Here is a 226,877-nt window from a genome sequence, read left to right as displayed (position 1 = left end):
GATCGCCAACACTGCCGCGCCGCCGATCACCCAGGTACTGTAGACCTTGGTGATGGCCATCACGCCGATGTTCTCACCGTAGGTGGTGTTCGGCGTAGAGCCGAAGAAGCCGGAGAACACCGTCGAGATACCGTTGGCGAACATCGAGCGGTGCAGCCCTGGATCGCGGATCAGATCTTTCTTCACGATGTTGGCGGTCACCACCAGGTGGCCGACGTGCTCGGCGATCACCACCAGCGCCGCCGGCAGAATGGTGAAGATGGCGAACCACTCAAAGCGCGGAGTGTAGAAGGTCGGCAGCGCGAACCAGTGCGCCTCGCGAATCGGAGTCAAATCCACCACGCCCATGAAGAACGACAGCGCATAGCCCACCAGCACACCGATCAGGATCGGGATAATCGCCAGGAAGCCGCGGAACAGCACCGAGCCGAGCACCGTGACCGCCAGCGTCACCAGCGAAATGGTGATGGTGGTCGAATCGGCGCTGGTGCCTTCCGCCGGCAGCAGCCCCGCCATGTTGGCCGCCACGCCCGCCAACTCCAGCCCGATGACGGCGACGATCGCCCCCATCGCCGCCGGCGGGAACATCACGTCCAGCCAGCCGGTGCCGGCCTTTTTCACGATCAGCGCCACCAGGCAGAACAGCACGCCGCACATGATGAAACCGCCCAACGCCACTTCGTAACCGAGCGGCAACAGCAGCAGTACCGGCGAGATAAACGCGAAGCTGGAACCGAGGTAGGCCGGGATCTTGCCTTTACAGATGAACAGATACAGCAGCGTGCCAATGCCGTTGAACAGCAGCACGGTCGCCGGGTTGATCTTGAACAGGATAGGCACCAGCACGGTGGCGCCGAACATGGCGAACAGGTGCTGGAAACTGAGCGGAATGGTCTGGAGCAGCGGCGGGCGCTCGCTGACGCCGATGGCGCGACGGGTCATGTGTGCTTTTCCTCGGTTTATTGGTTTTATAGGTTTTAGTCAAAAAAAAGCCGACTCGTTAAGTCGGCTCAAATGTTTACTTGGTACCAAATATCTTGTCGCCCGCATCGCCCAGGCCAGGCACGATGTAGCCCTTGTCGTTCAGGCACTGATCGATGGAGGCGGTGTACAGCTCAACGTCCGGGTGCGCTTTCTCCAGCGCGGCGATGCCTTCCGGCGCCGCCACCAGAACCAGCACCTTGATGCTGTGGCAGCCGGCTTTCTTCAGCAGATCGATAGTGGCGATCATCGAACCGCCGGTGGCCAGCATCGGGTCGACGACCAGCGCCATGCGCTCTTCGATGTTGGAAACCAGCTTCTGGAAGTACGGCACCGGCTCCAGGGTTTCTTCGTCGCGGTATACGCCCACCACGCTGATGCGCGCGCTCGGCACGTGCTCCAGCACCCCTTCCATCATGCCCAGGCCTGCGCGCAGGATCGGCACTACGGTAATCTTTTTCCCTTTGATCTGATCCACTTCAACTGGCCCGCACCAGCCTTCGATGGTGACTTTTTCCGTCTCCAGATCGGCGGTCGCTTCATAGGTCAGTAAACTACCCACTTCTGAGGCCAGCTCACGGAAGCGTTTGGTGCTGATGTCATTTTCGCGCATCAGGCCAAGCTTGTGTTTTACCAGCGGGTGTTTCACCTCAACGATCTTCATCATTTTTCTCCTATTAAGGTGGTTGCGGCCAAAAAAATCGCGGGATTATACCTCCTTTTTTTCGCCGCGCCACCCACAATAGCCCGATCGGGATCAACAAAAGTTTGAATATCAGTATAGATGACGAAAAAGCGGAGCCGGTTCACAAGCCGCTCGCAAACGTTTGCCTGCGCTGTTAGAATTGCCGCGCCTTATTCCGGAATCAACATCGGAAGCACAGTTTTCAAACCGCAAACCGTCGTGGGGAATCGCGCAGTGACCGACAAAACCTCTCTCAGCTATAAAGACGCAGGTGTCGATATCGATGCTGGCAACGCATTGGTAGACCGCATCAAAGGTGTAGTTAAACAGACCCGTCGCCCGGAAGTGATGGGCGGTCTGGGCGGGTTTGGCGCCCTGTGTGCGTTGCCGCAGAAATACCGCGAGCCGGTGCTGGTTTCCGGTACCGACGGCGTGGGCACCAAGCTGCGTCTGGCGATGGATCTGAAACGCCACGACACCATCGGCATCGATCTGGTGGCGATGTGCGTCAACGATCTGGTGGTTCAGGGCGCCGAGCCGCTGTTCTTCCTCGACTACTACGCGACCGGCAAGCTGGATGTGGACACCGCGGCCAGCGTGATCACCGGCATCGCCGAAGGCTGCAAACAGTCCGGCTGTGCGCTGGTGGGCGGCGAAACCGCTGAAATGCCGGGCATGTACCACGGCGAAGATTACGACGTGGCCGGTTTCTGCGTCGGCGTGGTCGAAAAATCCGAGATCATCGACGGCAGCAAAGTGCAGTCCGGCGACGCGCTGATCGCCTTAGGCGCTTCCGGCCCGCACTCCAACGGCTACTCGCTGGTGCGCAAAATCCTGGAAGTGAGCAACACCGATCCGACCGCCACCCAGCTGGAAGGCAAACCGCTGGCCGACCACCTGCTGGCGCCGACCAAGATTTACGTGAAGTCCGTGCTGGAGCTGATCGAGAAGGCGGACGTACACGCCATCGCTCACCTCACCGGCGGCGGCTTCTGGGAAAACATTCCACGCGTGCTGCCGGAAGGCATGCAGGCGGTGATCGACGAAGCCAGCTGGCAGTGGCCGGCGGTGTTCACCTGGCTGCAGCAGGCCGGCAACGTCAGCCGCCATGAAATGTACCGCACCTTCAACTGCGGCGTAGGCATGGTCATCGCCCTGCCGGAAGCCGAAGTGGAAGCGGCCATCGCGCTGCTGACCGCGGCAGGTGAAAAAGCGTGGAAAATCGGTAAACTGACCGCCTCTTCCGACGAACAACAAGTGGTCATCAACTGATGAAAAAGATCGTGGTGTTGGTCTCCGGCCAGGGGAGCAATCTCCAGGCGCTGATTGACGCCTGCCAGCAGGACCGCATCGCCGCCGAGATCGTGGCGGTGTTCAGCAACAAGGCGCAGGCTTACGGCCTGCAGCGCGCCGAGGCGGCGGACATCGCCGCCCAGGCGCTGGATGCCAAGGCCTACGCCGATCGCACGGCGTTCGACGCCGCGTTGGCGGACGCCATCGACCAGTACCAGCCCGATCTGGTGGTGCTGGCCGGCTACATGCGCATCCTCAGCCCGCAGTTCGTGCAGCGTTATGCCGGCCGCATGCTGAACATCCACCCTTCCCTGCTGCCGAAATACCCCGGGCTGCATACCCACCGTCAGGCCATCGACAACGGCGACAGCGAACACGGCACCTCGGTGCACTTCGTGACCGAGCAGCTCGACGGCGGCCCGGTGATTTTGCAGGCCAAGGTGCCGATTTTCGCTGACGACGAAGAGGATGACGTGGTTGAACGGGTGCAAACCCAGGAACACACGATCTATCCGCTGGTGGTGAGCTGGTTCGTCGACGGCCGCCTGGCGATGCGCGATGGCGCCGCCTGGCTGGACGGCGAACGCCTGCCTGAGCAGGGCCACGCCGCCGACTGATGCGCGCAGCCTGAACCTTGCCTAAACGGCGCCCACGCGGCGCCGTTTTTTTTTCGCCTTCATCCATTCTGTGAAGTTATACTTTGCACAATTTCACGGCACAGAGGAGCCCACATGTCCAGCACTGCCAGCGTCAGGTTACGCCCATTGGAACGGGACGATCTGTCGTTCGTCCACCAGATGGACAACAACGCCAGCGTTATGCGCTATTGGTTTGAAGAACCTTACGAAGCCTTTGTCGAACTTTCCGATCTCTACGACAAACACATCCACGATCAGAGCGAGCGCCGCTTTATCATCGAGCACGAAGGCGCCAAGGTCGGCCTGGTGGAGCTGGTGGAGATCGATCACATCCACCGCCGCGCAGAGTTCCAGATCATCATCGATCCCGCCCACCAGGGCAAAGGCTATGCCAGCACCGCCGCCCGCTTGGCGATGGACTACGGCTTCTCGGTGCTGAACCTGTACAAGCTGTACCTGATCGTCGACAAAGAGAACCCGAAGGCGATCCACATCTACAGCAAGCTGGGCTTCAACGTGGAAGGCGAGTTGATCGACGAGTTCTTCGTCAACGGCGAATACCGCACCGTGCTGCGCATGTGCATCTTCCAGCCGCAATACCTGGCGAAGTTCAAAACGCCCAATGATAAGCCGCTGGTGAAGTGACAATTAGCGAGAAAAAAGAGAAAACCCGCGCAGGCGGGTTTTTTCCTATCATATAAAGGCATTAGCCCGGTTAGTTCACTATTTTAAGCGCTCTAAAACCGGTTCCGGCACTGTTCTCCTCCCCCAGCAACACTCGCTCAAACCCCATCTTCCCTTTTCTGTTCGTCAGCAGGCTTAGCGACGTATTGCCTTCGCTCCAAGGGTAATCGATAGCGACCACACGGGCACCGGAGGCATGCATTTCAATCAAATCGGTATTGCCATTGATAATTTTAGTTCCTTCTTTCGCCACGCTGAAAGCACTAGCATTAATCGAATACCCATTATTTGCCCCCGAAGGCAATCCGATGACCAAGCAGTTCTGACCGGAATTTTTGACTTTACCCACATCAAGAGATGAAACGGATACCAGAGCGCTTTGGCTATCGATCGTGACCGAGTTCGTTCCCGAATTAATGCTGGCCTCGATAACTTTATTGAGTGAAAAGGTGCCTACCGTATTCTCCGTTCCTCCCTCCGAGCGTACGAAGTCAATATAAAGCTGACTGACACTGCCATTGGTGCTTCCTGACGCTTTAACGATCCCTTTGCAAGATTCTGCCGTTGTGCCATACAAGAAGAACCCTGTTGAAGGGCGGTTAGAACAAACGATAGAAATACCGTGCAAACCGGTAAACGCTACGCTGCAGCCAATCAAGGTGATACCGCGGCAATCTACAAATAAAAAACCGTGGCATGGCGCCTGGTTAACATAGCTCTCTGGGCCGCCAAACGCTTTGCAATTGATGAAGACGGCCTCTTGTAATGCCTCAGCATAAAAACAAGGCGCTGTTGCCGTCATATTGGTATGTTTTACGATGACGTTTACTGCCGTTAGCGTCTGGGAGACTTTGTCCGACGGATTATTATCGTTATCTGGCTCGATAACGATGCCGATACCGCTGTCCGCCAAATTATCAATATTGATATTCTCCAGGATAAAACCGTCATAGGGCTTACGTAAAACAATTGCGCTCCCGGTATGACTGGCCATATTGATCGAGATATCTTTGACGCACACGCCAACGGTAGAGTACCCCGCAATATCAGAGTCAAATTTGAAAACGGCCCCCAGCTCCCCCAGGTCAGCCGTGAGGAGTAACTTCGTTGACTGAATCCCCTCCCCAACGATGTGTACCCCTGGCTTTAAAAAAACGATCTGCTTAGTGATGCTGTAGGTACCGGCAGGCACGATGACCTTACCGCCGAGGGATTCCCAGACCGGGTTAGGATTCTCATTAATTTTCTTGGCAAGGCGAAGAAATGCGTTAGTTAAATTATTTCCTTCGCCCGCCTCAACAAAGTCGAGAATATTCATTGTATTGGATGACGCCATATTACTTCTCCTGTTTATACTGTCTCATTGTAGGTTAACTCTTCTGTCACGGAGCTGAGCCAAGGCTTGAATAGACAGATTACCCGCAGATATAAAAATGCAAAGTCATATGTGTTGTATAATCGATGGCAGATAATTCATCATCCGATAAAATAATGCACACCTATAGGACTATCTTTTTTCGAAAAAAGGGAAGTATTCTATGAACGCGCTCACATTACGGAGTAACGTTAACAACAGAGTCACATTAAGATGGTAAGATTAAATAAAAATTCAGACCTATTTTATGTTACCTACGAGCGAGAAATTTCATGCATAAAGTATCAAGCTTATTTATCTTTATTAGCCTTATTATTTTAATTATTGCGTTTTCATTGAATCTCTATGGCCACTACGCCACCAGTAACTCAAACGCTGTACCGCTGTTTTCCCCGCTCTGGTGGACACGCTGGTTCCCGCTCTACGCCTCGGGCGCTGCGTTGCTGTTGATAGGGCTGGTCTTGCGGGTTTCGGGGCGGGGACGTTAAAAAAACAGAAACGGCTCCGAAGAGCCGTTCTCATTAAATCTCACATTTTCACCGAAAAATCTGTAGCCTGACAAAGGTGGTTTTCTCAGTAAAAATCTTGGTCTATAAGCCCTTCTGATTTCAAAATAGATAAGAACCGAACATAGGCTTTCTCATCATATTCAAGCACATCATCCAATAGATTCTCGTCAATGAGAGAATGATGAAAAATCCCATGATCATAATAAACAAACTGCCCCTCCAATCGAGGATCAACAACAGTTACTGCATCCATATTAATTGCCGTCAACCCACCACTATTTCTCGGCAAACCCAAAACTACTGTTTGCGAGTTGAACTGGACCCAGTAAATAGCAAACACATTGATCTCTTTACCATCTTTCATTTGAACTATCATGGCTTTTTACCTTCACTCAATGAGGGGCCAGGTTGAATAGTACTACGTTTGGGTGACGTTATCTTCATATCATACGCCTTACCTGTGTTCGAGTTGAACTGATAGTGAATGCTTATTGTACTTCCATCAGGCAAATAATGTGTTGCATCCATTTTCTGGAATCCTGCATCAACCGGGAAGCGAGAGTCATTATTCAGTCCTTTCAGTGGAGTTCCGTGCTCTGGGTTGTTTCTCACTATATTCCAAAGAACTTTCTCATTTAAATCGCGTGGTGAAGTAACTTGTATCCCTTTCGCCGTAGATATCCCTTCAGCATCTTTGATTAACTTCTGTGTCTGTTGGCTTAGACCAACGAGATTGGGCGATTTAAATGCAGCCTTCTCAGCTGCCTTAATGGTGTTGGTGGTCACCTTGACACCCAGCTTACCTGCGCCGGCGGCCCCAGCAAACAGCCCTAGCCCAGCCATCGTTAGTTTACCAAACTCCAGACCTGCACCAAAAGCGCCATCCACGCCGGCATGTTCGTACTTCGTCTTGAATGTTTCGACCCGCCCCAGGTATTCCTGTTTCACACTCTCGCCGATAATCGAGAAGCGTTCATCATTTTTATCAGGATTAAAAATCTAAAACCCCTAGCAATCCAGAATACAAAACGCCCGACAAAACTTATCAGGCGTTATAGGACTGGAAGTGTCAACCGCTATCAGAGCCAGTCAATTTTAAAGGTTACTCGGCGGGCCACGATAAACCGTTTTTAAATTTTTCGTACCAGAATAACCTTGAATATTGATCATCTCGTTCGAAATGGTAAACCAAGTCACGAGTATGTTCATCCAGGTGAAATTCATATTTATACAATGCTATCGCTAATTTTTCTTGTATATTATAAATCTCATCAAACTTCAATTGGCTTTCCTCATAAGTAAGCCTGGCTATTTCTGCGATTAATTCTTCACAGCGTGAATTATACTTGATAACATATTGCTTTATTAAATTCACACTATCTTGGTAACGTTTTAGCTCTCTCTCCATATCACTCCAAACATCCATAATAATCACCTATTTATTTCTCATTGGTTGAATGTGCCCAACTTGCTTAGTTGATGGATTATATATCATTTCTAATCCAGCCCCCTCATACTTAAAATACCCCGGAGCTCCTCTTGGATCTGCGACTACCTTCGGTTTGCTGTTCATAATTTCACGTGCTTGTAAGAAAGGAGCTGGTCGTCCCTGTCCCCATAGCCTTTCATAGTATTCTTTACTGAATTTAAAGTCATCAGCAGAATAAAATTTACCGTCAAAGACTATCGGCTTGCTACGACCACCTCGAGAAGCTTCAAGGACTACCCCTGCGGTTGATAATAATATTGCGGCCCCTTTCACAGCCTCTTTAGATAGCCCTGAAAATTTACTAGCATTTTCAATCCATTGATTCAATACAAAATCACTACCATCATTTAATTTGTCACTTTCAGTATAAGTAAATAGCTGAGACAGCTCCATTTCAGGATAGAGAGGATAGTTACCATAGCGTTGCTTTTCATGTAAAACCCAGTAATTAGCAAGTAATTGATCTTCATATTTGGTGCTTTTATATTTTTCCATCAAAGCTTCATAGTTAACACGTTCCTCTGAACTAAGAGACTCCTGTGCAGTACAATTAACTTGTCGACATGAGGCTGCCAACAATCGGGCCTCTTTTTCCTTGTCTCCTTTAGCCAACTCTTTAATCGCGTTCAACTCATCCAGATGCAGTTGACGATTAAAACGCTCAACGACTTCAGCAGCATTTGCTCCGCTATTAGCTCCATTAGCCTTGCCTGTCGCCAGCGCTCCGGCAAAGGCGCCCGCTACGCGGCTGATTTGAGCCTGACGCTCTTGCCAGCCTTCACTTCTGACCAAATTATCATTGATGATCACCCCGGCCAGCTCCGCCGCCAGCGCCCCTGCCGCTGCGCCTTTGGCATTGCCCTTGCCGATTTCTGCGGCCACGCCCGCCAGAACGGCATGGCTTACGGCACGGCCCGGTATATTGAGAACCTGACCGTTATCCCCGATCAGATTGGCGCCCTCGGCCTGAACCTGGCTGCCGATGTTCGCCAGCAGCGCATTGGTCAGGTTGTCCTTGAAGCTGCCGCCGTTGATGGCGGTATTCAGGCTGGAGCTGATGACCGATTGCCCGGCCACCCGCTGCGCCACCTTGCTCCAGTCGCCGTTGCTCAGCTGCGGCAGTTTGACGTTGTTTGGATTGAGCGGTTTGCCCGCCGCGTCCTTGCTCCAGCCCATCGCGCTGTCGAAACCGTTGAGCGCGCCACCGATCGCCATCGCCGTGGCGGTCGCCTTGACGTTCTCATTGCTACCCAGCGCCTGCAGGGTTTTCGACAGGTTGCCCTGGTTCTCCACCAACGCCACCGCCGCCTGGGAGGCCAGCGAAGACATCCCGGCGGTGACCGCACCGCTGGTTACCGCCCCGCCGCCCACGGCGCCGGAAACGCTGGAGGCCGCCGTGGCCGCCAGTGAACTGCCTGCGGTCACCGCCGCGGCCGCGATGGCGATCACCGCCGCCACCGCCGGGTTCAGGTGCTGGCTCTTGTAATCCCAGCTGTCGTAAGCGTCTTTGACCTTGCTCCACTGCACGTCGTTGCGCTTGTTCAGATCTTTGACCCAGGTGGTGCCCGGCGTATTGCCCAGGGCGTCGATGGCGCTTTGCAGCGCCTGCCCGTTTTTCACCTTCACATCGGCGCTGACGCCCTTGGCGGCCTCTACGGTCAAGGCGCCACCGGTATGAATGCTCGGCAGCACCCACTTATTGTCTTCGTACCCTTTATTGGCCTGCTTGATAAAGAAGCCTTTCGAATTGCTGACGGTCTGTTCGAAAGAGGTGTTTTTCACCGCGCGGAAGTTAACCTGGCCACGGGAACTGGTCAGGCGCGCGTTTTGCCCGGCGGCGATTTTACTGGCTTCATAGGTGCTGTCGTCGCGGCTCATCAGCGTGATATTGCCGGCGGCGGTAAACTCGGTAACCTTGTTGGTCACGTCATGGCGGGTCTGCTTAACCTCGGTTTTCTTGCCCCACCATTTGCGCTTGGTTTCCTTTTTCTCGTAATGGCTGGACTCTTCCATTGCCTGGGCGTAGAGATAGCCGCCCTTGGCGGCGATATCCATATTGCCGACACGCATGGCCTCTGCCTGGTTGTGGGCATCGACCTGGGCTTTCAGCCTTGTTTCTTCCGCATGTTTAGCTTGGGCTTCCTGTTGGACGCTAACTAATTTCCTATTTGCGTTTACCTTTTCACTATCAACAGAATTCAACGCTTGTTGGGCGGCGTGTATCTCATTCTTTTTTTTGATTATGCGTTGACGCAAATTTTCATATTCATCTATCGTCTTTTTTCGAATTGCCAGCGCAATCTCATAACCATCACCGGATGTTTCCGCAGGATCGACACCATAAGGGAATGGGTCAAATGCCTTCCCTCCCTCATTAAGCAATCTATCCAGATCTGAACGGGTTTTTATTTCAATATTCCCCATATCGAGGTGATAAGTCCCCGTACCCGGTATCATTACAGAACTACTGTGCTTGTATGAAATAGGATGCTGAGCAGGATTATCGAGTAACAAACCTTCAGGCGTATTTCTAACGTTGTTCAGTACATTCTGTTTTTGATTAACATTTTGCTCTGCATTTCTAACCGCCTGCTCCGCCGCCGCTATCCGGCTTCCCCAATCCGTCACCGCCACCGACGGTTTCCAGTTCGCCCCTAATCCTTTAACCACCAGTTTGGTCGCCTGGAACAGAATGCTGCCGCCGGAAATCACCGTCATCAGGCCGCCGGCATTCAGCTCGGTGCCCTGCTGAGTGCGAGTTTCGGTGAACTCGTTGCCGCCCTCGCGGTAAGTGTGATTTTGCACCGCCTCGAAACGCATATCGCCGCCGGAGGTCAGCGTCATGTTGGCGCCGGAGGTCAGCCTGGCGCCGTAAGTCAGCAGTTGGTTATTCGCCGACGCGGTCAGGTTTTTACCCGCGCTGAGGGCTGTGACCACATGGCGGTCGTCTTTGTTGTTGTCGTTGGCGGCATCAATGGCGGAATAGGCCAGGTTCGACAACCATAGATTCTGCCCGGCCAGCAGCGTGATATTGCCGTTAGCGGAGAGCGCGCCGCCCTGGGTGCCGATGTCGCGGGCCGAGTTAATCAGCAAATTGCCGCCGGCGTGTACCCGGCTGCCCAGTTCAGGCGTGCGGGACACAGGGAAAAGCGCATTGAATCGACCGTCAAGTTCACGGTAGTTAAGATCGGCGTTATGGGCGGCTAACAGCGTAACGTCCTTATCCGCATTAATCTTGGCGCCGCGGAGCGCCAGATAGCCACCGCTATTGAGCAGAACCGAACCCGTTGCCCTCATTTGGCCACTGGCCAACAGCTGGTTGAAGTATTCCTGCCGTTTAGCCGGAGAAACCGGCCCCCCCAATAGCGCCCCCTCCAACAACGCGCTGTTTTTTACGATTGCAATGCTGCCGTTAGCCGTCATGGCGATATTGCGACTTTGCGGCGCCAGCAGCGTATTCAGCAACGTAATGGTACTGCCAGCCGTGAGAGACAGATCGCGTGAAGCCTCAAGGCTGCCCAACCAACGCGAACCGTCAGGGCGGAAGTAGTGAGGTTTCTCGCTGGAATGTATCTTTATCTCACCGTTTTTGGCGTTTAGCGTGACGTCCTGCCCTTTCAGCTCACTTTGCCAGGCGTCGATGGCGTTGACCGCCGTCAGAGACAGCTCTTTTCCGGCGGCCAAAATGCCTTGCCCAAGAACAATCCGATCTTCGGCAATCGCGGTGATATTGCCGTCGGCACGAATCGCATCAGTACCGACGATGTTTTTGGCATGCAGCAGAACATTCCGTGCCTTTAGCGACTCTGGCCTGCCGGAGGTGACCACTTCATTCAGCTGATTTTCATGAGGCGTCGGCGTACTGATCTCTATCTTATTTTTAAAATCCGCAGTGAGATTATTGCCGGCGGTAATCGATGATTTTTGCTGCCCCTTTGCTCGCCAGACGACAAGTTCCTGCTGCTTGGTATAAGGCGCTTTTTCCGTGACATACAGCAGATCCCAATCTCCGGGAGGCGCATCTTCGTCACGGGCAAACGCCCCAACGCCAAACGTGTTCGTTCCCAGACGCCAGTACCGATCTTTCTGGCCGAGTTGAATGCTCTTTACGGTAAAATCGTTCCCCGTCAGGATCAGATCTTTGGCCGCGCTGATATTCGACTGATCGTTCCATAACGTTGTCGCGTTGATATAAGCGTTGTTGCCTGAATTTATCACCCCCGGCGCCTGCGATTTCACCAGAAGATACTCGTCTTTCCCCACATTAACCTTGTCGCCTTTCGACAGGTTGATTTCGCCAAACCAACTGCCGATGCCAAAGTCCTTCAGTTCAGGCTCCAGCAGCACAATAGCGTCAACACCTTGCCGTGAGTCGTAATAACTTCCTACCAAGGATTTATTGAACGCTTTAGAGTTAGCGGGAGTATTTTTCCAAACGGCTTGAACCTCTTGCCTGACATTGTTCAAATTCTCCGTGCGTATAACCAAGTCACCGCTGTTGGTCTGAATGCGTGCAGAGCGGTTTTCTATCTGTTTGGCTTTATTCCCCTGAGCGTCTTTCTGAATCCAGAGATTATTGTTGCTATGCAATGCGGTGTTGTCGCCATCACGTAGTGCCACATTGCGTACCGTATCGGCAAACACCCGCATATCGCGATGCGCCGTAACATTGCCGTTGTTATTGAGCGTATCGGCAGCCATTGTCACGTCACGTTCACCGCGCACCTTAACGCCCGATGAGATATGAATTTCCCTGGCGCTGGCGTTCAAGTCTGTCGCTGCCTGTGTATTGCCCAACTCAATCCGCCCGCTAACGCTCAGCGTAATATCCCGCTGTTTGCTGGTGAGGTCTTTCAGGTTCACCCCTACCCCATCCTCATTGGCCACCAGGCGGATTTTGTTGGCGTACATGCCGCCCAGTGCCTTGGTGTCCACCGCCAACACTGGTTTGGCGCCTTCGCCGGCGATCGGCTTGATGGTGCCGTCTTTAAAACTGATGCGGTTAGCGCCCTGGGTCAGCGACAGGTTTTGCGCGTTGATTTTGCCGTTCAGCTCGGTGGCGCGGCTGATGATGTCAACATAGTCGGCGCTGCTGCCGTCCAGCCCTTTACCGCCGATGGTGACGCCGCCTTTTTTCACCTCCAGCGCCTCCAGCGCGCCCTGCTTGTCGAACTGCGGTTTGCCGGTGGTTAACGTCACGCCCGGCGCGTTGATAAAGCCGCAGCCGTTGCAGGTGATGCCATTCGGGTTGGCGATCATCACGTTGGCTTTGTTGCCGAACACCTCGAGCTTGCCCTGCAGCTCGGAACGACTGCCTCCGGTGACTTCGTTGATGATAAGTTCTGCTGGCTTCCCTTTCAGATTCGGGTTGCCCTTTGCATTCTCAATAGTCACGCCCAGTTGGGTCTTGCCACCCTGGATGGCATTATTCAGCACCGCACCGGGCGTACCGACGTTAAAATCCTTGTAGGTATTGTGTGAAATCCCCGCGCCGTTCGGCGTGGCGATATTCACCACCGGTACGTTGCCCGGCTTGATAACCACCTGCGTATTGCCGTTAGCGGCGGTAATGCCGGCGGCGAACGCCGGGTGCAACGGCTGGAAAGCCGTCAGGTAGATCAGCAAATAGCTGGCGCCCCGCGCCAAAGGGGAAGTGGACTTATCCATATTCATTCCTTCGAAAGGATGTTGTTTTGAACGCCGAGGCGCTCCTGCTGTGTGCTGGCGTTATAACGTGACGGTGGCTTGCCAGTAGGCCACCCAACGATCCGGTTGCAGGCTGCCTGGGTGCGTCAGCGATTTACCGACGGTGACCGCCTGATTGAACCAGCGGCCGTTTAACGTCGCGCTCAGCGCCGCGCCGGCGACGCTGCCGCCGTCTATCAGACCGGCGCGCCCCTGCAACCAACCGGCGTCTAACGCGCCGGTGAAAGAAAGCTCTCCCAGCCCCGGCAACGTCTGCCATTGCCAGTTGAGTTCATTGCGCCAGTAGGCGCCGCGATTTCCGGTCAGGTACTGCTCTTTAAAGCCACGCACCGAGTATTGCCCGCCAATGGAAATGCGCTCGCCGGCATACAGGTTGTCTGCGCTGGTTTGCCCATAGGCCGAGGTCAGGTAATAGAGAGAGGGGGCGAGCGGATAAAAGTAGCTGGCGCTGAGGCCAAGCTTGCGGAACTCGCTGCGCGGCGCCCCGTCGCGCTCAGGATCGTCGGCGGTGGCGCCCAGCATGCGCAGCCCGCGGCTTACCGTCGGGTTCAGCGTCATATAGCCGCCGCCCGCAGCCGCACTGTAATTGAGGCCCAGGCTGGCGACGCTGAGCGTCGGGCTGCTGACGCCCAACCGTTCCCCCGCCAGCTTATTTTCCGTGGTACGCCGCGCCAGCCCGATATCGACGGCCAGCTTGCGTTTGCCATCCCGCAGCAACGTGCGGTTGGCGCCCAGACGCTGGGTCTGGTTGTTGCCCTGATAGCGGTAAGCCGCGCCGTTGAACGGCACCCGCTGGAAAAAATCGTTCCAGGCGTACTGGTAACTGAACAGCCAATAGCCGTAGGGTAAGGTGACGCCGCCGTTCAGGCTGCGGCTGCGGTAATGCGGGCTGAAATCGTTATTGCGCGCTGCGGAAAGCGACCATTGATCGGCGAGGCGCAGCGGGTTATCCAGCGTGAAGGCGGCGTTCATCTGCCCGGTGCCGGTGCTTTTCTGGCCGCTGTTGTCGGCGCCGAAAGAGAAAGAGACCGGCGCACGCCGGGCGCCACGCAACAAAACCACGTTGGAAAAGCCGGGTTGTTCGCCGGGTTGAATATCGATAGCCACCTGTTGCGATGGCAGGCGGTTGAGCTGCTCCATGCCCTGCTCAATATCGCGCAGATTCAATACGTCGCCAACCAGGCCGGGAAACGCCATTTTCAGCGCCAGCGTCTGCTCGCCGTTCTGCGTGATGGACTCGATTCGCCCTTCGCTGGCGCTCACGGTCAACACGCCGCGGGAAATATCCTGCTCCTGCAGCCAGGCCTGCGAGGTGACATAGCCGCGTTGCAGATAAGCATTGGTGGTTTCGCGCACCAGACGGTTGATGTGATCCAGCGTCAGGCAGCGCCCCTGATACGGGCGCGCCAGGCTTTCTTTTACCGACCAGGAAAGATGTTCGGCGCCCTGAAAAACGATTTGCCGCACCGGTTGGCAAACCGCCCCTGCGGCGGCCGACACAGGCAGCGGCAAGGCCGGCAACTCAACGTTATTTTGCAGCGCCTCGCGCTGTTGTTGCGCCTGTTCCAGCAACGTTTTCTGCTGTTGGGTAATGCTGTCGCGGTCAGCAGGGCTGGCGATCTCCGCACACCACGCCGGAGCGCAGAACGCCAAGAGTGCAGGCCAAATCCCGGGCTTCCATGCACACATTTAAACACATCCATTTACGTTAGTTTACATAGATTATCGAAGTATATACATTTTACGCCGGCGATCAATGATAATGAGAATTGTTTTTGTTTGATCGGGTTCACAACGTGGTTAAACATCAGGAATATATTTTGTCGAGCTTGCCGCCACATTTCCTGATGGCGGATATTATTAACACATGAATTAAAAACCCAAATAATTACCAATAATAAATTCAAGAGTTAAATAACACGCACAATATCGCTAAAAATAAAAAATAAAGTTTACAAAATTAACCCGCCGTCTTACCGTGATATTTTGTTTAATGCAATTATTCATGAAAGCCATAATTTACAACTAACCAATCAAGAACCTCGAACAATATCAGGATTTCCTAATGCCAGAACGTGATATAGAACTGTTTATTCGTGATTACGTTAATGATATCAAAGCCGGCAGCGCCGCGCTATTTGCCGGTGCCGGGCTGTCCATACCCGCCGGTTTCGTCAGCTGGAAAGAGCTTATCGGTGATATCGCTTATGAATTGGGGCTGGATATAGAAAAAGAAAGCGACCTTATTTCTCTGGCTCAATATCATCTCAATGAAAAAGGCAACCGGCATAAGATAAATCAAAAAATAATTACAGAATTCGCTGAGCAAGCGGAAGAAACTGAAAATCATCGGATCATTGCCAGATTGCCGATAGCGTCACTCTGGACAACCAACTACGACGATCTGATTGAAAAAACCTATGCCCGTTATAATCGCGTCTGCGACGTTAAAACCACGCCGGAAAGTCTGACCAACAATATTCACAAGCGCGATGTTGTCTTATATAAAATGCATGGTGATTATAGAACACCCAACCAGGCGATTATCACCCGCGAACAATACGAAACTTACTCCCGTACACACCTTCCTTTTATCAACATGCTGATGGCGGAGTTGACCGCCAAAACCTTCCTGTTTATCGGTTTCAGCTTTGAAGACCCCAACCTGCAATACGTATTGAGTCGCCTTTACGCGCAGTACGGCGAAGGGAAAAGAAACCACTACTGCATCATGCGGCGCGTTCAGCCTGGCGACAGCGGCAGCGAGGATCAGGCGTCTTATGATTACAACAGCCGAAAACAAAGCCTGATGATCAACGATCTGCGCCGTTACGGCATTCAAACGCTACTGGTGGAGGACTATCGGCAAATCACCGACCTGCTATATGCCATCGAAACGCAATTCAAGAAAAGCACGGTGTTTATCTCCGGCAGCGCCGACAACTACCACCCCTATGCCCGTGAAGAGTCCATCCAGTTCATACACCGCCTGGCGCGCCTGCTTATCCGCAAACAGTACCGCATCGTCAACGGCTTCGGTTGGGGCGTGGGCACGGCGGTGATCAACGGCGCATTGGAAGCCATTTACGCCAGCGGGGGGAAAATCAGCGAAAGCCAGCTGGTGCTGCGCCCTTTCCCCCAATTCGCCAGCGGGGGCATTACGCTGCCGGCACTTTGGCACGAGTACCGCCAGAACATGATTTCGCTCAGCGGCATCGCGGTCTTTTTGTTCGGCAACAAGCGTAACGCCGAAGGCGAATGCGTGCTGGCCGACGGTTTATTGAAAGAGTTCCACATCGCTGCGGAACAAGGCTGCGTCTGCATTCCTATCGGTTGTACCGGCGGCGCATCCGCCGAGATCTACCGAAAAATCAAGGAGGAGATGAAAGACACCCTCTATCACCGCCATCCCGTCGCCATGAACCTGCTGGATCAACTTAACGAGCCGGGCAGCCTGGCGGAGAAGAAAACATGCCTGTTGGCACTTATCGATATCATTACTAAGGATAATCCTCGATGACCAGAAAATGTTTTTACAGTTTCCATTATGAGCCGGACAACTGGCGCGCTTCTCAGATACGCGAAATGGGCTCGCTGGAAGGTAACCGGCCGGCCACGGATAACGATTGGGAGGAAGTGAAAAAAGGGGGTGACGACGCCATCGCCGCTTGGATCAAAGGCCAGTTGGACAATCGGAGCTGCGCCGTGATTCTCGCGGGTAAAGATACCGCCAATCGCAAGTGGATCAACTTCGAAATCTGCGAAGCCTGGAAGAAAGGCATGGGCGTGCTGGTGGTGTATATCCATAACCTGAAAGACAGCGCCGGCGAACAAGCCCGAAAAGGCAACAACCCGTTGGATCATATCAAGCTGGGCGACACAAAACTCTCCGCTATCGCCAAAGCCTATGATCCGCCTTATTTGACCAGCACCAATGTCTATAATCACATCAAGGAAAATCTGGCGGAGTGGGTAGAAGAAGCGATCCGCATTCGCGAAAATTACTGACGGCCGCCCTAAAGACGAAAGGCTGCATTATCCCGCAGCCTTTCGTTCGCTAGGGGGGCGGCACGTCGCTCACCCATACCGCCCGGTAATATAATCTTCGGTGCGGCGCTGGCGCGGCGAGGTGAAGATGGCGTCGGTGTCGTTGTACTCCACCAGCCGCCCCTGATGAATAAAAGCGGTGTAGTCGGAGACGCGCGCCGCCTGCTGCATGTTGTGCGTCACCAGCACCACGCTGTAACGCTGTTTCAGCGCGGAAATCAGCTCCTCGATGGTCAGCGTGGAGATCGGATCCAGCGCCGAGGTCGGCTCGTCGAGCAGCAACACTTCCGGCTCGATGGCGATGGCGCGCGCGATCACCAGGCGCTGCTGCTGGCCGCTGGACAAGCGGAACGCATTTTCACGCAGCCGATCCTTCACCTCATGCCACAGCGCGGCGGCGCGCAGCGAACGCTCCACCGCTTCATCCAGCAAGCGCCGGTCGCGCACGCCCTGCAGCCGCAGGCCGTACACCACGTTTTCATAGATCGATTTCGGGAACGGGTTCGGCCGCTGGAACACCATGCCCACCCGCCGCCGCAGCGCCGCCACGTCGATCTGCGCGCCGGAGATCGCCGCGCCGTTCAGCTGCAGATCGCCCTCGATGCGGCAGTTGTCCACCAGATCGTTCATGCGGTTGAAACAGCGCAGCAGCGTCGATTTGCCGCAGCCCGAAGGGCCGATCAGGGCCGTCACCCGGTGCTTCGGAATGCGCAGCGAAATATCATGCAGCACCTGTTTGTCGCCATAAAACAGGTTCAGTCCGTTGACCGCCAGCGCGGTCTGTTCATCGTCGAGATGCTGGACATCCAGCCGGGGCAAACTGCCTGGCGTCATCAAACCCATTACGCACTCCCCAAAAATAGCGTCATTGTTACTGCGACCATGCTCGGTACCGCTCCCTCAACGAATGGCGGATACCCATCGCCGCCAGATTCAAACTCACCACGATCGTCACCAGCAGGAAGGCGGTGGCGAACACCAGCGGCCGCGCCGCCTCTACGCTCGGGCTCTGGAATGCCATATCGTAGATCTGGAAGCTCAAATGCATAAACTTCCGTTCCAGGTGCAGATACGGGAAAATCTCGTCCACCGGCAGCACCGGCACCGATTTCACTACCCCCACCAGCATCAGCGGCGCGGTCTCCCCGGCGGCGCGCGCCACCGCCAGAATCAGGCCGGTCATCATCGCCGGCGCCGCCATCGGCAGCACGATGCGCCACAGCGTCTCGGCCCGGCTGGCGCCCAGCGCCATCGAGCCCTGCCGCAGCGAGGTGGGAATGCGCGACAGCCCTTCCTCGGTGGCGACGATCACCACCGGCAGCGTCAGCAGCGCCAGCGTCAGCGCCGCCCACAGCACGCCGGGCGTGCCGAAGGTCGGGTTGGGCAAGGATTCAGGATAGAACAGCTGGTCGAGCGTGCCGCCTATCATATAAACGAAAAAGCCGAGGCCGAAGACGCCATAGACGATCGAGGGCACGCCGGCCAGGTTGACCACCGCAATGCGGATCACCCGCGTCAGCAGATTGTTGCCGGCATACTCGTGCAGATATACCGCCGCGATCACGCCAAACGGCATCACCACGATCGACATCAGGATCACCATCAACACCGTGCCGAAAATGGCCGGGAACACCCCGCCTTCGGTGTTCGCCTCGCGCGGGCTGTCGGTGAGGAACTTCTTCACCTGCTCGCCCCAGTGCGCCAGCTTCTCGCTGGTGTTCATGGCGTTCGGGTACCAGGCATCGCGTACCTGGCTGAGCGGAATGGTCAACGTCTGGCCATGCATATCGCGCAGCAGCAGCGCATCACGTTGGCGATCGCGGTTCAGCCCCGCCAGGCGTTCGGACAGCAGCTGGTATTGCCGCTGCAGCTCCAGCCGCTCGGCCTTGATGGCGTCCTGCGCGCGGGCGTCCAGCTTATCGTCGCGCTGCAGGCGCTTTTCCCGCAGCCGCAGCGCGTCAAACTGCTGATTGATGCGCGCCATATCGCGAAATTGAATGTCGTGCGCCTGGCGCGAGAGCGCGGCGATTTGCGGCAGCCGCTGCTGCAACGCCTGCCCCAGATTGCGGCCGGTCAGCGGTTGCCCGTCCTCCAGCAGCCCCGCCAGATAGCCGTAAGCGGTGCCGTGGCTGTCGCGCTCCAGCACCAGCAGGCTGCGCGGCGTGCTTTGGCTGCCGATGTCGCTGGCCAGCAAGGTGCGGAAATCCTGCCCTTCACGCTCGCGGTTACCGACCTTAATCAGATAGCGTTCGACGCTTTGCGCCTCGCCCGGCGGCGTCACGCCCGCCTCCGTCAGCTGGCGGCGCGAAATGCTTTGCTGCTGGTACAGCTCGCCGATCACCGTCACCGGCCCGGCGCCGTTCTGATTCAGCTCGAACTGATAAACCGGGCTCGGCCAGAAATAACGCATCCCCTGCCCGGCCAGCAGCAACAGAATGCCGATCAGCGCCAACAGGCTGACGGCCACCGAACCGGCGGTCAGCCAAATCCACGGCGATCCGCTCTTCACCCAGTTCTTCATGGCGCCTCCTGATTCGGCGTGTAGCGCTTGCGCAGCCGCAGGCGCACCGCCTCCGCCAGCGTGTTGAACACGAAGGTGAAGATAAACAGCACCAGCGCGGTCAGGAACAGCACGCGGTAATGGCTGCTGCCGGAGACCGCCTCCGGCATCTCGATGGCGATATTGGCCGCCAACGCCCGCAGCCCCTGGAACAGGCTGCCGTCGATAATCGGCGTATTGCCGGTGGCCATCAGCACGATCATGGTTTCCCCCACCGCGCGGCCAAAGCCGATCATCAGCGCGGAGAAAATGCCGGCGCTGGCGGAAGGCAGCACCACCTTGACAACCGTCTGCCATTGGGTGGCGCCCAGCGCCAAAGAGCCCTGGCTCAGGGTGGCCGGCACGCTGAACAGCGCGTCCTCCGCCAGCGAGAAGATGATCGGCACCAGCGCGAAGCCCATCGCCACGCCCACCACCAGCGCATTGCGCTGGTCGTAATTATCCCCCAGCCAGAAATGCAGCGGCTCACCGAACAACGCCACCTCCAGCCGCGGCCCGAGGCTGAGCGCCAGCCACACCGTCAACGCCAGCAGCGGCAACAGCAACAGCAGATCGACACCCGGCCGGCAGCGCGGCATAAAGCGATGAGTCAGCGCGCCGCACAGCAGCACCGCCGCCGCCAGCAGCAGCGGCAACGCCAGCACCGCCAACAGATACTGCTCGATGATCGGCGCCAGCCAAATGCCGGCCACCAGCCCGATCACCACCGTCGGCAGCGCGCCCATCACTTCGATAGCCGGTTTGATCACCCGACGCAGCCCCGGCGTCATAAAATAAGCGGTATAGATAGCGCCGGCCAGCGCCAGGGGAATGGCGAACAGCATCGCGTAAGCCGCCGCCTTGAAGGTGCCGAAGATCACCGGCATCAGGCTGAATTTCGGTTGATAACTGTCTTCGCCGGAGGTGGATTGCCAGACGTAGGCCGGCTGCGGGTAGTTCTCATACCACACCTTGCCCCACAGCGAACGCCAGGTGACGTCTGGATACGGATTGTCGAGTGCGTAGCGCTGCCAGCCCTGCACGCTCTCCAGCAGCAGGCCATCGCCGCGCGGCGCGAACGCCATCTGCCGCACCTCGGCGCCCAAGCGGGCATTCAGCAGCGGCTGCGGCTGAATGGCGGAGAACAGCGAAAAACCGCCGTCGGGCCGCAGGGTGGCGAACACCCGGCGGTAAGGCTCGGCCACCGTCAGCTCCCGCCCGTCGGCGCCGTGGTCGAAATGCTGCACCGGCGTCAGGCGCCAGCGCTGCTCTTTTTCTACTTCGAACCACTCGCGCAGATTGCCGTCGGCGCCCTTGATCAGCAGCGCGCTGCCGCCGGGCAGCGCCGTCATCTGATACGGGGCATGTTCGCCAAGGGTACGCGTTTCACGCAGCTGCAGCTGCGCGCCGTCGATTTCATAACGCGCCAGCCGGTTGCCGGTCAGCAGGTAAAGCTGGCGGCCATCCGGCGTCAGCACCAGTTGCTCAGCATCATGTTCCAGCGGCCGCTCGCTGAACTGCGGCGGCCGGTCAGGGCTGAAACGGCCGAACACCAGCCGCCGATCGTCGGTCACCCCAGCCAGCAAATACTGCCCGCGATGTGCATCCGCCAGCGACAGCAGTTTCAGCGGCTTGCGCTGCGGATCCAGCGCCAACGGCTGCTGCCCGAGCGGGAACAGCCACTGCGGCCGGCCGGTCTCCGCCGTCGCGAAATCCGCGCGCGCCACCACCAAGCGGCCGTCGGCCTGCGCCAGCGCAAACAGATCGCGCTCTCCGGCGGCCTGCGCGAGCAGCGCCGGCTTGGCCAACAGCGTCTGCTGCGCCAGCGGCGCCTGGGGCTGGCCGTTCGGGGTCGGCGTCAGGCGATAAAATTGCCCCGCGCCCTGCGCGTCAATGCGGTAACCGACGCGCTGCTGCACGTCCATGCCCAGCGCCAGCGCCGGGGCCGACGCCGCGATCGGCAACGGCTGCGCCTGCCCAAGCGAGGCCGGTTTGAACAACGGCAGCACCGCAAACAGCAGATAAACGAAGATCAGCATCAACGTCATCAGCACCATCAGCCCGCTGGCGGTCACTGCCGCCTGCACGCCGCGGTCGATGCGCCCGCGCATGCGATCTCGGGGATGTTGATTGGCCGTCGTCTGTGTCATGTGTCTCGCTGTCGCTGATGTAATCGGGCTTGCGCCGTAAGATAACCGGGCATCTTATGTCAGTTTTATGACGTTTGCATGACAAAGTTACCCAATCCCCACCAAGTCATTTTCACTACCAACAGGCAATATGGCGCTGATATATTGCTGAAAAATGAACGCAAATACGCTTTATAACGCCAATAATAAGCTTGGAAACCTTAACTTAATGCTGCCCAATCCGGCGGCGCATTGCCCACGTCGCCGAAAATTTATCGGCGCCGAAAAATGCCGCGCGCCAACGCAATGGATATGTTGGACTTTCCTGTCAATCTCTCGCAATAATGATCAAGGACACTAGAGCGGCATCCGGGCGCTGCGTCCCGGATCCTATTCTAAATTTGAACTGGAGTGGCAATGGGTCAGGAAAAGCTCTACATCGAAAAAGAACTAAGCTGGTTATCCTTTAATGAACGCGTGTTGCAGGAAGCCGCAGATAAGAGCAATCCCCTGATTGAACGTATGCGTTTTCTGGGCATTTACTCCAACAACCTCGACGAGTTCTATAAAGTCCGCTTCGCCGATCTCAAACGGCGCATCCTGATCAGCGAAGAGCAAGGCTCCGCCGGCGCCTCGCGCCACCTGCTGAAAAAGATCCAGGCCAAGGTGCTGAAAACCGATCAGGAGTTCGACGGCCTGTACAACGATCTGCTGCTGGAAATGGCGCGCAATCAGATCTTCCTGATCAACGAACGCCAGGTGTCCGAGAACCAGCAAATCTGGCTGCGGCAATATTTCAAACAGCATCTGCGCCAGCACATCACGCCGATCCTGATCAATCACGACACCAATCTGGTGCAGTTCCTGAAAGACGATTACACCTATCTGGCGGTGGAGATCATCCGCGGCGCGCGCATCGACTATGCGCTGCTGGAGATCCCGTCCGACAAGGTGCCGCGCTTCGTCAATCTGCCGCCGGAAGCGCCGCGCCGCCGCAAGCCGATGATCCTGCTGGACAACATTCTGCGTTACTGCCTGGACGATATCTTCAAGGGCTTCTTCGACTACGACGCGCTCAACGCCTACTCGATGAAAATGACCCGCGACGCGGAGTACGATCTGGTGACCGAAATGGAATCCAGCCTGCTGGAACTGATGTCCTCCAGCCTGAAACAGCGCCTGACCGCCGAGCCGGTGCGCTTCGTGTATCAGCGCGACATGCCGAACGAAATGGTGGAACTGCTGCGCGGCAAGCTGGGCATCTCCAACTACGATTCGGTGATCGCCGGCGGCCGCTACCACAACTTCAAAGATTTCATCAGCTTCCCGAACGTCGGCAAGGCCAACCTGGTCAACAAGCCGCTGCCGCGCCTGCGCCACATCTGGTTCGACGGTTTCCGCAACGGCTTCGACGCCATTCGCGAAAAAGACGTGCTGCTCTACTATCCGTACCACACCTTCGAGCACGTGCTGGAGCTGCTGCGCCAGGCGTCGTTCGATCCGAGCGTGTTGGCTATCAAGATCAACATCTACCGGGTGGCGAAAGATTCACGCATCATCGAATCGATGATCCACGCCGCGCACAACGGCAAAAAAGTCACTGTGGTGGTCGAGCTGCAGGCGCGCTTCGACGAAGAAGCCAACATTCATTGGGCGAAGCGCCTGACCGAGGCCGGCGTACACGTGATCTTCTCAGCGCCGGGCCTGAAAATCCACGCTAAGCTGTTCCTGATTTCGCGCCGTGAAGGCGATGAAATTGTGCGCTATGCTCATATCGGTACCGGCAACTTTAACGAAAAAACCGCGCGCATCTACACCGACTATTCGCTGTTGACCGCCGACTCACGCATCACCAACGAGGTGCGCCGGGTATTCAACTTTATCGAGAACCCCTACCGGCCGGTCACCTTCGACAACCTGATGGTGTCGCCGCAGAACTCGCGCCTGAAGCTGTATGAGCTGATCGACAACGAAATCGCCAACGCCCAGGCCGGGGAACAGGCCGGCATTATGTTGAAAATAAATAATCTGGTGGATAAAGGGCTGGTAGATCGGTTATATACCGCGTCCGGCGCCGGCGTGAAGATCCGCCTGCTGGTGCGGGGCATGTGTTCCCTGATTCCCAACCTGCCGGGGATCAGCGACAATATTCAGGTGATCAGCATCGTCGATCGCTTTTTAGAGCACGACCGGGTTTACGTTTTCGACAATAAAGGTGACAAACGGGTGTATCTGTCCTCCGCCGACTGGATGACCCGCAACATAGATTACCGTATCGAAGTGGCGGTATCGCTGCTGGATCCGGCGCTGAAACAGCGCGTTCTGGACATTCTGGAGATCCTGTTCAGCGATACGGTCAAGGCCCGTTATGTGGATAAAGAACTGAGCAACCAGTACGTGCCGCGTGGCAACCGCCGCAAAGTGCGTGCCCAGGTGGCTATTTACGAGTATTTAAAAGCTCTGGAACAACCAGGACAGTAGGCCAGCAACTATGCCGCTAAAAAACACTGCAACGAACAAACCGCAGGAAATCGCCGCCATCGACCTCGGGTCGAACAGTTTCCACATGGTGATCGCCCGCGTCGTCAACGGCGCCTTACAGGTATTGGGCCGTTTAAAACAGCGGGTGCATCTCGCCGACGGATTGGACAGCAACAACGTACTCAGTGAAGAGGCGATAGAACGCGGCCTGGCCTGCCTGGCGCTGTTTGCCGAACGGCTGCAGGGCTTCCCGGCGGATAACGTCACCATCGTCGGCACCCATACCCTGCGTCAGGCGGTGAACGCCGAAGTGTTCCTCAAGCGCGCCGCCAAAGTGATCCCCTATCCGATCGAAATCATCGCCGGCCAGGAAGAAGCGCGCCTGATCTTCATGGGCGTGGAGCACACTCAGCCGGAGAAAGGCCGCAAGCTGGTGATCGACATCGGCGGCGGATCCACCGAGCTGGTGATCGGCGAAGACTTCGAGCCGCTGCTGGCGGAAAGCCGCCGCATGGGCTGCGTCAGCTTCGCCCAGCTGTTCTTCCCGGGCGGCGAGATCAGCAAAAACAACTTCCGCCGCGCGCGGCTGGCGGCGGCGCAAAAATTGGAAACGCTGGCCTGGCAGTACCGCATTCAGGGCTGGCAGTACGCGCTGGGCGCCTCGGGCACCATCAAGGCCGCCCACGAAGTGCTGGTGGCGATGGGGGAAAAAGACGGTCTCATCACCCTGGATCGCCTGGAAATGCTCGCCGAACAGGTGCTGCAGTTCAAAAGCTTCAGTTCGCTGAGCCTGCCGGGGCTGTCGGAGGATCGCCAATCGGTGTTCGTGCCGGGGCTGGCTATCCTGTGCGGCGTGTTCGACGCGCTGGCGATCCGCGATCTGCGCCTGTCCGACGGCGCGCTGCGCGAAGGCGTGCTGTATGAAATGGAAGGTCGCTTCCGCCATCAGGACATCCGCAGCCGCACCGCCAAGAGCCTGGCCGATCACTACAACATCGACCGCGAACAGGCCAAGCGGGTGCTGGAAACCACCGAGCTGCTCTACTCGCAGTGGATGGCGCAAAACACCAAGCTGGCGCATCCGCAACTGGAAGCGCTGCTGAAATGGGCCGCCATGCTGCACGAGGTGGGGCTGAGCATCAACCACAGCGGCATGCACCGCCATTCGGCCTACATTCTGCAAAACTCCAACCTGCCTGGCTTCAACCAGGAACAGCAGCTGCTGCTGGCGGCGCTGGTGCGTTTCCACCGCAAAGCGATCAAGCTCGAAGAGCTGCCGCGCCTCAACCTGTTCAAGAAGAAGCACTACCTGCCGCTGATCCAGCTGCTGCGTCTGAGCACCCTGCTCAACAACCAGCGTCAGTCGACCACCACGCCGGAAACGCTGCGCCTGACCACCGACGACAACCACTGGACGCTGCGCTTCCCGGCCGGCTACCTGGCACAAAACAACCTGGTGCAGCTCGATTTCGAGCGCGAACAGGCCTACTGGAACGACGTCGTCGGCTGGAAGCTGCTGATCGAAGAAGAAGGCTCGCAAAACGAACAGCGCTCCGCCTGATCCCCCGCCCCCTGCCAGACAGGGGGTTTTTCTTTCCGCCCTCGCCCCGTCAACCTAAACGAAGCCCTAATACACCGCCCCGCACGCCGGAAAAAAATGGACAACTTTTGTCATCAGCGCCTAAAATCCGCTTACAAATTCTCGAGCGAATAACACAGGACACCGGCATACCGGGTGATATATGCGCAAGAAAACCACCGGACAGATGACGAAGATAGTGTTGTTTATCAGCTTTATCATTTTAGTCGGCCGACTGCTGTACGCCGCCGTGGTGGCGGTGCCTCATCATCAGGAAAAAAAGCAGGCCGCTGCGCAAAACGCCGCCGAAGTCAGCGCGCCGCAACAGGACGCCTCCTCTGAATAACCGCCGCACCCCGGCCGTTTCATAAAAATGACGCCGGCACCCGCTATGCTCTATCTTTTAATGAGCCTGCGTCAGGAACGCCGAGCGCCCGTAAAGGAACACCATGTCAGCCGCAACCCATAACGTCAAAAAAGTCGCTGAATACCGCCAGCGCATTCTCACTCTGCTGTTGAACAATAAGGAGTTGGTCGACGGCATTCTCGGCCGGCCAGGGGATGAACACGCCCTCAGCCAAAGCGAACTGCTGAACCAGACGGCGGAAATCACCGGTCTGTTGGACGATATGCACGCCGCCGACCTGGCGGACCTGCTGGAGGCGCTGCCGCAGGACGAACGTATGGCGCTGTGGCGGCTGGTGGGCAACAGCAAGCGCGGCCAGACGCTGGTGGAGGTCGCCGAACCGGTCTGGGACAGCCTGATCGAGGAAATGAGCGACAAAGACCTGCTCAAAGCGATCAAAACGCTAGACGTCGACGAACAGGCCTACCTGGCGCAATACCTGCCGCGTAACCTGATGGGCCGGTTGCTGACCTCGCTGGAGCCGGAGCAGCGCGCCCAGGTGCGCGAGATGAGCCAGTACGCCAAAGACAGCGTCGGCTGGATGATGGATTTCGAACTGGTGACGGTGCGGCCGGACGTCACGCTCGGCGCGGTGCATCGCTTCTTGCGCATGCGCAAAACCATTCCCGACGCCACCGATAAACTGTTCGTCACCGATCGCAAAAACACCCTGTTGGGCGAGCTGCCACTGACCGCAGTGCTGCTGAACGATCCGGAGATCCCGGTGCGCGAAGTGATGGACAGCGATCCCGCCACCTTTCAGCCCGAAGACAAGGCCGATGAAGCGGCCGGCGCGTTCGAACGTTACGACCTGATCAGCGCCCCGGTGGTTGACGCCAAGGGCAAACTGATGGGCCGCCTGACCATCGAAGAGATCGTCGACGCCGTCAACGAAGAGAGCGACACCAACCTGCGCCGCATGGGCGGTTTGAGCCCGGAAGAAGACGTGTTCGCCCCGGTCAGCAAGGCGGTCAAGACCCGCTGGGCCTGGCTGGCGATCAACCTCTGCACCGCATTCATCGCCTCGCGGGTGATCGGCCTGTTCGAACACACCATTTCCCAGCTGGTGGCGCTGGCGGCGCTGATGCCGATCGTCGCCGGCATCGGCGGCAACACCGGCAACCAGACCATCACCATGATCGTGCGCGCGCTGGCGCTGCACCAGATTGAAGTCGGCAACATCTCGCGCCTGATGCTCAGAGAGCTGGGCGTCGCCATCATCAACGGCGTGGTGTGGGGCGGCATCATGGGCGTCATCACCTGGCTGCTGTACGGCGACGCGGCGATGGGCGGCGTGATGACGCTGGCGATGCTGCTCAATCTGCTGCTGGCGGCGCTGATGGGCGTAGTGATCCCGATGACCATGCTCAAAATGGGCCGCGATCCGGCGGTCGGCTCCAGCGTGCTCATCACCGCGCTGACCGATACCGGCGGCTTTTTCATCTTCCTCGGCCTCGCCACCCTGTTCTTGCTGTAATACGCGAAAAGCCGGCCGCGCGCCGGCTTTTTCGCCATTCTGTCGCCGGGTTTGCGTTAACGCAGTAAAGTCGGCCATCCCGGTAGGTTTTCCTCTCGCGCTGTACTAACCTTTGCCAATAAATCGTCTTAATTCATCCACGTCATGAATCCAATCACTGACAGAGGCCATCGGTAAGGGTGTCTATGGAGATCAGCGCGCCGAACACGTTCGGCACCCACAAAGGCGTCGTGCTGACGCATTCCCTGTTAGTGGCGCTGGCGACGTTTCTGCTCGCCTTGCTGAGCCTGTCGCTGTCCAGCGAAGCCAGCCACTTCACCCCGCTGTGGTTTCCGACCGCCGCCGCGATCGCGGTGCTGTACCGCCACGCCCCGCGCCACTGGGGCCTGCCGCTGTTGGCCAGCGGCCTCGGCATCGTGCTCGCCAGCTTCTTGCTGTTCGGCGTCAGCGCCACGCCCGTCAAGCTGGCCGCCATCAACCTGCTGGAAGCGGCGGTTTGCGCCCTGCTGTTGCGCCGCATGCTAGACCCGTACGATCCGTTGAACGATCTCGCCAGTTGGCTGCGTTTTGTGGTCTGCGCAGTGATTTTTACCCCGCTGTTCAGCGCGCTGCTGGCCGCCGGCCTGGTGCCCGCGCCAGGCCAGCCTTTTTGGCAGCCGTTCGGTACCTGGTTCATTTCCGAAGCGATAGGGGTGCTGTCGCTGGCGCCGATCGGCCTCTCTTATAACCGTCGCACCCTGACGGCGCTGAACCCGTTTCCATTATTGCTGACGCTGATGGTTACGCTGGCTTTCAGCTTTGTGGCGCTGACCTACCTGCCTTTTCCGTTCACGTTCGTGATTTTGCCGCTGCTGTGGGCAGCCATCGCACTGCCGCGTTTTGAGGCGTTCACCGTTTGCTTCTGCACCCTCTTGCTGATCACCGTGATGATTTCGCTGGGGTTGCTGCATTTCCAGGCTTCCGGCAAGCACCTTGGCGATCTCGGTCTGTACTTGCCGATGCTGCTGATTTTAATCCCGGCGCACGCGATGGCGGTGGTGATGCACGCCTTTCGGGTGGAAAAACAGCACATCGTCGAGAGCGAAAGCCGCTTTCGCAGCGCGCTGGAGTATTCCGCCATCGGCATGGCGCTGGTGTCGCCGCAGGGGAAATGGCTGCAGGTCAATCAGGCGCTGTGCGCGCTGCTCGGCTATACGCCTGAGGCGCTGCATAAGCTGACCTTTCAAGAAATTACGCATCCCGACGATCTCACCGCCGATCTCAGCCAGTTGCACGACCTGCTCGATGGCCATATCAGCAGTTACACCATGGAGAAACGCTACATCCGTAGCGACGGCCAGACCGTCTGGGCGCTGCTGGCGGTCTCGCTGGTGCGCGACGCCGAAGGCCTGCCGCTGTATTTCATCTCGCAGGTGGAGGACATCAGCGATTTGAAGCGCAGCCAGGCGGAAAACAACCGGCTGGTGGAGCGCATTACGCTGGCCAATCAGGTGGGCGGCGTCGGCATCTGGGAATGGGTGATGAGCCAGGAAAACTTCACCTGGGATCAGCGCATGTTCGAACTCTACGATCTCAATCCCGACCAAACGCCGACGCTGGCGCTGTGGCGCACCCTGTTGGTGCCGGAAGATCGCGACCGCACCGATCGCGAGCTGGCCGCGCTGTTGGCCGACCCCAAGCCTTTCGTCATGGAATACCGCATCGTGACCCGCCAGGGCAGCGTGCGCCATATTCGCGGCCAGGGCAACGTGATCCTCGACGATCAGGGCCGGCCGCTGCGCATGATCGGCACCAATATCGACATGACCGAGCTCAAGAGCCTCGCCGAAGCGCTGCACGAGGAGAAAGAGCGTTTGCACATCACCCTCGACGCCATCGGCGAAGGGGTGATCTCCACCGACAGCCACCTGCGCATTACCTTTATGAATCCGGTGGCCGAGCAGATGTGCGGCTGGCCGCTCGATCTGGCGATCGGTATGCCCGTCGCCGGCGTGGTGCGCCTGACCAACGGCAAAGACGGCCCGGAAATCGAAAACCTCACGCAATATCCACGGCAGTGGCCGGCGGATTACGCATTGGTGCTGCACAGCCGCGACGGGCGCTATTTCGACGTGCAGCAGTCTGTCTCACCGCTGAAAACCCTCGACGGTGAAACCATGGGCGCGGTGATGGTGCTGCAGGATGTCACCGCCTCGCGCGAACTGATGAAAAAGCTCAGCTACAGCGCCTCGCACGACGCGCTGACCGGCCTGCCGAACCGCGCCAGCTTCGAGAAGCAGCTGAAAGCGGCAATCGTCGCCGGCGGGGAACCGTCACCGCCGCATTCGCTGGTGTTCCTCGATCTGGATCGGTTCAAGGCGGTGAACGACACCGCCGGCCACGCGGCGGGCGACGCCTTGCTGCGGGACATCGCCCAGCTGATGCGGCACCAGCTGCGCAACAGCGACTGCCTGGCCCGGCTGGGCGGCGACGAATTCGGCCTGATCCTGTTCGACTGCCGGCCGGAGCAGGCCAAATCGCTGATGCAACAGGTGGTCAACCAAATCAGCCAGCATCCGTTCTACTGGGAAGGGAAAATTTATCGCGTCGGCGCCAGCGCCGGCATCACGCGCATCGGCGGCGACGCCAAAAGCAGCGAGCTGCTGGCCCAGGCCGACATCGCCTGCTACACCGCCAAGCACCACGGGCGCGGCCAGGTGTATCTGTATGAAGCGCGGCAAAAACAGCTGCTGGAGCGGCAGCATGAATTGCTGAGCCTGCAGGAAGTGCAGACGATCGTCAGCGAGGGGCAGCTGCGGCTGCTGACCCGCGCGGTCGCACCGCCGGCGACGCCGCTGTCGGCCGCGTTCCACCAGGTGAAACTGCAGGTGATGGCGCCAGACGATCGGCCGCTGCCGCACGAGGCATTCATCGCCGCCGCGCAGCTGTACGGCCTGATGCCGGACATCGACCGCTGGACGGTGGCGCAGCTGCTGGTGCACTGCGCCGACGACATCAAGCGCAAGGGGCTGTCGCTCGCGTTGCCGCTGGCCACCGACAGCCTGCTGAACACCGACTTCCAGCGCGAGCTGACGGAAAGGGTGCGCGCTTCCTCGCTGCCGCCGCAGGCACTGTTGTTCAGCGTCGATGAGGCCGTGGTGCTGGAACACGCCGCGCAGTGCCGGGCGTGTCTTCGCGAACTGCAGCAGCTGGGCTGCCGGCTGATCGTCAATGGCTTCGGACATAACATCAATGCCTTCGATGAGCTGGGCGATCAGAAAATCGACATCATTCGCGTCGATGAACGCTTTATCACCAACGTGCACTGCAACCAGATGGATGAACTGATGGTCTCGATGCTCAACGGCGCGGCGCATCGGATCAAAGCGCAGACGCTCGCCGGGCCGGCCCACCAACCGGTGACGCTGCAGGCGCTGCGCGATATCGGCGTCGATCTGGCGGATGGCGATCAGGTCGCGCAGGAGCAGCCGCTGGCGGTGTTGCTCAGCGACGGCTACTTCGGCATTCGCTAACCCCTCCCCTCACCGGCGCCGTCTCGCGGGCGGCGCCGCACTCCCGTTATTCACATTGTGTTAACCCATGCGAGATTAGTGATATAAATAACACCTGAAGCTTAAACGATTAAATAAGATGAAACTCCCATGCGAACATCAGCGTATCCGTTGATTTTCCTCGACATGTGATGGCTCAGGGATAAGGGACTATGGAAAAGAAATGGTTTTCCGCCAGGGAACTGATGGGCAAGGCGGGGTTGCCTTCAACCCCGCAAGGGGTCAATTTGATGGCCCGGCGCGAAGGCTGGCTCAGCCGCCGCCGCAGCGGCGTGCAGGGCAAAGCGCTGGAATACCATATCGACAGCCTGCCGTACGGCGCGCGCAGCCTGTCGGCCTTGCACGAGACAGACCCTCCGGGCTACGACGTCAAACGCCAGGATCCGATACGGGTCTGGATCGAGTATTACTATCACCTGACGCCGGCCGAGCGGGAAAAGCTGCTGGCGTTCCTGATGCGCGAGGGCATGAGCCGCCTGCTGCAGCTGATCGAGCCCCCCCGCTAGCCCGAATGCTCAATCCTCCCCTTCCGGCGCCCAGCCGTCGTTGTGCCACAGATGCAGCGTGGCGTAAGAGCGCCACGGGCGCCAACGTTCGGCATAGCGTTCGATCTGGCGCGGCGTCATGCCGGGAAAACGCTGTTTGATCAGGTAGTCGCCGGCCAGGAACACGTCCGGCCAAGACCAGGCGCGCATCGCGATATAGCTGGCGGTCCAGTTGCCGATGCCCGGCAGCGCGGTCAGCGCCCTGATGCCCTGGTCGATATCCAGCACGTTGTCGAGCTGCAGCCGCCCTTCGCCCAGCGCGCGGGCGATCTCGATCAGCGCCGCCGCGCGCTTCAGCTGCACCCCGAGCAGGCGCAGTGCTTCGGGCTGCAGCTGCGCCACCCGTTCGGCGCTGGGGAAAACGTGGGTGATGCCCTCGTGCGGCGCCGCCAGCGGCTCTCCCCAGCGTTCGGCCATCCGCCCGGCGAAGGTCGCCGCCATTTTCACGCTGACCAACTGCCCCAGCACCGCCCGCGCCGCCTGCTCGAAGCTGTTCACGCAGCCCGGCAGGCGCAGCCCCGGCGCATCGGCCGCCAGCGAGCCCAGCGCCTCATTGATGCGATCCGGCGCGGCGTCCAGATCAAACAGCAGGCGCACGCGGCGCAGCACCTCCGTCGTCACCAAACTGAGCGCAGGCGCGATCTCGACCCTGACCCGGTTGCGCGCTTCCTCCGGCTGCACGCTGACCCAGCCGCAATGTTCCGTGCCGCCCTGGTTGACGGCGATCGAACGCAGGTAGCGGCGGCCCTCGACCCGCTCCACGCCCTGCACGGCGCGCGCCTGCAGGAAATTCAGCATGCGATCCCAGTCATAGGGCGGCCGATAGCCCAGATGGAACACCAGCCCGCTGGCGGCGGCCCGCTCACCGCGCGCGCCGCCGCTGCGCAGCGCAGACGGGATCAGGCGATAGCGCGCCTTGAACAGCTCGTTGAAACGCCGCAGGCTGCCGAAACCGGCGGCGAACGCCACCTCGCTGAGCGGCAGATCGGTGTCCGCCAGCAGGCGTTTGGCCTGCAGCAACCGGTGCGACTGCGCGTAATCGATCGGCGAAGCGCCAAACTGTTCGGCGAAGATGCGCCGCAGGTGGCGATCGGAAATGCCGAGCCGCGCCGCCAGCGCTTCGCAGCTGTGTTCGGACAGATAGCCCTGCTCGATGAGCTGCACCGCCACCTGCGCATAGCGGTTGCCCAGATCGATCAGCGCCAGGCCGGGCGCCAGCTCCGGCCGGCATTTAAGGCAGGGGCGAAAGCCCGCCAACTCGGCCGCCGCCGCGCTCGGATAGAAGGTGCAGTTTTCCAGCTTCGGCGTGCGGGCGCTGCACACCGGGCGGCAATAGATGCCGGTGGAAGAGACGCCGACGAAAAAGCGGCCGTCGAATTTGCGGTCACGCGCGCGCAGCGCGTCGTACAACGCTTGCTGTTGAGTATTCATGGCAACGCTCGGGTTCGGTTTTTTCTGCATTATGGGGCTCGCCTGGCGCGCTGACGTGCGGAATTCGGACATTAAGTTAAGCATGCTGATGCCGCGCCCGCTAAATTTTTCGACACTCGCGCATTGGCGCATTGCCCGCCGGCTCCGTCTCGGGTAAAGTCGCCCCCCTTCATTGGCATGGGGACAAAAAAGAGATGTTTATTGGATTCGACTACGGGACAGCCAACTGTTCCGTCGCGGTGATGCGCGACCACGGCCCCGAGCTACTGACGCTGGAAAACAACGAACCGTATCTGCCTTCGATGCTGTGCGCGCCGACCCGCGAAGCGGTGAGCGAATGCCTGCACCGCCATTGGCAGGTGCCGACCGGCAGCGAAGAAAACCAGCAGCTGCTGCGCCGCGCCATCAGTTACAACCGCGAAGAGGACATTCCGGTCAACGGCGACAGCGTGTTGTTCGGCCTGCAGGCGCTGGCGCACTACATGGAAGATCCGGAAGAGGTGTACTTCGTGCGCTCGCCGAAATCCTTCCTCGGCGCCAACGGCCTGAAGCCGCAGCAGATCGCGCTGTTCGAAGACCTGGTGTGCGCCATGATGTTCCACATCAAACGCCAGGCGGAAAACGTGCTGCAGACCGGTATCGAGCAGGCGGTGATCGGCCGGCCGATCAACTTCCAGGGCATCGGCGGCGAAGAGGCCAACCGGCAGGCGCAGGGCATTTTGCAGCGCGCCGCCGAACGCGCCGGTTTCAAAGCCATTGAATTCCAGTTCGAGCCGGTGGCGGCGGGGCTGGACTTCGAGGCGACGCTGAGCGAAGAGCAAACCGTGCTGGTGGTGGACATCGGCGGCGGCACCACCGACTGCTCGGTGCTGCTGATGGGGCCGCAGTGGCGCGACCGCGCCGATCGCCAGCAAAGCCTGCTGGGGCACAGCGGCTGCCGGGTCGGCGGTAACGATCTGGACATCATGCTGGCCTTCAAACAGTTGATGCCACTATTCGGCCTCGGCGGCGAAACCGCGAAAGGCATCGCCCTGCCGGCGCTGCCTTACTGGAACGCGGTGGCGACCAACGACGTGCCGGCGCAAAACGACTTCTACAGCGCCGCCAACGGCCGCGTGCTGCGCGATCTGATCCTCGACGCGGCGGAGCCGGAAAAGGTCAAACGCCTGCTGAAAGTGTACCAGCAGCGCCTGAGCTACCGACTGGTGCGCGCGGCCGAAGAGAGTAAGATAGCCCTGTCCGGCCAAACCGCCATCAGCGCGCCGCTCGGCTTCGTGCAGGCCGATCTGGCGGAGAGCATCAGCCAGGCTCAGCTCGCCGACGCCATCTCGCAGCCGTTGATGCGCATCCAGGAACAGGTCAGCGCCGCGCTGGCCAGCAGCCAGACCGCGCCGCAGGTGATCTACCTGACCGGCGGCAGCGCGCGCTCCCCCCTGCTGCGCGCCGCGCTGCAACAGCAGCTGCCTGGCATTCCGATCGTCGGCGGCAACGACTTCGGCTCGGTCACCGCCGGGCTGGCGCGCTGGGCGCAAACGCTGTTCCGTTGACAGCCCGCGGGCGCGGCTCGCCGCGCCCTTGCTCATTGGAGGCTATACATCATGTCAACCATCCTTACCCTCGACAGCGCCAGGCTGCGGCTGCGCCCCTGGCGCGACGAAGATCTGCCGGCCTTCGCTGCGCTTAACGCCGATCCGCAGGTGATGCGCTATTTCCCGGCGACGATGACGGCCGAGGAAAGCCGCGCGCAGGCCGAACGCATCCGCGCCTTCATGCAACAACATGGCTGGGGGCTATGGGCGGTGGAAGTGAAAGACAGCGCGCCCTTTATCGGGTTTGTCGGGCTGGCGCGGCCGAGCGACGATCTGCCCTGTTCCCCCTGCGTGGAGATTGGCTGGCGGCTGGCGGCGGCCCATTGGGGCAACGGCTACGCCGCTGAAGCGGCACGCGCGGCGCTGGCGTGCGCCTTCGACACGCTTCACTTGCCGGAAGTGGTGTCCTTCACCGCCGAAAACAACCAACCGTCGCGCCGGGTGATGACGCGCATCGGCATGCAATTTGACGGCGAAACCTTCCTGCACCCACGCCTGCCGGCGGGCCATCCGCTGCAAAAGCACGTCTTGTACCGGCTGAACCGGCAAACGTGGCGCGAACGCCGCGGCGATTAATACAGCGTATCCTTCAGCCGCTGCGGCAGCGCCTGGTCGTACTCCTCACCGTCGAAGCGCGTTTGGCTCACCGCGGCCAAGATATGGCCGGGGCTGGGCAGCGCCGAACGTTCGAGGCGGCTGCCCTCTTCCCAGAGTCCCGAACGCAAGATCGCCCGGCTGCACTGGAAAAACACCGCCTCCACCCGAATGCGCAGCACCGAACGCGGCAGCTGATTGCGGTGGGCGAAGCGCTGCAGCACCGCCGGCGCCACCACGATCTCCGCCCGCCCGTTAATCCGCAGCGTTTCGCCGATGCCGGGGATCAGCAGCAGCAGCGCCACCCGGTTGTCGTGCAGGATATTGCGCAGGCTGTCGATGCGGTTATTGCCGCGCCGATCCGGCAGCAGCAGGGTTTTCTCGTCTTCGATATGGATAAAACCGGCCGGATCGCCGCGCGGGGAGACATCCATGCCGTCCAGTCCGACCGTCGAGAGGGCGGCAAACGGCGCCGCCTCGATAAACGGACGGTACGCCGGGTGGATATAGCTGACTTCTTTAAACACCGAGGGCGCGGCGGGTTTGCCGTACAGCTGTTCCAGCGTCGCGAGGTCGTTGATGGTATCGCCAGACATTGCGGTTTCCTGAATAAGTCATATTGACCCCTTCAGCATAGAGCAAAATCGCCGGCGGCTCTTACTCAGCGCTGGCGTGGTTCAGCGTCTGAATGTCGTCCGCATCCAGCGTCAGGCGGGTGGCGCTGACCAACTCATCCAACTGCGGCAACGAGGTGGCGCTGACGATCGGCGCGGTGATGCTCGGGCGCGCAATCAGCCAGGCCAGCGAGACCTGCGCCGGGGAGCTGCCGTGCTTGCCCGCCACCTGATCCAGCGCCGCCAGAATGCGGAAACCGCGCGGGTTAAGGTAGCGTTCGACGATGCGATCGCCGCGCTGGCTTTTGCCCTCGTCCGCTTTGCTGCGGTATTTGCCGGTCAGGAAGCCGCTGGCCAGCGCGAAGAAGTTGATCACCCCGAGGCCATGGCGCTGCGCCACGCCTTCCAGCTCGGCCTCATACCCTTCGCGCGCATACAGGTTATATTCCGGCTGCAGGGTTTCGTAGCGCGCCAGCCCGTTGCTTTCGCTCACCCGCAGCGCTTCTTCCAGGCGATCCGCCTGATAGTTGGAGGCGCCAATCGCCCGCACCTTGCCGGCCTTGATCAGCGCATCGAACGCCGCCAGCGTCTCTTCCAGCGGCGTATCGCGGTCATCGTCGTGCGACTGGTAGAGATCGATATAATCGGTTTGCAGGCGGCGCAGCGAGTCCTCCACCGCCTGCTGAATATAGCGCGGCGACAGCCCCTGTTTGCCTTCGCCCATCGGTTTGCCCACCTTGGTGGCGATGATCACCTTGTCGCGCTTGCCGCTCTTCTTGAGCCATTCGCCGATGACGGTTTCCGATTCGCCGCCCCGGTTGCCCGGCGCCCAGCTGGAATAGACATCGGCGGTATCGATAAAGTTGAGCTGATTGTCCACCAACGCATCCAGCAGGCTGAAAGAGGTCGCTTGATCCGCCGTCCAGCCGAACACGTTGCCGCCGAAGGTCAACGCCGGCACCTGAATGCCCGAACGGCCCAGTTGTTTCTTGCTCATCACAAAGGCTCCATGGGTTAAATGATTTGCCTGTTAATTATTAGCGCCAAATGCAGGAAATCGTTAAAACGCATTGGCTATAAGCCGGAATAAATCACTTATAAACATAGCATGCTCAAATCACCCACTTATTAGGACAATGCTGACGGTTCCTCCATATTTCCTTCATTTTTATGCCGTCTTCGCTGGCTAAACTAGTATCCTGTAAGGAGTGTCATTTTTGTGGCAATGAGTGCCCGCGCCCCTGCCTTTTGGAGAGAATTTTCACCACCATGAATGCAAAACCCCAACGTCGTTCCCTGCTGCTGCGCCTGCTGGTTGCGGCGATTGCGATCATCGTCGCCGTTCTGGCCTGGCGCCATTTCAGCGCCGCCCAACCGGCCACCGGGACGACGCCGGGCGCGCACCAGGCCGCCGGTAAAACGGGAGCGGGCCGCGCGGCGGGCGGCAGACGCGGCGCGCCGATGTCGCCGGTGCAGGCGGCGACCGCCACCCGCCAGACGGTGCCGCGCTATCTTTCCGGCTTGGGCACCGCCACCGCCGCCAATACCGTGACCGTCACCAGCCGGGTCGATGGCCAACTGATGGCGATCCACTTTACCGAAGGCCAGCAGGTGAAAGCCGGCGATCTGCTGGCGGAGATCGATCCCCGGCCGTTCCAGGTTCAGTTGACCCAGGCCCAGGGGCAGTTGGCAAAAGATCAGGCCACGCTGGCCAACGCCCGGCGCGATCTGGCGCGCTATCAGCAGCTGGTGAAAACCAATCTGGTTTCCCGCCAGGAGCTGGATACGCAGGCCTCGCTGGTGCAGCAAACCGAAGGCGCGATCAAGGCCGATCAGGGCGCGGTCGACAGCGCCAAGCTGCAGATCACCTACAGCCGCATCACTGCGCCAATCGACGGCCGCGTCGGCCTGAAACTGGTCGACGTCGGCAACTATGTCACCAGCGGCAGCACCACCGGTCTGGTGGTGATCACGCAGACGCACCCGATCGACGTGGTGTTCACGCTGCCCGAAGGCAACATCGCCGATCTGCTCAAGGCGCAAAAAGCCGGGCCGGTGAGCGTCGAAGCCTGGGATCGCACCAACCAGAACAAGCTGACGACCGGTTCGCTGCTGAGCCTGGACAACCAAATTGATACCGCCACCGGCACCATCAAGCTGAAAGCGCGCTTCACCAACGAAGATGACGCGCTGTTCCCCAACCAGTTCGTCAACGCGCGGCTGCAGGTGGATACCCTGCACGATGCGGTGGTTATCCCGACCGCCGCGCTGCAGATGGGCAACGAGGGCAACTTCGTCTGGACGCTCGGCGAAGACAACAGGGTCAGCAAACATCGGGTCACCGCCGGCGTGCAGGACAGCCGGCAGGTGGTGATCAGCGCCGGCCTCAACGCCGGCGATCGGGTGGTGACCGACGGCATCGATCGCCTGACCGAAGGCATGCAGGTGGAAGTGCTCGCGCCGAGCGAAGCGCCGGCGGCGGCCAACGCCAAGCGCGAACCTGACGTTCAGAGGAAGTCCTGATGCAGGTGATGCCTCCCAACGCCGGCGGCGGTCCGTCCCGCCTGTTTATTCTGCGTCCGGTCGCCACCACGCTGCTGATGGTGGCGATATTGCTGGCGGGGATTATCGGCTATCGCGCGCTGCCGGTGTCCGCCCTGCCGGAGGTGGATTACCCCACCATCCAGGTGGTGACGCTGTATCCCGGCGCTAGCCCGGACGTGGTGACCTCCGCCATTACCGCGCCGTTGGAACGCCAGTTCGGCCAGATGTCCGGCCTCAAACAAATGGCGTCGCAAAGCTCCGGCGGCGCCTCGGTGGTCACACTGCAGTTCCAGCTGGCGCTGCCGCTCGACGTCGCGGAGCAGGAAGTGCAGGCGGCGATCAACTCCGCCACCAACCTGCTGCCGACCGATCTGCCCTACCCGCCGATCTACAGCAAGGTTAACCCGGCCGATCCGCCGATCCTGACGCTGGCCGTGACCTCCACCGCCATGCCGATGACGCAGGTGGAAGACATGGTGGAAACCCGCGTGGCGCAAAAAATTTCTCAGGTGACCGGCGTCGGCCTGGTGACGCTGGCCGGCGGCCAACGCCCGGCGGTGCGCGTAAAATTGAACGCCGCGGCGGTCGCCGCCTATGGCCTGAACAGTGAAACCATCCGCGCCGCCATCAGCAACGCCAACGTCAACTCGGCGAAAGGCAGCCTGGACGGCCCGACCCGCTCGGTCACCCTGTCCGCCAACGACCAAATGAAATCTGCCGACGACTATCGCCAGCTGATCGTCGCCTACCAGAACGGCGCGGCGATCCGCCTGCAGGATATCGCCACCATTGAACAAGGGGCGGAAAACACCCGGCTGGCGGCCTGGGCCAACAAGCAACAGGCGATCGTGCTGAACATTCAGCGCCAGCCCGGCGTCAACGTCATCACCACCGCCGACAGCATCCGCGAAATGCTGCCGACGCTGATTAAAAGCCTGCCCAAGTCGGTCGACGTCAAGGTGCTGACCGATCGCACCACCACCATCCGCGCCTCGGTCAGCGACGTGCAGTTCGAGCTGCTGCTGGCGATCGCGCTGGTGGTGATGGTGATCTACGTGTTCCTGCGCAACGTGCCGGCGACCATTATCCCCAGCGTGGCGGTGCCGCTGTCGCTGGTCGGTACCTTCGCCGCCATGTACTTCCTCGGCTTCTCCATCAACAACCTGACGCTGATGGCGCTGACCATCGCCACCGGCTTCGTGGTGGACGACGCCATCGTGGTGATCGAGAACATCTCGCGCTACATCGAGAAAGGGGAAAAACCGCTCGACGCCGCGCTGAAAGGCGCCGGCGAGATCGGCTTCACCATCATCTCGCTGACCTTCTCGCTGGTGGCGGTGCTGATCCCGCTGCTGTTCATGGGCGACATCGTCGGCCGCCTGTTCCGCGAGTTCGCCGTCACGCTGGCGGTAGCGATTTTGATCTCCGCCGTGGTGTCGCTGACGCTGACGCCGATGATGTGCGCGCGCATGCTCAGCCACGAATCGCTGCGCAAGCAGAACCGGTTTTCCGCCGCCTCCGAGCGCTTTTTCGACCGGGTGATCGCGCGATACGGCCAGTGGCTGAAAACGGTGCTTAACCATCCCTGGCTGACGCTCGGCGTGGCCGTCGGCACCCTGGCGCTGACGGTATTGCTGTACCTGCTGATCCCGAAAGGCTTCTTCCCGGTGCAGGACAACGGCATCATTCAGGGCACGCTGGAAGCGCCGCAGAACGTCTCGTTCAGCAATATGGCCGAGCGCCAGCAGCAGGTCGCGGCGCAGATCCTCAAAGATCCGGCGGTGGAGAGCCTGACCTCGTTCGTCGGCGTCGACGGCAGCAACGCCACGCTCAACAGCGGCCGGCTGCAGATCAACCTGAAACCGCTGAGCGAACGCAGCGAGCGCATTCCGGCGATCATCAGCCGCCTGCAGCAGCAAACGGCGCAGTTCCCAGGCGTGAAGCTGTATCTGCAGCCGGTGCAGGATCTGACCATCGATACCCAGGTCAGCCGCACCCAGTACCAGTTCACCCTGCAGGCGATGTCGCTGGACGATCTCAGCCTGTGGGTGCCGCAGCTGATGGATGAGCTGAAGCAAACCCCGCAGCTGGCGGACGTCACCAGCGACTGGCAGGATCAGGGGCTGGTGGCCTACGTCAACGTCGATCGCGATTCGGCCTCCCGCCTCGGGGTCACCATGAGCGACGTGGACAATGCGCTGTACAACGCGTTCGGCCAGCGCCTGATCTCCACCATCTACACCCAGGCCAACCAATACCGCGTGGTGCTGGAGCACGACGTCAGCGCGACGCCAGGGCTGGCGGCGCTCAATGAGATCCGTCTGAGCGGCAACGACGGCGCCGTGGTGCCGCTGAGCGCCATCGCCAAAATCGAAGAGCGCTTCGGCCCGCTGTCGGTCAACCATCTCGACCAGTTCCCGTCGGCCACCGTTTCGTTCAACGTCGCCGACGGCTACTCGCTCGGCGAGGCGGTCGACGCGGTCACCCAGGCGGAAGAAAATCTCAACATGCCGAGGGACATCACCACCCAATTCCAGGGGGCGACCCTGGCCTTCCAGGCGGCGCTCGGCAGCACGCTGTGGCTGATTTTAGCGGCGGTGGTGGCGATGTACATCGTGCTGGGCGTGCTGTATGAAAGCTTCATTCATCCGGTCACCATCCTCTCCACCCTGCCGACCGCCGGGGTCGGCGCGCTGCTCGCGCTGATGATGGCCGGCAGCGAGCTGGACGTGATCGCCATCATCGGCATCATCCTGCTGATCGGCATCGTGAAGAAGAACGCCATCATGATGATCGACTTCGCGCTGGCGGCGGAACGCGAGCAGGGCTTATCGCCGCGCGACGCCATCTATCAGGCCTGCCTGCTGCGTTTTAGGCCGATCCTGATGACCACGCTGGCGGCCTTGCTCGGCGCACTGCCGCTGATGCTGAGCACCGGTGTCGGCGCGGAGCTGCGGCATCCGCTCGGCGTCTGTATGGTCGGCGGTTTGATCATGAGCCAGATCCTGACGCTGTTCACCACGCCGGTGATCTACCTGCTGTTTGACAAACTGGCGCGCAACACGCATCGCCAGCCGGATACGCAGGAGCTACAGTGAAATTCTTCGCCCTGTTCATTCACCGGCCGGTGGCCACCACCCTGCTGACGCTGGCCATCGCCATCAGCGGCGCGATCGGTTTTCGCCTGCTGCCGGTGTCGCCGCTGCCGCAGGTGGACTTTCCGGTGATTTCGATCAGCGCGTCGCTGCCGGGCGCCTCGCCGGAAACCATGGCGTCCTCGGTGGCGACGCCGCTGGAGCGCGCGCTGGGCCGCATCGCCGGGGTTAACGAAATGACCTCGATGAGCTCGCTCGGCAGTACCCGGGTCATTTTGCAGTTCGATCTCGATCGCGACATCAACGGCGCCGCGCGCGACGTGCAGGCGGCGATCAACGCCGCGCAAAGCCTGCTGCCGACCGGCATGCCGAGCCGCCCCAGCTACCGCAAGGTCAACCCTTCCGACGCGCCGATCATGATCCTGACGCTGACCTCGGACACCTACAGCCAGGGGCAGCTTTACGATTTCGCCTCCACCCAGCTGGCGCAGAAGATCAGCCAGACCGAGGGCGTCGGCGACGTTTCCGTGGGCGGTAGTTCACTGCCGGCGGTGCGGGTGGAGCTGAACCCTTCGGCGCTGTTCAATCAGGGCGTGTCGCTGGACACCGTACGGCAGGCCATCGCCAACGCCAACGTGCGCCGCCCGCAGGGCGCCGTGGAAAACCCGCAGCAGCGCTGGCAGATCCAGGCCAACGACGCGCTGAAAACCGCCGAGGCCTACCGTCCGCTGATCGTTCATTACAACAACGGCTCGGCGGTGCGTTTGGCCGACGTGGCCGAGGTCAACGACTCGGTGCAAGACGTGCGCAACGCCGGGATGACCGACGCCAAACCGGCGATCATTCTGGCCATCAGCCGCGCGCCGGACGCCAACATCATCGAAACCGTCGATCGCATTCGCGCCGAACTGCCCGCCCTGCAGGAGAATATCCCGGCCTCGATTAAACTCAGCGTCGCGCAGGATCGTTCGCCGACCATTCGCGCGTCGCTGGCCGAGGTGGAACAGTCGCTGGCGATCGCCATCGGGTTGGTGATCCTGGTGGTGTTCATCTTCCTGCGCTCCGGGCGCGCCACGCTGATCCCGGCGGTCGCCGTGCCGGTGTCGCTGATCGGCTCGTTCGCCGCCATGTATCTGTGCGGGTTCAGCCTCAACAACCTGTCGCTGATGGCGCTGACCATCGCCACCGGCTTTGTGGTGGACGACGCCATCGTGGTGCTGGAAAACATTTCCCGCCACGTCGAGGCCGGCATGAAACCGATCAACGCCGCGCTGCTGGGCGCGCGGGAAGTCGGCTTCACCGTGCTGTCGATGAGCGTTTCGCTGGTGGCGGTGTTTATCCCGCTGCTGTTGATGGAAGGCCTGCCGGGCCGGCTATTCCGCGAGTTCGCCGTCACCCTGTCGGTATCGATCGGGCTGTCGCTCATCGTCTCGCTGACGCTCACGCCGATGATGTGCGCCTACCTGCTGCGCCACCAGCCGCCGCGTTCGCAGCGGCGGGCGCGCGGCTTCGGCAAAATGCTGCTGGCGCTGCAGCAGGGCTACGGACGCTCGCTGAACTGGGTGCTCGGCCACTCGCGCTGGGTGCTGGCGGTGTTCCTCGCCACCCTTGCGCTCAACGTCTGGCTGTATATCAGCATCCCGAAAACCTTCTTCCCGGAACAGGATACCGGGCGCCTGATGGGCTTTATCCAGGCCGACCAAAGCATTTCGTTCCAGGCGATGCGCGGCAAACTGGAAGACTTCATGAAAATCGTGCGCGAAGATCCGGACGTGGAAAACGTCACCGGTTTTACCGGCGGCTCGCGCACCAACAGTGGTTCGATGTTCATCTCACTGAAACCCCTGTCGGTACGCAGCGACGACGCGCAGAAAGTGATCGCCCGCCTGCGCGCTCGCCTGGCCAAAGAACCGGGTGCCAGCCTGTTTCTGATGGCGGTGCAGGATATCCGCGTCGGCGGCCGGCAGGCCAACGCCAGCTACCAATATACGCTGCTGGCGGACGATCTCGCCGCGCTGCGCGAATGGGAGCCGAAGATCCGCACCGCGCTGGCCGCATTGCCCGAGCTGGCGGACGTCAACTCGGATCAGCAGGATAAAGGCTCGGAAATGGATCTGGTCTACGATCGCGAAACCATGGCGCGCCTCGGCATTTCGGTATCCGACGCTAACAACCTGCTGAACAACGCCTTCGGCCAGCGGCAGATTTCGACCATCTATCAACCGCTCAACCAATACAAAGTCGTGATGGAAGTGGCGCCGCCCTACACCCAGGACGTGAGCTCGCTGGACAAAATGTTCATCATCAACAACGAAGGCAAGGCGATACCGCTCTCCTACTTCGCCAGTTGGCGGCCGGCCAACGCGCCGCTGTCGGTCAACCATCAGGGGCTGTCCGCCGCCTCGACCATCTCCTTTAACCTGCCGGACGGCGGCAGCCTGTCGGACGCCACCGCTGCGGTAGAGCGCACCATGACTCAGCTCGGCGTGCCGTCTACGGTACGCGGCGCGTTCGCCGGCACCGCCCAGGTGTTCCAGGACACCCTGAAGTCGCAGCTCATCCTGATCCTGGCGGCGATCGCCACGGTGTATATCGTGCTCGGCGTACTGTATGAGAGCTATATCCATCCGCTGACCATCCTTTCCACGCTGCCTTCCGCCGGCGTGGGGGCGCTGCTGGCGCTCGAGCTGTTCGGCGCGCCGTTCAGCCTGATCGCGCTGATAGGCATCATGCTGCTGATCGGCATCGTGAAGAAAAACGCCATCATGATGGTCGACTTCGCGCTCGAGGCGCAGCGCAACGGCGGCATCAGCGCCCGCGAGGCGATTTTCCAGGCCAGCCTGCTGCGTTTCCGGCCGATCATGATGACCACGCTGGCGGCGTTGTTCGGCGCACTGCCGCTGGTGCTGACCAGCGGCGACGGCGCGGAGCTGCGCCAGCCGCTCGGCATCACCATCGCCGGCGGCCTGGTGATGAGCCAGCTGCTGACGCTGTACACCACCCCGGTGGTCTACCTTTACTTCGACCGGCTGCAGGCGAAGTTCCGCCGCAACAAGCAACTGGCCCCGCTGCCGCATTAATGGCCGACCGATGCTGATGAAACACGCCGCCACGGTACGCTGGCAACTCTGGATAGTGGCATTCGGCTTCTTTATGCAGACGCTGGATACCACTATCGTCAACACCGCCCTGCCCTCGATGGCCGCCAGCCTGGGGGAGAACCCGCTGCGCATGCAGTCGGTGATCGTCTCCTATGTGCTGACGGTGGCGGTGACGCTGCCGGCCAGCGGCTGGCTGGCGGACAAGATCGGCGTACAGCGGGTGTTTTTCAGCGCCATCCTGCTGTTCACCCTCGGCTCCCTCCTCTGCGCCCGTTCGGAAACCTTGAACGAGCTGATCGCCTCGCGCGTGCTTCAGGGCGTCGGGGGCGCGATGATGGTGCCGGTCGGGCGCCTGACGGTGATGAAGATCGTGCCGCGCGAGCAGTATATGGCGGCGATGACCTTCGTGACGCTGCCGGGGCAAATCGGCCCGCTGATGGGGCCGGCGCTGGGTGGCTTCCTGGTGCAATACGCCAGCTGGCATTGGATTTTCCTGATCAACATTCCGGTGGGCATCGTGGGCGCCATCGCCACGCTGTTGCTGATGCCCAACTACCAAATGCAGACCCGCCGCTTCGATCTCAGCGGCTTTATCCTGCTGGCGATCGGCATGGCGTCGCTGACGCTGGCGCTCGACGGCCACAAGGGCATGGGGCTGTCCGGCGGCGCCATCGCCGGCCTGGTGGCGCTGGGCGCGGCGGCGCTGTTGGGGTATGTTTGGCATGCCTACGGCAATAGCCGCGCCCTGTTCTCGCTGCGGCTGCTGCGCACCCCGACTTACAAGATCGGGCTGCTGGCCAGCCTGCTGGGGCGCATCGGCAGCGGCATGCTGCCGTTCATGACGCCGCTGTTTCTGCAGGTCGGCATGGGCTTCACGCCGTTCCACGCCGGGCTGATGATGATCCCGATGATCATCGGCAGCATGGGCATGAAGCGCATCGTGGTGCAGGTGGTCAACCGCTTCGGCTACCGTAACGTGCTGGTGGCCGCCACGCTGCTGCTGGCGCTGGTCAGCTTGAGCTTCCTGCTGGCGGCGATGCTCGGCTGGCTGTGGCTGCTGCCGGTGGTGCTGTTCTTCCAGGGGATGGTCAACTCGCTGCGCTTCTCGGCGATGAACACCCTGACGCTGAAAGATCTGCCTGACAGGCTGGCCAGCAGCGGCAACAGCCTGTTGTCGATGGTCATGCAGCTGTCGATGAGCCTTGGCGTCAGCGTCGCCGGCATCTTGATCGGCAGCTTCGCCCATCATCAGGTGGTGGCCGATAGCCCGGCCATTCACAGCGCATTTATTTACAGCTACTGCTGTATGGCGTTGATTATCGCTCTGCCCGCGCTGGCCTTCGCGCGCGTGCCGGCCGATAGCGCGCCCAACCGCACGCTGACCAAAGAGCCGGGTACCGGCTCAACGAGGTTGCAATGAGGATAGGCATTACCGGGAAACTGTTCCTGGCCATTTTCGCTACCTGCATGCTGGTGTTGATCACCATGCATTGGGGGGTGCGCGTCAGCTTTGAGCGAGGCTTTATCGATTACATCAAGAGCAGCAACGAGCAACGCATCAACATGCTGAGCGAAGCGCTGGAGGAACAGTACAGCCACCATGGCAACTGGATATTCCTGCGCAACAACGATCAGGTGGTCTACCAAATCATGCGCTCGTTCGAGCAGAACAGCGACAGCAGCCACAATCTGCCGCCCAAGGGCTGGCGCACCCAGTTTTGGGTGGTGGACAGCCAGTTCAATCGTTTGGTCGGGCATTCTGGCCCCCTGCCGAAAGAGGGGCCGCGCCACCCGATCCGCTACAACAACCAGATCGTCGGCTGGGTGCTCACCACCCCGGTCGAGCGCCTGACGCGCAATACCGACATCAACTTCGATCGCCAGCAGCGGCGCACCAGTTGGATTATCGTCGCGCTCTCCACCCTGCTGGCGGCGGCGGTGACCTGGCTGCTGTCGCGCGGCATGCTGGCCCCGGTCAAGCGTCTGGTGGCGGGCACCCACCGCCTGGCGGCGGGCGATTTCACCACCCGCGTGGCGGTCAGCAGCCAGGATGAACTGGGCCGGCTGGCGCACGACTTCAACCAGCTGGCCACCTCGTTGGAAAAAAACGAGCAGATGCGCCGCGCCTTTATGGCCGACGTATCGCACGAACTGCGCACGCCGCTGGCGGTGCTGCGCGGCGAACTGGAAGCGCTGCAGGACGGCGTGCGCCAGCCGACGCCGGCGTCGCTCAGCTCGCTGCAGGCCGAGGTATCCACCTTGACCAAACTGGTCGACGATCTGCACCAGCTGTCGCTCTCCGATCTCGGCGCGCTGGCCTATCGCAAATCGTCGGTGGACTGCGTACACCTGCTGCAGATCGCCGTCGCCGCCTTTCGCGAACGCTTCCGCGCCAAAGGGCTGGAGATCGTCACCCATCTGCCGCCCCAGGCGCCGCTGTTCGGCGATCCCGATCGCCTGAACCAGCTGTTCAATAACCTGCTGGAAAACAGCCTGCGTTACACCGACGCCGGCGGCCGGCTGGAGATCGGCGCCGAGCTGCAGCCGGGGCGGCTGCTCCTCTACTGGCAGGACAGCGCGCCGGGCATCAGCGATCAGCAACTGACGCGCATTTTCGAACGTTTCTACCGGGCGGAAGGTTCACGCAACCGCGCCAGCGGCGGTTCCGGGCTGGGGCTGGCGATCTGCCACAACATCGTGGAAGCGCACGACGGGAAAATCCGCGCCGAGCATTCGCCTTTAGGCGGCGTGCGCATTACAGTAGAATTTGCTACCCCGATAAAAAATAAGGCGCCCTGATGGACATTCAGAATCAACCCGTGCAGATCATGATTGTTGAAGATGAGCCCAAGCTGGGCCAGCTGCTGGTGGATTATCTGCAGGCGGCGGGCTACGCCACCCGCTGGCTGACCAACGGCAACGAGGTGGTGCCGACCGTGCACCAGCATCCGCCGGCGCTGATCTTGCTCGACCTGATGCTGCCGGGCGCCGACGGGCTGACGGTGTGCCGCGAGCTGCGCCGCTTCAGCGATGTTCCGATCGTGATGGTGACGGCGAAAATCGAAGAGATCGACCGCCTGCTGGGGCTGGAGATCGGCGCCGACGATTACATCTGCAAACCCTACAGCCCGCGCGAAGTGGTGGCGCGGGTGAAAACCATCCTGCGCCGCAGCTATCGGCCGCAGGAGAGCGCGCGGGAAGATGACCTGCTGCACATCGATGAACCGCGCTTCCAGGCCAGCTATCAGGGGCAGTTGCTGGATCTGACGCCGGCGGAATTCCGCCTGCTGAAAACGCTGGCCAGCCAACCGGGCAACGTATTTTCTCGCGAACAGCTGCTGAACAACCTGTACGACGACTACCGGGTGGTCACCGACCGCACCATCGACAGCCACATCAAAAACCTGCGCCGCAAGCTGGAACTGATCGACGGGGAAAAATCCTTTATCCGCTCGGTATACGGCGTGGGCTACCGCTGGGAAGCCGAGCCCTGCCGGCTGGTGAATGGGGTTTAGGGGGAAATCAGCGCGTCCAGTCTTCAACCGCCAACCCGGGCACCATGGCGAATGCGCGATCGTTGGTCACCAGCGTCGCGCCACGGCTCTGCGCGTGCGCGGCGATCAGTTGATCCAGCGCGCCCATGATTTTGCCCTTTTTCTCCATGTTCGCGCGCATTTCACCGTAGCAGCGGGCGGCCTCGCTATCCCATGCATAGACCGTCACCGCGGCAAGAAAGGCCTCGACCACGCTTTGCAACGCCTTGTTCCGCCGTTTAGCCACACCGTAAAGCAGTTCCGCCTCCGTGACGCTGGAAATACATACGGCAGAAGGCGGGAGCTTTTCCATGACGTTAAGCACCTGCGGATGCTGCCGAAACAAGTGGCTGACGGTGTTGGTATCAAACATGTACATCGCCTACTCTTCCTCTGAGAATGGATCGCGGTCTGCAACCCCTTGCTGACGATCTTCCGCGCCAAGAAACTCTTGTGGCACCGGCGTTTGGGCGATAATGCTCAGCAGCGGTGCCCAGCTGTCCGGCTTTGCCGGATATTTGGATAAAATCACGTTGCCCTCCCGATCGCGACGGATATAGACACGATCCGCATCAAATTCAAATTCCACCGGTAACCTCACCGCCTGATTTCTGCCGTTTTTAAACAGCTTTGCGATTCTTTCCATCTCGACAACCTCCACAGCAGGCATAGGCCAAAGCATATGCCTGTAGCGTGTCGATGCCAAGATGTATCGCTCATTTTTCATCCATATTGACGAAACAGCCAAACCGTAACGCACAATCTCACGGGGTGAAACCCTGTTCCCCTTGTTATGCGGCGCACTGCGCAATCACCGCGCCTTCCCTTAGCTTCCCGTGCGGCGCCAGGCGCACCGAATGAAAACTCCGCGCCGGCGCAAAAAAACTGCGCATTTTTTCGACTAAGCTGCTGTGAGGTTTAGCCGCCGATTTTCAAGCGATTGGCTACACTTACATCACGAATCGGAACCTACAGGAGAAGAACCATGGCAATCGGTCATTATGAGCTGAAAAAAGCAAAGAACGGACAGTACCACTTCAACCTGAAAGCCAGTAACGGCGAGAGCATTCTGGCCAGCGAAATGTACGCCAGCAAAGCCTCGGCGGAGAACGGCATCGCTTCGGTGCAGACCAATTCACCGCACGAAGCGCAGTACGAACTGAAGCACAGCACCAGCAATCAGCCCTATTTTGTGCTGAAGGCAAAGAACCATCAGGTGATCGGCGTCAGCGAAATGTACAGCTCCGAAAGCGCCGCCAAAAACGGTATCCAATCGGTGATGAAAAACGGCCCGACCACCGATATCCGCGATTTGAGCGCCTGATCTTTCCCTTTCTCCCGCGCGGTGGCCCGCCGCCGCGCATTTTCCGTTTGACCAAGATCAATCTCCCCTGAATAAATCCGGTTAACTGCTGATTTCTTGCCGCGCTGCGGCTACAATTCCCCGCTTTTACTGCGCCATCAGGTGGCGTGGTGCTGACCTGAAATCAGACCGAGACACACTATGTTTACACCGGAACTTCTCTCCCCGGCCGGAACGCTGAAAAACATGCGTTACGCCTTCGCGTACGGCGCCGATGCGGTTTACGCCGGCCAGCCGCGCTACAGCCTGCGGGTGCGCAACAACGAGTTCAACCACGAGAATCTGGCGCAGGGCATCAATGAAGCCCATGCGCTGGGCAAAAAATTCTACGTGGTGGTAAACATCGCCCCGCACAACGCCAAGCTGAAAACCTTCCTGCGCGATCTGAAGCCGGTTATCGATATGGGCCCTGATGCGCTGATCATGTCCGATCCCGGCCTTATCATGATGGTGCGCGAAGCCTTCCCGCAGATGGACATCCACCTGTCGGTGCAGGCCAACGCCGTTAACTGGGCGACGGTGAAGTTCTGGCAGCAAATGGGCCTGACCCGCGTGATCCTCTCGCGCGAACTGTCGCTGGAAGAGATCGCCGAGATCCGCGCCGAAGTGCCGGACATGGAGCTGGAGATCTTCGTGCACGGCGCGCTGTGCATGGCCTACTCCGGCCGCTGCCTGCTGTCCGGCTACATCAACAAGCGCGATCCCAACCAGGGCACCTGCACCAACGCCTGCCGCTGGCAGTACAAAGCGGAGGAAGGCAAAGAGGACGACACCGGCAATATCGTGCACCTGCACGAGCCGATCCCGGTGCAAACCGTCGAGCCGACGTTGGGCATCGGCGCGCCAACCGACAAGGTGTTCATGCTGTCTGAAGCGCAAAAGCCAGGCGAATATATGAGCGCCTTCGAAGATGAACACGGCACCTATATCATGAACTCCAAGGATCTGCGCGCCATCCAGCACGTGGAGCGTCTGACGCAGCTCGGCGTGCACTCGCTGAAGATCGAAGGCCGCACCAAATCCTTCTACTACTGCGCCCGCACCGCCCAGGTCTACCGCCGCGCCATCGACGACGCAGCCGCCGGCAAACCCTTCGATCCGACTCTGCTTACCACGCTGGAAGGCCTGGCGCACCGTGGCTACACCGAAGGCTTCCTGCGCCGCCACGTGCACGAAGCGCAGCAGAATTACGACTACGGCTCCTCGCTCTCCGAGCGCCAGCAGTTCGTCGGCGAATTCACCGGCGTGCGCCGCGAAGGCTGGGCGGAAGTCGACGTGAAGAATAAGTTCGCGCTCGGCGACAGCGTCGAGATGATGACGCCGGGCGGCAACGTGGTGTTCACCCTCGAGAGCATGCAAAATAAGAAAGGCGAGCCGATTGAGGTGGCGCCGGGCAACGGCCATATCGTTTATTTGCCGATCCCGCAGGATATCGATCTCAATTATGCGTTGCTGATCCGCAATTTGGCGGAAGAAAATAGCGCCGGGGCATAAAAATGAATCGCCGTCATTCGGCGGCGATTTTTAGCAAATATTAGAATTGGATCACATCAATGTGCGCGCAGCTTGGTTACTATCACGCTGCTTAAAACGAACAACGAAAATATTTGCATAGCAATACTAGGAACCACCTCCTTAGCCGGCCCAATCTCCCTTGGGCTGGCTTTTTCTTTATGGGTGCGCCTATTTTTTTCGCCGCGCCGATTTCCATAACTTATTCCCGTTATCCGTTTTAATAATAATCACGTCGCCTCGATATATAAATAACGCTACAGCGATTAATCCTCTCGTCTTTAAAACCTGGCTTATTTCCGGGTAAAATTCAGATAAATTCGCCTTGTTTCTTATTCACTGAACGCCGGGAAATAACCAGAATTAGCTGAATATTCTGATGGCCTGGTGGCGGCAGCTGGTTTATCTTGAGGCATTCTTGGTTTTCCGCCGGAGGATATCGGCAATGCCTCAACACTCACATGCGCCCGCCCTGCTTATCATCAACGGCAAAGGCGCCGGTAACGAAGAGCTGCGTCAGGCGGTCAAACGCCTGCGCGCAGAGCAAATCACGCTGCACGTGCGCGTGACCTGGGAGCACGGCGACGCCGCGCGCTATGTCGCAGAAGCCACGCAGCTCGGCGTCGGCACCGTCGTCGCCGGCGGCGGTGACGGCACTATCAACGAAGTGGCCGCCGCGCTGGTGCAACTGCCGGCGCACAACCGGCCGGCGCTGGGCATCCTGCCGCTCGGCACCGCCAACGACTTCGCCATGGCCTGCAACATCCCCCCTTCGCCGGAACAGGCGCTGCAGCTGGCGATCAAGGGCCGCTCGGTGCCGATCGATCTGGCGAAGGTCAACGGCGAGCGCTACTTCATCAACATGGCCACCGGCGGCTTCGGCACCCGCATCACCACCGAAACGCCGGAGAAGCTGAAGGCGGCTCTCGGCGGCGTGTCCTACTTCGTGCACGGCTTGCTGCGCATGGATACGCTGCAGGCCGACCGCTGTGAAATCCGCGGGCCGGACTTCCGCTGGGCCGGCGAGGCGCTGGTGATCGGCATCGGCAACGGCAAGCAGGCCGGCGGCGGCCAGGAGCTGTGCCCCAGCGCGCTGATCAACGACGGCCTGCTGCAGCTGCGCCTGCTGATCGCCGATGAGCTGCTGCCGGCGCTGGTCGCCGCCCTGTTCAACGACGAAGAGAGCAACAGCATCCTCAGCGCGGCGCTGCCGTGGCTCGAGATCGACGCGCCGCATGAGATGACCTTCAACCTCGACGGCGAACCGCTCAAGGGTCGCCATTTCCGCATCGAAGTGCTGCCGCAGGCCATCGAATGCCGCCTGCCGCCTAACTGCGCCCTGCTGGGCTGACCTTGTCGGGCGCAGCCGCTGCGCCCGACACCTTGCTGTTCCCAATCGCCCAGCAGAACACCGAGTGGTTCGAGATCGAATAATCAATCGTTTAGCGCGCCGGGGGCGATCGTCCCCGCGTATTTGGCCTCGCAAATGGCATTTCCTCTCAATCGCATCTATTGTTTGTCCTTGCCGGATCCAGTTCGGTAGTATCGCTTTACAGCTTCAATCACCGCTTTTTTACTGCGCCGGTGGTCAAAAACCCTTGCATTGCCGGTGTATGAAGAAGCTTAATCGGGAGTGAATCATGACTGATATTGTGCAGTTGCTAGGAAAGGAAGCGGAAGATCTGCTGCAACACCGCTGTACCACTATCCCCGCCGAGAATCTCTACCTGCCGGGCGACGACTTCGTCGACCGCGTAATGATCGATAACAACCGTCCCAACAGCGTGCTGCGTTCGATGCAAACCCTGTTCAACCACGGCCGCCTGGCCGGCACCGGCTACCTGTCGATCCTGCCGGTCGATCAGGGCATCGAGCACTCCGCCGCCGCCTCGTTCGCCGCCAACCCGCTGTATTTCGATCCGAAGAACATCGTCGAGCTGGCGATTGAAGCCGGCTGTAACTGCGTCGCTTCCACCTACGGCGTGCTGGCGTCGGTATCGCGCCGCTACGCGCATAAAATTCCGTTCCTGGTCAAACTCAACCACAACGAAACGCTGAGCTACCCGACCCAGTACGACCAGACCCTGTACGCCAGCGTCGAGCAGGCGTTCAACATGGGCGCGGTGGCGGTCGGCGCCACCATTTACTTCGGCTCCGAGCAGTCGCGCCGCCAGATCGAAGAGATCTCGATCGCCTTCGAGCGCGCGCATGAGCTGGGCATGGTCACCGTGTTGTGGGCCTATCTGCGCAACCCGGCATTCAACAAGGACGGCGTGGACTACCACTCCAGCGCCGATCTGACCGGCCAGGCCAACCACATCGCCGCCACCATCGGCGCCGACATCGTCAAACAGAAAATGGCGGAAAACAACGGCGGCTACCGCGCGGTGAAATTCGGCTATACCGACGATCGCGTCTACACCAAGCTGACCACCGATCACCCGATCGATCTGGTGCGCTACCAGCTGGCCAACTGCTACATGGGCCGCGCCGGGCTGATCAACTCCGGCGGCGCCGCCGGTGAGAACGACCTGCAGGAATCGGTGCGCACCGCGGTGATCAACAAACGCGCCGGCGGCATGGGCCTGATCCTGGGGCGCAAGGCGTTCAAGAAATCGATGAAAGACGGCGTGGCGCTGATCAACGCCGTGCAAGACGCCTACCTGGACAAGAAGGTCACCATCGCCTGATGTGACGGACCGCCTGTCCCCAAGCCCGGTTCGCCGGGCTTTTTTGTGCATCGAGGGAGGTCTTGACAAGGAAATAATGCAACCGAATGTATTTTATGAGCAAAAATAAGAGCTGGTTTTTATTTAATCTCCCTGGGCTTTTTTTATTCCAAATATGCGAAAGAGAACGACATAAATCATTAAAGATTGAAAGTTAACCTTATCAAACTTCAAATTTCCCACCTTTTCCGAAAACACAAAAACTTAGCGCATTAATAATTATTATAGTCCATTGTTATTTATGGACTTTTGACTAAATTTTACGCTAGTTAATCCACATTTTTATGGTGGTGCCATCATGAAAGTCAATATTGTAATCATCTCCCTGCTCATCCTTTCGCTATCGTCTTGCGCGCTATTTAAATCTCCGGCCTCTAGGCATGAGTTGAAACCTGGAGAAACGTATTGGTTTGACTATGACTCAACAAGAAGCAGCGCCATTTATATTCCCGCAGACTCAAATATCAAGTACTGCGTGGCTCCACCGCCTGATGTCGCGCAGTCCGTTATTGCCGCGCTGAAAGCTGAAATGAGTACGGAACAAATTCAAAAAGTCAGTGGCGATGCAGAGTTCAGCACCGCCGTAATCGATCTGGCTCGGCGCACCACCACGGTAAATTTTATCCGCGATACGTTGTATCGCGTCTGCGAAGCCAGACTACAAGGCCCGCTCACCGCGACGGAAAAAGAAATTTTCCTGGCCGCGATAGCCGCCGCCAAAGATATGGCAATCGCTGAAAAAGACAAACAAAAGCAAGAACTGGCCCAAACGGCCGAAAGAAACGGTGCTTCCGTACAGACAATACAAAAGATTCTCGAGCAGTAACAGAAACACGCTAACAACGGCGATTTCCGTATACCCCCTCCCCAAAGCCCGGTTCACCGGGCTTTTTTGTGCCCGCGCTCTCCCCCTCATGCCACAGACCTTCTCTTTCTTTCATTTTAAACTTTCAAAATAAAATATTTATCTTTCAAATTGTGATCTATTTAAAACAAATGGCCCAACAAAGTGACTACTGTAAGGTCCATGGCGACAGAGCCGCCGTTCGCTCCAGGCCATATCAGTCCATTACAGGAGAACATAATGATTGAGCTAATCACCCACGGCGCCGAGTGGTTTATCGGCCTGTTTCAGAAAGGCGGTGAAGTGTTTGTCGGCATGGTGACCGGCATTTTACCTTTGTTGATCAGCCTGTTGGTTATCATGAACGCGCTGATCAAATTTGTTGGCCAGGAACGTATCGAACGATTGGCGCAGCGCTGCGCGGGCAACCCCGTGTCGCGTTATCTGCTGCTGCCGCTGATCGGCACCTTTGTCTTCTGCAACCCGATGACCCTCAGCCTGGGGCGCTTCATGCCGGAGAAATACAAGCCGAGCTACTACGCGGCGGCCTCCTACAGCTGCCACTCGATGAACGGCCTGTTCCCGCACATCAATCCGGGCGAACTGTTCGTTTACCTCGGCATCGCCAGCGGCCTGACCACCCTCGGCCTGCCGCTCGGCCCGCTGGCGGTGAGCTATTTCCTGGTGGGGCTGTTCACCAACTTCTTCCGCGGCTGGGTCACCGATCTCACCACCAGCCTGTTCGAACGCAAGATGGGCATCCGTCTGGATCGCCAGGTGCAACTTTAATTCGTGGAGTGCAGCATGAGTGCTTATATCCGTATTGAAAAAGGCGCCAGCGGCTGGGGCGGCCCCCTGGAGCTGCCGATCGAGCCCGGCAAGAAAGTGGTGTACATCACCGCCGGCACCCGACCTTCGATCGTCGATCGCCTCAGCGAATTGACCGGCTGGCCGGCCGTCGACGGCTTCAAAGAAGGTGAACCGCCGGCGGAAGAGATCGGGGTGGCGGTGATCGACTGCGGCGGCACCCTGCGCTGCGGTCTGTATCCGAAACGCCGCATTCCGACGGTCAACATCCACGCCACCGGCCAGTCCGGCCCGCTGGCGCAGTTTATCCTCGAAGACATCTATGTCTCCGGCGTGCGCGACCACAACATCAGCCGAATCGAAGCGGCAGATAGCCAGCCCGCCGCCACCGTTGCAGCGCCGCCCAAGGCGCGCGACTACGACACCAGCAAGAAGATCACCGAGCAAAGCGACGGGCTGCTGGCGAAGGTCGGCATGGGCATGGGATCGGTGGTGGCGGTGTTCTTCCAAGCCGGGCGCGACACCATCGACACCGTGCTGAAGACCATCCTGCCGTTTATGGCGTTCGTCTCGGCCTTGATCGGCATCATCATGGCCTCCGGCCTCGGGGACTTTATCGCTCACGGCCTGACGCCGCTCGCCAACAGCCCGATCGGCCTGGTGACGCTGGCGCTGATCTGCTCATTCCCGCTGCTGTCGCCGTTCCTCGGTCCCGGCGCGGTCATCGCCCAGGTGATCGGCGTGCTGGTCGGGGTGCAGATCGGCCTCGGTCATATTCCGCCGCAGCTGGCGCTGCCCGCGCTGTTCGCCATCAACGCGCAGGCCGCCTGCGACTTCATTCCGGTCGGCCTGTCGCTGGCGGAAGCCAAGCAGGACACCGTGCGGGTCGGCGTGCCTTCGGTGCTGGTCGGCCGCTTCCTGACCGGCGCGCCGACGGTGTTGATCGCCTGGGCCGCCTCGGCCTTCATTTATCAATAAGCTGATTTCCTGGGGGACGTTTATGCACACCATTTTTCACACCACCATCACGCAGATCGGCGGCTGCGCCCGCGACGCGTTGCTGGACAACATGCTGATCACCTTCCGTGAAGGCGCGCCGGCGGATATCGAAGAGTTCTGCTTCATCCACCGCCACGGCGCGACCGCCGGCGAGCTGCAGGTCGGCGGCGTGATGGAACTGGCGCAGCGGCGCTACGCCATCACCGCCGTCGGCAGCGTCGCCACGCAGAATCTGCGCGAGCTGGGCCACATCACCGTGCGCTTCGACGGCGAAGCCGAAGCCGAATTCCCCGGCTCGATCCACGTATCCGGCCCGACGCCGACCGATATCCCGTTGGGCAGCACGCTGTCATTTATCGCATAAGGAGTAGACCATGTCTGAAGTAGCTGTAGTGATTGGCGGCGGCCAAACGTTAGGCGCCTTTTTGTCCCACGGGCTGGCGCAGGCCGGTTATCGGGTGGCGGTAGCCGATCTGAACGCCGATAATGCCAATCAGGTGGCACAGCAGATCAACGAAGCGTTTGGCGCGGGCAGCGCCTGCGGTTTTCAGGCCGACGCCACCGACGAGCAGAGCGTGATCGCGCTGGCGGCGGCGGTTGACCGGGCATTCGGCCAGGCCAACCTGCTGGTGTACAGCGCCGGCATCGCCAAGGCGGCACCGATCACCGATTTTCCGCTGGGCGACTTCGATCGCTCGCTGCAGGTGAACCTGGTGGGCTATTTCCTCTGCGCCCGCGAGTTCTCGCGCCTGATGATCCGCGACGGCATCGCCGGGCGCATCATTCAGATCAACTCCAAGTCCGGCAAGGTCGGCAGCAAGCACAACTCCGGCTACAGCGCCGCCAAGTTCGGCGGCGTGGGGCTGACGCAGTCGCTGGCGCTCGATCTGGCGGAGTACGGCATTACCGTGCATTCGCTGATGCTCGGCAACCTGCTGAAGTCGCCGATGTTCCAGTCGCTGCTGCCGCAGTACGCACAAAAACTGGGCATCGCGCCGGACCAGGTGGAGCAGTACTACATCGACAAGGTGCCGCTGAAGCGCGGCTGCGACTACCAGGACGTGCTGAACACCCTGCTGTTCTACGCCAGCGACAAGGCCTCTTACTGCACCGGCCAATCGATCAACATCACCGGCGGCCAGGTGATGTTCTGACGCCATCGACGCCCCCTTCGGCGAAAGGGGGCCTAAGGAGAACCCCATGACTCAAGCTCTGATCGCCTTCGCGCTGCTGGCCTGGCTGCTGCAAATCGCCTTTGGCTGGTGGCAACTGCAGCGCTTCAACCGCGCCTTCGACGGCCTGTGCCGGCTGGGCGCCGTCGGCGTCGGCCGTTCCGGCGGCCGTTTCCGCCCGCGAGTGGTGCTGGCGCTGGCCTTCGACGCCGAGCGACGGGTGTGCGGCAGCCTGTTGCTGCGCGGCCTGACCGTTTTCGCCCGGCCCCGCCCGCTGCCTCGATTGCACGGTTTGCATCAGCGGGATTTGCGCCCGGATGTGATCTTCCCCGAGGATCGCGCATGCCAGTCTGCACTAACGTTAGCGATTGAACCCAAATCGTGATATTTTCACATTAAAAGACATTACCTTTCATAGTGAATTATTCAGCGAGGGGAAATGCCCAACTCTTGTGAACGGGAATCGCGATGAAACCAAAGCAGCGGCAGGCCGCTATCCTTGAATATCTGCAGCGGCACGGCAAAACGGCAGTGGATGCCCTGGCCGAGCATTTCTCCACCACCGGCACCACCATCCGCAAGGATCTCACCCTGCTGGAAGAAGAAGGCGAGGTGATCCGCACCTACGGCGGCGTGGTGCTCAGCCGCGACGACGGCGATCAGCCGATCGACCGCAAAACCCATATCAACACCGAGAAAAAACGCCACATCGCCAGCGCCGCCGTGGCGCTGATCGCCGACGGCGACTCGCTGATCTTCGACGCCGGCAGCACGGTGCTGCAGATGGTGCCGCACCTGGCGCAGTTCAATAACATCACGGTGATGACCAACAGCCTGACCATCGTCAACGCGCTGGTGGAGCTGGACAACGATCAGACCATCCTGATGCCCGGCGGCACCTACCGCAAAAAATCGGCCTCGTTCCACGGCAGCCTGGCCGAATCGGCGTTTCAGCAGTTCAGCTTCGACAAGCTGTTTATCGGCGCGGACGGCGTCGATCTCAACGCCGGCGTCACCACCTTCAACGAAGTGCACAACGTCAGCAAAGCGATGTGCGAAGCCGCCGGCCGCATTATTCTGTTGGTAGACTCCTCGAAATTCGGCCGCAAGAGCCCGAACGTGGTGTGCGAACTCAGCGCCGTCGACACGCTGATCACCGACCGAGACATCAACCCCGATTACCTCGCCGCCCTGCAGGCGAAAGGCATCAATATCCTTCTGGTAGGAGACCCCGATGAGTAACGCCAACGCCCTGCTCACCTTCGCCCGCGAAACGCTGGAGATCGAGCTGACCGAAGCGCAACGCCTGCTGGCGCGCCTGGACGACAACTTCGTCTGCGCCTGCGAACTGCTGCTGAACTGCCGCGGCAAAGCGGTGATTTCCGGCATCGGCAAATCCGGCCATATCGGCAAGAAAATCGCCGCGTCGCTGGCCAGCACCGGCACGCCGTCGTTCTTCGTGCACCCGGCGGAGGCGCTGCACGGCGATCTCGGCATGATCGGCGCCGACGACGTGGTGGTGTTCATCTCCTACTCCGGCCGCGCCAAAGAGCTGGATCTGATCCTGCCGCTGCTGGCGGAGAACGGCATTCCGGTAATCGCCGTCACCGGCGGCAAAGAGTCGCCGCTGGCGCAGGCCGCCGCCTGCGTGCTGGATATCGGCGTCGAGCGCGAAGCCTGCCCGATGGGGCTGGCACCGACCTCCAGCGCGGTCAACACGCTGATGATGGGCGATGCTCTGGCGATGGCGCTGATGCGCCAGCGCGGTTTCAACGCGGAAGACTTCGCCCGCTCGCACCCGGGCGGCAGCCTGGGGGCGCGCCTGCTGAACCGCGTGCATCACCTGATGCGCACCGGCGATCGCCTGCCGCGCGTGAGCGAAAGCGCCAACGTGATGGAAGCGATGCTGGAACTGAGCCGCACCGGGCTCGGGTTAGTGGCGGTCTGCGACGCGCAGCAGCGGGTGGTGGGCGTGTTTACCGACGGCGACCTGCGCCGCTGGCTGGTGAAGGGCAACAGCCTGCAGGATCCGCTCAGCCCGGCAATCACCCGCCCGGGCTATCGGCTGCCGGAGCAGTGGCGCGCCGGCGAGGCGCTGGAAGCGCTGCACGAACAGCACATCAGCGCGGCCCCGGTGGTCGATATGGACGGCGTGCTGGTGGGGGCGCTCAACCTGCACGATCTGCATCAGGCCGGCATCGGCTGATCAACGCCGGGGGCGCCGTCACCGGCGCCCCCAGTCAGATCATTTCCAGTCGGGATTGTTCTCGAACTGCTGCTTCAGCAGCGCCTTCATGTCGTCATCCGGCTTGCCGAGCCACTGATACTTGGCATACTTCTTCGGATGATCGACGGCTTCCGGCCGGTCTTCCACCGCCACTCGCACGCCCCAGGCCTGGGATTTGTCCGCGCTGAACGCCACGATCAAAAAGTTGTTGCCGCAGTCGTGCGGTTTGCACAGATTGCCGACCAGATACTCTTTGCCCTTCCAGCTCAGGTTCTGCGCCGGCGTCGAGGTGCCGACGCCCTTGCGCGCCCAGCCCGGCATCCGCGCCTGGCCTTTCACCATGTTTTGCCAGCTGGCCTGATACCCCGGCTGCTGAATCAAATCCGACGTGGTGACGATCTGCTGAGCAAAGCTGCCCGCGCTGAAGCTGAGCAGTGCGCCGAAGAGGGCGCAACGCAGCGCCTGGTGTCCCGTCATAGTCCTTCTCCCTAGGTTAAATCAGGTTTCGCCCGTCAAACCGGGCCTGAACTAGTCAGACCACGGTTGCGGCAAAAAGTTGACTCACCACCAGGCGTGGAAATGATGCACCGGCCCGATGCCGTGCCCCACTTCCAGCGTGTCCGCCTGTTGCAGCGCTTGTTGCAGGTAGTCCTTGGCGGCGGCTACCGTAGCCGCCCAGTCGGCATGGCGCGGGCGCAGCGCCGCCAGCGCGGCCGAGAGCGTGCAACCGGTGCCGTGGGTGTGGCGGGTGGCGACGCGCGGCGCGGTAAAGCGCTGCTCGCCTTCGGCAGTAAACAGCCAGTCCGGGCTCTCGCTTTCGCTCAGGTGGCCGCCCTTCATCAGCACCGCCCGGCAGCCCATCGCCAGCAGCGCCCGCCCCTGCTCGCGCATCTGCGCTTCATCTTCCGCCGGCGCGCACGCCAGCAGCGCCGCCGCTTCCGGCAGGTTCGGCGTAATGATCGACACCAGCGGCAACAGCTCGCGCCGAATAGACGCCACCGCCTCCGGCGCCAGCAACGGATCGCCGCTTTTCGCCAGCATCACGGTGTCCAGCACCACGAATTCCGGCCGGTAATGGCGCAGCCGTTCGGCCACCGCCTGCACGATGTCGGCATTGGCCAGCATGCCGATCTTGACGCTGTCGATGCGCACGTCGCTGAACACCGAGTCCAGCTGCGCGGCGACGAACGCCGGATCGATGTAATACACCGACTGCACGCCGCGGGTATTCTGCGCCACCAGCGCGGTGATCACCGAGGTGCCGTAGGCGCCGAGCGCCGAGAAAGCCTTCAAATCGGCCTGAATGCCGGCGCCGCCGCTGGGATCGGTGCCGGCGATGGTCAGGGCGTTAATGCGTTTCATCACAGATCCTCCCCGCGCAGCTGATACAGGGCGTCGAGGAACGCCGGCGTAAAGCTGCCCGGCCCGGTGGCCTGTCTGGCCGCGAGGCCGCCGCAGTGGGACATCACCCGGCAGGCGGTCGCCACGTTGTCCAGGCGATCGCCCGGCAGGGCGCAAAACGCTGCCACGACCGCCGACAGCGCGCAGCCGGTGCCCACCACCCGCGTCATCAGCGGGGAACCGCCTTCGATCGCCCAATCGCGTTGGCCGTCGGTGACGTAATCCACCGCGCCGGTGACCGCCACCACCGCGCCGCTGCGCTGCGCCAGCTCACGCGCGGCGGGCAATGCCGCCAGCGAATCGTCGCCGCTGTCCACGCCGCGGCCGCTGGCCAGCAACCCGCTGAGCGCCATGATTTCCGAGGCGTTGCCGCGTATCGCCGCCGGTTTCTCGTCCAGCAGCTGTTTAGCAAAGGCGGTGCGGTAGGAGAGCGCGCCGACCGCCACCGGATCCAGCGTCCAGGGCTTGCCGGCCTGATTGGCGGCGGCCACCGCCGCCCGCATAGATTCGGCGCGCAGCGCATTGAGGGTACCGACGTTGATCAGCAGGCCGTCGGCCAGCGCGCTGAACTGCGCCGCCTCTTGCGGCTCCACCACCATCGCCGGGGAGGCACCGAGCGCCAATAGCACGTTGGCGGTCAGCGATTGCACCACTTCGTTGGTCAGGCAGTGGATCAGCGGAGGCCGCTGTTGGAATTGGGTCAGACAGGCCGCGGCGCGCGCGCCGGGTAGTGCATCAGGTCGAGCGATCATATTCCTCCCAACCGGCGTTCAAGAAGGCGGCGCCGGCTGGGCGGCCGTGACTTCCCTACGCTGGCATTATCCAGATCAGGTAATACGGGTATTTCTCAGCCTTCACGTAGAAGGGCACCCCGAGTCATGAAAATCAATAGGTTGTGATCAACGTTGCGTTAATCCCTGCAGGGGATCATGCCAGCGGCGGCGTGGACAAACAAGCGAATAAATTGGCCCGGCAGGCATACGCCGCGCAATGCGCTATAGTGAGCACAAACCACCGGGAGATGCCATGCAGATAAGACCCTACCAAGAGACCGATCGCCCTTTCCTGCGCACGCTGTACCTGGCGTCGCGCAAGGCGGCGTTCGGCTGGCGCGATACCTCAAACTATCAGTTGGAAGATTTCGACGGCGCGACGCTGGGCGAAGCGATTTGGGTGGCGGAAGACGGCGGCGTGCTGCTGGGATTCGTCTCCGTCTACCGCGAAGACAACTTCATTCATAACCTGTATGTCGCTCCCCATCAGCCGCCGCGCGGCGTCGGCAGTGCGCTGCTGCAGGCGGCGGAAGCTACCTTCACCGCCACCGGCTCGCTGAAATGCCTGGTGAAGAATGAAAAGGCGCTGGCGTTCTACCGCAAACACGGCTGGCGCATCATCTCTACCGGCAACGACGGCGAAGAAGATTATTACCTGCTGCATTCGCCGGCCCGCTAACGCCGCCTTTCCCGTCACAGAACTCATTAATGATAATGGATTTCATTATCACTTAAGCATACCCTTCCTTGTCTCTCTCAATGAACTTTGCAAGGAAGGTTATGCAACATCAAACGGATACACGCTTCCCCGATGCCGCGGCGGCGGACTACGATCGCCGTATTCTGACCCTGGTGCCCGGCTATCAGTTTGCTCAGGCGCTGCTGACGGCGACGCTCGCGCAGACGCTGCCGAATGACGCCACGCTGTTGCTGGCCGGCTGCGGCACCGGCAGCGAACTGTCGGCGCTGGCCGCCGCCAACGCCAGCTGGCGTTTCAGCGCAGTGGAACCCTCCGCCGGCATGCTGGCGGCCGCTCGCGCCAAAGCCGAAGCCGCGGGTTATGCACAGCGGGTGAGTTTCCAACCCACCTTGCTGCAACAAGCGACGCAAACCCGCCACGACGCGGCGGTGTGTTCATTGGTGCTGCACTTTATCGCCGACGATGGCGCCAAACTGGACTTCCTGCAGCAGCTGGCGCAGCGCCTCTCCCCCGCCGCACCGCTGCTGCTGTTCGACTATCAACCGGAGGGCCTGCCCGTCAGCCACTACCAACATTGGCTGCAAAGCGCCGGGCACTCGGCGGCGCAGGCGCAGGAGGTGATCGAACGCACCCGCCGCAACTGGCACCCGATGGCGGCGGCACGCAGCCGTCTTCTTTTGGCGGAAAGCGGCTTCACCGCGCCTCAGCAGTTGTGCGGTGCGCTGGGCTTCCAGCTTTCACTGCTCCACCGCCGCCGTTGAGCCCGGCATGCCGCGCAGCGTCAGCCGCCAAAACAGCAGCGCGCTCAGGCTGACGCCCGCCCCCAGCCAGCAGACGCCGCTCCAGCCCGCCCAGGCATACATATGGGTGCCGGCAAAGGCGCCCAACCCGCTACCGACGGCGTAAAACAGCATGTAGCAGCCCACCAGCCTGCTGTGCGACTGCGGGTGCGCGCGGAAGATCATGCTCTGGTTCAGCACGTGGATCGCCTGGCCCGCCAGATCCAGCAGCACGATGCCCGCCACCAGCCAAACCAGGCCGCTGCCGAGCAAACCGAGCGGCAGCCAGGCCAGCGTCAACAGCAGCAGACACACGCCGCTGGCCGCCTGCCCCAGCCCGCGATCCGCCAGATGCCCGGCGCGCACCGCCGCCAGCGCGCCCACCGCGCCGACCAGGCCGAACGCCCCCACCGCGGCATGGGTGAAGTTGAACGGCGCCTGGCTCAGCGGCAACACCAGCGAACTCCAAAAGAGGCTGAAAGCGCCGAACATCAGCAGCGCCAACATGCCGCGAATTTGCAGCGTGCGGTCATGTAGCAGCAGGGTCAGCATTGAACGCAGCAGCGCGGGATAGCTCAGCGTACTGGGAGCGGTGCGCGGCGCAGGCAGCAGGCGCGACAGGATCGGCAGCAATACCAGCGTCACCCCGGCAGAGAAGAAGTACACCGTGCGCCAGCCGCCGACATCCGCCAGCGCGCCGGACAGGGTGCGCGCCAGCAGCAATCCCAGCACCACTCCGCCCTGCGCCGCACCAACCACCCGCCCGCGCTCCTGCGGCGCCGCCAGTGCTGCGGCGAAAGCGATCAGCCCCTGCGTCATGGCGGTGCCCAATAAGCCTACCAGCAACATCCCTACCAGCAGCCAGGGCGCGCTGTGCGCCCAGCCCACCAATAGCAGCGCGCCGATCAGCCCCAGCTGTTGCCCCGCCAGCAACCAATGCCGGTTCAGCCGATCCCCGAGCGGCACCACCAACAGCAGCGCCAGCGCGCAGCCCAGTTGGGTCACGGTGATCACCATACCGACCGCCGCCAGGCTGATGGAAAAATCATGGGCGATAGCGTCCAGCAGCGGCTGCGCATAGTAAACGTTGGCCACGCTAAAGGCGCTGGCGGCGGCCAACAGCAGCACCAGAGGGGCCGGCAGGCGCCCCAGCGCCGCACAGGGGGGATCCAGCAGTTTGTCGCTCATCGCACACCTCAATCTGGTTTCATTATTAAACCCAATGAACTTTAGGCGCAGAGGTTTTATAATGCAACCAGAATGTGCAGCTGGAGATAAACGCCGTGAAACGTAAAAGCCTGGAAGACGCGCCGTGCCCGGTGGCGCGCACGCTGGATGTGATTGGCGACTGGTGGTCGCTGCTGATCGTGCGCGACGCCTTCGACGGCGTCACCCGCTTCAGCGAATTTCAAAAAGGGCTGGGGATGGCGAAGAACATCCTTGCCACCCGCCTGCGCGCGCTGGTGACGCACGGCGTGCTGGAAATCGTGCCCGCCGCAGACGGCAGCGCCTATCAGGAATATGTGCTGACCGAGAAAGGCCGCGCGCTGTTTCCGGTGATCGTCGGCCTGCGCCAGTGGGGCGAAGATCATCTGTTCGCCGAGGGAGAAGCGCACTCAACGCTGGTGGAAAGCGACAGCGGCCGCCCCGTCCCGCGCCTGACGCCGATCGGCAGCGCCGGGCAGACGCTCACCCCGCTGAATACCCGGGTGGTGAAGGTGGAGGAACGGTGATGAGAGTTAGTGGCGGTGCCCGCAGCTCACCCGCTGAAAAACCTGGCGGATAAAGAGCCATTCCAGACACCCGGCCAACAGATAAACCGCGCCAAAAACGAGCGCACCAAACCATTCCGTATCGTTAAAATGGAAAAACCCACTGGCGTCAATCAGCCAAGCGGTTTGATTCTGGTTTAGCCTGGGTACAGGAAAAAGCTTTATTGTCAGCACAGCCAGCCCAACAACAGCCAATGCGTTAGCGAGCAACAGGGCAAGTTTTTTCATAGCCTTTCACCTCGATAGTCCCATATGCCTGTAATGTCGTTCCCGGAACTCTGGCTGTTTTCGATTTCAGCAATGCAGCTCGCAGACGATTGAATTCGTTTTGGGAATAAAAGGTTACACATCCTTCGGATAATCCAAGTGGACCGATTGGATGCAACCTGAATTGCCCACGCATAATGCCGTTAATCCATGTTCTATCGTTAACTGTTCCATCATCTCTGTATAAAGCAAACCAACTATTGTGATCTACATTGGTCACAATATCTTTTATGAAAGTAATAGTCTGCGACTTTAAACCACCGGATGGCCGATCCACAATCCAGTAAGTACCGGCTGGTATAGCCCCGTGATTGGGAACATCTGTACATCCTGGTTGATTTGTATACTGTTTATTACCAGAAAACACAGAGAACATCCCAACCCCTTGACACAACAGAGTGTTTATTTTGTTTCCATTATGAACTAAAAAGCAGCGAAGCATTTTATTTCCCCCATCCTTTGGCTGAGCACCGATAATATCCAGCAAATAAGATTTTATCTATCTTATTGATTTTTTGAATATTGTTAACTCGTGATGATAGAATCAGCAATGAGTAAGGCCCAATCAGCATTGATGGCGCGTGCATCACCTTGAGCTATTACATCTATTCTCTAACAGCTTCCGCAATCCCCTGCAGGTAATGTATAGTCCGCGTTTTACGGAGATCCCATGCTGACTAACTCATCCATTCGTCTGAACAAATACATTAGCGAGAGCGGTATCTGCTCACGCCGCGACGCCGATCGATACATCGAACAGGGCAACGTTTTCATCAACGGTAAACGCGCCACCGTTGGCGCTCAGGTATTTGCCGGGGATGTGGTGAAGGTTAACGGTCAGTTGATCGAACCGCGCAATGAAGAAGATCTGGTGCTGATCGCGCTGAACAAACCGGTCGGCATCGTCACCACCACCGAAGACGGCGAGCGCGACAACATCGCCGACTTCGTCAACCACAGCAAACGCATCTTCCCGATCGGCCGTTTGGACAAGGATTCGCAGGGGCTGATCTTTCTGACCAACCACGGTGACCTGGTCAACAAGATCCTGCGCGCCGGCAACAATCACGAGAAAGAGTATCTGGTGACGGTCAACAAGCCGGTGACCGACGAGTTTATTCGCGGCATGGGCGCCGGCGTGCCGATGCTGGGCACGGTGACCAAAAAGTGCAAGGTAAAGAAAGAGGCGCCGTTCGTGTTCCGCATCACGCTGGTGCAGGGGCTGAACCGCCAGATCCGCCGCATGTGCGAACACTTCGGCTACGAGGTCACCAAGCTGGAACGCACGCGCATCATGAACGTCAGCCTCAAAGGCTTGCCGCTGGGCGAATGGCGCGATCTGAGCGATGACGAGCTGATCGAGCTGTTCAAACTGATTGAAGGCTCTTCATCCGAGGCCAAGCCGGCGAAGAAGGCCCCGGCCAAATCCGCCGCGGCGAAAAAACCGAGTGCCGGCGGCCCCAAAAGCGCCGACAAAGCCGCCGCGCCGGCCGGCCGCAAGCGCTTTACCCAGCCAGGGCGCAAGAAAAAAGGGCGTTAACCCCCGCTCACGCTTCTCGCCAAGCCCGCCGTTGCGCGGGCTTTTTCATCATAAAAGTCAGCCACAGGCCGCCACTGAGTTCTCACCATAAAAAAGGCCCGCATCAAGCGAGCCTACAAGTACCAGAGAAGTCTAGAGGAAAAATCAGAACGACCAGCGCAGGTTGGCGTTGACCGAATTAACGCGGGTATCGGCGCCGAATTGCCCCTGATAGCCGACATCCAGCGTCGCGGCGCGCGACAGTTTCACGCTCACGCCGATATCGCCCACCATCACGTTGTCATCCACGGCCTGGCCCTGAGTGACGAACGCGTCGCTGCCGGCAAACGCCATGCGCGATGAGGTGTTCTTATCGCCGTAGGCGTGCTGCCAGCCGAGCGAGCCATAAAGGCTAACGTTCTTCGGCAGTTCGGTCACGCCGCGCACCCCGAGCGTGGAGTAGAAGGTGTTCATCGTTTCATTGCGCACGCTCAGCGCCGCCGCGCCACCCGACTCCTGGAAGCTGTCGGTATGCAGACGGATGTAGCTCAGGTTGATGAACGGTTCGACGTTCATCTCCGGCTGGCCGAAACGGTAACCCGCTTCGGTGAACGCCAGCAGCGAGTTGGCGTCGTAGTCCGACTTCAGCCGATCCGAGAAGCCGCTGAAATCGACGTTGCGCTTGCCTTCAATCTTGTGCCAGGTGTAACCCAGCGCGCCGCGCAGCGAGAACGCATCCTGCTGCCCCGCCGCATACAGGCCGAGGTGGTAGTTGTCGGTATCGGCCTTGGAACGGCGGCTGTCGACGTCGTAGTCGCCGCGGCTGTAACCGAAGTAGCCGCCGATGCGCACGTTATGATCAGTCAGCTTGCGATCCGCGCCCAACAGGAAGCCGGTGGTGTTGCCATCCAGCTTGCCCACGTTGCCGTTGCCGCTGTTTTTGCCCCAGGAACTGAAGGTCTGCCCCCAGACGCCGCTGTTTTGCGCCTGCGCCGGTTGCACCAGCGACATCGCCAACGGCGGTATCGGCAGGCTGTCGTTGTCGAACAGGCGCAACATGCGCTGGTTCAGCACGTTGAACAGCTGGGTGCTGCCGGCGATCAGGTTAGACTGCATCGACGGATAGACTTCGCCGGACAGCTGATTAAACGCCTCGCGCGCTTCCGGCGCACTCAGCAGCAGCAGTGAGTTATACAGCGCCAGCGAAGAGCCGCTCTGCGTCAGCGTCGAGAGCGCACCGGCGGTATTCCACTGGTTACCGCTTTCAGCCACCGTTTGGAAAATACCCGGCTTGCCGCTGCCTGGGTTCTCGCCCCCCGGATTTTCACCGCCTGGGTTTTCCCCGCCCGGATTCTCGCCCCCTGGATTCTCACCGCCTGGGTTTTCTCCACCCGGGTTTTCGCCCCCTGGATTCTCACCGCCTGGGTTTTCTCCACCCGGGTTTTCGCCCCCTGGATTTTCACCGCCCGTGTCTTTCTGCGCGATGGTCAGATCCACGGCGTTGGCGCTGTGATTCAGCGCTACATCGAGGAAGGCAGACTTGGAGACCGCCGCCGCGAACTGGCCGTCAATGCCGCCGTCCGAGGTCAGAATGCGATAGCTTTGGCCGGTTTTATAGCTGGTTTGCGGATCCAGAGCCGTAACCTGCACCTTGGCCCGATCGCTGATGGTGGTTTTGCCCGCCACCAGCAACTGGTCGCTGCGGCCGTCGCCGGCGATATCGACGTCGTAGAAGGATTCGCCGATAAAGTTCAGGTAGCGTTTCAGCGTCAGCGTGCCGATATTGCCGTCGCCGGGCGAGATATGGCCGCCGGACTGGATCTCGGTCTGGCCCAGCGTGCCGTTGCCGCCCAATGTGCCGCCGGCCTTGATCGACGCGGCGCTGCTGTAGCCCTGCCCGTTATTGACGTCGGAACCCGCCGTCGCGTTGAGGATCAGCGTGCCGCCGTTCTCTGCGCTGAGGGTTTGGATCTCGAAGATGTCGTCTTCTTTCTGGGTATTGATGTCGCTGGCGATGATGAGCTTGCCGCCGCGCGCGGTGACGTTCGCCTGCAGCTCAGAGAGATCGCCGTTCAGCGTCGTGTGCCCGGCGCTGTTGATCACCTCGCCTTCGCCGCTCATCTTGTTGCTGAAAACGTAATTGCCGTCGGTATGGTTAAAGTACACATAGCTGCGGAACAATCCGCCCCGCAGGGCGATCGCCGTCTGGGCATCGATGGTGCCTGCGGCGCCCGCCGCGCCGAGCGTCGGCTCAGTCAACCCGGTGCCGGTGTCCATGTTGCCGCGGCTGCCGATAATCAGCGCGCCGCGGTTAGAGCCGGAGCCGGTCTTGCCCAGCACCACTTCGTTGCCGCCGGCGGAGAATGTCCCGCCGTCCATGACCGCCAGCACGCCGTTGCCGTAATCGCCGACGTTGACGCTGCTGCCGCTGGTAAACCGTGAGCCGTTGCCGGCGATCGTCAGCTCGGCGGTTTTACGCGCGCCGGAGACGCCCGCCACTTCGATGCTGCCAACGCTGACCGCGCCGCCGTTCAGCACGTCTAGATCGCCGTAAAGCGTGAGCGCGCGGCCGACGTTCCATTGGGAATTGGCCCCGGTGACCGTGGCTTTCGGGCTCAGCGTATCAGTCTCGCCCGGCCCGCTACCATTGCCGATGCGCGCGTCAAAGGCGGTGTTCAGCACCGCGCCGTCTTCGATCGCCAGCGTGGATCGTGCCCCTAAATCGGTGCCGACGCTGAGAAAATTGCTGGTGACGCGAGAACCGGCGCCTGTGGCGATCAGATGGCTGTCGTAGCCACGCGTGGTGCCGACCACAATCTCTTTCGCGCTGGCCAGCGCGCCGTCTTCAACCCGCAGGGTGCCCTGCCCCAGATTCAGGCCGCCGCGCAGCACGAACTGATCGTTCACCGCGTTCAGCTCGGCGTTCGGCCCGCGGACCGTGACCAGGCTTTCATGAATTTGGCCGTTGAACATCCGGCCGATATTGATGTTATAGGCGCTGATCTTGCCATTATCGATCAGCAGGTTGCCGCTTTGATTACGGCCGACGTAAACGTCCCCGGTGTAGGCCAATGATTCGGTAATTTTTGCGTCGCCATCAAAAATGGCATCATCTGCGCGAGCGATATCGGCGGGCGCCAGCATCAACAGCGGCGCAGAAAATAGAGCGAGGTAAAGTTTGGAAAGCGGTGTTTTAACCGCTAAAGGATGCGATGTCTTGTCATTCACGGGCTATCTCCGTACTCGTTGGCGTGATGGCGCGAAATTTATTGTTATAGGGAAACTCAATACACTAGAGGAGGTGTAAGGCGTTATTTCGCGCACGCCGGTTTAGTGATCGTCGAAGCAAAAGCTTATAGCCCCCCGGCGCTGACGCTCCGACGATGGAAAACCAGGAAGCGGCAATACCGCCCCCAAAGCGAATTATTTATGCGTGACCACCGGCGTACAGGTCGGCGCGCTTAGCGACGGCGACGAACCTAAAATTCCCGGCATCATCAGCGACGAGCAATCGAAAATGCGGCCTTTTTCCGTGGTGGCGCGATAAGAAAGTTTTTGCCCGCCCAGCGCATCCGGCGGTGCGCCATTGACATTGGTCACGGTAATTTCGTCCGATGAGCCCAGGCCCAGCATTTTGGCGGTTTCCGCCTGCAGTAATGGAATGGCCTGATCGGTTTTCAGGGTGGAACAACCGGCTATCATCATCGTAACGGTTAAAGCGATAAGTGGTTTTTTCATAAATTATCCTTTATAACCAATCAGTTAAAATTATCGATTGGCTTTATGTTTTCTCTTATCCAAATCCTCGAATAATATATTTCCCTTTCCTAAACGAAAAAACCCTCCTAAAGTAGGGAGGGTTGATAATAATTCATCAGACCTATCTGAACTGTGAAGGCGAAAGGAGAATCCTTTGGGGCAGGATTATGCGTTGGTCGTTGATGACCATCCATTGGTAGCAAGCGGTATCGCTAACTTTCTCAGCACGCATTGCCGATTCAAACAGGCACATGTGGTGACCAATGAAGAAAATTGCTACCGTCATATTAGGGAAAATGGCCCGCCGCGTTTACTGGTGATCGATTTTTGGCTCTCTTCCGGTACGGCGTTGAAATTACTCAAAGAAGTAAAACAACGTTATTCTCAGGTGCGTATTTTGGTGGTCAGCGGCGACGAAAATAACGATATCTGGCAGAAAGTGCACAATGCCGGCGGGCATGGGTTCGTATTAAAAAATGAACCCCCGGAATTATTCGCCAGAGCGGTTTTTGCGTTGAATAATAATCAGGAGTGGTTCCCGGAAGGAAATGAACCCGCCATTAAAAACAGTCATGAACATTTAAATAAATTCAATTTAACGCCGAGACAAATCGACGTATTAACTATGATGCTGCGCGGCCTGCCGAATAAAAGGATCGCGACGCAGCTGTCTATTTCCGAACCCACCGTGAAAGAGCATATCAGTAATATCTTAAAAAAGATCGGCGTCAACAGCCGGGTAGAAGCCATCACGCTGTTGCACGGCAAACGGGATCCGTCACAATGAAGTTTTTCCAGAATTTACAAAATGATGGCATCTCCTCACGCGCGCAGATCCGCCTGCTGGACAACACCTTCATGCGGTTGGTGTTCAGCTTCACCGCCGTGCCTTTCGTCGGCATCCCGTTCGCCATCTGGATTTATTTGCTGGGGGATGAACTCGGCCCAACCATTGCCTGGATCATGGTTTACCTGCTATGCGCCGTGGCGATCAGAATATGGCATCGGCGCTACCAGCGCGAGGCCAAAGAAAATGATGAAGACGCCGTGCTGCGCCGCTGGCTGCCGCGCATTAATAAGGTGGCGTTTATTCACGGGTTGGGGATCTCATCACTCTATTTAATTACCCCGCAGACCCATAACTTTGACTTTTTTCTGCTGCTCAATATCAGCATCGCCGCGATCGTCGCCGCCAACGCAACGCATCTGACGCCGGTTATCAGCACCTTTACCCGCTTTTTCTTCGCCTCCTGGGGGCTGCTGAACCTCGGCATCATCTGGCGGCTGGAAGACGTGATGTTCATCGTGCTGATGCTGAACTTGCTGTACGGCTTCGCCATTTACCGCCACGCCTTAACCTCTCATGCGTTCTTTATCCAGCAGGCGTTGCTCGAAGAACAAAGCTCGCGCCTGGCGGAACAGTTCCGGCAAGCTAAAGAGGAGGCGGAACAGGCGCTGCTGGACAAGAATCAGTTCCTGACCACCGCCAGCCACGATCTGCGCCAGCCGGTGCACGCCATGGGCTTTCTGATCGAAGCCATCATCCACAAGAACCGCGACGATAGCCTGACGCCACAGCTGCTGGATCTGCAGCAGAGCGTGCGTTCGGTGCATTTGATGTTCAATTCACTGCTCGATCTCAGCAAGATCGAATCCGGCAACGTGCGCACCGCCGCCACCCATGTGGATATCGGCGCCCTGCTCGACTCGGTGATCACCCTGTTCCGCGAAGAGGCCAACAGCCGCGCCCTGGCGCTGCGCACCTGGCGGCCCAAACGGCGCATCAGCGTGATGGGCGACCCGCTGCTGGTGCGGCAATCGCTGATTAACCTGATCCAAAACGCCCTGCGCTACACGCAACGGGGCGGCGTGTTGATCGCTATCCGCCCGCGCGGCGCCGAGTGCCTGGTGGAAGTGTGGGACACCGGCGTAGGCATCGCCGACGAAGAGAAAAGCAAAATCTTCTCCCCTTACTACCGCCCCGAGCTGGCATGGAAAATCGACAGCGCCGGCCACGGGCTGGGGCTGGCGGTGGTGGCGCGCTGCGCCAAGCTGATGAAGGTGAAGTACGGCATGCACTCCGTCGAAGGCAAAGGCTCGCGCTTCTGGATGCGCTTCACACAATACAGCGGCGAAGACAAAGCGCCGGAAACCACGGCCGCCTACGACAACACCGCCACGCCCATCCGCTATGCACCGCTGCGCGGCGCCTGCCTGGTGGTGGACGACGATCCTTTGGTGACCTCCGCCTGGGAGAGCCTGATGAGCACCTGGGGCATCACCGTGCGCTGCGCAGCCTCCGCCGAGGAAGCCTTCGCCATCGTCGACGACGGTTTTACGCCGTTCGCCGTGCTGTGCGACCAGCGCCTGCGTTCCGGCGAGAGCGGTTTCGACATCCTGAAAGCGCTGTTCGAACGCCTGCCGGACGTGAGCGGCGCCATGGTCAGCGGCGAGTTCAACTCGCAGATATTGCAAGAGGCCGAGCAGGAAGGCTATCTGGTGCTGCGCAAGCCGCTGGAGCCGGCCAGGCTGCATGCGCTGCTGACGCAGTGGGGGGCCGGCTAGCGCGAGGCGGTGGTTTAGCGGGCAAGATGACGCAGCAGGCTCTCAAGGTTGCGCTCCCCCTCCGGGGTTTGCGCACCGGCCTTCAGCCCGCCGCGAATCAACCGCTCCGCGGCCGGGCGTGCGAACAATCCCGCCCAGGCGTCGTGCTCGCGATAAAAACCGGCCTGCAGATCCGGCGCAGGCATCGCCTGTTTGGCCGCCGCAATCACCCCCGCAGGCAATGCCGCGATATTGCGCGCTAACCGATCGACGAAATCATCGAGCTCGGCGGCTGGCAAGGCACGGTTAATCCAGCCGTAGCGTTCTGCAGTAGCGGCATCGAAAAGCTCGGCGCCCAGGATCACTTCCAGAGCGCGGCCGCGCGTCATTCGGCTCGTCAGATACTGCGTCGCGCCGCCGCCGGGCGTAATGCCCATCAAGGCCTCGCACTGGGCCAGTCCCACCGTTTCCCGTGCAGCGAAAGCCATATCGGCCGCCGCCACAAACTCGGCGCCGCCGCCGCGCGCCAGCCCAGCCAGCTTAACGAGAGTGACCTGCGGCTGGCTGCGCAGCAGTTCGCCAAACGCCTGGAACGGATTTAGCCCCTCCGGCGCGTTGCTCGCCAGTTCGTCGAAAGCGTGCGGCTCATCGATCAAGGTCATGTCGACGTGAGCAATAAAGAACGCTGGGTTCGCGCTCTGGAACACCAACACCCGCGTATCCGGATCGTCACGCACCGCGAGCAATAAACGGCTGATTTCCGACATCAGCGCCACATCAAGCACGTTTACCGGTGGGTTATCGATAGCGATCGTCATCACGCCGTGCGCATGAGACAGCCTGAGTTTGCTGAAATCTGTATCTGTCATCTCAATGTCCTTTTACCTGGGGTACAAGTGCGGGTTATTCGCGCCGTGTTTCGAATGGTATACTTTGCATACCTGGCGTCAATTACGCACCTTAAGCATCCCAGGGATGCGGGAGGATACCGATGGATAAGACCGATGTTGTTTACCGCGCCGACTGCCCAAGCCGCATCGTGCTCGATCAGATTGCCGATAAATGGTCCATGATGGTGTTGGAAGTGCTGCGCGAACCGCAGCGTTTCAACGCCATCAAGCGCCGTCTGGATGGTGTCACGCAACGCGTGCTGACCCAGACCCTGCGCAAATTGGAACGCAACGGCATGGTGCATCGCAAAGTGTTGGATGGGCGGGTACTTGGCGTCGAGTATTCGCTGACGCCGCTCGGCAAATCCCTGCAGGGGCCGTTCTCGATACTGTTCGACTGGACGTTAGGGAATATTGAGGCGATTCAGGAGTGCCAACGCAAGTATGATGAGCAGGACGAGTGATGTGATCCCCATAGTCTTTCACTTGCAGGAAAACGAGAGTTAGACAGCCCATCGGGCTATCAGGCCATGATCAGTCGCTTAAACAGCAGCTGCTGGATGTCCTGCCGGTGTGACAAAATCGCATGTGCTGTTACCAACCTTCCGTCTACAGAATACAAAACCCGGTAACCTTCAGCGTGATTAAACTCCCGGTACTTTGCACAGCCAATTTTGAGCAGCTCGGGGCAAATCTGACATCCTTGTGGGAACTGGCCAACGATGCTCTCAAACTGAGTGAGTATATCCGCAATCACTGGGCGCGGTTCGACATCAACGCGACGGAGATGGCTCGCTATTGTGTCGATGCAGTGCTTTACCGTAAGCGTGTACTCAAAGGTCACCTGCTGTTCCATTGCAATCCCTTAATGTTGAGCACTGTAATGCTTAAAGCCCATCCAGCAGCTGTTCCTTCGAGAACACGCGCCCTTCCGCTTTATCTTTCTCTGAAAGCGTCAGCAATTTCAACAGAGCAATGGCGTTCTCCCGCTCCTGCTGCTGCTCATAGGATTCTATCACGTAGGCGGGAACCCCATTTTGCGTGACCAGGATAGGTTCAGAGAGATCGAGCGTGGCCGCGTTTTTTTTAACGTAGCTGATGGTCTCTACTTTCATCGTGCCCCCAGGCGCTATCAATCATACCAAGGTCTGAATATAGGCCATATTTAGACCACAAACAATGTTCGGCTTTACCCATAACTTACCTCATGGCTGACAACAGGCAGAAAAGACATGGCCATACAAAGAAAAACCCTCTGTAAAAACAGAGGGTTTTAGTCACTTTGGCCTAGTTACGAACAGGCTGTGAAGGGGGGATTAAATCATTCCCACTCAATTATAAAAAATTCAATTCACTTACAAGCAGTTAAAAACATTAATCATAGCAATGCCACGAAAAATACCATTTCCAGCTTAGTCGACTGAAAATGACTTGTTCCGCCTGTGCTTGCGCTTCTGGTCAGCGATCTTGCCCGGCTGGCCAGCTCAGGATCACTCATAACCTTCAGCACATTGCGCAGACGCACCATGCAGGCAATGGGTGTCAGTTCGAACTCATAGCCGACGGCGACCATCTCAGTCTCAGCCTCCTCGGTGATAAAAACGGTTCGGCATGGTTTTCCTGATACGACTGCACTATGCTGCTTACTCTCGAACTCACATTTCCGGCGGTTCGCTGTCATCGTCCGCGTCGGTTGCCAAGCTCTGATCCTCGTGGCGTTCGATACGACGTTGATGCTCTCCAAGAGAGATAGTCAACTCGTTGCCTTCGAGCTTCGCTTGCAGATCTCGCAGGATGAGGCTGCGCTTAGACATATCACCTTCAATAGCTTTCTCAAAACTAGACACGGAAGCAACCGGCACCCGAACGTATCGCTCAATGAACGACGCCATCGTTACGCCAGCTTCGTCCTCAAGATGATTCCACGCAGCATCCCCTACGTAAGCAGCGCCGCCTGCCTCACGGTACGCGGCTTGAAGACCAGTCAGCTTGTCGTTCTCTGTAGGGTCCAGTACGACAAGAATTGGCTTTGCACCCGAGCTTCTGCAATCACGGGCGAAGGAAATCTCCTCACCGAACCGACCTTGACCACTGGCTGCAATAGTCACGCGCAGCTTCAGTTCGTATGCGAGCAGAGTCCCATCCGGCAACACCTTCCAGCAATCAACCTGTCGGCCCTTCGTCGGGTCATCGGCACGTCTGACAACACGCTCACGAGCCGATTTGGGTTCTCCACCGATAGCAGCTGCAAGGATAGGCTCAAAAAGATAGCCGGTTTCCTGTGCGGACCGGTTGTCAAGATCGTAGAAAAATTTGCGCCAAGTGAGCCATGAAGCAAGCGCTTCCGGGGGAAAATCCGGCCCATATTCCATGAGCGCCCGGGGAGAAACCTGCACCATGGTTGGCAGGGGCTGCTGTTGAAGAATCAGCCCATACTTACGCCGCCGCTTATGCAGTTCGGTCAGACACGTCAGGTACGTCATGAAGTCCTGATCCAGTGACGCACCAGAATCAAGCATATCAACCACGTCAAAGGACGTAACTGTTACATCAGGGGCAGTGAACCAATCAACCGCTATGTCATAGTACTCCTGCTGCGGGACGACCTTCGGCCAAAGCGCGGGGAAAACTCGCGCCATTTCACCGCCCTTACCGATGTCGATGGCCACAAGTGCAATTACCTTCGCCAGCTCGCTAGGTTCCATGAGAGCCCGAATGTTTGCAGTGTTCGCGATAGTAAGCAGTCTTGTTAGCTGGCGCGACCTTTCCGCGCTAAGCCGTTGTCGTGTGATCATCGAAAACAATACTCCCTTGATACATTTCTGTGAGTAGCACTTCTGTTGATTTAAGAGCTGGGCTCATCCCAAGTGCTTCGGTAAGAACAAACCCTAAAAGTTTCGCGGCCCTTCCGTCCGCTGGACGTGTATCCGCGCCAAACGAACCGTCAATATATTTCAAATGGTTAGCAAGCAGCTCAGCAGCTAGCGGCGGAACCGCATTCCCTATTTGCTGGATAACACTTGCATTGTTGCCGACCCACTGATAACTATCAGGAAAAGTCTGAATGCGAGCGCACTCTCGTATGGTTAGAGGACGGTGCTCAGTAGGATGGATAAATTCCCGAGCGGCGGCACTCGTAATCGTGAGACTCTGCAAATTTCCATGTAGACGTTTGATTCCTGATGGCGCACCACCTCGTTTTTCTGTCGGCATGCCGTCCGAAACCCTCCGGTTTGCACGACGTTTGTAACTGTCATGCCAAAGCTCTGACGGAAGGTCTTTCATCGTCTGGCCAGGCTTAAGCAATTCCACTTGCATGCGTCCGGAAAGCTCCACTCCTACATGATGAGTCACGGTACCAGTGATATTGCCCTCCCTCATGCGAGCGTCGAATGCGTTGACCGGATCATCACTCGCGTACGGAACCAGCGCCCCCCTTGCACTTGCTGCCGAACCAAGCCCTGCGATCGCTTCGGCCAAATTGGGGGCCATGGGCTTACCAGAAAGCTTTCTTGCCTTCCCGCTGTCAAACGAAAACAGCTCCTCGGGAAACTGGAAGTCGATACCCAGCCGGTTGCCAATGATTAAAACCCTCTTGCGCGTCTGTGGCACGCCATACGAGGCGAGATTCACTTTCTGCAGACGGATCGAGTACCCCATTTCAACAAACTCGCGAACCAGACGCGCAAGGTCCCTGCCACGGCCTGAAGTCAATAGCCCCTCGACATTCTCGAAGATGAACCAGCGGGGGGATAACCTCTCAACGATATTGAGGTAATTAAAGATGAGCTGGTTGCGGGGATCGGCAGCATTTCGGGGGCCAGCAGTGCTAAACCCTTGACACGGGGGGCCGCCGATAACAACAAATGGTCTATGGCCGCCAGCAAGTTTTTCAAGCTGCACAGGCTCTACTGTGCTCAGATCAAGCTGATGACAGGGACTGCCAATATTTAACTGGTAAGTCTGACAAGCGTCAGCGTTAATTTCAGCCCCGAAAAGCGGCTTTAGTCCAGCCCGGCTAAAGCCGGCGGAGAAACCGCCTGCTCCAGCAAAAAGAGATACGACAGCGTCGCTTTTACTCATCCTGTATCCTCATTGACGTGGCATGATAACGCCGACGTATTTGTAAAGAGTCGTTCGAGACACGCCATAACGACGGGCTACATCAGCCACCTGGATATCAGGATCTCGCAGTAATAACTTGATTTCACACACCTGCTGATCATCCAACTTCGGTTTACGGCCCCCAACCCGGCCTCTAGCACGGGCAGCTGTCAGCCCAACTTGCGCGCGTTCTAGGATCAAACCGCGCTCGAACTCAGCCAGCGCTGCAAACACACGGAAAGTCAGTTTTCCCATCGCGCTGTCCGTTTCGATCTTTTCGATCAAACTTTCAAACCCAACACCACGTTGCTCAAGATCGGTCACAATCCGCACCAAGTCCGGCAGGCTACGTCCGAGGCGATCCAACCGCCAAACCACCAAAGTGTCCCCTGCCTGAAGCGCCTTGCGACACTGCTCAAGCTCCGGTCGTGCTGTGCTCTTACCGCTGGCCGCATCTTGGTAGATAACGTCGCATCCAGCCTGCTTAAGCACGTCACGCTGCAGGTCTAGGTTCTGATCGTCAGTTGATACGCGAGCGTACCCTATACGTTGACTCATGGACACAACCAAGACATTGAAAAATTGACGGATATATTAACACCCCTCCAGTAGTTCTCACGACGAAAAATTGCGATATTTTTACTTGTTCAGAAAACCACCCTTTTCCGAACACCGATACCATGTGCGAGAATGTGAACTCAAGGTTTGAAGTAGCCGCTAACGGCTACAAAAGAGGCACAAGCATGAACGAAAAAGAAACCGAGGAGGCGATTGCAGATAGTCGTGCCATTATGGCTGACCCGGTACGCTATGGATAAAAAAACCCGCAGTTACGCGGGCTTAGAGATGTTTTATTTTTACGTGCAGGCTGTTGCCAGACGTTAAATCACTCCCACTCAATCGTCGCCGGCGGCTTGCCGCTAATGTCGTACACCACGCGGGAGATGCCGTCCACTTCGTTGATAATGCGGTTGGAGACGCGGCCGAGGAAGTCATACGGCAGGTGCGCCCAGTGCGCGGTCATGAAGTCGATGGTTTCTACCGCACGCAGGGAGACCACCCAGTCGTATTTGCGGCCGTCGCCCATCACGCCGACCGAACGCACCGGCAGGAACACGGTGAACGCCTGGCTGACTTTGTTGTACAGGTCGGCTTTGTGCAGCTCTTCGATGAAGATAGCGTCAGCGCGGCGCAGCAGATCGCAGTACTCTTTCTTCACTTCGCCCAGCACGCGCACGCCCAGACCCGGGCCCGGGAACGGGTGACGGAACAGCATGTCGTACGGCAGGCCCAGCTCCAGGCCGATCTTGCGCACTTCGTCTTTGAACAGCTCTTTCAGCGGCTCGACCAGGCCCAGCTTCATCTCTTTCGGCAGGCCGCCCACGTTGTGGTGCGATTTGATCACGTGCGCTTTGCCGGTGGCGGAAGCGGCGGATTCGATCACGTCCGGGTAGATGGTGCCCTGTGCCAGCCATTTCACCTGCTCTTGCTTGCAGGCTTCTTCGTCGAACACTTCAACGAACACGCGGCCGATGATCTTGCGCTTGGCTTCCGGCTCGTCCACGCCCGCCAGCGCGGTCAGGAAGCGGTTTTCCGCTTCGACGTGCACGATGTTCAGGCCGAAGTGGTCGCCGAACATTTCCATTACCTGCTTGGCTTCGTTCAGGCGCAGCAGGCCGTTGTCGACGAACACGCAGGTCAGGCGTTTGCCGATGGCGCGGTGCAACAGCATCGCGGTGACGGAGGAGTCAACGCCGCCGGACAGGCCGAGGATCACGTGGTCTTCACCCACCTGCTCGCGGATGCGCTCGACCGCATCTTCGATGATGGTGGCCGGGGTCCACAGGGCTTCACACTGGCAGATGTCCAGTACGAAGCGCTCCAGCATGCGCTGGCCCTGGCGAGTGTGGGTCACTTCCGGGTGGAACTGCACGCCGTAGAAGCGTTTTTCTTCGTTGGCCATAATGGCGAACGGGCAGGTGTCGGTGCTGGCGACGGTCACGAAGTCGGACGGGATCGCGGTCACTTTGTCGCCGTGGCTCATCCACACGTCCAGCAGCGGTTTGCCGGCCGGGCTGATGGCGTCTTCGATGTCGCGCAGCAGCGCGCTCTCTTTGACGATTTCCACCTGCGCGTAGCCGAACTCGCGTTCGGTGGAACCCTGCACATGGCCACCCAGCTGCATCGCCATGGTCTGCATGCCGTAGCACACGCCCAGCACCGGCACACCGGCGTTGAACACATAGTCAGGGGCGCGCGGGCTGCCGGCTTCGGTGGTGCTTTCCGGGCCACCAGAGAGGATGATGCCGCTTGGGTTGAATTCGCGGATCTGCTCTTCGCTAACGTCCCAGGCCCACAGTTCGCAGTAAACGCCGATTTCGCGCACGCGGCGGGCGACCAGTTGGGTGTATTGCGAACCGAAGTCCAGTATCAGGATGCGATGCTTATGGATATTTTGTGTCATGTGAGGCGAATTCCAGCAACAAGAGAAAAAGAGCGAAAATGTGTGTTTCGGGATGGGGCTTAACGCCCCACCCCGGCCTCTCACTCAGGAGAGGTTAAGGCATTAGCCCATGCGGTAGTTCGGCGACTCTTTGGTGATGGTCACGTCGTGCACGTGGCTTTCCTGAATGCCGGCGCCGCTGATGCGCACGAACTCCGCCTTGGTGCGCAGATCGTCGATGGTGGCGCAGCCGGTCAGGCCCATGCAGGAGCGCAGGCCGCCCATCTGCTGGTGCACGATGGCTTTCAGCATGCCTTTATAGGCCACGCGGCCTTCGATACCTTCCGGCACCAGTTTGTCGGCGGCGTTATCGGTCTGGAAGTAACGGTCGGAAGAGCCTTTGGACATCGCGCCCAGCGAGCCCATGCCGCGGTAAGATTTGAACGAACGGCCCTGATACAGCTCGATTTCGCCCGGGGATTCTTCGGTGCCCGCCAGCATGGAGCCGACCATCACGCAGGATGCGCCCGCGGCGATCGCTTTGGCGATGTCGCCGGAGAAGCGGATGCCGCCGTCGGCGATAACCGGGATGCCGGTGCCTTCCAGCGCTTCCACCGCGTCGGCGATGGCGGTGATCTGCGGTACGCCCACGCCGGTCACGATGCGGGTAGTACAGATGGAGCCAGGGCCGATACCGACTTTCACCGCGCTCACGCCGGCTTCAGCCAGCGCTTTGGCGCCCGCTGCGGTCGCGACGTTGCCGCCGACGATCTGCAGATCCGGGTATTTGGCGCGGGTTTCGCGGATGCGCTGCAACACGCCTTCGGAGTGGCCGTGCGAGGAGTCGATCAGCAGAACGTCAACGCCTGCCGCCACCAGCGCGTCAACGCGCTCTTCGTTGCCGGCGCCGGCGCCGACCGCCGCGCCCACGCGCAGACGGCCGTGCTCGTCTTTACAGGCGTTCGGTTTGCGTTCCGCTTTTTGGAAGTCTTTAACGGTGATCATGCCCAGCAGGTGGAAGCTGTCGTCCACCACCAGCGCTTTTTCTACGCGCTTTTCGTGCATCTTCTGCAGTACCACGTCGCGCGCTTCACCTTCTTTCACGGTGACCAGGCGATCTTTCGGCGTCATGACCGCGGTGACTGGCTGGGTCAGATCGGTCACGAAGCGCACGTCGCGGCCGGTGATGATGCCGACCAGCTCATTGTCTTCGGTGACGACCGGGTAACCGGCAAAGCCGTTGCGTGCGGTCAGCTCTTTCACTTCCTGCAGCGTGGTGGATGGGGTAACGGTCTGCGGGTCGGTAACTACGCCGCTTTCATGCTTCTTCACGCGGCTGACTTCTTCAGCCTGGCGCTCGATGGACATGTTTTTGTGGATGAAGCCCAGGCCGCCTTCCTGCGCCAGCGCGATGGCCAGGCCGGATTCGGTAACGGTATCCATGGCTGCGGACAGCATAGGGATGTTCAGGCGGATGGTTTTGGTCAGTTGAGTGCCGAGCTCTGCGGTGTTAGGCAGAACCGTGGAGTGGGCTGGAACCAGGAGGACGTCGTCAAACGTCAGAGCTTCTTTAGCGATACGTAGCATGGGCAATATCTCACCAGGGTGGGCTGTGAAAAAGATAAAATATTGCCGCGGCATTATACAGAGCGGAATCGGTTGCCTCCAGCACTTTCTTACAAAAAGTCTTGATTACCTTTTTCAGCCATGTAGTATCGACCAATTAAGTGATTGTTTTGAAATTTGATCTGGGTCACATGTCGCTACCTGTTTCGCCTTCCATTTTTACCGTAAGCCGCCTCAATCAGACGGTTCGCCAACTGCTGGAAATGGAAATGGGGCAGATTTGGCTCTCCGCCGAGATCTCCAACCTCTCCCAGCCCGCCTCCGGCCACTGGTATTTCACGCTGAAAGACGATCGCGCCCAGGTGCGCTGCGCGATGTTCCGCAACAGCAACCGCCGCGTCACCTTCCGGCCGCAAAACGGCCAGCAGGTCCTGGTGCGCGCCAGCATTACGCTGTATGAACCGCGCGGCGACTACCAGCTGATCGCCGAGAGCATGCAGCCCGCCGGCGACGGCCTGCTGCAGCAACAGTTCGAGCAGCTGAAACAGCGCCTGAGCGCCGAAGGGCTGTTCGATCAGCAGTTCAAGCAGCCGCTGCCCGCCCCGGCCAAACGCGTCGGGGTGATCACCTCCGCCAGCGGCGCGGCGCTGCACGATATTCTGCAGGTATTGCAGCGGCGCGATCCGTCGTTGCCGATCGTCATCTACCCCACCTCGGTGCAGGGAGCCGAAGCGCCGATGCAGATCGTGCGCGCCATCGAGGCCGCCAACCGCCGCGAAGAATGCGACGTGCTGATCGTCGGCCGCGGCGGCGGTTCGCTGGAAGATCTGTGGAGCTTCAACGACGAACGCGTGGCGCGGGCGATCTTCGCCAGCCGCATTCCGATCGTCAGCGCCGTCGGCCATGAAACCGACGTCACCATCGCCGACTTCGTCGCCGATCTGCGCGCGCCGACCCCTTCCGCCGCCGCCGAACTGGTCAGCCGCAATCAGCTCGAGCTGTTGCGCCAGCTGCAGTCGCAGCAGCAGCGGCTGGAGATGGCGATGGATTACTACCTGGCGCAGCGCCAGCAGCAGTTCACCCGCATTCACCACCGTTTACAGCAGCAGCATCCGCATCTGCGCCTGGCGCGCCAGCAGACGCTGCTGTTCAAGCTGCAGCGCCGGATGGAAGACGGCATGCAGCAACAGCTGCGCCTGGCCGCCCGCCGCAGCGAACGCGCCCAGCAGCGGCTGGCGCAGGTGCAGCCGCAGGGCCGCATTCACCGCTACCAACAGCGCGTGCAGCAGCAGGAATACCGCCTGCAGCAAGCGATGGAGCGGCAGCTCAACGCCTACCGCCAGCGCTTCGGCGTGGCCTGCAGCCAGTTGGAAACCGTCAGCCCGCTGGCGACGCTGGCGCGCGGCTACAGCGTGACGCAAACCCCGCGCGGCGAGCTGCTGAAAACCACCAAGCAGGCGCAGGTCGGCGAACTGTTGAAAACCCGCCTGCAGGACGGCTGGGTGGAAAGCGAGGTGAAAACCATCACCGTCGCCAAGAAGCCGCGCAAGAAACGCGCGGCCGAGTAACCCCTACTCCAGCGTAAAACGCTCGCCCGGTTCGCCGTTCACCCACAGCGCGCGCATTTCGCCTTCCGGCAGGCTGAGCGCCAACGTGCGCCAGGCCGGGCGGAAACGCCCTTCCGTCGTGATATCCAGCATGATGCGCTGATGGTCGCAGCGCATTTCCCAACGCAGCCACAGCGCATCGCCCTGTCGCCAGCCCTCGCTTTCACCGTCGTCCTCAAACAGCAGCCCGCTGCTTGCGCCGCAGCCCTTGAGCGGAAACAGCCGCAGCTCGCGCCGATCGTCGGCGGCCACGTCCACATGCGCCAGCCGCTGCGACAGCGGCAGCGCCGCCCCGGCGCGCACCAGCAGCGGCAAACGCTCCAGCGGCGCCGCCAGCGTCACCGTCTGGCCGCCGCCGAACCATTGGCCGCTGTAGAAGCAGTACCAGCCTTCGCCGTTGTCCGGCAGATACACCGAACGCCGGCGCTGCCCCGGCTCCACCACGCTGGCCACCAGCAGATCGCGGCCGATCAGAAAATCGTCGTTCTCGCCGAAGGTGCGCGCATCCTGTTCATGATCGAGAAAGGTCGGGCGCAGCATCGGCTCATCGTCGGCGCAGGCCTGCCACAACAGCGTGTAGAAATACGGCAGCAGTCGGTAACGCAGGTTGATCGCCTCGCGCACCGCCGGGGTGGCGGCCGGGTACATCCAGGGCTCGTTGACCGTGGCGTCGTCGTTCCAGGAGTGGATGGTGAAACGCGGATGCATCACGCCGTTTTGCACCCAGCGCACCAGCAACTCCGCATCCGGTTTGTCGCCCGAGAAGCCGCCGACGTCGTGGCCAAGGTTATACAGCCCGGACAGGCTCATGCCCAGCCCCATGCGGATGTTGTAGCGCAGCGTCTGCCAGCTGGTACGGTTGTCGCCGCTCCAGGTCTGCACGTAGCGCTGCATGCCGGCGCTGCCGGAGCGCGAGATCAGATACGGCCGCTTCTGCGGCGCGAAGCGCTGCTGGGCCTCCATCGAGGCACGCATCATCAGCAGCGGCATCACCGGGCGGATGTGCTTGATGGCGATTGGCCGCCCGAAGCCGTGGCAGCGCGCTTCGCCGTCCCACACTTCGTATTCGTTGTTGTCGTTCCAGGTCGAGTCGATGCCCATCTCCAGCAGTTGCTGCGTGACGCCCCGCTGCCACCAGCGCACCGCCGCCGGGTTGGTGAAGTCGAGGTGCGATCCTTCGTCGTCCCAGAAGCTGGAGCGCTCGGGCGCGTCGCTTTGCGAATCGCGGATAAACAGCCCCTGCGCCGCCACCTCCTGATACTGCGGGTGATCCTGCAGCAGGCACGGCTTGATGTTGGCCGCCAGCCTGAGGCCGGCGTCGTGAAACGCCTGGCTGAGCAGCTTGGGCTGCGGCACCTTGTCGTAGTTCCAGTTGAACACGTAGCGCTTGTTGTTGATCGAGGTGTAGCCCGACGACAGCTGGAAGGAGTCGCAGGGAATGGCGTGTTGACGGCACAGCGCGATGAACTGCTGCAGCTGCTGCTGGGCATCCGGCGCGTCGGTGTAGTGCATGGTCGAGCCGCTGTAGCCCAGGCTCCACTTCGGTCCGAAGTGGGTGCGGCCGGTCAGGCGCACGAAGGCCTTAGTGACGTCCAAGACCTTCGGCCCGAGGAACAGGTAGTAATCCAGATCGCCCGCTTCGGCCTGATAGCGGCGATAGGCCGCGTGGTAGTTGTCGATCTCGTTGCCCAGATCCAACCAGCAGCTGCTCAGGTTGTCGTAAAACAGGCCGAAGCTCGCCTCCGGCCCGCGGGTGATGGTGAACGGAATGTGCTTGTACAGCGGATCGGTGCTGGCGGCGTTGTAGCCCATGGCGTCCAGGTTACGCATCTCGAAGCGGCGGCCGGTGCGCTCCAGATCGCCGGCCTTCTCCCCCAGGCCGTAATAACGCTCATCGGCGAAACGCCGCTGATAGTGCGCCACGCCGTCGCCGTGCGCATTGAGCAGGTAGGCGCTGGTCGGCCGATCCGCCGCCAGCGGCCGCCATTCGCCGGCGGCGTTGCAATATTCCCATTCCAGCCACAGCGGCTGATGCACCGTCACGCGCAGCAGCGGCGTGCTGACCACCAGCCGATCGCCCTCCTGGCGCAGCTGGTAGCCCGGCAGGCTGAAGCCGGCGACGCTGAGCCGATCGCGCCCCTCCCAGGGCACATCTTCCTGCGGCGCGATGCTCCAGGTACGATCCAGCGCCAGTTCGCCCTCACGTTTGATCAACACGCGGAACAGACCGTCTTCCAGCACGTACAGGCAGAAACGGTGGCGTTCATCGACCAGCAGCTCAACGTGGTCGGCATGCTGCGCCGCCAGCGTCCAGTTTTTCAAGGTTTTCATAAGCATTCCACTTAGCTGTGTGAAGGTGTTTTCTTACCGCCGCGTTCGGCGATCAGGGCAATCAGGAACAGGGCACCGATCAGATCGAAGAAGCCCATGGCGATGAACAGCGGGTTGAAGCCGATGGTGTCGGATACCGCGCCGATCAGCAGCGTGAACAGGAAGCTGGCGATCCAGGCGCTGGATCCGCGCATGCCGTTGACCGTCGCCATCTGGTTTTTATCGAACGACTCCACCACCAGCGCGCTGAGCATGCAGGAGATCACCTGGTGGCCGAAGCCGCCGATCGAGATCAGCGCGATCGCCACATAGGGATCTTGGGTGATCGCCACGAACGCCAGCGACACCATCAGGAAAGCGCCGGTCACCGAGCTGGCGACCACCGAGTTGACGCGGCTGCAGCCGAACCATTTGCGGTACAGGGTGGTGAGATAGCCGCTGGCGACGCTGCCGATATCCGCCGCCAGGAACGGCAGCCAGGCGAACATCGCGATCTGTTTCAGATCCATGCCGCGTTCGGTGGCCAGGTACAGCGGCACCCAGAAGCTGAATACCGCCCAGGCCGGCTCGGCGAGAAAGGCCGGGATGGCGATGCCGTAAAACTTCTTGTTCTTGCACAGGCTGGCCAGCGAGGTGAGGAACGGCAGCTTCGGCAGCACCGGCTCGTTGTCTTCGCGGATCAGATCCAGCTCTTGCTGGCCGAGGTTCGGGTGCTGCTGCGGCGAGTGGTAGAACAGCCACCACAGCACCACCCAGATCAGCGCCAGCCCGCCGGAGAACAGGAAGGCGCCCTGCCAGCCGAAGGAGACGTGAGCGATGACGATGATCGGCGGCGCCAGCATAGCGCCGATGGAGAAACCGACGCCCGCCCAGCCGGCGGCGATCGGCCGCTCCTTCTTCGGAAACCAGTCGGAGATCGCCTTGGCGTTGGCCGGGGTGGCCGCCGCCTCCGCGCCCCCCATGAAGAAACGCAGAATGGCCAGTTGCAGCCAGCTGCCGGCGCCGGCGTGCAGCATGCACACCACCGCCCAGATGCCGGCACAGATCAGAAAGCCCATCTTCAGGCCGATAACGTCGATCAACCAGCCGCAGATCGGCTGAAACACCGTGTAGGCCAGCTGGAACGACGCCACCACCCAGGCATATTGCTCGGTGCTCATATTCAGGCTGGTTTTCAGCTCCGGCGCCAGAATGCCCAGCGAGTTGCGGGTGATGTAGTTGACCGTGACGCCCAGCAAGAACAGCGCCAGCATCCACCAGCGCAGCGATTTGAACTTGCGCCGGCCGCTCTGCGCGACCGCCTGATTGATCTCCACACTCATCGGTTCTCTCCCCGCGGCCGCCGGCTACGGCGACGCGCGTTTTGGTAGGGTACGTTGTGCTATCAAACACGGGGCGGTGAAAACGGGTCGGCGCCGTATCACTGGCCGACAGACAATCACAACCCCATGATTTATTTTTGTTTTCATTTTCGCACACCGTTAAAATTGGACTGACAGGTCGCTAAAATTGGTGTACCAATGCAGACTACTCAGCGAGAGCGCGCAGCGAAACGCTGTTTTTTGCAAAAATTTTCACAGGCGGGTGAAAAAATAGTCATAATGACCAAGAAATCCGGTCAAGACGCTGAAAATCTGCAATGAAAATATTCTCACGGACGAATTTGAAGGAGATCACAGAATGAACGGAAAGCTGAAAATTCAGGAGATCGCTCGCCAAACCGGGCTGTCGATCAGCACCGTTTCCCGCGTGCTGGCAGGCAAGGCCAACACCAGCGCCGAGGCGCGCCGCAAGGTGCTGGACTGTGCGCAGCAAAACGGCATTCTGCAGGGCATTTCCAGCGGCCGGCTGATGCTGAACAACGTGATGGTGTTCGCGCCGCAGCGCGCGTTCGACGTACGCACCGACATCTTCTACTACAAGGTCATTCAGGGTATCGCCGCCGCGCTAATGGAGCACGAGGTGCGCATCCGCTACTGCGGGCTGGAAGAGCAACACAGCGACGGCGCGCTGTTTCTGGAAAAGATGAGCGACCCGCACACCGAAGCGGCGCTGATCATCGGCATCGACGACGAACATATCCACACCCTGGCCGCCGATCTGCACAAGCCCTGCGTGCTGATCAACTGCAGCGATCGGCAGATGCGGCTGGACAGCGTCTCGCCGGATCATCAGCTGATCGGCGACTATTCCGCCAGCTACCTGTTTCAGCAGGGGCACAGCCATATCCTCAATCTGCAATGCCTGCGCCGCCACACCATGGAGCTGCGGCTGGCGGGCATCCGCCAGGCCTACGCCCGGCATCATTTGCCGTTCGACGACGGCCGCCATCTGATCACCACCTCCGGCTTCGGCGGCGAAGAGGCCGAGCAGGCGCTGACCACCTATCTCGACGGCATCCACGGCCACTCCCCGCTGCCGACGGCGATCCTGGCCGGCGGCGACTACATGGCGGTCGGGGCGGTCAAAGCGCTCAACAAGCGGGGGCTGAGCGTGCCGGGCGACGTCTCGGTGATGAGCACCGACGGCTTCAATCTGGCGGAAATCCACGATGTGCCGCTGACCTCGGTGCAGGTGCCGCGCGACGAACTGGGCTACGAGGCGATCCAACTGCTGCAGCGGCGCATGCTGCGCGCCGACGCGCCGCCGTGTAATCTGCTGCTGCACGGCCGGCTGGCGGTGCGCACCTCGGTGCGACGCATCAGCCCGCACAAGACCGCGCCGGCGGTGAGCACGCATGACCACAGGCTTTATGACGAGTAGGCTACACTTAGGCACAGTGCATTCATTCGATGAGGTAAAATTTTTGCCTAAGGAGAGCCACTATGCCAGCCCAGCGCATGCGTTCCGTCATTCCTCCCTACATGCTGCGCCGCATCATTGAACACGGCAACGCCCCGCAGCGCGACTGCGCGCTGCACACGCTGAACCACGTGCAAAGCCTGCTCGGCAACAAGCCGCTGCGTTCGCCGACCGAGAAAAACGCCCGAGCCGGCGAAGCGCTCCGCGATATCTACGACGCCCAGAACGGCACCCAGCTGCCCGGCAAACAGGTGCGCAAAGAGGGCCAGCCCAGCAACCACCCCAGCAACCACGATGTGGCGGTGGACGAAGCCTACGACTACCTCGGTGTCACCTACGATTTCTTCTGGCAGGCCTACCGCCGCAATTCACTGGATAACCAGGGGCTGCCGCTGGTTGGCAGCGTGCACTACGGCAAGGAGTACCAGAACGCCTTCTGGAACGGCCAGCAGATGGTGTTCGGCGACGGCGACGGCGAGATCTTCAACCGTTTCACCATCGCCATCGACGTGGTCGGCCACGAGCTGGCGCACGGCGTGACCGAGAGCGAAGCCGGGTTGATCTACTACCAGCAGTCCGGGGCGCTCAACGAGTCGTTGTCCGACGTCTTCGGCTCGTTGGTCAAGCAGTTCCACCTGCAGCAAACCGCCGATAAAGCCGACTGGCTGATCGGCGCCGGGCTGCTCGCCGAGGGCATCAAAGGCCAAGGGCTGCGCTCGATGTCGGCACCCGGCACCGCCTACGACGATCCGCTGCTGGGTAAAGACCCGCAGCCCGCCAGCATGAAGGATTATATCCAGACCAAGGAAGACAACGGCGGCGTGCACCTCAATTCCGGCATCCCTAACCGCGCCTTCTACCTGGCGGCGACGGCGCTGGGCGGCTTCGCCTGGGAGAAAGCCGGTTACGTCTGGTATGACACGGTGTGCGACAAAGCGCTGCCGCAAAACGCCGACTTCGCCACCTTCGCCCGCACCACGATGAAACATGCGCTAGCGCGTTTCGACCAGAACGTGGCGGACAAGGTGCAGCAAGCCTGGCATCAGGTGGGGGTGGAATAATGAAACCGCTGCCGACGCTCAATCAGGATACGGTCATTGAGCTGGCGCGCGAGGGAGGCTTTGCCTACATTCCCAAACTGGCGGGCCAGCGCCGCATCGCGCTGGCCGATATCACGCCGGAGCAGCGGCAGCGCCTGAATCAGTTGCTGAACCAGACGCTGCCCTATGCGCAGGAAGAAGGCCAGCCCACCTCCCCCGGCTGCGGCGACCAGCGCTACTACCGCGTGCAAATCAACTACACCAGCCCCACCCTGAGCACTGAGATCGTGCTGTTAATCCCGGAAAGCAGCGCGCCGCAGGCGCTGGTGGATCTGTGGAAAACCGGCCAGGTGGATGAGTGAGGACTTACAGCGGCTGATAGCTGAAATTCACCCGTTTTTTGGAGATCAGCCCGTGCCCGTGCTGGCACAGGTAATCCACCGCCCCGCAGGCTTTCAATTCTTGCAGCGGCTGCCCGCACGCCGGGCAGCTCGCCAGCTGCCGATAATCGCGCTGGCAAGCTTCACAATGGTAGTGACCCGCTACCCACTTCATGGTCTGACGGCATTGCGGACAGTGCGCTTCCATAACGACTCCAGGTTAAATCGCGCCCCATGAGCGCAAGAAATAAATCCCCAACGCGGTGGTGAAGAACGAACCGACGGTGGTGATGGCGATAATATTGGCCGCCAGCGTGGCGTTGCCGCCCATGGCGCGCGTCATCACATAGCTGCCCGACGCGGTCGGCGTGGCGGAAAACAGGAAGATAATGCCCAGCGCCGCCCCCTGAAACCCGCACAGCCAGCCGGCCAGCGTCATCAGGCACGGCACCAGAAACAGCTTGGCCGCCGACGACAGCGCCGCCACGTTGGACGAACGGAACATGGCGCGAAAATCCAGGCTGGCGCCGGTGCACAGCAGCGCCAGCGGCAGCGACAGCGCAGAGATATAGCTGCCGGTCTGGCGGATCACGGTCGGGATGCCCAGCCCGGTTTGCGCGTACAGCAGCCCGCACACCAGGCCGATGATCAGCGGGTTGGTAACGATGCTGCGCAGCAAAGACAGGTGGCTGATTTTCTTGCCCTGCCCGCCCTGCAGGCTGCGCGTGAGGGTGATGACCGACAGTATGTTGAACAGGATCACCGTCACCGTCAGGTACAGCGAAGCGAGCGCAATGCCTTCGCTGCCGTAGGCGGTCATGGCGTAGGCCAGGCCAACGATGGCGGTATTGGCGCGGAAACCTCCCTGCACGAACACCCCGCGCTCACGCGGTTCTTTCACCAGCCACTTGGCGGCCAGCTCCAGGAGCAGGAAGGTCGCCAGCGTGCCGACCGCGCCGAACAGCACCAGCGGCAGGTTGCCGAGCAGCTGCGGGTGGTTGGTGGCGATGCTGAAAAACAGCAGGCATGGCAGCGCCAGATTGAACACCAGGCGGGTCGCGCCATCGACGAAGCGGTCATCCATCAGGCGCCAATGGCGCAGCAGGATCCCCAGCAGCATCATCAACAGATTCGGCACGGTGACGTTAAACGCAAAACTCCAGGTTTCCCAGGACATGGTGTTCCTTCAGGCAGGCGAGGTAATCTTCAGATAATAAAACGATTTCGGGCCAATAAAAAAGGGGCGCGGCATCACTGCCGCGCCCCTCATGAGCGATTACTTGCTCTTTTTCAGGTGGCTCATCAGGCGCTTGCGTTTACGCATCTGGGTCGGCGTCAGCAGGTTGCGTTTGCCGGCGAACGGGTTGTCGCCCTCTTTGAACTGGATGCGGATCGGCGTCCCCATCACGTTCAGCGAGCGGCGGAAGTAGTTCATCAGGTAGCGTTTGTACGAATCGGCCAGATCGCTGACCTGGTTGCCGTGGATCACCACGATCGGCGGGTTGTAACCGCCGGCGTGAGCATATTTCAGCTTCACGCGGCGGCCGCGCACCAACGGTGGCTGGTGATCGTCAACCGCCATCTGCATGATTTTGGTCAGCATCGAGGTGTTTACGCGGCGGGTTGCGCACTCGTAGGCTTCCTGTACCGATTCGAACAGGTTGCCGACGCCGCTGCCGTGCAGAGCGGAAATGAAGTGCACGCGCGCGAAGTCGACGAAGCCCAGACGCAGGTCGAGCATCTCTTTCACGTGCTCGCGATCTTCTTCGCTCATGCCGTCCCACTTGTTGACCGCAATCACCAGTGAGCGCCCACTATTGAGGATAAAGCCGAGCAGCGAGAGATCCTGATCGGAGATGCCTTCACGCGCGTCGATCACCAGCAGCACCACGTTGGCGTCTTCAATCGCCTGCAGGGTCTTGATCACCGAGAACTTCTCGACGGTTTCAGTCACCTTGCCGCGTTTACGCACCCCGGCAGTGTCGATCAGCACGTATTCGCGTTCGTCGCGCACCATTGGAATGTAGATGCTGTCGCGTGTGGTGCCCGGCATGTCATACACCACCACGCGCTCCTCGCCGAGGATGCGGTTAGTGAGCGTAGACTTACCGACGTTCGGGCGACCGACAATCGCCAGCTTGATCGGCAGATCCTGCGGGTTGAACGCTTCTTCTGGCTCTTCGTCTTCTTCGCCTTCCAGCGTTTCGCCGTTTTGCTCGGCCCAGTAAGCGGCGTTGGCCTCTTCCTCGGTCAGCTCGACGTCTTCCGGTTTTTCCGGCACGAACGGCACCAGCACGTGTTCGATCAGTTGGGTCACGCCACGGCCGTGGGAAGCGGCGATAGCGAACACTTCACCCAGGCCGAGCGAGTAGAAATCGGCGGTGGCGGTGTCCGGATCCAGACCGTCGGTCTTGTTGGCCACCAGGAAGGTCGCCTTCTGGCGGCTGCGCAGGTGCTGGGCGATGCCCTGATCCGCCGGCATCAGGCCGGCGCGGGCGTCGACCATGAACAGCACGATGTCCGCCTCTTCGATCGCCAGCAGCGACTGACCGGCCATGCGCGTTTCGACGCCGTCTTCGGTGCCGTCGATACCGCCGGTATCGACGATGATGAATTCATTGCCTTCGATTTCAGCACGACCATACTTGCGGTCACGCGTCAGCCCCGGGAAATCCGCCACCAGCGCATCGCGCGTATGGGTTAAACGGTTGAACAAGGTGGATTTACCCACATTCGGGCGCCCGACCAGCGCGACGACAGGTATCATTGTTGAAGCCTCATTACTTAATAATCAATGCGTTACTGCACTGTGGATAGACACCAGCGGTGCAGCTTATAAAATACGAAACGGCCCCTGAACACTCAGGAGCCGTTTTCCCCTTCATCTTTCGCGCCACAGCGGCGTTGTCTGCGCACCTTCGCCTCGGTTACTTAGTTCACTAAGCTCCCGAGGACTCATGCGCTTGCCGCCTGGCTGCAACCCGAAATATTTCGGGTGCAAGAAGGGTCACGACGAGCGGCGTTAGCGGGTGAAAGCGTAAACTTTCCCGCCGCGAGCCTGGATGATCAGCTTGTCGCCGGCCACCATCGGCGCAGACAGGAAGCCGGAGCTGTCCACTTCCTGCTGGGCGACAAAACGGCCATCGGTGGTGTTAATCCAGTGCAGATAACCTTCGGCGTCACCGGTCACCAGATAACCATTATACATCACCGGCGGCGTCAGGTTGCGGTGCAGCAGATCGCTCTGCGTCCACACGGTCACGCCGCCTTCGGTGCTGAGCGCGACTACGCGATCGTTTTGGTCGATCAGGTAGATGCGGCCCGCGTCGACGATGAAATCGTTCACCGAACCCAGCTCGCGTTTCCAGATAATCTGGCCGGAACGCAGATCCAGCGCCGTCAGGTTGCCGTTGTAGCCCAGCGCGTAGACCACGCCGTCAACGATCACCGGCGTGGTGTCCACGTCATTCAGGCGATCGATTTCGGTCGCGCCGCTCGGCTGAGAAATACGCTGTTGCCAGATCAGTTGACCCTGCTGCATCAGCACGGCGCTGACGCGGCCGTTGTCACCGCCGACGATGGCGGCGCCAAAGGCGACGGCCGGCGCGGATTCACCGCGCAGCGACAGCGAAGGCATGTCCAGGTTAACCGTCCATTTCACCGCGCCGTCGGCTTCGTTCAACGCCTGCAGCATGCCGTTGGAGGTGTGCACCAACACCATGCCGTCGCTGACAACCGGACGGGAGATCGCTTCGCCGGCCACTTTGGTCTGCCAGGCGATGGCGCCGTCGGCGGTGTTCAATGCGTAAACCACCGCTTTTTCGCTGCCGACGTAAACCTTGTCACCCGCGACCGTCAGGCCGCCGGACAGCAGCGCAGACAGGTTGCTGGAGAAGAAGCCGGTCTTCTCGGAGAGATTGACCTTCCACTTCTCGTTGCCGCTGTCGGCGTCCATCGCTTTCACGATGCCGAAGCGATCGGCGGCGTAAATGGTGCTGTCCTGATAGGCCGGACGCAGGTGGGAGTAATACTCACCGATGCCGTCGCCCACCGAGGTGCTCCACGCCTTGCTCGGCGTAAACTGATTTTCAACTTTCGGCAACGGCGACATGGTAACCACGTCTTCTTCGCTGTTAAACAGCGAGCAACCACTCAGCAAGGCAGCGGAAACCAGTCCGACCAAGAGTGTTTTACGCAATTGCATGGGAATTCCCCTTAGCTGGACAAGTTATTCAATTTCATGCGCAGCAGAACCTGCAGCGCCTGAGAAGCGTTGGACTCAATGCCTTTGCTGTAAGCTTCGCGCGCGCCTTTGGCGTCGCCCTTGGCCAGCAGCACATCGCCGCGCACATCCTGCATCATCGCCGCCCAGCCTTCGCCTTTCACGCCATCCAGCGTTTTCAGCGCTTCATCCAGCTTTTTCTCCTGCAGCTGGACGCGCGCCAGACGCAGGTCGATCATCGCCAGCAGGTTGTCGTCTTTGGTCTGGCCCTGCGCCAGCGCCAATTGCTGTTCCGCCTTGGCGAAATCATTCTGTTCGACAAAGTGCTTGGCCAACTGCAGCGCGGCCAATACGCCGTAGCTGTTGCCGTTAGCCTGGACAAATTTCTCCGCGGCAGCCACGTCATCCGGCTTGCCGGCCGCCAGACGATCGCTGGCTTCCTGATAGGATTGCGACGCAGCCATCATGTTGGAGTTTTCATGGCTCTGCCAGTAACGCCAGCCAACCAGGGCACCAATTCCGAGCACCACGCCCACCGCCAGCGCTTTGCCGTTCTCGGCAAAGAACCGACGCAGTGCGTCGACTTGTTCGTTTTCAGTGGTATAGACTTCCACGGTGTCCTTCTCCTTAACCTAACATCAAAGCCAGACGCGCAGCGACTTCGCTTTGCGCCAGCGTTTCTTGTTCACCACTGCGCAGGTCTTTCACCACCACCTGCTGCGCCGCCACTTCGCTCTCACCCAGGATCAGCGCAATGCGCGCGCCCCATTTGTCCGCACGGGTGATCTGCTTCTTGAAGTTGCCGCCGCCGTAATTGGTCATCAGCTTCAGCTGCGGCGCCGCGTCGCGCACCTGTTCAGCCAGCTGCATCGCCGCGCTCTGGGTGCCCGCGCCGGAAGAGATGACGTACACGTCGATAGCCGACGGCGCCTTGAATTCCGGGTTAACCGCCTGCACCAGCAACACCAGGCGTTCGAGGCCCATGGCGAAACCGACCGCCGGGGTGGCGCGGCCGCCCAGTTGCTCGACCAGGCCGTCGTAACGGCCGCCCGCGCAGACGGTGCCCTGCGCGCCCAGGCTGGTGGTCACCCACTCAAACACGGTGCGGTTGTAGTAATCCAGACCGCGCACCAGGCGCTCGTTAACGGTATATGGGATACCTGCCTGCGCCAAAAGTTCACACAGACCGGCGAAGTGAGCACGGGATTCTTCATCCAGGTACTCGGACAGGCGCGGCGCGTCGTTCAACAGCGCCTGCACCTCAGGATTCTTGGAGTCCAGCACGCGCAGCGGGTTGCTGTACATGCGGCGTTTGCAGTCTTCGTCCAGCACCTCAACGTGCTGCTCCAGGAACGCCACCAGCGCGTCGCGGTAGTTGGCGCGCGCCTCCAGCGAACCGATGGAGTTCAGCTCCAGCTTGACGTGCTCGGCGATGCCCAGCGCTTTCCACCAGCGGGCCGTCAGCAGGATCAGCTCGGCGTCGACGTCCGGGCCTTGCAGGCCGAACACTTCCGCGCCCAGCTGATGGAACTGACGGTAACGGCCCTTCTGCGGGCGCTCGTAGCGGAACATCGGGCCGATGTACCACAGACGCTGTTCCTGATTGTACAGCAGACCATGTTCGATGCCGGCGCGCACGCAGCCGGCCGTCCCTTCCGGACGCAGCGTCAGGCTTTCGCCGTTGCGGTCTTCGAAGGTATACATCTCTTTTTCCACGACGTCGGTCACTTCACCGATCGCGCGTTTGAATAACGGGGTCTGCTCTACAATCGGCAACCGGATTTCGCTGTAACCGTAGCTGCCCAGCACCTGCTTGAGGGTGCCTTCAATACGCTGCCATAATGCCGTTTCTTCCGGCAGGTAGTCGTTCATGCCGCGAATGGCTTGAATGTTCTTTGCCACGTGAGTTCTCTGTCCGTTGTCTGTAAAAATGAACCTGATTATAGGGACTTTGCCGCCCGGTATTCAACGCGGATGCGGTTTTCTGCCCTTCAGGTTCATAAACAAGCGGGCCAACAGGCCCGCCGTGTAGCGATAACGCTTATTTTTCCAGCAGATTGACCGTGATGCGGTTGCTTTCGTCCATCATCGCGGCCTTGGCGCGAATTTTCGCTTCCAGCTGGTCGATCATCTGTTCGTTGTCGAAACGCTCTTTCTGGCGCACGCCGTCTTCATAGAAGCCGCTCTTCTTGTGGCCGCCGGTCACGCCCATGGTGGACACCAGCGCTTCGCCCGGGCCGTTCACCACGCAGCCGATGATCGAAACGTCCATCGGCGTGATGATATCCTCCAGGCGCTGCTCCAGCGCGTTCACCGTGCCGATCACGTCGAATTCCTGACGCGAACAGGTCGGGCAGGCGATAAAGTTGATACCGCGCGCGCGGATGCGCAGCGACTTCAGGATATCGAAACCGACCTTCACTTCTTCGACCGGATCCGCCGCCAGCGAGATGCGCAGGGTGTCGCCGATGCCTTCAGACAGCAGCATACCCAGGCCGATGGCCGATTTGACCGACCCACTGCGCGCGCCGCCGGCTTCGGTGATGCCCAGATGCAGCGGCTGATCGATGCGCGAGGCCAGCAGGCGGTAGGATTGCACCGCCAGGAACACGTCCGACGCCTTGACGCTGACCTTGAACTGGTCGAAGTTGAGGCGATCGAGGATGTCCACGTGGCGCATGGCGGATTCCAGCAGCGCTTCCGGCGTAGGTTCGCCGTACTTTTCCTGCAGGTCTTTCTCCAGAGAGCCGCCGTTGACGCCGATGCGAATCGGGATGTTCTTGTCGCGGGCGCAGTCCACCACCGAGCGAATGCGCGATTCGTTGCCGATGTTGCCCGGGTTGATGCGCAGGCAGTCTACGCCGTATTCGGCAACCTGCAGCGCGATGCGATAATCGAAGTGGATATCGGCGACCAGCGGCACGTTGACCTGCTGCTTGATCAGCTTGAATGCCTCGGCGGCGTCCATGGTAGGAACCGAAACGCGGACGATGTCGACGCCCACGCGCTCCAGCGCTTTGATCTGATTAACCGTTGCTTCAACATCGGTGGTACGGGTGTTGGTCATCGACTGCACGGCAATCGGCGCGCCATCACCAATAGGCACCTTGCCGACGTAAATGCGTGTAGATTTTCGACGGTTGATGGGCGCTTGGTTATGCATTACTTACTCTCCATTGCTGCTCTGACATCACGACCGGTGCCGCGCGATTACTGCGCGGCGACGGTCAGGCGAGCAACACGGTTTGACTTAACGAACCGGCTTAAATCAACCGGCTTACCCTGATACTGGATCTGTACTGCCGCCGGCGCGCCGATGGTCAGTTTATACGGCGCAGTGCCGGCCAGGTTCAGCTTGCCACCCTGCTTCTGGGTGCCGCTGAACAGCGTCTTACCGCTCGCGTCGGTCACCTGCAGCCAGCAGTCGGCAGAGAAATCCATCACCAGCGCATTCGGATCGGCCACCGGCGCAGCCACGCCCGCATCGGCGGTCGGCAACGGCGCCTGTGCCGCCGGCGCGGTTTCCGGCAGGGTGGTCTGGCTTGGCGACACCACGGCAGGCTGCTGCTGAGCCGCGCTCGGCGCCTGGGCGGTCGCCGCCGGCGCCTGAGCCGCTGCGCCAGTATCGGCCGGCGCGGCGCTGTTGTCGGTCAACGGCACGTTGGTGCCGGCATCGGCATTGCCGTCGGTCAGCGGCACGGACTGCCCTTCGTTATTCTGCGAAAGCTGCGCGGAGGACTGATCGGCCATGGTGGCGATCTCTTCCTGCTGGGCCTTGTGGTTTTGCCACCACCAGGCGCCGGTCAGGCCGATCACCACGAACACGATAAGCCAGGTGAAGCTCATCAGCCAGCCGTCGCGTTTCTTGCGGCGTTTGCCCAGCGAGAAGCTTTGCATCGGCGCCACTTTCGCCATCTTCAACGGCGCCTGCTTGGCCAGCATCGGCAGCAGTTCGTCTTCCGGCAAATGCACCAGCTTGGCGTAGGAACGGATGTAGCCGCGCACGAAAGTGGACGCGAGGTCAGCGGACACGCTGTCTTCCTCGATATCGCGCACGGTGGACATTTTGAGACACAGGCGTTCTGCAACGGTCTGTTGGCTCAGCCCGAGTTGCTCACGGGCCTGACGCAGGCGCTGGCCCGTCGTCATGGATACGGTTTTATCTTGGGAGGCTTCAGTATTCATTAGCTAAGAACTGCTGGTACTGTTTGGATTGTGGAAAACTTCGCGCTAGCTGCTTGCCATAGCGTTGAACGCTATCCTGACGGCCGGCTAACGCGGCGAAACGAATCTGTAACCATAAGCTGCTGGCGCTGGCCGGCAGAACATGCTGATAAACATCCAATAAAAGTTGCGACTGGGCGCGCTTCCCTTCTCCAAATTGCTTTTCGGCCTCCGCCAACAGCGGAGTGCCTTTGTCCGGATCGACTTTCAGCGCGCGGCTCAACAGCGTGCGCGCCTCATCGTTTTGTCCGGCCTTGAGAAAACAGTAACCTGCGTTTTCCAGGCTGTCGGCGACCTGGCCATAATCGGGCGCCAGCGCCGCTGCGCTAAACTGCTGTTGCGCCGGTACATACTGCCCTAAACTGCAAAGAAACGCACCGTAATTATTCAATACGGTGCCATTGCCCGGCGCAAGTTTGAGCGCTTGCCGATAACGCTGTTCGGCCGCGGCATTTTCACCGATCCGCTGCTCATAGAGCGCCATGCCCAACTGCGTGCGGTAATCCTGCGGGGCCGCGTCCAGCGCCTTTTCCAGGTTCTGGCGCGCGGCGTCCATGTCGCCTTGCTGCAGGTACTCCAGGCCCAGCTGCAACCGCGTTTGGCCCGCCTCAGAGACTTGTGCTTCCTTTTCCGGCGCTGAACCGGAACACCCGGCCAACAACCCGGCCGCCAGCCACACACCCCACAGTTTCAGCTTCATGCCCGCATTCATTTCCTTATCGGCCGTCAGCTAACGCCCGCCAGCGACACGCTTTCGCATAACAGGCTGTTAGATAACAAAAAATGGTGCTATAGGATTCAGACCGCCCGTACGTTGATAGGTTCCCCGGCCATTTTCTTCTTCAGGGTACGCTTGGTACGGTCGATCACTTCACCCGCCAGTTGCCCGCAGGCGGCGTCGATATCGTCACCACGGGTTTTACGAACAATAGTCGTAAAGCCGTATTCCATCAACACCTTGGAGAAACGATCCACCCGGCTGTTGGAGCTGCGGCCGTAAGGGGCGCCCGGGAACGGGTTCCATGGGATCAGGTTGATCTTGCACGGCGTGTCTTTCAGCACTTCCGCCAGCTGATGCGCATCGTCGGTGCTGTCGTTGATATGATCCAGCATCACGTACTCGACGGTCACGCGGCCCTGGTTGGCGTTGGATTTCTCCAAATAGCGACGCACCGCGGACAGGAAGGTCTCGATGTTGTACTTGCGGTTGATCGGCACGATCTCATCGCGGATGGTGTCGTTCGGCGCGTGCAGCGAGATCGCCAGCGCCACGTCGATCATGTCGCCCAGCTTGTCCAGCGCCGGCACCACGCCGGAGGTAGACAGGGTCACGCGGCGTTTGGACAGGCCAAAGCCGAAGTCGTCCAGCATGATTTCCATCGCCGGCACCACGTTGTTCAGGTTGAGCAGCGGCTCGCCCATCCCCATCATTACCACGTTGGTGATCGGGCGTTGGCCGGTCACCTTCAGCGCGCCGATGATTTTCGCCGCGCGCCACACCTGGCCGATGATTTCCGACACGCGCAGGTTGCGGTTGAAGCCCTGCTGCGCCGTCGAACAGAATTTGCACTCCAGCGCGCAGCCTACCTGCGAGGAGACGCACAGCGTCGCGCGGTCGGCTTCCGGGATATACACGGTTTCGACCTGCTGATCGCCGACTTTAATCGCCCACTTGATGGTGCCGTCGGCCGAGCGCTGTTCCTCCGCCACTTCCGGCGCGCGGATTTCCGCCACGCGTTGCAGCTTGCCGCGCAGGACTTTGTTGATGTCGGTCATCTGCTCGAAATCGTCGCAGCAGTAGTGGTAAATCCACTTCATCACCTGATCGGCGCGGAACGGTTTCTCGCCCATTTCGGCGAAGAACTCGCGCATTTGCTGGCGGTTCAGGTCCAGCAGGTTGATTTTGGCCGCAGCCGGTTGCTCCACGTTAACGGAGGGGGTAGTCAGCGAATTATTTTCAGACACGGTGTGCTCGGACGTGATGGGTTCTAACATAATGATCTCTGGCCTCGTTATTACACGTTATGGCGCTAAAGAATGGACAGTAAGTTGTGCATTTCAGCCCGCATGATTCGGGTGGCGGCACTAAAAACACGCCCCTGACAAGTCGTCTTATCAGGGGCGCGGCATTGTACAAATTTTAGTAGCGGGTGGCTACGGCTGAAAGGCATTCAGGGCATTTTTATTGTTTCAGCCGGTGAATGCCTGGCTATCAGCAACGGCACGATTAACGTGCGCAGATTTCGCTTTCGTTGAAGAAGTAAGCGATTTCGCGCTGTGCGGATTCAACGGAATCGGAACCGTGAACGGCGTTAGCGGTGAAGCTGTCCGCGTAGTCGGCACGCAGGGTACCAGCCAGCGCGTTGTCCGGGTTGGTTGCGCCCATGATGTCGCGGTTGCGCTGCACGGCGTTTTCAGATTCCAGAACCTGCACCATGATTGGGCCGGAGGTCATGAACTCAACCAGACCGTCGAAGAATGGGCGGCCTTTGTGCTCAGCGTAGAAGCCTTCAGCTTGCTCGCGAGTCAGACGCAGCATTTTAGCGGCGATGATTTTGAAACCGGCGCGCTCGAAACGAGCGTAGATAGCGCCGATGTCGTTGTTGGCTACAGCGTTTGGTTTAACGATGGAAAAGGTACGTTCTACGGTCATGATGGCCTCTGTATGACTTCCAAAACAGGCCGGTCTGCAATGTTGCCGGCCTTCTCAAGTGGCGCAGATTATATGTGCGCCGTTAACGCTTGCCTACGGGAAAATCAACATTTCATTAAAAAAATATGATCTTCATGATTCATATTTGACCACGCGGCGGCGCTACTGGGTCTTGTCGGTAGACGGGATCAAATTGCGCAGCCAGCTGCCCCAGCGGCGCTGATAAAACGGCTGCGTATGGGAGATAAGATAGTGGCTGATGCCGCGCTCGTTCTCCGACACCAGGCAGAAATCCACCGGTTCGTCGTTCGGCGCCGTTTCGCTGGCGACGCTGCCGGCCTCGTTGATCAACGCCTCGATCTCCGCCGGCTCGGCGTCCACTTCCAGCCCGATCAGCAGATTCGGCTTCTCGTCCGCCGCCTGATCGTGCATCAGCGCCAGAAACGCGCGGCGCACCGGCTTGCGCTGGCTGAACAGCGTGGTCAACGCATCCACCATCGCCGACGGGTACTCTTCGGGCTGCCCCAGCAGGATTTGGGTCTCTTTATCGACGTAATGCTCCACCGGTTTGACGACGCCGCCGGTCGCCAGCAGCATCGCCACCTCTTCCGGGTAGAACTCCTTGCCGTACTCCGCCTTCGGATTGAGGAACAGATCCGCGCCCTGGGTGATTTCGAACAGCACCCGCGCCGGCATGGCGATGAACGGCTGTTCGTCCTCAACGGCTTTCTGCAGCGCTTCCAGCGAGGTGAAGAACGGAATGATGCTGCCGCCGTCCTGCTTCTCCCAATGCTGGATATTGACCGGCGTATCCGCGTTCAGCGCGATGTCGCCGTCCTGCTGCACCTGCTCGCTGTCGCCGAGGATCAGCACCGTGGCGTCGAGCAGTTCACGGAAGAACGCCGGGCGGTGGGCCGGCTCCGTCACCGCCAGCTTCAGCAGGCGTTCAAGTTCGTTTTCGCTCGGGGCGGCATCGTGATGATGGGCACTCATGGCAAACTCCAGGGATCAAATAGCGAGGCCCAGCATGCTGGGCCCCGAAGATAATGCGCATTCTAGCGCCCGACGCGGCGGGCGTTCAATTATTTGGCTTTGCTCAGCAGCAGGTTGGCCAGGGTACGCACGCCCAAACCGGTCGCGCCGGCCGACCACTGATCCACCGCGCCTTTGCGGTAGGTGGCGGAACAGTCGATGTGCAGCCAGCCTTGCTGGTAATTCTTGACGAAGTGCGACAGGAAGGCCGCCGCGGTGCTGGCGCCGGCGGTGTAGGCCGGGCCGGCCACGTTGTTCAGCTCGGCGAAGTTGGACGGCAGCTGGCTGCGGTGGAACTCGGCCAGCGGCAGACGCCAGAACGGCTCTTGCTCGGCGGTGGCGCTGTTCAGCAGCTCCTGCGCCAGCGCGTCGTCGAAGCTGAACAGCGCATGGTAGTCGTTGCCGACCGCGGTTTTGGCGGCGCCGGTCAGGGTGGCGCAGTCGATAATCAGCTGCGGGTTCTGCTCAGAAGCGTCGATCAGGCCGTCGGCCAGCACCAGGCGCCCTTCCGCATCGGTGTTCATCACCTCAACGGTTTTGCCGTTGCGGTAGCGAATGATGTCGCCCAGTTTGAAAGCGTTGCCGCTGACCATGTTGTCGGCGCAGCACAGGTACAGCTTCACACGCTGCTTCAGGCCGCGCGCCGCCGCCAGCGCCAGGGCGCCGGTGATGGTGGCCGCACCGCCCATGTCAGCCTTCATCGAGTCCATAAAGGCGCTCTGTTTCAGGCTATAACCGCCGGTATCGAAGGTGATGCCCTTGCCGACCAGGCAGGCGAACACCGGTGCGTCCGGATTACCGGTCGGGTTGAAGTCCAGCGCCAGCAGCACCGGTGGGCGCTCGGAGCCGCGGCCGACGGTGTGGATGCCGGCATAGTTCTGCTCGCGCAGATCTTCGCCCTTGGTGATGCGGTAGCTGACGGCATCGCAGCCGACGTCGCACATCAGATCGACGGCGCGGGTCGCCAGTTGCTCCGGCCCCAGCTCTTCCGCCGGCATGTTGATGGTGTCACGCACCCAGTCAACGATCTTCAGCCGCTTATCCAGCTCCTGACGTGCGGCTTCCGGCAGCTCGGCCCATTCGACGTTGCGCTGCCCTTTCGGCCCGCGGTAGCCCTGCCAAAACGCCCAGCTGTTTTCCAAGTCCCAACCGTCGCCGGCCAGCTTGACGTTTTTGATGCCCTGACCGTCAATTTTGCGGCCCGCGCGCTGGATCGCGCCCAGCTTGTCGGTGCCGGTCAGGTGAATGGTCATCCCTTCGCCGTTGGTGCTGAGCAGCGCTTTTTCGCCCCAACGGGCGTCGGCAGGTTGTTGCGACAGCGTGACCTGCATGAATTCTGTTGTCATAGCCTTCTTACTCCGGATGTTCCCTTTATTATTTCATTAGGGCTTTATTGCATACCCTATGGATTTCAAATTGCAGCTAGGCGCCCAGCGATCTCATCCCCAGGAGCTTACTCAGGTAAGTGACTGGGGTAAGACAAATCTGCCGGGAGCAGATTTGAACGCTGCTCGCAGCGGCCCCTTGGGGCGTGGCCCACGGATGGGCCACGTAACTACGTGCAGGTAACAACGCTGCGGTTTGAAAGACGACGGGTATGTCGGATACAAAATAAACGGGCCGCCCATGGCAGCCCGTTACGCTATTTACTCCGCTTCATCTAACCAGACCAGCAGGATCGCTTCCAGTATTTTTTCGTTGGAAGCCTGCGGATCGTCGTCGAACTCTTCCAGATCGCAGATCCACTGATGCATGTCGGTAAAACGCACGGTTTTCGGATCGGTGTCCGGGTATTGGTCGTACAGGGCTTCGCCGATTTCTCGGCTGTCGGTCCACTTCAGTCCCATTATGATCTCCGGGTTGGCGCTGCGGCTAACAATTAATGCTCACGCGCGTGGTTGACGGTGTAGCGCGGCATTTCGACCACCAGATCTTCGTCGGCGACCAGCGCCTGGCAGCTCAGACGGCTTTCCGGCTCCAGCCCCCAGGCCTTGTCCAGCATGTCGTCTTCCAGCTCGCTGCTCTCTTCCAGCGAATCGAAGCCTTCACGCACGATGCAGTGGCAGGTGGTGCAGGCGCAGGATTTCTCGCAGGCGTGCTCGATTTCAATGCCGTTGCGCAGCGCAACGTTGAGGATCGACTCCCCTTTTTCAGCTTCCAGAACCGCCCCTTCCGGGCAAAGATCTTGATGGGGCAGGAAAACAATTTTAGGCATGGTTAAACCTCATCCACAGAATGGCCAGCCAGCGCGCGGCGAATGGAAGCGTCCATGCGGCGCGCGGCAAAATCTTGCGTTTGTGCATCTAATGTTTTGATGGCGTCTTCGATAGCGGCGGGATCTTCACCCTGCACCGCCTGCTGCAACGCCTGGGTCGCGGCGGCGATCGCCTGGCTTTCCGCCTCGCTCAGCAGCGCGGCGTCGCTGGCCAGCGCGCCCTGCAGGCTTTCCAGCACCCGCGCGGCTTCCACGCGTTGCTCCGCCAGCTTGCGCGCGCCCACGTCGCTTTGCGCGTTGGCCATCGAATCCTTGATCATGCCGGCGATTTCGCTGTCCGACAGGCCGTAAGACGGTTTCACCTGGATCGAAGCTTCGACGCCGGTGGATTTCTCCATCGCGGTGACGCTAAGCAGACCGTCGGCATCCACCTGGAAGGTGACGCGAATGTGCGCGCCCCCGGCAGGCAGCGGCGGCAGGCCGCGCAGCGTGAAACGCGCCAGCGAACGGCAGTCCTGCACCAGCTCGCGCTCGCCCTGCAGCACGTGGATCATCATCGCGCTCTGGCCGTCTTTAAAGGTGGTGAATTCCTGCGCGCGCGCCACCGGAATGGTGGTGTTGCGCGGGATCACTTTCTCCACCAGACCGCCCATGGTTTCGAGGCCCAGCGACAGCGGGATCACGTCCAGCAGCAGCATGTCGCTGTCCGGCTTGTTGCCCACCAGAATGTCGGCCTGGATCGCGGCGCCGATGGCGACCACTTTATCCGGATCGATCGACGTCAGCGGCGTGCGGCCGAAGAAGGCGCCCACCTGCTCACGCACCAGCGGCACGCGGGTGGAACCGCCGACCATCACCGCTTCCAGCACCTCGTCGGCGGCGACGCCGGCGTCTTTCAGCGCGCGGCGGCAGGCCATCAGCGTGCGTTTCACCAGCGGGGCGATCAGCGCTTCGAACTGGGCGCGGGTCACCTCGCCCTGCCAGCCGGCCACCTCGACGCGCACGCTGTCGGCATCGCTCAACGCGATTTTAGCGGCGATGGCGGCGTCCAGCAGCTGGCGCTGCACGCCGTGGTCGCTGCGATCGGCCACGCCGGCCTGCTCGCGCAGCCAGTCGGCCAGCAGGTGATCGAAGTCGTCGCCGCCCAGCGCGGAATCGCCGCCCGTGGCCAGCACTTCGAACACGCCGCGGCTGAGGCGCAGAATGGAGATATCAAAGGTGCCGCCGCCCAGATCGTAAACCGCGATCACCCCTTCCTGGCCGGAGTCCAGCCCGTAGGCGATCGCCGCCGCGGTCGGTTCGTTCAGCAGGCGCAGGACATGCAGGCCGGCCAGACGCGCCGCGTCTTTGGTGCCCTGGCGCTGCGCGTCGTCGAAGTAGGCGGGAACGGTGATCACCACGCCATCCAGCTCCCCTTCCAGCGCCGCTTGCGCGCGCGCGGACAGGGCCCGCAGGATATCGGCGGAGACGCCGACCGGGTTAACCGGGCCGCCGGCGGTGACGATCAGCGGCAGGCCGTTGTCGCTGGCCTGGAATTGATACGGCAGGTTCGGGTAACGTTGCTGCACGTCCGCCAACGAGCGGCCCATCATGCGCTTGATGGAGCTGACGGTATTGGCCGGATCCTGCGCCGCCTGTTGGCGCGCCTCCCAGCCGACGCGCTGCGCATCCGCCTGATAATGCACCACCGAAGGCAGCAAATGGCGGCCCTGTTCGTCGGCCAGCGTTTCCGCTTGCCCGCTGCGCACCGTGGCGACCAGCGAGTTGGTGGTGCCTAAGTCGATGCCGGCGGCCAGACGTCGCTGGTGCGGCGCGGCGCTGAGGCCAGGCTCACTAATTTGTAATAAGGCCATGTTGAAGCTTCCACAATCAGAATCAGAAGGTGTTACTCAAAACCCAGCAGTTTTTCTTCGAGTTGTTCAACCTGTTGCTGGAGTTTGTCCAAAAAGCGCAGCTTGCGCACGGTGTCGGCGGCGTCCGCCCACAGCTCGCCGTCCAGCTGCTGCAGCATCAGCGCGCTGCGCTGTTTGATGGAGACAGCCAGCCGCGCGCCGAAATCGGCCAGCAGGCTTTCCGCCTCCGGCTTGCGCTCAATGGCGTCGAGCTCTTCGCGCAGCTCCAGCTGTTCCATCAGGAACGCGGTGTCGCGCATCGTATGCTGTTCGTTGCCCAGCTCGAAGCCGTGCAAAGATAGCATATACTCCGCGCGTTTTAACGGGTGCTTCAGCGACTGGTAGGCTTCGTTGATGGTCGCCGCCTGCTGCAACGCCATCAGGCGTTCGCGCTCCGGCTGGTTGGCGAAACGATCGGGGTGAAATTGGCGCTGCAGATCCTGGAAGCGGGACGCAAGCAGGCTGCCGTCCACGGTGTAGCGAACTGGCAGCCCGAATAAAGTAAAGTAATCCATAGCGTGCTCTGGGCGTTAGCGGATGAAGTTCCCCCGCCGAAACGGGGGAGCACGATGGACTGTCAGACGTTGAAACTCTCGCCGCAGCCGCATTCGCTTGAGACGTTCGGGTTGTTGAACTTGAAGCCTTCGTTCAGGCCTTCCTTAACGAAATCAAGCTCGGTGCCGTCAAGGTAAACCAGGCTCTTGCCGTCGATGATCACCTTGATGCCTTTGTCTTCAAACACGATGTCGTCATCGTTGGCTTCGTCAACAAATTCCAGCACGTAGGCCATTCCGGAGCAGCCGGAAGTTCGCACTCCCAGACGCAGGCCGAGACCCTTGCCGCGGTTCGTCAAAAACGCCTGAACACGCTGCGCAGCGCTGTCGCTCATGGTAATAGACATCACAACCTCACACTTCAAATCAAAGCCCGGCGTGGCCGGGCCGACTCAGACAAATTACTCGGCGCTATGCTTGCTCTTATAGTCGGCAATCGCTGCTTTGATGGCGTCTTCAGCCAGGATCGAGCAGTGAATTTTGACCGGCGGCAATTCCAGCTCTTCGGCGATCTGGGTGTTTTTGATCGCTTCAGCCTGATCGAGCGACTTGCCTTTCATCCATTCGGTCACCAGCGAGCTGGAGGCGATGGCGGAACCGCAGCCGTAAGTTTTAAAGCGCGCGTCTTCGATGATGCCTTCATCGTTAACCTTGATTTGCAGCTTCATGACGTCGCCGCAAGCCGGCGCCCCTACCATGCCGCTACCGACGGTAGGATCTTCGTTGTCGAAGGAACCCACGTTGCGCGGGTTTTCATAATGATCGATTACTTTTTCGCTGTAAGCCATGACCTTGCTCCTGAAACCTGAGAATTAATGATGCGCCCATTCGATGCTGTTGATGTCCACGCCCTGCTTGAACATCTCCCACAGAGGAGATAGATCGCGCAGACGGCCGATGGATTTACGCACCAGTTGAATGGTGTAGTCGATCTCTTCTTCCGTGGTGAAACGCCCCAGAGAGAAACGGATCGAGCTGTGCGCCAATTCATCGCTCATGCCCAGCGCGCGCAGCACGTAGGACGGCTCGAGGCTGGCGGAGGTACAGGCTGAACCGGAGGAAACGGCCAGGTCTTTCAGCGCCATGATCAGCGACTCGCCTTCAACGTAGTTGAAGCTGACATTCAGGATGTTCGGTGCGCCGTGCTCCAGATCGCCGTTCAGATACACTTCTTCCATATCTTTTACGCCGTTCCACAGACGATCGCGCAGGGTGCGCAGACGCGCCATCTCTTCGGTCATCTCTTCTTTGGCGATGCGGTAAGCTTCGCCCATGCCGACGATCTGGTGGACAGGCAGGGTGCCGGAACGCATGCCGCGCTCGTGACCGCCGCCGTGTACCTGCGCTTCGATGCGGATGCGCGGCTTGCGGCGCACGTACAGCGCGCCGATGCCTTTCGGGCCATAGATTTTGTGGCCGGAGAACGACATCAGGTCGACTTTCAGCTTGCTCAGATCGATAGGCAGTTTGCCCACGCTCTGGGTGGCGTCAACGTGGTAGATGATACCGCGCGCGCGGCACATTTCGCCGATCGCTTCGATGTCCTGCACCACGCCGATTTCGTTGTTGACGTGCATGATGGAGACCAGAATGGTGTCATCGCGCAGCGCCGCTTCGAGATCCTGCAGGCTGATGATGCCGTTGCTCTGCGGCGCCAGATAGGTCACTTCGAACCCTTCGCGCTCCAGCTGACGGCAGGTGTCCAGCACGGCTTTGTGTTCGGTTTTGCTGGTGATGATGTGCTTGCCTTTTTTCTGGTAGAAATTGGCAGCGCCTTTGATCGCCAGGTTGTCGGATTCGGTCGCCCCGGAGGTGAAGACGATTTCGCGCGGGTCGGCGCCCACCAGTTCGGCGATTTGGTTACGGGCGATGTCTACCGCCTCTTCCGCCTGCCAACCGAAACGGTGGGAACGGGAAGCCGGGTTGCCGAAAGTGCCGTCCAGGGTCAAAAACTGCATCATCTTCTCAGCAACGCGCGGGTCAACCGGCGTCGTTGCTGAGTAATCCAGATAAATCGGTAATTTCATTGCTCTTGTGCTCCGTACATCGCTTCCAAAAACTAAAATAATTTCGCCAGCTGCTTATGCGCGCAGATTAACGTTGATAGTTTCTTGCGGACGACCGTTGGCCGTGCGGCGCGTATCGTTGTTTTGACGATCCGCCACCACCAGCACTTCCTGGTTGTTGACCAGTTCTGCCAGCGTAATGTTGTTCAGGAACCCGCTGATGCGCTCGCTCAGATCGCGCCACAGGGCGTGGGTCAAGCAGCGATCGCCGCCCTGACAGCCTTCTTTGCCCTGGCACCGGGTTGCATCTACCGATTCATCGACGGCAGTGATGACAGCGCCAACGGCGATCTCACCCGCGTCTTTACCCAGCAGATAACCACCGCCCGGGCCGCGCACGCTGGCCACCAGGCCATTCTTGCGCAGACGGGAGAATAATTGTTCCAGATAAGAGAGCGAAATACCCTGGCGTTCGGAAATGTCCGCCAGTGGCACCGGCCCTTCCTGGGAATGCAGCGCTACGTCGAGCATAGCGGTTACGGCATAACGGCCTTTGGATGTCAGTCTCATAGCTCAATGGTTACCTGTTGGTCAAATATGGCCGAAAGTCTGACATTCCTGAGTAAAACAGTCAACTATTTAACCTAGTAATTGACTCAAGTATTAGCACGTTTTGAACTTAGCAAGAACAAAGGTATATAAAATACATGTTATAACCTTTGGATAACTAATACTATTGTCACCCGCCGCTATGCCACATCAATTAATTACCTTGATGTTTATCCTGTTTCTCGATCGACGTCAGCATGCCGCGCAGGATATTCAGCTCCTGCCCTTCCGGGCGCGCGCGGGTGAACAGCCGACGCAGGCGGCTCATCACCTGGCCCGGATGGGACGGGCGAATAAAGCCGGTGCGCTGCAGCGTCTGCTCCAGGTGCTGATAGAAACGCTCGAGGTCATCCACCAGCGGGTACGGCGTCTCTTCCAGCTGCGGCGCGCCCGCCTGTTGGCGATCGAGGTAAGCCACGCGCACTTCATACGCCAGGATCTGCACCGCCATCGCCAGGTTCAGCGAGCTGTAGTCCGGGTTGGCCGGAATGGCGACGTGGTAGTGGCACTTCTGCAATTCATCGTTGGTCAGCCCGACGCGTTCGCGGCCGAACACCAGCGCCACCGGCGCGTGTTCGCCCTCGTGCACCGCGCGCACGCCGCATTCACGCGGCTCCAGCATCGGCCACGGCAAGGTGCGAGAACGGGCGCTGGTGCCCACCACCAGGCTACAGCCGGCGATGGCGTCATCGAGGGTGTCGACGATAGTGGCGTTGCCGATCACGTCACTGGCGCCGGCGGCCAGGGCGATGGCCTGAGAATCGGGTTTGATCAGCGGATTAACCAGATAAAGGTTGGTTAAACCCATGGTTTTCATGGCTCTGGCGGTCGAGCCCATGTTGCCGGTATGTGAAGTCTCTACCAGAACAATGCGGATATTGTGCAGCATACAAACTCTGAGCGTGGCGGAAAATCGCAGCATCTTAACACAGCCGTAGGCAATTTGCCGAACAGCTGCTATACTTCGCGCCGTTTCCTGTTCTTTAACATCCTAGTTGGAAGATACCCATGCATCCGATGCTGACTATCGCCGTGCGCGCTGCGCGCAAGGCCGGTAACCTGATTGCCAAAAACTACGAAACCCCGGACGCTGTAGAAGCGAGCCAGAAAGGGACCAATGACTTCGTCACCAACGTCGATCGCGATGCAGAGCATCTGATCATCGACGTCATCCGCAAGTCTTATCCGCAACACAGTATCGTGAGCGAAGAACGCGGTGAGCTGATCGGCGAAGATCGCGATGTGCAATGGGTGATCGATCCACTGGATGGCACTGCAAACTTCATCAAACGTTTCCCTCATTTCTCCGTTTCCATCGCCGTACGCATCAAAGGCCGTACTGAAGTGGCCGTGGTTTACGATCCGATGCGCAACGAACTGTTCACCGCCACTCGCGGCCAGGGCGCACAGCTCAACGGCTACCGCCTGCGCGGCACCAACGCCAAAGATCTGGATGGCACCATCCTGGCGACCGGCTTCCCGTTCAAGGTCAAACAGCACGCAACGCCTTACATCAACATCGTCGGCAAGCTGTTCACCCAGTGCGCAGACTTCCGCCGCACCGGTTCCGCGGCGCTGGATCTGGCCTATGTGGCCGCCGGCCGCGTAGACGGTTTCTTCGAAATCGGCCTGAAGCCGTGGGATTTCGCCGCGGGCGAACTGCTGGTGCGTGAAGCCGGCGGCCTGGTGACCGACTTCGTCGGCGGCCACAACCACTTCAGCTCCGGCAACGTGGTGGCAGGCAACCCGCGCGTAGTGAAAGCCATGCTGGCCACCATGCGTGAAGAACTGAGCGAAGCGCTGAAGCGTTAATCGCCAGAAGCGAATCGAAAAAAGCGCTGCCGATGCAGCGCTTTTTTTATGCCCGTTAGCGGGAGAAGGGACGGATGCCGCCGCCGAATTCCGGCTGCGCGCTGACGTACAGCAACAGCCCGGCGGCCAGCAGGATCAGGCCGCCGGCCAGCGCCAACGCCCCCCAGGCCACCGCGCTCCAGGCGGCGGGCGCGCGCGAACGGCTGAGGCGCACCGCCAGCCGGCGGCTGTAATGTACCAGCAGCGCCAGCATCGAGATGGTCAACGAGGTGCCGAACGCCATCGCCAGCGCGGAGATCACTCCCCAGCCGAACACGCCGATCACTTTGGAGAACAGCAGCACCAAAATCGCCCCCGAACAGGGGCGCATGCCCATCGCCAGCACGATGGCGGCCTGAGTGCGCCAGTCGCTTCCCGCCTGCAGCTCGCTGTCGCTCGGCAGATGCCGGTGGCCGCAGCCGCAATTGGCGCTGTGCACATGATCCGCCGCCAGCGGCGTCAGGCTGTTGATGCGCAGCGCCGGCGCCGGGCGCATCGCCTTGATCGCCGCAAACAGGCGTTTCAGCGCGCGCCAACTCAGCAGCACGCCAAGCAGCATCACCAGAATAAAGCTGCCCTTCTCCAGCCAGAAACTGCTTTGGTGCAGCTGGCGCGAAGAGAGCTGCAATACCACCAGCATCAGCGTGACCAGCGCGATCGCTACCCCACCCTGCACCAGCGAGGCGGCGAAGGTCAGCTTCAGGCTGCTTTTCAGCCGCGCCGGATGGGTGGCCAGGTAGGTGGCGATCACCACTTTGCCGTGGCCGGGGCCAAGCGCATGCAAGACGCCATAGCCGAGGCTGAACAGCATCAGCGCCAGCCCGGCCTGCTGCGGCGCGGCCTTCACCTGCTGCAACAGCCCCGCCATCTGCTGGTGCAGCGCTTTTTGCCACACCACGCTCTGCATCAGCAGCTGCGGCCAATAGTGCCACGCCAGCAGCGCGGCGGCCGCCAGCGCCAGCGTGAACGGCAGCAGCGGCCACAGGCCGAAGGCCCAGTGGCGCCGGCTCGTCGTCGGTTGCGAGAGATTTAACGACATTGCAGCGTCACCCGCTGGGCGAACTGCTGCCCCAGCGCCAGGTCTTCACCGGGCGAGTCGTTCTTGTCGAGCGACAGCGCATAGGCCTGCAGCAACGCATTCGGCTTCGGCGTCATCAGCTTGTAGCTACACAGCTGCGCCATCTCCGGCGGCAGATGCAGCGCATTTTGGTCTTTATAGGTCATATCCACGAAATAAGTCGGATCGTAAGTCGAAAGTTCGAACGGCTTGCCCGCCAGCGGCTGCGGCTCGGCCAACGGCAGCACGAACTCCAGCACCGCCTGGTTGCCCTGGCGCGACAGGTGATATTCGCTGGGCAAGTTCAGGTATTTCACCGGTTTGCCATCGCGGTAAAGATCGGTGAAATAGTGCTGCCCCAGCACGTTGGCCATCACTTCCGCCGCCAGCTTTTTCCACACTTCCGAATCGCTCTTGGCGTTTTTCGCATCGTAGAGCAGATCCGCCGAGGTGATTTCATCCATCACCCACACCATTTTCAGGCCGACCAGCCGCTGGTCTTTGGCGACGAAGGTGGTATTCATGTCGATAAAGCTGTGCGGATGAGCGATCGCACCGGCGCTGAACACGGCGCCGAAGGCAGCCAAAAGACGACGTAACTTCATCATTATCCTGTCTTACCTGTATTTGTTATAACGTAACACAAATAGATGCCTGACGGCCCGCCTCTCCCGGCGATATTTGTGACGAAAGTTGTAAGCCGAAGTAAAAGCCGCGCGGTAATCCTGCCGTCACAAAGCCTTTTGCTATGCTTAGGCATAATCGCAACCTTTTATGCCGGAAGGTGATAATGAGCCTGGACACCTCTCCCGTGCCCGAGCTCTCCGGACAACAACGGCGCTGCCATCTGCTGCTGATGCTGTACACGCCGGAGCCCGAGTTACAGCTGGAGACCCTAAGCCGAATCAACGGCGTCGCCCCCCCGATAACCCGGCAAGATATAGCCGAGGTGGCCAGTGAAATCCAGCGTTTCCATCACCTGGAGATCGCCGTCGATCCCGACCATGGCTACCAACTGCGGGGCAGCGTGCTCGACCAACGCCTGTGCCTGATCCACTGGCTGCGGCGGGCCCTGCGCTGCAGCCCGCGGTTTGTCGAAGGCGATTTCGCCCCGCGCCTGCGGCAAGCGCTGGCGATCGATGCCACCCCGGCGTCTGCGCTGACAGAGGCGATCGACGCCTGCGAGCCGCTGCTCAGCCGCCACTTCGATGCGCGCGACCGCCAATTCCTGCAGCATTACCTGCTCTACTGCGCCTGGCAAAATCGCCTGCAGCAGCATCCGCGTTTCGACGCGGTTCAACGCGACTGGCTGCGGAAAAAGCCGGAACAGCAAGCCGCCGCCTGGCTGCATCAGACCTGCAACCGGCTGTTTAACCAGCCGCCGCAGGCAGACGAGCGCGATTTTTTGGCGCTGACCTTCACCATGTTGAAAAATCACAGCTACCACAGCAACGACTCAGCGCAAGAGCGGAGATTGATGGTGGCGATCGACAGCATGGTCGAGCGCTTCCAGCAACTTTCCGGCATGGCCTTCAGCAGCAAGGCGGAGCTGGTCAGCCAGCTGTTCGCCCATCTGGCGCCGGCGCTGGAGCGCTGCCGTTTCGCCATCGGCATCGACAATATGCTGCTGGAAGAAGTGGTGCGCAAATACCCGCGGCTGATGCGCACCACGCAGGAAGCGCTGAAACCGCTGGAGCAGGAGTACGGCGTGCATTTTTCCAACGAGGAGGCGGGTCTGGTGGCCATCAGCTTCGGCGCCTGGCTGATGCAGGACAACGCGCTGCAGGAAAAGCAGGTGCTGCTGCTGACGCTGGACAACCCGCAGCTGGAAGAGGAAGTGGAATATCAGATCCGAGAGCTCACGCTGCTGCCGCTGAACATCAAGTACCTGCCGCTGAGCGACTATCTGCGCGGCGGAGCGCCGCAGGGCATCACGCTGGTGATCACCCCTTATGCGGCGGTGCACAGCGATCCGCACCCGCCGCTGATCTATACCGAACTACCGCTGGAAACCCGGCAGCGCCAGGCGATCCGCGCGCTGCTGGAAGCCCCTTAATCAGCGGCTGACGCTGACCGCCGGCGGCCGGATGAACAAGGCCGGCACCGCGACCGCCGCCATCACCCAGAATACCCCGCCCTGCCAATGTTCGAACAGGAACCCGGCAATGACCGTCATGACGGCGATGCCGCCGCCCATCGCCAGCGCCGAATACACCGCCTGCAGTTGGATCACCTCTTGCCCCTGACGCGCGGCGATAAAGCGCATCGCCGCCAAATGGCAGACGGTGAAAGTGCCGCAGTGCAGGATCTGGATCAGCAGCAGCCAGCCCAGCTCGGTGCTGTAGGCCATCAGGCTCCAGCGCAACACGCCACAGCAGGCGGAGAGCAACAGCAGGTTGCGCGCATTCCAGCGGCGGAACAGCACGTTGCTGCTGGCGAAAATAATCACCTCCGCCACCACGCCCAGCGACCACAGATAGCCGATGGTCGAGGCCGAATAGCCGGCCTCCTGCCAGTAAATGGAGCCGAAGCTGTAGTAGCCGGCGTGCGCCCCTTGCAGCAGCGTGACGCACAGCAGGAAGCGCCAGACCGGCCCCTCTTTCAACAGCGCCCACAGCGAACGTTCGGTTCCGCTGCGCGCGCGCGCTTCGCCCTGCGGCATGACGCTCGGCTTCAACAGCATGCCCAGCAGCATCGCCAGCACGCTGAAGATCAGGCTGTAGAGAATGGCGTTATGGCCCCATACCGCTACCAGCTGCCCGGTCAGCGCCGAGCCGATGACGAACGCCAGCGAGCCCCACAGCCGCACCCGGCCGTAGTCCATACGGATCTGCTTTTGCCAGGTGGCGGCCAACGCGTCGGTCAGCGGCACCAGCGGCGAGAAGAACAGGTTGAAACCCGCTATCACCAGCATCAGCCAACCCCAGCCGTTGCCGAAACAGAAACCGACCGCAAAGGCCAGGGTCAGCAGCGCCAGCAGGCGCAGGGCGGAGACTAAATGAGAGGGATCTTTAACGCGGGGCGCAATCAGTAAGCTGCCGAGGAAGCGGGCCACCAAGCCGGCGCCGAGCAGCATGCCGATGGTTTCGGGCGCGATGCCCTCGCCTTTCAGCCACACGCCCCAGAACGGTAAGAAGATGCCATAGGAAAAGAAGTAGGTGAAATAACTGAGCGCGAGCCAACGCGTGGATTGCAGAACCATGATCCCTCCGGAGTGAGGGCAATACTTTGACAGAGCTCACACCGCCCCGCAATCTTCATTCCACTTCAATGCGTTAGAGTGCCAGACAGCTCACAGTTTGCCGCGAGCGGCCACAAAAAAACCCGCCGCAGCGGGTTTTGTCGGGCGAAAGCGGGATTACGCGTAAACCGGCAGGCGGGCGCAGATATCCAGCACTTTCTTCTTGGTGCGTTCGATGGTGGCTTCATCGTTGATGTTGTCCAGCACATCGCAGATCCAACCGGCCAGTTCGCGCACGTCGGCTTCTTTGAAGCCGCGACGGGTGACGGCCGGGGTGCCGATACGCACGCCGGAGGTGACGAACGGGCTTTTCGGATCGTTCGGCACGCTGTTTTTGTTGACGGTGATGTTGGCGCGGCCCAGGGCGGCGTCCGCTTCTTTACCGGTCAGGTTTTTGTCGACCAGATCCAGCAGGAACAGGTGGTTATGGGTGCCGCCGGAGACCACTTTGTAGCCGCGCTGCAAGAACACTTCCACCATCGCCTTGGCGTTGACCGCCACTTGCTGCTGGTAAACCTTGAACTCAGGCTCCATCGCTTCTTTCAGCGCCACCGCCTTGCCGGCGATCACGTGCATCAGCGGGCCACCCTGGCCGCCAGGGAACACGGCGGAGTTCAGCTTTTTGTACAGATCTTCGTCGCCGCCCTTCGCCAGGATCAGACCGCCGCGCGGGCCCGCCAGAGTTTTGTGGGTGGTGGTGGTGACGATGTGCGCGTGCGGTACCGGGTTCGGGTAGACGCCGGCGGCGATCAGGCCCGCCACGTGCGCCATGTCGACGAACAGGTAAGCGCCGATGCTGTCGGCGATTTCGCGCATTTTGGCCCAGTCAACCACGCCGGAGTAAGCGGAGAAGCCGCCGATGATCATTTTCGGCTTGTGGGTTTGCGCCTGCTTGGCCAGATCGTCATAGTCGATTTGGCCTTTGTCGTCGATGCCGTAAGGCACCACGTTATACAGTTTGCCGGACAGGTTGACCGGGGAACCGTGGGTCAGGTGGCCACCGTGCGCCAGGTTCATGCCCAGAATGGTGTCGCCCGGCTGCAGCAGCGCGGTGTACACGGCGAAGTTAGCCTGGGAGCCGGAGTGCGGCTGCACGTTGGCGTAATCGGCGCCGAACAATTCTTTGGCGCGATCGATAGCCAGCTGCTCAACGATATCCACGTATTCGCAGCCGCCGTAGTAACGCTTGCCCGGATAGCCTTCAGCGTATTTGTTGGTCAGCTGGGAACCCTGAGCCTGCATCACGCGCGGGCTGGTGTAGTTCTCAGACGCGATCAGCTCGATGTGCTCTTCCTGACGCACCACTTCCTGCTCCATGGCACGCCACAGTTCCGCATCGTAATCGGCAATGTTCATTTCACGCTTTAACATCCGGCATCTCCTGACTTAAATCAGCTAACTAAAAAATCACCAAATAACTACCCGTTTGGGTTCTGGGCCACAGTGTAAACCGTTTCGCCCCACCGAAGATAGGTCTTGACAGAGGTTTTTACGCAAACGATTGGCATAAGGTGGCGCAAGGCTTTGATCCGCTAAACGCCGCCGTTTATCAACGGACATTTCCTCATGCGAACGATGCGCTTTTTTCATGTTCTGTGAGCGCGATCGACGCCCGAAGAACACCGCAACGAAAACAAGGGTATTTACAAGCAACGCGGAACCCAATAAGATGCATTTAAAATACATCATTACAATTATCGTCAAGATCCCAACCCAAGGAGCGCTTCCATGCTGGATAGCCAAACCATCGCCACCGTGAAATCCACCATTCCCCTGCTGGCTGCGACCGGGCCGAAGCTGACCGCCCACTTTTACGATCGCATGTTCGCGCACAACCCGGAATTGAAAGACATTTTCAACATGAGCAACCAGCGCAACGGCGATCAGCGTCAGGCGCTGTTCGACGCCATCTGCGCCTATGCCGCCAACATCGAGAACCTGGCGGCGCTGCTGCCGGCGGTGGAGCGCATCGCGCAGAAGCACACCAGCTTCAATATCCAGCCGGAGCAGTACAACATCGTCGGCGGTCACCTGCTGGCGACCCTGGACGAAATGTTCAGCCCGGGTCAGGAAGTCCTGGACGCCTGGGGCAAGGCCTACGGCGTGCTGGCCAACGTGTTTATCCAGCGTGAAGAACAGATTTATCAGCAGAGTGAAACCGACAACGGCGGCTGGCGCGATCTGCGCGCGTTCCGCATCCTGAAGAAACAGCCGCAGAGCGACGTGATCTGCAGTTTCGTGCTGGCGCCGGTGGACGGCGGCCGGGTGGCGGACTTCAAACCGGGGCAGTATCTGGCGGTCTACATCAAGCACGACAGCCTGGAACATCAGGAGATTCGCCAGTACTCGCTGACCACCTCGCCGAACGGCGAGTTCTACCGCATCGCGGTGAAGCGCGAAGATCAGGGGAAAGTGTCCAACTACCTGCACCAGCAGGCGCAGGAAGGCGACGTGATCTACATCGCCCCGCCGCACGGCGACTTCTTCCTCGACGTGGCGCCGACCACGCCGGTGGCGCTGATCTCCGCCGGCGTCGGCCAAACCCCGATGCTCGGCATGCTCAACACCCTGCACGACAGCCAGCATCAGGCGCAGGTCCACTGGCTGCACGCGGCGGAAAACGGCGGCGTGCACGCCTTTGCCGATGAAGTGGCGGATATTGCCGGGCGCATGCCGAATCTGAGCCGCCATGTGTGGTACCGCGAGCCGGGCGCCGATGACGTGGAAGGCCGCGACTACCACAGCCGCGGATTGATGGATTTGAGCGCGCTGCAAGGCAGCCTGGCCGATCCGCAGATGCACTATTACTTCTGCGGCCCGGTGGCCTTCATGCAGTTCGTGGGCAAACAGTTGCTGGAGATGGGCGTAGAAGCCGAACGCATCCACTACGAATGCTTCGGCCCGCATAAGGTGCTGTAATGCTTGCGGAGCGCGGCCGTCAGACCGCGCTCCCCCCTCATTTCGCCTGCAGTTGGCGCGCGTCCTGCACCTGCTGCACCGTCACCGGCGCCGCCTGGTTGCCCCAGCTTCCCCGCAGATAGCTCATCAGATCCGCCGCCTGCCGATCGTTCAACGCCCAGCCGTAAGCCGGCATGTCGAACGCCATCGCCTGCTGCGTGATCGGCGTATGCGCCCCCTCCAGCACCACCCGCAGCGCGGTCAGCGGATTGTCCGCCGTTACCGTGGCATTGCCCGCCAGCGCCGGAATGGCGAAGTCAGTGCCCTCCCCCTTGTTGCCGTGGCAGGTCGAGCAGTACATCGCGTAGGTCGCCTTGCCGCCCGGGTTATCCGCCTGCGCGGCAGGCGCAGCGGCTTTGGCGGCGGTGTCCGGCGCCAGGCTGCGCAGGTACACCGCGATGGCGTTCAGATCGCCGTCGCTGAGGTACTGCGTGCTGTGGGTCACCACCTCGCTCATCGGCCCGGCGACCGCCGCATGGCGGCTGCGGCCGGTTTTCAGCAGCGCCGTCACCTCTTCCGGCGGCAGGCCGCGCAGATTGGAGGCGTACCAGCCGTCCAGCTCGGCGCCGCTCAGGAACACCGGCTCCTTGCCGTCCAGCCCCTTCTCCTGCATCGCCCAGCCGCGCGGCGTGTGGCAGCTGCCGCAATGGCCCGCGCCCTGCACCAGGTAGGCGCCGCGGTTCCACTCGGCGCTTTGCTGCGGATCTGCCTGATACGGCCGGTCGTCGTGGAACAGCTGGTTCCACACCGCCAGCGGCCAGCGCATCGACAGCGGCCAGCTGATGTCGCTGGCGCGGTTGGCCACGTTCTGCGCCGGCACCTCTTTCATCAGATAGTCATACAGCGCGCGCATGTCTTCCGCGCTCATTTTGGCGTACGAGGTGTACGGCATCGCCGGGTAGAGCCGGTGGCCGTCTTTGGCTACCCCCTGGCGCATGGCGCGATCGAATTCTTCGAACGAATAGGCGCCGATGCCGTGCAGCTTGTTCGGCGTGATGTTGGTGGCGTAGATAGCCCCGAGCGGCGTCGGGAACTTCATGCCACCCGCCAATTCGGCGCCGCCCGGCGCGGTGTGGCAGGCGGTGCAGTCACCGGCTTTGGCGACGTATTCCCCGGCCGACATCGCCTGGGCCGAGCCGCCTGCCGCCAGCAGGCTCAACAGGTACAGCGAACGCAGACTCATGCTCCCTCCTTGGCGGCAACCTTGCCGTAGGCCAGTTCATTCACCGCGCGCCACGCCTGATCGATCGCCGAGTTGGCGTACGGGCTCCAGTCGGCATCGGAGTTGGCGATAACGATCTTGCCGATCGGCTGCCGCGCCGTTTCGATGATTTTCGTGGCCTCGTCTTCGTCGTCGAACAGCCCGTTGAGGAAGTAGGAGTAACCGTGCGACCAGCGGTTGACGGTGATCGCCTGAATGTCGCGCTGATGGTCGAAACCGGCCTCGCCCAGCATGCCCTGCAGCTGTTCGCGGATCATCTGCTCGTGCACCTCGAACGGCGTGCCCAGCAGCAGCGCGCGCCCTTTGCGCGACTGCTCGCGCGGGCTGAGGCCGCTGCCCGGCAGCGTCGGCACGTACACCATATGCAGGCCGATCGGCCGATCCGGATCGCGCGGGTGCTGATACCCGCCCATGCTCACCGGGTAATCCAGCTTCACGCGGCTGTACGGCGCGGCCGGCGAATAGATCTCGTGCACGCCCAGCTTGATGAACGGCTGCCAGTTGCGGATCACCACCTTGCTGTACACCAGCGGCGACTTGACGTTCTGCTTCAGCGCCTCCTGCTGCTCGTGCGACATCTCCGGCACCAGGTATGGGATCATCATGTTGTAGCCGGCCATCACCACCTGCCCGGCGCGCACCTTGGTCATCTTCTCGCCGGTCATGTAGGTGACTTCCACCTTGTCGCCGACGTTGGCCGCATGCAGCCCGGTGCTGTTCAAACGCAGCTTCACCGGCGATTCCGGCCGATCGAGCTGGCCGTAGTCGAATTTGGCCAGCACCACGTCGTTCATGTCTTTGCCGGCCGGCGCCACCGCCGGGATCAGCTTGCGCACCATCAGGCGCGCCAGCGTGGCGTTGCCGTCCGGGAAGTGGAACACGTAAGGATCGTCGAGATCCGCCTGCGACTCTTCGTCCAGCGGCGGCAGATTCATGCCGTCAAGGCCCGGCAGATCGCAGATGCGCGCATCGCTGCACGACGTGCCGTCGATGCCCACCGCCTGGAAATCGTTGGTGGTCTGCTGGAAATAACGGATCGCCAGCTCACTCAGGCCCACCTTCTCGCGCAGGAACTGGGTGTAGCTGTGGGTATCGAGCCACTCGACCTTCTGCTCCAGCGTCATCTCCGGCAGATAATCTTTCTTCACCGTATGCAGCGCGATCAACGCCTGGCGATCGCTTTCCGGCAGCGGGAAATCGCCGATGAACGCTTCATAAGAGCGGCCGTTGAGACGATCGCGCGGAATGTCGTCCGCCACCGTGCGGCCCGGATCGCCGCTCACCACCTTGTCGACGCCGAAGTTCTTGCGATCGAAGTAAACCCCGCGGCTCAAGTTCAGATCCGGGTAGAAGGTGGTGTCAAACGCCTGCTCCAGCCGATCGATATCGACGCCGAGATTGCGCAGCAGCCCCATCGCCACCGGGCTGAAGTTGGAGCGCGGCGACTGCAGCGATTCGCTGCCGCCGTAGCCGAGCAGCATGCCGTCGTCGGTGTTGAATTCGTTGCGCTTGGCGTGGCCGCCGAAGTCGTCATGGTTGTCGATCAGCAAAATGCGCTGCTGCTCACCTTTCAGTTGCTGCCAGAAGCAGGCGGCCGCCAACCCGCTGATGCCGGCGCCGACCACCACCAGATCGAACTCTTCAACGGCGGGCACGCTGCCGAAATCAAAGGTTTTGCCGTCGCGCCCCAACTGGTGCGCATGCTCGAACGAGCCCGGATGGTTACCCCGCAGCCCGGTCAGCGCCGGCGGGTAGTACAGGGTTTGATTGGCGGTTTGCGGCGACGCGCGCAAGATTTGCAGCGGCGTCAACCCGGCGGCGATGGTGATCGCCACCCCGTTGAGAAAATCACGTCGGGTGATACCCATATAGGCTTCCTTTCAATTTTTATTATCATCGGCCGGCCGGGGCCGGCCCGAAGGCCGCGCTATTGTGCGGATAATTATTGTAAAATCAATGTTTGAACATCACATGACGAATGGCGGTGTAATCCTCCAGCCCGTACATCGACATATCCTTGCCGTAGCCGGACAGTTTCTGGCCGCCGTGCGGCATTTCGCTCACCAGCATGAAGTGGGTGTTCACCCAGGTGCAGCCGTATTGCAGGCGGGCGCTTAAGCGATGCGCGCGGCCCACGTCGCGAGTCCACACGGAAGACGCCAGCCCGTAGTTGGATTCGTTCGCCCAGGCCAGCACCTGCTCTTCGTCGTCGAACGGCGTCACCGTCACTACCGGGCCGAACACCTCGCGCTGCACGATTTCATCCTCCTGGCGTGCGCCGGCCAGCAGCGTCGGCTGGAAGTAGTAACCCGGCCCCTTCACCTTCTCGCCGCCGGTCACCACCTGCACGTGCGACAACGCTTTGGCGCGCTCGACAAAACCGGCGACCCGTTCCAGATGCTGGGCGGTAATCAATGGCCCCAACTCGGTGCTCTCGTCGTCCGGCGCGCCGATCTTCAGGCTGGCCACCGCCTCGCCCAGCCGCTTCACCAGCTCGGGATAAATGCTTTTCTGCACGTAGATGCGGCAGGCGGCGGTGCAATCCTGCCCGGCGTTGTAGAAACCGAAGCCGCGAATGCCGTCCACCACCTGCTGCAGATCGGCGTCGTCGAACACCAGCACCGGCGCCTTGCCGCCCAGTTCCATATGGGTGCGCTTAATGCCGGCGGCGGTGTGGGCGATGATGTGCTCGCCGGTGGCGATCGAGCCGGTCAGCGACACCATGCGCACCTTGTCATGCCCGGTCAACCGATCGCCGACGCTGGCGCCGCGGCCGAACAGCACGTTGAGCACGCCCGGCGGGAACAGCCCGGCGGCCAGTTCGGCCAGTTTGAAAGTGGTCAGCGGCGTCTGCTCCGACGGCTTGATCACCACGCAGTTGCCGGCCGCCAGCGCCGGCGCCAGTTTCCAGGCCGCCATCATCAGCGGGTAGTTCCACGGCGCGATCGAGGCCACCACGCCGAGCGGATCGCGGCGGATCATCGAGGTATGCCCGGCCAGATACTCGCCGGCCGCCATGCCGGTCAGGCAGCGGCTGGCCCCGGCGAAGAAGCGAAACACGTCGGCCACCGCCGGCAGTTCGTCTTTCAACACGCAGTGATAAGGCTTGCCGCAGTTGAGCGATTCCAGCCTGGCGAAGGTCTCGGCATGCTCGTCGATCAAATCCGCCAGCTTGAGCAGATGCTCGGCACGCGCCTTCGGCGTGGTTTGCCCCCAGGCGGCGAACGCGGCGTCCGCCGCCAGCACCGCGCGATCGACCTGCTCCGGGCTGGCCTCCGCCACCTGCGCGATCACTTCGCCGGTCGCCGGGTTATACACCGGCTGGGTCGCGCCCTGGCCATTCACCAGGTGGCCGTCAATCAACAGTTGGCTTTGCATAGGGTTATCCTTTTATCAGAGGTCGGGTAAGGAAATTATTTGCCGCTGCCGGCGACGCTTTCCCCACCTTTGGTCAGGTAGTAAGCGCCGAGGATCGGCAGCATGGTTAACAGCATTACCGACAGCGCCACCACGTTGGTGATCGGCACGTCGCGCGGGCGACCGAGTTGGTTCAGCAGCCACAGCGGCAGCGTGCGCTCGTGGCCGGCGGTAAAGGTAGTCACGATGATTTCATCGAACGACAGCGCGAACGCCAGCATGCCCCCGGCCAGCAGCGCCGAGCCGAGGTTCGGCAAGATCACGTAACGGAAGGTTTGCCAGCCGTCGGCGCCGAGATCCATCGACGCTTCGATCAGGCTGTACGAGGTGCGGCGGAACCGGGCGATGACGTTGTTGAACACGATCACCACGCAGAACGTCGCATGGCCGACGACGATGGTCAGGATGCCCGGCTCGATGTTCAGCGCCTTGAAGGCGGCCAGCAGCGCCAGACCGGTGACGATCCCCGGCAGCGCGATCGGCAGCAGCAACAGCAGCGAAATGCTGTCCTTGCCGAAGAAATCGCGCCGATACAGCGCTGCCGCCGCCAGGGTACCGAGCACCAGCGCGATGGCGGTCGCCAGGCAGGCGATCTGCGCCGACAGCAGCACCGCATCGAGGATATCCTGCCGCCCGGCGGCAACGTTGAACCAGTGCAGCGTGAAGCCCTTCGGCGGGAAGCTGAAAGCGGCATCCTCGGTGTTGAAGGCGTAGATGGCGATGATCGCCAACGGAAAATGCAGGAAGATCAGTCCGCCCCAGGCGGCCAGCTTCAGCCCTAAGGGCGCGCGTTCAGAGTGCATCGAAAGCCCCCAGACGTTTGACGATGGAAAGATAAATGGCGATCAGGACGATCGGCACCAGCGTAAAGGCCGCGGCCATCGGCATATTGCCGATCGCACCCTGTTGGGCGTACACCATGCTGCCGATGAAATAGCCCGGCGGCCCCACCAGTTGCGGCACGATAAAGTCGCCCAGCGTCAGCGAGAAGGTGAAGATCGACCCGGCGGCGATGCCCGGCACCGCCAGCGGCAAAATGACGTGGCGGAAGGTCTGCGCCGGTCGGGCGCCCAGATCCGCCGAGGCATGCAGCAGCGAAGGCGGCAGGCGCTCCAGCGCCGCCTGGATCGGCAGGATCATGAACGGCAGCCAGATATAGACGAACACCAGGAAACGCCCCAGCCCCGAGGTCGACAGCGTGTTGCCGCCGACGCCGGGCACCGTCAGCAGCGAAGCCAGCAGCGGCTCCAGCCCCAGGTGCTGCAGGAACCACTGCGCCACGCCGTCTTTCGCCAGCAGCAGGGTCCAGGCATAGGCTTTAACGATATAGCTGGCCCACATCGGCATCATCACCGCGATGTAAAAGAACGCCTTGACGCGGCCGCTGGTGTAGCGCGCCATGTAATAGGCGATCGGGAACGCCAGCGCCGCGCTGGCCAGCGACACCAGCACCGCCATGGTCAGCGTGCGCAGGATGATGTCGTAGTTGGCCGGGTTGAACAGCGCCGCCAGGTTAGCGAAGGTCAGATCCGGCGTCACCGCCATGGTGAAATCGTCGAAGGTGTAAAACCCTTGCCACAGCAGCGTCAGCAGCGAACCGAGGTACACCGCGCCAAACCACAGCAGCGGCGGCACCAGCAGCAAAAGCAGATACAGCGTCGGCCGGCGATAAAGCCAGGTCGACAGCGCGCGCACGGTACCGCCGCGCGCCGAGGGGGAATCGATGCTCATGTCCATCTCACCTCTCCTCCAGCAGCGGCACCATCGCCGCGCGCGGCCAGCAGGCGACGATCGGCTGGCCGATCTGCCGCTGTTGCCCTTCGGCGATCCACTGCGGATTGGCCTGGCTGACCAGCAGCTTTTCGCCGCCGTTCAGCGCGATTTCATACCGCGTGGCCGCGCCCTGGTAATGGATTTCCTGCAGCGTGCCCTGTACCTGGATCTCGTCCTGCGCCGCGCCGCCGTGCTCCAGCAGGCGGATATGTTCCGGCCGGATCGAGAAGGTCCGGCTTTCGCCGAGCAGGCGCTGCGCCAGCTCGCTGCGCACCACGTTGGAGGTGCCGACGAACTCGGCGACGAACGGCGTCTTCGGCCGCATGTAAAGCTCGCGCGGCGTATCCACCTGTTCGATGCGGCCGTTATTGAACACCGCCACCCGATCGGACATCGACAGCGCTTCGCTTTGATCGTGGGTGACGAAGATAAAGGTGATGCCCAGCTGGCGCTGCAGCTTCTTCAGCTCGCCCTGCATCTGCTCGCGCAGCTTGAGATCCAGCGCGCCGAGCGGTTCGTCCAACAGCAGCACCCGCGGCCGATTGACCAGCGCGCGCGCCAACGCCACGCGCTGCCGCTGGCCGCCCGACAGGTGCGCCGGCTTGCGTTCGGCAACGAAACCAAGCGCCACGCTCTCCAGCGCCTCTTGCGCCCGCGCCAGCCGCTCGCGTTTGGCGACGCCCTTCACCATCAGGCCGTAGGCGACGTTTTCCAGCACCGACATGTGCGGGAACAGCGCGTAATCCTGAAACACGGTGTTCACGTCGCGCTGATATGGCGGCAGGTTGGCGGCTTCCTGGCCGTGGATGCGAATCGAGCCGGAAGAGAGCTGTTCAAAGCCGGCGATCAGGCGCAGGCAGGTGGTTTTGCCCGAGCCGGACGGCCCGAGCATGGAGAAGAATTCCCCGTCCTGAATGTCGATGGATACCCGATCCACGGCGCGAACATCGCCGAAAGTCCGCGAAACATCGATGAATTGCACGGCAATGGTCATTTTCTGTGCTCCATACTGATGTAGTTCGGGCGCAGCGGGCTGCGCCCCGCGGCTTAGCGGCCGCCCATGATGGCGATGTAGTCCTGGGTCCAGCGGCTGTACGGCACGAACTTGCCGCCCTGCGCCTGCGGCGTTTTCCAGAAGGCGATTTTGTCGAACTGGTTGAAGCCGTTGGTTGCGCAGCCCTTCTCACCCAGCAGCGCGCTGGCCTTGCAGCCCGCCGGTGACGCCGGCACCGACCCGAACCAGGCCGCCACGTCGCCCTGCACCTTCGGCTCCAGCGACCAGTTCATCCACTGGTAGGCGCAGCTCGGGTGTTTGGCGTCGGCATGCAGCATGGTGGTGTCTGCCCAGCCGGTCACGCCCTCTTTCGGGAACACGGTGGCGATCGGCTGCCCCTCGCCCTTCAGGGCGTTGGCCTGATACGGCCAGGCGCTGGAGGCCACCACGCCTTCGTTTTTAAAGTCGCTCATCTGCACCGAGGTGTCGTGCCAGTAGCGGTGGATCAGCGCGTGCTGGCTGCGCAGCAGCTTCAGCGCCGCCTGATACTGCTCTTCGTTGAGCTGGTAAGGATCGCTGATGCCGAGCTGCGGCTGGGTGGCCTTCAGGAACAGCGCCGCATCGGCGATGTAGATCGGGCCGTCGTAAGCCTGCACGCGGCCCTGATTGCTCTTGCCGTCCGGCAGATTCTGCTGCTGGAAGATCACCGCCCAGCTGTCCGGCGGCGTCGGGAAGGTTTTGGTGTTGTACATCAGCAGGTTCGGCCCCCACTGGTACGGCGTGCCGTAGGTTTTGCCGTCCACGGTGTACCAGGCGCCGTTCAGCAGGCGCGGATCGATGTTCTTCCAGTTCGGGATCAGCGCGGTATTGATCGGCTGCACCCGCTTGCCGAAGATCAGGCGCAGCGAGGCGTCGCCGGAGGCGGTCACCAGATCGTAGCCGCCCTTGGCCATCAGGCTGACCATTTCATCGGAGGTGGCGGCGGTCTTCACGTTCACCGCGCAGCCGGTTTGCTTTTCAAACTGGGTGACCCAGTCGTAGTTTTTGTCGGACTGGCCGCGTTCGATGTAGCCGGGCCAGGCGATGATATCCAGCCGGCCTTCGCCTTTGCCCAGCGACTGCGGCAGATCGGCCGCCTGGGCCAGGCCGCACAGCACGGTGAGACAGAGCGCGGAGACGGTGGTGGTGACTGCGGTAGTTTTTCTCATCGTAATTACCCCTGTGTTGCGTATCTGTGTGCGGCAGGGAACGGCTGCCGCCCGATTTTGCTTTATAGAACCGCTAGAAGCTGGCTTTGAACTTCGCCATTACGTGCCTGACAACGCTGTAATCCTGCAGCGAATCGCTGGACAGATCCTTGCCGTAGCCGGAGCGTTTCAGGCCGCCGTGCGGCATCTCGCTCGCCAAGGTGAAATGGGTGTTGATCCAGGTGCTGCCGTACTGCAGATGGGCGGCAATGTGCAGCGCCCGATCGATATTTTGCGTCCACACCGACGAAGCCAGGCCGTATTCCGAGTCGTTGGCCCACGCCACCGCCTGTTCCAGGTGCTCGAAGCGCGTGATGCTGACCACCGGGCCAAACACCTCGCGCTGCACGATTTCGTCGCTTTGCAGGCAGCCCGCCAGCAGGGTCGGCTGGTAATAGAATCCCGGCCCGGAGTGGGCCGCGGCGCCGGTGATCAATTCGATATGCGGTTGGCTGAGCGCCCGCTCGACGAAGCTGGCGACGCGATCGCGCTGGCGGCTACTTATCAACGGGCCGATCTCGTTGTCCTGATCGCGCTTGCGGGCGAAGCGCAGGCTGGCGACCGCCTCGCCCAGCGCGTTCACCAGCTTGGGATAGATACCCGCCTGCGCGTAGATGCGGCAGGCGGCGGTGCAGTCCTGGCCGGCGTTGTAATAGCCGTAGGTGCGGATGCCGTTGACCACCTCGTCGAGATCGGCGTCGTCGCAGACGATTACCGGCGCCTTGCCCCCCAGTTCCAGATGGGTGCGCTTGACGCTTTTGGCCGCCGCCTGAAGAATTTTTTGCCCGGTGACGATATCGCCGGTGACCGACACCAGCCGCACCTGTGGGTGCCCTACCAGCTGGCTGCCGACCCCTTCCCCGCCGCCGTAGACGATATTCAGCACGCCCGGCGGCAGGATCTCCTGCAGCGCCGGCACCAGCGCCAGAATGGTCAGCGGCGTATGTTCGGAGGGTTTAAACACCACGGTATTGCCCGCCGCCAACGCAGGCGCAATCTTCCACGCCGCCATCATCAACGGATAGTTCCAGGGGGCGATCGAGGCCACCACGCCGATCGGATCGCGGCGGATCATCGAGGTGTGGCCCGGCACATACTCGCCGGCCAGCTGCCCTTGCTGCGTGCGCACCGCGCCGGCGAAAAAGCGGAACACGTCGACCGCCGCCGGCAGATCGTCATTGAGCGCCTGATGCAGCGGTTTGCCGCAGTTGAGGGCTTCCAGCTGCGCCAGCTGCGGCGCCTGCCGCTCGATGGCGTCGGCAATGCGCAGCAACAGGGCGGCGCGCTGGGCCGGCGTGGTGCGCGACCAGTGACCAAACGCCTGCTGCGCGGCTTTCACCGCGCTGCCGACCTGCGCCGAAGAGGCTTCGGTCAGGACGATCAGCGTCTCGCCGTTGGCCGGATTGACGATGCACTCCTGCTGGCCTTCGCCGTCGATAAGCTGACCGTTAATGAACTGCTGACAGGACAAACCTGAGAGAACCTGCACATCTGCCATCGCCTGACGCCCCTAAGTGACAAAAACGTTAACTAAATGTGAATAAGTTAGTTTTAATCAGCCTAAGCGAGCCTCTGGCGGGCAACAAATTCTAAATACTGAACGCCGCGTTCGATTAAATCGAATGCTTAAGCCCGGCGGCGTGTTTGCTGCCGTTCTCGCGCGCGATGGTAAGGAACGGCGTCACCAGCTCCGGCCGCGCGCTGCCGCGCCGCCACGCCAACCCGATGTCCAGCGGCTCCAGCAGATCGTCCAGCTTGCGCGCCTCGATCATGTTGCCCTCGAGCGACCAGGCGCGGTACGCCATGTCCGGCTGGATGGAGACCCCCATCCCCGCCGCCACCAGGCTGCGCACCGCCTCGGTCGAGGCGGTCTTCATGGCGATCTCCGGCTTCAGCCCGGCGCGCGCCCAGATGCGCCGCGCGTGCACGTCCATTTCATCGGCGTTGAGCTGGATCAGCGGCTGTTTGGCCACGTCCGCCAGGCTGATGCTCTCGTGCTCCAGCAGCGGGTGCAGCGGCGGCAACCACAGGCGATACGGCGAGTGCATCAGCACCTCGGTCTGCAGCGCGTCGCGGTCTTCGATGTTCGACAGGATCAGCACGCCGATGTCGATCTCGCCGCTGACCAGCAGATGCTCGATATACGGGCGCTCGTCTTCAACCACCTGCACGGTGACGTTGGGATAGGCCGATTTAAAGCGCGTGAGCAGCTCCACCAGGAAGTAGCCAGCCACCAGGCTGGTGACGCCGACGGTCAGCTTGCCGGTCAGGCTTTCGGTGCCGATCTGCAGGCTGCGCTTGGCGTTGTCCACCGTCGCCAGGATCAGATACGACTGGCGCAGAAACTGATGCCCCTGATGGGTCAGCGTCATGCCCTTGGCGTGGCGATCGAACAGCCGCACGCCGATCTCGGTTTCCAACTGCTGGATCGCCAGCGTCAGCGAAGACTGGGAGACAAACACCGCCTGGGCGCCGGCGGAGATCGACCCGGTTTCCGCCACCGCGATGAAGTGGCGGATTTGGCGTAACGTCATCATCCCCATCGCCTTTCAAGCCGCTGCGTTGTTGTCTGCGTGCGCTTACCCCAGTCACTTACTTGAGTAAGCTCCTGGGGATGCACGCCCTTGCCGCCTAGCCGCAACTTGAAATTCATTGGGGATCACCTCAATCAAGATTGTTAGATTGATTGTAGATCCCGCGAAAAAAGCGATCGGGCAAAGTATCAAAAACGCGATAGCGTTCGCTTTTTTAGAATGCTAATGGTGAAAATAACCAGAATTGTGGAGAGGTCGGGAGATGTTCACTGAGGTGTGGGGCGTAGCGAGCGCCGGCCAGATTGGGCACGGCCAGCGCGCAGGGCCCGGAGCGTACACGCAGTACGTGAGGAGACCGAGCACTGCCCAGGCTCAAGCTGGCGGTGCTCGGTAGACGATCACATTAAATCGCTTCTTCGTCCTGCTCGCCGGTACGAATGCGCACCACGCGCGCCACGTCGAAGACGAAGATTTTGCCGTCGCCGATCTTGCCGGTCTGCGCGGTCTGCATGATGGTTTCCACGCAGGTGTCGACGATGTCGTCGGCAACCACGATCTCGATCTTCACCTTAGGCAGAAAGTCGACCATGTACTCGGCGCCGCGGTACAGCTCGGTGTGGCCCTTCTGGCGGCCGAAGCCTTTCACTTCGGTGACCGTCATGCCGGTGATGCCCACTTCGGCCAGCGCTTCGCGGACGTCATCCAGTTTGAACGGCTTGATAATCGCGTCGATCTTTTTCATCTTCTTTCCTTTTACCAATTTTTGCGGCCAAAACCGGATGTGATGGGGTAGCGGCGGTCTTTGCCGAAGTTACGGGCGGTGATGCGCGGCCCGACGGCGGCCTGACGCCGCTTGTATTCGTTGATGTCCACCAGGCGGATCACCTTGCGCACGATCGCTTCGTCGAACCCTTCGGCCACCAGATCGGCGACCGACTTGTCGCGCTCAACGTAGCCTTCCAGGATCGCGTCCAGGATATCGTACGGCGGCAGGCTGTCCTGATCGACCTGATCCGGCGCCAGCTCGGCGGACGGCGGACGATCGATCACCCGCTGCGGGATCACGTAGGAGACGGTGTTACGGTATTCGGACAGCTTGAACACCAGCGTTTTCGGCACGTCTTTCAACACGTCGAAACCGCCGGCCATATCGCCGTACAGCGTGGCGTAACCGACCGCCATTTCGCTCTTGTTGCCGGTGGTCAGCACGATGCTGCGGCGTTTGTTGGACAGCGCCATCAGCACCACCCCGCGGCAACGCGCCTGCAGGTTTTCTTCGGTGGTGTCGCGCTCGGTGCCGGCGAACATCGGCGACAGCTGGCCCATAAAGGCGTCGAACATCGGTTCGATGGAGACGATATCGAACTCCACGCCGAGGATTTCCGCCTCTTCCTTAGCGTCGGCGATGCTGATATCCGCGGTATAGCGGAACGGCATCATCAGCGCCTGCACCTTGTCTTTGCCCAGCGCATCTACGGCGATCGCCAGCGTCAGCGCCGAGTCGATGCCGCCGGACAGGCCGAGCACCGCGCCTTTGAAGCCGTTTTTGGTCACGTAGTCGCGCACCGCCAACACCAGCGCCTGGTACACCTGCGCCAGCTGCGGCAGCTCGGCGGCCGGATCGGCCATCGGCACCACGGCCAGCTCGTTGAATTCCAGGCGGGTCACCTGCTCGTCGAAGGCCGCCAGACGGTGGGTCATGGTCCCGGCGGCGTCGAAGACCTTGGAACAGCCGTCGAAAATTAGCTCATCCTGGCCGCCGACCTGATTGAGGTACACCAGCGGCAGCTGGGTGCGCTGGCAGTGGCCGGCCATCAGGGTTTTGCGGATATACGGCTTTTCGCGGTTATACGGCGAGGCGTTGATCGACAGGATAATTTCCGCGCCGGCCGCCTTGGCGGCGTCGATCGGCTCAGGGAACCACAGATCTTCGCAAATCAGCAGCCCCAGACGGTAGCCTTTCAGCTCCACCACGCAGGTGTCGTTGCCGGCGTGGAAATAGCGCTTCTCATCGAACACGCCGTAGTTCGGCAGCTGCTGTTTAAAGTAGCGGGTCAGCAGGCGGCCTTCGGCGAACAGCGACAGTGCGTTATACAGCTTGTCGCCTTCGCGCCACGGGTGGCCGACCAGGATCGCGGTCTCGGCGGAGGCCTGCTGCAGGCGCAGCAGCTGCGCGTCGCAGCGCTGATAGAAGTCATTACGATACAGCAGATCTTCCGGCGGGTAGCCGGACAGCGCCAGTTCGCTGAACATGACCAGATCGGCTCCCGCCTTCTGCTGCTCCTGCACGATTTGCAACATGCGTTCGGTGTTGCCTTCAATGTCGCCGACCAGCAGGTTCAGCTGGGCCAGGGCGATGGAAAGTGATCTGCTCATTTGTGTACGATCCCGCTTAATACGTTCCATGGTGCTCTACGCCGGGCGCGCCGCGGCAAAGAGAACGGAGTGTAAATCATTCCGCCGGATTTGTTGAGAACCTGCGTGGCAGGCGCCGGCGGCAAACTGTCATTCTTTAAAATCGTTGGCGTCCAGCTCGTGGCGCGACAGCAATTTGTAAAACTCGGTGCGGTTGCGGCCCGCCATGCGCGCGGCCTGGGTCACGTTGCCCTTGGTGATCTGCAGCAGCTTGCGCAGGTAGTGCAATTCGAACTGGTTGCGCGCTTCGGCGAAGGTCGGCAGCGCGGTGTTTTCCCCTTCCAGCGCCTGCTCCACCAGCGCTTCGCCGATCACCGGCGCCGAGGTCAGCGCCACGCACTGCTCGATGACGTTGACCAGCTGACGCACGTTGCCCGGCCAGCTGGCGGTCATCAGCCGCTTCATGGCGTCGGTCGAGAAGCTGCGCACGAACGGCTTGTGCCGCTGGGCCGCTTCGCGCAACAGGTGGTTGGCCAACAGCGGGATATCTTCGGCGCGTTCGTTGAGCGCCGGGATCTTCAGGTTCACCACGTTGAGGCGATAGTAGAGATCTTCGCGGAACTCGTTCTTCGCCATCGCCTTTTGCAGATCGCGGTGGGTGGCGGAGATGATGCGCACGTCAATGTCCAGATCGCGGTTGCTGCCTAGCGGCCGCACCTTGCGCTCCTGCAGCACGCGCAGCAACTTCACCTGCAGCGACAGCGGCATATCGCCGATCTCGTCGAGGAACAGCGTGCCGCCCGCCGCCGCCTGGAACAGCCCTTCGCGGCTGCTGACCGCGCCGGTAAAGGCGCCCTTGGCGTGGCCGAACAGTTCGGACTCCAGCAGCTGCTCCGGCAGCGCGCCGCAGTTGATGGCGATGAACGCCTTGCCGGCGCGCGGGCTGGCGGCGTGGATCGCCTGCGCCACCACCTCTTTGCCGGTGCCGCTCTGGCCGTTGATCAAGACGCTGACGTCGGACTGCGCCACCATTTTCACCTGCTCCAGCAGGCGCAGCATCAGCGGGCTGCGGGTGACGATGTCTTCGCGCCAGGCGTCGTCGCCGGCCGGGGTGGCCGACAGCGCGAGCGCTTCGTCGATCGCCTTGTACAGCGCATCGCGATCCACCGGTTTGGTCAGGAAGCTGAACACCCCCTGCTGGGTGGCGGCCACCGCATCGGGAATCGAACCGTGCGCGGTGAGAATGATCACCGGCATGCCCGGCTGATGCTTTTGGATCTCGGCGAACAGCGCCATGCCGTCCATCTCGTCCATACGCAGATCGCTGATCACCAGATCGATCTGTTCGCGCGCCAGCAGGCGCAGCGCTTCCTGGCCGCTTTCGGCGGTGGTGACGTGAAAACCTTCGCTGGTCAGACGCATGCCCAGCAGCTTCAGCAGGCTGGGATCGTCGTCAACCAAGAGCAGGTTGGCCGGTTTGCGTGCGGTCATTGCGCGTGAGACTCCTTATTGGCAGGGGGCGGCGTATAGGTGTCTTCCGGTTCAACCGGCAGCGCGGTGCCCTTTTCCGGTTCGTCCTGCGGCTCCGCCCCTTTGGCGGCCGCGCCGTTTTTACCGGCGGCTTCGCCCTTTTGCGAGCCTGTGTTGTTTTCCGGGATTTCCCCTTGCAGCTGCTTGCGCGAAGAGAGCTGGCGCTCGATGTCGGTCAGGTTTTCCAGCTTGCGCGAGGTGTCCTGCAGCTGCGATTGCAAACGCGCCTGGTTCTGGCGCAGCGAATCGATCTGGCTGTCGCTGCTCTCCTGCAGATGCTGATAGCGCGCTTTTTCATCGAACAGCGTGATCTGCAGCATCTGCTGCTGGCGCCACAGCTGCGTCAGCGGCCGCAACGAGCCGGGGAACTCCATTCGGTAGCTGTTGATCCTGTCAATCATCTGGCGGCGCTCGCCGGAGGTCGGCTGCGCGCTGCCCAACAGGATGCTCTGTTTGAAAACGCCGGACCAGCTGTCGCCAGGCACCGTTTTCGCCAGCGCGCGCGCCTGGGTCGACCCGATGCGATCGGCGCAGTCCATCGCGCGCAGCCAGTAGAGCGCGTTATCCAGCGCGTCCTTGTCGTCCAACTGCCACAGGGTATCGCAAGCCGCGGTGCGGTAATCGATCACCTTGGTATCCGGGATCGCCTCTTGCTGCTGAGCGTTCAGGCCGCCGCTGACGGCGCGATCGACGCAGCCCGCCAGCAACAGCGGCATAAAGAAGACGGCGCCCAACCAGCCGATCGGGCGTTTGCCGAGCGGCGTCCTGTGCGTGGCACGCGGTGAACCTTCGGTCTGTGAAAGACGAAGGCGCTTAGACCATGTGTACATTATTTATTCATTCTCGGCGGTTAACGGCAATTCAATGCGGAAGCAGACGTCTGCACCGGCGACCGTCGCCAGTTGCAGCTCACCGCGCATGCGACGGATACAGTCCTGAGCGATGCTCAACCCCAGTCCGCTTCCTTTTACCGCCCCTTTTCGCTGGTGACTACCCTGGAAAAAAGGCTCGAAAATCATGGCTCTTTCAGCCTCGGGGATCGGCGTGCCGGTATTGGCGACGTCGATTTGCACCCGTTGTCCAACCTGACGGCTGCGGATCCAAATGTTACCGGATTCCTTGCCGTAGTGCACCGCATTGGAATAGAGATTATCCAGCACGCGCATTAATAGCGTAGGCTCTGCCCAGCAGATTTCCGCCTCCAGCGCAATTTCGGTGGAAATCATCTTCGCCCGCGCCGGCAAACTGTGCGCGGCGACCACCAAATCGACCATTTCGCGCAGCTCGACGTTCTCATGTGCCGCCGGGCCATCGGCCAGTTTGCGGTTGTAATCCAACAGCTGTTCGATCAGCTGCTGCAGATGGCGGCTGCTGTTGTCGAGGATCGTCACCACCTCTTTCTGATCGGAAGTCAGCGGCCCCGCCACCTCGTCGGCCAGCAGCTCGGTGCCTTCGCGCATGCTGGCCAGCGGCGTTTTCAGCTCGTGCGAGATATGGCGCAAGAACTCGTGGCGCTGCGATTCCAGCCACGCCAGCCGCTCGCTCAGCCAGATAATGCGCTGCGCCAGGGAACGCAGCTCGCGCGGCCCTTTGAACGACGCGGTGCTGCCCAGCGCGCGCCCTTCCCCCAGACGGTTGATCATCCGCTCCACGGCCTTGACCGGCCCGATGATCATGCGGGTGAACAGCACCACCAGCAGCACGCTGACCAGGAACAGCAGCAGCGCCTGCCAGCCGAAGAACTGGCCGCGCTCGGCGATGGCCTGCTGCAGCTGCTGGCCGCGCGAGAACACCACCGCGCGCGTGGCCTGCACCATTTCGGCGTTGGAGCGCGAGAACGACTCGAGCAAGGCGGAAGCCTCTTGATCCGGCCCGCTGTTATGGCATTTGATCGCCGCCAGCTGGGTCAGCAGCTGGCGCAACGTTTGATAATAGCGCTCGTCCGGCAGAATCGGCGCATGGGCGTCCAGCATCTGCGAATACTGCTTGCGCTGGTTCTGATACAGCTTTTGCAGCGTGGGATCGACCAGCACGCAGTACTGACGATAGCTGCGCTCCATCTCCAGCGCCACGCTGGTCATCGCCTCGCTGCGCCGCGCGTCCACCAGCGTGGTGCGGTTGATGTCCGCCGCCTGCGCGCTGAGGTGATCCAGGCTCTGGTAGGCCTGATAGGCCAGCACCAGCAGCGGCAGCAGCACCAACAGGAAGGCCAGCAGCACCAATTGCCGCAGCGAACGGGGGAATAAACGCCATCTTTTCAACGAAATCATCTCATTCTCTCAGCTCTGTCACGATGCTAACTGACTCGCCGGAAAGAGAAAAGCCCGGCAAGGGAGAATCCTGAACGCGCAAGGAAAAAGCCGCGGGATCGGTGAACCGCGCCCATAGGCCTGGCCTGCCGACGGCATGCGGCCCCGGCAACATCAACCGGTGCGAAAACGAGAGGGTGGGGATAGCGTCTGCGTTCGAGGGCATAGGCAACGCAACAGGGATAAGCGCAGCGTTGAGAATTGACATCGGGGCAAGAAACTTGCCCCAACGCAAGGAAAGTGTGGATGCCCTTAAACCTCGTCCCCAGGGTGATGTAGCGCAGCGGCTGGCATCGAACAGGACGAATAGCATCCGTAAGTATCCAGGATTGATGAACCCTTCATCACAGTTGGATACAGGCGGTGCCTCACTCCACGTGTCGCCCGATGCTTGATAAAGCCGTTTGCACGGTCTGTTATCGGTTTGGTTGGACGATAGGCACCATTTCTTTGGCATCATTCGGAGGCTTATGAGGCGATTTGCCGTCTAATTACGACGCCGTCATAAAAAGGTGAATGAGCAGCCGCCGAGAATAATGCACGTTACGTGCCAACTTTGCAATAAAAACAATAACCAGATGATTTTATTAAAAAATAAGATTATATCAGCAAATTTCTTTGTGCATCATGCCCCGATGAGCGATGAAAAAAACGCCGCGCTGTCGCCAAATGCAGACAACTAAAGCCAAACCCATTTACCATTAATAAAATCAAATAGTTAAATGTCTCCATTTAGCGACAGGGAAAATAGCGCCTGTCGCAAAATGCAGACACTGCCGCCAGACGGCGAACGCCGGCCATAAAAAAGGGCGCAATTGCTTGCACCCTCTGTACGGCGGTGGCCGTTTTTAGCCCAGCTGCTTACGGGCGTTGCGGAACATGCGCATCCACGGGCTGTCCTCGCCCCATTCTTCCGGGTGCCAGGAGTTGCTGACGGTGCGGAACACGCGTTCCGGGTGCGGCATCATCACCGTGGCGCGCCCGTTGGCGCTGGTCACGGCGGTAATGCCGTTCGGCGAACCGTTCGGGTTGGCCGGGTAAGTTTCCGTCACCTGACCGGCGTTGTTGACGAAACGCAGCGCCACCAGGCCGTGGCTTTCCAGCGCGGCCAGATGCGCCGCATCGCGCACTTCAACATGCCCCTCGCCGTGGGAAACGGCGATCGGCATGCGCGAACCGGTCATGCCCTGCAGGAACAGAGACGGGCTGGCCGCAACTTCCACCAGGCTGAAACGCGCCTCGAAGCGATCCGACAGGTTGCGCACAAAGCGCGGCCAGTGTTCGGCGCCCGGGATCAGCTCGCGCAGGTTGGACATCATCTGGCAGCCGTTGCACACGCCCAGCGCCAGCGTCTGCGGACGGTGGAAGAACGCTTCGAACTCGTCGCGCACCCGCTCGTTGAACAGGATAGACTTCGCCCAGCCTTCGCCGGCGCCCAGTACGTCGCCGTAAGAGAAGCCGCCGCAGGCCACCAGCGTGTGGAAGTCCTGCAGATCGCGGCGCCCCGCCAGCAGATCGCTCATGTGCACGTCCACCGCATCAAAGCCGGCGCGGTGGAACGCCGCCGCCATTTCAACGTGGGAGTTCACCCCCTGCTCACGCAGCACCGCCACTTTCGGGCGAGTGCCCTTGGCGATGTACGGCGCGGCGATGTCTTCCTGCGGTGCGAAGGTCAGCTTCACATTCAGGCCGGGATCTTGTTCATCCTGCTTGGCCTGATGTTCCTGATCGGCGCACGCCGGGTTGTCGCGCAGGCGCTGCATCTGCCAGGTGGTTTCCGCCCACCAGGTGCGCAGTGTATTGCGGCTTTCGCTGTACAGCGCCTGGCCGTGTTGGGTGATGACGAAACGATCGCCGGCCTGCACGCTGCCGATGTGATGCACATTGTCGGTCAGACCGTGCTGAGCGAACGCCTGCTTCACGTCGTCGAGACGTTCGGCGCTCACCTGGATCACCGCGCCCAGCTCTTCGTTGAACAGCACCGCCAGCGCATCGTCGCCGAGGCCGTCGAGGTTGACGTCCACGCCGCAGTGACCGGCGAAGGCCATCTCCGCCAGCGTCACCAGCAGGCCGCCGTCGGCGCGATCGTGGTATGCCAGCAGCGCGCGATCGGCCACCAGCTGCTGCATGGCGTTGAAGAAGCCCGCCAGCTGCGCGACGTTGCGCACGTCGGCCGGCTTGTCGCCCAGTTGGCGATAAACCTGCGCCAGCGCGGTGGCGCCCAGCGCGTTATGGCCGTTGCCCAGGTCGATCAACAGCAGCGCGCTGTCGCCCTTATCGGTGCGCAGCTGCGGCGTCACGGTGTGGCGCACGTCCTCCACGCGGGCGAAGGCGGTGATGACCAGCGACAGCGGCGAGGTCATTTCACGCTGTTCGTTGCCTTCCTGCCAGCGGGTCTTCATCGACATGGAGTCTTTACCCACCGGGATAGTGATGCCCAGCGCCGGGCACAGTTCTTCGCCCACCGCTTTTACCGCTTCGTACAGGCCGGCGTCTTCGCCCGGGTGGCCGGCGGCGGCCATCCAGTTGGCGGACAGCTTCACGCGCTTCAGGCTGCCGATCTCGGTGGCGGCCAGGTTGGTCAGCGCTTCCCCGACCGCCAGGCGGCCGGAGGCGGCGAAGTCCAGCAGCGCCACCGGCGCGCGTTCACCGAGCGACATCGCTTCGCCGTAATAGCTGTCCAGGCTGGCGGTGGTGACCGCGCAGTCGGCCACCGGGATCTGCCACGGGCCGACCATCTGGTCGCGCGCCACCATGCCGGTAACGGTGCGGTCGCCGATGGTGATCAGGAAGGTTTTCTCCGCCACGGCCGGCAGATGCAGCACGCGTTTCACCGCGTCGGCCAGCGTGATGTTCTCGCGCTGCACCGCCTCGCCGCTCGCCTGCAGGCGGGTGACGTCGCGGGACATTTTCGGCGTCTTGCCGAGCAGCACATCCAGCGGCATGTCGATCGGCTGGTTGTCGAAGTGGCGGTCGTTGAGCGTCAGGTGCTGTTCTTCGGTCGCTTCGCCGATCACCGCATAAGGCGCGCGCTCGCGGCGGCAGATCTCGTCGAACTGCGCCATCTGCGCCGGGGCGATCGCCATCACGTAACGTTCCTGCGATTCGTTGCACCACACTTCCAGCGGGCTCATGCCCGGCTCGTCGTTGAGGATATCGCGCAGCTCGAAGCGGCCGCCGCGGCCGCCGTCGCTCACCAGCTCCGGCATGGCGTTGGACAGGCCGCCTGCGCCGACGTCATGGATGAACAGGATCGGGTTCTGATCGCCCAGCTGCCAGCAGCGGTCGATCACTTCCTGACAGCGGCGCTCCATTTCCGGGTTGTCGCGCTGCACCGAAGCGAAGTCCAGATCGGCGTCGGACTGGCCGGACGCCATCGACGACGCCGCGCCGCCGCCCAGGCCGATATTCATCGCCGGGCCGCCCAGCACCACCAGCTTGGCGCCAACGGTGATTTCCCCTTTCTGCACGTGATCGGCACGGATGTTGCCGATGCCGCCCGCCAGCATGATCGGTTTGTGGTAACCGCGCAGCTCAACGCCGTTGTGGCTGTTGACGCGCTCTTCATAGGTACGGAAGTAGCCCAGCAGCGCCGGACGACCGAATTCGTTGTTGAACGCCGCGCCGCCCAGCGGGCCTTCGGTCATGATATCCAGCGCGGTGACGATGCGTTCCGGCTTGCCGAAATCCTGCTCCCACGGCTGTTCAAAGCCGGGAATACGCAGGTTGGACACCGAGAAGCCCACCAGGCAGGCCTTCGGCTTGGCGCCGCGGCCGGTAGCCCCCTCGTCGCGGATCTCGCCGCCGGAGCCGGTCGCGGCGCCCGGCCACGGCGAGATCGCCGTCGGGTGGTTGTGGGTTTCCACCTTCATCAGGATGTGCGCGTCTTCCTGATGGTAATCGTAGGTGCCGGTCTCCGGCGCGGCGAAGAAGCGGCCGACCTGCGAGCCTTCCATCACGGCGGCGTTGTCTTTATACGCCGACAGCACATAGTCCGGCGTCTGCTCATAGGTGTTCTTGATCATTTTGAACAGCGATTTAGGCTGCTGTTCGCCGTCGATGATCCAGTCGGCGTTGAAAATCTTGTGGCGGCAGTGCTCGGAGTTGGCCTGCGCGAACATATAAAGTTCGATATCCGTCGGGTTGCGCCCCAAACCGGTAAAGGCATTCAGCAGGTAGTCGATCTCGTCCTGCGCCAGCGCCAGGCCGAGCCGGACGTTGGCCTGCTCCAGCGCGGCGCGCCCTGCGCCCAGCACGTCGACCGACTGATACGGCGCCGGCTGATGGTGCGCGAACAGCTGTTCGGCCTGTTGCAGTTCGCTGAAGACGGTTTCCATCATGCGATCGTGCAGCAGCGCGGCGAGCTGCCGCCACTGGGTTTCCGTCAGCTCGGGCGCCTTGACGTAGAACGCCAGGCCGCGCTCCAGGCGCACGATCTGCTGCAGACCGCAGTTGTGGGCGATGTCGGTGGCTTTGGAAGACCAGGGAGAAATGGTGCCCGGACGCGGCGTAACCAGCAGCAACCGGCCTTCGGGGGCGTGTTCGGCGAGAGAAGGACCGTACTTGAGCAGCCGCTGAAGCTTGGCGTGTTCTTCGGCACTGAGCGGTGCGCTAACATCGGCAAAGTGGACGTACTCGGCGTAGATATCACTGACGGGCAGGTGAGCGTCCTGGCAGCGGGACAGCAGTTTGGTAATGCGAAAAGCCGATAAAGCGGGCGAACCACGCAGAATTTCCATAATCAAAGTTCTCTCGTCTTCGAAGCGACGGATAAGACGCTTCATTGGGCGCAACAGGGGAAAACGCGCGTCATTATAGAGAATCCTCGCCGCCGACGAAACCGTTTGCGTAGGGATAATTGATAAAAGCGTGCCGCACCGTCGAATTGTCATAACGTGTCAATAAAGTTGCACACTGGCGTTTTGTTGCGCAAAATGCCCCCGCACTGGTGATTTAACCATGAGAAAAGTCGCGGTTATCGTCGCCGGCGTACCTGTGCCACCACTGGATAACTATTTGAAACGTCTTAAAATAAACTACATCCTCATCGGCGTTGTCACCCTGCTTCTGGCTCTCGCGCTGTGGCCCAATATCACCTGGCGCAGCGGCCCGGGCGGGCAACTCCAGGAGATCATTTCCCGCGGCGAGTTGCGTATCAGCACGCTGAATTCACCGCTGACCTATTTCAACACCAAGCAAGGGCCGGGTGGGCTCGACTACGAACTGGCCAAGCGCTTCGCCAACTACCTCGGGGTGAAGCTGGTGGTGATCCCCCATCAGAACATCAATGACCTGTTCGACGATCTGGACGACGACGACGCCGACCTGCTGGCGGCGGGCCTGATCTACAACCAGGAGCGCCTCAGCCGCGCGCGTACCGGCCCGGCCTACTACTCCGTTTCCCAACAGCTGGTGTACCGGCTGGGCACCCCGCGGCCGAAAAGTTTCGCCGACATTAAAGGCAAGCTGGCGGTCGCTTCCGGTTCCGCGCACGTCAGCACCCTCAAGCAGCTCAAACAGGATAAATACCCGGATCTCGCCTGGGAGTCCTCCAGCGATCTCACCTCCAAAGAGCTGCTGGAGCGAGTGGCCGACGGCAAGCTGGACTACACCCTCGGCGATTCGGTGACCATCGCGCTGCTGCAGCGCATCCATCCGCAGCTGGCGGTGGCGTTCGACGTCACCGACGAAGAGCCGGTTACCTGGTATCTGAAACGCGACGGCGACGACAGCCTGTACGCGGCGATGCTGGACTTCTACAGCCAGATGGTGGACGACGGCACCCTGGCGCGGCTCGAAGAGAAATACCTCGGCCACGTCGGCAGCTTCGACTATGTGGACACCAAAACCTTCCTGTCGGCCATCGACTCGGTGCTGCCCAACTTCCGCCCGCTGTTCGAGAAGCACGCCAACGAGATCGACTGGAAGCTGCTGGCGGCCATCGCCTATCAGGAATCGCACTGGAATCCGCAGGCCACCTCACCCACCGGCGTGCGCGGCCTGATGATGCTGACCCGCGCCACCGCCGACGGCCTTGGGGTCAACGACCGCCTCGATCCGGAAGAGAGCATTCAGGGCGGCGCCCTTTACCTGCAGCGGCTGATGGCCAAGGTGCCGGACAGCGTGCCGGAAGACGAGCGCATCTGGTTCTCGCTGGCGGCCTACAACATGGGCTGGGGCCACATGCTGGACGCGCGCAAGCTGACCAAGACGCAAAAAGGCAACCCGGACAGCTGGGTCGACGTCAAGCAGCGCCTGCCGATGCTCAGCCAGAAGCGCTACTACCCGCAGTTGACCTACGGCTATGCGCGCGGGCGTGAAGCCTACAACTATGTAGAAAACATTCGCCGCTACCAGGTCAGCCTGGTGGGCTATCTGCAGGAAAAAGAGAGAAAGGCGGCGCAAGCGGCCGCCGAGCAGGAGGCGTTGGGGAAAGGCTACCCGACGGTGATGCCGGAACTGGCGCTCAACTACTGATTATTCCGGCTTATCCGCCGCCCGCTGCGCCAGCCTGAGCGCTTTTTTCTGTTCACGGCGCAGGCGGAAGAAATTGCTTAGGGTGGCGGCGCACTCCTCCGCCAGCACGCCCGAAACGATCTCCACCTGATGGTTCATGCCCGGATGGCGCAGAATGTCCACCAGTGAACCGGCCGCGCCGGTTTTCTCGTCGGCGGCGCCATACACCAGCCGGCGGATACGGCTGTGCACCATCGCACCGGCGCACATCACGCAGGGCTCCAGCGTGACGTACAGCGTGGCATTCAGCAGACGGTAGTTTTGCAGCACCGCGCCGCCCTGGCGCAGCGCCATGATCTCGGCGTGTGCGGTAGGATCGTGTCGGCCGATCGGGCGGTTCCAGCCCTCGCCGATGACCTGATTGTCCAGCACCAGCAGCGCCCCCACCGGCACCTCGCCCTCTTCCTGCGCGCGCAGGGCCAGCTGCAATGCCTGACGCATCCAGTACTCATCGTTATATTCAGTCATCGCATAATTCCTCGTGCGCTTTTGCGGCGGGCATTATACACACTAGCCCTCCTTTGTCGTAGCCGCCCGCCAATGGCTATACTGGCCGAATCAGCGTGTGATTCAGGGACAAGAAGCATGAAACTCAGTAAAAAGAACGCCGTCGTGGTGCGCAAGGCGCTGGACGGCTGGGTGGGAGAAGGCGCCTTGACGCCCGCACAACGGCAGCAGCTGCTGCAGCATGTGGCCGTGCAGCCTTTCGACTGGCGGCGGCTGGCGCGCTATGCGTTTCTTGCCGCGCTGGCCTCGCTGCTGATCGCCGTCACCAGCCTGTTCGCCGACAGCGAACTGCTTGCATGGCTCAGCGGACTGTTCCGCTTCGACGCGCCGGTACGCATGGCGATCGCCGGCGTACTGGCGGCGCTGGCCTACGTCTGGGCGCTGCGTCGCCGCCGGCGCCACCCGGAAAAACGCTACGGCAATGAGGCGGCGCTGTTTGTCGCCGTGTTGCTTACCGCCTGCGCCTTATGGCAGCTGGGGGTCTGGCTGGATAACGGCAGCGGCCGGGTTTCCGTGCTGCTGCTGTTCGCCGCGCTGCTGTACGGCGCGATCGGCTGGTTCAGCCGCTCCGGGCTGGTGTGGTGGTTCGCCCTGCTGTCGCTCGGCAACGCCTTCGGCGCCGAGACCGGCTACCTGTCCGGCTGGGGCGCCTACTGGCTCGGCATGAGCTACCCGATTCGTTTTATCGCCTTTGGCGCGGTGCTGATCGCCGCCGCGCTGCTGCTGCGGCCGCTGTTGGCGCAACGCGGCCTGCAGCGGGTGTCGCTGGCGATGGGCCTGCTGTATCTGTTTATCGCCCTGTGGCTGCTGTCTATCTTCGGCAACTACGGCGACCTCGACAGCTGGTACCGCGCGCGCCAGATCGAGCTGTTCCACTGGAGCCTGCTGTTCGGGCTGGCCGCCCTCGCCGCCATTTGGCTGGGATTGAAGCATGACGACGCCATGCTGCGCGGCTTCGGGCTAACCTTCCTCGGCATTAACCTGTATACCCGCCTGTTCGAGTTTTTCTGGGACAGCATGCCGAAGACGATTTTTTTCGCGCTGCTCGGCCTGAGCCTGTGGGCGCTGGGGCATTATGCGGAGAAAATTTGGCAGTTGGGGCGCCAGCCGCACGACGTGACCGACGACCGATCGCGGTACTGATAAAAACAGCAAGGGCGGAATCCTCCGCCCTTGGCTTATTCCAGCTGCTGCAGCTCGCCCTGCTTACTTACCCGCCAGCGGTGCTCGCAAAAGAACAGCAGCGGATTATCCTGCTTGCTGTCGCTGTAACCGCTGTATAGTCTCAGCGGCGCACCGAGCCGCTGCTCCAGCTGCACCACTTTCTGCGCCCCCAGGCAGCGCAGGGGCAAGACCCAGCCGCCGCAGCGGCGCGTGATGCGGCTGCCGATCAACCGTACCCGCGGCAGAAACGCCGAATCGCGATACACCTGCTCCACCAGCCGCTCCGGCGAGCCGGTAATCAACCACACTTCGGCATCGTGCTCCTCCAGGTACTGCCGCAGCCGCATTTGCACCACCGGAAATGCGGTCACCTTCTGGCGAAAGGCCTCGATAAACTGCCGCTCCAGCGCCTTTAGCGTCGCTTCGGAACGCCCGAAGGTGATCGCCCACAGCAGCAGGCTCATCGGCCAACGCGCGGCGCGCCCCAACAGCAGCAGCGCCAGACCGATCGGCAGCAGCAGCGGTATCACCAGCAACAGGTTCAGCGGTAAGCGGCGCAGCAGAAAACGCAAGAAACTGCCGAACATATCCTCCTGATGCAGAGTGCCGTCCAGATCGAAAAAGACCACGCGGCGCCCCTCTGCGGCCGGTTGTTGCTGCTTGTCGCTCAAACGCTACTCCTCGGGATCGTTGAACCCCATCATCCAGGTGAAGAGAAAACCGGCGATAATCGTAATCAGCATCCCCGCCAGATACAACATCACCTTACCTGAGACGATGGTCAACGCCAAAGGCAGCCCCGAAATGCCGAAGGTGATCACCGTCGCCACCTTCCAGTAGCTGATGAGCGCGCCGCCGACCGCACCGCCGAGGCAGGCGCCGATAAACGGCCGGCCCAGCGGCAGCGTCACCCCGAAGATCAGCGGCTCGCCGATGCCGAGAATGCCGACCGGCAACGCCCCTTTGATCACCTTTTTCAGCCGCGCATTGCGGGTTTTCAACAGCACCGCCAGCGCTGCCCCCACCTGCCCGACGCCGGCCATCGCCAGGATCGGCAGCAGCGGGTTGGAACCGTGCGCCTGCACCAGCTCGACGTGGATCGGTACCAGCCCCTGATGCAGACCGGAGAGCACCAGCGGCAGGAACAGCCCCGAGAGCAGCGCTCCCACCAGCAGCCCGCCCTTGTCGATCGCCAGATTGGCGCCGTGGGCGATGGCGTCGGAGATAATGCCGCCGATCGGCTGCAGAATCAGGATCGCCAGCGAGGCGGTGACCAGCGTGGTCAGCAGTGGGTTAAGGATCAGTTCGACCGATTCCGGCAGCAGCGTGCGCAGGCGTTTCTCCACCCAGCACATCAACGCCACCACCAGCAGCACGGCGATCACCCCGCCGCGCCCCGGCTGCAGCGCCTCGCCGAACAAGGTAATCTGCGCCAGCGCCGGGCTGGAGAGAATGCCGGCCATCACGCCGCCCATTGCCTGAGAGCCGCCGAATACCCTCGCGGCGTTGACCCCGACCAGAATGTTCATGATGGCGAACACCGCGCTGCCGAAGATCGCCAGCAACCCCAGCACGTTCGGGTAGTCCACCGCCAGTTGGCCGGCGATGTCGGGCCGTTTCAGCAGGTTGATGATGCCGGTGATCAGGCCCGAGGCGATAAACGCCGGGATCAGCGGAATAAAGACATCGGCCAGCTTTTTCAGCGCACCGCTCATCGGCGCAGCGTATTTTTGCTTGGCCTGCGCCTTGGTGCGGGCCGCGTCACCGACGGCGACGGCAGGCTGCGCGCTACCGCTCAGCAATGCGCGCATGGCGTCCACCACCTTGGCGGCGGCGCCCGGGCCAACGATAAACTGATGCTGCTCACCCTGTTTGATATAGCCCTTCACGCCGGACAACTGCTTGAGAGCGGCCAGATCCAGACGCTGTTCGTCGCTGACCTCGACGCGCACCCGCGTCATGCAGTTCTCCAGTTTGAGGATATTGCCCTCGCCCCCCACGCCCGCCAGGATCTGTGTCGCCAATGCCGTTGTCTTGTCCATCGCCGCCCCCACCGTGAGTTAACGCGCCAGCGCCGCGCGCAGGTAGCCGTCGTGCCGCTGCAGCCGCTGCTGCGCCTCTTCGGCGCTGACGCCGGCCAGAATCATCAGGATCGCCGGCTTGACCTCGAAGCCGGTCTGCGCCAGCGCCGCCTCCGCCTGAGCGCGTTCGGCGCCGGTGGCCTCCACCACGATGCGGCAGGCGCGATCCACCAGTTTGACGTTGGTGGCCTTCACGTCCACCATCAGGTTCTGATAGACCTTGCCCAACTTGACCATCGCGCCGGTCGACAGCATGTTGAGCACCAGCTTCTGCGCGGTGCCGGATTTCAGGCGCGTCGAACCGGTCAGCGCCTCCGGCCCCACCACCGGCGAGATCGCCACCTGCGCTTCGTGCGCGATCGGCGAATCCGGGTTGCAGGAGATGGCCGCCGTCGGGCAGCCCAGCCCGCGCGCATAGCGCAGTGCGCCAATCACATAAGGCGTGCGCCCTGAGGCCGCCAACCCCACCACCATATCGACGGCGGTCAGATTCAGCGCCCGGAGATCGGCTTCGCCCAGGGCTTCGTCGTCTTCCGCCCCCTCCACCGCCTTGAGCAGTGCGCCCGGCCCGCCGGCGATCAAGCCCACCACCACGCCGTGCGGCACGCCGAAGGTCGGCGGGCACTCGGAGGCATCCAACACCCCCAATCGGCCGCTGGTGCCGGCGCCCAAATAAATCAGCCGCCCACCGGCCTTCAACGCCGCCGCGGCCAAATCGACCGCCTGCGCGATCGCCGGTAGCACCTTTTCGATCGCCTCCGGCACCTTGCGGTCTTCCTGGTTAAAGCAGCGGACCATATCCAGCGTCGACATCTCATCCAGCCCCATGGTGGCCGGGTTGCGGGTTTCCGATACCAGTGCGCCTAAGTTCATCTGTTCACCTTTGAATTTTTAATTCACAAAATTAAATCAATATTTGAATATTTTATTCAACAAAGCGAGCGCTATTTGCTATTTTAACGACGAGCTCACAAAAATTTTCACCGCGCGTTTTCGCCGCCTGCATGGCAAAATGGCCGCTGGTTTCCAGGGAAAGATCAATGAGTACCCTTCTGCGCATACGCCAAATGTATCCGACACTGGCGCAAAACGACCGCAAGCTGGCGGACTTTTTGCTGAATAACGCCGAGCAGGCGCGCCATCTCAGCTCGCAAAAGCTGGCCGAGCTGGCCGGTATCAGCCAGTCGAGCGTGGTGAAGTTCGCCCAAAAGCTGGGCTATAAGGGCTTTCCGGCGCTGAAACTGGCGCTGAGCGAAACGCTGGCCCAGCCGCAGGCCGAGCCGGTAGTGACCGTTCACAACCACATCCTCAGCAGCGACACGCTGAAAATCGTCGGTGAAAAACTGCTGGCGGAAAAGCAGGCGGCGCTGCGCGCGACGCTGGACATCAACAGCGAAGAGCGGCTGCATCAGGCGCTGGACATGCTGCGCCAAGCGCGCCGGGTGATGCTGATCGGCATCGGCGCCTCCGGGCTGGTGGCCAAGGATTTCTCCTTCAAACTGCTGAAAATCGGCGTGATGGCAGTGGCCGAACCGGACATGCACGTCCAGCTGGCGGCGGTTCAGGCGCTGGACAAACGCGATCTGCTGCTGGCTATCTCTTTCAGCGGCGAACGGCGTGAAATCAATCTGGCGGCGGAAGAGGCGCGCCAGGCCGGCGCCAGGGTGCTGGCGCTGACCAGCTTCTCTCCCAACGGCCTGCAGCAGCGCGCGGACCACTGCCTCTATACCATCGCCGAAGAGCCCCACACCCGCAGCGCGGCCATCTCTTCCAGCACGGCCCAGTACGCCCTCACCGACCTGCTGTTTATGGCGCTGATCCAGCACGATCTCGATCATGCCCGCGATCGCATCAAACACAGCGAACAGTTAATGAAAAAGTTGGTTTGAGGCGTATAATGGCGGCCGATAAAACGCCGCCAGCTCAATTATTTCCCTTCTCTGCATTCGAAAAATAATGTGCGGGCGGTGACTCGCTCAATTATCGTTCAATAATTGAGCATGCATGGACAGCATTATTTAACGATACCATTATGAATACACACACTGTTATTTTAGATAAGTTGCGGCACTCCGTGGCTCACCCGACCCTGCGCACTTTTTTATTTTACGCCATTATTGCTTTGATATTGATCAAAGCGATGGGATACAGCGGTGGAAAAGGCATTGATATTCTTTTTATTGCACTTATCTTGCTATTATTATCTAATCATTCGCTTACCCGCTACGGCCTGATTATTCCGTTTATTCTGCTGTGCGCGCTGTATGCGCCGGTCGGTGCCATTTACGGGTCTCCGTCAGCGGCCGTGGTGTCTGCCCTGCTGCAAACCAACAGTACAGAAGCGAGTGAGTTCCTGCATACCCTCCCAGCCAGGTGTTATCTGCTGCCTGTCGTAATATTTACCATGCTTATTATTTTAAAAAGGTTTATTTGGCGACAAGCACTGCCAAAAAAAATCATATTGCCTTTGCTGGCGTTATTTGCGGTTATCGTCATCACCAGAATATTCAGCGGTGGCTTGGTTAAGCTTAAATTACCTGACTTCTTTTTATCCACCTACTCCGCTTACGATCAATATCAACAGCAAATTGATGAATTAAACACCGGCGTTTCAGAACCGTACTCTTGGTCGTTCACCTCTGGCGCACCGAAGAATGAAAACTATGTCATTATCGTCGGCGAAAGTATGCGCAGGGATCATATGTCCTTATTTGGTTATCCGGTGTCCACTACACCGTTTCTGGATAATGCCAAGGGACGGTTTTACAGTAATTATATTTCCACCGCGCCGAATACATTCGAATCGCTCCCCCGCACGCTGGCTTTAAGCAACGGCCACAGCATTGCCCTCGGAGATAATATCATCACCCTGGCAAAAGCCGCCGGCCTCAATACCCACTGGCTGTCCAATCAGGGCATGTTCGGGCAATTCGATACGCCGGTATCAAAAATCGCTATGTTCAGCGATAACCATTACTTCCTGAAGAAAGGCGACTATCAATCGCGCAACACCGATGATGATGCACTGCTGCCGATATTTGACCAATTATTGAGCCGCCAGGGGCAAGGCAACCTTTATGTGCTGCATCTGATGGGCTCGCACGCCGACTTTTGCGAGCGGCTTAACGGCGAACCGCCGAGCGTCGAGTCGCCGAATAAGGAGCTGGCCTGCTACCTCTCTACCTATCGCAAGACTGATCGTTTTATCGAGCAGGTTTATCACAGTCTGAAACAGACCGGCGCGCCGTTTAAACTGTTCTATTTCTCCGATCACGGTCTTTCCCATAAGGATATCGGCGGCATACGTTCTCTGCGTCACAGCGGCGATACCCGGCAGAATTACCAGGTGCCGTTGCTGGTGCTGAGCGATCGCGACCAACAGCACCAGATCATTGATGATCCCTTGAGCGCGTTCGATTTTATCGGGTTGTTTGCTCAAGAGGCGGGAATACGGGTTACCCATCCGGAGGTGATGCCTACGATGCGTATGGCGGATACCGATAAGCGCTGGGTGTTTGACGGGCAGAGAAGGGTTGATTTCGATCAGCTGGCTGACGACCCACCTGAGTTACCCTAAGCGATAAGATGACGAAAAAACGCCCGCCGCGCGGCGATTCTATGATAGATTGCGCGCCAGCCCGAGCACACCGATGGAAAGATAACTGACAATGGCACTGCTGATTACCAAGAAATGCATCAACTGCGACATGTGCGAGCCGGAATGCCCGAACCAGGCGATTTCGATGGGCGATGAGATTTATCAGATCGATACCGATCGCTGCACCGAGTGCGTCGGCCATTACGATACGCCGACCTGCCAGCAGGTTTGCCCGATCGACAACACCATCATCACCGATCCGCAGCATCGCGAGACCAACGAACAGCTGTGGGACAAGTTCGTGGTGCTGCACCACGCCGATCGCATTTAATTTGCCGCAGGACTGACAAGGGCGCCACAGGCGCCCTTGCTATTTTCAGCTTTCGACGATCACCGTCGCGCAGGCGTAGCGCCGTTCATCGGCCAGCGAAACGTGGATCGCGGTGACCCCCATCTCCCCGGCCAGCTCGGCGGCGCGGCCGTGCAAACGAATATTCGGCTTGCCCAGCGCATCGTTGAACACTTCGAACTGATTGAACGCCAGGCCATTGCGAATGCCGGTGCCGAACGCCTTGGCGGCGGCCTCTTTCACCGCGAAACGTTTGGCCAGAAAGCGAATCGGCTGCTGGTGCTGCTGATACAGCGCCCACTCGGCGTCGCTCAGCACGCGGCGCGCCAGGCGATCGCCGCTGCGCTCCACCACCGCTTCGATACGCGCCATCTCAACGATGTCGGTTCCCAGCCCGAGCACCGCCATTACCGGCGCGCTTCCCGCATCAGCACTTTCATGTCGGCAACCGCGGCCGGCAGCCCGCTCATCACCGCCTGGCCGATAATCGCATGGCCGATGTTCAGCTCGTGCATCTCCGGCAGCGCGGCGATCGGCTGCACGTTGTGGTAGGTCAGGCCGTGGCCGGCGTTGACCTTCAGCCCCTTCTCGGCCGCGTAGGCGGCGGCTACCGCGATGCGGCGCAGCTCGGCCTGTACCGCCAGCTCGCCCTGCGCTTCGGCGTAGGCGCCGGTGTGGATTTCGATATAGGGTGCGCCCACCGCCACCGCCGCGTCAATCTGACGATGATCGGGATCGATGAACAGCGAGACCAGAATGCCCGCCTGCGCCAGGCGCTCAACCGCCACGCTCATTTTGTCCAGCTGGCCGGCGACGTCCAGGCCGCCTTCGGTGGTCACTTCTTCGCGCTTTTCCGGCACCAGGCAGCAGAAATGCGGCTTCAGCTCAATGGCGATGTCCAGCATCTCGTCGGTCACCGCCATCTCCAGATTCATGCGCGTCTGGATGGTCTGGCGCAGCAGGCGCACGTCGCGGTCGGTGATGTGGCGGCGGTCTTCGCGCAGATGCACGGTAATGCCGTCGGCCCCCGCCTGTTCGGCAATGAATGCCGCCTGAACCGGATCCGGGTATTGGGTTCCGCGCGCGTTACGTAACGTGGCGATGTGATCGATATTGACGCCCAGCAGCAAATCAGCCATGACAACCTCTAAATACGATTTTCAGTGCCAGCAGTTTACACGCGGGCGCAAGGCGGCAAAAGGGGAAAAGGTCAGGCGTCGTCGACCGGCGTATTCGGCTGTTTGCGCACGAACTGGCGGAACAGTTCGCGGCTCTTCAACGGCTTGCCGCCGAGGTAGGGTTTCAGCGCCATACGGGTGAAACGCTTGGCGGCGCGCAGCGTCTCGGCATCGGGAAACTGCCGCTCCGCCAGCGCGCGCAGTTCGCGCCCGGTGAAGCTGTAGTGATCCACCACCAGGCTGGCGATGAAGCCTTTCTCTTCGCGATAGCGATAGGTCATGGCGTCATCCACCGGCAGGCCGCTGCCGGCGCAGTGCAGGAAATCGAGACCGTAGCCCAGGTGGTGCAGCAAGGCCAGCTCGAACTGACGCAGCGCCTGCTCCGGCGAGCTGTCTTCCGCCGCCAGCGCCTGCAGGCATTGCAGATAGTCGAAGAACAGCACCGAGTAGTTGGTTTCCTGCTCGAGCACGCGCGCCAGCAGTTCGTTCACGTACAGGCCGCTGTAAAGCATCATGCCGCTGAGGGGTAAACCGAGGGAGACCGCTTCGGCGTTGCGCAGCGTTTTCACTTCGCCGCGGCCGCCCCAGCGCACTAACAGGGGGGTAAAGGGCTGCAGACAGCCCTTCAGATTAGAGCGGCGGCTGCGCGCGCCTTTCGCCAGCAAGCGCACCCGCCCATGACCTTCGGTAAACAGATCCAGCATCAGACTGGTTTCACTGTACGGCCGCCCATGCAGGACGAAAGCGCGCTCCCAGCCGTCCACGGATCGTTACTTCAGATCGTCAACATAGCCCAGGCTGCGCAGCGCACGTTCGTCGTCCGCCCAACCGGATTTCACTTTCACCCACAGCTCGAGATGCACTTTGGCGTCGAACATCTGTTCCATGTCCTGGCGCGCTTCGATGCCGATGGTTTTGATCTTGGCGCCCTTGTTGCCGATGACCATTTTCTTCTGGCCTTCGCGCTCGACCAGGATCAGGCCGTGCACATCGTAGCCGCCGCGATCGTTGGCCACGAACTGTTCGATTTCTACCGTCACCGAGTACGGCAGCTCTTCGCCCAGGAAACGCATCAGCTTCTCGCGGATGATCTCGGAGGCCATAAAGCGCTGTGAGCGATCGGTGATGTAGTCTTCCGGGAAGTGGTGTTCCGCTTCCGGCAGCAGCTTGCGCACGATGCCGGCGATGGTGTCGACGTTCATGCCTTTTTCGGCGGAGATAGGCACCACGTCGAGGAAGTTCATCTGCTGGCTGAGGAACGCGATGTGCGGCAACAGCTTGGATTTGTCGGTGACGTTATCGACCTTGTTGATCGCCAGCAATACCGGGCAGCGCAGGCTGCGCAGCTTGTTGACCACCATTTCGTCGTCGGCGGTCCAGTTGGTGCCTTCGACCACGAAGATCACCAGTTCGACGTCGCCGATCGAGCTGCTGGCCGCGCGGTTCATCAAGCGGTTGATGGCGCGTTTTTCTTCGATGTGCAGCCCAGGGGTGTCGACGTAGATCGCCTGATAGGCGCCATCGGTGTCGATGCCCATGATGCGGTGACGGGTCGTCTGCGGCTTACGCGACGTAATGGAAACCTTCTGCCCCAGCAGTTGGTTCAGCAACGTCGATTTGCCCACGTTCGGGCGGCCGACGATGGCGATAAACCCGCAGTGTTGTTTTACTTCGCTCATTCAAGCTCCAGCTTTTTCAGCGCTTGTTCCGCTGCCGCCTGCTCGGCTTTACGGCGGCTCGAGCCGGTGCCCACCACGGGCTCGCTCAAACCACTCACCTGGCAGTGGATGGTAAACTCCTGGTCGTGCGCTTCTCCGCGAACCTGCACCACCAAATAAGAAGGCAACGGCAGATGACGCCCCTGCAAAAACTCCTGCAGACGGGTTTTCGGGTCTTTCTGCTTATCACCGGGGCTGATTTCGTCCAACCGGCTGCGATACCAGTCCAAAATCAGACGCTCGACGGTCTGGATATCGCTGTCCAGGAACACGCCGCCGATCAATGCCTCCACCGTATCCGCCAGGATTGACTCGCGGCGGAACCCACCACTTTTCAATTCGCCCGGCCCAAGCCGCAGACATTCGCCCAGGTCAAACTCGCGCGCCATCTCCGCCAGCGTGTTGCCGCGCACCAGCGTGGCGCGCATGCGGCTCATATCGCCCTCGTCGACGCGAGGAAAGCGGTGATAGAGCGCATTGGCGATGACAAAGCTCAGAATCGAGTCACCCAGAAACTCAAGACGTTCATTGTGTTTACTGCTGGCGCTGCGGTGAGTCAAAGCCTGCAGTAAAAGCTCCTGCTGTTGAAAAGTGTAGCCCAGCTTCCGCTGCAGCCTGTTTATTACGATGGGGTTCATGAGTTACCAATAGATCAAGAATGCGTCAAAAACTTGCAGCATACGGAACAGGCCTGCTTCGCCGAAAGCCGATCCAAAGCTGTTTCGTTTGCAGTGGCTCCCAGCAGGGGCCAACTTTTTATCGCTCGAGAAAGTATTCTACAACGAGTGGAAACATAATGCTGTGTTTTATATCCCCTTAATCTTTCACGCCGCAGTAGGCTGCGGCGTGAAAATAACAGGGAATCAGTCAGCGATTAATGAATGCCGCCGATCCGGCTGAAACGCACGCCGGTAGGCCACTCACCTTCCTGCTTTTCAAAGCTCATCCAGATGGCCGTGGCTTTACCCACCAGATTCTTCTCCGGCACAAAGCCCCAGTACCGGCTGTCCGCGCTGTTGTCGCGGTTGTCGCCCATCATGAAGTAATGCCCGGCCGGCACCACCCACTCCGCCAGCGGTTTGCCCGGCTGTTGGTAGTAAGCGCCCACCCGATCCTGCGCGTCCGGCACGGTCAGGATACGATGCGTGACGTTGCCGAGGCTTTCCTGGCGCTCGCGCATGCGAATGCCGCCCGGCGGCACGTTATCGCTCAGCGGGATCTGGTAGAAGCCGTTGCTGGCCTCGCCCATGCCGCTGCGGCTGAACAGCTGCACGAAGTCGCTCGGCTGCGCGTCGGCGTAGGTCACCGCCAGCGCGGTATCGCAGGACTGCCCACTGTTGCAGGACGGCTGCACGGTAACGCGCTTATTCACCGGATCGTAAGTAATACGGTCGCCCGGCAGGCCGATCACGCGCTTGATATAATCCAGTTTCGGATCCAGCGGATATTTAAATACCGCAATATCGCCGCGCTTCGGATGGCCGGTTTCAATGAGCGTGGTCTGGGTAATCGGATCTTTAATGCCGTAGGCATATTTCTCCACCAGAATGAAATCGCCAATCAACAGCGTCGGCATCATTGAGCCGGACGGGATCTGGAACGGTTCGTAAATAAACGAACGCACCACAAAGACCAGCAGCAGCACCGGGAACACCGATGCGCCGGTCTCCACCCAGCCTGGCTGCTTCGCCACTTTCGCCAGCGTTTTATCGTCTACGGCGCCCGCGGTCTGTGCGTTGACCGCCGCGATCTTCGCGCGGCGGGCCGGCGCCCATTTGAAGCGCTCGAAGCACCAGATGATCCCGGTGACCAGGGTGGCCAACGCCAGGATCAGGGCAAACATATTCGCCATGCAAACTCCCTCGTTTCGCGAACTCGTCGCGGTTACTTGCCGTCTTTACCGACGTGCAGAATGGCCAGGAACGCTTCCTGCGGCAGTTCGACGTTGCCGACCTGCTTCATGCGTTTCTTACCGTCTTTCTGTTTCTGCAGCAGCTTTTTCTTACGGCTGACGTCACCGCCGTAGCATTTCGCCAGCACGTTTTTACGCAGCTGCTTCACGGTGGAACGCGCGATGATGTGCGTGCCGATCGCCGCCTGAATCGCGATGTCGAACTGCTGACGCGGGATCAGATCTTTCATCTTCTCCACCAGTTCACGGCCGCGGTACTGCGAGTTGTCACGGTGGGTGATCAGCGCCAGCGCATCCACGCGCTCGTTGTTGATCAGCACGTCCACGCGCACCATGTCGGAGGCCTGGAAGCGCTTGAAGTTGTAATCCAGCGACGCATAGCCGCGCGACGTGGACTTCAGGCGGTCGAAGAAGTCGAGCACCACTTCCGCCATCGGGATTTCATAGGTCAACGCCACCTGGTTGCCGTGGTAGACCATGTTGGTCTGCACGCCGCGCTTCTCGACGCACAGGGTGATGACGTTACCCAGGTATTCCTGCGGCATCAGCATGTGACATTCGGCGATCGGCTCGCGCAGTTCCTGGATGTTGTTCAACGGTGGCAGCTTGGACGGGCTGTCGACGTAGATCACTTCTTTGCCGGTGGTTTCCACTTCGTAGACGACCGTCGGCGCGGTGGTGATCAGATCCAGATCGTATTCACGCTCCAGACGCTCCTGAATGATCTCCATGTGCAGCAGGCCGAGGAAGCCGCAGCGGAAGCCGAAGCCCAGCGCGGTGGAACTTTCCGGCTCGTAGAACAGGGAGGCGTCGTTGAGGCTCAGCTTGCCCAGCGCATCGCGGAAGGACTCATAATCGTCGGAGCTGATCGGGAACAGACCGGCGTACACCTGCGGCTTCACTTTCTTGAAGCCCGGCAGCGCTTTATCCGCCGGCTGACGCGCCTGCGTCAGGGTATCGCCCACCGGCGCGCCGAGGATGTCTTTGATCGCACAGACCAGCCAGCCCACTTCGCCGCAGTTCAGCACGTCGCGATCGACCTGCTTCGGCGTGAAGATGCCCAGGCGGTCGGCGTTGTACACCTGGCCGGTGCTCATGACCTTGATCTTGTCGCCCTTGCGCAGCGTGCCGTTCTTGACGCGCACCAGAGACACGACGCCCAGGTAGTTATCGAACCAGGAGTCGATGATCAGCGCCTGCAGCGGCGCATCCGGATCGCCCTGCGGTGGCGGGATGTCGCGCACCAGACGCTCCAGCACGTCGGGCACGCCGACGCCGGTTTTGGCCGAGCAGCGCACCGCATCGGTGGCGTCGATGCCGACGATGTCTTCAATTTCCTGTGCGGCGCGATCCGGATCGGCGGCGGGCAGGTCGATTTTGTTCAGCACCGGCACCACTTCCAGATCCATTTCGATCGCGGTGTAGCAGTTGGCCAGCGTCTGGGCTTCGACGCCCTGACCGGCGTCCACCACCAGCAGCGCGCCTTCGCAGGCCGCCAGCGAGCGGGAAACTTCATAGGAGAAGTCAACGTGGCCGGGGGTGTCGATAAAGTTGAGCTGATAGGTCTGCCCATCCAGCGCCTTATAATCCAGCGTCACGCTCTGCGCTTTGATGGTGATGCCGCGCTCGCGCTCCAGATCCATGGAATCGAGCACCTGCGCGGCCATTTCACGGTCAGACAAGCCGCCGCAGATTTGGATAATGCGGTCAGACAGCGTCGACTTACCGTGGTCAATATGGGCAATAATGGAGAAATTTCGTATATGCTTCATTATAAAAGTTTTTCTGCCTTGGTATTTCTGAATTACTCGCCTATAGAAACCCGCATGGACCTAAAGCGACAGTGAATGGGTTAGGCCGTCTTGCACCTGAATCGCTGCATTCTACATGCCACACCACTGAAAACCTAGCGATCGGTGCAGTGAAGGCATTCTATTATGCGCCGCTAAATGTTACAGGGCGCCCCGGCGGGTGAAAACAGATGTTAACGCGGACGATACGGCCTGAACCCAAGGCTTGCCGGTGATTCGTGGCCGCCAAACTCCGGCGCTAATACATAACCGGCCGCAGCGCAATAAACCCTCTCCGAAATTATAAAAAAAGAATATTTGGATCAACCTCTTAGATTTCCATCTCACCCATCTTCCTTTAGGAAAAACCCCATATACGCCACCACCGCCCCTCGGATAGAAAGGGCATGAACTCCGCGACAAAACATTATTCAGGGCACTACATCGGCAGCCCACCGGGGTTCACCAGCATATCTCCGTACGTTGATTGGAAGGTGCATTATGATCGATAAAGGGCAAATGCTGAGCCGGCACGATTTTTCAAAGGTCAACTGGGGCATTCTGGCGGCGGCGGCGCTGCTGTTTAGCGCGGGGGCGGCGCTGTTGGTGCTGCCGCTGCTGAGCAGCATTGATGAGAGCGAGGTCATCACGCTATTGCAGGCCGGCGCGGGCACGATTTTACTCGGTTGTACGCTGCTGGCGCTGCGGCATTATCTGCGTCCGACGCTGACCTATCGCCTGTACGAGCACGGCGTGCGGGTCTTTGACGGCCACCATCACAAAGAGCGCTTCATCCCGTTTGAGAAGATCGGCGATATCTATCGCTTTCGCGGCGGCCAGGCTTTTGGCGGGCTGTTTGACGTCACGGCGTTCCGCGCCGGCGTGGATCAGCCCTGGTGTACGGTTTTCAGCAATGTCGCCCATTCGTGGCGGCTGGCAGACGTGATCGTCGACCAACAGCTGCAGCAGCGCGGGCCGCTGGCGCTGAATGCGCTCTATCAAGGGGAGACGGTGTCGTTTCACACCGTTGAGGGCGACGCGCGCTGGCTGTGGCAACTGCTGCTCGGCAAGCGGCAAGGCACGCCGACCGAAACGCTGCGGCTGAGCGCCACCTTGCTGACCACGGAGCGGGGCAACGTGCCGCTCGAGCAGATCCGCGCGGTGGAAAACCATCCGCAGCGCGGCATCCGCTTGCTCGACGGCCAGGGAAATGTGCTGTTCGCGATTAACTACGATTCGCTGCTCAGCGCCGATCTGTTCATCGCGCTGCTGGAGCATATGATCCACAACCGCATCCCCGCCTATCACAACCCGGCGATGACGCGGCCGTCGGTTTAAATCAGCGGGGAATTTTCCGCCTGCATGCGCATCGCGGTAGGCGGCAACCCAATCTGCAGCACCACCGGCTGATAATCGGCCTGCTCGCCCAGACGCCGGGCCAACCGACGCGCCAGCATAAAGGCCGCCGCGCCGCCCAGTACGGCGCCGACGGCCGCCGAGGCGTCGCTGCCGAAACAATATTGCAGCAACGTGCCGCCCAGCATCATGCCCAGCAGCGGCGTCAGGTAAACCAGCATGGCGGAGCGCAGCAGGCTGCCTTCCGCAATGCCGACTTCAACGCGCTGCCCCGGTTCGAGCGGCTGATCGATATGCACCTGCAGCTGATGCTCGGTTTCCGGCACCAGCTCGTTCAGCGCGCGCGCGCCGCAGCCGGAACGCGCGGTGCAGCTGCCGCAGCCGGCCTTGGGTTCACAGCGCAGCAGCGCTACGCCCTGTTGCCACGAAACCACCGTGGCCCACTCTTTCATCATTGCGGCGATACCTTGAAAGAAATGCTGTCGGCGATGCGCTTGGCCGTAGCCGGCGGCAATTCGCCCACGATAGTGATTTCGTTGCCCGCGCGCACTTCGGTCTGAATGGTGCGGCGCCCCTGACGGTAGTATTGCTGCCCGGCTCCGCTGCCCGCCGGGCTGACGTTGACCGAGAAGCTGAACAGGCCGTCGCTGTAGAGCCGGGATTCAACCGGCACGGCGACGTTCGGCAATTTTCGGCGATTGCGCGCCACCTCGTCCACCCCGGCCGGCAGCCAGCCGGTGCTCCAGCTGAGCTTGACGTTTTCTACCGCCGGCAGCGACAGCAGCGGCGGCAGGTTGGCTTTGAGCAGCCCCTGCATCGCGCCCTGCACGTCGGCGCCGACCGCGAAGGAGATCACCCGATATTGCTCCAGCGTTTCGCCGTCGCGATCGAGCAGATCCACCCGCAGCGGCAGCTTGGTGTCCTCGTCCATCCAGACGATATAGCTGTAGCGGGAACCGTCGCGCGCCACCACGCGCAGCACTTCACACGGCCGATCGGCGATGCGGGTGCTGCCCACGGAGATAAAGTCGTAGTACTTGGCCAGGCGGGTGAAATCGGCATAGACGATCGCCGGCAACGCATCGACGATGTGATCGCCGGTGAGCGTGAACGGCTCCAGGCCAGGCTCGAAGTAGCTGATCCCGCCGCCGCGCTGCAACACTTCGCGGCGCGGGCCGTCCATATGCAGCAGCTGGCCGAGCGGCACGTTGCCGATCACCGCATGGCGATAGCGCAACGACTCGATTCCCTGCTTGCTGATGCTGATGTAGGCGAGCTCGTAATTGAGAGAACGGCTGGCGCTGCTCATCTGTTGCAATAACGCCCCGGACGCAGTTGGCTGCGCCGGGGCGATGCTGGAATAGAGCAGGCTGCCCGTCAATAAACAAACGGAGAACCAGATTTGCTTCATTACTGCTGTTGCATTCCTAAAGACTGAGTTCCGGGAACCTGAATGGCGGCCTGTTGCGGGTTGCCTTGCTCAAGCTGCAGCTGATCCGAATGCAGGCGACGTTGCAGTTCATAGTCCTGCAGCATGGCGTTGATGCGCTTGCGCTGTTCCTGCACCTGCTGCTGTTGGCCGCTGCCGGTGGAGAAACTGTCGGCCGGGACGCCCAGGCTGACCGGCGAGGCCTGGCCCATGATCGGCAGCGTGGTGAAGGCCGGCGATTCGGACGCGTTCGATGGCGCAGAAGGCTGGTTGTACTGCTGCACGCCGACGATCACCGCCAGCGACACGCAGGCCGCCATACCGATTTGCGTAATCTGGCTCGCCCAGGGACGCACTTTGTCCCAGAACGGCATTTTCTGCCAGGTGTGAGGCTGCGGCTGAGATTCCTGAACGGCGGAAGGCACCAGCCGGGCGGGTTCTTTCTCAAGTGCAGCGGCTACGCGATCGGCGATGTCGAGATGCATCACTTGCCCGACATCACCTCGCAGTGTGTCACGTATCAGGTGATAGCTCTGCCAGCTTTGTTGAAGCGTTCGATCTTGCGACAGAGAACTCAACAGCTCGCTGTCGAACGATTCACCATCCATCAGAGCGGAAAGCTTTTCTTTCTGCATGCCTAAGTACCCTTCCTGTGCCCGCCATTGCTAACGCTGGATCAGCGGTTGAACTTTATTATCGATAGCTTCCCGGGCGCGGAAAATACGCGAACGTACGGTTCCGACCGGGCAATCCATGATGGCGGCTATCTCTTCGTAGCTTAGACCATCCAACTCCCGCAGGGTAATCGCCATGCGAAGATCCTCAGGGAGCGACTCAATGGTACGGAAAACTATCTGTCTCAGCTCTTCTGACAACATTAAGTTCTCAGGGTTCGAAATTTCTTTCAGTGCGCCCGCACTTTCGTAATTTTCCGCATCGTTGGCGTCCACATCACTGGATGGCGGACGGCGCCCCTGAGCAACCAGATAATTCTTTGCCGTGTTCACGGCGATTCGATACAACCAGGTATAAAAAGCGCTGTCGCCACGGAACGATTCCAGTGCGCGATAGGCCTTGATAAACGACTCCTGCACCACATCGGGCACATCGCCCTGCGGCACATAGCGGGAAACGAGACTCGCCACCTTATGCTGATAGCGCACTACCAGTAGGTTAAACGATTTCTGATCGCCCTTTTGGACCCGCTCGACCAGAACTTGATCCGTTAACTGCTCGCTCATCCGAGGTAAACTCTCCCCAAATCCGTCTCCACGCGTAAAATTGTACTGCCAGCCATACATTATTTTCCTGAGCAAGCACTCGCTTGGAGTTCATATAGAACACGAAGTTCCATATCGCCATTGTTTTTTCTGTTGATGTCACCCTATCCGTGGCTTTTGCCCGGACAGTTAGGCTAACATGAAATTCACTCTTCTTCTGCACACATCATACGTTATGCAACCATCATCTGAACATGTAAGCGATGTACTGATCGTCGGCAGCGGCGCTGCGGGCCTGTCACTGGCGCTGCGCCTGGCACAGCATTGCAAGGTTACCGTTCTCAGCAAGGGGCCGCTCAGCGAGGGGGCCACCTTTTACGCCCAGGGCGGGATCGCCGCGGTGTTCGATGAGACGGACAGCATTGCCTCACACGTTGATGACACTTTGATTGCCGGCGCCGGCCTGTGCGACAAAGAGGCCGTCGAATTCATCGCCGGCAACGCGCGCCACTGCGTGCAGTGGCTGATCGATCAGGGCGTGCTGTTCGATACCGAGGTCAACGCGCAGGGCGAGGAGCATTATCACCTCACGCGCGAAGGCGGCCACAGCCATCGCCGCATCCTGCACGCCGCGGACGCGACCGGTAAGGAAGTAGAGACCACGCTGGTGGGGAAAGCAAGCGCTCACCCCAATATTTGCGTGATGGAGCGCCGCAACGCGGTTGACCTCATCACCTCGAACAAAATCGGCCTGCCGGGCACGCGCCGAGTGGTGGGCGCGTACGTCTGGAACCGCGAGCTGGAGCGGGTGGAAACCTACCGCGCCAAAACGGTGGTGCTGGCGACCGGCGGCGCGGCCAAGGTATACCAATACACCACCAACCCGGACATCTCCTCCGGCGACGGCATCGCCATGGCCTGGCGCGCCGGCTGCCGGGTCGCCAACCTGGAGTTCAACCAGTTCCACCCGACCTGCCTGTTCCATCCGCAGGCGCGCAACTTCCTGCTGACCGAAGCGCTGCGCGGCGAAGGGGCTTACCTGAAGCGCCCGGACGGCAGCCGCTTTATGCCGGATTTCGACCCGCGCGGCGAACTGGCCCCACGCGATATCGTCGCCCGCGCCATCGACCATGAAATGAAGCGCCTGGGCGCCGACTGCATGTACCTGGACATCAGCCACAAGCCGGCGGAGTTCATCACCCAGCACTTCCCGATGATCCACGAGAAGCTGCTGACGCTGGGCTTCGATCTGACCCGGCAGCCGATCCCGATCGTCCCGGCGGCTCACTACACCTGCGGCGGCGTGATGGTCGATCAGCACGGCCGCACCGATCTCGACGGGCTGTACGCCATCGGCGAGGTCAGCTATACCGGCCTGCACGGCGCCAACCGCATGGCGTCGAACTCGCTGCTGGAGTGCCTGGTGTACGGTTGGTCGGCGGCGGAAGACATTCTGCAGCGCCTGCCGTTCATCCAGCAGGCCAAACAGCTGCCGCACTGGGATGAAAGTCGGGTGGACGATGCGGACGAACGGGTGGTGATTCAGCACAACTGGCACGAGCTGCGGCTGTTCATGTGGGATTACGTCGGCATCGTGCGCACCACCAAGCGGTTGGAGCGCGCCCTGCGCCGCATCAACACCCTGCAGGCGGAAATCGACGAGTACTACGCTCACTTCCGCATCTCCAACAACCTGCTGGAGCTGCGCAATCTGGTGCAGGTGGCAGAGCTTATCGTGCGCAGCGCCATGGCGCGCAAAGAGAGCCGCGGCCTGCACTACACGCTGGACTACCCGGATCTGCTGCCGGAAGCGCTGCCGACCATTTTGCAGCCTTAAACGCTGCGACAGGGCGCCTAATCGGCGCCCTTTTCTTTTCAGTAGAAAAGATAGAAGTCAGCGATCAAATGGCGGAAATCGTCGGTGTAGCTGCCGTCGGCCTGCTTGATCGCCAGCGCCTGCTCCCGCAGCGGCGTTTCCCGCCGCGTCAGCGCCAGCAGCACCCGGTGCAGCGGCGTATCGGCCCGATCGCTGACGTTCACTTTCGCCGCCGTGTGCCAGCCGCTTTGCTGCGCCAGGCGTTCGAATTCGGCGCCGATATCGTGCGGCAGCACCACGCAGAACGTCCCCTGCGCCGCCAGCAGCTGTGCCGCACAGGCCAACAGCGCCTCGTGCGTCAGGGTTTCGGTGTAGCGCGCGTTGTGGCGCGCCTGGTCGCGGCAGGCCACCGCCGGCTCGAAATACGGCGGATTGCTGACGATCAGATCATACTCAGCGGCATGCCGCTGCGCATAATGGTGAATATCCTGCGCATGCACGCGGATGCGCTGTGGCCACGGCGATGCCGCCGCGTTTTCGCGCGCCTGGCCGGCGGCGGCTTCGTCCAGCTCCACCGCGTCAATGGTCACTTCGTCGCCGCTGCGCTGCGCCAGCATCAGCGCGATCAGCCCGCTGCCGCTGCCGATGTCCAGCACCCGGCGCGCCTGCCCCAGCGGCGCCCAGGCGCCGAGCAGCACCCCGTCGGTGCCCACTTTCATGGCACAACGATCGTGGGCGACAAAGAATTGTTTAAAGGTAAAACCCCCGCGGCGCGGGGTAAAATCGGCTTTCGATCGCTTGCTCACACTCACCACCTGGCTATAAAACTGGCGTAGCATAAGGCAATCTGATCGGCGGGAAAAGAGCGGCTTTCCGCTTAAATAGGTGAAGATCGCGGCCAACCCGTCTATAATCGGCGCCCCAAGTAGAGGTAGACCATGACAGCAACCACTTTTTCCGAACTCGAACTCGATGATCGCCTGATCGACGCGCTGCGCGACAAAGGCTACGATCGCCCCACCGCCATTCAGGCCGCTGCGATCCCGCCGGCGATGGACGGGCGCGACGTCTTAGGTTCGGCTCCGACCGGCACCGGCAAAACCGCCGCCTTCCTGCTGCCCGTTTTGCAGCACCTGCTGGACTTCCCGCGCAAAAAATCCGGCCCGCCGCGCGTGCTGATCCTGACGCCAACGCGTGAACTGGCGATGCAGGTCGCCGATCAGGCGCGTGAATTGGCTGCTCATACCTCGCTGGATATCGCCACCATCACCGGCGGCGTCGCTTACATGAACCACGCGGAAGTGTTCAGCGAAAACCAGGACGTGGTGGTCGCCACCACCGGCCGTTTGCTGCAATACATTAAAGAAGAGAACTTCGACTGCCGCGCGGTGGAAACCCTGATCCTCGACGAAGCCGACCGCATGCTCGACATGGGCTTCGCGCAGGACATCGAAACCATCTCCGCCGAAACCCGCTGGCGCAACCAGACGCTGCTGTTCTCCGCCACGCTGGAAGGCGAAGCAATTCGCGAATTCGCCGAGCGCATTCTGAAAGAGCCGGTGGAAGTGGAGGCCGATCCGTCGCGCCGCGAACGCAAAAAGATCCTGCAGTGGTACTACCGCGCCGATGACGTGCAGCACAAAACCGCGCTGCTGATCCACCTGCTGAAGCAGCCGGACGTGCAGAAATCGGTGATCTTCGTGCGCAAACGCGAGCGCGTGCACGAGCTGGCCACCTGGCTGCGCGAAGCGGGCATCAACACCTGCTATCTCGAAGGCGAAATGGTGCAGGCCAAACGCAACGAAGCGGTCAAACGCATGATGGATGGCCGGGTTAACGTGCTGGTGGCCACCGACGTTGCCGCGCGCGGTCTGGATATCCTCGATATCACCCACGTGTTCAACTTCGACATGCCGCGCACGGCGGACACCTACCTACACCGCATCGGCCGTACCGGCCGCGCCGGGCGCAAAGGCACCGCCATTTCGCTGGTGGAAGCGCACGACCATCTGCTGCTGGGCAAAGTGGGCCGTTACCTGAACGAGCCGCTGAAAGCGCGCGTGATCGACGAACTGCGGCCAAAAACCAAGGTGCCGAACGAGAAGAGCAACGGCAAGCCATCGAAGAAAGTGCTGGCCAAACGCGCGGAAGATAAAGCGAGGAACAAAGAAAAGGCCAAGGTAAAAGTGCGCCATCGCGACGCCAAAAACGTCGGCAAACGCCGTCAGGCGAAGGCCAAACCGGCCGGCGACGCGTAATAACCATCGCTGCCTAAGAAAAAACCGCCTGTACAGGCGGTTTTTTTATGGGCGTTTACGGCTGCGCGTAGTGCGTGCCCAAGCGGTGCCCCTGCAGCCATTTGTCCAGTTCGCGGAACTGCGCCTTCAGCTCGTCATTCTGCAAATGCGCCGGCGTTTGCGAGAAATAAAACTGGAACGCAACGCCCTGCTGGTTGCGCGCCCGGGCATCGGCCCCGGCCTGCAGCAGCAGCAGCGCCAGGTGCGGTGCGTTAATCTTCGCCGCCAGATGCAGCGGGGTATCCCCCAGCCGATCGCTCAAGGTGGTGTCCGCCCCGGCCGCCAGCAACAGCCGCAGCTGCTCTTCGCGCCCGGCCAGCACCGCCGCCGCGAGCGGCGTGGCGCCGGTAACGGCATTGCGCACGTTCACCGGTGCCCCTTCGGTCAGCAGCAACCGCAGGTACTGCGCGTCTTGCAACATCGCCGCGGTGTGCAGCGCGCTGTTGCCGTCCAGCCCCGCCGCCGCCGGGTCGGCGCCGAGATCCAGCAACGCCTGCACGCTATCCGGCTGCTGCGAAAGCACCGCCCACTGCAACAGCGTGACCTGCCGATCGCCCCGCTCGCGCAAACGATCCTGCGTGGCCTGCGCACGGATGCCCTGCGTATCGCCGCGCGCCACCGCCTGAGCCAGCGCCAGATTGCTGTGGCCGTCAAACGGCGAAATCTCCTGCCCCATCTGTTGCTCCTTAGCCATCATCAGTAAACCGGTCACCGCGACCAGCGCCAGTAAGGCTATCGCCAGCGCCCACCGCAAGCGACGCCCTTCAGGCATTGGCCTTCGCCTCCCACGGCTTTTGTTCCGCCATCGAGCTTATCACCTTGTCGATGCCGTGCGCCGTCAGGCTGCGATCCAGATGCTTGCTCGGCCGCCAGTCATCGATGCCGGTCAGGGTATCGTTGTTGGCCAGGGTGATGTTGTGGCCGATGGCGTCCGGGATCAGCGAGGTCGATTCTTGGGTGCTGGTCAGCATGTCATATTGCTCGCTGTAGCGGCGAATGCTGCCGGCTTCGGCATCTTTCTTCGCCGCCGTCGGATCGATGCCCAGGCGATTCAGGGTGTAATCCGAGACCCCGGCCGCGTTGAAGGTGACCGCGACGGTGCCGGTCGCCAGCGCCGCCGTGGCCGCCAGACCACCGCCGAGCGAATGGCCGGCGATCACCAGCGCATCGCCGAAGGCCGCCTTGGCGCTTTTGGCGGCGGCAACCGCCTGATTGTACTGCACATCGTCATAGCCCGTCGCCTGCCGCACGTTGCTCAGCCAGTCGCGCCAGTCGTTGGTGCCGGCGAACGCCAACACATACTGCTTGTCGTTGCTGTAAATCCCGGCCTGGAAACCGCTGCCCGCGTCGTGCAGGCTGGCGGGATCGATGCCAAAACCGAGCAGCGCGCTGTCGCTCAGGCGGTTGAACCCGGCGGCACCCTGGCCATTGAGTGAATAAACGTCCTTGGCCAACAGCGCCAACGCATAATCCCCCTCCTGCGATTGCTGCCCCCGCGTCACGCCCGGCGCTGCCGCCGCCGTCGGCGCCGCCGCTGAGATATCGCCGACCAGCGTATTCAACAGATTCTGCGCATTGAGCGTGTTCTGAGAGGGAGAGGCCACCGGCGCCGGATTTGCCGGCGTTGCCGCGGGCAGCGCCGCCGTCGCCGTCTCGGCAGCGGCGCGAGGTGTAGGGATCGCGGCCACCGGGGATACTGCAGAGGTAAAACTTAAAGGCATACTCATGCCGACTCCTTGTCGATAGACTTTTTATTGAGCACCTGAATAGGTGCTGATTTAGCTATCGGCAGGTCGGATGAGTTCTGTATTAGAAATGCTTATCTTTGTGCAGAATGTGATCCGCGTTCGATTTTCGGCCGTCAAACGCAGAAAAGGGAGCCGAAGCTCCCTGATTGACTGCGCCGCAAATTACAGGCTTTCGGTAAAGGTGCGGGCGATAACGTCTCGCTGCTGTTCCGGCGTCAGGGAGTTGAAGCGCACCGCATAGCCGGACACGCGGATGGTCAGCTGCGGGTATTTTTCCGGGTGCTTGACCGCGTCTTCCAGGGTTTCGCGACGCAGCACGTTGACGTTCAGGTGCTGGCCGCCTTCCACGCGCACGGTCGGCTGCATTTCCAGCGGCACTTCACGGTATTCGATCTGGCCCAGGTCGCTCACCGCGACAACCTGATCTTCCGCGTAGTTGGCCTTGGCGCACACGCAGCGAGCTTCCGCTTTTTCATCGTCCAGCAGCCAGAAAGAATTCACCAGCGCCTGGTCGTTCGCTTTGGTAATTTGAATACCGGTAATCATTATGTTGCCTCCGTACAAGGGCGTAAAAATTCACGTCGTGAGAAAACCCAATTCTGGTTTCGGCCATTTGGTAAAACCATTGTTGTCTTGTTGTTCTGTATACCAGCCTGACCAAGCCAGTTCCTTGATTAAAGTCAATTTTTACCGGGTAGGCACAAGGCGTGAAGGGGCAAATTTATGTTTTATATCAATTTTCCCACTGCGGCAAAAACCAATTATTTTTGTAAATTTTCAAAATTAATTGCATAAGACGCAGCGGCAAGAAATGAAAAGCGGGTTTCGCTGCGCGAGCCGACACGGTAAGCTATAGCCCATGAATTGCTAAAGAAAACAAAGGAGAGCGTTTATGGCCACCTCCCTCACCTGGCATGACGTGATCGGCAAAGAGAAAGAGCAGCCCTATTTTGTTGAAACGCTCGCCTTTGTTGCCGCTGAACGCCAGGCCGGTAAGACCATTTATCCACCGCAGAAGGACGTGTTCAACGCTTTCCGCTATACCGAGCTGGCGGACGTCAAAGTCGTCATCCTCGGCCAAGATCCCTACCACGGCCCCAATCAGGCGCACGGCCTCTCTTTCTCGGTGCGCCCCGGCGTGCCGGCGCCGCCGTCGCTGGTGAACATGTATAAAGAGCTGGCGACCGACATTCCCGGCTTCGAACGCCCGGATCACGGCTACCTGCAAAGCTGGGCCGAACAGGGGGTGCTGCTGCTCAACACCGTGCTGACGGTGGAAGGCGGCCGCGCGCACTCGCACGCCAACCTGGGCTGGGAAACCTTTACGGTCAAAGTGATCGCCGCCCTGAACGAGAACCGTGAAGGCGTGGTGTTCCTGCTGTGGGGCTCGCACGCGCAGAAGAAAGGCAACTTTATCGACCGCAACCGCCACCATGTGCTGAAGGCGCCGCACCCGTCGCCGCTCTCCGCCCACCGCGGCTTCCTCGGCTGCCGCCACTTCTCGCAGGCCAATCAGCTGCTGGAGCAACAAGGGCTCACGCCGATCGACTGGATGCCGCGCCTGCCGCAGGCGTAGTCCAGAGACAAAAAAGGCACCCTCGGGTGCCTTTCTTTATGCCGTTGCCGGGGCGATTACGCCTTGGCTTTGGAGACCGCAACCATCGCAGGGCGCAGCAGGCGGCCGTTCAGCGTATAGCCTTTCTGCATCACCATCATCACGTGGTTCGGCTGATGATCGGCGGATTCCATCATGCTCATCGCCTGATGCACTTCCGGGTTGAACGGCACGTTGACGTCGCCGACGATCTCGATGCCGTATTTGCGCACCACGTCCAGCAGCGATTTCAGCGTCAGCTCGATGCCTTCGATCATCGCGGCCAGTTCCGGATTGTTTTTATCCGCCAGATCCAGCGCGCGCTCCAGGTTGTCGATCACCGGCAGCAGATCGCCGGAGAATTTCTCCAGGGCGAACTTGTGCGCTTTCTCGACGTCCAGTTCGGCGCGGCGGCGGATGTTCTCCGCTTCGGCTTTGGCGCGCAGCAGGCTGTCGCGCTCGTGCTGCTGAGCTTCCGCCAGTTGGGCTTCCAGTTCGGCGATACGCGCATCGCGCAGATCGACGCCTTCCGCCGCTTCCGGCAGCGTATCCTCGTGGTGAGCGTGTTGTTCCATTTCTTCCGAGACTTGCTCGTTTGGCGTCTTCTGTTCTTTACTACTCATGAATATCTCCGCGTTTTAGCATTAATCTCGCAACTTGGCTTATTATGGGGATCAAAACCGGGGTTTCAAGTCAACCGGTCACAATGTGGGGCATAAACGGCTCCCGGTGAGGAAAATCACAACAAATGAATAAAAAATTCGCCTGTATTGGCATTGTTGGCCACCCGCGTCACCCTTCAGCGCTGGCAACCCACGAGATGCTGTTCCACTGGCTGGTCGCCCGCGGCTATTCGGTGATGGTCGAACGCCAGATCGCCCATGATTTAGGGCTGAAAGACGCCGTGACCGGCAGCCTGGCGGATATCGGCCAGCGCGCCGACCTGGCGGTGGTGGTCGGCGGCGACGGCAACATGCTCGGCGCCGCGCGCGTGCTGGCGCGCTACGACATCAAGGTGATCGGGGTCAACCGCGGCAACCTCGGCTTCCTCACCGATCTCGATCCCGACAACGCCCTGCAGCAGCTGGCGGACGTGCTGGAAGGCGAGTACATCGACGAACAGCGTTTCCTGCTGGAAACCATCGTGCATAAAGAGCACCAGCAGTGCCGCATCAGCACCGCCATCAACGAAGTGGTGCTACACCCCGGCAAAGTGGCGCACATGATCGAATTCGAGGTGTACATCGACGATCGCTTCGCCTTCTCGCAGCGTTCCGACGGCCTGATCATCGCCACGCCGACCGGCTCCACCGCCTACTCGCTCTCCGCCGGCGGGCCGATCCTCACCCCGTCGCTGGAAGCGATCGCGCTGGTGCCGATGTTCCCGCATACCCTCTCCGCCCGGCCGCTGGTGATCAACGGCGACAGCACCATCCGCCTGAAGTTTTCGCAGATCGGCAGCGATCTGGAGATCAGCTGCGACAGCCAGATCGCGCTACCGATCCAGGAAGGCGAAGAAGTGCTGATCCGCCGCAGCGATTTCCACCTGAACCTGATTCACCCAAAGGACTACAGCTATTTCAACACGTTAAGCACCAAACTGGGCTGGTCGAAAAAATTGTTCTAAAATCTGCGCCGGCCACTTTACTGTATATAAAACCAGTTTATACTGTATGAAACTACAGTTATGTGTTTATACACAGGAAGGTTCCCATGCTGGCGCAATTAACCATCAGCAACTTTGCTATCGTTCGTGAGTTGGAAATCGATTTTCAACCGGGTATGACGGCGATCACCGGTGAAACCGGCGCCGGCAAATCCATCGCCATCGATGCGCTGGGGCTGTGCCTCGGCAACCGCGCCGACGGCAACGTGGTGCGCCTGGGAGCCGCCCGCGCCGACATCTGCGCCCGCTTCTCGCTGGCGGACACCCCGTCCGCGCGCGAATGGCTGGAACAGAACCAGCTGGACGACAGCAACGAATGCCTGCTGCGCCGGGTGATCAACGCCGACGGCCGTTCGCGCGGCTTTATCAACGGCACCGCCGTGCCGCTGTCGCAGCTGCGCGAGCTGGGGCAACGCCTGATCCAAATCCACGGTCAACACGCCCATCAGCTGCTGCTCAAGCCGGAGCACCAAAAAGCGCTGCTCGACGCCTACGCCGACGAACCCGCCCTGCTGGCGGCGATGAGCCAGGCCTACCAACGCTGGCACCAGAGCTGCCGCGAGCTGGCGCACCATCAGCAGCAGTCCATCGAGCGCGAAGCGCGCAAGCAGCTGCTGCAATACCAATTGAAAGAGCTGAACGAATTCGCGCCGCAGGCCGGCGAGTTCGAACAGACCGACGCCGAGTACAAGCGCCTGGCCAACAGCGGCCAGCTGCTGACCCTCAGCCAGCAGACGCTGCAGCTGCTGGCCGACAGCGACGAGAACAACATGCTCAGCCAGCTATACAGCGCCAAGCACCTGCTGCTCGAGCTGGCCGGGCTGGACGACAAGCTCAGCGGCCTGCTGGACATGCTGGAAGAGGCTTCTATCCAGATCAGCGAAGCCAGCGACGAACTGCGCCACTACGCCGATCGCATGGATCTCGATCCCAACCGCCTGCACGAGCTGGAACAGCGCCTGTCACGCCAAATCAGCCTGGCGCGCAAACACCAGGTCGCGCCGGAAGAGCTGCCGCAGCTGCATCAGCAGTTGCTGGATGAACAGCAGCTGCTTTCACAGCAGGAAAGCGACCATGAGCACCTGAACGAGGCGGTCACCCTGCATCACCAGCAGGCGCTGGCGCTGGCGGAGCAGCTGCATCAGAAACGCCTGCATTACGCCGCCGAGCTGACCACGCTCATTACCGACAGCATGCATGCGCTCTCCATGCCGCACGGCAAGTTCAACATCGATGTGCGTTTCGAGCCGCAGCATCTGAGCGCCGAAGGGGCCAGCCGCACCGAGTTCTGCGTCTCCACCAACCCGGGGCAACCGCTGCAGCCGCTGGCGAAGGTCGCCTCCGGCGGTGAGCTGTCGCGCATCGCGCTGGCCATTCAGGTGATCACCGCCCGCAAGATGGAAACCCCGGCGCTGATCTTCGATGAGGTGGACGTGGGTATCAGCGGCCCGACCGCCGCCATCGTCGGCCGCCTGCTGCGCCAGCTCGGCGAATCCACCCAGGTGATGTGCGTGACCCACCTGCCGCAGGTGGCCGGATGCGGGCATCAACACCTGTTCGTCAGCAAGCAGACCGACGGCACGGTCACCGAAACCCAGATGGCGCCGCTGGATAAACGCGCCCGGCTGCAGGAGCTGGCGCGCCTGCTTGGCGGCAGTGAAGTCACCCGCAATACGTTGGCGAACGCCAAAGAACTGCTGGCGGCATAAAAAAGCTCAACTTTTTCACTTTCCTGCGGTCTGACAGTGACGCTGTTGACCCGAAAGATATCTAAAGTGCGGCGCGGCGGCGATCCTAAGCCTCCTCAACGGCCTGAAACAGGCCAAGCGCTTGAGGTGCTGAAAGAAAGCCAACGCGTCGCAACTTGAAAGATGAAGGGTATAAAGGTTTCCAACTGCCGCAAGGTCTATTATCATCGGCATCCTATGCCCTAAAGGAATGTGATTACTATGCGCTGTAAAACGCTGACTGCCGCCGCTGTAGTTCTTGTGATGCTGACTGCAGGCTGTTCTACTTTTGAAAAGGTGGTTTATCGTCCTGACATCAACCAGGGGAACTACCTGACGTCGACCGACGTGGCGAAAATTCAGAAAGGGATGACCCAGCAACAGGTCGCTTACACATTGGGCACCCCAATGCTGCAAGACCCGTTCGGGACTCAGACGTGGTTCTATGTGTTCCGCCAGCAGCCTGGCCATGAAGACATCACCCAGCAGACGCTGACGCTGACCTTCGACAGCGCAGGCGTGTTGACCGACATCCAGAACAAACCGGCGCTGACCAAGTAATCGGCGCCGCCCGCTCTTCCGGCCCATGAGGGGGCATGGTGTTCCTCATGACAGTCGCAGGCTGCAACGCGGAAAAGAAAATCAGTTTCAGATAAAAAATAAGGCGCTTATAGCGCCTTATTTTTTTGCCTTTTCTGCCCGTTGCCGGCGCAGCTCTTTCGGATCGGCTATCAGCGGCCGGTAGATCTCCACCCGGTCGCCGTCGTTCAGCGTATCGCCCAGCTTGGCCGGGCGGCTGTAGATGCCGATTTTGTTGCTCTTGAGATCGATATCCTGGCGCAGCTCCAGCAGGCCCGAAACCTGGATCGCCTGCTCAACGCTGCTGCCCTCGGCCAGCTTCACCTTGCGCAGGTACTGGCGCTCCGGCAAGGCGTACACCACCTCGACCTGGATGTCAGACACTGTAGACCTCTTTCGCCCGCTGGGTGAATGCCTGCACCATGTTGCCCGCCAGCTCCTTGAACACTTTGCCGAACGCCAGCTCAATCAGTTTGTTGGTGAACTCGAAGTCCAGGTGCAGCTCCACCTTGCAGGCCTCTTCGCTCAGCGGCGTGAACTGCCAACCGCCCATCAGCTTGCGGAACGGGCCATCGACCAGCTGCATATTGATGCTCTGGTTATCCAGCAGCGTATTGCGCGTGGTGAAGGTCTTGCTGATACCGGCCTTGGCGACGTCCACCGCGGCGGTCATTTCGTTGGAGGTAGCGTTAAGCACCCGGCTGCCGGTGCAGCCAGGCAGAAAATCGGGATAAGAGTGAACATCGTTAACCAACTGATACATCTGCTCGGCGCTGAACGGCACTAATGCAGACCGACTGATCTGGGGCATATCATTTCCTGTGAGACATAAAACGTACAGATAATACCATTTATCTGGCGGCAAACAAAAAATCTGCTAAGGGATGAGGGCGCCAAAAATGCGAAAAATTGCGCAGGTGCTGAACGGGAAAGGATTTCTTTCGCTGAAGCATCCAGTATAATGAACGCACTATGACAAAGAAAAAAGCACACAAACCCGGTTCCGCCACCATTGCTCAAAACAAGCGCGCGCGTTTCGAATACTTCATTGAAGAAGAGTTCGAGGCGGGCCTGTCGCTGCAAGGGTGGGAAGTTAAATCGCTGCGTGCAGGCAAAGCCAACCTCAGCGACAGCTACGTGACGTTCCGTGACGGTGAAGCCTATCTGTTTGGCGCCACCATCACCCCGCTCAACGTGGCTTCGTCGCATGTGGTGTGCGATCCGACGCGTACCCGTAAACTGCTGCTGAAACGACGCGAGCTGGATACCCTGCTCGGCCGCGTCAACCGCGATGGCTACACCGTGGTGGCCTTGTCCCTGTATTGGAAAAATGCCTGGAGCAAGATCAAGATCGGCGTAGCCAAAGGCAAGAAAGAGCACGACAAACGCGATGACATCAAAGATCGCGAATGGCAGACGGCGAAAGCCCGTATCATGAAGCACGCCAATCGTTAAGCCGCTGGCTTATCGAAGTAAACTTCTGGTATACTGCACAAAGTTACTTGGGGCTGATTCTGGATTCGACGGGATTTGCGAAGCCCTAGGAGCATGCCGAGGGGCGGTTGGCCTCGTAAAAAGCCGCAAAAAAATAGTCGCAAACGACGAAAACTACGCTTTAGCAGCTTAATACCCTGCTTAGAGCCCTCTCTCCCTAGCCTCCGCTCTTAGGACGGGGATCAAGAGAGGTCAAACCCAAAAGAGATCGCGTGGATGTCCTGCCTGGGGCTGAAGCGTTAAACTCAATCAGGCTAGTCTGTCAGTAGCGTGTCCATCCGCAGCTGGCCGGCGAATGTAAAGATTGGACTAAGCATGTAGTGCCGACGGTGTAGTAATTTCGGACGCGGGTTCAACTCCCGCCAGCTCCACCAAATACGTCGCCAGTGAACCAGATAGACCCGGCGATAATAGCGAAAAAGCCCGCAACTTCGGTTGCGGGCTTTTTTGTTTTTGCAAAAATCAATAATACCAAGCTAAATTGACCTGCCCCATTGATTAATACACCATGATGTTAGTCATGTCTTCATGAGCCACATGAGGACATCCCCATGAAGAAGCGTTTTTCCGACGAACAAATCATCAGTATTCTCCGCGATGCCGAGCAGCACTGTCTTCATCCCATCGTACTCCTATGTTTTGTCATCATTTCTGATTACTTAGTGAACACGCCCCTTGAACTGTAACATCGATTTTTGTGTTCATGGTGAAGTTGGCGGTTATTTGGAGGCCTAACACGCTCGTTGGCGGCCCGCTAACACCACGCGACTGACGATTCTGATCTGTTGACGTTCTCTTGCAGCTCAGCTGCCGCCTCCATGCGCTGACATGCATACAGTGGCGATGTTGTGGGAGCAATGGCACAACACGGGTCAATCGCTGTAACGGTATCGACAGAGTAAAGTACTGGTTGTACATACAGATTTCTGCACAAGCTATTTAATCGCAAAAAGGAAAGCGCTATGAGTGGAACCCCACATAACAACAAAGTAACCTATGATGGCTTCAACTGTAACGGAGGTAAGCCGCCCGAAGCCAATACCAGTTGGAGTCATGTAACCAATGCATGGGAATGGAACGACCTCAAATTAAACCCCGGCTCGATATCTGACTGGTTTCCTGAAGAAGTGAAAGAAGCACTGGAAAATAATATCTGCATCATTTGTGGGGAAAAGAATTGTCCCTATATCAAAAATAGCAGAGACTACCAAAATCTCATTAACTCCCTGAAAAGTGGGAACGTGGAAGAAGCTAAAAAAGTCTATAGAACAAAGTTTGCACCACTTCGGAGAATAAACAAAGCTGAAGTGATGAAAGGACTGCAAAAAGCCCGCGACGCAAGAAATAACGGCGTTTGTACCGTGCCTTACATCGGTCCAATTCAACACAAACGCGTCATTGCTGCGCCTGGTGTGTGGAGTGAGTGGATTGAGTTATTAAACTCCTTTGCTAACGAAAATTCCCCTAACGTCTATACCGTCAATTTTAATCCTTCATCGAATATGGAGTCATCTTTTGATGTGGAGATAAAATACCCGGAACATAGTGGAATGAAAACCATTAACACAATGGGACCAGGATCATACACAATAAAAGCCACAGGAATCGGAAATACTTACATCAGGGTAAAGTCACATTCAAACCCTGTAACTGTCACCTTTGAATTTCCAGAGAAATAGCAGGTTAGTTGAACGAAGCCACCATATCTTGGTGGCTCAAGCACTTGAGATATATTTACAACTCATTATATGACGACAAAACATCATTAAGTGTTTTTTTATCTGGCATCATTTGCCTATATCCATTTTCAGTATTTAGGCTACTAGCCACATGGGATTTCATAACTAAATTTGAATTATAGTAGATGAATAAATCCCTGCCAATACTTTTAGAAATTAGCATATTGAGTTTATTTGCACACGCCGTGTCATTTTTCAATCTTATGGCTAAGGCATAATTATTTTCCGCACTTTTTTCAATCGGTGATATTTCCACAATACATTTTTTATCCAAAATAAATTGAAGATCTTCGCTTACATATACAAGTTTATTTTTTTTACTATCCGCACACCCTACTGATGTGATGCAAAGAGCAGTAATTAATATAAATTTAAGCATATTTTCAATCCACGCTTTAATGATACTATTTATTTAGATCATCATCGGTAACACTCAACCCATGTTTAGTCCAACTTTTGAGCACATTGGTTGCAGTTTCCGTTCTTTTCTCACTGGAAACGGTAGTATTTTAAGTTGACAGTACAGCTCTTGTTTGCATCCTACTTGTCCTTTTCAAAGTTATATGGCTTTATGATGGTAGCATTACAGGTGCAGCATTCCAATGCAAATGATAATCAATATCACTAAAGGGTTTTCAAGTTTTATTCATTGGATTTGAATTACGCATTCCTGTGAAATCACACCTTATTGCCTCATCGGGTCGCTAAATTCAACTTCATGAGCGCCAGCGAGCTAGCCCGAACACTACGTAACACCCTGCAGTAACGCCGGTAGGGGAAGATCTATTTCACTACATACGCGACCATTGTGGTAAGTACTACCACACAGGCAACTGAGCCGGGAGATTACCGCGCAGTTCCAGAAGGTGCCCGAACTGTTCTCCACTGCTGGTATCAACAGCATTTGGGACACCCTCAAGCTGATGATGCCACAGATGGACGATCCGCCCCGCCGGTTGATAGGCGTTCGTAACGGGGTATTCGATACCCTCAACGGGGCAGTTCGGCGCCCACCAGCAAGAACACTGGCTGCGCACCGTCAACAGCGCGAAATACACCCCGCCACGCATCGGGGAAAACCTGGCTGGCCATGGGCCGCATTTCTGGCAGTGGCTGACGCAGGCTGCCGGGGCAATCACGACAAGCAGGAGCGTATTCTCGCGGCGTTGTTTATAATGCTGGCGAACTGTTATGACTGGCAACTGTTCCTTGAAGTCACCGGCCCCGATGGCAGCAGCAAAAGCGTGATGGCCAGCCTGCTGGCGGGGAAAGACAACATCACCTTGGCCACTATCGATACGCTAGAATCGTCACAGGAGAGGGATTCAGTGGTCGAGTTCTCGCTGATTATCCAGCCTGACCAAGATGATACGCGCTTGAGCCACATTCCCAAATATCCGGCATGCCCGAAGGCATGCCGGACGCCTTCTCACCGCCCCTCTTTCTCCCCCAGGAAGAAATACCACAGCGGAATGGAAAGCAGCAGGGTGAACACCAGCGTATACAGCAGCACCATCAGGCTCTGCATGATCACCATCTGGGCGCTCCAGGCGCCGATCGGCAGCTGGAATTGCTCGACGGTGCCGCCGAGGATCGCTCGGCCCATCACGCAGCCGACCGCCACCGCCACCGTCGCCACCGCCGCGCGGAACTTGCGCACCTCGGCGCGGCGGGCGGCCGCTTCCGGCGTTTCGTCCCGGTGGCTTTGCCGTTGGCCGCGCCAGCGCCACACGTCCACCAGCAGCAACGCCGCGAGGCTCACGCCCATCACCGGCAGGCAATAACCCAGTACGGCTGCCACCAGCAGCGTGCCGGCGCGCGCCGGTAGGGAAAGCGCCAGCCAGGCGGCAACCAGCGTATGCACCGGATGCTGCGCCCCCGCCGCCGGGCGGCGGATCCACCACATGCAGTAACCCAGCGCGACCATCAGGCACAGCCCAAGGCCGAACGCCGCCAGCAGCAGCTGATTCGGCAAGCCGAACAGAATGCCCATGTGGGCGTCGATGCCCCAGCGGGTCAGCTTGGCGATGAGTGGGAAAGTGTCGAACCGCACCTGGTCGACGACGGCGAAGCTTTGCGGTGCGATGGCAACCGCGTCCACCTGCGTTGGCCAGCTGCGATCCACTTCGGTCACCGTCCAGGCTTTGCCCTCGCCTTTCGGCTGGCGCAGCTCGATCTTGGCGGCGTCGATCCCGGCGGCGCGCGCGGCGTACAGCGCCCGATCCCAGTCGCCGTTCAGCGCATTGCTCTGCGCGGCTGGGGCCATCTTCATGCCCGCCATCATCCCGCGGTGCTCGGCGTGCGGATCGGCCGGCGTCTGCGGCGTATCGGCCTGCAGGCTGGTGTTGACCTGCGGCGTCAGCCAGCCCAGGTTGGCCCGCAGCGCGTCGATGTTGCCGCCGGCCCACTGCGACCAGGTCAGCCCGGTAGCCGAGAAGAACAGCAGCCCGGCCAGCAGCGCTACACCCAGCGTGATATGCCAATGGTGGCTGGCGGCGAAGCCCCCTTTCGCCCTTTTCAGCTTGCGCTTCGGCCGCGTCGCCAGCCACAGCGCCACGCCGCCCAGCGCGGCCACCCACAGCCAGGAGGCCGCCAGCTCGCTGTAGTTACGCCCCAGATCGCCGAGCAGCAGGCTGCTGTGCAACTTATCCAGCCAGGTGCGCAGCGGCAGCACGCCGGAGGTGCCGTACACCGTCATATCGCCCTTGATCGCCAGAGTGTAAGGGTCGACAAACAGCGCGCGCGACTCGGAAGCGCCCAGATCGGCGCCCGCGAACTGTACGCGCGTGGTGTCCATTGCGCCGGGTGCCGGGCGCACGGCGTAAATGCGCGCCTCGTCACCCATCGCGCGGCGGGCGGCGGCGATCTGGTCAGCCAGCGATCTCGCCTGCCCGTGCGGTTCGGTGAAAAGCGCATCGCGATACAGCGCCTCTTCAAGCTGCGGCGTCAACACATACAGCGTGCCGGTCAGTGCAGCGACCAGAATAAAAGGAGCGACCAGCAGGCCGATATAAAAATGCAGCCGTCTGATCAGGTTCAGCATCGCGCCACGCGGCGATGCGGCAGGTGGAGTTTTGGTTATTGAAGACATAGCCTTTCTCGTTTTTCAAACTGTGCGCGCAGGCAAACCGTCCGCAGCGATACGGACGGCGTTACCCATGATCAAGCAATAGGGAAAAACGGTTGGCCGGGCGGCCCGCGCGGGCTCGGCCGCAGAACAAGGCGCCGAATGGGTGGAGAAACGATGCGCGGCGCGCTAGGCAGGCGCGCGATGCGCGCCATCAGCCACAGCAGCGGGACAAATGTCCACAGCAGCAGCGGCACGTGGATCAGCAGCTCGCAATAGCCGCAGAAAATCATTTCCGCAGGATCCATGCCGTGGTGGCCGGCATGCTCGGCGGCGGGCATCGTCATCGCGTGCATGTTGTGCGGCATAGCGGCGTCCGTCTGCGCCATGCCGCCCATCATCGGGTGGTGCATCAGCGATTTCGACACCACCGGCGCCACAAACAGCAACAGCACCGCCATAATGGCGATGCAGGCGGTAAAGCGTTGCTGTAGCTGATGTGGCACTCTCATCGCGGCGGCGAATTAACCCGGTCGGTGGCGAACAAGCGGCCAGTGTAACCCGCGATGCGCGATGAGGTGAACGAAAAGAAAAGTCAGGTTGGTCTTACGCACACCCGGCGGCGATCACAACTCCCGCGAATAGACCCGCGAGGCTTCGCCCCAGGGGTGATACCCGAGCCCGTGATAAACGAAGCCGTGGCGCTCGTAGTAGCCTTCCAGATCGGTGCACAGGTGCAGCTGCGGGAAGCCCAGCCGGCGGGTTTCCGCCGCCACATGCTCAATCAGTTTGGCGCCGTGGCCCCGGCCGCGCTGCGCTTCCTCTACATAGAGCGCACACAGCCAGGGATACAACTCCCCACGGCTGATAAAGTCGTTGGTGATAAGCCCCGCGCAGCCGAGGATCCGGTCATTTTCCATCAGCAGGTACCACTGCGGCAGCGGGTTGGTGGCGCCGAGGCTGCGGTTGATGGCGTCTTCATACATCATCAGCGTCTCTGCCGTGGCCCAGTGCCGCTGAAAATACGCAATGGCGCGCGGCGCCAGCTCGGGCGCTTGCCGCACCGAAATCATGTCCATCGTCATTCCCGTTATTCATGTTGTCAGCGTAGAATTATGCAGCACTATGCACGGTATGACAGCGGCATTCATCCCAAGGAGTCATCATGACGCAAAACATCTATGACAATCAGGCCTTTTTCGACGGCTATGCGCAGCTCAGCCGCTCGCAGCACGGCCTGGACGGCGCGCCGGAATGGCCCGCCATCCGCCGCATCCTGCCGGATTTGCAGGGCAAAAGCGTGGTCGATCTCGGCTGCGGCTACGGCTGGTTTTGCCGCAGCGCGCGCGAACAGGGCGCAGCCAGCGTGCTGGGGCTGGACGTCTCGGAAAAAATGCTGGCAAAAGCGCGGGAGATGACCGCCGACGCGGGCATCGCGTATCGTCGGCAGGATTTGGCGCAGCTGCAGCTGCCGCCGGAAAGTTACGATCTGGTCTACAGCTCGCTGACGCTGCACTACCTCGAGGATCTGGCCGCGCTGTTCGCCACGGTTTACGCCGCGCTGAAACCCGGCGGGCAGTTCATCTTCACCGCCGAGCACCCGATCTACACCGCCCCGGCGCAGCAGGGCTGGCTGACCGACGGCAACGGACAGAAGTCCTGGCCGGTGAACGGCTACCAGCGAGAAGGCCAGCGCGTTTCCAACTGGCTGGCGGAAGGTGTCATCAAGCAGCACCGCACGCTCGGCGGCTATATCAACCCGCTGGCGCAGCAAGGATTTATCATCCAGCATTTGAACGAATGGGGCCCCAGCACGCAGCAAATTGCCGCTAATCCGGCGCTGGACGAAGAGCAGGAGCGCCCGATGATCTTCATTCTCGCCGCCCGCAAACCCGCCTGATTGATCCGCAGTAAACCGTTCACATCACCACAGTTGGGGAGGCCGCCTCCCCCCAACGGCTATCATGCCGGCAGCGCCGCCCCGTGCGCCGCGAAGTACATCAGCGCCTCGCCTTCCATACGATAGCGCACCCACTCGCCCTGCGGCTGCGCGCCGATGCTGAGGTAGAAATCGATGGCCGGTTGGTTCCAGTCCAGCACGCTCCACTCCAGGCGGCCGCACTGCCGTTCGCACGCCAGCTGGGCGATGTGCCGCAGCAGCTTTTTACCGGCGCCCGCGCCGCGATGCTTCGGCGCCACGTACAGGTCTTCCAGATAGATGCCGTTTTTACCCAGCCAGGTGGAGTAACTCATAAAGAACACCGCATAACCCGCCGGCTCGCCGTTTACCGTACAAATCAGCGCTTCGGAACAGGCGCCCGGCCCAAACAGGCTGCGTTCGATATCTTCCACGCTGGCCAGCACCTGCTCGCGCGCCTTTTCGTACACCGCCAGCTCGATAATCATATCCAGAATCAGTTTGGCGTCGCTTTTTTGCGCCGGGTAAATCTCAATGGTCATGGCAAATCCTGAGTGTGTTGATGGCTGTGCTTGCCAGCATATCGCGCCTCAAATACTGTATGAACTGCATTTTCATCAACAGGTAATGAATATCATGCATCTGGATTTGAAACGCCTCGATCTCAATCTGCTGCTGGTGTTCGAAGCGGTGTATCGGCTGCGGTCTGTAACGCGCGCCGCGGCGGAGCTGGCTCTCAGCGCGTCGGCGCTGAGCCACGCGCTGATCCGGCTGCGCAAGGCGCTGGCGGACGAGCTGTTTTACCGGGTCGGCAACGACATGCACCCGACCGTGTATGCCGACAGCCTGGCCCCGACCGTCAGCGAAAGTCTGGCGCTGCTGGCCAAAGGGCTGCATCCGCGCCCGCGCTTCGTTCCCGCCGAAAGCCGGGAGAGCTTCACCTTCGCCATTACCGATTACACCGCCTTCGCGGTATTTCCCGCGCTGATGGCGCAGATGCAGCGCCTGGCGCCGGGGCTGTCGTTCCAGCTGCGCTATTCCGAGCGCAAAGTGGCGCTGAACGATCTGCTGGCGGGGCGCATCGACTTCGCGCTGGGCTTTACCGAAACCGACGGCGAAAGCTACCCGGAGATCGACGAGGTGAGCTGGCTGGAGGATGAGTATGTGGCGATTTGTTCACCCGCCTTCAGCGTAAAATGCGGCGAACTGACGCTGGAAAACTACCTGCGGGCGCGCCATCTGGTGGTGACGCCGTGGAACGAACAGCGCGGCGTCATTGACTATCAGCTCGATAAGCTGGGGCTGCAGCGCGATATCGCCATCCGCACGCCTTCGCTGCTGGGAGCGCCGTTCATCGTCGCCGACAGCGAACTGGTGATGAGCATGCCGCGCTACGCCGCGCAAAAATTGCGGCAGGCGGCGGCGCTGGCTATCCATCCCCTGCCGTTTCCGGTGCCGCCGTATCAGATCAAAATCTACCTGCACCGCAAAAACGGCCGGCCGGAGGCCTGCCGCTGGTTGCGGCAACAGCTGCAGGCGCTGGCGGCGCTATAACGCGGGTTCGCCGATCGGCAGATACCCCTGCCACAGCGGCCGGGCCGGTTTGCCGTGCGGGTTGGCCCGCAGATGCACGTGGTAGCCCTGCAGCGCCTGCAGCAGCAGGCAGTCGTCCACCTCGGCCAGGTCATCCTTGTGCTGCTGCGCGCTGTCCGTCAGCAGCACCCGTTTGGCTTTGTCCTTCGCCTCGTCGGCAGAGCGCGCCACAAACAGGCCGAACTGGTGCAATTCCGCCAGCTCATCGCTGCGGTAGCCGCCCACGTTGACGAAAAACAGCTTCTCTTCACCGGCGAACGGCGCAGGCTCCAGGCTCACGTCGTAACCGTCCGCCCAGTCGATGCGCGCATAGCCGTCGACATGCACCTTGCGCTTATCGCCGAACCACTTTTCACGCAGCAGCGGATACGCCTCTTCCGGCCGATCCGCCGCCGCGAACTGCACGTCGTGCAGCTCAATATTGGCGCCCGGCGCCGTACCGCCCACATAAAACATCAATAATCCCGGCATGTTAGTCTGCTCTCCTTGGTGATAATCGCTATATAAAATAATGCATAGCGAAACATCTGCCAACGGCGGCGCCATTCTGTGTTATCAATAGGTGAGGTTTAATCTGTTGTGGAGGAACGCATGGCATTCAATATCGGTGATTTTGTTCAACGCACCACCGGCGGCCCAAAGATGACCGTGGTGGCGATCGACGGCGAAACCCTGGTTTGCAGCTGGAATGAACTGGGTAAAGAGCAGCGCACGGAGGTGCAGGCCAGCGACGTGGCGCTGTACCACGAAGACGGCGATTTCGGCGTCTGCTGAATAACCGGGGCGCGCCGCGCCCCGTTATCGCGTCAGGCGCGAATGTCCTGATAGGCCGGCGTGGTATCGAACTCGTGTTTGGCGAACGGGCACAGCGGAATGATTTTACGCTGCTCCGCGCGCATTTTCTCCACCACCAGCGCCACCAGCTTTTTACCGACGCCCTGCCCCTTCAATGACTCATCCACCCAGGTGTGATCGATAATGGTCAGCTTGTCGCCGCTCGGCACGAAAGAGATCTCGGCGATCAGCTTGCCTTGTTCGTCATTGATATAAAAACGCTTCTCGTCTGCCAGTATTTTATGATCCATATTATTTCTCCCTATATTTCAGTGCGCCGCTGGGGCAGGTGTCGATGACGCGTTTCACTTCGGCCGGCTCGGCATTGTCGGCATAATCCACGGGCGGCGGTTCAAGGTAAAAATAGCCGCGTTGCCACGCACGCAGTTGGCAGAATGGCGGCAAACTGCAGGGTTAAAATAAACGTCAATCTTATCACCGGAATAACGGCGGTAACCGGCGGCGGTCAATTCCTCGTCCATCTTGGCCTCACATTGCCTGTTTTATTGTTTTTGCTCCGGGTTCAAGTATAGGCAATGCCGCCGGCTTCACCACGCGTCTCGCACACCGAAAAAAGTGGCGCAACCGCCCGTCGCCGCTAGAAAAAAACGTAAATTGTTCTAATCTTTATTCAGTAAGACAACATAATTCCGACAGTGGCTAAGGAGTTTGAAATGGGTGATAGCTCAAAAGACGGCGTCATTCTGCTGTCCCGCATATTACTGATGATTCTGTTTATCATTTTCGGCTGGATGAAATTGGTCAACTTCGGTGCGACCGTCACGGCGATGGAAGGCTATGGCACACCGATGCCTTATTTGGCGGCGATCGTTGCCGTGCTGGTGGAGTTTATTTTCGGCATCGCGCTTATTCTCGGTCTGTTTACTCGCCCTATCGCGGTCATTTTCGCCCTGTATGTTTTGGGCACCGCGTTTATCGGCCATCCGTTCTGGAAAATGACCGGCATGGAAATGATGGGCAACGAAATCAACTTCTTTAAAAACATCAGCATCATTGGCGGCTTGCTGTTGCTGGCGGTGACCGGCGCCGGCCGTTATTCGCTGGACTATAAAATATTTAATAAATAATTCATCGATGGCCGGCGACTCTCGCCGGCCATTTTATTTCCGCTATCCTTTCAACGGCTGCGCTTGGCGTGGCGCTCAAAGTTTTCCGCCCTGGCCTGCGCCGATTTTCGCAGCGTGACGTAGCAGGCGCCCTCGCCGCCGTCGCGCGGTAAGGCGCGGCAAAACGCCTGCACCTGTTCAAACTGCGCCAGCCATTTGGCGACGTAACTGCGCACGATATTCGGATGGCTTTCGTTCTGCCGCCCGCGGCCGTGCACGATCAGCAGCGAACGCAGGTTTTGCGCCTCCGCCTGCAAGATGAAGCGAAACAGCGCCTGCCGGCTGGCTTCGACCGACTGACGCAACAGGTTCAGCGAAGCCTGCGGCGGGTAACGCCCGTTGCGCAGCTTGTCCAGCACGCCCTGCTGAATGCCTTCCCCTTTGAACTCCAGCGGCTGTTCACAGGGGATCACCTCGAGGAAATCGGTGCTGAGGAAGTTTTCCTGCCGCAGCCGCTGCGCTTCGCGCCGCGCGCTTTTGTCTACCGTCTCCTGCGGCTTGAGGTACAGCGTCTGCCGCCCGCTCGCCAGCGGCACCACGTCCGCCATCGCCTGTTCAAAAAAGTCTTTTTCCTGCTCGCTCATATTCCACCTCTCTTGAACGGCAGCCTTTACGGCCGGGAATGGGGTCGATTGTAAGACGCCTTGCCACGGTTGCAAGCCGGGAATTGTCAGCGGCATTTGTCTCATTTGTCGTCAACGGGTGAGCTTGCGAACAGTTTTCGCTATACTGCTAAGCCATCATTGAGTGCCGCAAAGGATCGAGCCCATGACAATGCGCGAGCTGGAAATCCAGTTTCAAAATGCGATGAATGAGTTGCAGAGCAGCTTCGAACGGCAACACCGCGAATGGCAGCAGAGCTACCAGGCGCTGCAGCAACTGCTGGAAGAAGCCAAACAGCGCGAAGCCGCACTGCGGGCGCAGAATGAACAACTGGCGCGCAAACTGAGCACCGCCAGTTCGGTGCCGGAGCAGCATGCGCTGGTGAAGCAGATCAAAATGCTCGGCGCCCATCTGGATGCGCTGGCCAAAGACGCGGCCACCTTCAATCACCACCTGCGCCAACAGAGCGCGGTCGGTAATTTCAGCGGCGAACAGCATTGATAGCGGGCGCTGTCGCACAGCGCCTCCCGCCCCTCTTCTGGCGTATTGAGAGTGTAATAAAGCCTAAATGACCTGGATCATCCTCGCCGCCCTGATCGTCGTATTTATCATCGGTTACCGCATCCTGACGTCCGACACCCGCAAAGCCATCGATTCGCTGGCCCATCTGCTGAGGGTCAAGCCGATGCTGATTGAATCGATGATCCAGGAGATGGGCGGCCGCCAAAGCCAGACCTTTATCCGCATGCTGAACAACGGCTACACCGAAGAGATGCACCAGGCGGCTTATCTGCTGTTCATCTACCTGACGTTCATCAAACAGGCGGACGACGAGCAGATTGCCCTGTGGCGCGACGTGCTGCTGCGCGCCGGGCTGTCGCCGGAGCTGCACGCCGAGCACACCGAAGCGGCGCTGTTTTACTTCGCCGAGCTGGATATCGATGCGTTTGAACTGGCGCAGTTCCGCCGCGCCTACAATGAGCGTTTCAACCGCGAAGCGTTGGCCCACGGCTGATCGCGTCCCCCGGGCGGGGGACCGATTACAGGAACATGCTGTAGAGGTAGCGCGACAGCGCTTCGCGCGAGCTGAAGCCGTGTGCGATGCCGTAACGCTGGTTCGGGGCGTCGCTGCTTAAATCCAGGGGAAACTCCAGATACTGCTCGCTGGTGCGCACCGGAGAGGTCGGCGTGGCGAAATGCACGCTTCTCTCTTTCAGAGCCGGGTGGATCACCAATGCGGTTCTGCCCATCCGCGCTTCGCGATTCACATACACGTAGTGTGTACCCTTGCGGTAGCCATAGGCCTGGTCGGTGACATAATCACGCTCAAAGCCGGTATTCTCCAACACTTTAGCCACTTCATCCGGCCGTAAATACATCGATTCCTCCTCTCATTCTGGACCGCTGAGCGACCTTACCGTAATCATTCACCGAAACAATGATTTTCTGGGGAGGAATCCGGGTTTCAGACTATTCCTGAATGGCTCGGCTGCGCTGCAGCAGACGCAGGGTGAGCAGCACCCCGAGCGCCACCAGCAGCGCCGCCGCCAGATAGATCGACGGCACGCCCGCTTGCCCAATCAGCAGCCCGGCCAGCGGCCCGGTGATGCCCAGCGCCAGATCGAGGAATGCCGAATAGGTGCCGAGCGCCGTGCCCTGGTTCTGCGGCGGCACCTGTTTCACCGCCTCGACGCCCAGCGCCGGGAACACCAGCGAGAAACCGGCGCCGGCCAGCAACGCGCCGGTTTGCACCATCCAGGGTTCGCCGGCCTGCCAGATCAACAGCAACCCGACGATCTCGACCAGAAACGACGCCAGCGTCACCTTCAGACCGCCGTGGCGGTTGATGACGTTGCTGAAGATCAGACGGATGCCGACGAAGGCGCAGCTGAACAGCGTCAGCGAAAACGCCGCGCCGCTCCAACCTTTGTCGGCGTAGTAAAGGGTGATGAACGTGGCGATCACGCCGAAGCCGACGGTGCCCATCGCCAGCCCGAGGCCATAGGCCCAAATGCGGCCGAACACCGCGCGAAAGGCGATGCGCTGCCCGGCGGCGATCGAAACGTCCGGCTTGCCGCTCGCCAACAGCAGCGCCACCGCAACCGCCAGCACGATCAGCGCCGCCACCCCGGCCAATCCCCACTGCTGATTCAGGTACACGCCGAGCGGCGCCCCGGCCGCCATCGCCCCGTAGGTGGCGACGCCGTTCCAGGAAATCACCCGCGCGGTGTGCATCGCTCCGACCCGGCCGATACCCCACAGCGTGGAACCGGTGCTGGCGAAGCTTTCGCCGACGCCGAGAAACACCCGCCCCACGCACAGCAACAGCAGGCTGAGCCACGGGTAACCGTCAACGCCGAACGCCAGCGCATAAAACAGGCCGCTGGCGCCGCAGCACGCCAGGCCGAACAGCACCACCTTTTTCGGCCCCAGCTGATCGGCATAGCGCCCGGCGTGCGGGCGGCTGAACAGCGTGGCGAAGTACTGCGCGCTGATGATGAGGCCCGCCAGCACCGAATTGTAACCCAGGTGGTCATGCACAAATCCCGGCAGCACCGCCAGCGGCAGGCCGATGGTCAGGTAGCAGACGAAGGTGAACATCACCACGGACAGAATGCGTCGGTTCAGCTGGAGGTTATTTTCTGCGGTCATCGAAGGTGGCTCGCATCGGACGGGGTAGACAGAGATTGCCAGCATACCCCGATGGGATCTGATGATAAATGAGAGAGTTATAACGAATTATTATTTCGCTAACGGTTGGCCGCCACCCGCGCGCGTAGAAAATCGATAAACGCCCGCACCTTTTCCGGCACGTGGCGGGTATTCGGGTAGAGCGCGTAGATGCTCTGCTCGGGGAAACGGTGATCCGGCAGCAACCGCTGCAGCCGGCCGGCGTCGATTTCGGGCTGCGCCAGCCACGCCGGCAGCAGCGCCACCCCGGCGCCATGCAGGGCGAATGCCAGCAATGCCGCGGCGCTGTCGCCGGTGAGCGTCGCGGCGTCCGCCACCTTGAACAGCACCGCTTCGCGCTGCGGCGTGGCCACCTGCCAGCTGAGCGGCGAACTGAGCCGGCTGTGGGCGATCCACTGCGCCTGCGCCAGCTCGGTCAGCGAATGAATCGGTCGCTCGGCCAGGTAACCCGGCGACGCCACCGGAAAAATGGCGAAACTGTCGATCAGCGCCGCGCGGTGGCTGGAATCCGCCAGCTGGCCCAGGCGGATCGCCACGTCAAAGCGCTCCGAGATCAGATCGGCGTAATAAGAAGAAGAGACATGCTGGATGCGCAGCCGCGGATGCTGCCGCGAAAACGCCGCCAGCGCCGGCACCACCACCTGCGCGCCGTACTCCGGCGTACTGGTGATGCGCAGCACGCCGCTCAGCCCGTGGTGATCGCGGCGCACGTCGTCCAGCACGTTTTCCGCCTCCTGCAGCAGCTGCAGGCTGCGCTGGTAAAAGCGCTCGCCGGCGTCGGTCAGCGACAGCCGCCGGGTGCTGCGCGCCAACAGTGACACCCCCAGCTCGTTCTCCAACTGCTTGACGTTAAAGCTCACCACCGCCTTGGTTTGCCCCAGCGCCGCCGCCGCCGCGGTAAAGCTGCCCGCTTCCACTACCGCCGCGAAGATCGCCAGGCGCTGCAAATTCAGCATTTCGCCGCCCTTATTGTCAAAATCATTTTGACAGTGTAATCGCCCGCCGCCGATTTATCCGCACTTTTCCCCCCGATACACTGCTCGCCTTCAACCGGAGGCACCATGTCTTATCGCAGCAAAGTGGCAATCGTCTATCTGCTCGGCTTTTTCGTCGATCTGATCAATATGTTTATCGCCAACGTCGCCTACCCCGCCATCGGCCAGGCGATGCGGGCGTCGGTCAGCCAACTGGCGTGGGTCAGCAACGGCTATATTCTCGGCCTGACGCTGGTGATCCCGCTCAGCGCCTGGCTGGCGCAGCGCATCGGTGGGCGGCGGGTGTTCCTGCTGTCGCTGGCGCTGTTCATGCTGGCCACCTTCGGCGCCGGCAACGCCGACAGCATCGGCGCGCTGATCGGCTGGCGCACCCTGCAGGGCATGGGCGGCGGCTTGCTGATCCCCATCGGCCAAACGCTGACCTATCAGCTGTATCGCAGCCATGAACGCGCCGCGCTGTCGGCGGCCATCATGTTGGTGGGGCTGCTGGCGCCGGCGCTGTCACCGGCGCTGGGCGGCTGGCTCGTCGATCGGCTGGACTGGCGCTGGGTGTTTTTCGCCAACCTGCCGCTGGCGGCCCTGGCCCTGGCGCTGGCGGCGCTGTGGCTGCACGCGGAAACGTCGGCGACGGCGCGCAAACCGCTCGACGGCAAAGGATTGCTGAGCGCCTGCGCGGCGCTGACGCTGCTGCTGCTCGGCCTGACCCGGCTGAGCGAGGCCGGCCATCAGGTTTCCGGTGCGGCGCTGCTGGCCGCTGGCCTGCTAGTGCTGGCGTACTATCTGCGCCATAGCCTGCGCACCCCGCAACCGTTGCTGAACCTGCGGCTGGTCGGCGATCCGCTGCTGCGCAACGCCATGGGGGTTTATTTGTGCATTCCCGGCCTGTTCATCGGCGTCAGCCTGGTGGCGATGCTGTATCTGCAAAACCAGCTGGGGATGCCCGCCGCCCAGGTCGGCGGCCTGATGCTGCCCTGGGCGCTGGCGTCGTTCCTGGCCATCACGCTGACCGGCAAAACCTTTAACCGCCTCGGCCCACGGCCGCTGCTGATCGCCGGCTGCCTGTTGCAAGGCGCCGGCATGCTGACGCTGGCGCAGATCGACCAGGCCGGGCAACACGCGTGGCAGATCGCCGCCTTCGCCCTGATGGGATTTGGCGGCAGCCTGTGCAGCAGCACCGCGCAGAGCAGCGCGTTCCTGCAGATCCCCGACGCTCAGCTGGCGGACGCCAGCGCGCTGTGGAACATCAATCGCCAGCTCAGTTTTTGCCTCGGCGTGGCGCTGCTCAGCCTGCTGCTGAATCTGCTGCTGACCGGGCTGCCGCCCGCGGCGGCCTACCGAACCTGCTTCATTCTGGCGGGCGCCAGCGTATTTATCCCGCTGCTGCTGTGCCTGCGCCTCGCCAACCGCGCCATCGTGCGCCAACTCAACGCTCAACAGGATGCTTTATGAACCCGTATTTTACCGAAGTGATCGACGCCCACATCGCCATTGAACGCTGGCTGGGCAAAGGGGCTGGAGAAGAGCAGGCGCTGCTGGCGCGCTTTATGCCGGATTTCAGCATGATCGCGCTGAGCGGCGCTCCGCTGGATTTTGCCGCGCTGTGCGCCTTTTTCCGCGCGCATCGCGCCGCCAAACCGGGATTGGAAATCGAGATAGAAGAGATGAAGCTGGTGGCCGAATGGCCGACGGGCGCGGTAGTCAGCTACCGGGAAAAGCAGAGCCTGCCGGGGCAAAGCGCCACGCTGCGCTATTCCACGGTGGTCTTTGAACGTCAGCCCAACGCGCTCGGCTGGCGGCATTTACACGAAACCGCCGCGGCGCAATAATTACAAAAAGCTGCCGGCCAAAAACAGTTCCCAGCCGACGATCGCTCCGCACAGGGTTACCGCGCTGAAAATGACTTCAAACAGATAGCGATTGATCATCGTTCGTCGCCTCAAAAGAAAACACCCGGAAGAACCGGGTGTCTGGAGTACGGGCTGGAGAGTGCGGAACCTTTCGGTTCCGCAAACATCACTTAATTAAGCTTTTTTACCGGCTTTTTTGTGGTGTTTTTTAGCGGCCTGAGCTTTCTGCACTGGCGCTTTTTTGTGGTGTTTTTTAGCTGCCTGGGCTTTCTGAGCCGGCGCTTTTTTGTGGTGCTTTTTAGCGGCCTGCGCTTTCTGGGCTGGCGCTTTTTTGTGATGCTTGGCTTTCTTGTGGTGCGTTGCTTTAGCCGGCGCTTTTTCAGCGGCAGCCGCTGGCGCAGCGGTAGTGGTGGTCGCAGCTGGCGCGGTGGTGGTAGCCGGAGCAGTAGCTGCAGTATCAGCAGCGAAAGCAACAGAAGACAGACCCATAGTGGCAGCAACGATCAGCGCTAATACTTTTTTCATCTTTACATCCTCAGAGTGTTGTTTCGGTAAGCTCCGGTGGAGCCGTTGAAACAGATACTAGTGGAATCAAACTGCCACTTCCGTGAGTGATTGGTTTCGCCGAGTAACCAAATGTACAAAGCCCAGGCGCCGGCAAACACCTGCGTGACGGCGGTTTTTTTTCCGTGATCGGCCACGCAAATCGCGCCATGGTCTACACTTAAGAGACATGTGTCGAAATGGAGAGCTGAATGTTTAAGAAAGCGGAAAGAACAGAACGCGATATCGATCAGGACGTCACTCTGTTGGCCGATACGCTGGATGAAGTGTTGCGCGAGTCCGGTGACAAGACCAAAGAGGAACTGAAAGAGCTGCACAGCAAGGCGAAAGGCGTGCTGCGCGACGCGCGAGCGCGGTTCAATGGCTCCACCAGTCTGACACAGCATGCGCGCGATGCGGTTGATCAAGCCGATAGCTATGTGCGTGACAAACCTTGGCAGGGCGTAGGGATCGGTGCCGCCGTCGGCATCGTGCTCGGCGTGCTGCTGGCCCGGCGTTAACACCCCTGCAGTCATAAAGATAAAACAGATGTGCGTCTGGCCCGCGGAAATCGCGGGCCGTTTAATTTAGGCGTTTGAACAGCTGCGCCAGCCCCTGCACCGCCCGTTCCGTCTCCTCTTGCCGAGTGAAATTGGCAAACCCCAGCAGTAACCCCTGCCCCGCAGGATGATCGATTCGCCAGTCCGACAACGCCTGCGCCGCCAACCCCAGTTGCCAGGCTTGCGCCGCCAACGGCGTATCCGCCACCCCGTCACGTAGCCGGGCCAATAGCTGAATGCCACCCTGCTGCGGCACCACCCTCAGCCACGCCCCCAGCTGCCGCTCCAACGCCTGCGTCAGCCACTCGCGCCGCTGGCGGTACAGCGGCCGCATGCGTTTCAGATGGCGGTAGAAATGTCCTTGCCGGATAAAATCCGCCACGCCGGCCTGCAGCAGCGGCGGGCAACCGCAGCCACGCAGCCGACTGCTGCACGCGAATGTCTCCGTCAGACCGACGGGCACCACCAGATAAGCCATGCGCAGCGCCGGGAACAGCGTTTTGCTGAAGGTGCCGGCGTACAGCACCCGCCCCTGAACATCGAGGCTTTTCAGCGGCGGCAGTGGCCGCCCGTGATAGCGAAACTCGCTGTCGTAGTCATCTTCCAGGATCCAGGCCCCGCGCTGCTGCGCCCAGTCGAGCAGCGCCATGCGCCGCGCCAGGCTGAGCGAGACGCCGAGCGGGCTTTGATGGGTTGGCGTCACCACCGCCAGCCGCGCCTCGGGCGCCGTCAGCATACCGGCGGCCACGTCCATGCCTTGTTCATCCACCGGCACGGCGAGCGGCCTGACGCCGGCGGCCCGCAGCAGCGGGCGCGTAACCGGATAGCCGGGATCTTCTATCCATACCGCGTCGCCGGCGTGCAACAGCGTCTCCACCACCCAATCCAACAACGCCGGATAACCGGCGCAGAGGAAAATCTGCTCCGGCCGACAGCTGATGCCGCGCGACAAATGCAGATAATGGGCGATCGCCTCACGCAGCTCAGGCAGGCCGCCGGCCGGCGGCAGCGCCAGGGAAGCCACCGTGGAAGCGCGCAGCCGGCGGGCGACAATGCGCTGCCACAGCGCCCGCGGAAACGCATCCAGCGCCGGCACGCCCAGCTGGAAAGGCTGCAGCATGCCCTGCGGCTGCAGCGGATCCGGCGCTATCGCCGCCAGCGGCGGCGCGGCGGATACCGCGCCCGGCGGCACGTGCGGCAGCTGCGGTGAAACATAGGTGCCCGCCTGCCCGCGGCTCTGCAAGAAACCTTCGGCAATAAGTTGCGCGTAGGCGCTTTCCACCGTGGCGCGCGCCACGCCCAGCTCGCTCGCCAACCCGCGCACCGAGGGTAACCGGCTGCCCGCCGCCAGGCTGCCCTGGGCGATGGCGTCTTTAATCCGCAGGTAAATCTGCCGGTACAGCGGTTCGGCGAGCCGGCTGTCCAGCCGCAGCGTGGTCAGGAAAGTTGGCATTATGGCCCGGTTAAATAATCATTTTATGGCCCTATAGCATAGACCATAAGGCCGCTAAAGTAGCGCCATGATTTCGTTACTACCGATTGAGGTTGACCATGATTAAGCAACGTTTGAACTATGCCGAGCTGGCGCCCGCCCCGTACAAAAATATGGTAAGTGCGCTGATGGCGCTGGAGAAAGGTGCCCTGGACAAGGCGACCATCGAGTTGATGTTTATGCGCGTTTCGCAGATCAACGGCTGCGCCTACTGCCTGGATATGCACGGCAAAGCGCTGCGCGAAAGCGGCTTCAGCCATGCCAAGCTGGATACGCTGGCAGGCTGGCGCGTCAGCCATGAGTTCAACGAGCGCGAGCGCGCCGCGCTGGAATGGGCCGAGTCGGTGACGCTGATCGCCGCCACCGGCGCGCCGGACAGCACTTTCGAGGCGCTGAAGGCGCACTTCAGCGATGCCGAGATCGCCGATCTGACCTTCGCCATCAGCATCATGAACGCCTTCAACCGGCTGGCCGTCAGCATGCGCCAGTAATGCGTTCTCTTCCCCCCTCTGCACTGAGAGGGGGAATTTCTCACCCGCAAAAATTTTTTCCCTCGCCTTTTCCAGCCCCGGCGCGGTCTGCGCCTTCACCCTTACAAAACACCATATATGGCGTGGTTGATAAAATAAATATCAACATATAGTATTTTATAGGTCAGCCGCAGGGAATGTCGTTCGGTTGATAACGCCGTCAGAAACGCCAGGAACAATGCTCCGTTATCTGACTTGTCCGCCTTTCCTTCAGCCTAAAGGTAAATGCGAATCATGAGCATTATTATTTACAGTAAGCCGGACTGTGTCCAGTGCAACGCCACCTATCGCGCATTTGATAAACAGGGGATTGATTATCAGGTGGTCGATCTCACCCAGGATCAGCAGGCGCTGAACCACGTTAAATCCTTAGGTTATCAGCAAGTTCCGGTAATTATCGCCGGAGACGATCACTGGTCCGGTTTCCGGCCGGACAAGATCGGCGCGCTGGCGCTCACCTGCTGAGGCCCGCCGATGAATCCGCTGGTTTATTTCTCCAGCAGCTCGGAGAACACCCATCGGTTCGTTGAGAAACTGGGCCTGCCGGCGATCCGCATTCCGATCGCCGGCGCCCGCAGCAAGCTGCTGATGGAACACCCCTTTATCTTGATCGTACCCAGCTATGGCGGCGGCAGCGCCGTCGGCGCGGTGCCGATCCAGGTGATCCGCTTTCTCAACGTTCCGCAAAACCGTTCATACCTGCGCGGCGTCATCGCCGCCGGGAACACCAACTTCGGCGCGGCGTACGGCATCGCCGGCGACATCATCGCCAAAAAATGCCAGGTGCCTTTTTTATACCGCTTTGAGCTGCTCGGCACTACGCAAGACGTTGAAAACGTTAGACAGGGAGTAACCGCATTTTGGCAACGACAGAACTGACCAGGCCCGAAACGGGCGCGCTGGATTACCATTCGCTCAACGCGATGCTCAATCTTTACGATGCGGAAGGCCGGATCCAGTTCGATAAAGATCGGCTGGCGGCGCGGCACTACTTCCTGCAGCACGTCAACCAAAACACCGTGTTTTTCCACAACCTGGAGGAAAAGCTGCGCTATCTGGTGGAGGAAGGCTACTACGAGCCGCAGGTGCTGGCGCAGTACGAATTCCCGTTTATCAAGCAGCTGTTTCAGCAGGCCTACGCCAAAAAATTCCGCTTCGAGACCTTCCTCGGCGCCTTCAAGTACTACACCAGCTATACGCTCAAAACCTTCGACGGCAAGCGCTATCTGGAACGCTACGAAGACCGGGTGTGCATGGTGGCGCTGACGCTGGCGGCGGGCGACACCGCCCTGGCGCAGGATCTGGTGGAGGAGATGATTTCGGGCCGCTTCCAGCCGGCCACGCCGACTTTCCTCAACTGCGGCAAACGCCAGCGCGGTGAGCTGGTCTCCTGCTTCCTGCTGCGCATCGAAGACAATATGGAATCGATCGGCCGGGCGGTGAACTCCGCGCTGCAGCTGTCGAAACGCGGCGGCGGCGTGGCCTTCATGCTGAGCAATATTCGCGAGGTGGGCGCGCCGATCAAGCGCATCGAGAACCAGTCCTCCGGCGTCATTCCGATCATGAAAATGCTCGAAGACGCCTTCTCCTACGCCAACCAGCTCGGCGCGCGCCAGGGGGCCGGCGCGGTGTATCTCAACGCCCACCACCCGGACATTCTGCGTTTTCTCGACACCAAGCGCGAAAACGCCGACGAGAAGATCCGCATCAAAACGCTGTCGCTGGGGGTGGTGATCCCGGATATCACCTTCGAGCTGGCGAAGAACAACGAAGAGATGTACCTGTTTTCGCCCTACGACGTCGAACGGGTGTATGGCGTGCCGTTTTCGGAGATTGCCGTCAGCGAGAAGTACCGCGAGATGGTGGACGACAAGCGCATCCGCAAGTCGCGCATCAACGCGCGCGAGTTCTTCCAGGTGCTGGCGGAGATCCAGTTCGAATCCGGCTACCCCTATGTGATGTTCGAGGACACGGTTAACCGGGAGAACCCGATCGCCGGGCGGATCAACATGAGCAACCTGTGTTCGGAGATCCTGCAGGTCAACCGCGCCAGCACGTATCACGAGGATCTGAGCTACGATCGCATCGGCAAGGACATCTCCTGCAACCTCGGCTCGCTGAACATCGCCAAAACCATGGACGCGCCGGACTTCGGCAAGGCGATCGAGACCGCGATCCGCGCGCTGACCGCGGTGGCCGACATGAGCGATATCCGCTCGGTGCCGTCGATCGCCGAAGGCAACCGCAGCGCCCGCGCCATCGGTTTGGGCCAGATGAACCTGCACGGTTACCTGGCGCGCGAGCGCATCTTCTACGGCTCGGAAGAAGGCATCGACTTCACCAACCTCTATTTCTATACCGTGGCCTATCACGCCATCCGCGCCTCTAACCGGCTGGCGATCGAGCGCGGCGGCGCCTTCGACGGCTTTGAGCATTCCCGCTATGCCAGCGGCGAGTACTTCGATAAGTACACCGAGCGCGACTGGCTGCCGCAGACCGAGCGGGTGCGCGAGCTGTTCGCCGCCGCCGGCATCGCCATTCCGAACCGCGACGACTGGCGCGCGCTGCGCCAGTCGGTGATGCTGCACGGGCTGTACAACCAGAACCTGCAGGCGGTGCCGCCGACCGGTTCCATCTCGTACATCAATAACGCCACCTCCAGCATCCACCCGATCGTTTCACGCATCGAGATCCGCAAGGAAGGCAAGATCGGCCGCGTTTACTACCCGGCGCCCTACATGACCAACGACAACCTGGCGTATTACCAGGATGCCTATGAGATTGGCCCGGAAAAGATCATCGATACCTACGCCGCCGCCACGCAACACGTCGATCAGGGGCTGTCGCTGACGCTGTTCTTCCGCGATACCGCCACCACCCGCGATATCAACCGCGCGCAGATCTACGCCTGGCGCAAAGGCATCAAGACCATTTACTACATCCGCCTGCGCCAAATGGCGCTGGAAGGCACCGAGGTGCAGGGCTGCGTGTCCTGCGCGCTGTGAGGCAACTTATGACGACCGTAACATCGGCGCCGCTGGTGCGCGCCATCAACTGGAACATCATCGAAGACGACAAGGATCTGGAGGTGTGGAACCGCCTGACCTCCAACTTCTGGCTGCCGGAGAAGGTGCCGCTGTCCAACGATATCCCCTCCTGGGCCACGCTGACGCCGAAGGAGCAGCAGCTGACCATTCGGGTGTTCACCGGGTTGACACTGCTGGACACCATCCAGAACACCGTCGGCGCGCCGGCCCTGATCGCCGATGCGCTGACGCCGCACGAAGAGGCGGTGTACTCCAACATCAGCTTTATGGAGGCGGTGCACGCCCGCTCGTACAGCTCAATCTTCTCCACCCTGTGCCAAACGCCGGACGTGGACGACGCCTACCGCTGGAGCGAGGAAAACCGCGCGCTGCAGAAGAAGGCCGGCATCATTCTGGCGCACTATCGCAGCGACGATCCGCTGTTGAAGAAGGTTGCCAGCGTGTTCCTCGAGTCGTTCCTGTTCTATTCGGGCTTTTACCTGCCGATGTACTGGTCGAGCCGCGCCAAGCTGACCAACACCGCCGATCTGATCCGCCTGATCATCCGCGACGAGGCGGTGCATGGCTACTATATCGGCTATAAATTCCAGAAAGGGCTGGAGAAAGTGGACGCCGCACGGCGCCGGCAGGTGAAAAACTTTGCCTTCGATCTGCTGCAGGATCTGTACGACAACGAGGTGCGCTACACCGAGGAGCTGTACGACGGCGTCGGCTGGACGGAAGACGTGAAAACCTTCCTGCACTACAACGCCAACAAGGCGTTGATGAACCTCGGGTATGAGGCGCTGTTCCCGCCGGCGATGGCGGAGGTCAACCCGGCTATCCTGTCGGCATTGTCGCCAAACGCCGATGAAAACCACGACTTCTTCTCCGGTTCCGGTTCGTCTTACGTCATCGGCAAGGCGGTCAACACCGAGGATGAGGACTGGGATTTCTGAGGACATGACAACGATACCGGTCTTTCAGGCCGGTATCGTGCATTCAATACCCTTGTTCTTTCTGACTACGGATCGCCAGAACAAACGCCGTATCGATATCAGGGATATATTTGTAGAGCGCCAAATAACCGCGAGCTTGCTGCCCAATAATCAATTCACGCAGCCCTGCGCCAAGGGCTCGTCCGATCAATGGATTATGTTCCAATACCGCAATCGCCTGGATGATTTCCTGAATGCGCCGCCCTGAATCCGCAGCGCCATAGTGAGCCAAATGAGCGAGAATACGTTCGATATCATCCCTGACCTCTGGCGCCAACTCGACATTTGCCATCAGCGCCCCAATTTTTTAACCGGAGGTTTAACAACGTCAGTGTTACCCGCTGCGTAATTTTCCAAATAACCGCGCATCTCTTTCCAAGAGACCGTCTCTCCCGTCGCAATTATCTTGGCATAGCGTTTTTCCGCTTCATTCTCAAAGTCGCGGCGCAACTCTTCTTGCTGCGTTTTCTCCGCTATTGCCTGCAAAATAAAGCTGTGAGTCGTCACGCCAGCCTGCTCGGCGACGGCGGTGACGCGGGCTTTAAGCTCATCTGGAATACGGATGGTCGTCGTCGACATAATCGCTCCCAACATCGGTCAATCACATGTAGCTCAATTGTGCTACATGAAATCTGGCAGCGCAATAATGCTGGTGATTATTTCACCGATTGACGCAGCTCAAGCCGCCGCCAGATGGCGCGTTTCTCCGCGTCGCCGGCGGTCGGCCAGGCAGCGATCTCCGCCCGCGTGCGCCGACATCCCCGGCACTGCTGGGTTTCGTCGTCGATGCGGCACAGGCTGACGCAGGGCGATCTTACGCCGTGCTGGGATTGCTGATTGTCGCCCGCCATAAACCGCCCTTGATGTGATGTGTGCCGCCACAGGATACCCGATCCGGCGGCGGCGCGTCGTCAATCAGATGATGCCGCCGTTGGCGCGCAGGGTTTGGCCGTTGATCCAGCCGCCGTCGGTGCCGGCCAGGAAGGCCACCGCCGCGGCGATATCGTCCGGCGTTCCCAGCCGCTCCAGCGGCGCCATCTTCGCCAGCCGATCGATAAGCTCCGGCGTTTTGCCATCGAGGAACAAACCGGTGGCGGTCGGCCCCGGCGCGACGGCGTTTACCGTGATATTGCGGCCGCGCAGCTCTTTCGCCAGCACGCTGGTCAACGCCTCGATCGCCGCCTTGCTGGCGGCATACATGCCGTAACCCGGCTGCAGCAGCCCCACCACGCTGGAGGAGAAGTTGATGATACGGCCGTTGTCACGCAGGCGCTTCGCCGCTTCACGCATCGTGTTGAAGCTGCCTTTCAGGTTGATGTCGATCAGGCGATCCGCGTCTTCATCGCGCATGTCCGCCACCGGCGCCAACGCAATTACCCCCGCGTTATTGACCAGCACGTCGATGCCGCCAAACGCCTGTTCGGCGCTGTCGAACAGCCGGGCGACCGCAGATGCATCGCTGACGTCGGCTTTGACGCTCAAGGCGCGGCCGCCGCGCTGTTCTATCTTGCGCACCAGCTCATCGGCCGGCGCCGGGTTGCCTGAATAGTTAATGATGACGGTAAAGCCGTCGGCGGCCAGACGCTCGGCGATGGCGGCGCCGATGCCGCGCGATGCGCCGGTGACGATAGCGACGGGGGGAGTTTTCTGGTTCATCGGAGATCCTTAAAGAAAACGACGAGGGTAACGTTAATCATGCACTCTTTATCGCGGCGAATAAGCCCCGATTGTCTGGCATCATCATCCCAAATTATCGAACAATGCGTCTGGACTCGTTCGATGGCCGCCCAACGGGCGGCCATCCCCGTTACAACGCGCCGTAATTCAGCGGCACCCAGCTGTACCCTTCTCCCTGGCGGTTCAGGTAGCCCAATCCCGGGAACGACAGGTGTGCGCCGCCCACCAGCTCGTTCTGCCGCGCGCTGTCGCTGAACACCCGCAGCCGTTGAGCGACCGCCGCCTTGGCGTCGCTGTCAAAGCTGATAGCCACCTTCGGATGCGGCATCTGCACCGCCGCCACGTGGATCAGATCCCCCAGCAACAGCAGCTTTTTGCCCTGGCTGGTCACCTGATAGACACTGTGGCCTGGCGTATGGCCGTGAGCGGCAAAGGCGGCGATGCCCGGCGAAAGCTCGCCGTCGCCGTTGAACGGCTTAAAGTGCCCCGCCGCCTGGTAAGGCTTGATCGCCGCCATGGCCTTTTCGAAATTGCCTTTGTTCTGCGCCTTGGCCTGTTTCAACCGGTCGGCGCTCAGCCAGAAGTCCGCATCCTGGCTGGCGGCGCGCACCACCGCATTGGGGAATACCGCCTTGCCGTCGTGCGTCAGGCCGCCGAGGTGATCCGGGTGCATATGAGTCAGGTAGATCTCATCCACCTGCTCAGGCTGATAGCCCGCCGCGCGCAGATTATCCACCAGCTTGCCCAGGCCGTCGCCCAGCAGCTGGCCGGCGCCGCTGTCGATCATCACCAGCTTGTCGCCGGTATTGATCAGATAGGCATTGACCGAGGTGACCACCGGCAGGTTTTGATGCCGCTCGGCCAACCCGGCGGCGATCTGCTGCGGCGTGGTGTTCAGCAACAGTTTGTCCGCCGGCAGGCGAATGATACCGTCAGACAACGCGGTCACTTCAAAACTGCCCAGCATGATGCGGTAAACTCCCGGCGTCGGGGTTTTGGCCTGCGGCGCGGCGGCGCCGGCCTGTAATGACATAACGGCCAGCGCCGCGCCCAGCAGACAACGTTTCCAGAACATGATGACTCCTTGCGAGAATTGAACAGCGCTAAGTATTGACGCAAAAATCCCGATGCGCCTGTTTAATAAATGCCTTTAATAAATATATAAATAATATATTTATTATGAATAGTTTTGTTTGCCGACTCACACAACCCCAATCAATATTTTCTCGCTCGCCACTTGGTTATTTTTCTTACTCCCTAAACCAAGAGTGAGGAAATATCATGAACTATCAATTCGAAAATCTGGTCTTTGAAGGCGGCGGCGTAAAAGGCATCGCCTATGGCGGTGCGCTGGAATTGCTGGAAGCCAAAGGCATCATGCCACAGATCAAGCAAACCTCCGGCGCCTCGGCGGGCGCTATCGCCGCGCTGCTGGTCGGCCTGGGCTGCAGCTCGGCCGACGTAACCAAAATTCTGTCGGCGATGGATTTTAAAAAATTCCTCGATTATAACGGCGGCTTTTTCGGTACGCTCCACGATGCCTATCGCCTGTTCAATCAATACGGCATCGCGCCCGGCGATTATTTCTATCAATGGTCGCGCGATATTATCAAGCAATATACCGGCAAGCCGGATATTACCTTCGAGCAGTTCGAAGCGATGAAAGCGGCGAAAGGGTTCAAATCGATTTACTTTATCGGCGCCAACCTCAACAGCGGCCAGCGCGAGGTCTATTCGCATCGCACTACGCCGCGCATGAAAGTGGCGGACGGCCTGCGCATTTCGATGTCATTCCCATTCGCCTTCGTGGCGAAGAACAACACCCTGGGCGACCTGTGCATCGACGGCGGCATGATCGACAACTACCCGGTGCGGCTGTTCGACTATGACTTCTCCGCCACGCCGCCTTACATCGACGCTTCAAGCCAGCGCATCAACACCCGCACGCTGGGCCTTCGCCTGGACTCCGCCGGCGAAATCGCCCAGGCCGCCGGGCAGGCCGGCCCGCGCACGCAGGTCAACAACCTGTTTGATTTCACCCTGGCGGTGGCCAACGTGATGCTGGACATCCAAACCAAGGTGCACCTGGACAGCGACGACTGGAAACGCACCGTGTATGTCGACACGCTCGACGTCAACACGTTGGATTTCGACATCAGCGAGGAGAAAAAACGCGCGCTGATCGAATCCGGCCGCCGCGGCGTAGAGCGCTACTTCGCCTGGTACGACGCCGCCATGAAACAGGCGGCATAACTCCCATCCACCCCGCCCGCGCGTACGGCCGGCGCGCGGGCAAAAAAATCCCCGCGGGGGCGGGGAAAGGCAAAGTAACGCTAAGGATTTATAGGAGTTATACGAAGAACTTGGCCAACACCAGCAGCGACAGCGAGACGTTGATAGCGCCCCCGATTCGGGTGGCGATCTGCGCGAACGGCATCAGCGACATGCGGTTGCCGGCGGTGAGGATCGCGACGTCGCCGGTGCCGCCCTGCCCGCTCTGGCAACAGGAGACAATCGCCACATCGATAGGATGCATGCCGATTTTCTTGCCGACGAAGAAACCGGTCGCCACCAGCGCGCTGACGGTCGTGACGATCACGATCAGATTCTGTACGGTGAACGCGTCCACCAGCTCCTGCCACGGCGTGATGGCCACCCCGACCGCGAACAGGATCGGATAGGTCACGGCGGTGCGGAAGAATTTGTACACCACCTGCGAGCCTTCCTGAATGCGCGGCGACACCCCGTGCGCCAGCTTCACCGCCACGGCGGCGAACAGCATGCCCACCGGCGCCGGCAGGCCGATCAGACGGTGCAGCAACATGCCCACCATATACAGCAGGATGGCCAGCAGCGCGCCGCAGGCGATGGTGCTGACGTCCACCTTGCCGCTGATTTTTTCCACCGCGTTCATGTCGCTGTCGCCCTGCTTGCTCGGCATCAGGCTGCCTTCGCCGGTCAGGTGCGGATAACGCTTGCCCAACTGGTTGAGCAGGCCGGCGATGACGATGGCGGTCAGGCTGCCGAGCATCACGATCGGCAGAATGCGCCCCAACGCCACGCCCTGCTCCATGTGCAGGATCGCCGCGTAGCCCATCGACAGCGGGATCGCCCCTTCACCCACGCCGCCGGCCATGATCGGCAGGATCAGGAAGAAGAAGATCTGGAACGGCTCCAGGCCCAGCGCCATGCCGACGCCCATCCCCACCAGCATGCCGACGATCTCGCCGCACAGCATCGGAATGAAGATGCGCAGGAAGCCCTGGATCAGCACCTGCCGGTTCATGCTCATGATGCTGCCGACGATGATGCAGCAGATGTAGAGATAAAGAATGTTGGTCGATTTGTAGAACTTGGTGGTCGACTCCACCACCACGTCCGGCAGCAGGCCGTAGTGCACCAGCGCGGAAGGAATGAAGGTGGCGCAGATCGCCGCCGCGCCCATTTTGCCGATCAGCGGCAGGCGCTTGCCGAATTCGCCGCAGGCGAAACCGAAGAACGCCAGGGTGGCCACCATCACCACGATATCGCTCGGCAATTTGCCTTCCAGGCAGTCGAGCAGAATCAATACGCCGGCCAGAATAAAGAACGGTAACGGAATAATCCCTACTTTATAATTGTCCAGTATCCGCCACCATTTCTCGCGCAGAGGAATATCGGCGGCCTTGTCTTTGGCTACGAGGTAAGAATCATCTGTTGTGCTCATAATCTGGCCTCTTATTAGTTTGTTCAGCCATCATAGAGAAGCGCACGGATTATCTGCTGTGATTATGTTCAAAGTTAAAAAGGGTTTTTAATGGTGGTTATGGTTTCTATGGGGTTAATTAAGATTATGTAAAAACCGGCGTGGTTTTAATGGTGTTAATGCCGTTTTTATTTTAAATCTTATCAACTTTATCGCAGACGAACAATTCTCGTCCGGTTCACTTTAATCCCGTGTGAGGGATCACAAGTTGATCGGGCGCAATATTACAGACCCTGCTTCTCGTGATAGTGTAAGGCTTCAGGATCTCTTTACGGTGAAGCACCGCCATGCGGCTCAAACTCTCATTTCAAATCAAGCTGTTTCTGTGCCTGGTGGCCTTCTCCTGCCTGCTGCTGACCTGCATCGGCGCCTACACCTATTACCAGCTGGATGCGCAGCTGCACCGCGATCTCGGCGCCCGCGCGCAGGTGCAGGCACGGGAAATCGCCCTCATTCCTTCACTGGTCAATGCGGTGGAAAACAACGACGCCGCCCGAATCACTGCGCTGATGAAAAAAATCCGCGCCAGCAGCGACGCCAGTTATATCGTCATCGGCGATAATCACGCCCGCCATCTTTATCATTCCGAATATGAAGGCCGTCTGGGCACGCCGATGATCGGCGGCGATAATAAAGAGGTGCTGGAAGGGAAAAGCATTATTTCCATTCGCAAGGGCGGCATCGGCGTTTCATTGCGCAGCAAGGCGCCGATCCTGGATGAAAATAATCGCGTCATTGGCATCGTTTCCGTCGGCTATTTGAAATCGCACATCGATAATTTAAATGCCAGGACGCTGACGCAAATTATCGGCTCCATCGTCCTGCTGCTGATCGCCCTGTTCGTCTTTTCCTGGCTGCTGTCGAAAAACCTCAAGCGCCAGATGTTCTGGCTGGAGCCGAAAGAGATCGCGCTGCTGGTGCGCCAGCAAAAAGCGCTGCTGGAAGCCATCTATGAAGGGGTGATCGCCATCGATCCGCAGATGCGGATCATCACCATCAACCATGCGGCGCGCGAGCTATTGGATCTGCACCAGCCCGCCGCCGGCTTGCTGGGCCGGCCGATCGGCGACGTCATTCAGGCGCAGCCGAACTTCTTCGCCGCCGCGCAGCTGGGCCAGGATACGCACGATGAGGTGTGCCGCTTCAATCACGTGCGGGTGATCGCCAGCCGGGTGCGCATCATGCAGGAGCAGGAGCTGCAAGGCTGGGTGATCAGCTTCCGCGACAAGAACGACATCAATACCCTGAGCAGCCAGCTCAGCCAGGTGAAACGCTATGCCGACAACCTGCGCATCATGCGCCACGAACAGCTGAACTGGACCGCCACGCTGGCCGGGCTGCTGCATATGCAGCGCTACGACGAGGCCATCCGCTACGTGGAGGCCCAGTCGGAGGGCGCGCAGGAGATCCTCGATTTCATCTCGCAGCGCTTCAGCTCGGCGGCGCTGTGTGGCCTGCTGCTGGGCAAATATTCCAGCGCCAGAGAAAAAGGCATCGAGCTACGCTTCGATCCGGCCTGCCAGCTGCGGCAGATCCCGGCGGCGCTGAATGAGACCGAACTGATGTCGATCGTCGGCAACCTGCTGGATAATGCGGTGGAGGCGACGCTGCACTGCCCGGCCCCGCACGACGCGATCGAGCTTTATATCAGCGACGGCAGCGACGAGCTGGTGATCGAGGTGGCGGATCGCGGCACCGGCATCGCCGAGGAGATTCGTGATACGCTGTTTGAACAGGGCGTCACCACCAAAGCGGATAAAAGCGACCACGGCATCGGCCTGCATCTGGTCGCCAGCCACGTGGCGCAGGCGCACGGCAGCATAGAAGTGTCGGACAACGAGCCGCACGGCTCGATATTCTCTATATTTATCCCTAAATAAAACCCATAACCCGATTTTTTGAGCACCCGATTATGTCACACCAAGCACTGGACGTTCTGATCGTGGAAGACGAGCCGCAACTGGCGACGCTGCACGCGGAGTTCATCGAGAAAAATTTCAACCTGCGGGTGGTGGCTTACGCCGCCACGCTGGCCGAAGCGCGGGCCAAAGCCAATGCGCATCAGCCGCGGCTGATCCTGCTGGATAACTTTCTGCCGGACGGCCAGGGCATTGAGCTGATGGAAGAGCCGGCGGTGAAGAACCCCGCCTGTTCGGTGATCTTCATCACCGCCGCCAGCGACATGCACACCTGCAGCCAGGCGATCCGCAACGGCGCCTTCGACTACATCATCAAGCCGGTATCCTACAAGCGGCTGCGCAATTCGCTCGAACGCTTCATGCAGTTCGTGCAAACCCAGCGCACCTTCAAGATCATCGATCAGGACAACGTCGATGCGCTGTACAACCTGCAGTCGAAGCAGTTCTCCAGCGAGCCAAGCGCCAAAGGCATCGAAACCAATACCCTCGAGCTGGTGCAGGCGCTGTTTATCGCCCAGCCGGCGGTGGCGCATGCGGTGGAAGACGTGGTGGAGCAGGTCGGCATCAGCAAGACCACCGCCCGCCGTTATCTGGAATATTGCGTCGCCACCCAGTTCGTGCGGGTAGAGATGCTGTACGGCAATATCGGCCATCCGCGGCGGCTGTATCGCAAGGCCTGAGGCTGCCATCTGGCTGTCATATTACGGCGATAACATAACGCCCGACGATATCCCCCTCGATATCGGCACCTGTCGTTAAAACTGATGAAATACTGATGACTTTTACCCGGCCTCTGGTCGGGTTTTTTATTATCCGAACGGCAGGCGCGGCGCCCAAATATTTCTCGGCGCCACACCGTATTATTTCCCCAAAAACCAAACCATTATGGCAAATAATGGCCGTCAATTTTGAGTCACGGGCCAAATTACCATAACTAATTAAAACCTTGATGTAAACCACTAATATCCCATTTAAATGACATTGAGGGTTGCCTCAGATATTCACTGTGTTAGGGTAAAAAGCTCTTTTATTTTGCTAAGGACAGCCCATAACGCGTTAATTAAACCAGAGGAAACAGCAAATTGCATGGCAATTAAACTCGAAGTAAAGAACCTGTATAAGATATTTGGCGAACACCCGGAACGCGCATTCAAACTGCTGGATAAAGGTCTGACAAAAGATCGGCTGTTTGAAAAAACCGGCTTATCGCTCGGCGTAAAAGACGCCACTCTGGCCATTGAAGAAGGCGAGATATTTGTCATCATGGGGCTCTCCGGTTCCGGCAAGTCCACCCTGGTACGCCTTCTCAATCGTCTGATAGAACCCACCCGCGGCCAGGTGCTGATTGACGGTGAGGACATCGCCAAAATATCCGACGCGGCGCTGCGCACCGTGCGGCGAAATAAGATCAGCATGGTATTTCAGTCATTCGCGCTGATGCCGCACATGAATGTCATTAATAACACCGCCTTCGGTATGGAATTAGCCGGCATACCGCTGCAGGAGCGCCAGGAAAAAGCGCTGGATGCCCTGCGCCAGGTCGGGCTGGAGAATTATGCGCTGTCTTATCCGGATGAATTATCCGGCGGCATGCGCCAGCGCGTGGGATTAGCCCGCGCCCTGGCCAATAACCCGGATATATTATTGATGGACGAAGCCTTCTCGGCGCTCGATCCGTTAATTCGTACCGAAATGCAGGATGAGCTGGTGAAATTACAGGCCCAACATCAGCGCACCATCGTGTTTATTTCCCACGATCTGGACGAAGCGATGCGCATCGGCGATCGCATCGCCATCATGCAGGGCGGTGAGGTGATCCAGGTCGGCACGCCGGACGAGATCCTGAACAACCCGGCCAACGACTATGTGCGCACCTTCTTCCGCGGCGTGGACATCAGTCACGTATTCAGCGCCAAGGATATCGCCCAACGGCGCCCGGTGACGCTGATCCGCAAAACCCCCGGCTTTGGCCCCCGATCGGCGCTGCAGCTGCTGCGCGATGAGGACCGTGATTATGGTTATGTTGTTGAACGCGGAAAGAAATTTATCGGCGTGGTGTCGATAGAGTCGCTGAAAAAGGCGCTGTCCGCCAATCAAACGCTGGACGATGCCCTGCTCGAGGCTCCTGCCGCCGTGCCGGCCGACACGCCGCTCAGCGATCTGATTTCCCTGGTCGCCCAGGCGCCGTGCGCGGTGCCGGTAGTGTGCGAAGAACATAACTATCTCGGCATCATCTCCAAGGCCATGCTGCTGCAGGCGTTGGACAAGGAGGGCTCCGCCAATGAGTGATACTACGCAAACCCAAGATCCCTGGGCTACCGCACCGGCCGATACCGGCGCCGCACCCGCAAACGATGCCGCCGCCAACGCCGGCGACGCCTGGTCCAGCGCGCCGCCGCCGGCCACCCATGACGCCGCCGGACAAGGCGCCGATTGGCTCAGCAGCGCGCCGGCGCAGCCGGAACACTTCAGCCTGCTCGATCCGTTCCACAAGGCCTGGGTGCCGTTCGATACCTGGGTCACGCAGGGCATCGACTGGCTGGTGCTGCACTTCCGCCCGCTGTTCCAGGGCATCCGCGTGCCGGTCGACATGATCCTGAGCGGCTTCCAGCAACTGCTGCTGGGCATGCCGGCGCCGATCGCCATTCTGGTGTTCTCGCTGCTCGCCTGGCAGGTCTCGGGCCTCGGCATGGGCGCCGCGACGCTGCTCTCCCTGGTCGCCATCGGCGCCATCGGCGCCTGGTCGCAGGCGATGGTCACGCTGGCGCTGGTGCTGACCGCACTGTTCTTCTGCATCCTTATCGGCCTGCCGCTCGGCATCTGGCTGGCGCGCAGCAAGCACGCCGCCAAGGTGATTAGACCGCTGCTCGACGCGATGCAGACCACCCCGGCCTTCGTCTATCTGGTGCCGATCGTCATGCTGTTCGGCATCGGCAACGTGCCGGGCGTGGTCGTGACCATTATCTTCGCGCTGCCGCCGATCGTGCGCCTGACCATTCTCGGCATCAAGCAGGTGCCGGAAGATCTGATCGAGGCCGCCGAGTCCTTCGGCGCCAGCCCGCGCCAGCTGCTGTTCAAGGTGCAGCTGCCGCTGGCGATGCCGACCATCATGGCCGGCGTAAACCAGACGCTGATGTTGGCGCTGTCGATGGTGGTCATCGCCTCAATGATCGCCGTCGGCGGGCTGGGCCAGATGGTGCTGCGCGGCATCGGCCGGCTGGACATGGGCCTGGCCGCCGTCGGCGGGGTCGGCATCGTGATCCTGGCTATCATTCTCGATCGCCTCACCCAATCGCTGGGGCGCGATCGCCGCAGCAAAGGCATCGGCCGCTGGTACCGCCGCGGCCCCATCGGGCTGCTGACTCGCCCGTTCATCAAGCAAGCCTGACGCTTTTCCCGCCGGCGGCTGCGGCCCCGGCGGGCTATGACACCACCACATCGAAAAAAGGGGAAACACTATGCGCACTACGGGCATCTGGGCTCTCGCCCTGACGACGCTGATTGGCTCACAGAGCGTGAGCGCGGCAGATTTACCCGGCAAGGGGATCGCGGTACAGCCGGTGCAAAGCACCATTTCCGAAGAGACCTTCCAGACGCTGCTGGTCAGCAAGGCGCTGGAAAAACTGGGTTACGACGTGAAAGAACCGCGTGAAGTGGATTACAACGTCGCCTACACCTCGATCGCCTCCGGCGACGCGACCTTTATCGCGGTCAACTGGGATCCGCTGCACGCCGATCAGTACAAGGCCGCCGGCGGCGACGCCAAGTTCTACCGCGAAGGCGTCTACGTCAACGGCGCCGCGCAGGGCTACCTGATCGACAAGAAGACCGCCGAGCAATATCACATCACCAACGTCGAGCAGCTCAAGGATCCCAAGATCGCCAAGCTGTTCGACACCAACGGCGACGGCAAGGCCGATCTGACCGGCTGCACCCCGGGCTGGGGCTGCGAAGCGGTGATCAACCACCACATCAAGGCCTACGGCCTGAGCAACACCGTCGAGCACAACCAGGGCAACTACGCGGCGATGATCGCCGACACCATCACCCGCTACAAAGAGGGCAAACCGGTGCTGTATTACACCTGGACGCCGTACTGGGTCAGCGATGTGATGGTGCCGGGCCGCGACGTGGTCTGGCTGCAGGTGCCGTTCTCCTCCCTGCCGGGCGAGCAGAAGAACGTCGACACCAAGCTGCCTAACGGCGCCAACTACGGCTTCCCGGTCAACACCATGCGCATCGCCGCCAACAAGCAGTGGGCCGAAGCCAATCCGGCGGCCGCCAAGCTGTTCGCCATCATGAAGCTGCCGATCGCCGACATCAACGCGCAAAACCTGCGTATGCATGAAGGCCAGGCTTCAGAAGCCGACATCCAGAACCACGTCAACGGCTGGATCAAGGCGCACCAGGCGACCTTCGACGGCTGGGTGAAAACCGCCACCGAGGCGGCGAAGCCGTAACCGCTCGGGGGCGCCGCATCCGCCGCCCCCTACCCCGCCATATCGATGCCGCTGAACTGTAAAAAACGTGCGGCGGCGTTTGACAAGGGCTGCGGCCAGATGCAATACACTTGGCGTCGCGGCCCGTCTTCAATCGGAATCGACACCAGCGTGCTTAGGCGTTGCGCGGTCGAGATCGGTACGATGCCCGCCGCCAATCCGCGCCGCACCAGATTCTCCAACCATTCGATATGATCGATTTCAAAACTGACGTGCCGGCGGATGCCCGCCGCCTGGAAGGCGCGATCGGTTTGGCGCCGCGCACCGGTGCCGCTGTAGAAATCCACCAGCGGCACTTCCGCCAGCGCCTGCAGATTCACCCGCTCACGGTTGGCCAGCGGATGCTGCGGCGCCACCAACGCCACCAGCGGCTCATCGGTCAACTGCCGGTGCGACATCGGCAGCAAATCGACATCGCCGGGCCAGATGCCGACGAACGCCATATCGCACTTCTGCTGACGCACGTCCTCCAGCAGGGCTTCGCTCATGCCGACGTACAGGCGGATGTTCACCGCCGGATAGTGGCGATGAAACTTGTCGAGCTTTTCGGTCAGATCAATCGCGTTTATGGTTGAAATGGTGCCGATGGTCAAGATGCCGGACACCGCATCCCCGGCGGCGGTCACCTCTTCCACCAGCGCCTGCTGTGCCGCCAGCAGCCGCTGCGCCGAGGGAATGAAAGCCTGGCCGGCGGGGGTCAATCGCACCCGACGCGAGGTGCGCTCAAACAGCGTACAGCCCAGCTCTTCTTCCAGTTTGGCGATCTGGTGGCTGAGCGCCGACTGCACCGTATGGCAGCACTGCGCCGCCCGGGTGAAGCTCTGTTCCTCCGCCACCGCCAGCGCATAGCGTATCTGTTTCAGGTTCATGGCATCTATCTTGAAATGAGATAAATCAAATGAAAATTATACATTGGTTTCCGCAGACGCATTGCCGGATACTGCGCGCTATCTTCTTCCCGTGATGAAAAAATCATGAACCAACAAAACGTCCACCCGGGCCTCAGCCCGGCGCTGACCGTGCTGATCGCCATCGCTACCGGCCTGGCGGTCGCCAGCAACTATTACGCGCAGCCGCTGCTGGAAACCATCGCCACCGGCTTCAATCTGTCGGTCAACCAGGCCGGCTTTATCGTTACCGCCGCGCAGCTCGGTTACGCCACCGGCCTGCTGCTGCTGGTGCCGCTCGGCGATATGTTCGAGCGCCGCGGGCTGATCGTTTTCATGACGCTGCTGGCCGCCGGGGGTATGCTGATCACCGCCACCTCCGCCACGCTGCCGATGATGATCCTCGGCACCGCGCTCACCGGGCTGTTCTCTGTGGTGGCTCAGATCCTGGTGCCGCTGGCCGCCACGCTGGCTCACCCGGAAAAGCGCGGCAAGACCGTCGGCATCATCATGAGCGGCCTGCTGCTCGGCATCCTGTTGGCGCGCACCGTTGCGGGCGCACTGGCGTCGTTCGGCGGCTGGCGCACCATCTACTGGGTCGCCAGCGTGCTGATGATCCTGATGGCGCTGATCCTGTGGCGCGCGCTGCCGCGCTATAAGCAGCACTCCGGGCTGAACTACCCGCAGCTGCTGGCCTCGATCTTCAGCCTGTTCTGCCGCACGCCGCTGCTGCGCACCCGCGCCATCCTCGGCGCCCTGTCGTTCGCCAACTTCAGCGTGCTCTGGACCTCCATGGCCTTTCTGCTCGCCGCGCCGCCGTTCAACTACTCCGAGGGGGTGATCGGGCTGTTCGGCCTGGTGGGCGCCGCCGGGGCGCTGGCCGCTTCGCGCGCCGGGCATCTGGCGGACAAGGGCAAGGCCGGGCTGACCACCACCGTCGGCCTGGTGCTGCTGCTGCTGTCATGGATACCCATCGCGTTGGCTAAACAATCGCTGTGGGCGCTGATCGCCGGCATCCTGATCCTCGATCTGGCGGTGCAGGCAGTACACGTCACCAACCAGAGCGTGATGTACCGCATCATGCCGGACGCGCGCAACCGCCTGACCGCCGGCTACATGACCAGCTACTTTATCGGCGGCGCCCTCGGTTCACTGCTCTCCGCCTCGGCCTATCAGCATGCCGGCTGGAACGGCGTGGCCGCCGCCGGCGGGGTGTTATGCCTGCTCAACCTGCTGACCTGGTGGCTCGGCAAGCACCACGATCCGCAGGGGCCGGCGACAATCTGATTATCGTGCAAATAGTAACTTAAGAAATTTATTAGCGGTGCAGGGTATAAACATTACTTACTCTCTGGTAATGTTCTGGCCATAAACTATTGAAGTCCTATCTACCCTGCGACCCACAACCATGCAAAGCCAAGCTGCAGACAGCCTCAATCCGCCCGCCGTCAGCGCCACCTTCGCCAACGGCGTCGTCGACAGTTTGCCGATCGTCATCGGGTATGTCCCGGTGGCGTTCGCCTTCGGCCTCAGCGCCGTCAAACTGGGCTTTTCCCCGCTGGAAAGCATTTTCTTCTCCTGCATCATCTACGCCGGCGCCAGCCAGTTCGTGATCACCGCCCTGCTGAGCGCCGGAATGTCACTGTGGGTCTCCGCGTTGACGGTGATGGCGATGGACGTGCGCCACCTGCTGTACGGCCCGGCGCTGCGTCACCGCATCGTCTCGCGCATGTCGCCCGGCAAAACGGCGATGTGGGCCTTTGGCCTGACCGATGAAGTTTTCGCCGCCGCGACCGCCAGGCTGATGCGCAATAACCGCAGCTGGAGCGAAAACTGGATGCTGGGCATCGCGCTCTGTTCCTGGCTCTCCTGGGTCGCCGGCACCGCGCTCGGCGCGCTGTTCGGCAACGGCCCGCTGGAGCAGTTCCCGGTGATCGAAGCCTCGCTGGCCTTCATGCTGCCGGCGCTGTTTCTCAGCTTCCTGCTGGCCGCCTTCCGCCGCCCGCAGAGCCTGACTATCGCCGCCGCGCTGGCCGGCGCGCTGCTCGGCGTGGTGCTGTTCTCCATTCCGGTCGCCATTTTGGCCGGCATCGGCGCCGGTTGCGTCGCCGCCCTGTTCCAGCCAGCCCCTGCGGAGGCCCCCCATGAACACTGATGTGCTGGCGATCGGTCTGGTGGTGGGCTGCGCCAATTACCTGTTCCGTTATCTGCCGCTGCGGCTGTCGCCGGCGCGCGCGCAGCCCGGCCTCAAACGCGGTAAAACCGCCCTGCTGCTCGACAGCATCGGCATCGCCTCGATCTGCGCCCTGCTGGTGGTCTCCAGCACGCCGGTGGTGATGCGCGAACCGGACAAGCTGCTGCCGACGTTGGTGGGGTTCGCCGCGCTGGCGCTGTGCTTCTACCGCAGCAAAAGCATCATTCTGTCGACGCTGCTCGGCGCGACGGCCTTTGGCGTCACATTAAAGCTGTTAATGCTTTTCGGTCCGGGCTGACGCCGCTCCGATCGTTTGGCTTCACTTTGGCGTTTTCAGGCGCCACATCTTTACAAACACTGACAAATGACACGAATTGCTAAATTATCCGCACGGCTGAACATTTACATTATTAGTCACCGTCGTTACTATCTCGAACGAAATTAATGAGGCCCTAAATTATGGAAAGCTCGTTTGCCCCCATAGAACAAATGCTGAATTTCCGCGCCACGCGGCAGAAAGATTTCCCTTATCAGGAAATCCTGCTGACCCGCCTGTGCATGCACATGCAAGGCAAGCTGCTGGAAAACCGCAATAAGATGCTCAAGGCGCAGGGGATTAACGAAACACTGTTTATGGCGCTGATTACCCTGGATGCGCAGGAGAGCCACAGCATCCAACCTTCTGAGCTAAGCTCTGCCTTGGGCTCCTCGCGCACCAATGCGACCCGCATCGCCGATGAGCTGGAGAAACGCGGCTGGATCGAGCGCCGGGAAAGCGACAACGATCGCCGCTGCCTGCATCTGCATCTGACACCGCAGGGGGAAGAGTTTCTCAGTCAACTGCTGCCGCCGCAGCACCAATGTCTGCATTTCCTGTGGTCCACGTTGACCGACGATGAGCAAAAACAGCTGGAACAGCTGACGCGCAAATTGCTGGCACGTCTGGATCAAATGGAAATCACAGAACAGTTACCCTAATTCACAATTTCTGTTCAGGTACCTATTATGCGATCCCCATTTAACTGGAGATTCACCCCGCTGTTCGCCGTGTTGCTGCTGGCCGGGTGTGCTTCGACCGATAATATTGCCCCGCAATCCACGCTGATGGATCCGCAGAGCCTGCAGTTGGCTCAGCCGAAAGTCAGTTCGCTGGCCGTCAGCCCGCAGTGGTGGCGCGCCCTCAAGGATCCGCAGTTGGATACCCTGATGACGCAAACGCTGCAAAGCTCGCCGACCCTGCGGCAGGCCGCCGCCCGCGTGCGCGAAGCGCAAAGCGTGGTGGGCGAAGCCAGCGCCGCCAACGGGCCGAACCTGGATCTGAACGCCAGCACCCAGCGCCAGCGCGTGCCGCAAAACGTCAATATGGGGTTGGGGTATCCGCATAAGCCAATCTATTCAAGCTCCAACTCGCTGGGGTTAAACCTGGCGTACGAGTTCGACTGGTGGGGCAAATACCGCAACCAGGTGAACGCCGCCAAAGCGCAGGTCAACGCCGCGCGCGCCGAGCAGGAACAGGCGGCGCTGACGCTGACCAGCTCGGTGGCGTCCGCCTACTATCAGCTGCAGAGCAATCTGGCGCTCGAGAAGCTGCTGCAGCAGGAAGTGAACAACAATGAGCGCCTGACCGCGCTGCGCCAACAGCGCTATCAGGCCGGCCTGACCGGCGTCGACGTGCCGCAACAAACCCAGGCGCAGTCCGACGTCGCCAAGCAGCAGATCCTGCAGCTGCAGTCGCAGATCGAGCAGCTCCGGCACCAACTCGCCGCGCTGGCGGGCCAGGGGCCGAACGCCATGCAGCACCTGCGTCAGGTGCCGTTGCCTGCAGACAACCTGATGGCGCCGCAGGGCGAGCTGACGGCGGATCTGCTGGGCAAACGCCCGGACATCGCCGCGCAACGCCAGCTGGTGGAGTCTTACAGCCAGCGCGTCAGCGCCGCACGTAAAGAGTTTTACCCCAGCCTGACCATTTCAGCCTTCGCCGGCCTGATGACCACCAATACCAGTGGCACCAGCCCGAATCTGTTTGAAGCGGCCAGCCAGGCCTGGAACGTGATGCCGGCGATTTCGCTGCCGATCTTCCACGCCGGGGCGCTGCGCAGCAAGCTGGGCGAGGAATCCGCGCTGTATGACGAAGCGGTGGAATCCTACAACCAAACCATCCTGAATGCGGTACAGGAAACCGCCGACGCCATCACCATCCAGCAGAGTTCTGCGCAACAGCAGCTGCAGGCGGCGTCCGCGGCCCAGTCGATGCAACAGGTGTATCAGGTCGCCAACGCCCGTTACCAGGCAGGGATTATCGGGCGCGACGATCTGTTGACCAGCCAGACGCAGCTATTGCAGCAGCAACAGGCGGAGTTGAATGCCAGCAGCAACTTACTGCAGGCGAAGATAGGACTGATCCGTGCGCTGGGCGGTGGCTATCAGGCCCCGGCCGCAGCGGATTCGAAAGCATAATAATATAAGGCTTGGAGAACACCATGAGCGCAAGCGCGGAAATCCAAAACCCGCAGCAGCCGAGCGGCAAAAAGAAGCAGCGTAAATTTTGGCTGCTGTTGCTGACGGTTATTTTCATTGTTATAGGGGTGGCTTACTTAGTGTATTGGTTCCTGGTGCTGCGTCATCACCAGGAAACCGACGACGCCTACGTCTCCGGCAACCAGGTGCAGATCATGGCCCAGGTGTCCGGCAGCGTGAACAGCGTCAATTTCGACAACACCGACTACGTCAAGCAGGGCGACGTGCTGCTGACGCTCGATCCGACCGATGCCGAGCAGGCGTTTGAACGCGCCAAGACCGGCCTGGCCAACAGCGTGCGCCAGACCCACCAGCTGATCATCAACAGCAAGCAGTATCAGGCCAACATCGCCCTGCGCAAGACCGATCTGAGCAAGGCCGAGAACGATCTGAAGCGCCGCGTGGTGCTGGGCAGCGTTGACGCCATCGGCCGCGAAGAGCTGCAACACGCTCGCGATGCGGTCGACAGCGCCAAGGCCGCGCTGGAAGTGGCGGTGCAGCAATACAACGCCAACCAGGCGATGGTGCTGAATACCCCGCTGGAACAGCAGCCGGCGATCCAACAGGCCGCCGCGCAAATGCGCGACGCCTGGCTGGCGCTGCAGCGTACCAAAGTGATCAGCCCCATTACCGGTTATGTCTCGCGCCGCAGCGTGCAGGTCGGCGCGCAAATCGCCGCCGGTTCGCCGCTGATGGCGGTGGTGCCGGCCGATCACATTTGGGTTGACGCCAACTTCAAGGAAACCCAGATCGCCAACATGCGCATCGGCCAGCCGGCGACGGTGGTCAGCGATGTCTACGGCGACGACGTGGTGTATCAGGGCAAAGTGGCCGGTATCGACATGGGCACCGGCAGCGCCTTCTCGCTGCTGCCGGCCCAGAACGCCACCGGCAACTGGATCAAAGTGGTGCAACGTCTGCCGGTGCGTATTGAGCTCGACGCCAAGCAGGTGGCCGACCATCCGCTGCGCATCGGTCTTTCTACGCTGGTGACCGTCGACACCGCCAACCTGGACGGCCGCGTGCTGGCCGACGTGGTGCGCGACAAACCGCTGTACCAGAGCGACGCGCTGGCGTTGAATCTGGCGCCGGTTAACCAGCTGATCGCCGACGTGATCCATGCAAACGCCGGCTAAGCGCGCGGGAGGCCATCTTGCCACAGAAACCGCTTGAAGGCGCCCAGCTCGCCTGGATGACGGTCGCGCTCGCCATGGCGACCTTCATGCAGGTGCTGGACTCCACCATCGCCAACGTGGCGATCCCTACCATTGCCGGTAACCTCGGGTCTTCCAACTCGCAGGGCACCTGGGTGATCACCTCGTTCGGCGTGGCGAACGCCATCTCGATCCCGATCACCGGCTGGCTGGCGAAGCGCATCGGCGAAGTGCGGCTGTTCCTCTGGTCCACCGCGCTGTTCGTCCTCGCCTCCTGGCTGTGCGGCATCTCCAACAGCCTCGGCATGCTGATCTTCTTCCGCGTGATCCAGGGCGTGGTGGCCGGGCCGCTGATCCCGCTGTCGCAGAGCCTGTTGCTGAACAACTACCCGCCCGCCAAGCGGGCGATGGCCCTGGCGCTTTGGTCGATGACCGTTATCGTCGCGCCGATCTTCGGGCCGATCCTCGGCGGTTACATCAGCGACAACTACCATTGGGGCTGGATCTTCTTCATCAACATCCCGATCGGCGCCTTCGTGATCGTGGCGGCGATGGCGACGCTGAAGGGGCGAGAAACCAAAACCGAGATCAAACCGATCGACACCGTCGGCCTGGTGCTGCTGATCGTCGGCATCGGTTCGCTGCAGGTGATGCTCGATCAGGGCAAGGAGCTGGACTGGTTCAACTCGACCGAGATCATCACCCTGACCGTCGTGGCGGTGGTGGCGTTGCTGTTCCTGGTGGTCTGGGAGCTGACGGACGACCACCCGGTGGTGGATCTGTCACTGTTCAAGTCACGCAACTTCACCATCGGCTGCCTGTGCATCAGCCTGGCCTACATGCTGTACTTCGGCGCCATCGTGCTGTTGCCGCAGCTGCTGCAAGAGGTATACGGCTATACCGCCACCTGGGCGGGGCTGGCGTCGGCGCCGGTCGGGCTGATCCCAGTGCTGCTGTCGCCGATCATCGGCAAGTTCGGCAACCGGCTCGATATGCGCCGGCTGGTCACCTTCAGCTTCATCATGTATGCCGTGTGCTTCTACTGGCGCGCCTATACGTTTGAACCGGGCATGGACTTCGGCGCGTCCGCCTGGCCGCAGTTCGTTCAGGGCTTCGCCATCGCCTGCTTCTTCATGCCGTTGACCACCATCACGCTGTCCGGCCTGCCGCCGGAACGCATGGCGGCGGCGTCGAGCCTGTCGAACTTCACGCGGACGCTGGCGGGTTCGATCGGCACCTCGATCACCACCACCCTGTGGACGCAGCGCGAATCGCAGCACCATTCGCAGCTGACGGAGTTCGTCAACCCGTACAACCCACAGTCGCAGGAGATGTACCGGCAGTTGGAGCAGCTCGGCATGAGCAAGCAGCAGGCGTCGGCCTATATCGCCAACGAGATCACCGCGCAAGGCCTGATCATCTCCGCCAACGAGATCTTCTGGCTGTCGGCCGGGGTATTCCTGGTGCTGCTGGCGCTGGTGTGGGTGGCGAAACCGCCGTTCAGCTCCGGCGGCGGTGGGGGCGGCGGCGCTCACTAAGCTTCAATAACGAAACGGGCGCCCTGGGGCGCCCGTTTTTTATCCGACGTAGAAAAGATTACGCCTGATTCTGACGCCACCAATCCGCCAGCAGAATGCCGGTCGCCACGGAAACGTTCAGGCTTTCCACCTTGCCGGTGCCGCCGATCGAGACGTTCATGTCGCCCTGCTGCCAGGCGCTGTCGCTCAGACCGTCACGTTCCTGGCCCAGCACCAGCACCATCTTGGCCGGCAGCTTGGCCTGCGCCAGCGCGGTGCCTTTATGGCTGGAGGTGGTAACGATGGTGTAACCCGCCTTGCGGAAGGTATCCAGCACCGACAGGAAATCGTCGGCGTTGATCGCCTTGATATGCTCAGCGCCGCCTTCTGCGGTACGCACCGCCGCGCCGGACTCCAGCAGCGCCGGATCCTGCAGCAGCACGCCGTTGACGCCGAAGTGGGCGCACGAACGGACGATGGCGCCCAGGTTATGCGGGTTGCCCACTTCTTCCAGCGCCAGCACGCAGTCGGTCGCCGGGGCGCTTTTCAGGTAGGTCTGCGCGTCCAGTCCCTGACGTTTTTTGATCAGGAAGCACACGCCGCCGTGGTGCTCGGTGCCGGAAGCCTTGGCCAGCTCTTCCTCATCCACCACGTGGTAAGCCTTGCGGTTGGCCGCCATCCAGCGCAGCGCTTCGCGGAAGCGCGGGGTGACCGACTGCACGAACCAGGCGCGCACGATCGCTTCCGGGCGGCTGGCGAACAGCGCCTGACAGGCGTTTTCACCGTAAACGCGGGTTTCTTCCGCACGCTGGCGGCGCAACTGCTCAGGATCGATAAAGCTTTTGCCGCTGATGCCGCCGTGATCGAACGCCGGCTCTTCATTCGGCGCGCGCGAGACGGTTCTCCACGGCGACTCGTTGCCGCCGCGATCTTCAGAGCGCGCCGGACGGCGAGGACGATCGCTTTCACTGCGGCGGGAGTCGGCGCCGCGGCGATCGTTGCCGCCGCGCGCCTTGTCTTGACCGGTGCGGCCGGAGCGCGCACCGTCAGCCGGACGGCCTTTGCCGGCCGGACGTTTATTCTTGTTGCGGTCGTCGCCGTTGTCGTCGTCACTGCGGACGTACATCACTTTGACTTTACCGTTCTTGCCACTAAATGAATCGTTCATTGTCTTCTCCACCAACGCGCAGGGCGCGAAGATTACCTGATGTTGGTGCACGAAGCCACCAACTTGCGCTAAAAGCTCCCAACTATCACATCCATTGAACAAACCTCATTGTTCATGCGCCGGGTTTTGCCGATAATTGTCAGCATTAAAGAAACATCTCCGCAACCGCGTTGCGGGGATCATGCTTTCTCTGTACCCGAGGTCAACATGAATACAGTTTGTGCAGCTTGCAATGCCACCAACCGCGTGCCGGAAGAACGTCTGGCGGACAACGCGAAATGCGGCCGCTGCGGCCATGAGCTCTTCGACGGTGAAGTGATCAACGCCACCGCCGCCACGCTGGACCAGTTGCTGCAGGACGATCTGCCGGTCGTGGTCGATTTTTGGGCGCCGTGGTGCGGCCCGTGCCGCAGCTTTGCGCCGATCTTTGAAGACGTGGCCGAAGAGCGCGCCGGCAAAGTGCGCTTCGTGAAAGTGAACACCGAAGCCGAGCCGGAGCTGAGCGCCCGTTTCCGCATCCGCAGCATCCCGACCATCATGGTGTTCCGTCAGGGCAAGATGGTCGATATGCTCAACGGCGCGATGCCGAAAGCGCCGTTTGACAACTGGCTCAACGAGTTAGTGTGATTCGGCAAGTATAGGCCGTATCCCGCCATCGCGCGCGAACGCGCCCCGATCGAGCCCGCCCCTCCCGGCGGGCTTTTTTCTGCGTTACAATGGCGGTTTTTCCCCAGGATCGTTATGACCGACAACGCCGTACTTCGCCTGCGCCAATTCCGTTTAGACCGCGCCACCCGCCCCTTCCTGGCGCGCGGTTGCCGGGTGGCGCGTTGTCAGGGTTGCCTGCTACCGCATAAAAACTGCCTGTGCGACACCATTCGCCCGCAGCAGGCCGGCAGCCGTTTCTGCCTGATCATGTTCGGCGCCGAGCCGCTCAAACCCAGCAACACCGGGCGCCTGATCGCCGATATCCTGCCGGACACCCAGGCGTTCCTCTGGTCGCGCACCGAGATCGATCCTGCTCTGCTGGCGGCCATTAACGATCCTACGCGGCAGCCTTATGTGGTGTTCCCCGCTTCCTACGCCGACGCCGAACGGCCGGTGTTCAGCGAACTGCCCGCCGGCGGCAAACCGCCGCTGTTCATCATGCTGGACGGCACCTGGGCGGAAGCGCGCAAAATGTTCCGTAAAAGCCCGTACCTCAATCAATTCCCGGTGTTTTCCCTCAACGTCGACGCGGCATCGGACTACCAGCTGCGCGAAGCCAGCCGCGCCGAGCAACACTGCACGGCGGAAGTGGCCGCCGCCCTGCTGCAACAGGCGGGCGATCTGCCGGCCGCCGACGGATTGAATCAGCATTTCCGCTATTTCCGTCAACAGTATCTGGCGGGAAAACCGACCCGGCCGGAGGCACCGGTCACAGCAATGTAGCCAGAAAGCGCCTAAAATCAGGCGTAACGTTGCCAAAAGGAGCCGTGCATGAGCCAGCGAGGGTTAGAAGCGCTACTACGTCCCAAATCGATCGCCGTGCTGGGCGCGTCGCAGCAGCCCGGCCGCGCCGGCAACCTGATGATGAGCAACCTGCTGGCCGGCGGTTTCGGCGGGCCCATCTTGCCGGTCACGCCGCGCTACAAGGCGGTATGCGGCGTGATGGCCTACCCCGACGTCGCCAGCCTGCCGCTGACGCCGGATCTGGCGATCATCTGCACCCACGCCAAACGCAATCTGGCGCTGATTGAAGCGCTGGGTCAACGCGGCTGCAAAACCGCCATCGTGCTCTCTTCGCCGCCGGAACAGTTCGCCGAGCTGAAGGCCTGCGCGCAGCGCTACGCCATGCGGCTGTTGGGCCCCAACAGTCTGGGGCTGCTGGCGCCGTGGCAGGGCATCAACGCCAGCTTCTCGCCGGTGCCGATCCAAAAGGGCAAGCTGGCGTTTATCTCGCAGTCCGCCGCCGTGGCCAATACCATTCTCGACTGGGCGCAGCAGCGCGAAGTCGGTTTCTCCTATTTCATCGCGCTGGGCGACAGCCTGGATATCGACGTCGACGACCTGCTCGACTTTTTGGCGCGCGACAGCAAGACCAGCGCCATCCTGCTGTATCTGGAAAACATCAGCGACGCGCGGCGCTTTCTCTCCGCCTCGCGCAGCGCCTCACGCAACAAGCCCATTCTGGTGATCAAAAGCGGCCGCAGCCAACAGGCGCAGCTGCTGCTCAACAGCCAGCTGGGGCTTGACGCCGCCTATGACGCCGCCATCCAGCGCGCCGGCCTGCTGCGCGTCCAGGATACCCATGAGCTGTTCTCGGCGGTGGAAACCCTCAGCCATATGCATCCGCTGCGCGGCGAGCGGCTGATGATCGTCAGCAACGGGGCGGCGCCGGCGGCGATGGCGCTGGACGAACTGCTCGGACGCAACGGCAAGCTGGCCACGCTGAGCGATGAGAGCCTGGCAACATTGAGCGACGCGCTGCCGGAGTTCATCCGCGCCGGCAATCCGCTCGACCTGCGCGATGACGCCACGCCGCAGCGCTTCCTGGCGGCAATCGAAGCGCTGCTCGACAGCCACGACTATGACGCGCTGCTGTTGATCCACGCGCCGAGCGCGGCGGCGCCGGGCACCGCCACGGCGGAACGGCTGATCGACGCGCTGCATCGCCATGCGCGCGGCAAGCGCATCACGTTGCTGACCAACTGGTGCGGCGAATACTCTTCGCAAGAGGCGCGCCGGCTGTTTACCGAGGCCGCCATTCCCACCTACCGCACCCCGGAAGGCGCGGTGACCGCCTTTATGCATATGGTGGAATACCGCCGCAATCAGAAGCAGCTGAAAGAGACGCCGGCGCTGCCGATCGGCCTGACCGCCAACACCGCCGACGCCCACCGCCTTATCCATCAGGCGCTGGCCGAAGGCGCCACCCAGCTGGATACCCACGAGGTGCAATCCATTCTGCAGGCCTATGACCTGAGCACCCTGCCGACCTGGATCGCCGAAGACAGCGCCGAAGCGGTACACATCGCCGAACAGATCGGCTACCCGGTGGCGCTGAAGCTGCGTTCGCCGGATATCCCGCACAAATCGGAAGTTCAGGGCGTCATGCTCTACCTGCGCACCGCGACCGAAGTGCAGCGCGCGGCGGAGGCGATCCTCGACCGCGTAAAGCGCACCTACCCTCAGGCGCGCATCCATGGCCTGCTGGTGCAGAGCATGGCTAACCGCGCCGGCGCCCAGGAGCTGCGCATCGCGGTGGAGCAGGATGCGATTTTCGGCCCGCTGATCATGCTGGGCGAAGGCGGCGTGGAATGGCGCCAGGAAAATCAGGTGGCGGTCGCGCTGCCGCCGCTGAACATGGCGCTGGCGCGTTATCTGGTGCTGCAGGCGGTGAAAGGCGGCAAGATCCGCGGCCGCAGCGCGCTGCGGCCTTTGGATATCCCCGGGCTGAGCCGCCTGCTGGTGCAGGTCTCCAACCTGATCCTCGACTGCCCGGAGATCGCCCGGCTGGATATTCACCCGGTGCTGGCCTCCGGCAGCGAATTCACCCTGCTGGACGTTTCGATGCAGCTCGCGCCGTTCAGCGGCGATCCGCAGGCGCGGCTGGCGATTCGCCCTTATCCGCATGAGCTGGAAGAAACCATCGCGTTGAAAGACGGCAGCCAATGCTTGTTCCGCCCGATCCTGCCGGAAGACGAGCCGGCGCTGAAGCATTTCATTGACCGGGTGACCAAGGAAGACCTCTATTATCGCTACTTCAGCGAGATCAACGAGTTTACCCATGACGATTTGGCCAACATGACGCAGATCGACTACGATCGAGAAATGGCCTTTGTGGCGGTGCGCGCAGACGAGATCATCGGCGTGACTCGCGCGCTGTCCGATCCGGACAACACCGACGCCGAATTCGCCGTGCTGGTGCGTTCCGACCTGAAAGGCCTGGGCCTGGGCCGCCAGCTGCTGGAGAAAATGATCGCCTATGCGCGCGCCCATGGCCTGACCCGTCTGAGCGGCATCACCATGCCGAATAACCGCGGCATGATCGCGTTGGCGCAGCGGCTGGGCTTTGGCATCGAGGTGCAGCTTGAGGACGGCATCGTCAATCTGACGCTGCCGCTGCAGGCCGCCGACGCGCAGTGACCTGCGTCGCAATGCGCTACGAATCCACCACTTAACACCAAAACATACGCACAATCGAGGCAACTAATGGTATTATCGCCCGATTATTCGGTTTAATGTTTTTATGCCTGTGGCGTTCCGGCCATCAATCATGAGAGAAGAAACGCACTGTGATGTTGTCAAAATTTAAACGTAGCAAACATCAACAACACCTTGCACAACTGCCCAAACTCCCCCAGACGGTTGCTGATGTTCGTACGTTGTACGCGCCGTCCGATTTTCGCACCACGCTGCTGGACGCCATCGCCAACGCTACCCAACGCATCTATCTGGTGGCCCTGTATCTGGAGCATGACGACGCCGGGCGCGAGATCCTCAACGCGCTGTATCAAGCCAAGCAGCGGCGGCCCGAGCTGGAAATCTGCGTGCTGGTCGACTGGCACCGCGCACAGCGCGGCCGCATCGGTGCCGCCGCCGCCAATACCAACGCCGACTGGTACTGCGCCATGGCCGGCCAACATCCCGAGCAGTCGGTGCCAATCTACGGCGTGCCGGTCAATACCCGCGAAGCGTTGGGCGTACTGCACCTGAAGGGCTTTGTGGTCGACGATACCGTGATCTACAGCGGCGCCAGCATCAACGACGTTTATCTGCATCAGCATGAGAAATACCGTTACGATCGCTACCAGCTGATCACCAACGAGGTGTTGGCCGATACCCTGATCGATTACATCAAGCAGCATCTGCTCACCGCCGGCGCCGTACAGCGCCTCGATCGCAGCGATCGGCCGAAAAGCCCGGAGATCAAAAACGAGACCCGCCTGTTCCGTTTCGCCCTGCGCCGCGCCGGCTATCACTTCCGCGGCAAGGCCGGCAACGATGAGTTGGCGGTGACGCCGCTGGTTGGGCTTGGCAAGCAAAGCGTGCTGAATAAAACCATTCATCACCTGATGTCGTGCGCCGACCAGAAACTGACGCTATGCACCCCTTATTTCAACCTGCCGGCGCTGCTGGTGCGCAATATCATTTATCTGCTGCGCCAGGGCAAACAGGTGGAGATCATCGTCGGCGACAAGACCGCCAACGACTTCTATATTCCGGAAGACCAGCCGTTCAAAATCATCGGCGCGCTGCCCTACCTGTACGAGATCAACCTGCGCCGTTTTCTGAGCCGCTTGCAGCGCTATATCGACACCGGGCAGCTGATCGTGCGTCTGTGGAAGGATGGCGATAACAGCTATCATCTGAAAGGCATGTGGGTTGACGAAGAGTGGCAGCTGATTACCGGCAATAATCTCAACCCGCGCGCCTGGCGGTTGGATCTGGAAAACGCCATTCTGATCCACGATCCCAAGCAGGAAATGCGCGAGCAGCGGCAAACAGAACTGGAGTGCATCCGCACTCACACCACCGTGGTCGGCCATTATCAGGAACTGCAAAGCATTCAGCAGTACCCGATCAAGGTGCGCAAGCTGATTCGCCGTCTGCGGCGTATCCGCATCGATCGGTTGATTAGCCGTATCCTGTAAGATCTACTCTGACCCCGGCCAAGGCCGGGGTTTTTATTACAGCTGTATTTCCTTGCCTTTACGATGCAGCCGGAGCGAGACCAGCAACGCCAGCAGGCACATGCCGGAAACATACCAGAAGAAGGCATTTTCCACGCCGAACGATTTAAGCGACAGCGCGACATATTCCGCCGAACCGCCGAACAGGGCATTCGCTACCGCATAAGACAAGCCTACCCCTAACGCACGCACCTCCGGCGAGAACATCTCGGCTTTAAGCAGCCCGCTGATCGAGGTGTAAAAGCTGACAACGAACAGCGCCAGTACGATCAGGCCGAACGCCATAAAGGGGTTGCTCACCCCTTTCAGGGCGAACAGGATCGGCACCGTCAACAGGGTGGCCAATGCCGAGAAGATCAGCATCGAGCTGCGACGGCCGATTTTGTCCGAGAACGCGCCTGCCGCCGGCTGCAGCAACATGAAGACGAACAGCGCGGCGGTCATGATGGCGCTGGCCAGCTTGGCGTCCATACCGGCGGTGTTCACCAGATATTTCTGCATATAGGTGGTAAAAGTGTAAAAGGTCAGTGAACCGGCGGCGGTAAAGCCCAACACCATCACAAACGCCTTGCGGTTTTTCCATAGCCCCGTCAGCGAACCGGCATCTTGGTGGTTACGTGTTTTCGCATCGGAGGTTTCATTCAGCGAACGGCGCAGATACAACGCCACCACCGCCAACACGGCCCCCAAGGCAAACGGAATGCGCCATCCCCAGGCCTTCAGCTCTTCGCCGGACAATATCTGCTGCAGGATCACCAATACCAGCAGCGCCAGCAGTTGCCCGCCGATCAGCGTGACATACTGGAACGACGCGTAGAAGCCGCGCCGCCCCTTGATTGCCACCTCGCTCATGTAGGTGGCGCTGGTGCCGTACTCGCCGCCCACAGACAGCCCCTGGAACAATCGTGCGATCAGCAGCAGCGCCGGCGCCCAGCTGCCGATCGACTCATACGTCGGCAGACAGGCGATCACCAGCGATCCGGCGCACATCATGCAGACCGAAAGCAGCATTGAGTTTTTTCGGCCGTGTTTATCGGCAATGTAGCCGAACAGCCAGCCGCCGATCGGCCGCATAAAGAAGCCGGCGGCGAACACACCGGCAGTTTGCAGCAGTTGTGTCGTGCTGTTGCCCGCCGGAAAAAATGAGGCGGCAAAGTAGATTGAGCAGAAGGAGTAAACATAAAAATCAAACCACTCCACCAGATTGCCTGATGAAGCCCCGACGATGGCAAAAATGCGTTTTTTGTTATCCAGCGCCCCCTGTTCGACGCCGCGTTCATCCTCAAGAACCGAGGTTGTTTCTGTCATGGTATTTTCTCCGAGCCATAGCAATGATGAAATTCGGCGTCCTGCCGCTCTAGTTGTTACTTTATTGTTATTTATAAGTTAACAGCCAAACTTAATAGCGGACGAAGAATATCTGGCGTTTGAAGGGACAATGCGCGGAATTTGTGATGAATATTAAACCGCACGCTGAAAGCTGAAGCGGATTGCAACGGGGATTTTCCGTTTTACGCATAGCAAAAAGCCCTGAACGTCAGTTCAGGGCTTTCGGCTTGGTTTGATGCCTGGCAGTTTATGGCGGGCGTCCTGCCCGCCCCCCTTCGGGCCGTTGCTTCGCAACGTTCAAATCCGCTCCCGGCGGATTTGTCCTACAAAATTCCTCTCATCCTGAGACTCTCCCCTCCGGGGCCGCCGCACGCGGCGTTAAGGCCCGTTCCCGACGGGCCTTTCGCATGGCCATGCTCGAGCAGAACGCCAGATAACAGACAAAACAAAAAGC

Annotated in this window: 211 protein-coding genes, 1 other RNA gene, 2 pseudogenes and 1 riboswitch (1 of these 215 running past the window's edge); of the genes and pseudogenes, 93 read left to right on the top strand and 121 right to left on the bottom strand. The window is 60.4% G+C overall.

Annotated features, from left to right (window positions below; genetic code table 11):
- Nucleotides 1-942 carry the 5' portion of a uracil permease gene (gene uraA, locus ACJ8HH_RS20150; RefSeq protein WP_021504398.1) on the bottom strand. The gene continues 348 nt to the left of window position 1, outside the view, so the window shows 942 of its 1,290 coding nt (coding positions 1-942); its start codon is at nt 940-942; the stop codon falls past the left edge of the window.
- A 76-nt stretch (nt 943-1,018) separates the two neighbouring features.
- Nucleotides 1,019-1,645, bottom strand: a complete 627-nt coding sequence (gene upp / locus ACJ8HH_RS20145) for a uracil phosphoribosyltransferase (RefSeq protein ID WP_004941642.1) — start codon at nt 1,643-1,645, stop codon at nt 1,019-1,021.
- 255 nt (nt 1,646-1,900) lie between these two features.
- Here upp and purM point away from each other — a divergent pair, with 255 nt between their 5' ends.
- The 3 genes from purM (at nt 1,901) to speG (ending at nt 4,242) form a co-directional block, all read left to right on the top strand.
- Entirely contained in the window at nt 1,901-2,938 is a 1,038-nt protein-coding gene (gene purM, locus ACJ8HH_RS20140; RefSeq protein WP_025303843.1) for a phosphoribosylformylglycinamidine cyclo-ligase, read from the top strand.
- On the top strand, nt 2,938-3,576 hold the full coding sequence (gene purN / locus ACJ8HH_RS20135; RefSeq protein WP_060452034.1) for a phosphoribosylglycinamide formyltransferase: 639 nt from the start codon (nt 2,938-2,940) through the stop codon (nt 3,574-3,576). The genes purM and purN overlap by 1 nt, the downstream gene beginning before the upstream one ends.
- Before the next feature lie 114 nt (nt 3,577-3,690).
- On the top strand, nt 3,691-4,242 hold the full coding sequence (speG, locus tag ACJ8HH_RS20130; protein WP_004941631.1) for a spermidine N1-acetyltransferase: 552 nt from the start codon (nt 3,691-3,693) through the stop codon (nt 4,240-4,242).
- Between the two features lie 70 nt (nt 4,243-4,312).
- Here speG and ACJ8HH_RS20125 read toward each other — a convergent pair whose 3' ends face one another.
- Nucleotides 4,313-5,617, bottom strand: a complete 1,305-nt coding sequence (locus ACJ8HH_RS20125; RefSeq protein ID WP_041036251.1) for a hypothetical protein — start codon at nt 5,615-5,617, stop codon at nt 4,313-4,315.
- A gap of 311 nt (nt 5,618-5,928) precedes the next feature.
- Here ACJ8HH_RS20125 and ACJ8HH_RS20120 point away from each other — a divergent pair, with 311 nt between their 5' ends.
- Nucleotides 5,929-6,144, top strand: a complete 216-nt coding sequence (locus ACJ8HH_RS20120; protein ID WP_071883832.1) for a hypothetical protein — start codon at nt 5,929-5,931, stop codon at nt 6,142-6,144.
- An 85-nt stretch (nt 6,145-6,229) separates the two neighbouring features.
- Here the strand turns inward: ACJ8HH_RS20120 and ACJ8HH_RS20115 are convergent, their stop codons facing one another.
- The 5 genes from ACJ8HH_RS20115 to ACJ8HH_RS20095 all read right to left on the bottom strand — a co-directional run bounded on the left by ACJ8HH_RS20115 (nt 6,230) and on the right by ACJ8HH_RS20095 (nt 15,049).
- The gene (locus ACJ8HH_RS20115; RefSeq protein WP_060452033.1) at nt 6,230-6,541 is read right to left on the bottom strand and encodes a hypothetical protein; all 312 of its coding nucleotides are present in this window, start codon (nt 6,539-6,541) and stop codon (nt 6,230-6,232) included.
- Nucleotides 6,538-7,113 (bottom strand): hypothetical protein, encoded by a 576-nt coding sequence (locus tag ACJ8HH_RS20110; RefSeq protein WP_060452032.1) that lies wholly within the window; start codon nt 7,111-7,113, stop codon nt 6,538-6,540. The genes ACJ8HH_RS20115 and ACJ8HH_RS20110 overlap by 4 nt, the downstream gene beginning before the upstream one ends.
- Before the next feature lie 154 nt (nt 7,114-7,267).
- The gene (locus ACJ8HH_RS20105) at nt 7,268-7,591 is read right to left on the bottom strand and encodes a hypothetical protein (RefSeq protein ID WP_049213428.1); all 324 of its coding nucleotides are present in this window, start codon (nt 7,589-7,591) and stop codon (nt 7,268-7,270) included.
- 9 nt (nt 7,592-7,600) lie between these two features.
- On the bottom strand, nt 7,601-13,321 hold the full coding sequence (locus ACJ8HH_RS20100) for a DUF637 domain-containing protein (RefSeq protein WP_080441031.1): 5,721 nt from the start codon (nt 13,319-13,321) through the stop codon (nt 7,601-7,603).
- A gap of 60 nt (nt 13,322-13,381) precedes the next feature.
- Complete coding sequence (locus tag ACJ8HH_RS20095; RefSeq protein ID WP_033648823.1) at nt 13,382-15,049, bottom strand: ShlB/FhaC/HecB family hemolysin secretion/activation protein; 1,668 nt, start codon at nt 15,047-15,049, stop codon at nt 13,382-13,384.
- 376 nt (nt 15,050-15,425) lie between these two features.
- Here ACJ8HH_RS20095 and ACJ8HH_RS20090 point away from each other — a divergent pair, with 376 nt between their 5' ends.
- Together ACJ8HH_RS20090 and ACJ8HH_RS20085 are read left to right on the top strand one after the other, a co-directional pair.
- A complete protein-coding gene (locus tag ACJ8HH_RS20090) occupies nt 15,426-16,880 on the top strand; it encodes an SIR2 family protein (protein WP_033635522.1) in 1,455 nt (484 codons plus the stop codon).
- Nucleotides 16,877-17,368, top strand: a complete 492-nt coding sequence (locus ACJ8HH_RS20085) for a TIR domain-containing protein (RefSeq protein ID WP_033648824.1) — start codon at nt 16,877-16,879, stop codon at nt 17,366-17,368. The genes ACJ8HH_RS20090 and ACJ8HH_RS20085 overlap by 4 nt, the downstream gene beginning before the upstream one ends.
- Before the next feature lie 69 nt (nt 17,369-17,437).
- On the opposite strand, the gene pstB is transcribed toward ACJ8HH_RS20085, so the two are convergent.
- Genes pstB through ACJ8HH_RS20070 form a run of 3 tightly spaced genes read right to left on the bottom strand, consistent with a single transcriptional unit; the run spans nt 17,438 to nt 22,096 of the window.
- Complete coding sequence (gene pstB / locus ACJ8HH_RS20080) at nt 17,438-18,250, bottom strand: phosphate ABC transporter ATP-binding protein PstB (protein WP_019452422.1); 813 nt, start codon at nt 18,248-18,250, stop codon at nt 17,438-17,440.
- A 28-nt stretch (nt 18,251-18,278) separates the two neighbouring features.
- A complete protein-coding gene (gene pstA, locus ACJ8HH_RS20075; protein ID WP_033648825.1) occupies nt 18,279-19,928 on the bottom strand; it encodes a phosphate ABC transporter permease PstA in 1,650 nt (549 codons plus the stop codon).
- Nucleotides 19,925-22,096, bottom strand: a complete 2,172-nt coding sequence (locus ACJ8HH_RS20070; protein WP_197766304.1) for an ABC transporter permease subunit — start codon at nt 22,094-22,096, stop codon at nt 19,925-19,927. Before ACJ8HH_RS20070 ends, pstA begins: the two co-directional genes overlap by 4 nt.
- A gap of 396 nt (nt 22,097-22,492) precedes the next feature.
- On the opposite strand from ACJ8HH_RS20070, the gene ppk1 reads away from it, so the two are divergent.
- The 6 genes from ppk1 (at nt 22,493) to ACJ8HH_RS20040 (ending at nt 32,075) form a co-directional block, all read left to right on the top strand.
- Complete coding sequence (gene ppk1, locus ACJ8HH_RS20065; RefSeq protein WP_033648827.1) at nt 22,493-24,556, top strand: polyphosphate kinase 1; 2,064 nt, start codon at nt 22,493-22,495, stop codon at nt 24,554-24,556.
- A 10-nt stretch (nt 24,557-24,566) separates the two neighbouring features.
- The gene (ppx, locus tag ACJ8HH_RS20060; RefSeq protein ID WP_033635528.1) at nt 24,567-26,117 is read left to right on the top strand and encodes an exopolyphosphatase; all 1,551 of its coding nucleotides are present in this window, start codon (nt 24,567-24,569) and stop codon (nt 26,115-26,117) included.
- 181 nt (nt 26,118-26,298) lie between these two features.
- The gene (locus ACJ8HH_RS20055) at nt 26,299-26,481 is read left to right on the top strand and encodes a YfgG family protein (RefSeq protein WP_004941600.1); all 183 of its coding nucleotides are present in this window, start codon (nt 26,299-26,301) and stop codon (nt 26,479-26,481) included.
- A gap of 103 nt (nt 26,482-26,584) precedes the next feature.
- The gene (gene mgtE, locus ACJ8HH_RS20050; RefSeq protein WP_033635529.1) at nt 26,585-28,018 is read left to right on the top strand and encodes a magnesium transporter; all 1,434 of its coding nucleotides are present in this window, start codon (nt 26,585-26,587) and stop codon (nt 28,016-28,018) included.
- A 185-nt stretch (nt 28,019-28,203) separates the two neighbouring features.
- Nucleotides 28,204-31,530: a diguanylate cyclase gene (locus ACJ8HH_RS20045; RefSeq protein ID WP_060436626.1), complete on the top strand. Its 3,327-nt coding sequence runs from the start codon at nt 28,204-28,206 to the stop codon at nt 31,528-31,530.
- 191 nt (nt 31,531-31,721) lie between these two features.
- Nucleotides 31,722-32,075: a DNA-binding protein gene (locus ACJ8HH_RS20040; protein WP_049213360.1), complete on the top strand. Its 354-nt coding sequence runs from the start codon at nt 31,722-31,724 to the stop codon at nt 32,073-32,075.
- A gap of 9 nt (nt 32,076-32,084) precedes the next feature.
- Here ACJ8HH_RS20040 and alkA read toward each other — a convergent pair whose 3' ends face one another.
- Complete coding sequence (gene alkA / locus ACJ8HH_RS20035) at nt 32,085-33,575, bottom strand: DNA-3-methyladenine glycosylase 2 (protein WP_049213358.1); 1,491 nt, start codon at nt 33,573-33,575, stop codon at nt 32,085-32,087.
- A 164-nt stretch (nt 33,576-33,739) separates the two neighbouring features.
- Here alkA and yegD point away from each other — a divergent pair, with 164 nt between their 5' ends.
- Nucleotides 33,740-35,092, top strand: coding sequence for a molecular chaperone (yegD, locus tag ACJ8HH_RS20030; RefSeq protein ID WP_033648831.1), 1,353 nt, complete (start codon nt 33,740-33,742; stop codon nt 35,090-35,092).
- 51 nt (nt 35,093-35,143) lie between these two features.
- Nucleotides 35,144-35,710, top strand: coding sequence for a GNAT family N-acetyltransferase (locus ACJ8HH_RS20025; RefSeq protein ID WP_049213356.1), 567 nt, complete (start codon nt 35,144-35,146; stop codon nt 35,708-35,710).
- On the opposite strand, the gene ACJ8HH_RS20020 is transcribed toward ACJ8HH_RS20025, so the two are convergent.
- Nucleotides 35,707-36,324: a pyridoxamine 5'-phosphate oxidase family protein gene (locus ACJ8HH_RS20020; RefSeq protein ID WP_049213355.1), complete on the bottom strand. Its 618-nt coding sequence runs from the start codon at nt 36,322-36,324 to the stop codon at nt 35,707-35,709. The genes ACJ8HH_RS20025 and ACJ8HH_RS20020 overlap by 4 nt on opposite strands.
- A 61-nt stretch (nt 36,325-36,385) precedes the next feature.
- Complete coding sequence (locus ACJ8HH_RS20015; protein WP_033648834.1) at nt 36,386-37,339, bottom strand: aldo/keto reductase; 954 nt, start codon at nt 37,337-37,339, stop codon at nt 36,386-36,388.
- Nucleotides 37,340-37,611: 272 nt separating this feature from the next.
- Between ACJ8HH_RS20015 and ACJ8HH_RS20010 the strand changes: the two genes are divergently transcribed.
- The 6 genes from ACJ8HH_RS20010 to baeR are packed head-to-tail and all read left to right on the top strand — an operon-like array spanning nt 37,612 to nt 48,597.
- Nucleotides 37,612-38,865, top strand: coding sequence for an MdtA/MuxA family multidrug efflux RND transporter periplasmic adaptor subunit (locus tag ACJ8HH_RS20010; RefSeq protein ID WP_033648835.1), 1,254 nt, complete (start codon nt 37,612-37,614; stop codon nt 38,863-38,865).
- Nucleotides 38,865-41,984, top strand: coding sequence for an MdtB/MuxB family multidrug efflux RND transporter permease subunit (locus tag ACJ8HH_RS20005; protein WP_033648836.1), 3,120 nt, complete (start codon nt 38,865-38,867; stop codon nt 41,982-41,984). Before ACJ8HH_RS20010 ends, ACJ8HH_RS20005 begins: the two co-directional genes overlap by 1 nt.
- On the top strand, nt 41,981-45,061 hold the full coding sequence (gene mdtC / locus ACJ8HH_RS20000) for a multidrug efflux RND transporter permease subunit MdtC (RefSeq protein ID WP_048321869.1): 3,081 nt from the start codon (nt 41,981-41,983) through the stop codon (nt 45,059-45,061). Before ACJ8HH_RS20005 ends, mdtC begins: the two co-directional genes overlap by 4 nt.
- Nucleotides 45,062-45,071: 10 nt before the next feature.
- On the top strand, nt 45,072-46,502 hold the full coding sequence (gene mdtD / locus ACJ8HH_RS19995; protein ID WP_043147820.1) for a multidrug transporter subunit MdtD: 1,431 nt from the start codon (nt 45,072-45,074) through the stop codon (nt 46,500-46,502).
- Nucleotides 46,499-47,881: a two-component system sensor histidine kinase BaeS gene (gene baeS, locus ACJ8HH_RS19990; protein ID WP_033635541.1), complete on the top strand. Its 1,383-nt coding sequence runs from the start codon at nt 46,499-46,501 to the stop codon at nt 47,879-47,881. The genes mdtD and baeS overlap by 4 nt, the downstream gene beginning before the upstream one ends.
- Nucleotides 47,881-48,597 carry a two-component system response regulator BaeR gene (gene baeR / locus ACJ8HH_RS19985; protein WP_033635542.1) on the top strand — a complete coding sequence of 239 codons (717 nt, stop codon included), beginning with the start codon at nt 47,881-47,883 and terminating at the stop codon, nt 48,595-48,597. The genes baeS and baeR overlap by 1 nt, the downstream gene beginning before the upstream one ends.
- A 7-nt stretch (nt 48,598-48,604) precedes the next feature.
- Here the strand turns inward: baeR and ACJ8HH_RS19980 are convergent, their stop codons facing one another.
- Entirely contained in the window at nt 48,605-48,994 is a 390-nt protein-coding gene (locus ACJ8HH_RS19980) for a type II toxin-antitoxin system VapC family toxin (RefSeq protein ID WP_033648839.1), read from the bottom strand.
- A gap of 3 nt (nt 48,995-48,997) precedes the next feature.
- Nucleotides 48,998-49,261 carry an antitoxin gene (locus tag ACJ8HH_RS19975; RefSeq protein WP_033648840.1) on the bottom strand — a complete coding sequence of 88 codons (264 nt, stop codon included), beginning with the start codon at nt 49,259-49,261 and terminating at the stop codon, nt 48,998-49,000.
- A gap of 339 nt (nt 49,262-49,600) precedes the next feature.
- Here ACJ8HH_RS19975 and ACJ8HH_RS19970 point away from each other — a divergent pair, with 339 nt between their 5' ends.
- The 12 genes from ACJ8HH_RS19970 to gutQ all read left to right on the top strand — a co-directional run bounded on the left by ACJ8HH_RS19970 (nt 49,601) and on the right by gutQ (nt 60,247).
- Complete coding sequence (locus ACJ8HH_RS19970) at nt 49,601-49,939, top strand: YegP family protein (protein WP_033648841.1); 339 nt, start codon at nt 49,601-49,603, stop codon at nt 49,937-49,939.
- A 180-nt stretch (nt 49,940-50,119) separates the two neighbouring features.
- Nucleotides 50,120-51,472: a prephenate-dependent tRNA uridine(34) hydroxylase TrhP gene (gene trhP, locus ACJ8HH_RS19965; RefSeq protein WP_033654556.1), complete on the top strand. Its 1,353-nt coding sequence runs from the start codon at nt 50,120-50,122 to the stop codon at nt 51,470-51,472.
- Nucleotides 51,473-51,935: 463 nt separating this feature from the next.
- On the top strand, nt 51,936-52,841 hold the full coding sequence (gene yegS / locus ACJ8HH_RS19960) for a lipid kinase YegS (protein WP_033635546.1): 906 nt from the start codon (nt 51,936-51,938) through the stop codon (nt 52,839-52,841).
- 289 nt (nt 52,842-53,130) lie between these two features.
- A complete protein-coding gene (fbaB, locus tag ACJ8HH_RS19955; protein ID WP_033635553.1) occupies nt 53,131-54,180 on the top strand; it encodes a class I fructose-bisphosphate aldolase in 1,050 nt (349 codons plus the stop codon).
- 337 nt (nt 54,181-54,517) lie between these two features.
- Nucleotides 54,518-55,045: a hypothetical protein gene (locus ACJ8HH_RS19950; RefSeq protein ID WP_041036286.1), complete on the top strand. Its 528-nt coding sequence runs from the start codon at nt 54,518-54,520 to the stop codon at nt 55,043-55,045.
- Nucleotides 55,046-55,303: 258 nt separating this feature from the next.
- Complete coding sequence (srlA, locus tag ACJ8HH_RS19945) at nt 55,304-55,852, top strand: PTS glucitol/sorbitol transporter subunit IIC (protein ID WP_004941528.1); 549 nt, start codon at nt 55,304-55,306, stop codon at nt 55,850-55,852.
- Nucleotides 55,853-55,867: 15 nt separating this feature from the next.
- A complete protein-coding gene (gene srlE, locus ACJ8HH_RS19940) occupies nt 55,868-56,848 on the top strand; it encodes a PTS glucitol/sorbitol transporter subunit IIB (RefSeq protein ID WP_033635556.1) in 981 nt (326 codons plus the stop codon).
- Nucleotides 56,849-56,870: 22 nt separating this feature from the next.
- The gene (srlB, locus tag ACJ8HH_RS19935) at nt 56,871-57,233 is read left to right on the top strand and encodes a PTS glucitol/sorbitol transporter subunit IIA (RefSeq protein ID WP_021504438.1); all 363 of its coding nucleotides are present in this window, start codon (nt 56,871-56,873) and stop codon (nt 57,231-57,233) included.
- A gap of 10 nt (nt 57,234-57,243) precedes the next feature.
- Nucleotides 57,244-58,023 carry a sorbitol-6-phosphate dehydrogenase gene (srlD, locus tag ACJ8HH_RS19930; protein WP_033648848.1) on the top strand — a complete coding sequence of 260 codons (780 nt, stop codon included), beginning with the start codon at nt 57,244-57,246 and terminating at the stop codon, nt 58,021-58,023.
- Nucleotides 58,024-58,069: 46 nt separating this feature from the next.
- Nucleotides 58,070-58,426 carry a transcriptional regulator GutM gene (gene gutM / locus ACJ8HH_RS19925; RefSeq protein ID WP_039568478.1) on the top strand — a complete coding sequence of 119 codons (357 nt, stop codon included), beginning with the start codon at nt 58,070-58,072 and terminating at the stop codon, nt 58,424-58,426.
- Between the two features lie 83 nt (nt 58,427-58,509).
- Nucleotides 58,510-59,283, top strand: coding sequence for a glucitol operon DNA-binding transcriptional repressor SrlR (gene srlR, locus ACJ8HH_RS19920; RefSeq protein ID WP_033635559.1), 774 nt, complete (start codon nt 58,510-58,512; stop codon nt 59,281-59,283).
- Entirely contained in the window at nt 59,276-60,247 is a 972-nt protein-coding gene (gutQ, locus tag ACJ8HH_RS19915; protein ID WP_039568480.1) for an arabinose-5-phosphate isomerase GutQ, read from the top strand. Before srlR ends, gutQ begins: the two co-directional genes overlap by 8 nt.
- Before the next feature lie 39 nt (nt 60,248-60,286).
- Here the strand turns inward: gutQ and ACJ8HH_RS19910 are convergent, their stop codons facing one another.
- From ACJ8HH_RS19910 to thiM, 3 genes are all read right to left on the bottom strand, one after another.
- Complete coding sequence (locus tag ACJ8HH_RS19910; RefSeq protein ID WP_033648850.1) at nt 60,287-60,745, bottom strand: inhibitor of vertebrate lysozyme family protein; 459 nt, start codon at nt 60,743-60,745, stop codon at nt 60,287-60,289.
- Between the two features lie 84 nt (nt 60,746-60,829).
- Complete coding sequence (thiD, locus tag ACJ8HH_RS19905; protein ID WP_033648851.1) at nt 60,830-61,630, bottom strand: bifunctional hydroxymethylpyrimidine kinase/phosphomethylpyrimidine kinase; 801 nt, start codon at nt 61,628-61,630, stop codon at nt 60,830-60,832.
- Nucleotides 61,630-62,421 carry a hydroxyethylthiazole kinase gene (gene thiM / locus ACJ8HH_RS19900; protein WP_041036301.1) on the bottom strand — a complete coding sequence of 264 codons (792 nt, stop codon included), beginning with the start codon at nt 62,419-62,421 and terminating at the stop codon, nt 61,630-61,632. The genes thiD and thiM overlap by 1 nt, the downstream gene beginning before the upstream one ends.
- A 35-nt stretch (nt 62,422-62,456) precedes the next feature.
- A riboswitch (TPP riboswitch) is annotated at nt 62,457-62,553 on the bottom strand.
- Between the two features lie 142 nt (nt 62,554-62,695).
- Here thiM and ACJ8HH_RS19895 point away from each other — a divergent pair.
- Nucleotides 62,696-63,121 carry a GNAT family N-acetyltransferase gene (locus tag ACJ8HH_RS19895; protein WP_039568490.1) on the top strand — a complete coding sequence of 142 codons (426 nt, stop codon included), beginning with the start codon at nt 62,696-62,698 and terminating at the stop codon, nt 63,119-63,121.
- Between the two features lie 101 nt (nt 63,122-63,222).
- Nucleotides 63,223-63,903 carry a methyltransferase gene (locus ACJ8HH_RS19890; protein ID WP_060452028.1) on the top strand — a complete coding sequence of 227 codons (681 nt, stop codon included), beginning with the start codon at nt 63,223-63,225 and terminating at the stop codon, nt 63,901-63,903.
- On the opposite strand, the gene ACJ8HH_RS19885 is transcribed toward ACJ8HH_RS19890, so the two are convergent.
- A complete protein-coding gene (locus ACJ8HH_RS19885) occupies nt 63,880-65,109 on the bottom strand; it encodes an MFS transporter (protein ID WP_060420029.1) in 1,230 nt (409 codons plus the stop codon). The two genes, ACJ8HH_RS19890 and ACJ8HH_RS19885, sit on opposite strands and share 24 nt — an antisense overlap.
- A 95-nt stretch (nt 65,110-65,204) precedes the next feature.
- On the opposite strand from ACJ8HH_RS19885, the gene ACJ8HH_RS19880 reads away from it, so the two are divergent.
- Nucleotides 65,205-65,654, top strand: coding sequence for a winged helix-turn-helix transcriptional regulator (locus ACJ8HH_RS19880; RefSeq protein ID WP_033648951.1), 450 nt, complete (start codon nt 65,205-65,207; stop codon nt 65,652-65,654).
- 6 nt (nt 65,655-65,660) lie between these two features.
- On the opposite strand, the gene ACJ8HH_RS19875 is transcribed toward ACJ8HH_RS19880, so the two are convergent.
- Together ACJ8HH_RS19875 and ACJ8HH_RS19870 are read right to left on the bottom strand one after the other, a co-directional pair.
- Nucleotides 65,661-65,921 (bottom strand): DUF1158 family protein, encoded by a 261-nt coding sequence (locus ACJ8HH_RS19875; RefSeq protein ID WP_033655345.1) that lies wholly within the window; start codon nt 65,919-65,921, stop codon nt 65,661-65,663.
- Entirely contained in the window at nt 65,893-66,447 is a 555-nt protein-coding gene (locus ACJ8HH_RS19870; protein ID WP_223182026.1) for a DUF2778 domain-containing protein, read from the bottom strand. Before ACJ8HH_RS19870 ends, ACJ8HH_RS19875 begins: the two co-directional genes overlap by 29 nt.
- A gap of 183 nt (nt 66,448-66,630) precedes the next feature.
- Here ACJ8HH_RS19870 and rluF point away from each other — a divergent pair, with 183 nt between their 5' ends.
- A complete protein-coding gene (rluF, locus tag ACJ8HH_RS19865; protein ID WP_039568501.1) occupies nt 66,631-67,500 on the top strand; it encodes a 23S rRNA pseudouridine(2604) synthase RluF in 870 nt (289 codons plus the stop codon).
- A 144-nt stretch (nt 67,501-67,644) separates the two neighbouring features.
- On the opposite strand, the gene ACJ8HH_RS19860 is transcribed toward rluF, so the two are convergent.
- Both ACJ8HH_RS19860 and ACJ8HH_RS19855 read right to left on the bottom strand, forming a co-directional pair.
- Nucleotides 67,645-70,707 carry an autotransporter outer membrane beta-barrel domain-containing protein gene (locus ACJ8HH_RS19860; protein WP_060452027.1) on the bottom strand — a complete coding sequence of 1,021 codons (3,063 nt, stop codon included), beginning with the start codon at nt 70,705-70,707 and terminating at the stop codon, nt 67,645-67,647.
- Nucleotides 70,708-70,902: 195 nt separating this feature from the next.
- A complete protein-coding gene (locus ACJ8HH_RS19855) occupies nt 70,903-71,217 on the bottom strand; it encodes a hypothetical protein (protein WP_041036313.1) in 315 nt (104 codons plus the stop codon).
- A gap of 175 nt (nt 71,218-71,392) precedes the next feature.
- On the opposite strand from ACJ8HH_RS19855, the gene ACJ8HH_RS19850 reads away from it, so the two are divergent.
- Both ACJ8HH_RS19850 and ACJ8HH_RS19845 read left to right on the top strand, forming a co-directional pair.
- Nucleotides 71,393-72,025, top strand: a complete 633-nt coding sequence (locus ACJ8HH_RS19850; protein WP_033654271.1) for a response regulator transcription factor — start codon at nt 71,393-71,395, stop codon at nt 72,023-72,025.
- Nucleotides 72,022-73,803 carry a hybrid sensor histidine kinase/response regulator gene (locus ACJ8HH_RS19845; RefSeq protein WP_060452026.1) on the top strand — a complete coding sequence of 594 codons (1,782 nt, stop codon included), beginning with the start codon at nt 72,022-72,024 and terminating at the stop codon, nt 73,801-73,803. Before ACJ8HH_RS19850 ends, ACJ8HH_RS19845 begins: the two co-directional genes overlap by 4 nt.
- A 14-nt stretch (nt 73,804-73,817) precedes the next feature.
- Here the strand turns inward: ACJ8HH_RS19845 and ACJ8HH_RS19840 are convergent, their stop codons facing one another.
- The gene (locus tag ACJ8HH_RS19840) at nt 73,818-74,651 is read right to left on the bottom strand and encodes an enoyl-CoA hydratase/isomerase family protein (RefSeq protein ID WP_060452025.1); all 834 of its coding nucleotides are present in this window, start codon (nt 74,649-74,651) and stop codon (nt 73,818-73,820) included.
- 122 nt (nt 74,652-74,773) lie between these two features.
- Between ACJ8HH_RS19840 and ACJ8HH_RS19835 the strand changes: the two genes are divergently transcribed.
- Complete coding sequence (locus tag ACJ8HH_RS19835; protein ID WP_033635579.1) at nt 74,774-75,136, top strand: winged helix-turn-helix transcriptional regulator; 363 nt, start codon at nt 74,774-74,776, stop codon at nt 75,134-75,136.
- A gap of 59 nt (nt 75,137-75,195) precedes the next feature.
- Here ACJ8HH_RS19835 and ACJ8HH_RS19830 read toward each other — a convergent pair whose 3' ends face one another.
- The 8 genes from ACJ8HH_RS19830 to guaB form a co-directional block, all read right to left on the bottom strand.
- The gene (locus tag ACJ8HH_RS19830) at nt 75,196-75,528 is read right to left on the bottom strand and encodes a type II toxin-antitoxin system RelE/ParE family toxin (RefSeq protein WP_041036319.1); all 333 of its coding nucleotides are present in this window, start codon (nt 75,526-75,528) and stop codon (nt 75,196-75,198) included.
- 31 nt (nt 75,529-75,559) lie between these two features.
- Nucleotides 75,560-75,787: a type II toxin-antitoxin system Phd/YefM family antitoxin gene (locus ACJ8HH_RS19825; protein ID WP_038872484.1), complete on the bottom strand. Its 228-nt coding sequence runs from the start codon at nt 75,785-75,787 to the stop codon at nt 75,560-75,562.
- Nucleotides 75,788-76,050: 263 nt separating this feature from the next.
- Nucleotides 76,051-76,245, bottom strand: coding sequence for a hypothetical protein (locus ACJ8HH_RS19820; protein ID WP_195907144.1), 195 nt, complete (start codon nt 76,243-76,245; stop codon nt 76,051-76,053).
- An 82-nt stretch (nt 76,246-76,327) separates the two neighbouring features.
- Nucleotides 76,328-77,341, bottom strand: a complete 1,014-nt coding sequence (locus ACJ8HH_RS19815) for a restriction endonuclease (RefSeq protein ID WP_154641091.1) — start codon at nt 77,339-77,341, stop codon at nt 76,328-76,330.
- A 103-nt stretch (nt 77,342-77,444) separates the two neighbouring features.
- Nucleotides 77,445-78,755 (bottom strand): DNA cytosine methyltransferase, encoded by a 1,311-nt coding sequence (locus ACJ8HH_RS19810; RefSeq protein ID WP_060452023.1) that lies wholly within the window; start codon nt 78,753-78,755, stop codon nt 77,445-77,447.
- Between the two features lie 9 nt (nt 78,756-78,764).
- The gene (locus tag ACJ8HH_RS19805; RefSeq protein WP_060452041.1) at nt 78,765-79,334 is read right to left on the bottom strand and encodes a recombinase family protein; all 570 of its coding nucleotides are present in this window, start codon (nt 79,332-79,334) and stop codon (nt 78,765-78,767) included.
- Between the two features lie 328 nt (nt 79,335-79,662).
- Complete coding sequence (gene guaA, locus ACJ8HH_RS19800; protein ID WP_039568517.1) at nt 79,663-81,240, bottom strand: glutamine-hydrolyzing GMP synthase; 1,578 nt, start codon at nt 81,238-81,240, stop codon at nt 79,663-79,665.
- 102 nt (nt 81,241-81,342) lie between these two features.
- Complete coding sequence (gene guaB, locus ACJ8HH_RS19795; protein ID WP_033635581.1) at nt 81,343-82,806, bottom strand: IMP dehydrogenase; 1,464 nt, start codon at nt 82,804-82,806, stop codon at nt 81,343-81,345.
- A 170-nt stretch (nt 82,807-82,976) separates the two neighbouring features.
- On the opposite strand from guaB, the gene xseA reads away from it, so the two are divergent.
- Nucleotides 82,977-84,353: an exodeoxyribonuclease VII large subunit gene (gene xseA / locus ACJ8HH_RS19790; protein ID WP_039568688.1), complete on the top strand. Its 1,377-nt coding sequence runs from the start codon at nt 82,977-82,979 to the stop codon at nt 84,351-84,353.
- Nucleotides 84,354-84,356: 3 nt separating this feature from the next.
- Here xseA and ACJ8HH_RS19785 read toward each other — a convergent pair whose 3' ends face one another.
- Together ACJ8HH_RS19785 and ACJ8HH_RS19780 are read right to left on the bottom strand one after the other, a co-directional pair.
- Nucleotides 84,357-86,723, bottom strand: coding sequence for a glycoside hydrolase family 31 protein (locus tag ACJ8HH_RS19785; protein ID WP_039568520.1), 2,367 nt, complete (start codon nt 86,721-86,723; stop codon nt 84,357-84,359).
- Between the two features lie 11 nt (nt 86,724-86,734).
- Nucleotides 86,735-88,045, bottom strand: coding sequence for an MFS transporter (locus ACJ8HH_RS19780; RefSeq protein WP_039568523.1), 1,311 nt, complete (start codon nt 88,043-88,045; stop codon nt 86,735-86,737).
- Between the two features lie 358 nt (nt 88,046-88,403).
- On the opposite strand from ACJ8HH_RS19780, the gene ACJ8HH_RS19775 reads away from it, so the two are divergent.
- The 3 genes from ACJ8HH_RS19775 (at nt 88,404) to ACJ8HH_RS19765 (ending at nt 90,927) form a co-directional block, all read left to right on the top strand.
- The gene (locus tag ACJ8HH_RS19775; RefSeq protein WP_039568525.1) at nt 88,404-89,486 is read left to right on the top strand and encodes a LacI family DNA-binding transcriptional regulator; all 1,083 of its coding nucleotides are present in this window, start codon (nt 88,404-88,406) and stop codon (nt 89,484-89,486) included.
- Nucleotides 89,487-89,548: 62 nt separating this feature from the next.
- Complete coding sequence (locus tag ACJ8HH_RS19770; protein WP_060452022.1) at nt 89,549-90,586, top strand: M4 family metallopeptidase; 1,038 nt, start codon at nt 89,549-89,551, stop codon at nt 90,584-90,586.
- Nucleotides 90,586-90,927 (top strand): protealysin inhibitor emfourin, encoded by a 342-nt coding sequence (locus ACJ8HH_RS19765; protein WP_033635587.1) that lies wholly within the window; start codon nt 90,586-90,588, stop codon nt 90,925-90,927. The genes ACJ8HH_RS19770 and ACJ8HH_RS19765 overlap by 1 nt, the downstream gene beginning before the upstream one ends.
- A 4-nt stretch (nt 90,928-90,931) precedes the next feature.
- On the opposite strand, the gene ACJ8HH_RS19760 is transcribed toward ACJ8HH_RS19765, so the two are convergent.
- From ACJ8HH_RS19760 to trmJ, 22 genes are all read right to left on the bottom strand, one after another.
- Complete coding sequence (locus tag ACJ8HH_RS19760) at nt 90,932-91,153, bottom strand: zinc ribbon domain-containing protein (protein ID WP_039568530.1); 222 nt, start codon at nt 91,151-91,153, stop codon at nt 90,932-90,934.
- 12 nt (nt 91,154-91,165) lie between these two features.
- Nucleotides 91,166-92,122, bottom strand: coding sequence for an AEC family transporter (locus tag ACJ8HH_RS19755; RefSeq protein WP_033648913.1), 957 nt, complete (start codon nt 92,120-92,122; stop codon nt 91,166-91,168).
- A 99-nt stretch (nt 92,123-92,221) separates the two neighbouring features.
- Nucleotides 92,222-93,712 carry a ribosome biogenesis GTPase Der gene (gene der / locus ACJ8HH_RS19750; RefSeq protein WP_004941442.1) on the bottom strand — a complete coding sequence of 497 codons (1,491 nt, stop codon included), beginning with the start codon at nt 93,710-93,712 and terminating at the stop codon, nt 92,222-92,224.
- Nucleotides 93,713-93,967: 255 nt separating this feature from the next.
- Nucleotides 93,968-95,149, bottom strand: coding sequence for an outer membrane protein assembly factor BamB (gene bamB / locus ACJ8HH_RS19745; protein ID WP_033635590.1), 1,182 nt, complete (start codon nt 95,147-95,149; stop codon nt 93,968-93,970).
- Nucleotides 95,150-95,160: 11 nt separating this feature from the next.
- Nucleotides 95,161-95,781: a YfgM family protein gene (locus tag ACJ8HH_RS19740; protein WP_033635592.1), complete on the bottom strand. Its 621-nt coding sequence runs from the start codon at nt 95,779-95,781 to the stop codon at nt 95,161-95,163.
- 13 nt (nt 95,782-95,794) lie between these two features.
- Nucleotides 95,795-97,069, bottom strand: coding sequence for a histidine--tRNA ligase (gene hisS, locus ACJ8HH_RS19735; protein ID WP_033635593.1), 1,275 nt, complete (start codon nt 97,067-97,069; stop codon nt 95,795-95,797).
- Nucleotides 97,070-97,208: 139 nt separating this feature from the next.
- Nucleotides 97,209-98,330: a flavodoxin-dependent (E)-4-hydroxy-3-methylbut-2-enyl-diphosphate synthase gene (ispG, locus tag ACJ8HH_RS19730; RefSeq protein ID WP_016929756.1), complete on the bottom strand. Its 1,122-nt coding sequence runs from the start codon at nt 98,328-98,330 to the stop codon at nt 97,209-97,211.
- A gap of 47 nt (nt 98,331-98,377) precedes the next feature.
- Nucleotides 98,378-99,352, bottom strand: coding sequence for a cytoskeleton protein RodZ (gene rodZ / locus ACJ8HH_RS19725; RefSeq protein WP_039568532.1), 975 nt, complete (start codon nt 99,350-99,352; stop codon nt 98,378-98,380).
- Nucleotides 99,342-100,091 (bottom strand): type IV pilus biogenesis/stability protein PilW, encoded by a 750-nt coding sequence (gene pilW / locus ACJ8HH_RS19720; RefSeq protein ID WP_039568691.1) that lies wholly within the window; start codon nt 100,089-100,091, stop codon nt 99,342-99,344. Before pilW ends, rodZ begins: the two co-directional genes overlap by 11 nt.
- 98 nt (nt 100,092-100,189) lie before the next feature.
- Complete coding sequence (locus tag ACJ8HH_RS19715) at nt 100,190-101,386, bottom strand: bifunctional tRNA (adenosine(37)-C2)-methyltransferase TrmG/ribosomal RNA large subunit methyltransferase RlmN (protein WP_004941426.1); 1,197 nt, start codon at nt 101,384-101,386, stop codon at nt 100,190-100,192.
- A gap of 232 nt (nt 101,387-101,618) precedes the next feature.
- Nucleotides 101,619-102,044: a nucleoside-diphosphate kinase gene (ndk, locus tag ACJ8HH_RS19710; RefSeq protein WP_004941424.1), complete on the bottom strand. Its 426-nt coding sequence runs from the start codon at nt 102,042-102,044 to the stop codon at nt 101,619-101,621.
- A gap of 162 nt (nt 102,045-102,206) precedes the next feature.
- Nucleotides 102,207-103,037 (bottom strand): enhanced serine sensitivity protein SseB, encoded by an 831-nt coding sequence (gene sseB / locus ACJ8HH_RS19705; protein WP_033635596.1) that lies wholly within the window; start codon nt 103,035-103,037, stop codon nt 102,207-102,209.
- A gap of 89 nt (nt 103,038-103,126) precedes the next feature.
- Complete coding sequence (gene pepB / locus ACJ8HH_RS19700) at nt 103,127-104,422, bottom strand: aminopeptidase PepB (RefSeq protein ID WP_047570920.1); 1,296 nt, start codon at nt 104,420-104,422, stop codon at nt 103,127-103,129.
- Between the two features lie 300 nt (nt 104,423-104,722).
- Nucleotides 104,723-104,923 (bottom strand): Fe-S cluster assembly protein IscX, encoded by a 201-nt coding sequence (iscX, locus tag ACJ8HH_RS19695; RefSeq protein ID WP_006327336.1) that lies wholly within the window; start codon nt 104,921-104,923, stop codon nt 104,723-104,725.
- 32 nt (nt 104,924-104,955) lie between these two features.
- Complete coding sequence (fdx, locus tag ACJ8HH_RS19690) at nt 104,956-105,291, bottom strand: ISC system 2Fe-2S type ferredoxin (protein WP_004941417.1); 336 nt, start codon at nt 105,289-105,291, stop codon at nt 104,956-104,958.
- A gap of 2 nt (nt 105,292-105,293) precedes the next feature.
- Entirely contained in the window at nt 105,294-107,144 is a 1,851-nt protein-coding gene (gene hscA, locus ACJ8HH_RS19685; protein ID WP_033648918.1) for a Fe-S protein assembly chaperone HscA, read from the bottom strand.
- A 32-nt stretch (nt 107,145-107,176) separates the two neighbouring features.
- Nucleotides 107,177-107,698 carry a co-chaperone HscB gene (gene hscB, locus ACJ8HH_RS19680; RefSeq protein WP_033648919.1) on the bottom strand — a complete coding sequence of 174 codons (522 nt, stop codon included), beginning with the start codon at nt 107,696-107,698 and terminating at the stop codon, nt 107,177-107,179.
- Between the two features lie 62 nt (nt 107,699-107,760).
- Entirely contained in the window at nt 107,761-108,084 is a 324-nt protein-coding gene (gene iscA, locus ACJ8HH_RS19675) for an iron-sulfur cluster assembly protein IscA (RefSeq protein ID WP_004941410.1), read from the bottom strand.
- A gap of 54 nt (nt 108,085-108,138) precedes the next feature.
- Nucleotides 108,139-108,525 carry a Fe-S cluster assembly scaffold IscU gene (gene iscU / locus ACJ8HH_RS19670; protein WP_033635600.1) on the bottom strand — a complete coding sequence of 129 codons (387 nt, stop codon included), beginning with the start codon at nt 108,523-108,525 and terminating at the stop codon, nt 108,139-108,141.
- A 24-nt stretch (nt 108,526-108,549) separates the two neighbouring features.
- Nucleotides 108,550-109,764 (bottom strand): cysteine desulfurase, encoded by a 1,215-nt coding sequence (iscS, locus tag ACJ8HH_RS19665; RefSeq protein WP_016929764.1) that lies wholly within the window; start codon nt 109,762-109,764, stop codon nt 108,550-108,552.
- 54 nt (nt 109,765-109,818) lie between these two features.
- On the bottom strand, nt 109,819-110,313 hold the full coding sequence (gene iscR / locus ACJ8HH_RS19660; RefSeq protein WP_004941404.1) for a Fe-S cluster assembly transcriptional regulator IscR: 495 nt from the start codon (nt 110,311-110,313) through the stop codon (nt 109,819-109,821).
- A gap of 193 nt (nt 110,314-110,506) precedes the next feature.
- Nucleotides 110,507-111,241 carry a tRNA (cytosine(32)/uridine(32)-2'-O)-methyltransferase TrmJ gene (gene trmJ / locus ACJ8HH_RS19655; protein WP_025303916.1) on the bottom strand — a complete coding sequence of 245 codons (735 nt, stop codon included), beginning with the start codon at nt 111,239-111,241 and terminating at the stop codon, nt 110,507-110,509.
- A 119-nt stretch (nt 111,242-111,360) separates the two neighbouring features.
- Between trmJ and suhB the strand changes: the two genes are divergently transcribed.
- Entirely contained in the window at nt 111,361-112,164 is an 804-nt protein-coding gene (suhB, locus tag ACJ8HH_RS19650; RefSeq protein WP_004941400.1) for an inositol-1-monophosphatase, read from the top strand.
- Nucleotides 112,165-112,219: 55 nt separating this feature from the next.
- Here the strand turns inward: suhB and ACJ8HH_RS19645 are convergent, their stop codons facing one another.
- Nucleotides 112,220-113,242, bottom strand: coding sequence for a nickel/cobalt transporter (locus ACJ8HH_RS19645; RefSeq protein ID WP_016929766.1), 1,023 nt, complete (start codon nt 113,240-113,242; stop codon nt 112,220-112,222).
- Complete coding sequence (locus tag ACJ8HH_RS19640) at nt 113,233-113,868, bottom strand: DUF1007 family protein (RefSeq protein ID WP_060452021.1); 636 nt, start codon at nt 113,866-113,868, stop codon at nt 113,233-113,235. The genes ACJ8HH_RS19645 and ACJ8HH_RS19640 overlap by 10 nt, the downstream gene beginning before the upstream one ends.
- Before the next feature lie 182 nt (nt 113,869-114,050).
- Between ACJ8HH_RS19640 and csiE the strand changes: the two genes are divergently transcribed.
- Nucleotides 114,051-115,316, top strand: a complete 1,266-nt coding sequence (gene csiE, locus ACJ8HH_RS19635) for a stationary phase inducible protein CsiE (protein WP_049234857.1) — start codon at nt 114,051-114,053, stop codon at nt 115,314-115,316.
- Here the strand turns inward: csiE and ACJ8HH_RS19630 are convergent, their stop codons facing one another.
- Together ACJ8HH_RS19630 and glyA are read right to left on the bottom strand one after the other, a co-directional pair.
- On the bottom strand, nt 115,317-116,462 hold the full coding sequence (locus ACJ8HH_RS19630; RefSeq protein WP_033648923.1) for a 3-phenylpropionate MFS transporter: 1,146 nt from the start codon (nt 116,460-116,462) through the stop codon (nt 115,317-115,319).
- A gap of 156 nt (nt 116,463-116,618) precedes the next feature.
- The gene (glyA, locus tag ACJ8HH_RS19625) at nt 116,619-117,872 is read right to left on the bottom strand and encodes a serine hydroxymethyltransferase (protein ID WP_060439404.1); all 1,254 of its coding nucleotides are present in this window, start codon (nt 117,870-117,872) and stop codon (nt 116,619-116,621) included.
- 357 nt (nt 117,873-118,229) lie between these two features.
- On the opposite strand from glyA, the gene hmpA reads away from it, so the two are divergent.
- Nucleotides 118,230-119,420, top strand: coding sequence for an NO-inducible flavohemoprotein (gene hmpA / locus ACJ8HH_RS19620; RefSeq protein WP_033648924.1), 1,191 nt, complete (start codon nt 118,230-118,232; stop codon nt 119,418-119,420).
- 37 nt (nt 119,421-119,457) lie between these two features.
- Here hmpA and ACJ8HH_RS19615 read toward each other — a convergent pair whose 3' ends face one another.
- The 15 genes from ACJ8HH_RS19615 to purL form a co-directional block, all read right to left on the bottom strand.
- A complete protein-coding gene (locus ACJ8HH_RS19615) occupies nt 119,458-120,642 on the bottom strand; it encodes a c-type cytochrome (protein WP_197766306.1) in 1,185 nt (394 codons plus the stop codon).
- Nucleotides 120,639-122,549: an NAD(P)/FAD-dependent oxidoreductase gene (locus ACJ8HH_RS19610; RefSeq protein ID WP_041036354.1), complete on the bottom strand. Its 1,911-nt coding sequence runs from the start codon at nt 122,547-122,549 to the stop codon at nt 120,639-120,641. The genes ACJ8HH_RS19615 and ACJ8HH_RS19610 overlap by 4 nt, the downstream gene beginning before the upstream one ends.
- Nucleotides 122,550-122,634: 85 nt before the next feature.
- Complete coding sequence (patD, locus tag ACJ8HH_RS19605) at nt 122,635-124,059, bottom strand: aminobutyraldehyde dehydrogenase (protein WP_197766307.1); 1,425 nt, start codon at nt 124,057-124,059, stop codon at nt 122,635-122,637.
- A 35-nt stretch (nt 124,060-124,094) separates the two neighbouring features.
- Nucleotides 124,095-124,901 (bottom strand): ABC transporter permease, encoded by an 807-nt coding sequence (locus tag ACJ8HH_RS19600; RefSeq protein ID WP_033648928.1) that lies wholly within the window; start codon nt 124,899-124,901, stop codon nt 124,095-124,097.
- Entirely contained in the window at nt 124,891-125,835 is a 945-nt protein-coding gene (locus tag ACJ8HH_RS19595) for an ABC transporter permease (protein ID WP_033644105.1), read from the bottom strand. Before ACJ8HH_RS19595 ends, ACJ8HH_RS19600 begins: the two co-directional genes overlap by 11 nt.
- Nucleotide 125,836: 1 nt before the next feature.
- Nucleotides 125,837-126,865 carry an ABC transporter ATP-binding protein gene (locus tag ACJ8HH_RS19590; RefSeq protein ID WP_049213307.1) on the bottom strand — a complete coding sequence of 343 codons (1,029 nt, stop codon included), beginning with the start codon at nt 126,863-126,865 and terminating at the stop codon, nt 125,837-125,839.
- A 53-nt stretch (nt 126,866-126,918) separates the two neighbouring features.
- The gene (ydcS, locus tag ACJ8HH_RS19585; protein WP_060443634.1) at nt 126,919-128,073 is read right to left on the bottom strand and encodes a putative ABC transporter substrate-binding protein YdcS; all 1,155 of its coding nucleotides are present in this window, start codon (nt 128,071-128,073) and stop codon (nt 126,919-126,921) included.
- A 73-nt stretch (nt 128,074-128,146) separates the two neighbouring features.
- The gene (locus ACJ8HH_RS19580; protein ID WP_060443633.1) at nt 128,147-129,610 is read right to left on the bottom strand and encodes a gamma-aminobutyraldehyde dehydrogenase; all 1,464 of its coding nucleotides are present in this window, start codon (nt 129,608-129,610) and stop codon (nt 128,147-128,149) included.
- A gap of 115 nt (nt 129,611-129,725) precedes the next feature.
- Nucleotides 129,726-130,649 carry a LysR substrate-binding domain-containing protein gene (locus tag ACJ8HH_RS19575; RefSeq protein ID WP_004941365.1) on the bottom strand — a complete coding sequence of 308 codons (924 nt, stop codon included), beginning with the start codon at nt 130,647-130,649 and terminating at the stop codon, nt 129,726-129,728.
- A gap of 400 nt (nt 130,650-131,049) precedes the next feature.
- Nucleotides 131,050-131,388 (bottom strand): nitrogen regulatory protein P-II, encoded by a 339-nt coding sequence (gene glnB / locus ACJ8HH_RS19570; protein WP_004847623.1) that lies wholly within the window; start codon nt 131,386-131,388, stop codon nt 131,050-131,052.
- 11 nt (nt 131,389-131,399) lie between these two features.
- Entirely contained in the window at nt 131,400-133,022 is a 1,623-nt protein-coding gene (locus ACJ8HH_RS19565) for an NAD+ synthase (protein ID WP_025303930.1), read from the bottom strand.
- Nucleotides 133,023-133,151: 129 nt separating this feature from the next.
- A complete protein-coding gene (gene glrR, locus ACJ8HH_RS19560) occupies nt 133,152-134,492 on the bottom strand; it encodes a two-component system response regulator GlrR (RefSeq protein WP_033635613.1) in 1,341 nt (446 codons plus the stop codon).
- Nucleotides 134,489-135,361 carry a two-component system QseEF-associated lipoprotein QseG gene (gene qseG / locus ACJ8HH_RS19555; RefSeq protein ID WP_052475427.1) on the bottom strand — a complete coding sequence of 291 codons (873 nt, stop codon included), beginning with the start codon at nt 135,359-135,361 and terminating at the stop codon, nt 134,489-134,491. The genes glrR and qseG overlap by 4 nt, the downstream gene beginning before the upstream one ends.
- Before the next feature lie 3 nt (nt 135,362-135,364).
- Nucleotides 135,365-136,801 carry a sensor histidine kinase gene (locus ACJ8HH_RS19550; protein WP_033635614.1) on the bottom strand — a complete coding sequence of 479 codons (1,437 nt, stop codon included), beginning with the start codon at nt 136,799-136,801 and terminating at the stop codon, nt 135,365-135,367.
- A gap of 887 nt (nt 136,802-137,688) precedes the next feature.
- Complete coding sequence (purL, locus tag ACJ8HH_RS19545; RefSeq protein WP_442520246.1) at nt 137,689-141,582, bottom strand: phosphoribosylformylglycinamidine synthase; 3,894 nt, start codon at nt 141,580-141,582, stop codon at nt 137,689-137,691.
- 274 nt (nt 141,583-141,856) lie between these two features.
- Here purL and mltF point away from each other — a divergent pair, with 274 nt between their 5' ends.
- On the top strand, nt 141,857-143,317 hold the full coding sequence (mltF, locus tag ACJ8HH_RS19540) for a membrane-bound lytic murein transglycosylase MltF (protein WP_041036366.1): 1,461 nt from the start codon (nt 141,857-141,859) through the stop codon (nt 143,315-143,317).
- Here mltF and tadA read toward each other — a convergent pair whose 3' ends face one another.
- Nucleotides 143,318-143,824: a tRNA adenosine(34) deaminase TadA gene (gene tadA, locus ACJ8HH_RS19535; protein WP_033648933.1), complete on the bottom strand. Its 507-nt coding sequence runs from the start codon at nt 143,822-143,824 to the stop codon at nt 143,318-143,320.
- A 117-nt stretch (nt 143,825-143,941) separates the two neighbouring features.
- Here tadA and ACJ8HH_RS19530 point away from each other — a divergent pair, with 117 nt between their 5' ends.
- Entirely contained in the window at nt 143,942-145,006 is a 1,065-nt protein-coding gene (locus ACJ8HH_RS19530) for a DUF2157 domain-containing protein (RefSeq protein ID WP_033648934.1), read from the top strand.
- Between the two features lie 35 nt (nt 145,007-145,041).
- Here the strand turns inward: ACJ8HH_RS19530 and yfhb are convergent, their stop codons facing one another.
- From yfhb to murQ, 3 genes are read right to left on the bottom strand one after another with little or no spacing between them, the layout of a single operon-like run.
- Nucleotides 145,042-145,698: a phosphatidylglycerophosphatase C gene (gene yfhb / locus ACJ8HH_RS19525; protein ID WP_033654296.1), complete on the bottom strand. Its 657-nt coding sequence runs from the start codon at nt 145,696-145,698 to the stop codon at nt 145,042-145,044.
- A gap of 3 nt (nt 145,699-145,701) precedes the next feature.
- On the bottom strand, nt 145,702-147,069 hold the full coding sequence (locus tag ACJ8HH_RS19520) for a PTS transporter subunit EIIC (protein ID WP_033635619.1): 1,368 nt from the start codon (nt 147,067-147,069) through the stop codon (nt 145,702-145,704).
- A gap of 18 nt (nt 147,070-147,087) precedes the next feature.
- Complete coding sequence (gene murQ / locus ACJ8HH_RS19515) at nt 147,088-147,981, bottom strand: N-acetylmuramic acid 6-phosphate etherase (protein ID WP_049209567.1); 894 nt, start codon at nt 147,979-147,981, stop codon at nt 147,088-147,090.
- Between the two features lie 167 nt (nt 147,982-148,148).
- Here murQ and ACJ8HH_RS19510 point away from each other — a divergent pair, with 167 nt between their 5' ends.
- From ACJ8HH_RS19510 to ACJ8HH_RS19500, 3 genes are all read left to right on the top strand, one after another.
- Entirely contained in the window at nt 148,149-148,997 is an 849-nt protein-coding gene (locus tag ACJ8HH_RS19510) for a MurR/RpiR family transcriptional regulator (RefSeq protein ID WP_033648938.1), read from the top strand.
- Between the two features lie 143 nt (nt 148,998-149,140).
- Nucleotides 149,141-150,685: a phosphoethanolamine transferase gene (locus ACJ8HH_RS19505; protein ID WP_190296740.1), complete on the top strand. Its 1,545-nt coding sequence runs from the start codon at nt 149,141-149,143 to the stop codon at nt 150,683-150,685.
- Nucleotides 150,686-150,776: 91 nt separating this feature from the next.
- Nucleotides 150,777-151,037, top strand: coding sequence for a YfhL family 4Fe-4S dicluster ferredoxin (locus ACJ8HH_RS19500; RefSeq protein ID WP_033635622.1), 261 nt, complete (start codon nt 150,777-150,779; stop codon nt 151,035-151,037).
- A 45-nt stretch (nt 151,038-151,082) separates the two neighbouring features.
- Here ACJ8HH_RS19500 and acpS read toward each other — a convergent pair whose 3' ends face one another.
- The 7 genes from acpS to lepA all read right to left on the bottom strand — a co-directional run bounded on the left by acpS (nt 151,083) and on the right by lepA (nt 157,635).
- Nucleotides 151,083-151,463: a holo-ACP synthase gene (gene acpS, locus ACJ8HH_RS19495; protein WP_004929169.1), complete on the bottom strand. Its 381-nt coding sequence runs from the start codon at nt 151,461-151,463 to the stop codon at nt 151,083-151,085.
- On the bottom strand, nt 151,463-152,194 hold the full coding sequence (pdxJ, locus tag ACJ8HH_RS19490) for a pyridoxine 5'-phosphate synthase (protein WP_025303943.1): 732 nt from the start codon (nt 152,192-152,194) through the stop codon (nt 151,463-151,465). The genes acpS and pdxJ overlap by 1 nt, the downstream gene beginning before the upstream one ends.
- Before the next feature lie 71 nt (nt 152,195-152,265).
- Nucleotides 152,266-152,997: a DNA repair protein RecO gene (gene recO / locus ACJ8HH_RS19485; protein ID WP_004929165.1), complete on the bottom strand. Its 732-nt coding sequence runs from the start codon at nt 152,995-152,997 to the stop codon at nt 152,266-152,268.
- Between the two features lie 6 nt (nt 152,998-153,003).
- On the bottom strand, nt 153,004-153,912 hold the full coding sequence (gene era, locus ACJ8HH_RS19480; RefSeq protein WP_004929162.1) for a GTPase Era: 909 nt from the start codon (nt 153,910-153,912) through the stop codon (nt 153,004-153,006).
- Complete coding sequence (rnc, locus tag ACJ8HH_RS19475; protein WP_004929158.1) at nt 153,909-154,589, bottom strand: ribonuclease III; 681 nt, start codon at nt 154,587-154,589, stop codon at nt 153,909-153,911. The genes era and rnc overlap by 4 nt, the downstream gene beginning before the upstream one ends.
- 236 nt (nt 154,590-154,825) lie before the next feature.
- Nucleotides 154,826-155,803, bottom strand: a complete 978-nt coding sequence (gene lepB, locus ACJ8HH_RS19470; RefSeq protein ID WP_033635624.1) for a signal peptidase I — start codon at nt 155,801-155,803, stop codon at nt 154,826-154,828.
- A gap of 32 nt (nt 155,804-155,835) precedes the next feature.
- Nucleotides 155,836-157,635 carry a translation elongation factor 4 gene (lepA, locus tag ACJ8HH_RS19465; protein ID WP_033648940.1) on the bottom strand — a complete coding sequence of 600 codons (1,800 nt, stop codon included), beginning with the start codon at nt 157,633-157,635 and terminating at the stop codon, nt 155,836-155,838.
- 519 nt (nt 157,636-158,154) lie between these two features.
- On the opposite strand from lepA, the gene ACJ8HH_RS19460 reads away from it, so the two are divergent.
- Nucleotides 158,155-158,991, top strand: coding sequence for a hypothetical protein (locus tag ACJ8HH_RS19460; RefSeq protein WP_039568573.1), 837 nt, complete (start codon nt 158,155-158,157; stop codon nt 158,989-158,991).
- Here the strand turns inward: ACJ8HH_RS19460 and rseC are convergent.
- The 4 genes from rseC to rpoE are packed head-to-tail and all read right to left on the bottom strand — an operon-like array spanning nt 158,988 to nt 161,679.
- Nucleotides 158,988-159,464 (bottom strand): SoxR-reducing system protein RseC, encoded by a 477-nt coding sequence (gene rseC, locus ACJ8HH_RS19455; protein WP_033635627.1) that lies wholly within the window; start codon nt 159,462-159,464, stop codon nt 158,988-158,990. The genes ACJ8HH_RS19460 and rseC overlap by 4 nt on opposite strands.
- Entirely contained in the window at nt 159,461-160,420 is a 960-nt protein-coding gene (rseB, locus tag ACJ8HH_RS19450; protein WP_033635628.1) for a sigma-E factor regulatory protein RseB, read from the bottom strand. The genes rseC and rseB overlap by 4 nt, the downstream gene beginning before the upstream one ends.
- Nucleotides 160,420-161,073 (bottom strand): anti-sigma-E factor RseA, encoded by a 654-nt coding sequence (gene rseA, locus ACJ8HH_RS19445; protein ID WP_016929795.1) that lies wholly within the window; start codon nt 161,071-161,073, stop codon nt 160,420-160,422. The genes rseB and rseA overlap by 1 nt, the downstream gene beginning before the upstream one ends.
- A 30-nt stretch (nt 161,074-161,103) precedes the next feature.
- Nucleotides 161,104-161,679, bottom strand: a complete 576-nt coding sequence (rpoE, locus tag ACJ8HH_RS19440) for an RNA polymerase sigma factor RpoE (RefSeq protein WP_004929136.1) — start codon at nt 161,677-161,679, stop codon at nt 161,104-161,106.
- Nucleotides 161,680-161,893: 214 nt separating this feature from the next.
- On the opposite strand from rpoE, the gene nadB reads away from it, so the two are divergent.
- Nucleotides 161,894-163,495 carry an L-aspartate oxidase gene (gene nadB, locus ACJ8HH_RS19435; RefSeq protein ID WP_170310565.1) on the top strand — a complete coding sequence of 534 codons (1,602 nt, stop codon included), beginning with the start codon at nt 161,894-161,896 and terminating at the stop codon, nt 163,493-163,495.
- Nucleotides 163,496-163,533: 38 nt separating this feature from the next.
- On the opposite strand, the gene trmN is transcribed toward nadB, so the two are convergent.
- Nucleotides 163,534-164,313, bottom strand: coding sequence for a tRNA(1)(Val) (adenine(37)-N(6))-methyltransferase TrmN (gene trmN / locus ACJ8HH_RS19430; RefSeq protein ID WP_039568577.1), 780 nt, complete (start codon nt 164,311-164,313; stop codon nt 163,534-163,536).
- Between the two features lie 99 nt (nt 164,314-164,412).
- Between trmN and srmB the strand changes: the two genes are divergently transcribed.
- Complete coding sequence (gene srmB / locus ACJ8HH_RS19425; RefSeq protein ID WP_039568581.1) at nt 164,413-165,732, top strand: ATP-dependent RNA helicase SrmB; 1,320 nt, start codon at nt 164,413-164,415, stop codon at nt 165,730-165,732.
- 55 nt (nt 165,733-165,787) lie between these two features.
- On the opposite strand, the gene ACJ8HH_RS19420 is transcribed toward srmB, so the two are convergent.
- From ACJ8HH_RS19420 to grcA, 3 genes are all read right to left on the bottom strand, one after another.
- Nucleotides 165,788-166,543, bottom strand: a complete 756-nt coding sequence (locus ACJ8HH_RS19420) for an ankyrin repeat domain-containing protein (RefSeq protein ID WP_060452016.1) — start codon at nt 166,541-166,543, stop codon at nt 165,788-165,790.
- Complete coding sequence (locus ACJ8HH_RS19415; RefSeq protein WP_049194956.1) at nt 166,536-167,498, bottom strand: DUF2974 domain-containing protein; 963 nt, start codon at nt 167,496-167,498, stop codon at nt 166,536-166,538. The genes ACJ8HH_RS19420 and ACJ8HH_RS19415 overlap by 8 nt, the downstream gene beginning before the upstream one ends.
- Nucleotides 167,499-167,681: 183 nt before the next feature.
- The gene (gene grcA, locus ACJ8HH_RS19410) at nt 167,682-168,065 is read right to left on the bottom strand and encodes an autonomous glycyl radical cofactor GrcA (RefSeq protein WP_004929114.1); all 384 of its coding nucleotides are present in this window, start codon (nt 168,063-168,065) and stop codon (nt 167,682-167,684) included.
- A gap of 346 nt (nt 168,066-168,411) precedes the next feature.
- On the opposite strand from grcA, the gene ung reads away from it, so the two are divergent.
- Nucleotides 168,412-169,095, top strand: a complete 684-nt coding sequence (ung, locus tag ACJ8HH_RS19405) for a uracil-DNA glycosylase (RefSeq protein ID WP_060452015.1) — start codon at nt 168,412-168,414, stop codon at nt 169,093-169,095.
- 56 nt (nt 169,096-169,151) lie between these two features.
- Here the strand turns inward: ung and grpE are convergent, their stop codons facing one another.
- Nucleotides 169,152-169,736 (bottom strand): nucleotide exchange factor GrpE, encoded by a 585-nt coding sequence (grpE, locus tag ACJ8HH_RS19400; protein ID WP_025159545.1) that lies wholly within the window; start codon nt 169,734-169,736, stop codon nt 169,152-169,154.
- 125 nt (nt 169,737-169,861) lie between these two features.
- On the opposite strand from grpE, the gene nadK reads away from it, so the two are divergent.
- From nadK to bamE, 3 genes are all read left to right on the top strand, one after another.
- Nucleotides 169,862-170,740 carry an NAD(+) kinase gene (gene nadK / locus ACJ8HH_RS19395; protein WP_019452304.1) on the top strand — a complete coding sequence of 293 codons (879 nt, stop codon included), beginning with the start codon at nt 169,862-169,864 and terminating at the stop codon, nt 170,738-170,740.
- An 86-nt stretch (nt 170,741-170,826) separates the two neighbouring features.
- On the top strand, nt 170,827-172,488 hold the full coding sequence (gene recN, locus ACJ8HH_RS19390; protein WP_039568593.1) for a DNA repair protein RecN: 1,662 nt from the start codon (nt 170,827-170,829) through the stop codon (nt 172,486-172,488).
- A gap of 240 nt (nt 172,489-172,728) precedes the next feature.
- On the top strand, nt 172,729-173,067 hold the full coding sequence (gene bamE, locus ACJ8HH_RS19385) for an outer membrane protein assembly factor BamE (RefSeq protein WP_004929101.1): 339 nt from the start codon (nt 172,729-172,731) through the stop codon (nt 173,065-173,067).
- A gap of 117 nt (nt 173,068-173,184) precedes the next feature.
- Here bamE and ACJ8HH_RS19380 read toward each other — a convergent pair whose 3' ends face one another.
- On the bottom strand, nt 173,185-173,469 hold the full coding sequence (locus ACJ8HH_RS19380) for an RnfH family protein (RefSeq protein ID WP_060452014.1): 285 nt from the start codon (nt 173,467-173,469) through the stop codon (nt 173,185-173,187).
- Nucleotides 173,462-173,896, bottom strand: a complete 435-nt coding sequence (locus ACJ8HH_RS19375; RefSeq protein ID WP_033648948.1) for a type II toxin-antitoxin system RatA family toxin — start codon at nt 173,894-173,896, stop codon at nt 173,462-173,464. The genes ACJ8HH_RS19380 and ACJ8HH_RS19375 overlap by 8 nt, the downstream gene beginning before the upstream one ends.
- A 161-nt stretch (nt 173,897-174,057) precedes the next feature.
- Between ACJ8HH_RS19375 and smpB the strand changes: the two genes are divergently transcribed.
- The 3 genes from smpB to ACJ8HH_RS19360 all read left to right on the top strand — a co-directional run bounded on the left by smpB (nt 174,058) and on the right by ACJ8HH_RS19360 (nt 176,258).
- Nucleotides 174,058-174,540, top strand: a complete 483-nt coding sequence (smpB, locus tag ACJ8HH_RS19370) for an SsrA-binding protein SmpB (protein ID WP_033654311.1) — start codon at nt 174,058-174,060, stop codon at nt 174,538-174,540.
- A gap of 49 nt (nt 174,541-174,589) precedes the next feature.
- Nucleotides 174,590-174,953, top strand: a transfer-messenger RNA (tmRNA) gene (ssrA, locus tag ACJ8HH_RS19365).
- A gap of 588 nt (nt 174,954-175,541) precedes the next feature.
- Entirely contained in the window at nt 175,542-176,258 is a 717-nt protein-coding gene (locus ACJ8HH_RS19360) for a colicin Z family toxin (RefSeq protein WP_071883843.1), read from the top strand.
- 55 nt (nt 176,259-176,313) lie between these two features.
- Here the strand turns inward: ACJ8HH_RS19360 and ACJ8HH_RS19355 are convergent, their stop codons facing one another.
- The gene (locus ACJ8HH_RS19355; protein ID WP_126171188.1) at nt 176,314-176,697 is read right to left on the bottom strand and encodes a hypothetical protein; all 384 of its coding nucleotides are present in this window, start codon (nt 176,695-176,697) and stop codon (nt 176,314-176,316) included.
- 380 nt (nt 176,698-177,077) lie between these two features.
- Between ACJ8HH_RS19355 and ACJ8HH_RS19350 the strand changes: the two are divergent.
- Nucleotides 177,078-177,685: pseudogene (locus tag ACJ8HH_RS19350) on the top strand (DNA primase); the annotation flags it as partial.
- Nucleotides 177,686-177,747: 62 nt separating this feature from the next.
- Here the strand turns inward: ACJ8HH_RS19350 and ACJ8HH_RS19345 are convergent.
- The 3 genes from ACJ8HH_RS19345 to ACJ8HH_RS19335 all read right to left on the bottom strand — a co-directional run bounded on the left by ACJ8HH_RS19345 (nt 177,748) and on the right by ACJ8HH_RS19335 (nt 180,464).
- The gene (locus tag ACJ8HH_RS19345; protein WP_172841017.1) at nt 177,748-179,409 is read right to left on the bottom strand and encodes a DUF2534 family protein; all 1,662 of its coding nucleotides are present in this window, start codon (nt 179,407-179,409) and stop codon (nt 177,748-177,750) included.
- Nucleotides 179,410-179,480: 71 nt separating this feature from the next.
- On the bottom strand, nt 179,481-179,897 hold the full coding sequence (locus tag ACJ8HH_RS19340; protein WP_442520244.1) for a DUF2946 domain-containing protein: 417 nt from the start codon (nt 179,895-179,897) through the stop codon (nt 179,481-179,483).
- A 114-nt stretch (nt 179,898-180,011) separates the two neighbouring features.
- Nucleotides 180,012-180,464 carry a GNAT family N-acetyltransferase gene (locus tag ACJ8HH_RS19335; protein WP_080435345.1) on the bottom strand — a complete coding sequence of 151 codons (453 nt, stop codon included), beginning with the start codon at nt 180,462-180,464 and terminating at the stop codon, nt 180,012-180,014.
- Between the two features lie 86 nt (nt 180,465-180,550).
- On the opposite strand from ACJ8HH_RS19335, the gene ACJ8HH_RS19330 reads away from it, so the two are divergent.
- Entirely contained in the window at nt 180,551-181,285 is a 735-nt protein-coding gene (locus ACJ8HH_RS19330) for a class I SAM-dependent methyltransferase (protein WP_060428999.1), read from the top strand.
- Nucleotides 181,286-181,347: 62 nt separating this feature from the next.
- Here ACJ8HH_RS19330 and ACJ8HH_RS19325 read toward each other — a convergent pair whose 3' ends face one another.
- Entirely contained in the window at nt 181,348-181,845 is a 498-nt protein-coding gene (locus ACJ8HH_RS19325; RefSeq protein ID WP_060429001.1) for a GNAT family N-acetyltransferase, read from the bottom strand.
- 85 nt (nt 181,846-181,930) lie between these two features.
- On the opposite strand from ACJ8HH_RS19325, the gene ACJ8HH_RS19320 reads away from it, so the two are divergent.
- The gene (locus tag ACJ8HH_RS19320; RefSeq protein ID WP_060429003.1) at nt 181,931-182,857 is read left to right on the top strand and encodes a LysR substrate-binding domain-containing protein; all 927 of its coding nucleotides are present in this window, start codon (nt 181,931-181,933) and stop codon (nt 182,855-182,857) included.
- Here ACJ8HH_RS19320 and ACJ8HH_RS19315 read toward each other — a convergent pair.
- The gene (locus tag ACJ8HH_RS19315) at nt 182,852-183,367 is read right to left on the bottom strand and encodes a DUF1543 domain-containing protein (RefSeq protein ID WP_033649790.1); all 516 of its coding nucleotides are present in this window, start codon (nt 183,365-183,367) and stop codon (nt 182,852-182,854) included. The genes ACJ8HH_RS19320 and ACJ8HH_RS19315 overlap by 6 nt on opposite strands.
- Nucleotides 183,368-183,487: 120 nt before the next feature.
- On the opposite strand from ACJ8HH_RS19315, the gene ACJ8HH_RS19310 reads away from it, so the two are divergent.
- On the top strand, nt 183,488-183,670 hold the full coding sequence (locus ACJ8HH_RS19310) for a YodC family protein (protein ID WP_025303973.1): 183 nt from the start codon (nt 183,488-183,490) through the stop codon (nt 183,668-183,670).
- A 32-nt stretch (nt 183,671-183,702) separates the two neighbouring features.
- Here the strand turns inward: ACJ8HH_RS19310 and ACJ8HH_RS19305 are convergent, their stop codons facing one another.
- Both ACJ8HH_RS19305 and ACJ8HH_RS19300 read right to left on the bottom strand, forming a co-directional pair.
- Nucleotides 183,703-183,981, bottom strand: coding sequence for a GNAT family N-acetyltransferase (locus tag ACJ8HH_RS19305; protein ID WP_025303974.1), 279 nt, complete (start codon nt 183,979-183,981; stop codon nt 183,703-183,705).
- Nucleotides 183,982-183,997: 16 nt separating this feature from the next.
- Nucleotides 183,998-184,212 (bottom strand): annotated as a pseudogene (locus tag ACJ8HH_RS19300) ((4Fe-4S)-binding protein); the annotation flags it as partial.
- Between the two features lie 192 nt (nt 184,213-184,404).
- On the opposite strand from ACJ8HH_RS19300, the gene ACJ8HH_RS19295 reads away from it, so the two are divergent.
- Nucleotides 184,405-184,818, top strand: coding sequence for a DoxX family protein (locus tag ACJ8HH_RS19295; RefSeq protein ID WP_033635670.1), 414 nt, complete (start codon nt 184,405-184,407; stop codon nt 184,816-184,818).
- 50 nt (nt 184,819-184,868) lie between these two features.
- Here the strand turns inward: ACJ8HH_RS19295 and smrA are convergent, their stop codons facing one another.
- Nucleotides 184,869-185,441, bottom strand: coding sequence for a DNA endonuclease SmrA (smrA, locus tag ACJ8HH_RS19290; protein ID WP_060388314.1), 573 nt, complete (start codon nt 185,439-185,441; stop codon nt 184,869-184,871).
- A 184-nt stretch (nt 185,442-185,625) separates the two neighbouring features.
- Here smrA and ACJ8HH_RS19285 point away from each other — a divergent pair, with 184 nt between their 5' ends.
- Both ACJ8HH_RS19285 and ACJ8HH_RS19280 read left to right on the top strand, forming a co-directional pair.
- Nucleotides 185,626-185,961, top strand: coding sequence for an MbeD/MobD family mobilization/exclusion protein (locus tag ACJ8HH_RS19285; protein ID WP_004928976.1), 336 nt, complete (start codon nt 185,626-185,628; stop codon nt 185,959-185,961).
- 67 nt (nt 185,962-186,028) lie between these two features.
- On the top strand, nt 186,029-186,475 hold the full coding sequence (locus tag ACJ8HH_RS19280) for a DUF1198 family protein (RefSeq protein ID WP_025303978.1): 447 nt from the start codon (nt 186,029-186,031) through the stop codon (nt 186,473-186,475).
- Nucleotides 186,476-186,500: 25 nt separating this feature from the next.
- Here ACJ8HH_RS19280 and ACJ8HH_RS19275 read toward each other — a convergent pair whose 3' ends face one another.
- The 3 genes from ACJ8HH_RS19275 to ACJ8HH_RS19265 form a co-directional block, all read right to left on the bottom strand.
- Nucleotides 186,501-186,839, bottom strand: coding sequence for a DUF2002 family protein (locus tag ACJ8HH_RS19275; RefSeq protein WP_016929830.1), 339 nt, complete (start codon nt 186,837-186,839; stop codon nt 186,501-186,503).
- A 91-nt stretch (nt 186,840-186,930) separates the two neighbouring features.
- Nucleotides 186,931-188,112: an MFS transporter gene (locus tag ACJ8HH_RS19270; RefSeq protein ID WP_033635673.1), complete on the bottom strand. Its 1,182-nt coding sequence runs from the start codon at nt 188,110-188,112 to the stop codon at nt 186,931-186,933.
- 98 nt (nt 188,113-188,210) lie between these two features.
- The gene (locus ACJ8HH_RS19265) at nt 188,211-189,107 is read right to left on the bottom strand and encodes a LysR family transcriptional regulator (protein ID WP_060443620.1); all 897 of its coding nucleotides are present in this window, start codon (nt 189,105-189,107) and stop codon (nt 188,211-188,213) included.
- Between the two features lie 105 nt (nt 189,108-189,212).
- Between ACJ8HH_RS19265 and ACJ8HH_RS19260 the strand changes: the two genes are divergently transcribed.
- Together ACJ8HH_RS19260 and ACJ8HH_RS19255 are read left to right on the top strand one after the other, a co-directional pair.
- Nucleotides 189,213-190,595 carry an MFS transporter gene (locus tag ACJ8HH_RS19260; RefSeq protein ID WP_033649786.1) on the top strand — a complete coding sequence of 461 codons (1,383 nt, stop codon included), beginning with the start codon at nt 189,213-189,215 and terminating at the stop codon, nt 190,593-190,595.
- A complete protein-coding gene (locus tag ACJ8HH_RS19255) occupies nt 190,592-190,972 on the top strand; it encodes a DUF4440 domain-containing protein (RefSeq protein ID WP_060443619.1) in 381 nt (126 codons plus the stop codon). Before ACJ8HH_RS19260 ends, ACJ8HH_RS19255 begins: the two co-directional genes overlap by 4 nt.
- A gap of 195 nt (nt 190,973-191,167) precedes the next feature.
- On the opposite strand, the gene asr is transcribed toward ACJ8HH_RS19255, so the two are convergent.
- A complete protein-coding gene (asr, locus tag ACJ8HH_RS19250; protein ID WP_004928953.1) occupies nt 191,168-191,518 on the bottom strand; it encodes an acid resistance repetitive basic protein Asr in 351 nt (116 codons plus the stop codon).
- Between the two features lie 230 nt (nt 191,519-191,748).
- On the opposite strand from asr, the gene ACJ8HH_RS19245 reads away from it, so the two are divergent.
- Nucleotides 191,749-192,057, top strand: coding sequence for a DUF883 family protein (locus tag ACJ8HH_RS19245; RefSeq protein ID WP_004928950.1), 309 nt, complete (start codon nt 191,749-191,751; stop codon nt 192,055-192,057).
- 61 nt (nt 192,058-192,118) lie between these two features.
- On the opposite strand, the gene pdxR is transcribed toward ACJ8HH_RS19245, so the two are convergent.
- Nucleotides 192,119-193,552, bottom strand: coding sequence for a MocR-like pyridoxine biosynthesis transcription factor PdxR (gene pdxR, locus ACJ8HH_RS19240; protein WP_060443618.1), 1,434 nt, complete (start codon nt 193,550-193,552; stop codon nt 192,119-192,121).
- A gap of 95 nt (nt 193,553-193,647) precedes the next feature.
- Here pdxR and ACJ8HH_RS19235 point away from each other — a divergent pair, with 95 nt between their 5' ends.
- From ACJ8HH_RS19235 to nrdF, 5 genes are all read left to right on the top strand, one after another.
- Complete coding sequence (locus ACJ8HH_RS19235) at nt 193,648-194,079, top strand: carboxymuconolactone decarboxylase family protein (RefSeq protein ID WP_033649782.1); 432 nt, start codon at nt 193,648-193,650, stop codon at nt 194,077-194,079.
- A 273-nt stretch (nt 194,080-194,352) separates the two neighbouring features.
- A complete protein-coding gene (nrdH, locus tag ACJ8HH_RS19230) occupies nt 194,353-194,583 on the top strand; it encodes a glutaredoxin-like protein NrdH (RefSeq protein ID WP_033635681.1) in 231 nt (76 codons plus the stop codon).
- A gap of 9 nt (nt 194,584-194,592) precedes the next feature.
- Complete coding sequence (nrdI, locus tag ACJ8HH_RS19225) at nt 194,593-194,997, top strand: class Ib ribonucleoside-diphosphate reductase assembly flavoprotein NrdI (RefSeq protein WP_033649781.1); 405 nt, start codon at nt 194,593-194,595, stop codon at nt 194,995-194,997.
- The gene (gene nrdE / locus ACJ8HH_RS19220) at nt 194,979-197,123 is read left to right on the top strand and encodes a class 1b ribonucleoside-diphosphate reductase subunit alpha (RefSeq protein ID WP_072265932.1); all 2,145 of its coding nucleotides are present in this window, start codon (nt 194,979-194,981) and stop codon (nt 197,121-197,123) included. The genes nrdI and nrdE overlap by 19 nt, the downstream gene beginning before the upstream one ends.
- Before the next feature lie 8 nt (nt 197,124-197,131).
- Nucleotides 197,132-198,103: a class 1b ribonucleoside-diphosphate reductase subunit beta gene (gene nrdF, locus ACJ8HH_RS19215; protein ID WP_033635683.1), complete on the top strand. Its 972-nt coding sequence runs from the start codon at nt 197,132-197,134 to the stop codon at nt 198,101-198,103.
- A gap of 43 nt (nt 198,104-198,146) precedes the next feature.
- Here the strand turns inward: nrdF and ACJ8HH_RS19210 are convergent, their stop codons facing one another.
- The 5 genes from ACJ8HH_RS19210 to ACJ8HH_RS19190 all read right to left on the bottom strand — a co-directional run bounded on the left by ACJ8HH_RS19210 (nt 198,147) and on the right by ACJ8HH_RS19190 (nt 200,894).
- Nucleotides 198,147-198,434 (bottom strand): type II toxin-antitoxin system RelE/ParE family toxin, encoded by a 288-nt coding sequence (locus ACJ8HH_RS19210; protein ID WP_039568652.1) that lies wholly within the window; start codon nt 198,432-198,434, stop codon nt 198,147-198,149.
- Complete coding sequence (locus ACJ8HH_RS19205) at nt 198,434-198,721, bottom strand: ribbon-helix-helix protein, CopG family (protein WP_039568721.1); 288 nt, start codon at nt 198,719-198,721, stop codon at nt 198,434-198,436. Before ACJ8HH_RS19205 ends, ACJ8HH_RS19210 begins: the two co-directional genes overlap by 1 nt.
- Nucleotides 198,722-198,798: 77 nt before the next feature.
- The gene (locus ACJ8HH_RS19200) at nt 198,799-198,993 is read right to left on the bottom strand and encodes a DUF1289 domain-containing protein (protein ID WP_039568654.1); all 195 of its coding nucleotides are present in this window, start codon (nt 198,991-198,993) and stop codon (nt 198,799-198,801) included.
- A gap of 64 nt (nt 198,994-199,057) precedes the next feature.
- Nucleotides 199,058-199,798, bottom strand: a complete 741-nt coding sequence (locus tag ACJ8HH_RS19195) for an SDR family oxidoreductase (RefSeq protein ID WP_048321886.1) — start codon at nt 199,796-199,798, stop codon at nt 199,058-199,060.
- Nucleotides 199,799-199,949: 151 nt separating this feature from the next.
- Nucleotides 199,950-200,894: an MBL fold metallo-hydrolase gene (locus ACJ8HH_RS19190; RefSeq protein WP_048321887.1), complete on the bottom strand. Its 945-nt coding sequence runs from the start codon at nt 200,892-200,894 to the stop codon at nt 199,950-199,952.
- 206 nt (nt 200,895-201,100) lie between these two features.
- On the opposite strand from ACJ8HH_RS19190, the gene ACJ8HH_RS19185 reads away from it, so the two are divergent.
- Entirely contained in the window at nt 201,101-202,072 is a 972-nt protein-coding gene (locus ACJ8HH_RS19185; protein ID WP_043147847.1) for a patatin-like phospholipase family protein, read from the top strand.
- Between the two features lie 97 nt (nt 202,073-202,169).
- Here the strand turns inward: ACJ8HH_RS19185 and ACJ8HH_RS19180 are convergent, their stop codons facing one another.
- Nucleotides 202,170-203,525 (bottom strand): 2-hydroxycarboxylate transporter family protein, encoded by a 1,356-nt coding sequence (locus tag ACJ8HH_RS19180; RefSeq protein ID WP_033635692.1) that lies wholly within the window; start codon nt 203,523-203,525, stop codon nt 202,170-202,172.
- A 326-nt stretch (nt 203,526-203,851) separates the two neighbouring features.
- Here ACJ8HH_RS19180 and ACJ8HH_RS19175 point away from each other — a divergent pair, with 326 nt between their 5' ends.
- The 5 genes from ACJ8HH_RS19175 to proX all read left to right on the top strand — a co-directional run bounded on the left by ACJ8HH_RS19175 (nt 203,852) and on the right by proX (nt 209,943).
- Nucleotides 203,852-205,444 (top strand): ATP-binding protein, encoded by a 1,593-nt coding sequence (locus ACJ8HH_RS19175; protein ID WP_197766310.1) that lies wholly within the window; start codon nt 203,852-203,854, stop codon nt 205,442-205,444.
- Nucleotides 205,445-205,476: 32 nt separating this feature from the next.
- The gene (locus ACJ8HH_RS19170; RefSeq protein ID WP_033635694.1) at nt 205,477-206,163 is read left to right on the top strand and encodes a response regulator; all 687 of its coding nucleotides are present in this window, start codon (nt 205,477-205,479) and stop codon (nt 206,161-206,163) included.
- Nucleotides 206,164-206,569: 406 nt separating this feature from the next.
- The gene (gene proV / locus ACJ8HH_RS19165) at nt 206,570-207,772 is read left to right on the top strand and encodes a glycine betaine/L-proline ABC transporter ATP-binding protein ProV (RefSeq protein ID WP_033649772.1); all 1,203 of its coding nucleotides are present in this window, start codon (nt 206,570-206,572) and stop codon (nt 207,770-207,772) included.
- Nucleotides 207,765-208,871: a glycine betaine/L-proline ABC transporter permease ProW gene (gene proW, locus ACJ8HH_RS19160; RefSeq protein ID WP_049194985.1), complete on the top strand. Its 1,107-nt coding sequence runs from the start codon at nt 207,765-207,767 to the stop codon at nt 208,869-208,871. The genes proV and proW overlap by 8 nt, the downstream gene beginning before the upstream one ends.
- A 70-nt stretch (nt 208,872-208,941) precedes the next feature.
- Nucleotides 208,942-209,943 carry a glycine betaine/L-proline ABC transporter substrate-binding protein ProX gene (gene proX / locus ACJ8HH_RS19155; RefSeq protein WP_060457247.1) on the top strand — a complete coding sequence of 334 codons (1,002 nt, stop codon included), beginning with the start codon at nt 208,942-208,944 and terminating at the stop codon, nt 209,941-209,943.
- A gap of 29 nt (nt 209,944-209,972) precedes the next feature.
- On the opposite strand, the gene ACJ8HH_RS19150 is transcribed toward proX, so the two are convergent.
- A complete protein-coding gene (locus ACJ8HH_RS19150; protein ID WP_060429015.1) occupies nt 209,973-210,851 on the bottom strand; it encodes a LysR family transcriptional regulator in 879 nt (292 codons plus the stop codon).
- Nucleotides 210,852-210,956: 105 nt separating this feature from the next.
- Between ACJ8HH_RS19150 and ACJ8HH_RS19145 the strand changes: the two genes are divergently transcribed.
- From ACJ8HH_RS19145 to emrB, 7 genes are all read left to right on the top strand, one after another.
- Entirely contained in the window at nt 210,957-212,156 is a 1,200-nt protein-coding gene (locus tag ACJ8HH_RS19145; RefSeq protein ID WP_060446073.1) for an MFS transporter, read from the top strand.
- Nucleotides 212,157-212,277: 121 nt separating this feature from the next.
- Complete coding sequence (locus ACJ8HH_RS19140; protein ID WP_033649769.1) at nt 212,278-213,024, top strand: AzlC family ABC transporter permease; 747 nt, start codon at nt 212,278-212,280, stop codon at nt 213,022-213,024.
- Nucleotides 213,014-213,361, top strand: a complete 348-nt coding sequence (ygaH, locus tag ACJ8HH_RS19135) for an L-valine transporter subunit YgaH (protein WP_060446072.1) — start codon at nt 213,014-213,016, stop codon at nt 213,359-213,361. The genes ACJ8HH_RS19140 and ygaH overlap by 11 nt, the downstream gene beginning before the upstream one ends.
- Nucleotides 213,362-213,522: 161 nt before the next feature.
- Nucleotides 213,523-214,041, top strand: coding sequence for a transcriptional repressor MprA (gene mprA / locus ACJ8HH_RS19130; protein ID WP_004928879.1), 519 nt, complete (start codon nt 213,523-213,525; stop codon nt 214,039-214,041).
- A gap of 27 nt (nt 214,042-214,068) precedes the next feature.
- Nucleotides 214,069-215,520: an efflux transporter outer membrane subunit gene (locus ACJ8HH_RS19125; RefSeq protein WP_033635706.1), complete on the top strand. Its 1,452-nt coding sequence runs from the start codon at nt 214,069-214,071 to the stop codon at nt 215,518-215,520.
- Nucleotides 215,521-215,543: 23 nt separating this feature from the next.
- Nucleotides 215,544-216,716, top strand: a complete 1,173-nt coding sequence (emrA, locus tag ACJ8HH_RS19120) for a multidrug efflux MFS transporter periplasmic adaptor subunit EmrA (protein ID WP_033649764.1) — start codon at nt 215,544-215,546, stop codon at nt 216,714-216,716.
- Between the two features lie 17 nt (nt 216,717-216,733).
- On the top strand, nt 216,734-218,272 hold the full coding sequence (emrB, locus tag ACJ8HH_RS19115; protein ID WP_033635708.1) for a multidrug efflux MFS transporter permease subunit EmrB: 1,539 nt from the start codon (nt 216,734-216,736) through the stop codon (nt 218,270-218,272).
- Between the two features lie 58 nt (nt 218,273-218,330).
- Here emrB and ACJ8HH_RS19110 read toward each other — a convergent pair whose 3' ends face one another.
- Nucleotides 218,331-219,419 (bottom strand): tRNA/rRNA methyltransferase, encoded by a 1,089-nt coding sequence (locus ACJ8HH_RS19110; RefSeq protein ID WP_015378876.1) that lies wholly within the window; start codon nt 219,417-219,419, stop codon nt 218,331-218,333.
- Between the two features lie 207 nt (nt 219,420-219,626).
- Here ACJ8HH_RS19110 and trxC point away from each other — a divergent pair, with 207 nt between their 5' ends.
- From trxC to pssA, 4 genes are all read left to right on the top strand, one after another.
- The gene (trxC, locus tag ACJ8HH_RS19105; RefSeq protein WP_004928868.1) at nt 219,627-220,046 is read left to right on the top strand and encodes a thioredoxin TrxC; all 420 of its coding nucleotides are present in this window, start codon (nt 219,627-219,629) and stop codon (nt 220,044-220,046) included.
- Nucleotides 220,047-220,160: 114 nt separating this feature from the next.
- Nucleotides 220,161-220,850: a tRNA-uridine aminocarboxypropyltransferase gene (locus tag ACJ8HH_RS19100; protein ID WP_033649762.1), complete on the top strand. Its 690-nt coding sequence runs from the start codon at nt 220,161-220,163 to the stop codon at nt 220,848-220,850.
- Between the two features lie 48 nt (nt 220,851-220,898).
- A complete protein-coding gene (locus ACJ8HH_RS19095) occupies nt 220,899-223,547 on the top strand; it encodes a bifunctional acetate--CoA ligase family protein/GNAT family N-acetyltransferase (RefSeq protein ID WP_039568671.1) in 2,649 nt (882 codons plus the stop codon).
- Between the two features lie 152 nt (nt 223,548-223,699).
- A complete protein-coding gene (gene pssA, locus ACJ8HH_RS19090) occupies nt 223,700-225,055 on the top strand; it encodes a CDP-diacylglycerol--serine O-phosphatidyltransferase (RefSeq protein WP_033649759.1) in 1,356 nt (451 codons plus the stop codon).
- Between the two features lie 36 nt (nt 225,056-225,091).
- Here the strand turns inward: pssA and ACJ8HH_RS19085 are convergent, their stop codons facing one another.
- Nucleotides 225,092-226,402 (bottom strand): MFS family transporter, encoded by a 1,311-nt coding sequence (locus ACJ8HH_RS19085; RefSeq protein ID WP_060452006.1) that lies wholly within the window; start codon nt 226,400-226,402, stop codon nt 225,092-225,094.
- Nucleotides 226,403-226,877 lie beyond the last annotated feature (475 nt).

This window comes from Serratia sp. CY32780 (genome assembly GCF_052169135.1).
Taxonomy (GTDB): Bacteria; Pseudomonadota; Gammaproteobacteria; order Enterobacterales; family Enterobacteriaceae; genus Serratia; species Serratia sarumanii.
This window is presented reverse-complemented; position numbering and strand designations above follow the sequence as displayed.

Bases quoted from the DNA above. Each gene is read 5' to 3' on its own strand.
- ACJ8HH_RS19210 (WP_039568652.1), bottom strand. From the start codon at position 198,434: ATGGCAAATGTCGAGTTGGCGCCAGAGGTCAGGGATGATATCGAACGT.
- ACJ8HH_RS19640 (WP_060452021.1), bottom strand. From the start codon at position 113,868: ATGATGAAGTTACGTCGTCTTTTGGCTGCCTTCGGCGCCGTGTTCAGC.
- ACJ8HH_RS19185 (WP_043147847.1), top strand. From the start codon at position 201,101: ATGAACTATCAATTCGAAAATCTGGTCTTTGAAGGCGGCGGCGTAAAA.
- ACJ8HH_RS19275 (WP_016929830.1), bottom strand. From the start codon at position 186,839: ATGTATTTACGGCCGGATGAAGTGGCTAAAGTGTTGGAGAATACCGGC.
- ACJ8HH_RS19140 (WP_033649769.1), top strand. From the start codon at position 212,278: ATGCAAAGCCAAGCTGCAGACAGCCTCAATCCGCCCGCCGTCAGCGCC.
- ACJ8HH_RS20020 (WP_049213355.1), bottom strand. From the start codon at position 36,324: ATGTCTGGCGATACCATCAACGACCTCGCGACGCTGGAACAGCTGTAC.
- asr (WP_004928953.1), bottom strand. From the start codon at position 191,518: ATGAAAAAAGTATTAGCGCTGATCGTTGCTGCCACTATGGGTCTGTCT.
- nadB (WP_170310565.1), top strand. From the start codon at position 161,894: ATGCAACCATCATCTGAACATGTAAGCGATGTACTGATCGTCGGCAGC.
- ACJ8HH_RS19715 (WP_004941426.1), bottom strand. From the start codon at position 101,386: ATGTTAGAACCCATCACGTCCGAGCACACCGTGTCTGAAAATAATTCG.
- ACJ8HH_RS19085 (WP_060452006.1), bottom strand. From the start codon at position 226,402: ATGACAGAAACAACCTCGGTTCTTGAGGATGAACGCGGCGTCGAACAG.
- ACJ8HH_RS19975 (WP_033648840.1), bottom strand. From the start codon at position 49,261: ATGGAAAGAATCGCAAAGCTGTTTAAAAACGGCAGAAATCAGGCGGTG.
- proV (WP_033649772.1), top strand. From the start codon at position 206,570: ATGGCAATTAAACTCGAAGTAAAGAACCTGTATAAGATATTTGGCGAA.
- gutM (WP_039568478.1), top strand. From the start codon at position 58,070: ATGACTCAAGCTCTGATCGCCTTCGCGCTGCTGGCCTGGCTGCTGCAA.
- qseG (WP_052475427.1), bottom strand. From the start codon at position 135,361: ATGTACACATGGTCTAAGCGCCTTCGTCTTTCACAGACCGAAGGTTCA.
- trmN (WP_039568577.1), bottom strand. From the start codon at position 164,313: ATGCTACGCCAGTTTTATAGCCAGGTGGTGAGTGTGAGCAAGCGATCG.
- ACJ8HH_RS19830 (WP_041036319.1), bottom strand. From the start codon at position 75,528: ATGGAACAGCAGGTGACCTTTGAGTACACGCTTACGGTAAAGCACTGC.
- ACJ8HH_RS19270 (WP_033635673.1), bottom strand. From the start codon at position 188,112: ATGACCGCAGAAAATAACCTCCAGCTGAACCGACGCATTCTGTCCGTG.
- ACJ8HH_RS19950 (WP_041036286.1), top strand. From the start codon at position 54,518: ATGAAAGTCAATATTGTAATCATCTCCCTGCTCATCCTTTCGCTATCG.
- ACJ8HH_RS19420 (WP_060452016.1), bottom strand. From the start codon at position 166,543: ATGCCTGAAGGGCGTCGCTTGCGGTGGGCGCTGGCGATAGCCTTACTG.
- upp (WP_004941642.1), bottom strand. From the start codon at position 1,645: ATGAAGATCGTTGAGGTGAAACACCCGCTGGTAAAACACAAGCTTGGC.
- gutQ (WP_039568480.1), top strand. From the start codon at position 59,276: ATGAGTAACGCCAACGCCCTGCTCACCTTCGCCCGCGAAACGCTGGAG.
- ACJ8HH_RS19785 (WP_039568520.1), bottom strand. From the start codon at position 86,723: ATGAAAACCTTGAAAAACTGGACGCTGGCGGCGCAGCATGCCGACCAC.
- ACJ8HH_RS19295 (WP_033635670.1), top strand. From the start codon at position 184,405: ATGGGTGATAGCTCAAAAGACGGCGTCATTCTGCTGTCCCGCATATTA.
- ACJ8HH_RS20085 (WP_033648824.1), top strand. From the start codon at position 16,877: ATGACCAGAAAATGTTTTTACAGTTTCCATTATGAGCCGGACAACTGG.
- ACJ8HH_RS19170 (WP_033635694.1), top strand. From the start codon at position 205,477: ATGTCACACCAAGCACTGGACGTTCTGATCGTGGAAGACGAGCCGCAA.
- ACJ8HH_RS19595 (WP_033644105.1), bottom strand. From the start codon at position 125,835: ATGGACATGAGCATCGATTCCCCCTCGGCGCGCGGCGGTACCGTGCGC.
- trxC (WP_004928868.1), top strand. From the start codon at position 219,627: ATGAATACAGTTTGTGCAGCTTGCAATGCCACCAACCGCGTGCCGGAA.
- ACJ8HH_RS19330 (WP_060428999.1), top strand. From the start codon at position 180,551: ATGACGCAAAACATCTATGACAATCAGGCCTTTTTCGACGGCTATGCG.
- ACJ8HH_RS19980 (WP_033648839.1), bottom strand. From the start codon at position 48,994: ATGTACATGTTTGATACCAACACCGTCAGCCACTTGTTTCGGCAGCAT.
- smrA (WP_060388314.1), bottom strand. From the start codon at position 185,441: ATGAGCGAGCAGGAAAAAGACTTTTTTGAACAGGCGATGGCGGACGTG.
- rseA (WP_016929795.1), bottom strand. From the start codon at position 161,073: ATGCAGAAAGAAAAGCTTTCCGCTCTGATGGATGGTGAATCGTTCGAC.
- ACJ8HH_RS19245 (WP_004928950.1), top strand. From the start codon at position 191,749: ATGTTTAAGAAAGCGGAAAGAACAGAACGCGATATCGATCAGGACGTC.
- tadA (WP_033648933.1), bottom strand. From the start codon at position 143,824: ATGACTGAATATAACGATGAGTACTGGATGCGTCAGGCATTGCAGCTG.
- ACJ8HH_RS19345 (WP_172841017.1), bottom strand. From the start codon at position 179,409: ATGTCTTCAATAACCAAAACTCCACCTGCCGCATCGCCGCGTGGCGCG.
- lepA (WP_033648940.1), bottom strand. From the start codon at position 157,635: ATGAAGCATATACGAAATTTCTCCATTATTGCCCATATTGACCACGGT.
- ndk (WP_004941424.1), bottom strand. From the start codon at position 102,044: ATGACCGTAGAACGTACCTTTTCCATCGTTAAACCAAACGCTGTAGCC.
- ACJ8HH_RS19335 (WP_080435345.1), bottom strand. From the start codon at position 180,464: ATGGACATGATTTCGGTGCGGCAAGCGCCCGAGCTGGCGCCGCGCGCC.
- pstA (WP_033648825.1), bottom strand. From the start codon at position 19,928: ATGAAGAACTGGGTGAAGAGCGGATCGCCGTGGATTTGGCTGACCGCC.
- ACJ8HH_RS19520 (WP_033635619.1), bottom strand. From the start codon at position 147,069: ATGGACAAGACAACGGCATTGGCGACACAGATCCTGGCGGGCGTGGGG.
- ACJ8HH_RS20055 (WP_004941600.1), top strand. From the start codon at position 26,299: ATGCGCAAGAAAACCACCGGACAGATGACGAAGATAGTGTTGTTTATC.
- hmpA (WP_033648924.1), top strand. From the start codon at position 118,230: ATGCTGGATAGCCAAACCATCGCCACCGTGAAATCCACCATTCCCCTG.
- pstB (WP_019452422.1), bottom strand. From the start codon at position 18,250: ATGGGTTTGATGACGCCAGGCAGTTTGCCCCGGCTGGATGTCCAGCAT.
- baeS (WP_033635541.1), top strand. From the start codon at position 46,499: ATGAGGATAGGCATTACCGGGAAACTGTTCCTGGCCATTTTCGCTACC.
- srmB (WP_039568581.1), top strand. From the start codon at position 164,413: ATGACAGCAACCACTTTTTCCGAACTCGAACTCGATGATCGCCTGATC.
- ACJ8HH_RS19845 (WP_060452026.1), top strand. From the start codon at position 72,022: ATGAAGTTTTTCCAGAATTTACAAAATGATGGCATCTCCTCACGCGCG.
- ACJ8HH_RS20120 (WP_071883832.1), top strand. From the start codon at position 5,929: ATGCATAAAGTATCAAGCTTATTTATCTTTATTAGCCTTATTATTTTA.
- speG (WP_004941631.1), top strand. From the start codon at position 3,691: ATGTCCAGCACTGCCAGCGTCAGGTTACGCCCATTGGAACGGGACGAT.
- srlR (WP_033635559.1), top strand. From the start codon at position 58,510: ATGAAACCAAAGCAGCGGCAGGCCGCTATCCTTGAATATCTGCAGCGG.
- proX (WP_060457247.1), top strand. From the start codon at position 208,942: ATGCGCACTACGGGCATCTGGGCTCTCGCCCTGACGACGCTGATTGGC.
- srlB (WP_021504438.1), top strand. From the start codon at position 56,871: ATGCACACCATTTTTCACACCACCATCACGCAGATCGGCGGCTGCGCC.
- trhP (WP_033654556.1), top strand. From the start codon at position 50,120: ATGTTTACACCGGAACTTCTCTCCCCGGCCGGAACGCTGAAAAACATG.
- ACJ8HH_RS19360 (WP_071883843.1), top strand. From the start codon at position 175,542: ATGAGTGGAACCCCACATAACAACAAAGTAACCTATGATGGCTTCAAC.
- rpoE (WP_004929136.1), bottom strand. From the start codon at position 161,679: ATGAGCGAGCAGTTAACGGATCAAGTTCTGGTCGAGCGGGTCCAAAAG.
- srlE (WP_033635556.1), top strand. From the start codon at position 55,868: ATGAGTGCTTATATCCGTATTGAAAAAGGCGCCAGCGGCTGGGGCGGC.
- ACJ8HH_RS20010 (WP_033648835.1), top strand. From the start codon at position 37,612: ATGAATGCAAAACCCCAACGTCGTTCCCTGCTGCTGCGCCTGCTGGTT.
- ACJ8HH_RS19280 (WP_025303978.1), top strand. From the start codon at position 186,029: ATGACCTGGATCATCCTCGCCGCCCTGATCGTCGTATTTATCATCGGT.
- purN (WP_060452034.1), top strand. From the start codon at position 2,938: ATGAAAAAGATCGTGGTGTTGGTCTCCGGCCAGGGGAGCAATCTCCAG.
- recN (WP_039568593.1), top strand. From the start codon at position 170,827: ATGCTGGCGCAATTAACCATCAGCAACTTTGCTATCGTTCGTGAGTTG.
- ACJ8HH_RS19325 (WP_060429001.1), bottom strand. From the start codon at position 181,845: ATGACCATTGAGATTTACCCGGCGCAAAAAAGCGACGCCAAACTGATT.
- ACJ8HH_RS19775 (WP_039568525.1), top strand. From the start codon at position 88,404: ATGAACGGAAAGCTGAAAATTCAGGAGATCGCTCGCCAAACCGGGCTG.
- grpE (WP_025159545.1), bottom strand. From the start codon at position 169,736: ATGAGTAGTAAAGAACAGAAGACGCCAAACGAGCAAGTCTCGGAAGAA.
- bamB (WP_033635590.1), bottom strand. From the start codon at position 95,149: ATGCAATTGCGTAAAACACTCTTGGTCGGACTGGTTTCCGCTGCCTTG.
- smpB (WP_033654311.1), top strand. From the start codon at position 174,058: ATGACAAAGAAAAAAGCACACAAACCCGGTTCCGCCACCATTGCTCAA.
- era (WP_004929162.1), bottom strand. From the start codon at position 153,912: ATGAGCGAAGTAAAACAACACTGCGGGTTTATCGCCATCGTCGGCCGC.
- guaA (WP_039568517.1), bottom strand. From the start codon at position 81,240: ATGACACAAAATATCCATAAGCATCGCATCCTGATACTGGACTTCGGT.
- ACJ8HH_RS19180 (WP_033635692.1), bottom strand. From the start codon at position 203,525: ATGAGCACAACAGATGATTCTTACCTCGTAGCCAAAGACAAGGCCGCC.
- pdxJ (WP_025303943.1), bottom strand. From the start codon at position 152,194: ATGGCTGATTTGCTGCTGGGCGTCAATATCGATCACATCGCCACGTTA.
- thiD (WP_033648851.1), bottom strand. From the start codon at position 61,630: ATGAAACGCATTAACGCCCTGACCATCGCCGGCACCGATCCCAGCGGC.
- hscA (WP_033648918.1), bottom strand. From the start codon at position 107,144: ATGGCCTTATTACAAATTAGTGAGCCTGGCCTCAGCGCCGCGCCGCAC.
- ACJ8HH_RS19340 (WP_442520244.1), bottom strand. From the start codon at position 179,897: ATGAGAGTGCCACATCAGCTACAGCAACGCTTTACCGCCTGCATCGCC.
- ACJ8HH_RS19505 (WP_190296740.1), top strand. From the start codon at position 149,141: ATGAATACACACACTGTTATTTTAGATAAGTTGCGGCACTCCGTGGCT.
- ACJ8HH_RS19530 (WP_033648934.1), top strand. From the start codon at position 143,942: ATGAAACTCAGTAAAAAGAACGCCGTCGTGGTGCGCAAGGCGCTGGAC.
- proW (WP_049194985.1), top strand. From the start codon at position 207,765: ATGAGTGATACTACGCAAACCCAAGATCCCTGGGCTACCGCACCGGCC.
- iscA (WP_004941410.1), bottom strand. From the start codon at position 108,084: ATGTCTATTACCATGAGCGACAGCGCTGCGCAGCGTGTTCAGGCGTTT.
- ACJ8HH_RS20115 (WP_060452033.1), bottom strand. From the start codon at position 6,541: ATGATAGTTCAAATGAAAGATGGTAAAGAGATCAATGTGTTTGCTATT.
- ACJ8HH_RS19460 (WP_039568573.1), top strand. From the start codon at position 158,155: ATGATCGATAAAGGGCAAATGCTGAGCCGGCACGATTTTTCAAAGGTC.
- ydcS (WP_060443634.1), bottom strand. From the start codon at position 128,073: ATGAGAAAAACTACCGCAGTCACCACCACCGTCTCCGCGCTCTGTCTC.
- ACJ8HH_RS19610 (WP_041036354.1), bottom strand. From the start codon at position 122,549: ATGGGTATCACCCGACGTGATTTTCTCAACGGGGTGGCGATCACCATC.
- guaB (WP_033635581.1), bottom strand. From the start codon at position 82,806: ATGCTACGTATCGCTAAAGAAGCTCTGACGTTTGACGACGTCCTCCTG.
- baeR (WP_033635542.1), top strand. From the start codon at position 47,881: ATGGACATTCAGAATCAACCCGTGCAGATCATGATTGTTGAAGATGAG.
- ACJ8HH_RS19970 (WP_033648841.1), top strand. From the start codon at position 49,601: ATGGCAATCGGTCATTATGAGCTGAAAAAAGCAAAGAACGGACAGTAC.
- trmJ (WP_025303916.1), bottom strand. From the start codon at position 111,241: ATGCTGCACAATATCCGCATTGTTCTGGTAGAGACTTCACATACCGGC.
- ACJ8HH_RS20100 (WP_080441031.1), bottom strand. From the start codon at position 13,321: ATGGATAAGTCCACTTCCCCTTTGGCGCGGGGCGCCAGCTATTTGCTG.
- ACJ8HH_RS19195 (WP_048321886.1), bottom strand. From the start codon at position 199,798: ATGAACCAGAAAACTCCCCCCGTCGCTATCGTCACCGGCGCATCGCGC.
- pepB (WP_047570920.1), bottom strand. From the start codon at position 104,422: ATGACAACAGAATTCATGCAGGTCACGCTGTCGCAACAACCTGCCGAC.
- ACJ8HH_RS20095 (WP_033648823.1), bottom strand. From the start codon at position 15,049: ATGTGTGCATGGAAGCCCGGGATTTGGCCTGCACTCTTGGCGTTCTGC.
- ppk1 (WP_033648827.1), top strand. From the start codon at position 22,493: ATGGGTCAGGAAAAGCTCTACATCGAAAAAGAACTAAGCTGGTTATCC.
- ACJ8HH_RS19550 (WP_033635614.1), bottom strand. From the start codon at position 136,801: ATGATTTCGTTGAAAAGATGGCGTTTATTCCCCCGTTCGCTGCGGCAA.
- iscU (WP_033635600.1), bottom strand. From the start codon at position 108,525: ATGGCTTACAGCGAAAAAGTAATCGATCATTATGAAAACCCGCGCAAC.
- ACJ8HH_RS19175 (WP_197766310.1), top strand. From the start codon at position 203,852: ATGCGGCTCAAACTCTCATTTCAAATCAAGCTGTTTCTGTGCCTGGTG.
- rnc (WP_004929158.1), bottom strand. From the start codon at position 154,589: ATGAACCCCATCGTAATAAACAGGCTGCAGCGGAAGCTGGGCTACACT.
- murQ (WP_049209567.1), bottom strand. From the start codon at position 147,981: ATGAACTTAGGCGCACTGGTATCGGAAACCCGCAACCCGGCCACCATG.
- hscB (WP_033648919.1), bottom strand. From the start codon at position 107,698: ATGGATTACTTTACTTTATTCGGGCTGCCAGTTCGCTACACCGTGGAC.
- yegS (WP_033635546.1), top strand. From the start codon at position 51,936: ATGCCTCAACACTCACATGCGCCCGCCCTGCTTATCATCAACGGCAAA.
- ACJ8HH_RS19645 (WP_016929766.1), bottom strand. From the start codon at position 113,242: ATGTCGTTAAATCTCTCGCAACCGACGACGAGCCGGCGCCACTGGGCC.
- patD (WP_197766307.1), bottom strand. From the start codon at position 124,059: ATGCAAAGCCAACTGTTGATTGACGGCCACCTGGTGAATGGCCAGGGC.
- bamE (WP_004929101.1), top strand. From the start codon at position 172,729: ATGCGCTGTAAAACGCTGACTGCCGCCGCTGTAGTTCTTGTGATGCTG.
- ACJ8HH_RS19200 (WP_039568654.1), bottom strand. From the start codon at position 198,993: ATGGCGGGCGACAATCAGCAATCCCAGCACGGCGTAAGATCGCCCTGC.
- iscS (WP_016929764.1), bottom strand. From the start codon at position 109,764: ATGAAATTACCGATTTATCTGGATTACTCAGCAACGACGCCGGTTGAC.
- xseA (WP_039568688.1), top strand. From the start codon at position 82,977: ATGTCGCTACCTGTTTCGCCTTCCATTTTTACCGTAAGCCGCCTCAAT.
- ACJ8HH_RS19820 (WP_195907144.1), bottom strand. From the start codon at position 76,245: ATGGTCGCCGTCGGCTATGAGTTCGAACTGACACCCATTGCCTGCATG.
- ACJ8HH_RS19205 (WP_039568721.1), bottom strand. From the start codon at position 198,721: ATGTCGACGACGACCATCCGTATTCCAGATGAGCTTAAAGCCCGCGTC.
- ACJ8HH_RS19580 (WP_060443633.1), bottom strand. From the start codon at position 129,610: ATGGCAGATGTGCAGGTTCTCTCAGGTTTGTCCTGTCAGCAGTTCATT.
- sseB (WP_033635596.1), bottom strand. From the start codon at position 103,037: ATGAGTGCCCATCATCACGATGCCGCCCCGAGCGAAAACGAACTTGAA.
- mdtD (WP_043147820.1), top strand. From the start codon at position 45,072: ATGCTGATGAAACACGCCGCCACGGTACGCTGGCAACTCTGGATAGTG.
- rluF (WP_039568501.1), top strand. From the start codon at position 66,631: ATGCTGACTAACTCATCCATTCGTCTGAACAAATACATTAGCGAGAGC.
- ispG (WP_016929756.1), bottom strand. From the start codon at position 98,330: ATGCATAACCAAGCGCCCATCAACCGTCGAAAATCTACACGCATTTAC.
- ACJ8HH_RS19110 (WP_015378876.1), bottom strand. From the start codon at position 219,419: ATGAACGATTCATTTAGTGGCAAGAACGGTAAAGTCAAAGTGATGTAC.
- ACJ8HH_RS19895 (WP_039568490.1), top strand. From the start codon at position 62,696: ATGCAGATAAGACCCTACCAAGAGACCGATCGCCCTTTCCTGCGCACG.
- yegD (WP_033648831.1), top strand. From the start codon at position 33,740: ATGTTTATTGGATTCGACTACGGGACAGCCAACTGTTCCGTCGCGGTG.
- ACJ8HH_RS19510 (WP_033648938.1), top strand. From the start codon at position 148,149: ATGAGTACCCTTCTGCGCATACGCCAAATGTATCCGACACTGGCGCAA.
- ACJ8HH_RS19315 (WP_033649790.1), bottom strand. From the start codon at position 183,367: ATGCCGGGATTATTGATGTTTTATGTGGGCGGTACGGCGCCGGGCGCC.
- ACJ8HH_RS20005 (WP_033648836.1), top strand. From the start codon at position 38,865: ATGCAGGTGATGCCTCCCAACGCCGGCGGCGGTCCGTCCCGCCTGTTT.
- ACJ8HH_RS19855 (WP_041036313.1), bottom strand. From the start codon at position 71,217: ATGAAAAAACCACTTATCGCTTTAACCGTTACGATGATGATAGCCGGT.
- ACJ8HH_RS19630 (WP_033648923.1), bottom strand. From the start codon at position 116,462: ATGGTTCTGCAATCCACGCGTTGGCTCGCGCTCAGTTATTTCACCTAC.
- ACJ8HH_RS19285 (WP_004928976.1), top strand. From the start codon at position 185,626: ATGACAATGCGCGAGCTGGAAATCCAGTTTCAAAATGCGATGAATGAG.
- ACJ8HH_RS19770 (WP_060452022.1), top strand. From the start codon at position 89,549: ATGCCAGCCCAGCGCATGCGTTCCGTCATTCCTCCCTACATGCTGCGC.
- ACJ8HH_RS19145 (WP_060446073.1), top strand. From the start codon at position 210,957: ATGAACCAACAAAACGTCCACCCGGGCCTCAGCCCGGCGCTGACCGTG.
- fdx (WP_004941417.1), bottom strand. From the start codon at position 105,291: ATGCCTAAAATTGTTTTCCTGCCCCATCAAGATCTTTGCCCGGAAGGG.
- csiE (WP_049234857.1), top strand. From the start codon at position 114,051: ATGAGCCTGGACACCTCTCCCGTGCCCGAGCTCTCCGGACAACAACGG.
- ACJ8HH_RS19100 (WP_033649762.1), top strand. From the start codon at position 220,161: ATGACCGACAACGCCGTACTTCGCCTGCGCCAATTCCGTTTAGACCGC.
- ACJ8HH_RS20125 (WP_041036251.1), bottom strand. From the start codon at position 5,617: ATGGCGTCATCCAATACAATGAATATTCTCGACTTTGTTGAGGCGGGC.
- ACJ8HH_RS20045 (WP_060436626.1), top strand. From the start codon at position 28,204: ATGGAGATCAGCGCGCCGAACACGTTCGGCACCCACAAAGGCGTCGTG.
- ACJ8HH_RS19125 (WP_033635706.1), top strand. From the start codon at position 214,069: ATGCGATCCCCATTTAACTGGAGATTCACCCCGCTGTTCGCCGTGTTG.
- ACJ8HH_RS20015 (WP_033648834.1), bottom strand. From the start codon at position 37,339: ATGAGCAAGAAACAACTGGGCCGTTCGGGCATTCAGGTGCCGGCGTTG.
- ACJ8HH_RS19310 (WP_025303973.1), top strand. From the start codon at position 183,488: ATGGCATTCAATATCGGTGATTTTGTTCAACGCACCACCGGCGGCCCA.
- ACJ8HH_RS19190 (WP_048321887.1), bottom strand. From the start codon at position 200,894: ATGTTCTGGAAACGTTGTCTGCTGGGCGCGGCGCTGGCCGTTATGTCA.
- ACJ8HH_RS19600 (WP_033648928.1), bottom strand. From the start codon at position 124,901: ATGCACTCTGAACGCGCGCCCTTAGGGCTGAAGCTGGCCGCCTGGGGC.
- ACJ8HH_RS19235 (WP_033649782.1), top strand. From the start codon at position 193,648: ATGATTAAGCAACGTTTGAACTATGCCGAGCTGGCGCCCGCCCCGTAC.
- nadK (WP_019452304.1), top strand. From the start codon at position 169,862: ATGAATAAAAAATTCGCCTGTATTGGCATTGTTGGCCACCCGCGTCAC.
- glyA (WP_060439404.1), bottom strand. From the start codon at position 117,872: ATGTTAAAGCGTGAAATGAACATTGCCGATTACGATGCGGAACTGTGG.
- der (WP_004941442.1), bottom strand. From the start codon at position 93,712: ATGATACCTGTCGTCGCGCTGGTCGGGCGCCCGAATGTGGGTAAATCC.
- rseC (WP_033635627.1), bottom strand. From the start codon at position 159,464: ATGATGAAAGAGTGGGCCACGGTGGTTTCGTGGCAACAGGGCGTAGCG.
- ygaH (WP_060446072.1), top strand. From the start codon at position 213,014: ATGAACACTGATGTGCTGGCGATCGGTCTGGTGGTGGGCTGCGCCAAT.
- ACJ8HH_RS19375 (WP_033648948.1), bottom strand. From the start codon at position 173,896: ATGCCCCAGATCAGTCGGTCTGCATTAGTGCCGTTCAGCGCCGAGCAG.
- pssA (WP_033649759.1), top strand. From the start codon at position 223,700: ATGTTGTCAAAATTTAAACGTAGCAAACATCAACAACACCTTGCACAA.
- ung (WP_060452015.1), top strand. From the start codon at position 168,412: ATGGCCACCTCCCTCACCTGGCATGACGTGATCGGCAAAGAGAAAGAG.
- ACJ8HH_RS19810 (WP_060452023.1), bottom strand. From the start codon at position 78,755: ATGAGTAAAAGCGACGCTGTCGTATCTCTTTTTGCTGGAGCAGGCGGT.
- mgtE (WP_033635529.1), top strand. From the start codon at position 26,585: ATGTCAGCCGCAACCCATAACGTCAAAAAAGTCGCTGAATACCGCCAG.
- acpS (WP_004929169.1), bottom strand. From the start codon at position 151,463: ATGGCGGTGCTCGGGCTGGGAACCGACATCGTTGAGATGGCGCGTATC.
- ACJ8HH_RS20090 (WP_033635522.1), top strand. From the start codon at position 15,426: ATGCCAGAACGTGATATAGAACTGTTTATTCGTGATTACGTTAATGAT.
- ACJ8HH_RS19825 (WP_038872484.1), bottom strand. From the start codon at position 75,787: ATGAAAGTAGAGACCATCAGCTACGTTAAAAAAAACGCGGCCACGCTC.
- ACJ8HH_RS19095 (WP_039568671.1), top strand. From the start codon at position 220,899: ATGAGCCAGCGAGGGTTAGAAGCGCTACTACGTCCCAAATCGATCGCC.
- ACJ8HH_RS19755 (WP_033648913.1), bottom strand. From the start codon at position 92,122: ATGTCCTGGGAAACCTGGAGTTTTGCGTTTAACGTCACCGTGCCGAAT.
- fbaB (WP_033635553.1), top strand. From the start codon at position 53,131: ATGACTGATATTGTGCAGTTGCTAGGAAAGGAAGCGGAAGATCTGCTG.
- srlA (WP_004941528.1), top strand. From the start codon at position 55,304: ATGATTGAGCTAATCACCCACGGCGCCGAGTGGTTTATCGGCCTGTTT.
- ACJ8HH_RS19265 (WP_060443620.1), bottom strand. From the start codon at position 189,107: ATGCTGAATTTGCAGCGCCTGGCGATCTTCGCGGCGGTAGTGGAAGCG.
- ACJ8HH_RS19355 (WP_126171188.1), bottom strand. From the start codon at position 176,697: ATGCTTAAATTTATATTAATTACTGCTCTTTGCATCACATCAGTAGGG.
- ACJ8HH_RS20040 (WP_049213360.1), top strand. From the start codon at position 31,722: ATGGAAAAGAAATGGTTTTCCGCCAGGGAACTGATGGGCAAGGCGGGG.
- iscX (WP_006327336.1), bottom strand. From the start codon at position 104,923: ATGGGACTGAAGTGGACCGACAGCCGAGAAATCGGCGAAGCCCTGTAC.
- ACJ8HH_RS19305 (WP_025303974.1), bottom strand. From the start codon at position 183,981: ATGGATCATAAAATACTGGCAGACGAGAAGCGTTTTTATATCAATGAC.
- glnB (WP_004847623.1), bottom strand. From the start codon at position 131,388: ATGAAAAAGATCGACGCGATTATCAAGCCGTTCAAACTGGATGACGTC.
- ACJ8HH_RS19260 (WP_033649786.1), top strand. From the start codon at position 189,213: ATGTCTTATCGCAGCAAAGTGGCAATCGTCTATCTGCTCGGCTTTTTC.
- ACJ8HH_RS19320 (WP_060429003.1), top strand. From the start codon at position 181,931: ATGAATATCATGCATCTGGATTTGAAACGCCTCGATCTCAATCTGCTG.
- nrdF (WP_033635683.1), top strand. From the start codon at position 197,132: ATGACGACCGTAACATCGGCGCCGCTGGTGCGCGCCATCAACTGGAAC.
- ACJ8HH_RS19890 (WP_060452028.1), top strand. From the start codon at position 63,223: ATGCAACATCAAACGGATACACGCTTCCCCGATGCCGCGGCGGCGGAC.
- ACJ8HH_RS20025 (WP_049213356.1), top strand. From the start codon at position 35,144: ATGTCAACCATCCTTACCCTCGACAGCGCCAGGCTGCGGCTGCGCCCC.
- glrR (WP_033635613.1), bottom strand. From the start codon at position 134,492: ATGACCGCACGCAAACCGGCCAACCTGCTCTTGGTTGACGACGATCCC.
- ACJ8HH_RS20070 (WP_197766304.1), bottom strand. From the start codon at position 22,096: ATGACACAGACGACGGCCAATCAACATCCCCGAGATCGCATGCGCGGG.
- nrdI (WP_033649781.1), top strand. From the start codon at position 194,593: ATGAATCCGCTGGTTTATTTCTCCAGCAGCTCGGAGAACACCCATCGG.
- mprA (WP_004928879.1), top strand. From the start codon at position 213,523: ATGGAAAGCTCGTTTGCCCCCATAGAACAAATGCTGAATTTCCGCGCC.
- ACJ8HH_RS19765 (WP_033635587.1), top strand. From the start codon at position 90,586: ATGAAACCGCTGCCGACGCTCAATCAGGATACGGTCATTGAGCTGGCG.
- ACJ8HH_RS19840 (WP_060452025.1), bottom strand. From the start codon at position 74,651: ATGACAGATACAGATTTCAGCAAACTCAGGCTGTCTCATGCGCACGGC.
- ACJ8HH_RS19780 (WP_039568523.1), bottom strand. From the start codon at position 88,045: ATGAGTGTGGAGATCAATCAGGCGGTCGCGCAGAGCGGCCGGCGCAAG.
- ACJ8HH_RS20105 (WP_049213428.1), bottom strand. From the start codon at position 7,591: ATGGATGTTTGGAGTGATATGGAGAGAGAGCTAAAACGTTACCAAGAT.
- ACJ8HH_RS19760 (WP_039568530.1), bottom strand. From the start codon at position 91,153: ATGGAAGCGCACTGTCCGCAATGCCGTCAGACCATGAAGTGGGTAGCG.
- pilW (WP_039568691.1), bottom strand. From the start codon at position 100,091: ATGAAGCTGAAACTGTGGGGTGTGTGGCTGGCGGCCGGGTTGTTGGCC.
- alkA (WP_049213358.1), bottom strand. From the start codon at position 33,575: ATGCAGAAAAAACCGAACCCGAGCGTTGCCATGAATACTCAACAGCAA.
- suhB (WP_004941400.1), top strand. From the start codon at position 111,361: ATGCATCCGATGCTGACTATCGCCGTGCGCGCTGCGCGCAAGGCCGGT.
- rodZ (WP_039568532.1), bottom strand. From the start codon at position 99,352: ATGAATACTGAAGCCTCCCAAGATAAAACCGTATCCATGACGACGGGC.
- ppx (WP_033635528.1), top strand. From the start codon at position 24,567: ATGCCGCTAAAAAACACTGCAACGAACAAACCGCAGGAAATCGCCGCC.
- nrdH (WP_033635681.1), top strand. From the start codon at position 194,353: ATGAGCATTATTATTTACAGTAAGCCGGACTGTGTCCAGTGCAACGCC.
- ACJ8HH_RS19415 (WP_049194956.1), bottom strand. From the start codon at position 167,498: ATGAGTATGCCTTTAAGTTTTACCTCTGCAGTATCCCCGGTGGCCGCG.
- lepB (WP_033635624.1), bottom strand. From the start codon at position 155,803: ATGGCGAATATGTTTGCCCTGATCCTGGCGTTGGCCACCCTGGTCACC.
- thiM (WP_041036301.1), bottom strand. From the start codon at position 62,421: ATGATCGCTCGACCTGATGCACTACCCGGCGCGCGCGCCGCGGCCTGT.
- ACJ8HH_RS19590 (WP_049213307.1), bottom strand. From the start codon at position 126,865: ATGACCATTGCCGTGCAATTCATCGATGTTTCGCGGACTTTCGGCGAT.
- emrA (WP_033649764.1), top strand. From the start codon at position 215,544: ATGAGCGCAAGCGCGGAAATCCAAAACCCGCAGCAGCCGAGCGGCAAA.
- ACJ8HH_RS19255 (WP_060443619.1), top strand. From the start codon at position 190,592: ATGAACCCGTATTTTACCGAAGTGATCGACGCCCACATCGCCATTGAA.
- ACJ8HH_RS19500 (WP_033635622.1), top strand. From the start codon at position 150,777: ATGGCACTGCTGATTACCAAGAAATGCATCAACTGCGACATGTGCGAG.
- ACJ8HH_RS19885 (WP_060420029.1), bottom strand. From the start codon at position 65,109: ATGAGCGACAAACTGCTGGATCCCCCCTGTGCGGCGCTGGGGCGCCTG.
- ACJ8HH_RS19835 (WP_033635579.1), top strand. From the start codon at position 74,774: ATGGATAAGACCGATGTTGTTTACCGCGCCGACTGCCCAAGCCGCATC.
- ACJ8HH_RS19150 (WP_060429015.1), bottom strand. From the start codon at position 210,851: ATGAACCTGAAACAGATACGCTATGCGCTGGCGGTGGCGGAGGAACAG.
- ACJ8HH_RS19615 (WP_197766306.1), bottom strand. From the start codon at position 120,642: ATGAGTCTGCGTTCGCTGTACCTGTTGAGCCTGCTGGCGGCAGGCGGC.
- iscR (WP_004941404.1), bottom strand. From the start codon at position 110,313: ATGAGACTGACATCCAAAGGCCGTTATGCCGTAACCGCTATGCTCGAC.
- ACJ8HH_RS19575 (WP_004941365.1), bottom strand. From the start codon at position 130,649: ATGATGACGTTACGCCAAATCCGCCACTTCATCGCGGTGGCGGAAACC.
- rseB (WP_033635628.1), bottom strand. From the start codon at position 160,420: ATGAAGCAAATCTGGTTCTCCGTTTGTTTATTGACGGGCAGCCTGCTC.
- srlD (WP_033648848.1), top strand. From the start codon at position 57,244: ATGTCTGAAGTAGCTGTAGTGATTGGCGGCGGCCAAACGTTAGGCGCC.
- ACJ8HH_RS19565 (WP_025303930.1), bottom strand. From the start codon at position 133,022: ATGAGCAGATCACTTTCCATCGCCCTGGCCCAGCTGAACCTGCTGGTC.
- ACJ8HH_RS19910 (WP_033648850.1), bottom strand. From the start codon at position 60,745: ATGACGGGACACCAGGCGCTGCGTTGCGCCCTCTTCGGCGCACTGCTC.
- ACJ8HH_RS19805 (WP_060452041.1), bottom strand. From the start codon at position 79,334: ATGAGTCAACGTATAGGGTACGCTCGCGTATCAACTGACGATCAGAAC.
- grcA (WP_004929114.1), bottom strand. From the start codon at position 168,065: ATGATTACCGGTATTCAAATTACCAAAGCGAACGACCAGGCGCTGGTG.
- ACJ8HH_RS19875 (WP_033655345.1), bottom strand. From the start codon at position 65,921: ATGAAAAAACTTGCCCTGTTGCTCGCTAACGCATTGGCTGTTGTTGGG.